Annotated in this window: 192 protein-coding genes, 5 tRNA genes, 1 other RNA gene and 2 pseudogenes (2 of these 200 cut by a window edge); 100 read left to right on the top strand and 100 right to left on the bottom strand. The window is 42.3% G+C overall.

What is annotated here, in order from left to right; genetic code table 11:
* Positions 1-5,001 carry the 3' portion of an SdrD B-like domain-containing protein gene (locus TPSD3_RS17260; RefSeq protein ID WP_140048531.1) on the top strand. The gene continues 8,337 nt to the left of window position 1, outside the view, so only the last 5,001 of its 13,338 coding nucleotides appear in the window; the start codon falls outside the window, past its left edge; it ends in the stop codon at positions 4,999-5,001.
* A 20-nt stretch (positions 5,002-5,021) separates the two neighbouring features.
* Here the strand turns inward: TPSD3_RS17260 and TPSD3_RS09825 are convergent, their stop codons facing one another.
* Positions 5,022-5,891: an ATP-binding protein gene (locus TPSD3_RS09825; RefSeq protein ID WP_086488349.1), complete on the bottom strand. Its 870-nt coding sequence runs from the start codon at positions 5,889-5,891 to the stop codon at positions 5,022-5,024.
* Between the two features lie 531 nt (positions 5,892-6,422).
* Between TPSD3_RS09825 and TPSD3_RS09820 the strand changes: the two genes are divergently transcribed.
* The 4 genes from TPSD3_RS09820 (at position 6,423) to TPSD3_RS09805 (ending at position 10,454) form a co-directional block, all read left to right on the top strand.
* Positions 6,423-7,079 (top strand): lysophospholipid acyltransferase family protein, encoded by a 657-nt coding sequence (locus TPSD3_RS09820; protein WP_176329819.1) that lies wholly within the window; start codon positions 6,423-6,425, stop codon positions 7,077-7,079.
* A 25-nt stretch (positions 7,080-7,104) separates the two neighbouring features.
* A complete protein-coding gene (locus tag TPSD3_RS09815; protein WP_217884418.1) occupies positions 7,105-8,925 on the top strand; it encodes a Na/Pi cotransporter family protein in 1,821 nt (606 codons plus the stop codon).
* A 10-nt stretch (positions 8,926-8,935) separates the two neighbouring features.
* On the top strand, positions 8,936-9,208 hold the full coding sequence (locus TPSD3_RS09810) for a hypothetical protein (RefSeq protein WP_086488347.1): 273 nt from the start codon (positions 8,936-8,938) through the stop codon (positions 9,206-9,208).
* Between the two features lie 64 nt (positions 9,209-9,272).
* Complete coding sequence (locus TPSD3_RS09805; protein WP_086488346.1) at positions 9,273-10,454, top strand: 3-phosphoglycerate dehydrogenase family protein; 1,182 nt, start codon at positions 9,273-9,275, stop codon at positions 10,452-10,454.
* Between the two features lie 99 nt (positions 10,455-10,553).
* Here TPSD3_RS09805 and dapA read toward each other — a convergent pair whose 3' ends face one another.
* The 5 genes from dapA to hslV form a co-directional block, all read right to left on the bottom strand.
* On the bottom strand, positions 10,554-11,435 hold the full coding sequence (dapA, locus tag TPSD3_RS09800; RefSeq protein WP_086488345.1) for a 4-hydroxy-tetrahydrodipicolinate synthase: 882 nt from the start codon (positions 11,433-11,435) through the stop codon (positions 10,554-10,556).
* 100 nt (positions 11,436-11,535) lie between these two features.
* On the bottom strand, positions 11,536-13,449 hold the full coding sequence (gene htpG / locus TPSD3_RS09795) for a molecular chaperone HtpG (RefSeq protein ID WP_086488344.1): 1,914 nt from the start codon (positions 13,447-13,449) through the stop codon (positions 11,536-11,538).
* A 104-nt stretch (positions 13,450-13,553) separates the two neighbouring features.
* Positions 13,554-15,242: an ABC1 kinase family protein gene (locus TPSD3_RS09790; RefSeq protein ID WP_217884417.1), complete on the bottom strand. Its 1,689-nt coding sequence runs from the start codon at positions 15,240-15,242 to the stop codon at positions 13,554-13,556.
* 43 nt (positions 15,243-15,285) lie between these two features.
* Positions 15,286-16,620: an ATP-dependent protease ATPase subunit HslU gene (gene hslU, locus TPSD3_RS09785; protein ID WP_086488343.1), complete on the bottom strand. Its 1,335-nt coding sequence runs from the start codon at positions 16,618-16,620 to the stop codon at positions 15,286-15,288.
* Between the two features lie 14 nt (positions 16,621-16,634).
* Positions 16,635-17,183 carry an ATP-dependent protease subunit HslV gene (gene hslV / locus TPSD3_RS09780; RefSeq protein WP_086488342.1) on the bottom strand — a complete coding sequence of 183 codons (549 nt, stop codon included), beginning with the start codon at positions 17,181-17,183 and terminating at the stop codon, positions 16,635-16,637.
* Positions 17,184-17,536: 353 nt separating this feature from the next.
* Between hslV and TPSD3_RS09775 the strand changes: the two genes are divergently transcribed.
* The 21 genes from TPSD3_RS09775 (at position 17,537) to TPSD3_RS09680 (ending at position 41,681) form a co-directional block, all read left to right on the top strand.
* Complete coding sequence (locus tag TPSD3_RS09775; RefSeq protein ID WP_086488341.1) at positions 17,537-19,687, top strand: tetratricopeptide repeat protein; 2,151 nt, start codon at positions 17,537-17,539, stop codon at positions 19,685-19,687.
* 42 nt (positions 19,688-19,729) lie between these two features.
* Positions 19,730-21,469 (top strand): GspE/PulE family protein, encoded by a 1,740-nt coding sequence (locus TPSD3_RS09770; protein ID WP_245391557.1) that lies wholly within the window; start codon positions 19,730-19,732, stop codon positions 21,467-21,469.
* A 34-nt stretch (positions 21,470-21,503) separates the two neighbouring features.
* Positions 21,504-22,721: a type II secretion system F family protein gene (locus TPSD3_RS09765; RefSeq protein WP_086488450.1), complete on the top strand. Its 1,218-nt coding sequence runs from the start codon at positions 21,504-21,506 to the stop codon at positions 22,719-22,721.
* 1 nt (position 22,722) lies between these two features.
* Entirely contained in the window at positions 22,723-24,267 is a 1,545-nt protein-coding gene (locus TPSD3_RS09760; protein ID WP_086488340.1) for a hypothetical protein, read from the top strand.
* 5 nt (positions 24,268-24,272) lie between these two features.
* Entirely contained in the window at positions 24,273-24,998 is a 726-nt protein-coding gene (locus TPSD3_RS09755) for a hypothetical protein (protein ID WP_086488339.1), read from the top strand.
* Positions 24,999-25,454 carry a hypothetical protein gene (locus TPSD3_RS09750; protein ID WP_086488338.1) on the top strand — a complete coding sequence of 152 codons (456 nt, stop codon included), beginning with the start codon at positions 24,999-25,001 and terminating at the stop codon, positions 25,452-25,454.
* Positions 25,454-27,073, top strand: a complete 1,620-nt coding sequence (locus tag TPSD3_RS09745) for a hypothetical protein (RefSeq protein ID WP_086488337.1) — start codon at positions 25,454-25,456, stop codon at positions 27,071-27,073. The genes TPSD3_RS09750 and TPSD3_RS09745 overlap by 1 nt, the downstream gene beginning before the upstream one ends.
* On the top strand, positions 27,061-27,933 hold the full coding sequence (locus TPSD3_RS09740) for a hypothetical protein (protein WP_086488336.1): 873 nt from the start codon (positions 27,061-27,063) through the stop codon (positions 27,931-27,933). The genes TPSD3_RS09745 and TPSD3_RS09740 overlap by 13 nt, the downstream gene beginning before the upstream one ends.
* 19 nt (positions 27,934-27,952) lie before the next feature.
* The gene (locus TPSD3_RS09735; RefSeq protein WP_086488335.1) at positions 27,953-28,792 is read left to right on the top strand and encodes a type II secretion system protein; all 840 of its coding nucleotides are present in this window, start codon (positions 27,953-27,955) and stop codon (positions 28,790-28,792) included.
* 8 nt (positions 28,793-28,800) lie between these two features.
* Positions 28,801-29,967 carry a glycosyltransferase gene (locus tag TPSD3_RS09730; protein WP_086488334.1) on the top strand — a complete coding sequence of 389 codons (1,167 nt, stop codon included), beginning with the start codon at positions 28,801-28,803 and terminating at the stop codon, positions 29,965-29,967.
* 354 nt (positions 29,968-30,321) lie between these two features.
* Positions 30,322-31,458, top strand: coding sequence for a porin (locus tag TPSD3_RS09725; protein ID WP_086488333.1), 1,137 nt, complete (start codon positions 30,322-30,324; stop codon positions 31,456-31,458).
* A 485-nt stretch (positions 31,459-31,943) separates the two neighbouring features.
* Complete coding sequence (locus TPSD3_RS09720) at positions 31,944-32,819, top strand: glycosyltransferase family 2 protein (RefSeq protein WP_245391556.1); 876 nt, start codon at positions 31,944-31,946, stop codon at positions 32,817-32,819.
* 244 nt (positions 32,820-33,063) lie between these two features.
* Positions 33,064-33,558 (top strand): TOL_0243 family YfiR-like periplasmic protein, encoded by a 495-nt coding sequence (locus TPSD3_RS09715; RefSeq protein WP_176329818.1) that lies wholly within the window; start codon positions 33,064-33,066, stop codon positions 33,556-33,558.
* A 45-nt stretch (positions 33,559-33,603) separates the two neighbouring features.
* Positions 33,604-34,530: a bifunctional riboflavin kinase/FAD synthetase gene (gene ribF, locus TPSD3_RS09710; protein WP_086488331.1), complete on the top strand. Its 927-nt coding sequence runs from the start codon at positions 33,604-33,606 to the stop codon at positions 34,528-34,530.
* A 143-nt stretch (positions 34,531-34,673) separates the two neighbouring features.
* On the top strand, positions 34,674-36,086 hold the full coding sequence (locus tag TPSD3_RS09705) for a dynamin family protein (RefSeq protein ID WP_086488330.1): 1,413 nt from the start codon (positions 34,674-34,676) through the stop codon (positions 36,084-36,086).
* 111 nt (positions 36,087-36,197) lie between these two features.
* Positions 36,198-37,316 carry a DUF2333 family protein gene (locus TPSD3_RS09700; protein WP_245391555.1) on the top strand — a complete coding sequence of 373 codons (1,119 nt, stop codon included), beginning with the start codon at positions 36,198-36,200 and terminating at the stop codon, positions 37,314-37,316.
* A gap of 84 nt (positions 37,317-37,400) precedes the next feature.
* On the top strand, positions 37,401-37,574 hold the full coding sequence (locus tag TPSD3_RS17530; protein WP_176329817.1) for a hypothetical protein: 174 nt from the start codon (positions 37,401-37,403) through the stop codon (positions 37,572-37,574).
* A gap of 262 nt (positions 37,575-37,836) precedes the next feature.
* Positions 37,837-38,280 (top strand): response regulator, encoded by a 444-nt coding sequence (locus TPSD3_RS09695; protein WP_425353089.1) that lies wholly within the window; start codon positions 37,837-37,839, stop codon positions 38,278-38,280.
* Between the two features lie 220 nt (positions 38,281-38,500).
* Positions 38,501-38,863, top strand: a complete 363-nt coding sequence (locus tag TPSD3_RS09690) for a response regulator (protein WP_086488329.1) — start codon at positions 38,501-38,503, stop codon at positions 38,861-38,863.
* 51 nt (positions 38,864-38,914) lie between these two features.
* The gene (locus TPSD3_RS09685; RefSeq protein ID WP_086488328.1) at positions 38,915-39,463 is read left to right on the top strand and encodes a chemotaxis protein CheW; all 549 of its coding nucleotides are present in this window, start codon (positions 38,915-38,917) and stop codon (positions 39,461-39,463) included.
* 130 nt (positions 39,464-39,593) lie between these two features.
* Positions 39,594-41,681, top strand: coding sequence for a methyl-accepting chemotaxis protein (locus tag TPSD3_RS09680; RefSeq protein ID WP_086488327.1), 2,088 nt, complete (start codon positions 39,594-39,596; stop codon positions 41,679-41,681).
* A gap of 173 nt (positions 41,682-41,854) precedes the next feature.
* On the opposite strand, the gene guaB is transcribed toward TPSD3_RS09680, so the two are convergent.
* The 4 genes from guaB to TPSD3_RS09660 form a co-directional block, all read right to left on the bottom strand.
* Positions 41,855-43,321, bottom strand: coding sequence for an IMP dehydrogenase (gene guaB / locus TPSD3_RS09675; RefSeq protein ID WP_086488326.1), 1,467 nt, complete (start codon positions 43,319-43,321; stop codon positions 41,855-41,857).
* A gap of 580 nt (positions 43,322-43,901) precedes the next feature.
* Complete coding sequence (locus tag TPSD3_RS09670; RefSeq protein WP_086488325.1) at positions 43,902-45,902, bottom strand: choice-of-anchor I family protein; 2,001 nt, start codon at positions 45,900-45,902, stop codon at positions 43,902-43,904.
* 329 nt (positions 45,903-46,231) lie between these two features.
* Positions 46,232-47,530, bottom strand: coding sequence for an FCSD flavin-binding domain-containing protein (locus tag TPSD3_RS09665; protein WP_086488324.1), 1,299 nt, complete (start codon positions 47,528-47,530; stop codon positions 46,232-46,234).
* 21 nt (positions 47,531-47,551) lie between these two features.
* The gene (locus TPSD3_RS09660; protein ID WP_217884416.1) at positions 47,552-48,163 is read right to left on the bottom strand and encodes a c-type cytochrome; all 612 of its coding nucleotides are present in this window, start codon (positions 48,161-48,163) and stop codon (positions 47,552-47,554) included.
* Positions 48,164-48,192: 29 nt separating this feature from the next.
* Between TPSD3_RS09660 and TPSD3_RS09655 the strand changes: the two genes are divergently transcribed.
* The 9 genes from TPSD3_RS09655 (at position 48,193) to TPSD3_RS09610 (ending at position 57,564) form a co-directional block, all read left to right on the top strand.
* The gene (locus TPSD3_RS09655; RefSeq protein WP_086488323.1) at positions 48,193-48,426 is read left to right on the top strand and encodes a hypothetical protein; all 234 of its coding nucleotides are present in this window, start codon (positions 48,193-48,195) and stop codon (positions 48,424-48,426) included.
* A gap of 14 nt (positions 48,427-48,440) precedes the next feature.
* Positions 48,441-49,388, top strand: a complete 948-nt coding sequence (gene cmr1, locus TPSD3_RS09650; protein ID WP_086488322.1) for a type III-B CRISPR module RAMP protein Cmr1 — start codon at positions 48,441-48,443, stop codon at positions 49,386-49,388.
* A 9-nt stretch (positions 49,389-49,397) separates the two neighbouring features.
* Complete coding sequence (gene cas10 / locus TPSD3_RS09645; protein ID WP_086488321.1) at positions 49,398-51,254, top strand: type III-B CRISPR-associated protein Cas10/Cmr2; 1,857 nt, start codon at positions 49,398-49,400, stop codon at positions 51,252-51,254.
* Entirely contained in the window at positions 51,238-52,287 is a 1,050-nt protein-coding gene (locus tag TPSD3_RS09640; protein WP_086488320.1) for a type III-B CRISPR module-associated Cmr3 family protein, read from the top strand. Before cas10 ends, TPSD3_RS09640 begins: the two co-directional genes overlap by 17 nt.
* On the top strand, positions 52,284-53,525 hold the full coding sequence (locus TPSD3_RS09635; RefSeq protein WP_086488319.1) for a hypothetical protein: 1,242 nt from the start codon (positions 52,284-52,286) through the stop codon (positions 53,523-53,525). Before TPSD3_RS09640 ends, TPSD3_RS09635 begins: the two co-directional genes overlap by 4 nt.
* Before the next feature lie 9 nt (positions 53,526-53,534).
* The gene (cmr4, locus tag TPSD3_RS09630) at positions 53,535-54,578 is read left to right on the top strand and encodes a type III-B CRISPR module RAMP protein Cmr4 (RefSeq protein ID WP_086488318.1); all 1,044 of its coding nucleotides are present in this window, start codon (positions 53,535-53,537) and stop codon (positions 54,576-54,578) included.
* On the top strand, positions 54,575-54,991 hold the full coding sequence (gene cmr5, locus TPSD3_RS09625) for a type III-B CRISPR module-associated protein Cmr5 (protein ID WP_086488317.1): 417 nt from the start codon (positions 54,575-54,577) through the stop codon (positions 54,989-54,991). The genes cmr4 and cmr5 overlap by 4 nt, the downstream gene beginning before the upstream one ends.
* Positions 54,992-54,996: 5 nt before the next feature.
* Positions 54,997-55,920 (top strand): type III-B CRISPR module RAMP protein Cmr6, encoded by a 924-nt coding sequence (gene cmr6, locus TPSD3_RS09620; protein WP_086488316.1) that lies wholly within the window; start codon positions 54,997-54,999, stop codon positions 55,918-55,920.
* Between the two features lie 462 nt (positions 55,921-56,382).
* Positions 56,383-57,564 carry a TM1812 family CRISPR-associated protein gene (locus tag TPSD3_RS09610; RefSeq protein ID WP_086488314.1) on the top strand — a complete coding sequence of 394 codons (1,182 nt, stop codon included), beginning with the start codon at positions 56,383-56,385 and terminating at the stop codon, positions 57,562-57,564.
* A 274-nt stretch (positions 57,565-57,838) separates the two neighbouring features.
* Here TPSD3_RS09610 and TPSD3_RS09605 read toward each other — a convergent pair whose 3' ends face one another.
* From TPSD3_RS09605 to TPSD3_RS09550, 12 genes are all read right to left on the bottom strand, one after another.
* Entirely contained in the window at positions 57,839-58,489 is a 651-nt protein-coding gene (locus tag TPSD3_RS09605) for a LutC/YkgG family protein (RefSeq protein ID WP_086488313.1), read from the bottom strand.
* On the bottom strand, positions 58,482-59,918 hold the full coding sequence (locus TPSD3_RS09600) for a LutB/LldF family L-lactate oxidation iron-sulfur protein (protein ID WP_086488312.1): 1,437 nt from the start codon (positions 59,916-59,918) through the stop codon (positions 58,482-58,484). The genes TPSD3_RS09605 and TPSD3_RS09600 overlap by 8 nt, the downstream gene beginning before the upstream one ends.
* Positions 59,915-61,645, bottom strand: coding sequence for a DNA polymerase III subunit gamma/tau (gene dnaX / locus TPSD3_RS09595; RefSeq protein WP_086488311.1), 1,731 nt, complete (start codon positions 61,643-61,645; stop codon positions 59,915-59,917). Before dnaX ends, TPSD3_RS09600 begins: the two co-directional genes overlap by 4 nt.
* A gap of 57 nt (positions 61,646-61,702) precedes the next feature.
* Positions 61,703-61,799, bottom strand: an RNA gene (gene ffs, locus TPSD3_RS09590) — signal recognition particle sRNA small type.
* 19 nt (positions 61,800-61,818) lie between these two features.
* Positions 61,819-61,909: transfer RNA gene (locus tag TPSD3_RS09585), tRNA-Ser, on the bottom strand.
* A gap of 201 nt (positions 61,910-62,110) precedes the next feature.
* Positions 62,111-63,961 carry an RNA polymerase sigma factor RpoD gene (gene rpoD / locus TPSD3_RS09580; protein ID WP_086488445.1) on the bottom strand — a complete coding sequence of 617 codons (1,851 nt, stop codon included), beginning with the start codon at positions 63,959-63,961 and terminating at the stop codon, positions 62,111-62,113.
* 247 nt (positions 63,962-64,208) lie between these two features.
* Entirely contained in the window at positions 64,209-65,330 is a 1,122-nt protein-coding gene (locus tag TPSD3_RS09575) for a DUF3696 domain-containing protein (RefSeq protein WP_217884415.1), read from the bottom strand.
* Positions 65,327-67,159 (bottom strand): DNA primase, encoded by a 1,833-nt coding sequence (gene dnaG, locus TPSD3_RS09570; protein ID WP_176329816.1) that lies wholly within the window; start codon positions 67,157-67,159, stop codon positions 65,327-65,329. The genes TPSD3_RS09575 and dnaG overlap by 4 nt, the downstream gene beginning before the upstream one ends.
* Positions 67,160-67,177: 18 nt before the next feature.
* A complete protein-coding gene (locus TPSD3_RS09565; protein ID WP_086488309.1) occupies positions 67,178-67,630 on the bottom strand; it encodes a GatB/YqeY domain-containing protein in 453 nt (150 codons plus the stop codon).
* A gap of 81 nt (positions 67,631-67,711) precedes the next feature.
* Entirely contained in the window at positions 67,712-67,927 is a 216-nt protein-coding gene (gene rpsU / locus TPSD3_RS09560; RefSeq protein WP_086488308.1) for a 30S ribosomal protein S21, read from the bottom strand.
* 454 nt (positions 67,928-68,381) lie between these two features.
* A complete protein-coding gene (locus TPSD3_RS09555; RefSeq protein ID WP_245391554.1) occupies positions 68,382-69,377 on the bottom strand; it encodes a glycosyltransferase family 4 protein in 996 nt (331 codons plus the stop codon).
* Between the two features lie 7 nt (positions 69,378-69,384).
* Positions 69,385-70,203 (bottom strand): UDP-2,3-diacylglucosamine diphosphatase, encoded by an 819-nt coding sequence (locus TPSD3_RS09550; protein WP_086488306.1) that lies wholly within the window; start codon positions 70,201-70,203, stop codon positions 69,385-69,387.
* Positions 70,204-70,527: 324 nt separating this feature from the next.
* Here TPSD3_RS09550 and TPSD3_RS09545 point away from each other — a divergent pair, with 324 nt between their 5' ends.
* The 14 genes from TPSD3_RS09545 (at position 70,528) to TPSD3_RS09480 (ending at position 81,878) form a co-directional block, all read left to right on the top strand.
* Positions 70,528-71,379: a LabA-like NYN domain-containing protein gene (locus TPSD3_RS09545; RefSeq protein ID WP_086488305.1), complete on the top strand. Its 852-nt coding sequence runs from the start codon at positions 70,528-70,530 to the stop codon at positions 71,377-71,379.
* A gap of 12 nt (positions 71,380-71,391) precedes the next feature.
* Entirely contained in the window at positions 71,392-72,354 is a 963-nt protein-coding gene (locus tag TPSD3_RS09540; protein WP_140048528.1) for a type IV pilus biogenesis protein PilM, read from the top strand.
* Positions 72,355-72,369: 15 nt separating this feature from the next.
* Positions 72,370-73,008: a type II secretion system minor pseudopilin GspJ gene (gene gspJ / locus TPSD3_RS09535; protein WP_245391572.1), complete on the top strand. Its 639-nt coding sequence runs from the start codon at positions 72,370-72,372 to the stop codon at positions 73,006-73,008.
* A 7-nt stretch (positions 73,009-73,015) separates the two neighbouring features.
* Entirely contained in the window at positions 73,016-73,576 is a 561-nt protein-coding gene (gene ampD, locus TPSD3_RS09530) for a 1,6-anhydro-N-acetylmuramyl-L-alanine amidase AmpD (RefSeq protein WP_086488302.1), read from the top strand.
* 222 nt (positions 73,577-73,798) lie between these two features.
* A complete protein-coding gene (locus tag TPSD3_RS09525) occupies positions 73,799-74,413 on the top strand; it encodes a hypothetical protein (RefSeq protein ID WP_086488301.1) in 615 nt (204 codons plus the stop codon).
* An 86-nt stretch (positions 74,414-74,499) separates the two neighbouring features.
* The gene (locus TPSD3_RS09520; RefSeq protein ID WP_086488300.1) at positions 74,500-74,691 is read left to right on the top strand and encodes a DUF1737 domain-containing protein; all 192 of its coding nucleotides are present in this window, start codon (positions 74,500-74,502) and stop codon (positions 74,689-74,691) included.
* 56 nt (positions 74,692-74,747) lie between these two features.
* Positions 74,748-75,293 (top strand): hypothetical protein, encoded by a 546-nt coding sequence (locus TPSD3_RS09515; protein ID WP_086488299.1) that lies wholly within the window; start codon positions 74,748-74,750, stop codon positions 75,291-75,293.
* Entirely contained in the window at positions 75,283-76,038 is a 756-nt protein-coding gene (locus TPSD3_RS09510; protein WP_086488298.1) for a hypothetical protein, read from the top strand. The genes TPSD3_RS09515 and TPSD3_RS09510 overlap by 11 nt, the downstream gene beginning before the upstream one ends.
* A gap of 129 nt (positions 76,039-76,167) precedes the next feature.
* A complete protein-coding gene (gene pdxA / locus TPSD3_RS09505) occupies positions 76,168-77,244 on the top strand; it encodes a 4-hydroxythreonine-4-phosphate dehydrogenase PdxA (protein WP_342587072.1) in 1,077 nt (358 codons plus the stop codon).
* Complete coding sequence (locus TPSD3_RS09500; RefSeq protein WP_086488296.1) at positions 77,225-77,782, top strand: FlgO family outer membrane protein; 558 nt, start codon at positions 77,225-77,227, stop codon at positions 77,780-77,782. Before pdxA ends, TPSD3_RS09500 begins: the two co-directional genes overlap by 20 nt.
* A gap of 185 nt (positions 77,783-77,967) precedes the next feature.
* Entirely contained in the window at positions 77,968-78,858 is an 891-nt protein-coding gene (gene galU, locus TPSD3_RS09495) for a UTP--glucose-1-phosphate uridylyltransferase GalU (protein WP_086488295.1), read from the top strand.
* Between the two features lie 47 nt (positions 78,859-78,905).
* Complete coding sequence (locus TPSD3_RS09490; protein WP_086488294.1) at positions 78,906-80,183, top strand: O-acetylhomoserine aminocarboxypropyltransferase/cysteine synthase family protein; 1,278 nt, start codon at positions 78,906-78,908, stop codon at positions 80,181-80,183.
* Positions 80,184-80,189: 6 nt separating this feature from the next.
* The gene (locus TPSD3_RS09485) at positions 80,190-80,966 is read left to right on the top strand and encodes an MOSC domain-containing protein (RefSeq protein ID WP_086488293.1); all 777 of its coding nucleotides are present in this window, start codon (positions 80,190-80,192) and stop codon (positions 80,964-80,966) included.
* A gap of 18 nt (positions 80,967-80,984) precedes the next feature.
* Positions 80,985-81,878: a phosphoribosylaminoimidazolesuccinocarboxamide synthase gene (locus TPSD3_RS09480; protein WP_086488292.1), complete on the top strand. Its 894-nt coding sequence runs from the start codon at positions 80,985-80,987 to the stop codon at positions 81,876-81,878.
* Positions 81,879-82,070: 192 nt separating this feature from the next.
* Here TPSD3_RS09480 and TPSD3_RS09475 read toward each other — a convergent pair whose 3' ends face one another.
* Positions 82,071-84,215 carry a TonB-dependent receptor plug domain-containing protein gene (locus tag TPSD3_RS09475; RefSeq protein ID WP_086488291.1) on the bottom strand — a complete coding sequence of 715 codons (2,145 nt, stop codon included), beginning with the start codon at positions 84,213-84,215 and terminating at the stop codon, positions 82,071-82,073.
* Between the two features lie 11 nt (positions 84,216-84,226).
* Positions 84,227-84,757: a TOL_0243 family YfiR-like periplasmic protein gene (locus TPSD3_RS09470; RefSeq protein WP_086488290.1), complete on the bottom strand. Its 531-nt coding sequence runs from the start codon at positions 84,755-84,757 to the stop codon at positions 84,227-84,229.
* 440 nt (positions 84,758-85,197) lie between these two features.
* On the opposite strand from TPSD3_RS09470, the gene TPSD3_RS09465 reads away from it, so the two are divergent.
* Positions 85,198-86,229, top strand: a complete 1,032-nt coding sequence (locus TPSD3_RS09465; protein WP_086487161.1) for an IS630 family transposase — start codon at positions 85,198-85,200, stop codon at positions 86,227-86,229.
* 281 nt (positions 86,230-86,510) lie between these two features.
* On the opposite strand, the gene TPSD3_RS09460 is transcribed toward TPSD3_RS09465, so the two are convergent.
* The 5 genes from TPSD3_RS09460 to TPSD3_RS09440 form a co-directional block, all read right to left on the bottom strand.
* A complete protein-coding gene (locus tag TPSD3_RS09460; protein ID WP_086488289.1) occupies positions 86,511-87,335 on the bottom strand; it encodes a hypothetical protein in 825 nt (274 codons plus the stop codon).
* Positions 87,336-87,458: 123 nt separating this feature from the next.
* The gene (locus tag TPSD3_RS09455) at positions 87,459-87,908 is read right to left on the bottom strand and encodes a DUF4394 domain-containing protein (RefSeq protein ID WP_086488288.1); all 450 of its coding nucleotides are present in this window, start codon (positions 87,906-87,908) and stop codon (positions 87,459-87,461) included.
* Between the two features lie 267 nt (positions 87,909-88,175).
* Complete coding sequence (gene guaA / locus TPSD3_RS09450; RefSeq protein WP_086488287.1) at positions 88,176-89,756, bottom strand: glutamine-hydrolyzing GMP synthase; 1,581 nt, start codon at positions 89,754-89,756, stop codon at positions 88,176-88,178.
* Positions 89,757-89,805: 49 nt separating this feature from the next.
* Positions 89,806-90,480 (bottom strand): hypothetical protein, encoded by a 675-nt coding sequence (locus TPSD3_RS09445; RefSeq protein ID WP_086488286.1) that lies wholly within the window; start codon positions 90,478-90,480, stop codon positions 89,806-89,808.
* Between the two features lie 36 nt (positions 90,481-90,516).
* Positions 90,517-91,266, bottom strand: coding sequence for a HesA/MoeB/ThiF family protein (locus tag TPSD3_RS09440; RefSeq protein ID WP_086488285.1), 750 nt, complete (start codon positions 91,264-91,266; stop codon positions 90,517-90,519).
* A gap of 186 nt (positions 91,267-91,452) precedes the next feature.
* Here TPSD3_RS09440 and TPSD3_RS09435 point away from each other — a divergent pair, with 186 nt between their 5' ends.
* Together TPSD3_RS09435 and glgC are read left to right on the top strand one after the other, a co-directional pair.
* On the top strand, positions 91,453-92,223 hold the full coding sequence (locus TPSD3_RS09435; protein ID WP_086488284.1) for a hypothetical protein: 771 nt from the start codon (positions 91,453-91,455) through the stop codon (positions 92,221-92,223).
* 198 nt (positions 92,224-92,421) lie between these two features.
* A complete protein-coding gene (gene glgC / locus TPSD3_RS09430; RefSeq protein WP_086488283.1) occupies positions 92,422-93,720 on the top strand; it encodes a glucose-1-phosphate adenylyltransferase in 1,299 nt (432 codons plus the stop codon).
* 75 nt (positions 93,721-93,795) lie between these two features.
* Here the strand turns inward: glgC and rpmG are convergent, their stop codons facing one another.
* The 19 genes and pseudogenes from rpmG to TPSD3_RS09340 form a co-directional block, all read right to left on the bottom strand.
* The gene (gene rpmG / locus TPSD3_RS09425) at positions 93,796-93,951 is read right to left on the bottom strand and encodes a 50S ribosomal protein L33 (RefSeq protein WP_086488282.1); all 156 of its coding nucleotides are present in this window, start codon (positions 93,949-93,951) and stop codon (positions 93,796-93,798) included.
* A 34-nt stretch (positions 93,952-93,985) separates the two neighbouring features.
* Complete coding sequence (gene rpmB, locus TPSD3_RS09420) at positions 93,986-94,222, bottom strand: 50S ribosomal protein L28 (RefSeq protein ID WP_086488281.1); 237 nt, start codon at positions 94,220-94,222, stop codon at positions 93,986-93,988.
* Positions 94,223-94,353: 131 nt separating this feature from the next.
* Positions 94,354-94,430 (bottom strand) — tRNA-Asp (locus TPSD3_RS09415).
* A gap of 16 nt (positions 94,431-94,446) precedes the next feature.
* Positions 94,447-94,522 (bottom strand) — tRNA-Val (locus TPSD3_RS09410).
* 89 nt (positions 94,523-94,611) lie between these two features.
* Positions 94,612-94,887, bottom strand: a pseudogene (locus TPSD3_RS09405) (HU family DNA-binding protein); the annotation flags it as partial.
* A gap of 239 nt (positions 94,888-95,126) precedes the next feature.
* Positions 95,127-97,568 carry an endopeptidase La gene (gene lon, locus TPSD3_RS09400; RefSeq protein WP_086488279.1) on the bottom strand — a complete coding sequence of 814 codons (2,442 nt, stop codon included), beginning with the start codon at positions 97,566-97,568 and terminating at the stop codon, positions 95,127-95,129.
* 13 nt (positions 97,569-97,581) lie between these two features.
* Positions 97,582-97,860, bottom strand: coding sequence for a hypothetical protein (locus TPSD3_RS17525; RefSeq protein WP_176329814.1), 279 nt, complete (start codon positions 97,858-97,860; stop codon positions 97,582-97,584).
* A gap of 99 nt (positions 97,861-97,959) precedes the next feature.
* The gene (gene clpX, locus TPSD3_RS09395; RefSeq protein WP_086488278.1) at positions 97,960-99,216 is read right to left on the bottom strand and encodes an ATP-dependent Clp protease ATP-binding subunit ClpX; all 1,257 of its coding nucleotides are present in this window, start codon (positions 99,214-99,216) and stop codon (positions 97,960-97,962) included.
* A 67-nt stretch (positions 99,217-99,283) separates the two neighbouring features.
* Positions 99,284-99,955, bottom strand: a complete 672-nt coding sequence (gene clpP, locus TPSD3_RS09390) for an ATP-dependent Clp endopeptidase proteolytic subunit ClpP (RefSeq protein WP_086488277.1) — start codon at positions 99,953-99,955, stop codon at positions 99,284-99,286.
* 135 nt (positions 99,956-100,090) lie between these two features.
* A complete protein-coding gene (gene tig / locus TPSD3_RS09385) occupies positions 100,091-101,455 on the bottom strand; it encodes a trigger factor (RefSeq protein WP_086488276.1) in 1,365 nt (454 codons plus the stop codon).
* Between the two features lie 80 nt (positions 101,456-101,535).
* Positions 101,536-101,620: transfer RNA gene (locus TPSD3_RS09380), tRNA-Leu, on the bottom strand.
* 96 nt (positions 101,621-101,716) lie between these two features.
* A tRNA-Lys gene (locus TPSD3_RS09375) sits at positions 101,717-101,792 on the bottom strand.
* 106 nt (positions 101,793-101,898) lie between these two features.
* A complete protein-coding gene (locus TPSD3_RS09370; protein ID WP_086488275.1) occupies positions 101,899-102,153 on the bottom strand; it encodes a YfhL family 4Fe-4S dicluster ferredoxin in 255 nt (84 codons plus the stop codon).
* Positions 102,154-102,275: 122 nt separating this feature from the next.
* Positions 102,276-102,791, bottom strand: coding sequence for a disulfide bond formation protein B (locus TPSD3_RS09365; protein WP_245391553.1), 516 nt, complete (start codon positions 102,789-102,791; stop codon positions 102,276-102,278).
* 197 nt (positions 102,792-102,988) lie between these two features.
* Complete coding sequence (locus tag TPSD3_RS09360) at positions 102,989-104,284, bottom strand: adenylosuccinate synthase (RefSeq protein ID WP_086488274.1); 1,296 nt, start codon at positions 104,282-104,284, stop codon at positions 102,989-102,991.
* A 105-nt stretch (positions 104,285-104,389) separates the two neighbouring features.
* Positions 104,390-104,866: a hydrogenase maturation protease gene (locus TPSD3_RS09355; protein ID WP_086488273.1), complete on the bottom strand. Its 477-nt coding sequence runs from the start codon at positions 104,864-104,866 to the stop codon at positions 104,390-104,392.
* Between the two features lie 11 nt (positions 104,867-104,877).
* Entirely contained in the window at positions 104,878-106,434 is a 1,557-nt protein-coding gene (locus TPSD3_RS09350) for a methyltransferase regulatory domain-containing protein (RefSeq protein ID WP_086488272.1), read from the bottom strand.
* A gap of 106 nt (positions 106,435-106,540) precedes the next feature.
* The gene (locus TPSD3_RS09345; protein ID WP_086488271.1) at positions 106,541-106,783 is read right to left on the bottom strand and encodes a hypothetical protein; all 243 of its coding nucleotides are present in this window, start codon (positions 106,781-106,783) and stop codon (positions 106,541-106,543) included.
* On the bottom strand, positions 106,780-107,088 hold the full coding sequence (locus TPSD3_RS09340; RefSeq protein WP_086488270.1) for a nitrogen fixation protein NifZ: 309 nt from the start codon (positions 107,086-107,088) through the stop codon (positions 106,780-106,782). Before TPSD3_RS09340 ends, TPSD3_RS09345 begins: the two co-directional genes overlap by 4 nt.
* A gap of 232 nt (positions 107,089-107,320) precedes the next feature.
* On the opposite strand from TPSD3_RS09340, the gene TPSD3_RS09335 reads away from it, so the two are divergent.
* The 3 genes from TPSD3_RS09335 (at position 107,321) to nifS (ending at position 109,831) form a co-directional block, all read left to right on the top strand.
* Entirely contained in the window at positions 107,321-107,647 is a 327-nt protein-coding gene (locus tag TPSD3_RS09335) for a HesB/IscA family protein (RefSeq protein ID WP_086488269.1), read from the top strand.
* 66 nt (positions 107,648-107,713) lie between these two features.
* Positions 107,714-108,616, top strand: coding sequence for a Fe-S cluster assembly protein NifU (nifU, locus tag TPSD3_RS09330; protein WP_086488268.1), 903 nt, complete (start codon positions 107,714-107,716; stop codon positions 108,614-108,616).
* Positions 108,617-108,619: 3 nt separating this feature from the next.
* The gene (nifS, locus tag TPSD3_RS09325) at positions 108,620-109,831 is read left to right on the top strand and encodes a cysteine desulfurase NifS (protein ID WP_086488267.1); all 1,212 of its coding nucleotides are present in this window, start codon (positions 108,620-108,622) and stop codon (positions 109,829-109,831) included.
* 264 nt (positions 109,832-110,095) lie between these two features.
* On the opposite strand, the gene TPSD3_RS09320 is transcribed toward nifS, so the two are convergent.
* From TPSD3_RS09320 to TPSD3_RS09305, 4 genes are all read right to left on the bottom strand, one after another.
* A complete protein-coding gene (locus tag TPSD3_RS09320) occupies positions 110,096-110,683 on the bottom strand; it encodes an Lcl C-terminal domain-containing protein (RefSeq protein WP_176329813.1) in 588 nt (195 codons plus the stop codon).
* A gap of 332 nt (positions 110,684-111,015) precedes the next feature.
* Positions 111,016-111,405: a HepT-like ribonuclease domain-containing protein gene (locus tag TPSD3_RS09315; protein ID WP_086488265.1), complete on the bottom strand. Its 390-nt coding sequence runs from the start codon at positions 111,403-111,405 to the stop codon at positions 111,016-111,018.
* Complete coding sequence (locus TPSD3_RS09310) at positions 111,398-111,688, bottom strand: nucleotidyltransferase family protein (RefSeq protein WP_217884414.1); 291 nt, start codon at positions 111,686-111,688, stop codon at positions 111,398-111,400. The genes TPSD3_RS09315 and TPSD3_RS09310 overlap by 8 nt, the downstream gene beginning before the upstream one ends.
* A 290-nt stretch (positions 111,689-111,978) precedes the next feature.
* Positions 111,979-113,403: a caspase family protein gene (locus tag TPSD3_RS09305; RefSeq protein WP_176329812.1), complete on the bottom strand. Its 1,425-nt coding sequence runs from the start codon at positions 113,401-113,403 to the stop codon at positions 111,979-111,981.
* Positions 113,404-113,534: 131 nt separating this feature from the next.
* Here TPSD3_RS09305 and TPSD3_RS09300 point away from each other — a divergent pair, with 131 nt between their 5' ends.
* Both TPSD3_RS09300 and TPSD3_RS09295 read left to right on the top strand, forming a co-directional pair.
* Positions 113,535-114,563 carry a DUF4384 domain-containing protein gene (locus TPSD3_RS09300; RefSeq protein WP_176329811.1) on the top strand — a complete coding sequence of 343 codons (1,029 nt, stop codon included), beginning with the start codon at positions 113,535-113,537 and terminating at the stop codon, positions 114,561-114,563.
* Between the two features lie 147 nt (positions 114,564-114,710).
* On the top strand, positions 114,711-115,271 hold the full coding sequence (locus TPSD3_RS09295) for an OmpA family protein (protein ID WP_176329810.1): 561 nt from the start codon (positions 114,711-114,713) through the stop codon (positions 115,269-115,271).
* A 20-nt stretch (positions 115,272-115,291) separates the two neighbouring features.
* Here TPSD3_RS09295 and TPSD3_RS09290 read toward each other — a convergent pair whose 3' ends face one another.
* The 4 genes from TPSD3_RS09290 to TPSD3_RS09275 form a co-directional block, all read right to left on the bottom strand.
* Positions 115,292-115,693: a transposase family protein gene (locus TPSD3_RS09290; RefSeq protein WP_176329809.1), complete on the bottom strand. Its 402-nt coding sequence runs from the start codon at positions 115,691-115,693 to the stop codon at positions 115,292-115,294.
* 8 nt (positions 115,694-115,701) lie between these two features.
* Positions 115,702-116,193 (bottom strand): hypothetical protein, encoded by a 492-nt coding sequence (locus TPSD3_RS09285; protein ID WP_086488259.1) that lies wholly within the window; start codon positions 116,191-116,193, stop codon positions 115,702-115,704.
* Positions 116,194-116,375: 182 nt separating this feature from the next.
* On the bottom strand, positions 116,376-122,993 hold the full coding sequence (locus tag TPSD3_RS09280; RefSeq protein WP_176329808.1) for a Calx-beta domain-containing protein: 6,618 nt from the start codon (positions 122,991-122,993) through the stop codon (positions 116,376-116,378).
* A gap of 175 nt (positions 122,994-123,168) precedes the next feature.
* Positions 123,169-124,137 carry a complex I NDUFA9 subunit family protein gene (locus TPSD3_RS09275; protein ID WP_176329807.1) on the bottom strand — a complete coding sequence of 323 codons (969 nt, stop codon included), beginning with the start codon at positions 124,135-124,137 and terminating at the stop codon, positions 123,169-123,171.
* A 354-nt stretch (positions 124,138-124,491) separates the two neighbouring features.
* Here TPSD3_RS09275 and TPSD3_RS09270 point away from each other — a divergent pair, with 354 nt between their 5' ends.
* From TPSD3_RS09270 to pgeF, 9 genes are all read left to right on the top strand, one after another.
* On the top strand, positions 124,492-127,824 hold the full coding sequence (locus TPSD3_RS09270; protein WP_086488256.1) for a chemotaxis protein CheB: 3,333 nt from the start codon (positions 124,492-124,494) through the stop codon (positions 127,822-127,824).
* A gap of 43 nt (positions 127,825-127,867) precedes the next feature.
* Positions 127,868-130,210, top strand: a complete 2,343-nt coding sequence (locus TPSD3_RS09265; RefSeq protein ID WP_086488255.1) for a response regulator — start codon at positions 127,868-127,870, stop codon at positions 130,208-130,210.
* A gap of 27 nt (positions 130,211-130,237) precedes the next feature.
* Entirely contained in the window at positions 130,238-130,579 is a 342-nt protein-coding gene (locus TPSD3_RS09260) for a stage II sporulation protein M (protein WP_086488254.1), read from the top strand.
* Between the two features lie 104 nt (positions 130,580-130,683).
* Complete coding sequence (locus TPSD3_RS09255) at positions 130,684-131,409, top strand: stage II sporulation protein M (RefSeq protein ID WP_086488253.1); 726 nt, start codon at positions 130,684-130,686, stop codon at positions 131,407-131,409.
* Positions 131,399-132,865 (top strand): DUF4129 domain-containing protein, encoded by a 1,467-nt coding sequence (locus TPSD3_RS09250; RefSeq protein WP_086488252.1) that lies wholly within the window; start codon positions 131,399-131,401, stop codon positions 132,863-132,865. The genes TPSD3_RS09255 and TPSD3_RS09250 overlap by 11 nt, the downstream gene beginning before the upstream one ends.
* Before the next feature lie 32 nt (positions 132,866-132,897).
* Positions 132,898-134,196 (top strand): sensor histidine kinase, encoded by a 1,299-nt coding sequence (locus TPSD3_RS09245; RefSeq protein WP_140048525.1) that lies wholly within the window; start codon positions 132,898-132,900, stop codon positions 134,194-134,196.
* A gap of 7 nt (positions 134,197-134,203) precedes the next feature.
* The gene (locus TPSD3_RS09240) at positions 134,204-134,950 is read left to right on the top strand and encodes a LytR/AlgR family response regulator transcription factor (RefSeq protein ID WP_086488250.1); all 747 of its coding nucleotides are present in this window, start codon (positions 134,204-134,206) and stop codon (positions 134,948-134,950) included.
* A 73-nt stretch (positions 134,951-135,023) separates the two neighbouring features.
* Positions 135,024-136,130 carry a hypothetical protein gene (locus TPSD3_RS09235; RefSeq protein WP_086488249.1) on the top strand — a complete coding sequence of 369 codons (1,107 nt, stop codon included), beginning with the start codon at positions 135,024-135,026 and terminating at the stop codon, positions 136,128-136,130.
* A 37-nt stretch (positions 136,131-136,167) separates the two neighbouring features.
* On the top strand, positions 136,168-136,896 hold the full coding sequence (gene pgeF, locus TPSD3_RS09230) for a peptidoglycan editing factor PgeF (protein ID WP_086488248.1): 729 nt from the start codon (positions 136,168-136,170) through the stop codon (positions 136,894-136,896).
* A gap of 21 nt (positions 136,897-136,917) precedes the next feature.
* Here pgeF and TPSD3_RS09225 read toward each other — a convergent pair whose 3' ends face one another.
* The 3 genes from TPSD3_RS09225 to glmM are packed head-to-tail and all read right to left on the bottom strand — an operon-like array spanning position 136,918 to position 141,422.
* Positions 136,918-139,092 carry a response regulator gene (locus TPSD3_RS09225; RefSeq protein WP_086488247.1) on the bottom strand — a complete coding sequence of 725 codons (2,175 nt, stop codon included), beginning with the start codon at positions 139,090-139,092 and terminating at the stop codon, positions 136,918-136,920.
* A gap of 36 nt (positions 139,093-139,128) precedes the next feature.
* A complete protein-coding gene (locus tag TPSD3_RS09220; RefSeq protein ID WP_086488246.1) occupies positions 139,129-140,037 on the bottom strand; it encodes a TIR domain-containing protein in 909 nt (302 codons plus the stop codon).
* A 23-nt stretch (positions 140,038-140,060) separates the two neighbouring features.
* The gene (glmM, locus tag TPSD3_RS09215) at positions 140,061-141,422 is read right to left on the bottom strand and encodes a phosphoglucosamine mutase (RefSeq protein WP_086488245.1); all 1,362 of its coding nucleotides are present in this window, start codon (positions 141,420-141,422) and stop codon (positions 140,061-140,063) included.
* 153 nt (positions 141,423-141,575) lie between these two features.
* Between glmM and TPSD3_RS09210 the strand changes: the two genes are divergently transcribed.
* Both TPSD3_RS09210 and TPSD3_RS09205 read left to right on the top strand, forming a co-directional pair.
* On the top strand, positions 141,576-142,616 hold the full coding sequence (locus TPSD3_RS09210) for a DUF2157 domain-containing protein (protein ID WP_086488244.1): 1,041 nt from the start codon (positions 141,576-141,578) through the stop codon (positions 142,614-142,616).
* A 33-nt stretch (positions 142,617-142,649) separates the two neighbouring features.
* Positions 142,650-143,867, top strand: coding sequence for a protoporphyrinogen/coproporphyrinogen oxidase (locus tag TPSD3_RS09205; RefSeq protein WP_086488243.1), 1,218 nt, complete (start codon positions 142,650-142,652; stop codon positions 143,865-143,867).
* A gap of 32 nt (positions 143,868-143,899) precedes the next feature.
* On the opposite strand, the gene TPSD3_RS17950 is transcribed toward TPSD3_RS09205, so the two are convergent.
* From TPSD3_RS17950 to TPSD3_RS09180, 5 genes are all read right to left on the bottom strand, one after another.
* On the bottom strand, positions 143,900-145,897 hold the full coding sequence (locus TPSD3_RS17950) for an ATP-binding protein (protein ID WP_245391552.1): 1,998 nt from the start codon (positions 145,895-145,897) through the stop codon (positions 143,900-143,902).
* A gap of 273 nt (positions 145,898-146,170) precedes the next feature.
* A complete protein-coding gene (gene znuB / locus TPSD3_RS09195; RefSeq protein ID WP_086488242.1) occupies positions 146,171-146,959 on the bottom strand; it encodes a zinc ABC transporter permease subunit ZnuB in 789 nt (262 codons plus the stop codon).
* Positions 146,959-147,726 carry a zinc ABC transporter ATP-binding protein ZnuC gene (gene znuC / locus TPSD3_RS09190; protein ID WP_086488241.1) on the bottom strand — a complete coding sequence of 256 codons (768 nt, stop codon included), beginning with the start codon at positions 147,724-147,726 and terminating at the stop codon, positions 146,959-146,961. Before znuC ends, znuB begins: the two co-directional genes overlap by 1 nt.
* Positions 147,707-148,246 carry a transcriptional repressor gene (locus TPSD3_RS09185; protein ID WP_217884413.1) on the bottom strand — a complete coding sequence of 180 codons (540 nt, stop codon included), beginning with the start codon at positions 148,244-148,246 and terminating at the stop codon, positions 147,707-147,709. The genes znuC and TPSD3_RS09185 overlap by 20 nt, the downstream gene beginning before the upstream one ends.
* Entirely contained in the window at positions 148,246-149,199 is a 954-nt protein-coding gene (locus TPSD3_RS09180) for a zinc ABC transporter substrate-binding protein (RefSeq protein WP_086488240.1), read from the bottom strand. The genes TPSD3_RS09185 and TPSD3_RS09180 overlap by 1 nt, the downstream gene beginning before the upstream one ends.
* A gap of 155 nt (positions 149,200-149,354) precedes the next feature.
* On the opposite strand from TPSD3_RS09180, the gene TPSD3_RS09175 reads away from it, so the two are divergent.
* Both TPSD3_RS09175 and TPSD3_RS09170 read left to right on the top strand, forming a co-directional pair.
* On the top strand, positions 149,355-151,700 hold the full coding sequence (locus tag TPSD3_RS09175) for an immunoglobulin domain-containing protein (RefSeq protein ID WP_086488239.1): 2,346 nt from the start codon (positions 149,355-149,357) through the stop codon (positions 151,698-151,700).
* A gap of 384 nt (positions 151,701-152,084) precedes the next feature.
* Positions 152,085-152,585 (top strand): DUF3306 domain-containing protein, encoded by a 501-nt coding sequence (locus tag TPSD3_RS09170; RefSeq protein WP_086488238.1) that lies wholly within the window; start codon positions 152,085-152,087, stop codon positions 152,583-152,585.
* A gap of 145 nt (positions 152,586-152,730) precedes the next feature.
* On the opposite strand, the gene TPSD3_RS09165 is transcribed toward TPSD3_RS09170, so the two are convergent.
* From TPSD3_RS09165 to TPSD3_RS09155, 3 genes are all read right to left on the bottom strand, one after another.
* Entirely contained in the window at positions 152,731-154,233 is a 1,503-nt protein-coding gene (locus TPSD3_RS09165; protein ID WP_086488237.1) for an Lcl domain-containing protein, read from the bottom strand.
* Positions 154,234-154,312: 79 nt separating this feature from the next.
* Positions 154,313-154,735 (bottom strand): hypothetical protein, encoded by a 423-nt coding sequence (locus tag TPSD3_RS09160; protein WP_140048524.1) that lies wholly within the window; start codon positions 154,733-154,735, stop codon positions 154,313-154,315.
* Between the two features lie 303 nt (positions 154,736-155,038).
* A complete protein-coding gene (locus TPSD3_RS09155) occupies positions 155,039-155,506 on the bottom strand; it encodes a c-type cytochrome (RefSeq protein ID WP_086488235.1) in 468 nt (155 codons plus the stop codon).
* A gap of 144 nt (positions 155,507-155,650) precedes the next feature.
* On the opposite strand from TPSD3_RS09155, the gene bufB reads away from it, so the two are divergent.
* The 5 genes from bufB (at position 155,651) to trmB (ending at position 160,772) form a co-directional block, all read left to right on the top strand.
* Positions 155,651-156,490 (top strand): MNIO family bufferin maturase, encoded by an 840-nt coding sequence (gene bufB / locus TPSD3_RS09150; protein ID WP_086488234.1) that lies wholly within the window; start codon positions 155,651-155,653, stop codon positions 156,488-156,490.
* The gene (locus TPSD3_RS09145; protein ID WP_176329806.1) at positions 156,474-157,259 is read left to right on the top strand and encodes an HvfC/BufC N-terminal domain-containing protein; all 786 of its coding nucleotides are present in this window, start codon (positions 156,474-156,476) and stop codon (positions 157,257-157,259) included. The genes bufB and TPSD3_RS09145 overlap by 17 nt, the downstream gene beginning before the upstream one ends.
* 21 nt (positions 157,260-157,280) lie before the next feature.
* Positions 157,281-157,880: a ribosome modulation factor gene (locus TPSD3_RS09140; RefSeq protein ID WP_086488232.1), complete on the top strand. Its 600-nt coding sequence runs from the start codon at positions 157,281-157,283 to the stop codon at positions 157,878-157,880.
* A gap of 65 nt (positions 157,881-157,945) precedes the next feature.
* Positions 157,946-160,039, top strand: a complete 2,094-nt coding sequence (gene glgX, locus TPSD3_RS09135; RefSeq protein WP_086488231.1) for a glycogen debranching protein GlgX — start codon at positions 157,946-157,948, stop codon at positions 160,037-160,039.
* Positions 160,040-160,070: 31 nt separating this feature from the next.
* On the top strand, positions 160,071-160,772 hold the full coding sequence (gene trmB, locus TPSD3_RS09130; RefSeq protein WP_086488230.1) for a tRNA (guanosine(46)-N7)-methyltransferase TrmB: 702 nt from the start codon (positions 160,071-160,073) through the stop codon (positions 160,770-160,772).
* Positions 160,773-160,870: 98 nt separating this feature from the next.
* On the opposite strand, the gene TPSD3_RS09125 is transcribed toward trmB, so the two are convergent.
* From TPSD3_RS09125 to TPSD3_RS09105, 5 genes are all read right to left on the bottom strand, one after another.
* On the bottom strand, positions 160,871-164,254 hold the full coding sequence (locus tag TPSD3_RS09125) for an efflux RND transporter permease subunit (RefSeq protein WP_086488229.1): 3,384 nt from the start codon (positions 164,252-164,254) through the stop codon (positions 160,871-160,873).
* On the bottom strand, positions 164,244-165,329 hold the full coding sequence (locus TPSD3_RS09120) for an efflux RND transporter periplasmic adaptor subunit (protein ID WP_086488228.1): 1,086 nt from the start codon (positions 165,327-165,329) through the stop codon (positions 164,244-164,246). Before TPSD3_RS09120 ends, TPSD3_RS09125 begins: the two co-directional genes overlap by 11 nt.
* A gap of 375 nt (positions 165,330-165,704) precedes the next feature.
* On the bottom strand, positions 165,705-166,115 hold the full coding sequence (locus TPSD3_RS09115; protein ID WP_086486739.1) for a transposase family protein: 411 nt from the start codon (positions 166,113-166,115) through the stop codon (positions 165,705-165,707).
* Positions 166,116-166,117: 2 nt separating this feature from the next.
* Positions 166,118-166,609, bottom strand: coding sequence for a hypothetical protein (locus TPSD3_RS09110; RefSeq protein ID WP_086486740.1), 492 nt, complete (start codon positions 166,607-166,609; stop codon positions 166,118-166,120).
* 141 nt (positions 166,610-166,750) lie between these two features.
* Positions 166,751-167,782: an IS630 family transposase gene (locus TPSD3_RS09105; protein ID WP_086486667.1), complete on the bottom strand. Its 1,032-nt coding sequence runs from the start codon at positions 167,780-167,782 to the stop codon at positions 166,751-166,753.
* Positions 167,783-167,942: 160 nt separating this feature from the next.
* Here TPSD3_RS09105 and TPSD3_RS09100 point away from each other — a divergent pair, with 160 nt between their 5' ends.
* The gene (locus TPSD3_RS09100; protein WP_217884412.1) at positions 167,943-168,248 is read left to right on the top strand and encodes a hypothetical protein; all 306 of its coding nucleotides are present in this window, start codon (positions 167,943-167,945) and stop codon (positions 168,246-168,248) included.
* A 25-nt stretch (positions 168,249-168,273) separates the two neighbouring features.
* On the opposite strand, the gene TPSD3_RS09095 is transcribed toward TPSD3_RS09100, so the two are convergent.
* The 9 genes from TPSD3_RS09095 to nifB form a co-directional block, all read right to left on the bottom strand.
* Positions 168,274-168,885, bottom strand: a complete 612-nt coding sequence (locus tag TPSD3_RS09095) for a nitrogen fixation protein NifQ (RefSeq protein WP_217884411.1) — start codon at positions 168,883-168,885, stop codon at positions 168,274-168,276.
* Positions 168,886-168,966: 81 nt separating this feature from the next.
* Entirely contained in the window at positions 168,967-169,314 is a 348-nt protein-coding gene (locus TPSD3_RS09090) for a 2Fe-2S iron-sulfur cluster-binding protein (RefSeq protein WP_086488227.1), read from the bottom strand.
* 33 nt (positions 169,315-169,347) lie between these two features.
* Positions 169,348-169,635, bottom strand: coding sequence for a 2Fe-2S iron-sulfur cluster-binding protein (locus tag TPSD3_RS09085; RefSeq protein WP_086488226.1), 288 nt, complete (start codon positions 169,633-169,635; stop codon positions 169,348-169,350).
* 172 nt (positions 169,636-169,807) lie between these two features.
* Complete coding sequence (locus TPSD3_RS09080; protein WP_086488225.1) at positions 169,808-170,089, bottom strand: 2Fe-2S iron-sulfur cluster-binding protein; 282 nt, start codon at positions 170,087-170,089, stop codon at positions 169,808-169,810.
* 30 nt (positions 170,090-170,119) lie between these two features.
* Positions 170,120-171,397 (bottom strand): FprA family A-type flavoprotein, encoded by a 1,278-nt coding sequence (locus tag TPSD3_RS09075; RefSeq protein WP_086488224.1) that lies wholly within the window; start codon positions 171,395-171,397, stop codon positions 170,120-170,122.
* Complete coding sequence (locus tag TPSD3_RS09070) at positions 171,394-171,825, bottom strand: ArsC/Spx/MgsR family protein (RefSeq protein WP_086488223.1); 432 nt, start codon at positions 171,823-171,825, stop codon at positions 171,394-171,396. Before TPSD3_RS09070 ends, TPSD3_RS09075 begins: the two co-directional genes overlap by 4 nt.
* 1 nt (position 171,826) lies before the next feature.
* On the bottom strand, positions 171,827-172,105 hold the full coding sequence (locus TPSD3_RS09065; RefSeq protein ID WP_086488222.1) for a 4Fe-4S dicluster domain-containing protein: 279 nt from the start codon (positions 172,103-172,105) through the stop codon (positions 171,827-171,829).
* A gap of 27 nt (positions 172,106-172,132) precedes the next feature.
* On the bottom strand, positions 172,133-172,675 hold the full coding sequence (locus TPSD3_RS09060; RefSeq protein ID WP_176329805.1) for a NifB/NifX family molybdenum-iron cluster-binding protein: 543 nt from the start codon (positions 172,673-172,675) through the stop codon (positions 172,133-172,135).
* A gap of 82 nt (positions 172,676-172,757) precedes the next feature.
* On the bottom strand, positions 172,758-174,275 hold the full coding sequence (nifB, locus tag TPSD3_RS09055) for a nitrogenase cofactor biosynthesis protein NifB (protein WP_217884410.1): 1,518 nt from the start codon (positions 174,273-174,275) through the stop codon (positions 172,758-172,760).
* Between the two features lie 347 nt (positions 174,276-174,622).
* Between nifB and TPSD3_RS09050 the strand changes: the two genes are divergently transcribed.
* Positions 174,623-175,852, top strand: coding sequence for a BtaA family protein (locus TPSD3_RS09050; protein WP_086488219.1), 1,230 nt, complete (start codon positions 174,623-174,625; stop codon positions 175,850-175,852).
* Positions 175,853-175,886: 34 nt separating this feature from the next.
* Positions 175,887-176,534, top strand: coding sequence for a class I SAM-dependent methyltransferase (locus tag TPSD3_RS09045; RefSeq protein WP_086488218.1), 648 nt, complete (start codon positions 175,887-175,889; stop codon positions 176,532-176,534).
* Positions 176,535-176,566: 32 nt separating this feature from the next.
* Here the strand turns inward: TPSD3_RS09045 and TPSD3_RS09040 are convergent, their stop codons facing one another.
* The gene (locus TPSD3_RS09040) at positions 176,567-176,854 is read right to left on the bottom strand and encodes a hypothetical protein (RefSeq protein WP_086488217.1); all 288 of its coding nucleotides are present in this window, start codon (positions 176,852-176,854) and stop codon (positions 176,567-176,569) included.
* 125 nt (positions 176,855-176,979) lie between these two features.
* Complete coding sequence (locus TPSD3_RS09035) at positions 176,980-177,615, bottom strand: FecR family protein (protein ID WP_086488216.1); 636 nt, start codon at positions 177,613-177,615, stop codon at positions 176,980-176,982.
* 31 nt (positions 177,616-177,646) lie between these two features.
* On the opposite strand from TPSD3_RS09035, the gene lgt reads away from it, so the two are divergent.
* A complete protein-coding gene (gene lgt, locus TPSD3_RS09030) occupies positions 177,647-178,441 on the top strand; it encodes a prolipoprotein diacylglyceryl transferase (protein WP_086488215.1) in 795 nt (264 codons plus the stop codon).
* A 112-nt stretch (positions 178,442-178,553) separates the two neighbouring features.
* Positions 178,554-179,615, top strand: a complete 1,062-nt coding sequence (locus tag TPSD3_RS09025) for a hypothetical protein (protein WP_086488214.1) — start codon at positions 178,554-178,556, stop codon at positions 179,613-179,615.
* Between the two features lie 612 nt (positions 179,616-180,227).
* Here TPSD3_RS09025 and murD read toward each other — a convergent pair.
* The 4 genes from murD to TPSD3_RS09010 form a co-directional block, all read right to left on the bottom strand.
* Positions 180,228-181,613, bottom strand: a complete 1,386-nt coding sequence (gene murD / locus TPSD3_RS09020; protein ID WP_086488213.1) for a UDP-N-acetylmuramoyl-L-alanine--D-glutamate ligase — start codon at positions 181,611-181,613, stop codon at positions 180,228-180,230.
* Between the two features lie 77 nt (positions 181,614-181,690).
* On the bottom strand, positions 181,691-181,864 hold the full coding sequence (locus TPSD3_RS17520) for a hypothetical protein (protein ID WP_176329804.1): 174 nt from the start codon (positions 181,862-181,864) through the stop codon (positions 181,691-181,693).
* 120 nt (positions 181,865-181,984) lie between these two features.
* The gene (locus TPSD3_RS09015; RefSeq protein WP_086488212.1) at positions 181,985-182,578 is read right to left on the bottom strand and encodes a phosphoheptose isomerase; all 594 of its coding nucleotides are present in this window, start codon (positions 182,576-182,578) and stop codon (positions 181,985-181,987) included.
* The gene (locus TPSD3_RS09010) at positions 182,578-185,589 is read right to left on the bottom strand and encodes a DUF349 domain-containing protein (RefSeq protein ID WP_086488211.1); all 3,012 of its coding nucleotides are present in this window, start codon (positions 185,587-185,589) and stop codon (positions 182,578-182,580) included. Before TPSD3_RS09010 ends, TPSD3_RS09015 begins: the two co-directional genes overlap by 1 nt.
* 360 nt (positions 185,590-185,949) lie before the next feature.
* Here TPSD3_RS09010 and gshB point away from each other — a divergent pair, with 360 nt between their 5' ends.
* Positions 185,950-186,900, top strand: a complete 951-nt coding sequence (gshB, locus tag TPSD3_RS09005; protein WP_086488210.1) for a glutathione synthase — start codon at positions 185,950-185,952, stop codon at positions 186,898-186,900.
* 75 nt (positions 186,901-186,975) lie between these two features.
* On the opposite strand, the gene TPSD3_RS09000 is transcribed toward gshB, so the two are convergent.
* A complete protein-coding gene (locus TPSD3_RS09000) occupies positions 186,976-187,830 on the bottom strand; it encodes a symmetrical bis(5'-nucleosyl)-tetraphosphatase (RefSeq protein ID WP_086488438.1) in 855 nt (284 codons plus the stop codon).
* A gap of 417 nt (positions 187,831-188,247) precedes the next feature.
* Between TPSD3_RS09000 and TPSD3_RS08995 the strand changes: the two genes are divergently transcribed.
* From TPSD3_RS08995 to TPSD3_RS08985, 3 genes are read left to right on the top strand one after another with little or no spacing between them, the layout of a single operon-like run.
* Entirely contained in the window at positions 188,248-188,826 is a 579-nt protein-coding gene (locus tag TPSD3_RS08995) for a type IV toxin-antitoxin system AbiEi family antitoxin domain-containing protein (RefSeq protein WP_217884409.1), read from the top strand.
* Entirely contained in the window at positions 188,823-189,692 is an 870-nt protein-coding gene (locus TPSD3_RS08990; protein ID WP_086488209.1) for a nucleotidyl transferase AbiEii/AbiGii toxin family protein, read from the top strand. Before TPSD3_RS08995 ends, TPSD3_RS08990 begins: the two co-directional genes overlap by 4 nt.
* Positions 189,693-189,737: 45 nt before the next feature.
* Positions 189,738-191,054, top strand: coding sequence for a type ISP restriction/modification enzyme (locus tag TPSD3_RS08985; protein WP_086488208.1), 1,317 nt, complete (start codon positions 189,738-189,740; stop codon positions 191,052-191,054).
* Between the two features lie 103 nt (positions 191,055-191,157).
* On the opposite strand, the gene TPSD3_RS08980 is transcribed toward TPSD3_RS08985, so the two are convergent.
* A complete protein-coding gene (locus TPSD3_RS08980) occupies positions 191,158-191,949 on the bottom strand; it encodes a GNAT family N-acetyltransferase (protein ID WP_086488207.1) in 792 nt (263 codons plus the stop codon).
* 526 nt (positions 191,950-192,475) lie between these two features.
* Here TPSD3_RS08980 and TPSD3_RS08975 point away from each other — a divergent pair.
* Positions 192,476-192,874 carry a hypothetical protein gene (locus TPSD3_RS08975; protein ID WP_086488206.1) on the top strand — a complete coding sequence of 133 codons (399 nt, stop codon included), beginning with the start codon at positions 192,476-192,478 and terminating at the stop codon, positions 192,872-192,874.
* 161 nt (positions 192,875-193,035) lie between these two features.
* On the opposite strand, the gene TPSD3_RS08970 is transcribed toward TPSD3_RS08975, so the two are convergent.
* Together TPSD3_RS08970 and TPSD3_RS08965 are read right to left on the bottom strand one after the other, a co-directional pair.
* Entirely contained in the window at positions 193,036-195,660 is a 2,625-nt protein-coding gene (locus TPSD3_RS08970) for a S8 family serine peptidase (RefSeq protein WP_176329803.1), read from the bottom strand.
* An 11-nt stretch (positions 195,661-195,671) separates the two neighbouring features.
* Positions 195,672-196,460 carry a hypothetical protein gene (locus tag TPSD3_RS08965; RefSeq protein WP_086488204.1) on the bottom strand — a complete coding sequence of 263 codons (789 nt, stop codon included), beginning with the start codon at positions 196,458-196,460 and terminating at the stop codon, positions 195,672-195,674.
* 435 nt (positions 196,461-196,895) lie between these two features.
* Between TPSD3_RS08965 and TPSD3_RS08960 the strand changes: the two genes are divergently transcribed.
* The gene (locus TPSD3_RS08960) at positions 196,896-197,087 is read left to right on the top strand and encodes a hypothetical protein (protein ID WP_086488203.1); all 192 of its coding nucleotides are present in this window, start codon (positions 196,896-196,898) and stop codon (positions 197,085-197,087) included.
* A gap of 68 nt (positions 197,088-197,155) precedes the next feature.
* Here TPSD3_RS08960 and TPSD3_RS08955 read toward each other — a convergent pair whose 3' ends face one another.
* Entirely contained in the window at positions 197,156-198,154 is a 999-nt protein-coding gene (locus tag TPSD3_RS08955; protein ID WP_086488202.1) for a DUF2279 domain-containing protein, read from the bottom strand.
* A gap of 35 nt (positions 198,155-198,189) precedes the next feature.
* On the bottom strand, positions 198,190-199,752 hold the full coding sequence (gene purH / locus TPSD3_RS08950) for a bifunctional phosphoribosylaminoimidazolecarboxamide formyltransferase/IMP cyclohydrolase (protein ID WP_086488201.1): 1,563 nt from the start codon (positions 199,750-199,752) through the stop codon (positions 198,190-198,192).
* A 392-nt stretch (positions 199,753-200,144) separates the two neighbouring features.
* Here purH and cysQ point away from each other — a divergent pair, with 392 nt between their 5' ends.
* Complete coding sequence (gene cysQ / locus TPSD3_RS08945; RefSeq protein WP_086488200.1) at positions 200,145-201,035, top strand: 3'(2'),5'-bisphosphate nucleotidase CysQ; 891 nt, start codon at positions 200,145-200,147, stop codon at positions 201,033-201,035.
* Positions 201,036-201,183: 148 nt separating this feature from the next.
* Here the strand turns inward: cysQ and radC are convergent, their stop codons facing one another.
* Positions 201,184-201,867, bottom strand: coding sequence for a RadC family protein (radC, locus tag TPSD3_RS08940; protein WP_086488199.1), 684 nt, complete (start codon positions 201,865-201,867; stop codon positions 201,184-201,186).
* A 38-nt stretch (positions 201,868-201,905) separates the two neighbouring features.
* Between radC and TPSD3_RS08935 the strand changes: the two genes are divergently transcribed.
* Together TPSD3_RS08935 and TPSD3_RS08925 are read left to right on the top strand one after the other, a co-directional pair.
* Entirely contained in the window at positions 201,906-202,952 is a 1,047-nt protein-coding gene (locus TPSD3_RS08935) for a CobW family GTP-binding protein (RefSeq protein WP_086488198.1), read from the top strand.
* A 596-nt stretch (positions 202,953-203,548) separates the two neighbouring features.
* Positions 203,549-204,757 carry an ISNCY family transposase gene (locus TPSD3_RS08925; RefSeq protein ID WP_217884406.1) on the top strand — a complete coding sequence of 403 codons (1,209 nt, stop codon included), beginning with the start codon at positions 203,549-203,551 and terminating at the stop codon, positions 204,755-204,757.
* Positions 204,758-204,772: 15 nt separating this feature from the next.
* On the opposite strand, the gene TPSD3_RS08920 is transcribed toward TPSD3_RS08925, so the two are convergent.
* The 3 genes from TPSD3_RS08920 to TPSD3_RS08910 are packed head-to-tail and all read right to left on the bottom strand — an operon-like array spanning position 204,773 to position 210,247.
* Positions 204,773-205,528: an Lcl C-terminal domain-containing protein gene (locus TPSD3_RS08920; RefSeq protein ID WP_217884408.1), complete on the bottom strand. Its 756-nt coding sequence runs from the start codon at positions 205,526-205,528 to the stop codon at positions 204,773-204,775.
* Positions 205,529-205,558: 30 nt separating this feature from the next.
* Positions 205,559-207,247: a cation:proton antiporter domain-containing protein gene (locus TPSD3_RS08915; RefSeq protein WP_086488195.1), complete on the bottom strand. Its 1,689-nt coding sequence runs from the start codon at positions 207,245-207,247 to the stop codon at positions 205,559-205,561.
* Entirely contained in the window at positions 207,248-210,247 is a 3,000-nt protein-coding gene (locus TPSD3_RS08910) for an ATP-binding protein (protein ID WP_086488194.1), read from the bottom strand.
* Between the two features lie 93 nt (positions 210,248-210,340).
* Between TPSD3_RS08910 and TPSD3_RS08905 the strand changes: the two genes are divergently transcribed.
* From TPSD3_RS08905 to dksA, 10 genes and pseudogenes are all read left to right on the top strand, one after another.
* Positions 210,341-211,075: an HNH endonuclease family protein gene (locus TPSD3_RS08905; RefSeq protein WP_086488193.1), complete on the top strand. Its 735-nt coding sequence runs from the start codon at positions 210,341-210,343 to the stop codon at positions 211,073-211,075.
* Between the two features lie 435 nt (positions 211,076-211,510).
* Positions 211,511-213,502, top strand: a complete 1,992-nt coding sequence (gene tkt, locus TPSD3_RS08900; RefSeq protein ID WP_086488192.1) for a transketolase — start codon at positions 211,511-211,513, stop codon at positions 213,500-213,502.
* 127 nt (positions 213,503-213,629) lie between these two features.
* Positions 213,630-214,640, top strand: coding sequence for a type I glyceraldehyde-3-phosphate dehydrogenase (gene gap / locus TPSD3_RS08895; protein ID WP_086488191.1), 1,011 nt, complete (start codon positions 213,630-213,632; stop codon positions 214,638-214,640).
* 72 nt (positions 214,641-214,712) lie between these two features.
* Positions 214,713-215,897 carry a phosphoglycerate kinase gene (locus TPSD3_RS08890; protein ID WP_086488190.1) on the top strand — a complete coding sequence of 395 codons (1,185 nt, stop codon included), beginning with the start codon at positions 214,713-214,715 and terminating at the stop codon, positions 215,895-215,897.
* A 150-nt stretch (positions 215,898-216,047) separates the two neighbouring features.
* The gene (gene pyk, locus TPSD3_RS08885; RefSeq protein ID WP_086488189.1) at positions 216,048-217,496 is read left to right on the top strand and encodes a pyruvate kinase; all 1,449 of its coding nucleotides are present in this window, start codon (positions 216,048-216,050) and stop codon (positions 217,494-217,496) included.
* 150 nt (positions 217,497-217,646) lie between these two features.
* Positions 217,647-218,708, top strand: a complete 1,062-nt coding sequence (gene fba, locus TPSD3_RS08880; protein ID WP_086488188.1) for a class II fructose-bisphosphate aldolase — start codon at positions 217,647-217,649, stop codon at positions 218,706-218,708.
* A 101-nt stretch (positions 218,709-218,809) separates the two neighbouring features.
* Positions 218,810-221,539 carry a tetratricopeptide repeat protein gene (locus tag TPSD3_RS08875; protein ID WP_086488187.1) on the top strand — a complete coding sequence of 910 codons (2,730 nt, stop codon included), beginning with the start codon at positions 218,810-218,812 and terminating at the stop codon, positions 221,537-221,539.
* Positions 221,536-222,312 (top strand): HNH endonuclease family protein, encoded by a 777-nt coding sequence (locus TPSD3_RS08870; protein ID WP_086488186.1) that lies wholly within the window; start codon positions 221,536-221,538, stop codon positions 222,310-222,312. Before TPSD3_RS08875 ends, TPSD3_RS08870 begins: the two co-directional genes overlap by 4 nt.
* A gap of 34 nt (positions 222,313-222,346) precedes the next feature.
* Positions 222,347-222,481: pseudogene (locus TPSD3_RS18135) on the top strand (fructose-1,6-bisphosphate aldolase); the annotation flags it as partial.
* Positions 222,482-222,670: 189 nt separating this feature from the next.
* Positions 222,671-223,093 (top strand): RNA polymerase-binding protein DksA, encoded by a 423-nt coding sequence (gene dksA / locus TPSD3_RS08865; protein WP_086488185.1) that lies wholly within the window; start codon positions 222,671-222,673, stop codon positions 223,091-223,093.
* 117 nt (positions 223,094-223,210) lie between these two features.
* On the opposite strand, the gene dnaK is transcribed toward dksA, so the two are convergent.
* The 3 genes from dnaK to TPSD3_RS08850 form a co-directional block, all read right to left on the bottom strand.
* Positions 223,211-225,142, bottom strand: a complete 1,932-nt coding sequence (gene dnaK / locus TPSD3_RS08860; RefSeq protein WP_086488184.1) for a molecular chaperone DnaK — start codon at positions 225,140-225,142, stop codon at positions 223,211-223,213.
* A gap of 252 nt (positions 225,143-225,394) precedes the next feature.
* Positions 225,395-226,090 (bottom strand): nucleotide exchange factor GrpE, encoded by a 696-nt coding sequence (grpE, locus tag TPSD3_RS08855; protein ID WP_086488183.1) that lies wholly within the window; start codon positions 226,088-226,090, stop codon positions 225,395-225,397.
* Positions 226,091-226,287: 197 nt separating this feature from the next.
* Entirely contained in the window at positions 226,288-227,838 is a 1,551-nt protein-coding gene (locus tag TPSD3_RS08850; protein ID WP_086488182.1) for an FIST N-terminal domain-containing protein, read from the bottom strand.
* A 494-nt stretch (positions 227,839-228,332) separates the two neighbouring features.
* Here TPSD3_RS08850 and TPSD3_RS08845 point away from each other — a divergent pair, with 494 nt between their 5' ends.
* Positions 228,333-230,686, top strand: the 5' portion of a protein-coding gene (locus TPSD3_RS08845) for a carboxypeptidase regulatory-like domain-containing protein (protein WP_086488181.1). 2,821 nt of this gene lie beyond the right edge of the window; 2,354 of the gene's 5,175 nt are visible here — the first part of the coding sequence; its start codon is at positions 228,333-228,335; its stop codon lies beyond the right edge, outside the window.

Below are 230,686 nucleotides of genomic sequence, written 5' to 3'. Positions count from 1 at the left end.
GATCAAGATGGCCAAGTTGACGGCACTGAGCCGCGTTTATCGAGTATCACAGTACAATTGCTCTCTGCTGGCCCGGATGGGATTTTCGGCACGCCCGACGATGCCGTTATCGCCACGCAAACCACAGACAACAATGGTCAATATCGTTTTAATAATTTGCCTGATGGTCAATATCGTGTACTGGTCAATCCACCCGCTGGCACGACCACAACAACACCGGCCGCTTATCAAACAGTCACTTTAAACGAAACCCAACGCCGTATTGATCATTTAGATTTTGGTTTTGTGGGAACAGGACGCTTAGGCGATCAACTCTGGCACGATCTGGATAAAGACACCATTCACGACACCAACAACGAACCCGGTCTGCCGGGAGTCACCGTACAAGCCGTGTGGCATGGCGCGGATGGTATCGCAGGCACGGCCGACGATCTCACTTTAACCACCTTAACCGACCCACAAGGCCATTACCAATTCACCCAATTGCCCGCAGGCACGTTTACCGTGACCGCCGTCAATCCTGGCCCCGGTTTAACCCCAATTCAAGGCATTGACAGCATTGGCCGCGGTTCTGCTGTGGTCACTTTAACCAGTGGACAAACGCGCCAAGATGTTGATTTTGGTTATCAAGGCGAAATGGTCAAAGGCAGTATTGGTGATACCGTATGGCAAGATCGAGACGGAGACGGTCAAATTGATTCCGGTGAAGCGGGCTATGCGAATTTAACGGTGACTTTAACGGGGGCGGGGCCAGATGGCGTTTTCGGTACGCCAGACGATGTCATTTTAACCACCGCCACAGACAATCAAGGTCGTTATTTATTCAGCGATCTCGATTCCGATCAATACCGCGTACACGTTGCCACGCCAGACGGTGCGGTATCCACCACGCCATCCGCTTACGATACGTTGCGTTTAGAACCCGGTGAAAATCGTTTAGATGTCGATTTTGGCTTCCGTCCGTTGGGCAGTGTGGGAGATCGGGTGTGGTTTGATGTGGACGGAGATGGCCAAATTGATCCGAATGAACCGCCTTATGTGGGTATCACCGTCACTTTAACCACTGCGGGGCCGGATGGCCTTTTGGGTACGCCAGACGATGTGATTCTAAGCACGGTGACGGATGAACAAGGGCGTTATCGTTTCGACGATTTGCCACCGGGCGACTATATCGCCACCGTTTACGCGCCATCGGGAACAAGTACCACAACGCCTACGGCTTATGAACGATTTACTTTAGATTTGGGCGAACATAAAAATGATGTCAATTTTGGTTTCAGAGGCACAGCGAGCCTAGGCGATACCGTGTGGCAAGACACGGATGGCGATGGTCAAGTTGACGCTAACGAAGTGGGTTATGATAACTTAACCGTGACATTAACGGGTGTGGGCTTAGATGGCATTTTCGGCACGGCCGACGATATTATTTTAAGCACAAACACAGATGAATCAGGGCGTTATCGTTTTGAGCATTTACCCGCAGGCGATTATCGTGTCACCGTTCCCACGCCCGACGGCACCAGTAGCACTACGCCTACCGCTTATCAACCCGTGACATTAACTCGTGGTGAGCAGCGAGATGATATTGACTTTGGTTTCCGTCCTGCATCGGGCAGTATTGGCGATCAAGTCTGGTTTGATGTAGACGGAGATGGCCAATTCGATACCAATGAAGCCCCGTATGCAGGTCTAACCGTCACCCTAACCGACGCAGGCGCAGACGGTATTTTCGGCACGCCTGACGATGTTGTTTTAACCACAACTACTGACGAATCAGGCCGTTATCGCTTCGATAATTTACCCGCAGGCTTGTATCAAGTTAATATCACCGCGCCCGATGGCACAGTCACAACCACACCAAACGCCTATCAACCTATTAATTTAGCTTCTGGCCAACAAATCGATACCGTCGATTTTGGTTTTAAAGGCACAGCCTCATTTGGCGATTTTATTTGGTTAGACGAAAATGGCGACGGCATTCAAGATGCCAACGAAAGCGGTTTAGCGGGCGTTGTAGTCCAAGCGCGTTGGTTTGGTGCGGATGGGATTGAAGGCACGGATGACGATGTGATTTTCACCGCGATAACTGATGAATCAGGACGTTATCGTTTTGAGAATTTGCCCAGCGGCGATTACAACGTCACCATCACCCCTCCCAATGGCACAACGCCGACTGTCGGCCGTGACTCTATTGGCGCAGGTCAAGCCCAATTCCGTTTAGAACCCAATCAACACCGTGATGATATTGATTTCGGTGTGACTCGTGCGGGCAGTATTGGCGATCAAGTCTGGCATGATACTGATGGGGACGGCCAATTTGATGCGGGCGAATCCGTTTATTCTGGTTTAACCGTCACTTTAACAGGTGCAGGCAAAGACGGCATTTTCGGCACGCCTGACGATATTATCTTAACCACAACTACTGACGAATCAGGCCGTTATCGCTTCGATAATTTACCCGCAGGAAATTATCAAATTAATGTCACCGCCCCCGATGGCACAGTCACAACCACAGCAAACGCCTACCAACCTATTAACTTGGCTTCAGGTCAACAAATCGATACCGTCGATTTTGGCTTTAAAGGTACGGCCTCATTTGGTGATTTTATTTGGTTAGACGAAAATGGCGACGGCATTCAAGATGCGAACGAAAGCGGTTTAGCGGGTGTCACCGTACAAGCGCGTTGGTTTGGTGCGGACGGGATTGAAGGCACGGATGACGATGTGATTTTCACCACAATCACGGATGAATCAGGGCGTTATCGTTTTGAGAATTTGCCGAGTGGGGATTATAACGTCACCATCACCCCTCCCAATGGCACAACGCCCACAATCGGCCGTGACTCTATTGGCGCGGGTCAAGCCCAATTCCGTTTAGAACCCAATCAACACCGTGATGATATTGATTTTGGTGTGACTCGTGCGGGCAGTATTGGTGATCAAGTGTGGCACGATACTGATGGGGATGGCCAATTTGATGCGGGTGAATCCGTTTATTCTGACTTAACCGTCACTTTAACAGGTGCAGGGTTAGATGGCATTTTCGGCACGCCTGATGATGTGATTCTTACCACAACTACAGACGAATCAGGCCGTTATCGCTTCGATAATTTACCCGCAGGCTTGTATCAAATTAATGTCACCGCACCCGATGGCACAGTGACAACCACACCAAACGCCTACCAACCCATTAATTTAGCTTCAGGCCAACAAATTGACACGGTCGATTTTGGTTTTAAAGGCACGGCCTCATTTGGTGATTTTATTTGGTTAGACGAAAACGGCGATGGCATTCAAGATGCAAATGAAAGCGGTTTAGCGGGTGTCACCGTACAAGCACGCTGGTTTGGCGCGGACGGGATTGAAGGCACGGATGACGATGTGATTTTCACCACGACAACCGATGAATCAGGGCGTTATCGTTTTGAGAATTTGCCCAGTGGGGATTATCACGTGACCGTAATTACATCACTGGATCAGTATAAACCCACTTCAGGGCCACAAACTGCCGGCCAAGGCAGTGCCAAAATCACCCTGAAGGAAGGCGATAGCCGAGACGATATTGATTTTGGCTATCAACCCACGCCGAAAGATGAGGAAGAAAAACCCAATATTCCCGATCCAAATGATCCAAATGCACCGGGAAATCCAAGTGTGCCGGAAACGCCGGACGTACCGGGTACACCGGGAACTCCAAGTGTGCCGGGAACACCTAATGTACCGGGTACACCGGGAAATCCGAGTGTGCCGGGAACACCGGGTGTACCGGGAACGCCCGGCGTACCGGGTACACCGGGAACTCCAAGTGTGCCGGGAACGCCCGGCGTACCGGGTACACCGGGAACTCCTGATGTGCCGGGAACGCCTAATGTACCGGGAACACCGGGTGTACCGGGTACACCGGGAACACCTGATGTGCCGGGAACACCGGGCGTACCGGGTACACCGGAAACACCACCAGAACAACCGCCGCGCTTGATTCTTACTAAGAGCAATGATCAATCTTACGTTTTGGGTGGACAAACAGTTGAATACACAATTACTGTCACTAACGTCACGGATGAAAATATCCAATCGATACAATTACACGATTATTTACCCGAAAACAGCACTTTTATCAGTGCCAGCGACGTGGGTTGGGTGATTGCAGATGGAGTTCTGGCTTACCCTGAATTTGATTTAGTCGCGGGCGAAAGTCGAGTGTTTACGGTATCTTTACTCGCGCCATTGCGTAGTGATACAGATGTGTTTACCAATAAAGTGACTGTAACAGAACCTCCAAACGGTTTAATTCCGCCCGGTGGACAAATTCCACCCGGCGGCTTAATTCCGCCCGATGGGCAAATTCCACCCGGCGGCTTAATTCCGCCCGGTGGCTTAATCCCACCGGACGGACAAATTCCACCCGGTGGCTTGATCCCACCCGGCGGCTTGACTCCGCCCACCACGACGACGACAACCACCGAAGATCGGGACACTTTTGTTTCTTATCACTACAACGTCTTCTACAAACCGACAGAAAAATGGGGAATGCCGTGGCCGGATAAACGCTTTAGCTTGCCACCGTTGCCGATTGCACCGATTTACAGCGGTTCAGTTGCGTCTGGTACGACATTAAAAATCATTCTGTTTGACGAAGAAGGCAACGAATTGGGAACACAAACTGTCATGGCTGATGTGGGTGGCAACTGGTTGGCTTCGTTTGCGGGCGTGATTTTAAGTGATACGCCGCACAGCATGGAGATACAAGAACAGTTCTCTTTGTATAATAACACGCAAATGAGTGTATTTGATGTGCGGACTTATTTCGCGCCCGTCGTGACACCGCAACTGTTTTTTAGCCAACCGTCTAGCGTTTACACGGTACTCAATTACGCGCCTTATCAAGTGCTAAATGCGTTGCATTATGCCTATAGCAATCCATTTGCATTAAAATGGAATGATATGGATGCCTATCAATTCTTTGCTTCTTCGAGTACCACAACGCAACATACTTTCTAATTTATAGCCTAAAGAAAATCTCAAGATCGGGCATGTTGTCCAGCCCAATCTTGAGCGAATTGCCACGCGGATCGACCACTACGCGATCCGCGTAATAACGCCCATTGCAATGCCGCTAAACGCATTTCTTCTTCATCATAAGCTGGCACATTTAAATAAGCCAACCAAATTCGCACAATGGCCAAATATTCATCTTGATGAAATGGATAAAAAGAAAGCCACAAACCAAAGCGTTCTGACAACGATATTTTTTCTTCTACCGCATCGCTGTGATGAATTTCTCCGGCCACCAAACGGCTATCTAAATTTTCCACTTTATATTCAGGTAAAAGATGCCGTCGATTCGACGTGGCATAAATTAAAACATTCTCAGGTGGCGCATCAATAGAACCATCTAAAATGCTTTTTAATGCCTTATAACTGGCATCGTCTTGTTCAAAAGAAAGATCATCACAAAAAATAATAAAACGCTGTGGCAAAATATATAAAGATTCCACAATTTCGGGCAAATCCATTAAATGCTGCTTATCCACCTCAATTAAACGCAAACCTTCTTTTGCATATTGATTTAATAAGGCTTTAATTAGGGAAGATTTGCCGGTGCCTCTTGCGCCCCAAAGTAGCACATGATTGGCGGGTTTACGCTGTAAAAACTGTAGCGTGTTTCGTTCTACGCTGTGTTTTTGCGCATCAATTCCGTGTAGATCGCTTAAACGAATGGTATGCGGATGATGCACGGGGCGAAATTGACCGTGTTGTGCGCTGTGCTTCTGCCAACGACAGGCCATTACAGTATTCCAATCAGGCAATAACCGAGTCGGCGGCATTAACGGTTCAAGACGAGACAGCAATTGTTCAGCCCGTTCTAACAAATGTTGTAATTCTTTCATAACAAGCCCATTATTTCAGAAAAAAATAGTCAATACTGTAACAAAAGCGTTAATTCCAATTGAACAAAAAACAATCTGGTTTTCATGCCCACTTGCAACCTATTGGCTAAAGGTTGTTGTCACAAAGCCATCAATGGTACAATCTGTTGAATTAAGGAACAGCGCAATCAATTAACAAAGAGAGAATAGCAGAAAATGCAAGATTATCACAGGCACAATATGACGAAATGAAGTGGCTTATAAAACCCTTATCTTTTCTCAATCGGAATGTAAAGAATTAACAAAATTCATCAATCGCTTCGTTTTGTTCTATTGACTTTTCTATTGCTAAAATAATTCAGTCATTTAATATGAATCCTAATAAAGGCATACATCATGGACTCTTCTCTGTCACAAGAAATACAAAACTATCCCGTGCGCTCTTCTAAATTTCGTCTATTGGGGCGCGTTGTACTATTTGCGATGTGGAGCATGAGCGCAGTTACGCTACATTTAATAATACGATGGCTATATCCTCACAAAAAATTGTATATGCCAATGTTATGGCATCGGGGGTGTTGTTGGATTTTTGGTTTGACGATTCACACGGAAGGTATCGTTCATGCGCAAACGCCGATTTTATTTGTTAGCAATCACGTGTCGTATCTCGATATTATCATTTTGGGGGGAATTCTACCGGGGTCATTTATTTCTAAGGACGACGTGGCGGCGTGGCCGTTGTTTGGGGCTTTGGCGAGGTTGCAAGATACTTTGTTTATTGAACGACAACGCCATCAAGTGTGTGATCAATTGGATCAAATGCAAGCCCGTTTAGCGGCGGGAGATAATTTGATTTTGTTCCCTGAAGGCACAAGTTCTGAGGGTACGGAAGTGTTACCGTTTAAATCGGCTTTGTTTAAATCCGTAGAACGTGGCAGCCCTATTTCCGTTTGGATTCAGCCTGTTAGTATCACTTATCAAAAATACGCAGGACAACCCATGTCCCCAGAAGCGCGTAATGGTTACGCATGGTATGCGGATATGCCTGCTGTGTCGCACATGATACACATGGCGGGTTTAAAACAAGCCTCCATTTGTGTGACATTGCACCCGGCGGTGCGTGGAGAAGATTTTGTCAATCGCAAAACGTTAGCCCTTCATTGTCAAACTGCGGTCGCCCAAGCCGTGAAAGAAAATTTACCCAAATGAGTCTATCGCCATGATAAAAAAAATAATGTTGGCTGTCATTTTTTTATTATTAAGTTATGGTTTATGGCAAAGTGCCAATTTTAAAGAAATTGCGGCAGGTGTGGCTATTTTTCTTTTTGGAATGTTATTATTAGAACAGGGATTTAAAAATTTTACTGGAGGCATATTAGAACGCATTTTAAGCTATTCTACCAATCGCTTATGGAAGAGTTTATTATTTGGTATTGTTAGCACGACTTTAATGCAATCGAGTTCATTGGTTTCTATTTTAACCATTTCGTTTCTCAGTGCGGGATTATTACAATTAGTACAAGGTATTGGCATTATTTTTGGGGCGAATTTAGGCACCACCACGGGCGCATGGTTAGTTGCGGGATTAGGGTTAAAAGTGGACATTGCGGCTTATGCCATGCCGATGTTAATTTTCGGGGTGATTTTATCTTTGCAAAAGGCAAAAACGGCAAAAGGATTGGGGACAATTTTAACAGGATTAGGCTTTTTATTTCTCGGCATTGCTTATATGAAAGAAGGCTTTGAGGCTTTTCGCACCACCTTAGATTTAAGCCAATATGCAATGGGAGGTTGGCGAGGATTATTGGCTTTTACGGGTATTGGAATTGTGGCGACCATTATTATGCAATCGAGCCATGCCAGTTTAATTTTAACCATCACCGCATTAGCCGCCGGACAAATCACTTATGAAAATGCGTTAGCACTGGCTATTGGTGCCAATATTGGCACAACCATTACTGCGGTGTTAGGCGCAATGGGCGCAAACCAAGCAGGACGACAATTGGCAGGTGCGCATTTAATCTTTAATAGCGTCACGGGCATTATTGCTATTTTATTTATTGAACAATTTGGACAATGGGTAAATTATTTCAGTGATCAACTTAATATTGCACCTGATAATTATACTTTAAAATTGGCTGTTTTCCACACGCTGTTTAATTTAACGGGAGTCATTTTAATGCTACCCTTAATTAGCGTGTTGGTTAAGTTTTTAAATTGGCTAATTCCAGAAAGAACTAACCAAGTGGCACGCGCCAAATATTTACATCAAGCCACTGAAGATTATCCTGCAACTGCATTAGAAGCCATTTATAAAGAAACCCACCATTTATTTCATAATGCTTTTGAAATTATTGCGCACGGTTTAAATTTACATCGTACTGTCATTTTATCGAATTATAATTTAAAACAGTGGGTCAATGAAAACACGGAAAAAATTGAAATTGACGTGGATCAACGTTACGAAGAGCGCGTTAAAGAAATTTACAGTGAGATTATCGAATTTTCGGCTAAAGTGGAAAAACACATGGAGTTAAGTCAGCTAAAACGTTTAGCGGATTTACGGGCAGCCAATCGAGATATTGTAGAAGCGATTAAGGACATTGAGCAACTGCAAGAAAATATGGCATTTTACATTAATAACCATAATGCAATTATTCGTCAAGAATATAATCGATTGCGTTATTTAGTGGGCGAAATTTTACGCGCCGTTTATGCCATTGAAGGTTTTGAGAAAACAAAGCCTGATTATGAAGAAAAACTCAGCGAAGCCTTATTGTCTTTGGATCATTTTCGTATTGAAATGGAAAAGAACGATATTTTTAATAACGGTCAATTGGATCACTTTATTCGTCATCGCCAAATCAGCAGCCGTATGGCAACATCACTTATGAACGACAGCGCGTATGCTTATAACATTGCGCATAAGCTCATTCGTATGGCAAAAATACTTTATGCGCATCAAGGCACGCCCGCGGTGATGGTGAGCAATGAAATGTCCTTAGACGATCAGGAAATTAAACGCTGGGTATCGCAAAATTCTGTTTCCAAATAGGATTACTTTTATGTCACTCTTCGATAAACTGGACAAACTGCTGAAAAACGTGCAAAAATTCAGCAGCAGCGAGTATCAAGAACAACGGCAACACGCACAATCCATGTGTGATGCTTTAAAGAAAATGAAGAAATTAGAAAGGCGATTAAAAGCCGAATTAGAAGATGAATCCGATCCAGAACAAAAAGCGCAATTGCAACAGAAATTAGAATTAACTCATTTGCAGCGTAAAAAGGGAATGGAGATTTTAAAAGAAGTTCATCGCAAAATGAAAGAATCTTGATAAGATGCGATAACAATAGCACGTTTAATTTTTTCTTTATCACCACCAACCATCAAGCGATATTATGTATAAAATTTTAACTTTAAATAACATTGCCGTTGCGGGATTAGCACGTTTTCCACGTGAATCTTACGAAGTCGCTTCAGAAATGCAACATCCCGATGCGGTTTTAGTGCGCTCTTTCGACATGCACCGCTGGGACTGCCCCGATACGGTAAAAGCCATCGGGCGTGCGGGCGCAGGAGTCAATAATATTCCCGTCGCCAGCTTTACTCAACGCGGAATTCCCGTTTTTAATACCCCCGGTGCCAACGCCAATGCGGTTAAAGAATTGGTATTGAGCGGCTTATTTATTGCCGCAAGAAACTTGTTAAGTGCAGCCGCTTTTACTCAGCAATTAACAGGCACGGATCAGCATATTAATGAACAAGTCGAGCAGTTAAAAAAACAATTTGTTGGTTTTGAATTGGCGGGGCGTACTTTAGGGGTTATTGGTTTAGGTGCGATTGGGGTTAAAGTGGCGAATGCGGCTGAGGCGTTGGGCATGAATGTGATCGGTTATGATCCGCACATTACCGTGTCTAATGCGTGGAAATTGTCGGCGAATGTGAAGAATGTCAGCAGTGTAGAAGAAGTGTTACGTAAATCTGAATTTGTCAGTTTACATGTGCCACTGGTTGACGGCACGCGCCAATTACTCAATGCCGACCGTTTAGAACACGCGAAAACGGGATTGGTCTTATTAAATTTTTCTCGACAAGCCATTGTGGATGAAACCGCCGTATGTGCGGCTTTAAATAAAGGCAAATTAAGCCATTACATTTGCGATTTTCCCAGCAATCAATTACAACAACAAAAGGGGGTTATTACCTTTCCCCATTTAGGCGCGTCCACTCGTGAAGCGGAAGAAAATTGTGCGGTAATGGTTGCGGATCAGATTCGTCAATTTTTAGAACAAGGATTAATTTCTTATTCGGTTAATTTTCCTGATATGGATATGCCGATTAATGAAAGTTGTGCCTGTCGTTTATTCGTTGCCAATGCCAATGTGCCACACATGATCGAACGCATTTCTAGCACGGTCGCTAGAGATAATGTGAATATTGTCGATATGTTAAATCGCTCGCGGGGCGATGTGGCCTGCACTTTATTAGATTTGGCCACGCCATTGAGTGAGGCTACTTTAGCGGTGTTAAAAAATACTGAGGGCGTATTGTCAGCGCGGGTTTTAACGCCGAATTATTAAGATGATTAAGGCTTTTTTTATTGTCTGAATCAGAATTTATTACTTTTTATTTAAATCGGCTGATTCAGACAAATTTCAACATAGATGAAGTGAAATGTCTTAAATCACTTTGGCTTGTTTCATGGCTTCGCGTAATGGTGCATGAAATTCTGCACTAAATGGTGTTAAAGGCAAACGAATTGCGGTTTGAATTAAACCCATTTCTGCTAAAGCCCATTTAACAGGAATTGGATTGGGTTCTAAAAATAATTGGCGATGCAATCCCATTAATTCTTGATTAATTGTTTCCGCTTCCGTAAATGCGCCGTTCAATCCCAACGTACACATTTGTTGCATGGCTTTTGGTGCTACATTTGCGGTGACAGAGATCGCGCCGTGTCCGCCCGCACGAAGTAGATTTAATGTGGTCGCGTCGTCGCCACTTAGTACACAAAATGACGCATCGGCCAAGGCCGTCACGGCAGCGATACGCTCTGGATCGCCCACCGCTTCTTTAATTCCCACAATATTATCAATGGGTTTCAAGCGCGCCGCAGTGCTGGGCTGCAAATCACACCCCGTGCGTCCCGGTACGTTGTAGAGCAATTGGGGAATATCCACTGTTTCTGCGATTTTGCGATAGTGGCGATATAAACCTTCTTGTGTCGGCTTATTATAATACGGCGTAACCAGTAAACAGGCATCCGCGCCAGCGCGTTGGGCGCACTGGGTAAGTTGTATTGCTTCTGTGGTCGAATTTGCGCCCGTACCCGCAATTACTGGAATACGTTTATTGACTCGTTCCACCACCCAACGAATCAGTTGACAATGTTCATCTACATCTAAAGTCGCGGATTCTCCCGTTGTTCCTGCCACCACAATGCCATGTGTGCCATTGTCCAAATGAAAATCGATTAAATGATGTAATGCGGCAACGTCAATGGATTGGGTGTCATCGTCACACATCGGAGTCACTAACGCGACAATACTGCCTCGAAACATAATATGTCTAGCCTCTATACCTGTGAAAAATCCTGAAAACAGAATTATTTGTCTGAATCAGAATTTTTATCAATCCTGAATTCAGACAAAAATATGCCCACTAATTAACTTGCGTTAATGTCGCCGATAACATCGAATTAAGACGATTGACAAAACCAGCGGGATCATCCAATGCCGCACCTTCGCTTAATAAAGCCTGATCAAATAAAATAAACGCCCAATCTTTTAATCGCTCGCCATTCTGCTCTTCTTTGAGCGAGCTAATAATGGGATGATGAGGGTTGACTTCTAAAATCGGCTTGCTGCCGCCTACGCTTTGTCCAGCCGCTTTTAATAAGCGTTCTAAACTCGAATCCATTCCATATTCATCCGCCACCAAACACGCGGGAGAATTCGTTAAACGATAGGTTAAACGAACCTCCTTAACTTTATCGCCCAATACCTCTTTTAATCGCTCGACAAAAGGCTTCAATTCGGTGCTGGCTTTCTCGACTTCTTGCTTCTCTTCTTCGGTCTCCATTTCGCCCAAATCTAACTCGCCTTTCGTCACCGATTGCAGTGGTTTCCCTTCAAATTCATGAAGGTGTGTCACCAACCATTCATCAATCTGATCAGACAACAATAACACTTCAATTCCCTTTTTACGGAAAATCTCCAAATGTGGGCTACTTTTCGCCGCAGTAAAACTTTCTGCGGTGATGTAATAAATCTTATTTTGCCCTTCCTTCATTCTGGAGACATAATCTTCAAAAGAAATAGACGGCTTAGGATTATCATCCAATGTGGTAGAGAAACGCAATAACTTAGCAATGCGGTCACGATTCGCGTGATCATCCACCACGCCTTCTTTCAACACTTTGCCGAATTCTTGCCAGAATGTTTCATATTTCTCTGGCTCATTTTTAACCATCAATTCTAATGCGCTCAATACTTTTTTCACCGTGCCAGCGCGAATGGTATCAATTTGCTTATTGTGCTGGAGAATTTCACGCGAAACATTTAACGGCAAATCGCTGCTGTCAATAATGCCGCGCACAAAACGCAAATAAGGCGGCATTAACTTCTCATTATCGTCCATAATAAAAATGCGACGCACGTACAATTTAACTCCGCGGCGATTCGTGCGATCCCATAAGTCAAAAGGCGCACGTTTAGGAATAAACAATAACACCGTATATTCCTGCGTGCCTTCGACTTTATTATGAATGCAGCTTAATGGTGCTTCAAAATCATGCGCCACATGCTTATAAAATTCATTATATTGCTCTTCGGTAATGTCCGATTTATTGCGCACCCATAATGCAGTGGCACTGTTAATCACTTCTTGCTCAATGAGTTTCTCTTGCGTTTCCTCATTGGTGGTGACTTTTGGCATGACAATGGGCAGCGTAATGTGATCGGAATATTTCTTAATCACACTGCGCAAACGATAGTCTTGTAAAAACTCATCTTCTTCAGCGCGTAAATGCAGAGTAATTTCCGTGCCACGTTGCGGTAAGGTGATGTTTTCAATCGTATATTCACCATCTCCCACCGACTCCCAACACACCCCATTGTCCGCACCTAAACCCGCACGACGAGTGCGCAACGTCACTTTATCCGCGACAATAAAAGTGGAATAAAAACCCACACCAAATTGCCCAATTAACAGGTTATCTTTTGCCGAATCTCCTGTTAAAGATTTTAAGAATTGTTGCGTTCCCGATTTGGCAATGGTGCCGATATGTTCAATCACTTCTTCGCGTGACATGCCTACGCCATTATCACGCACCGTAATGGTACGGGCATCAGGATTGGTTTCAATCCAAATTTTCAACTCCGCATCGCCTTCATAAAGCGCATCATTAGACAACGCTTCAAAGCGCAATTTCTCCGCCGCATCAGAAGCATTAGAAATTAACTCGCGTAAAAAAATCTCTTTATTACTGTAAAGCGAGTGAATCATTAAATTTAAAATTTGTTTCACTTCGGTTTGAAAACCACGAGTTTCTTTATGCGCATCTACCACAGTCATTGGGTTAATCTCCATATTAAATATTAAGGTTTAAGATAAATAAAAATAACATTTTACAGCACACCGCTATATAAGGTTAATGTGCATGATTTCAAGCATTTTTTTTAATCGCGCCGTCCTTGCCCGCGCCAAATAGAAATAAATACCCAAATTCCCCCCAACATTGCCCCCAAACTTAACCATTCAAATAACGGAATGCCAAATAAACTGGTGGAATTATCCGAAGCCACCACCACCGAAGTTCCAATAATAAAAGCCGCCGTCACAAAACTCATGGACAAACGACTGGCCGCCCGATCTAAACGATTACTAAATTCATTTAATTCAATAATAGAAATGCGATGCTGTAAAGAACCCGTGCGCAATAATTTAATAAAACGCCGTAAATCGCGCGGCAATTCTAATAATAAGCTAGAACTTTCTTGCAAAGCCCGTTGCGTTCGTTTTAACACCGCTTGGGGAGAATAACGTTTTAAAAATAATTGTCTAAGAATGACTCGCGCTTCTTCTACTAAATTAAATTCAGGGTCTAATTGTCGTCCTAATGATTCTAAAGTAATAAAAACTTTAACCATCATGGCTAAATCAGCAGGCAGGCTTAAATGATTGCGACGCAATAGCGCAATTAAATCGCCTAACACCAATGACATTTTTAATTGTTTCAATGGTACATTATGGTATTTATCTAAAAATATTTCTAAATCAATGGCTAAACTGTCTTCGTCAACATCCTCATTAGGTGACCAATCTAATAAAATATCAATAATCGTTTCAATTTGCCGTTCAGTTAATCCCCATAATAAATCAATCAATTGATTGCGGCGACGCAAAGACACTTGCCCCACCATTCCCCAATCAATAAAAGCAATGCGATGATCACTTAAATAAAATAAATTGCCGGGGTGTAAATCCGCATGAAAAAAACCATCCCGAATCACCATATTAAACAAGGCTGCGGCCCCTTGCTGGGCAATTTTTCGTCGATCTAATCCCGATGCCTCTAATAATGCCCAATTACGCCCAGGAATGCCCACAATATATTCCTGCACATTTACCCGCTCACTTGTCCATTGCCAATAAACGCGAGGAATCACAATGGCTGGATCATTCGCCAAATTTATTGCCGCTCGTTCAGCATTACGGCATTCTGTCATTAAATCCAATTCACGTTGCAACGAATGCGCAAATTGCTCAATAATTTCTTTTAAACGATAAACCCGTAAATTAGGCAAACGGGTTTCAATTAAATCCGCAAATTGCAATAACAAACGCAAATCCGCTTCCATTATCGGCTGAATGCCCGGCCGCCGAATCTTGACAATAACCCATTGTCCATTTTGCAAACGCGCTCGATAAACCTGCGCAATGGAAGCAGAACCAATAGGCATAATTTCAAATTCAGAAAAAACCGCCTCTAATGGCTGACCTAAATCCATTTCTAATTGCGGCTTTAATTGCTCAAAAGGCAACGGAGGAACATGGTGTTGCAGTTTTTCAAATTCCGCAATCCACGCAGGGCTAAACAAATCGACGCGAGTCGCCATAATCTGCCCTAACTTGATAAAACTGGGGCCGAGCTGTTCTAAGGCTTCTCGCACGCGCTGGGGCGGTTGCAGCCCCAGAAATTCATTAGACGGCTGCCAATCCAGCACCCGCCCCGCCCGTCGCAATATCGCCCCCAATTCAAGGCGACGCACCACATCACCAAATCCATAGCGAATGAATACGGAAGCGATGTCATAAAGTCGCCCTAAATCCCGCGTCGCTTTCCACGTTTCCCAAACCATTGCCATGATGATTAGATGCAAAATAAAGTGATCATTAGAGAAATCATCATTATAAAATATATTGGCTTAAATCTTCATTATTCACCAATGCACTTAAATATTTATCCACATAAGCCGCATCAATCGATACATTCACCCCTTCCATATCGGGCGCATCAAAAGATAAGGTTTCTAATAAACATTCCATTACCGTATGCAAACGACGTGCGCCAATATTTTCCGTGCGCTCATTGACCTGCCACGCCATTTCTGCTAAACGACGAATGCCATCTGGCATAAATTCAATATGCAATCCCTCTGTTTTTAACAACGCCATATACTGCTCTGTTAAAGACGCACTGGGTTCTGTTAAAATGCGGACAAAATCATTCACATCTAATGCGTTTAATTCCACACGAATAGGCAAACGACCTTGCAATTCTGGAATTAAATCCGAAGGTTTAGATAAATGAAACGCACCCGATGCAATAAATAAAATATGATCAGTGCGAATCATGCCATATTTAGTGCTAACCGTGCAGCCTTCCACTAAAGGCAATAAATCACGTTGCACGCCTTCTCTTGACACATCAGGGCCACTGGTTTCTCCCCGTTTAGTGACCTTGTCAATTTCATCTAAAAACACAATTCCATGCTGCTCAACCCGCTCTACCGCTTGCATTTTTAGCTCATCTTCATTAATAAAACGTGCGGCTTCTTCTTCTTTCAATAAACGCATCGCTTCTTTAATTTTTAACTTACGCGAGCGGGTGCGGCCACCCGCGAGATTTTGAAACATACTTTGCAATTGGCTGGTCATTTCTTCCATGCCCGGTGGAGCCATAATTTCCACGCCCATTCGCGGTTCTGTGACTTCAATTTCAATCTCACGATCATCTAATTGTTTCTCGCGCAACATTTTGCGAAACTTTTGCCGTGTGCGATTATTATCCTCAGTCCGATCTTCATCCGAAGATCGCCCCATTCGCGCAGGCGGCAATAACGCATCTAAAATGCGTTCTTCAGCCGCATCTAAGGCTTTATTTTCTACCCGCTGCATCGCCTCTTCACGCAGCATTTTAATCGCCACATCAATTAAATCACGAATAATCGATTCTACATCTCGCCCCACATAACCCACTTCAGTAAATTTAGTGGCTTCCACTTTAATAAAAGGCGCATTCGCTAATTTAGCCAAACGTCGTGCAATTTCAGTTTTTCCCACGCCCGTGGGGCCAATCATAAGGATATTTTTTGGCGTTACTTCCTGACGCAATTCGCTATCTAATTGCATTCGTCTCCAGCGGTTTCTTAACGCAATGGCAACGGCTCTTTTTGCTGCATTTTGCCCAATAATAAACTTATCCAATTCACGAACAATTTGTCTAGGAGTCATTTCACTCATAATAATCGCCTTAATTATTCCGTAATGGCAGACAGCCGTTCAAGCGTTAATTGATGGTTAGTATAAATGCAAATATCAGCCGCAATATGCAGCGATTTTTCCACAATTTCAGCCGCGGTTAATTCCGTATGTTCTAACAAGGCGCGTGCGGCGGCTTGTGCGAAGGGCGCGCCCGAACCAATGGCCATCAAATTGTCTTGTGGTTCAACCACATCGCCATTGCCAGATAACATCAGCGTCGTGGTTTTATCCGCCACCAACAGCAAAGCCTCCAAACGTCGTAACATGCGGTCAGTACGCCAATCTTTGGCTAATTCTACGGCAGCACGCGTCAGATGCCCTTGATGTTTCTCCAATTTGCCTTCAAAGCGTTCAAACAGGGTGAAGGCATCGGCGGTGCCGCCTGCAAAGCCTGCGATCACTTGGCCGTGATATAAGCGTCTGACTTTACGGGCATTATTTTTCATGACCGTGTTGCCCAAAGTCACTTGGCCATCGCCACCAATGACCACTTCGTGGGCGCGGCGTACCGCGATGACTGTAGTGCCTCGAAATTGTTCCACTTTAACCCTCTGTTTTTATTGATAAAATCGCGTCTTTATTTCCAAATAACACCAAAATGGCAGGAAAATTGCGCAATGTGTTGAAATCGTTGGCGTGAATTTCTGCTATTTCACGCAAAATTAGCCACACTATGTATAGTCATTGATGTCATTTTAAAAGTGCAACATTGACAAATTAAAATCCCCTGCAACCTTTACAGGCTCTACAAAATAATAGGAAAACAGGTTTAAACAAGGCTATAATGCTCAATTGCAATTAAACAAGCACATTGTTGAAAAATGAGTTAAAAAAACTTATTATCTTAGTTTAAAATTGCTTGTTTATCCTTAACAAAGAGATCAGGAAATTAAAAATGAGCCTATTAATGGATGCTTTAAACAAAGCAGAAAAAACCAAACAGCGCGATATGCAAGCTATTGCTGAATCTATTTCAGAAACTGAATTGCCTGAAACCGAAGCCATAAAAGCGATTTCTATTCGAGAGAAAAATGAGTTTTTTTCTAAAAAATATGTTGATTTACTAAAAGAATCACGTCAACGCACAGAAATTCCAGAAGATGATAATGCGGCTGATGCGCCTGTTGTATTAGAATCTAAATCAGAATCAGAAAATGATATTGAAACGGCGTTTTCTGAACTAGATTTAGACGCGACATTAGATGAAGAAATAACTTTATCTTTAGACGCAGAGGAAAGTACAGATATTAACACATCAGAATTAGATTGGTCAATTGCTTTAGCTCATGCAGAAGAAAATGAAGATATTAATGAGAATAACAGCGCACTTACTCCCAAAAAAGAAGAAGAGGTAGAGCTTGATTGGTCAACAGTTTCTATCGAGATTCCGCAAGAAATTCCTAATTCCTTATCCGAATCTGCAACCGTTGCATCCCCAATAACCTTAGCAAAAGAGACCCACAACAGAAAACCAGAAGAATTTACTGCTCCAAATGATTCAGCAAATATCAAAGAAACCCAAGCCGCTAATTTTTCCATTGTGTCGGGAGAAACTTTGGTTATTACCGAAGATGCGCCCAATTTAGATTGGGGAGAAACTTTTGTCCCCTTAAAAGATGACAAACCTGTCATCAATTCTCCTATTATTATCGCAGAAAAGCAAGCTCCAATAGAACTTGATTTCGGTAATTTATTCAGTGAAAAAGAGCTTACACCAAATAAAAATAAATCAGAAAATTCTGAAGATCAATTACAATGGGATGAAGCCTTATTACCGTTTATTAATAACACATCTATTACCGATTCTTTTAAAACAAAAGAACAGCCACCTGCTCAAAAAATTCCTGCTCATTTTCATAAAAACAGTGATGCCAAGATTCGTTGGACTCCTATTTATCGTCTAATTGGTTTGGCAATGTTGACGGCTATGGGCATGGCGGTTTTCTTTTATGTCGTCAATGAAAATGATGTAAAATTACGCGAATCAGGGCTTTTAAAAACGACTCCCCCATTAAGCCAAATCCAGCCATTTGTTGCGCCAGAAGTTACGCCGACGGAAAATATAGTTTTAACGCCTTCTGTCCAAGAGCAAGCGTCACCGAAATCGCCTGAGCCTACAGTGGTTAAAGCAGAGCAACCACCTGAAAAAAAAGAAAATTTACCTAAAACACCTGCGGTGGCAAGCGTGCCTGAATCTGCGGTAGCAAAAAATAATCCCGCTCCGCTTTCTGTATCACAGAACTCAGCTTCCCCTGCGACGGTAAAAAATGCGCCTGAAAAATTGGCCGCGACCCCGACGACTTCCCGCAAAACCGATTCCAAACCTTCAACCCCCATAACCCCACCGCCCAGAGAATTATTAAGCGATAAAAAAAACGCACCATTACCCCCCATACAGCGTAATTTAAATGCAGAGAAAGCCGCAGCATTAACGGACACATTAAATGCCGCTTATCGGGCTTTTCAAGCCAATCAATTGGCACAAGCAGAAAGCTATTATCAAGCCGTATTAAATCATGATAAAAAAAATAAAGATGCTTTATTAGGATTAGCGGCGATTGCGATGCAGAAAGGTCAAACCGTTCAAGCACAATATTATTATCAAACAGTACTGTCCCATTACCCCCAAGATCGCACGGCACGCTTGGCGTTATTAGGGCAAATGCAAAGCGGAGAAACCCATCACAATGAGCGCGAATTAAAAGCTTTATTAAACGATGATAAAATGGACAAAGGCCATATTTATTTCTCATTGGGTGCATTATATGCGAGAGAAAACCGTTGGTCAGCCGCGCAACAATCTTTTTTTGAAGCATGGCGACATCAAAAGCAAGCCCATTACGCTTATAATCTCGCCATTAGTTTAGAACATTTAAATCAAGCGGCTACTGCGGTAATTTATTATCAACAGGCTTTGGCTTTATACGATAAAAATGCCCAGCAAGCCCGTTTTTTTAATCCTGATATTGTGCAGCAACGAATAAAAACTTTATCGGGAACGGTGAGAACGCAAGATCAAGCTTTTCATTCACTGATATTAGAATAAATCAGGTCATATCAATCGTCAACATTCGGAGTCACTTAGATTGTGGTCATCAGTCAACAAGTCATGGAACAAATGAATCATTCTATAGAAAAACCCAACCGACGTATTGGTGAAATGCTGGTTAAACAAGGCATTATCAGCCAAGATCAGTTGCGTATTGCATTAACTGAGCAAAAGAAAAATCAAGGACAATTAGGACGAATTTTAGTCGATTTAGGTTTTGTTTCTGAAGCTATTATGCGAGACTTATTAAGTCAATCTTTAGGACAAAATAGTGTTGATATTTCTAAATTAGTGGTGGATCATGAAGCCTTGCGTTTAGTGCCAAAAAATTTGGCACGACGGCATAATATGCTTCCTGTAAGTTTTTCTCCAGAAACAAAAACATTAACCGTTGCAATGGCTGATATTTTTAACGTATTAGCTATTGATCAATTAGTGGCTTCATTAGGCGGAACATTTATTGTTGAACCTGTTCTTGCCAGTGAAACAGAAATTATTGGCGCAATTGATCATGTTTATGGTTATGATTTATCGTTAGATGGAATTTTGCATGAAATTGAAACAGGCGAAGTTGATTATCAAAGTTTTTCGGCTAATCGGGATGAATATAGCCATCCATTAGTGCGTTTAGTGGATGCGTTATTATCGGATGCCGTTAAGCGGAGTGCATCGGATATTCATTTTGAACCTGAAAAGGGTTTTTTAAGAATTCGTTATCGTATTGATGGCGTGCTGCAACAAATTCGCAGTTTGCATAAAAATTATTGGTCTGCGATTGCGGTGCGTTTAAAAGTGATTTCAGGGATGAATATCGCAGAAACTCGAATTCCACAAGATGGCCGCATTTCTCTGACATTATGCGGAAGATTAATTGATTTTCGGGTCTCTTCTCAGCCCACCGTGCATGGTGAAAATATTGTGTTGCGGATATTAGATCGGCAAAAAGGCATTGTGCGTTTAGAAGAATTGGGATTATTAGAAGATAATTTATACACTTTACAATTAATGATTGCGCGTCCTGAAGGAATTATTTTAATTACAGGGCCAACAGGCAGTGGAAAAACCACGACTTTATATTCAATTTTAAACCATTTAAATCAAGAATCGGTCAACATTATGACCTTAGAAGACCCTGTGGAATATGTTTTAGGTCAAGTGCGGCAAAGTGCGGTTAATGAAGCGGTTAAATTAGATTTTTCTAATGGCATTCGCTCCATGATGCGCCAAGACCCTGATATTATTTTGGTGGGGGAAATTCGGGATGAAGATACGGCTGAAATGGCCTTTAGAGCGGCAATGACGGGGCATCAAGTTTATTCCACTTTGCATACTAATTCTGCGATTGGTGCTATTCCGCGTTTATTAGATATTGGCATTCAACCTGATTTAATGGCTGAGAATATTATTGGCATTATTGGACAGCGTTTAGTGCGTAAATTATGCCCTTATTGTAAAGAGTCTTATCAACCCACTGATATGCACCGTCGTTTATTAAATTTACCCGCAAATAAAAATGTCACTTTATACCGTGCCAAAGGTTGTGAAAAGTGTAATGAGCGCGGTTATCAAGGGCGAATGGCATTGATGGAAATTTTGCGCGTAGATGACGCATTGCAAGATTTAATTTCACATCGTGCCACGACTTATGATTTAAAGCAACACGCGGCTAAAACAGGTTTTCAAACTTTAGCGCAAGAGGGAATTCGCCGCATTTTAGAAGGATTAACCAGCGTAGAGGAAGTGTCAAGAGTGGTGGATATGACTCGTAATGTTCAATGATTTATTTTTTTTAATAAGGGAGTTATTGTGCGCCATGAGTCAACATTTTTATTATAAAGCCGTAGATGCCCATGGGCGAACGATTCAAGGGCATATTGATGCCAATAATGAAAACGATCTGCACTCTCGTTTAGATCGCATGGGATTGGATTTAATTTATTTTGAGGCTAAAAATAAACATCACCGTAAAAAAGGCCGCGTGACGCGCTTAGAATTAATTAGTTTTTGTTTTCACATGGAGCAATTAACGCGCTCTGGTGTGCCGTTAATTTCTGGCTTAATGGACTTACGCGATAGTTTGCCACAATCGGTATTTAGAGATGTCATTGCGAATTTAATTGAGAGCATAGAAGGCGGTGAACAATTATCCGAAGCCATGCAGCATTTTCCCGATATTTTCGATCAGGTTTTTGTCAGTTTAATTAACGCAGGCGAAGCCAGTGGACAATTAAGCAAAGTATTTAATCATTTAACCACTTCTTTAAAGTGGGAAGATGAGATGGCGGCACGAACTCGAAAAATGTTAATGTACCCTAGTTTTGTGGCTGCTGTGGTCATTGCTACGCTTTTTTTTCTCATGATTTATTTAGTGCCACAATTAATTGCTTTTATTAAAAATGTAGGTGGAGAATTACCGCTACATACTAAAATTTTATTACATATTTCTGATGCGTTTGTGGGTTATTGGTATTTAATTATTGGCATTCCAGTTATTTTAGTATTTACTTTAATTACTTTGATTAAGGTAAATCCACAAGTTGCTTTTACTGCTGATCGTCTTAAATTAAGACTATGGATTATTGGGCCTATTCTTGAAAAGATTATTTTAGCGCGGTTTTCTAATTTTTTTGCATTGCTTTATAGTTCTGGAATTACCGTCTTAGAAAGTTTAGCCATTTGTAAAAGTTTAATGGGGAATCGTTTATTAGCAGAGGCGTTGCAACAAGTGCATGATTCTATTGCGGATGGCGTGGGAATTAGTGAGAGTTTTGAACGAGTTAAATTATTTCCGCCGCTGGTTCTTCGCATGGTGCGCGTGGGAGAAAGTACGGGACAATTGGATATTTCTTTGCTGAATGTTAGCTATTTTTATGAACGTGAGGCAAAGGAATCTATTGAGAGAATGCAGACCTTAATTGAACCCAGTTTAACCGTCATTATGGGGGGAATGTTAATGTGGGTGATGCTGTCAGTATTAGGGCCGATTTACGATAAAATTAGTCAAATTGCAGGGCCAGGCATGGGAATTTAGCATGAAACGATTTTTATATTTAAATGATGCCACTTTAACCATTTATCATGCCGATCAAAAAGAGTTAAAAGAGTTATATTGTTTAAACGCCAATGATGATACTGACTTAGCCATTTTTAAAGATTATTTACTGTCTGATTTAAAAAATGCTTTGTTCATTCTGATTGATTCTGCTTTAGAAGAATATCAACAGGTTTCTTTACCCCATGTTTTTGGTAAAGAACGGCAGTCTTCAATTAATATTCGTTTAAAACGCTTATTTGAACAAAACGCTTATACTTATACCGTGTTGCAAGGGCGAGAAACGCAAGGGCGAGGTGATGATCGATTTTTATTTTTAGCGATTAATAATGTTGAAGAATTATTGCAACCTTGGTTAAAAATTATTGAATTGACTCAAATTCCTTTACAAGCGATTTATTCTTTACCTTTATTAAGTCAACGCTTATTAAATTTTTTGCCCGCAGCAAATCATACTTTATTGGTTTCTCAAATGCCAATCACTGCATCTAATAATAGTGGTGGTGTGCGTCAGAGTTTTTTTGTTAATAACCAATTACAATTTAGTCGTTTAACGCCATTAAATACGATAGAACCACATAAATATGCGGATAGTTTATTAACGCAGATCACTAGAACGGAGCGTTATTTATCTTCAACTCGTAACTTACCCAGCAATGAGCATTTAAATGTTCTGATATTAAATCATTTGCCTTATTTTGATTATTTGTCTGATGCTTTGAAAAATGAGACGATAGAAAATATTAATATTGAATTAATAGAAAGTAGTGAATTTTCTCACTATTTTGGTTTAAATTTTTCAAATCCGCCTGTTTATTTGCATCATTTAATGATACATCTGTTAGCTAAATCTACGCCTAAAAATCATTATGCGCGAGGGACGGATTTAAAATATTATCGTTATCAGCAAATCAGTAAGGCGATTTATTTGGGTAGCTTTGCATTGTTATTTTTTGCAATTATTGACACAGGATTAATTGTACAAAAAACTTCTTTATTAACTCAAGAAATAGATTTAACACATCGCAAAATTAGTGGTCTTAAAAGCGAAATTGCTAAAGTGGACGAGGCGATTTCTCAACTAGACCCTATTGAGCTTTTTTCTATTAAACCAACATTAACCATTGGTAAACCCTTAATGCAGCAGCGACAATGGCCAAATCAAGCATTGCGTCGTGTGAGTCATGTATTTAATGAACCTATTTATCAGGAATTTATTTTAAAACAGATTAATTGGCAAATTGTTTCTGAGCAAGAAAAAAGTGTTTTTGAGGCTGAAATAGATAATGAAAAAAAACTCTCTCATACTCTATTTAAACTTCAATTAATAGGTCAAGTTTATTTGACTTTTGAGAATTATTTAGACGTGTTGCGTAAATTTAATGCTTTACAAGAAGCATTAAAGAAAAAAGAAATTGGTTATTGGCAATTGCAGGTATTAGAACAGCCCTCACGACAAAATATTGGAGAGCTTTCTAGTTTTAATTTAGAAATTTTAATCGACTATCCATCAGATGTAAAATAATAATTATGGCCACTTCTAAAAATGCCTCAAAAAATGTCACAGTTGATTCTGAATGGCTTGCCACACCCACGCTTTGGGTGATTTTCCGTCAACCATTGCAATGGCTATTGTTATTGGCTAGCCTTTCAATGCTGAGTTTAGGGGGGAGTTTTTCTTATTTTTTGGTGAAAGAAAAACAGAAAATTGCTTCTGATTTGGAGTTTTCAACTTTAGAGAAAAAACATTTTGATTTACAAGAAATGCGGGATTTAGTGGACAATCAAGAAGATAAATTATTTTTTCACCTTAAAGAAATGGGTTTTTATCAATTTCAAGCAAAAGATTTGGGTATGGCTGCATGGCGAATTGTCATGGAAGAACCCTTGCTGAATTTACAAAATCAAATTAATCTTTGGGTAAAACCACGTGAAAAAGGAATTCCACAATTTAATTTTACTTACGGTCAACCTGAATTAAAATCACAAACGGCTATTAAAGTTAATGATCGCGATTATCAATTGGTGGTGTATCAATCTAAATTAACTTTGCAGGCTTATTTGATGCACGAAGGTTATGTATTAGACCTGTTGCAACATATTAAAAATATACCATTAATTGGTTTATTGTTGTTACAACAATGTCAATTAAATCGCTTGCAAGAAAAAATTGATCCAGAAAAAGTAAATATGCCAAATTTACAACTCAATTGTAATTTTGAATGGACTATTGCTAGAACTGAGGCGATGTCTTAAATGTGTCGGGTTATTTTTTATTATTTAGCGGCTTATTTATTATTACAGCCAGCGTTTTTATTGGCACAAGTAAAAGAGAATAATGAACCATTATTGCGCTTATTTACCACGCCACAACAGCGACAACAAATTGAAAGAAATTTATATGCTCCGCCGCCGCCTCCACCTCCGCCCGTAGAAGAAGAATCGGTTGAATTGGAACCAGAAATTATTCCACTTCCTGATATTCATTATCAAGGTATTGTGTTGCGTTCTGCTTATGTGCCGCTATTGTTGGTGAATAATATGTTGATTGAAAAAAATTATTATGGCGAAGGTTTCACCATTTACGCTGAACGCTTAAAAGAATATGCTGTTCCTGTTTTTATTGATGGATTTGAAGAAGAATTATTATTAAATCCTGGTCAACATTTAATGGCTACAGAAACGGGTGAAATTGTTTTGGAAAATTATTAATGAAATTATATCGAAAACAAACAGGATTGGCTTTAATTATAATTCTTACACTGGCATTAGTTGGTGGGTTATCTTGGCTATTATTAAATCTTAATAAAAGACAATATCAAACCAGTCAACACATGCAAACTGCAATCGCATTGGCAGAGGCAAAAGAAGCTTTATTAGGTTATGCGGCAAGTTATGATCGACAATTTAATAGCGATGGTATTTTATCGGGTTATTATGGCTTTTTGCCTTGTCCTGATTACAATACAGGCGCAATCTTAGAGGGAGAGCAAGATGGCAATTGTGGGGGGACGGAACGCAATAAAGTAGGACGTTTACCGTGGCGCACTTTAGGGATTACACCCTTGCGTGACGGGGCGGGGGAGTGTTTGTGGTACGCTGTTTCGGGAAATTATAAGGTTTCTCCACGTGCTGATCTGTTGAATTGGGACAGTGCGGGGCGTTTTGTATTTCAAATAGGTGACGATTTGGGTGGTACAAGTCACGTAGTAGGGACGCTGGTCACTACAAGTCCCCCGTTTGATCCCCAACGCCCTATTGCGGCGATTATTGCGCCGGGCAAACGTTTATCTGGGCAGGATAGAAAACCACCCAGTGATCCCGATAAAACTAAGATTTGTGGCGGAAATTATACAACGAGTCATTATCTTGAATTGGAAAATAATATAATTGGTGAAAAAACTTTTACTTATGGAAGTTTAGATATAGATAAAAATGCTGTTGAAAATATCATTAATTCCCAGCCTTATAATTCAGTGATTAATGACAGCATTATTTACATTACTCAAGAAGAATTATGGGAGGCAATCAGTCGTCGTCAAGATTTTGTTCAGCAATTGCAATGTTTGACTCAAGTCGTGGGGCATTGTGTAGCGAATTATGGGAGAAATTATCAGCGATTGCCTTGGCCAGCTTCTGTGAATGTAACAGATTATCGTTTGGATGAAAAATATGAAGATAATAGTGGTTTAACTTCATTGGGACGGTTACCGAATTTATTAGAAAAAAGTAAGCAAGATTTGGCTCCGCTTTCTATTACTCAAGACGCTTTATTGCTAAAAAAAATTACGCCACCATTACCTGATAAACCTTATTATTATTTTTCTTGTGATTTATCTCAATTAGGCAGTAATTTATCCCAATGCCCTAATGATAATATTATCAAAAATAGCGAGTTAATAAAATGCGACGGCACTAATAAAGATGATTGCTTATTAAATAAAAATAAATCTATCGAAATCATCGCTCGTTTATGGCAAAATTGGAAAGATCATTTATTCTACCAAGTTTCTGCACCTTATCAAATTAATAATGCAATCACTCCCGCTTTAACCATGCCCATTTGCAATAGCAATTGTTTAACCGTTAATGGATTAGAATATGCCGCGGTTATTTTATTTGCAGGAAAGCGCGAACCACAGCAATTACGGTTGGATTATCCCGATAAAACCACTAAGGAACAATTGACTTATTACTTAGATGCAGCAAATGCAGACACTGACTCCAGCTTTATCCATAAAATAACCAATCGAGAACTTACAGATGATTTTGCCATTTGTATTGGTGGCACAAATTTAGAAAAAGAGCAGGTTATTCCATGTCCAGAATAAATTTTTCTTTAGGTTTTACCTTATTAGAAATGGCTATTTTATTATTGGTCATTGGGTTGATATTATCTGGTTTATTACCGACTTTATCTGTTGTGGTTGAGAATAGAAAACGCGCCCAAGCAATGTCTGAATTAAAAGAAATTCGAGAAGCATTATTGGGTTTTGCGGTGATTCATAAACGTTTGCCTTGTCCTGCCGTGAGTCTTTCTGCGGGGAGAGAATTGCCTAATCCACCCAGTGATGCGGATTGCAATCGTCCTATCGGTTTTTTACCCGCTTCTACATTAGGCTTAATTAATGTGGATACTCCTGTTGGAAATATCATAAATTTCTGGGATGCGCCTAATCGTTTTTCTCCACAAGCATTAATGTTAGACCCCTGGGGACAACCTTATTTATATGGCATTTATCAAAATGATCCCGCTTGTGATCGTTTAACAAAACCCAATGCTTTAACCATTAATCAACCTATTTTTTCAGGAAATAATTGTCAAGTTTTAAAAACAAAAACAAGTTGTGAGCATCCAGGATTAAAAATTTTTGATTGTACCACCTGCGATAATAATCCCGCTAATTTGCTATTAAATGAACAGTTTCTTTTAACAAAAGAAGCTGTCGCGGTTGTTTTTTCTCAAGGGAAATTTACAGTAGATACCCAAACCAGAATAAATTACCCTTTAGAATGGGTTAATTTAAGTCGAGAAATCACTGAAGAATTTCCTGATTTACCGCTTTGTCGAGAGCGTGATGTTTTTATCACTGGCACTTATAACCATGTGGATTCTAAATATCGATTTGATGATTTAATGGTATGGATTTCTCCAACCGTTTTATATCATCGCATATCGAATGGTTTTTAATTAAATAGGAGTAAAAAAAATGAAACAACAAATAGGTTTTACTCTAGTTGAATTGGCAATGGTGATATTAATTATTGGATTATTAACAGGTGCTTTATTGATGCCATTGGCTGCGCAACGCGAAGCGAGTCAACGCCAACAAGTACAAACAGAATTAAAACAAATTCGTGAGGCTTTATTGGGCTATTATTTAATTAACGGCCATTTTCCTTGCCCAGCCAGTTTGAGCAGCGGAGGTAATGAACATTCGCGGGGTGCAAATAGCCATATTTGTCGAATGCCACACGAAACAACACCGACTTCACATGGTTTTGTACCTCATGCTGCTTTGGGTTTAATGGCTAATTCAGATTCTGGATTGATGGAGGATGTTTGGGGTAATCCTTATCGTTATAGTGTGTCTAATCGCGGCGATACCAGTTGTCTATGTGACACTTGGATTTACACGAGTCCTTTTGCTTTTGCAACATTGCGTCAAGCCATGATTGAAAAAAAATCTGACTGCCCTACTTTTAATGTAACTCTTTGTTCCACTAAAAATTTATCTGATTTCATGCCTAATTTGCAAATTTGCGACGCGCAAAACAATTGTTCAGCCACCGCTGCTACGGTCGTCATTTTCTCACTAGGAAAAAATTGGATACAAACTCCCACAACAGGATCATTTGAGGCTGTAAATTATGGCGTTCATTCTGCCATATCCGGATCAAAATATTATCTTAAAGCCAATACGGATACTCGTTTTTATATGGGGGCTGATGTCAGTACTTTTGATGATTTAGTTCAATGGATTTCACCACAAATATTATTCAGTTATTTGGCAAAAAATAATCAGTTTTATTTTATCAACAATAAATAACCATTAAAATGGCAAAAATTTTACATATAGGAAAATATTATCCTCCATTTGCGGGAGGAATAGAGCATTTTTTAGCCGATTTATTACCGTTGCAACAAAAAAATCATACCGTTATGGCCTTAGTGCATGATCATCATGCGAATCTATCCCGTTTTTTTACCTCGGTGGCGATGGATAAAAATTATCCTGCGATTTTTCGTTGTCCCAGTTATGGGCGTTTGTTATATGCACCAATTAGCCCTCAATTTCCGTTTTGGTGGCGTAAAATTATACAAGATTTTCAACCTGATTTATTGCATTTACATTTACCCAATACTTCTGCTTTTTGGGGATTATTTTTCCCCACCATTCGACAAATTCCAACAGTGATTCATTGGCATTCTGATGTCACATCGGTGCATGATGATCGTTTAATGTTGGCTTATCGCTTATATCGTCCGTTTGAACAGGCTTTATTAAAACAAGCAAAAGCCATTATTGCCACTTCAACTCCTTATTTACAAAGCAGTTTGGCTTTAAAACAGTGGCAAGATAAAACACAGGTCATTCCACTGGGCATTGCCTTAGATCGTTTACCTAAACCCACAAATCATATTTTACAATGGGCGACATCTAACTGGGATAATCATTATCCGTTTCGTTTATTGACGGTAGGAAGATTAAGTTATTACAAAGGGCATGACGTTTTAATTCGAGCTTTAGCCGAAATTCCCCAAGCCCAATTAAATATTGTCGGCGAAGGAGAACAACGACAAACTTTAACTGATCTCATTCAGCATTTAAATTTGCAAAATAGAGTAAAATTATTAGGATTTATTGACGAGCAACAATTAGCGGGATTATTTAGCACTTGTGACGTATTTTGTTTGCCGTCTTTAGAAAGAACGGAAGCCTTTGGCATGGTTTTGTTGGAAGCCATGCGTTATCAATGTGCAATTGTGGCCAGCGCAATTCCAGGAGCGGGCGTGAATTGGATTATTGACCATCCACATACTGGCTTATTAGTGCCGCCCAATGATGTGGTGGCTTTGGTTCAACAGTTGCGCATGTTGTGGCACAATCCCAACCAAAAGCGATCTCTAGCCCTACACGCACAGCAGCGATTTGCACAACATCTCACGATAGAAGCTGTTGCCCTGGCGATTGATCGTCTCTATGCGCGTGTTTTATCGTAATTTTTAGTTGACTTCACACGAATGCGGTTGTACTTTGCCACAGTGAGTGGAGGTGTGGTAAAAAAGTTGTTGTTTTTATGTCACAGTTGATAAAAAGTCCACATCAATTTTCCCCAATGCGGTGAATATCATCTATAATGGTTTGGGTCTGATTGGTAAGTTGTGCGGTGAGTCTCTTTGACCGTTGCAGAAATACAACAAGGGCGATGGGTCACAAATTGGTCACAAAGCTGTTGTAAAGTGTATCTTTAAAGCGACAATTGTTGTATTGTTTGCGACAGCACGTGAGTGCTTCGTTTTTTAACTGATTTAATCTGTTTTGAAATTAACCCTGAATATTTTGCGAGGAAAATTATGTTTCATAGAAAAGCTCTGACAATCGCTTGTGCCTCTGTATTGGTGGCGGTTTCCCCTTGGGCGGCGGCAGATGTGACATTAAAAGGTCATGTCAACCGTGCGATCATGTATGCCGATGATGGCGTAGACAGCGAAACTTTCTTTGTTGACAACGACAATTCTTCTACCCGTATTATTATTGATGCGCGTCATCCCTTAAACGACGATGTCACCGTCGGCGCGCAATTCGAGGTTGAACAACAATCTCAAGCCAGTAATGAAGTATCAATGGGTACTTATCCCAATCACAATGCTTTTAGAGAACGTAAATTAGAAACTTACTTTATGAGTAAGAAAATGGGGACATTGTGGTTAGGTCAAGGGGACACCGCCTCTAAAGCCACCTCAGAAGTGGATTTATCAGGGACTGCGGTGGCTTCTTACGCTGACACAAGCGGCACTGGTGGCGCGTTACATTGGCGTGCGGCAGATGGCAGCAAGTTGGGTGATAAGTTTACTATCGGTAGTGTTACAACCTATTTTGACGGTTTAGGACGTAATGACCGTGTCCGTTATGACACACCTAAATTAGCAGGTTTCATGTTATCGGCTTCAGCAGTGACTGCGGAACAGTATGACGTGGCATTGCGTTATGACAATGACTTTGGTTTCATGAAGTTAGCAGGCGCGGTAGCGTATGCAGATTTTGCTGACGCGCCACCCAGTAAGTTGCCAGGTGCCGAAAGTCAATTTAACGGCTCAATTTCTGCGTTGTTTGATTTTGGTTTGAACCTGACATTGAGTGCTGGCACAACCGATTTCAAAAAGTTGAGCGACTTAACCGATACGTTGAAAGACACGTTAGAAGACGACAGAGAGCGTGATGAGCCAGTGAATTACTGGGGTAAATTAGGCTATCAATTCAGTGCGTTGCCATTGGGTAAAACAGCGGTATCTGTTGAATACGGTGAAACTTTAGATTTAGCCGCACAAGGCGATACTTACAAAACCTATGGTGCGTCATTGGTACAAAATATTGATGCAGCCAGCACGGAATTATTCCTGCACTATCAAGGTTTTGAGTTAGATCGTGACAACGGCGTAAACCCCGAAGACATTTTCATTGTCATGGGCGGCGCACGAGTTAAATTCTAATTTATCCGCTATCGCCTGACACAAATGCGTTTGTCATTGATTTAACATGGGTTTGTCATCAACCTGAAAATAAACAATGGCACACTGCACGGCGTATATGATGTGTAGCATGTAGTATTTTAGGGCGTTGTCCAAGCACGAGAGTGTCTCCAAAACTCCAAAACTGTGTAGCGGACACGCCCATTTTTTTACCTGTCATTTTGTTGTAAAACTTTTATATCCACGTTTCTCATCTTTGAGAGTCGTTCTTTCGTCAAAACCGATCCCGTTGGGCGCGTTTTCTGACATAATATCCCTATCTTATACCGTAAATTCGCGTGGTTGCTGCATCGTAATGCCGTTGGATAAATGGGATTTGGTGTTGCTTTGCATGTGATAATGCTATGATCATCAGCGAAGCGTGGAATAGCGACGTTTACAGATGTGTTGCTATGCTTGATCTCAATGATTCCAAGATTCCAATTTTTTGTGTGGCGAACACCTAAATGATGACCCCAATAACCCATACGTTAAGTATTATTTTACCCTGTTTAAACGAAGCGGAAAGTTTAAAAATCCTCTTGCCTGCTTTGCGGCATCATCAGCCTGAAGCAGAAATTATTGTGGTTGATGATGGTTCTTCGGATGATTCGGTGGCAGTGGCGCACGCCGCACAAGTGACGGTGATTCGACATGCCTACCGCATGGGCAACGGAGCGGCAATCAAAACCGGTGCCAGAGCCGCAACAGGCGACATTTTGGTGTTTATGGACGCTGACGGCCAGCATCAACCCCAAGATGTGGCGCGTTTACTGGCTCTGCTAATGGACAGCGGGCATGATATGGTGGTTGGCGCACGAGATCGGGCTTCTCAAGCCAGTTTAGGACGTTCTCTGGCCAATGGTTTTTATAACCGTTTAGCCAGTTCGATGGTTGGACACTCCATTGCAGATTTAACCTCAGGTTTTCGCGCCGTGAAAGCCCAACGGTTTAGAGAATTTATGAGTTTATTGCCCAATAGTTTTTCTTATCCTACTACAATCACGATGGCTTTTTTTCGTGCGGGTTATTCTGTGGCTTATGTGGAGATTAAAGCCCCCAAACGAATCGGTAAAAGTCACATTAATCCATTGAAAGATGGGATACGTTTTTTGATTATTATTTTTAAAATTGGCACGCTATATTCACCGCTTAAAATTTTTGGCCCATTGAGTTTAAGTTTTTTTATTCTTGGTTTATCTTACTACGGTTATACCTTCAGTACGGACGGGCGTTTTACTAATATGGGTGCATTATTGTTTATCACGGCTATTTTAATATTCCTGATTGGTTTAGTATCCGAACAAATTACTCAACTTTTATATAAAAAAGATGAAAAGTAGGGAAAAACCTTAAAATCGTCTAAAATTCACTTTAATACTGAATTAAAATCATGGCGATGTTTCGTAGTGATATGAAATATCACATCGCATTACCAAGAATCAATTAACCTGAGTTTGCCACGTGCCACTTTTTAATTCCATGCTGAGTCAACTAAGACGTTTTATTTCATACCGCCATACAATATGGCGACTTTCCCCAGCCACAACGAGGCTGTGTTATTTTTTTACTTTGTTGGTGGGGGGGTTGCATTCAGGTTCTGCGCTGGCGAATACCAGTGTGGCGGATGAATATCAAGTTAAAGCCGTTTTTTTATATAACTTTGCTAACTTTGTGAAATGGCCAGAAAAGGCCTTTTCTGATGATGATTCTTTTTACATTTGTGTTTATGGTAAAGACCCTTTTAAGAAAAACTTAGACATCGCCGTACAAGGTGAAAAAGTACAAGGACGACATATTTTAATTAAACGTTCTAACCTATTGGCTGAGTTACTAAATTGTCAGGTTTTATTTGTCAGTGACTCCGAAGCCAGTGATTTAAAAAATATTCTAAAAGACATTGGTAACCGGCCAATTTTAACGGTGAGTGATATTGTCGATTTTGCTCAAGCGGGCGGTATCATTGAATTTTATTTGCAAAGTAGTAATGTGCGATTAATGGTCAATTTAGCGGCGGCACGCCAAGTGGATTTGGTGATCAGTGCCAATTTATTGCGCGTTTCAAAAATTGTAAAAGAATAAGCAACAAATTATCACCTATAAAAATAACATGATTAACATCGGTTTATGGAATTTATTCGTCATTTAAGTCAATTACGTCCACGACATCGCGGCTGTGTCGCCACTATTGGCAATTTTGATGGAGTACATCGTGGCCACCAAATGCTATTACAACGCTTGCTGCAACATGCCACAGCATTGCATTTGCCCACCACCGTCATGATTTTTGAACCACAACCCACCGAATTTTTTATGCCTGAATACGCTCCCGCTCGTTTGACCCGTTTGCGGGAAAAACTGATGACTTTACGGTTATACGGAGTGGATCGGGTACTTTGTATGCGGTTTGATCCGCAGTTTGCCCAATGTGCGGCGGATGATTTTATTCGACACCTCTTGATTGATGGATTACAAGTTCGTCATGTGGTGATTGGGGATGATTTTCACTTTGGGCGCGGACGCGAAGGGACGGTGTCTACTTTGGCACGCGCCGGCGAACGTCACGGTTTTACGGTGGAGTCTTATCCTGCCTTTTTGCTCAATGGTGAACGGGTCAGCAGCACTCGTATTCGACAAGCCTTAGCGCAAGGCGATATGCAACTGGCATATGAATTACTGGGGCGGCCTTATACGGTATGTGGTCGGGTGGGTTACGGTCAGCAGCGCGGGCGTACCATTGGTTTTCCTACAGCGAATATTGCCTTGCATCGTTTAAAATCACCCATTTCAGGCGTTTTTGCGGTGTATCTTCATGGGTTGCATGATTGTCCTTTGCCGGGCATTGCCAACCTTGGGATGCGTCCAACGGTGGGCGGAAAATATCATTTATTAGAAGTACATCTATTTGATATTAATGAAATGTTTTATGGCCAATATGTAGAAATTGAATTTGTAAAAAAAATACGCGATGAACAACGTTTTGAATCATTTTCTGCCCTAAAAATTCAAATTGAACAAGATGTTATTCAAGCAAAACAAGCGTTACTGTCTTAAACAAGCCTGCCCTACTTTACTGCGCTTGTGACTGCGCTTTGGGATAACCATAATGGACAAATAAACGCAACTCCAGTTTTCTGGTATCCCTGTAAAAAGTCGATTTTTTACCCCAATCGTGACATCAAACGAGGAACACGCCTATGTCAGAACATATACAAATTACTACCCATTTGGAAAATTTGCAGCATCACTTAAAAAATGAAATCGATGTATTGCAAGATGTGGTTGAATCTTTTCGAGAATTGGACGAAGTGGCTTACAATCTCGGCCTGATTGGTGAAGAGGAATCTTATGCCACTCGTGTCTCTTGGTGGCCGATGGTGTCGGTGTTGGGAACGTACTCTTCTGGTAAGTCCACGTTTATCAACGGTTTTTTGGGACAAAAATTACAACGCACCGGCACGCAAGCTGTTGATGATAAATTTACCGTGATTTGTTTGGGTGGCAATGATCAAGGAATGTCCACTTTACCCGGTACGGCTTTGGATGCGGATCCACGGTTTCCGTTTTATCAAATCAGTCAAGGGATTAGAGAATTGGTAAGCAGCAGCGGCCACCGCGTTGATTCTTACTTGCAAGTGAAAACCTGCGCCAGTGAAAAGTTAAAAGGGCGAATTATTATTGATTCCCCCGGCTTTGATGCTGACAGTCAACGGACTTCTACTCTGCGCATTACTAAACATATTATTGATTTATCTGATTTGGTGTTGGTTTTCTTTGATGCGCGTCATCCTGAACCCGGTGCCATGCGAGATACGTTGGAACATTTGGTGGCTGAGACTATTGATCGCCCCGATGCCAATAAGTTCTTGTTTATCCTCAATCAAATTGATGTGACTGCCCGTGAAGATAATTTAGAAGAAGTGGTCGCTGCGTGGCAACGCTCCCTCGCCCAAGCCGGATTGACTGCCGGACGTTTTTATCGTATCTACGATCCCACCATTGCCATGCCCATTAATGACCCCGTCGTTAAACAACGTTACGAAACGAAACTGGCTGAAGATTTAAAAGAAATCCACACCCGCATTGATCAAGTGAAAAATGAACGCGCTTATCGCATTGTTAGTGTGTTAGAACAAATTAGCCGTGATATTGAAGATCGTTTAGTGCCTCAATTAAGCGATTGGTTGGCGCGTTGGAAATCGCGGGTATTTTGGGGTAATTTGAGTTTATTTATTCTGGTGGCGGTGTTGTTGGGGGTTGCTTACGGGGTTACTACGCCCGATCTTTCTCCCTTGATGAACATGGCACCGTTAGAGTGGGGCATTGCCACTGGGGTGTTGATTGTGGTGCTGTGGTGGCTACACACAAAGGTGACTCAAGCCGCTACCCGTCACACCATCGCTCAAATCGGAATGCAGGTCATGGATGATCGCACCCGCGAAAGTTTGCAACGGGCATTTAAGAAGAATGCCAGCGCGTTTAAATTTTCCAATACGCCTTCTGGTTGGGGTGGATACGCTCGCCGTCGCCTCGCCAACGTCCGGGCAAAATGTAACGAATATGTCAAACGATTGAATGATCGCTTCACCAATCCTTCCGGTGCCAATTAAGAAAATTCCTATCGTCAGCCATCATGGCGTGGTTTCCTCAGGGCAATGCCACGCCATTTTTCGGAAATTTCAGGATTGAGTCCAATCAGCCGCTTATTCAGGAGAGTTTTCATGAGCGACCCATCTACCCATTCTAACCGTGAAGATTCAAATCCAGAAATGAATCCAATCACCCCAGACACAAACCCTGCTGTTGCAAGTCAATCGACTCGTTCGGGTTGGCTTCGCTGGTTTTCTTTGAGACAACAGGGATTATTGCGTTTTGCGATGGTGGTTGTGGGCATTATTGTGGTTTTCTTGTTTTTATTGAGCCTTTACTGGGGCATGGAACCTGATTTATTTGACGTACAAGCCGCCGCAGAAGAACGTGCCAAAGCCCGTAATGAAACACTTGTGGTGGGCTATATTACAACAAATACGTTGATTCAAATCAGCAATACCTTGTTAAATAAACCCGGCGGCTATTTAAGTAATGATAAAATGCCACCGGGTATTTTTATGGACAATATTCCAAACTGGGAATTTGGTGTTTTACGACAAGTGCGTGATTTCACAAAGGTGCTGCGCAACGACATCAGCCGCTCGCAAACCTTAGGCGACGAAAGTAAAGACCTAGCCAACGCCGAACCCCGTTTTAACGTGGACAATATGGCGTGGATGTTTCCCGCCGCTGAGAGTGAGTATGCGCAAGGGATTGCTGGCGTAGAAGCCTATCTCAATATGCTGGCTGATCCCAGTCGCCAAGATGCCCAATTTTTCTCTCGTGCAGACAATTTAACCGATTGGTTGAGAACGGTATCACGTCGTTTAGGCGATTTATCCCAACGACTCAGTGCCAGTGTGGGACAAGCTCGGTTAAATATTGATTTAGCCGGTGATCCCGATGCTCGTCGCGCCACCGGACAAGAAGCCGTCGATCACACCAAAACCCCTTGGCTAGAAATTGATGATGTTTTTTACGAAACTCGCGGCACCACGTGGGCGTTATTGCATTTGTTACACGCCATTGACATTGATTTCAAAGAAGTGTTAGAAAAGAAAAACGCCAGAGTCAGTCTACAACAAATCATTCGTGAACTAGAATCCACCCAACGTACCGTGTGGAGTCCGATGATTTTAAATGGTTCTGATTTTGGTTTTTTTGCCAATCATTCTTTGGTGATGGCGGGTTATATTTCCCGTGCCAATGCGGGAATTATTGAACTGCGAGAATTATTACAACGCGGTTAATCCCTGTCCAACGTGCCAAACCCCAGAACGCCCAAACGAACCCAATGGCTTTGGCACGTGACTGAAAACGGGAAAAATTACTTTATGCCACTTGCATTTCCTTGCTTAAAGCTAGAAAATACTTTAACAATACGATTGAATTCACTGTTAAATCGCGTATCATTAGGGCATCAGCGGCGGGTCACTGGCATTTCGCACCACCTAGTGGGTATAACACAATGCGAGCCATTCCCCCTCACCGCATTGCATTCGCCTTGAAAAAGGCACGTTTTTAGGATAAACGGCTCACGTCCACGCAATTGGGTCTTTTCAATTGCCCGCTAAACGCTTAAACTGGGCGCGCCCTAAGTAAACCATAAAGTGACAAGGCTTCATTCATGAGCTGACTCCTGAAAAGCCGAATTTCTTTTGTACAACTGAACAACATCATGTTTCATTGTGTGTTGTTGCGGGACTCACCGCGCCCCACACAAAGAAATAATTCGTAAAACACAGCTTCCCCGCAAGGAAGCCTATACCGTTGACGCATCGCAAGAGTGTGTCTGAATGGGCAGGCAAAACAGTGAGCGCAGAAACCAGTTTTGAAGGCATCAAAGTCGTTGTGATTGACGACAGCAAAACCATCCGTCGAACCGCTGAAACCCTTTTGAAAAAAGCGGGCTGCGAGGTCATTACCGCCACCGACGGCTTTGAGTCGTTGTCAAAAGTCATGGAGCATCAACCCAACATCATTTTTGTTGACATCATGATGCCTCGCCTCGACGGCTACCAAACATGTGCTTTGATCAAGAATAATCAAGCTTTTAAAAAGACCCCCATCGTCATGTTATCGAGTAAAGATGGGCTTTTTGAACGCGCCCGTAGCCGCATTGTCGGCGCGGAGCATTACATGACAAAGCCCTTTACCCGTGAAGAACTTCTCAGTACGATTAAAACCTATGTCGTTGATGTCAAAGCAGGGTAATCGGTGCATTCACTCGGCGATAGTCAACACGAGGCAGATGCGATGACATTGCCTTTTCTCGTTAAGCTGACATCGCCGTTTGTCCAGTTGCTTAACGACACGAACAACCGTAATATCGCAGGTGCGCGTTTCCATTCGGCACGCGCTTGGGTAGATACAGCCGACCCACTTGGTCGTCGTTATCTGATGTTTCTCACTTTCGCTAGAAAAAAGTATCGGTATGGCGCACATATTAATCGTTGATGATTCACCCACAGATGCCTACCTCGTCAAAAATATTCTGGAGAGTCAAGGCTACCAGACTTCCGAGGCCACCAATGGCGAAGAAGGCATACAAAAGGCTAAGGAAATCAAGCCTAACTTGATTATTATGGATGTCGTCATGCCCGGCCTGAATGGTTTCCAAGCCACCCGTAAAATCACGAAAGGCGAAGATACCAAAAATATACCGGTGGTCATTGTTTCGTCCAAAAATATGGAAAGTGACCGTGCATGGGGGTTGATGCAGGGAGCGAAAGAATTCTTGGTTAAGCCCGTCAAACAAGATGAATTGTTAGCCGCTGTGAAAAAACTCATTGGCTAATCCAATGTTCCCTGACATCGCATCCACTTCGTTCTGGAGAGTTTTCTAAAGATGGCCAACACCTTAGCGCAACCACCGTTTCAGTGGTTACAAGAGTTGGAGCGTCGCGCTCGACAAAAAGCGCGAGGTTTGCCGCGGCAGGAAAAAATCCAACAGATTTGGCGCGGCATTGCCTTTCGGGTAGGCACAGTGACTTTAGTATCTGGATTAACTGAAATTCGTGAGGTCATGCCCGTCCCCACCGTGATGGCGCGGGTGCCGGGGGCAAAATCTTGGGTACGGGGTTTAGCCAATGTTCACGGGCAGTTACTGCCGATTATTGACTTACAAGCCTGTTTGGAAAGTCACGTGACCATTTTAGAAAGTCCTACACGAGTATTAGTGATTAATCACGCCGGGATCAACGCGGGATTATTGGTGGATGAAGTGATAGGAATCAAACATTTTCCCGAACAACACCGTGATTCCGAAGCGATCTGTCAAGACATCTGGTTGGCCCCTTATGCGCGTGGTGTGTTTCATTATGAAGATCACACGTGGGTTGTGTTTGATTTGCACCGTTTGGCCGAAAGCGATGCCTTTTTAAAAGCAGCCCAATAAGTACATCGCGTTTTATGATTTGAAATTGAGATTTGAGATGAACTCAACGCGATTTTTATCATCACATTCATTACGTTATGGAATTGCTCTCATCATGTTTTCTTTATTCAGCGGAGGATAACATCTAGCCATGAAATTACCGTTAAAAACTCTAGGTTCTACAAATACGTGGCTATTTGCCTTTATTGGTGTTCTCTTACTGTCATTTGTGCTGATGATCGCCACCTTTACGCTGGTTGCCATTAACAAGGAATATGATGAAGAATACCTGCGCTACGTGACCCAATTACGTTTGCTGTCGCAACAGTTTAACCAACACGCCTCAGCAGCAGCGCGTGGGGATGCGGTTGCCTTCAAGGAAATCGCCACTAAAACACAAGAATACCAAGGTATTTTAGAAAAAGTGACTTCAGGCAATCCAGCAACAAAGATGCCAGGAACTCCTGAAGAAGCCAGTTTGGCGTTATCGGCCTTGACCGATCATTGGCAAACCGCCAACACCAGTATTAATCAATTGCTGGCCACGCAGGAAGATGTAACCCGTCTGTATTTGCAATTGGAAGAGTTAATTCAATTGACCGCGCCTATGGTCACTAAAACTGAATCCGTACTGCAAATTATGATTGCTGGCGGAGCGACTCCCATGCAGATGTACCTGATGACTCGTCAACTGATGTTGCTGGAGCGAATTTCTAATAGTATTCGAGTTTCGTTCCGCGGCGACGCAGAGGCTTTGGATGCAGAGCGACAACTGGGTGATGACATCAGCGAATTTAGCGACACTTTGGCTTCATTACTGGATGGTGGACAATTAGTGACTCCTGTCACCCATCCGGCAGCACAACAGGCCATTCAAGAATTAGCCAGTTTGTTTGATGAGCGTATTTCTCGTGCAGACGATTTTCTGGATAAATCTGAGCAGTTATTCCAAGCCAAAGACGCATCGCAGGCCATTAACGATGTGACACCAGAGTTATTAAACAGCATTGAGAATTTACAAAACACTTACATTCGCATTGCCAATTCTCGTTTTGTTTCACCATTCTTAGGCAATGTCTTAGCGGTGGTGGTGTTGGTGCTGTTAGTATTGCTGGGTTATTTGATTATTCGCATCAATCAGGCACGCGCCGCAGAAACCCGCGAACGTTTGGAAGAAAGCCAACGCACCAATCAACGCAATCAAGAAGCCATTTTGCGTTTACTCAGTGAAATTGCCGATTTAGCCGATGGTGATTTAACGGTGACAGCGACGGTGACAGAAGACTTTACGGGGGCGATTGCTGACGCGATCAATTACGCGATTGAAGCCTTGCGAGAATTGGTCATCAGTATTAACAAAACCGCGTTCCAAGTCACCAGTGCCGCACAAAGTACGCGCCAAGTGGCCGCACAATTGACGCACGCCAGCGAACGTCAAGCCCAACAAATCGCTAAAGCCGGTCAAGCCATTATTGGCATGGCCAACTCGGTGAAAAAAGTGTCGGCTAACGCGATTGAATCGGCCGATGTGGCGAAAAAGTCGGTGGAAATTGCCAGCAAAGGGGCAAAAGCCGTACAAGATACCATCGCCGGTATGGATAACATTCGTGAGCAGATTCAAGAAACCTCAAAACGGATTAAACGCTTAGGCGAAAGCTCGCAAGAGATTGGTGAAATCGTTGGCTTAATTGATGACATCGCCGATCAAACCAACATTCTGGCCTTAAACGCAGCCATTCAAGCGGCAATGGCAGGCGAAGCCGGACGTGGCTTTGCGGTGGTGGCTGATGAAGTACAACGTTTAGCCGAACGTTCAGGCAACGCCACCAAACAGATCGACGCGCTGGTTAAAACCATTCAAAGCGACACCAATGAAGCGGTTAGTTCTATGGAACAAAGTACCGCGGGTGTGGTCGCGGGAGCGAAAATTGCGGAGCGTGCGGGTGAATCGTTGACGGAAATTGAAAAAGTTTCCGTCCAATTAGCAGGACAAATTGAAAATATTTCTCAAACGTCACGCACGCAAGCGGCAGTGGCTTCTAACATTTCAGGTACGATGACCATTATTCAGGAAATCACCACCCAAACGTCGAACGGCACCAACGAAACGGCAGCCGCGATTGAACGTTTAGCCGAGTTAGCCAATGAGTTGAAGAAATCAGTGGCTGGCTTCAAATTGCCTGACGATGTTCAACAGGCCATTATGGAAATGGGCGATTCGCTGGCTGGACGCAAGTAAAGGCAAGTAGACTGGTTATTTTTTCGGAAAAAATACCCGCGGGACTTTAAACGTTCAGCGGGTATTTTTATGGTGCAGAAAAACAAATGATCTGAATCTGAAAACGCACAAAAAACCAGTTCCCCCCATCAAAAAATGGAAGGAACTCGGCAAAACCACATCCAGCAAATCATTTAAGAATCAACGCGATAATTCGGAGCTTCTTTGGTGATGGTGACATCGTGTACATGGCTCTCACGCATCCCGGCTAAAGTTACTTTGACGAATTGAGGACGAGTACGCATCTCTTCTAAATTATGACAACCTGTATAACCCATACTGGAGCGCAAGCCCCCCAATAACTGATGAATTACACCTAACATGCTACCTTTATACGGAACACGCCCTTCAATCCCCTCAGGCACCAGTTTATCCACATCAGAACTTTCTTGAAAATAACGATCTTTAGAACCATGTGCTTGCGACATTGCCGCAATTGACCCCATCCCACGATAACTTTTGTAAGATCGCCCTTGATATAACTCAACCTCACCCGGTGCCTCTTCCGTCCCTGCTAATAATCCGCCGATCATCACCGAATGCGCGCCCGTTGCAATCGCCTTAGCAATGTCACCAGAATAACGAATGCCCCCATCCGCAATAATGGGTATATCCTTGTTTTTTAAGGCCTGCACCACGTTATCAATCGCCGTAATTTGGGGAACACCCACCCCCGCCACAATTCGAGTGGTACAGATTGAACCAGGGCCAATCCCCACTTTCACCCCATCCGCCCCCGCTTCAGCCAATGCCAATGCCGCTTCACCTGTCGCAATATTACCGCCGATCAACTGCACTTCAGGATAATGTTGTTTAATCCAACGAATTTGATCCAAAACGCCTTGTGAATGCCCATGGGCAGTATCGACAATAATCACATCCACCCCCGCTTCGACCAAAGCCGCAACGCGGGCATGACTTTCTTCGCCCGTTCCCACCGCCGCGCCGACACGCAAACGCTCTTGAGAATCCTTACAGGCATAGGGTTTTTCAGTGGCTTTTTGAATGTCTTTTACCGTGACCAATCCGCGCAATTCAAATTTATCATTGACCACTAAAATTTTCTCAATACGGTGTTGATGCAACAAGGCTTGTACTTCTTCACGTGACGCACCTTCTTGTACCGTAACGAGGCGATTTTTCGGGGTCATGATGCGCGATACGGGATTGTCATAACCCATTTCAAATCGTAAATCCCGACTGGTGACAATCCCCACCAATAAGCCATTGTCCACCACAGGAACACCTGAAATATTCTGCGCACGGGTCAAAGCCAACACTTCTCGAATGCTGGTATCTGGAGGGACAGTAATCGGATCGCTAATCACGCCACTTTCAAATTTTTTCACCAAACGCACTTGGCGGGCTTGTTCTTCGATGGTGAGATTTTTATGAATAATACCAATTCCACCTTCTTGAGCCAGCGTAATCGCTAAACGTGCCTCAGTCACCGTATCCATTGCCGCAGAAACAATGGGAATATTAAGTTTAATCTCCCGCGTCAAGGCGGTGCCGAGGTTCACTTGTTTAGGCAAAATAGTAGAATGCGCCGGCAAAAGTAGGACATCATCAAAAGTAAGTGCTTCTTGAGCAATTCGCATGTTAAATTCCTGAAGTTCGGTTACGAAAAATAACCTTACATTATCGCTTTTTTCAAAGAAGGGTCAAAGAAAAATGGAGGGCATAGAAAAAAAATCAATGATTTCAGTGGTATTTCTTTTTTGTTTGAATCGGAATTTACAGGATGATCTGCAAAAAAGAAAAATTAAACAGTTGTATTTAGAAAACGAGCCGCTACAATAACGTATAATAATACTCCCCACGCTTCTTTCTTAATGCAGAACAGCGCACCAATAAATAAATTCCTAATTCAGCACAAAAAAATGATTCAATCCTGAAAAACATCTTCTGGTGTTTTCGCATCCAATATATTCAAAGCCCATTGTTCCCATTGAGCATATTAACTACCTCCTCATTGCTTAGTTTACGAAAGCAATTTAATAGGAAAACCCAGTAATTTTAATAAAGCTTTGCCACTTAACTGCATTAATTGCAAAAAAGTTTTATTCGTGCCGCGTAAGGTTTTTTTAGAGCTGAATATTGATAAATTTTTAATCTTTAATTTCATGCTGAATTAGAATTTATGATAGTAAATTCCTATTCAGCACAAAAAAAATTAATTTAGTCGTTGAGATTCAATTGAAAAACGGATGTCGTACCGCTGACTTCGTTGCCCACGATTAAAAGCGGCTTACCGTTGGGCGAGGCCTCAGCCGAAACAAACGCCAGTCCTTCCGGACCAAGATCGCCAACTTGAGCCAGTACGGTAGCCGGGTCTTCAGTCACCCACTCTTCGCGCAAGTTCAAATAATCCACGCGAAATGGGGCTGTTGGATTCGTAATATCATACACCAATACGCCGCCCATCCGTTCAAGACCGATAAAAGCAAATGTTTTATTGCCGACGCTGCCAAGTGTCATGCCTTCGGGTTCTGGCCCTTTGTCGTCACTGCGGTTGTCGAAACTGCTGCCATCTGTGTGGCTTGAATTGAAATAAGTTTTACAGGGAATATTGCGATCAACACCTGCCATACACGCATCGCTGGCAATAAAATGCTCAATTTCAGCACCAGAATCCCAAACTAAGCGACCATTTTCATCCCAAATCGCAAATGAACGACCCCCAAAAGCGTAAAGATTATCATACATCAAACGATCACCCGCGGCATCCTCTACCCCGTCGGCATTAAACAAAACAGGATTGCCATGAGCATCTTGCCGATAACCCATTGTCCAGGTGATTTTTAACCGTCCTAGATTTTCATCCGCACGACAAGCACCGGGATCACCGGGTAATGCACCGCAATACTGAAATACTGTTGGATTAAGCAACGCACCCGCCGCCAATTCCCGCAACTGCGGCGGCAGATCGTCGCCTTTACGGCGGTCGAATCCATCCTTATGCACCAGATGTTTAACGCGCCATTCTTCGACAAAGCCCTTGCTGGCATCGCCTGCCCAATACGCCTCATTGTCCTCGCCCCAAGCGCGGGCATCGCCTTCATTAGCCGTGACTAAATAGGTTTTTCCGCCTACGGCATAAGCAGACATCGCATCGGGCATGTACATGCCTTTCAAACCCGGCCAAGTACGAATATCAATACCCATGAGATCAGGCTTGCCGTCTCCATCTGACGCATCAATTTCATTGCCCGCTTTGCCATGATCTTTATAACCCAAAGGCAAAATGTCTGTAACCATCGCCGAAGCAATGTCAATTTTTGCTAACGCATTATTTTCTTGTAGTGTCGCCCAAGCCGTTTTACTATCGGCAGAGACTGTAATGTATTCTGGTTCAAGGTCTTTGGCTGCATTTGCACGTGTCCCAAAAATACGAACACCTCTGGCACGCAACACAAATTCCTGTCCATTGAACGACGAAAAATCAGCCATTTTAACCGTGGGATTGGCGATGTCGCTCACATCAATGATACCAATTGAGCCTTCTGGATCAATTTGGTAGTCATCACTGGGTTCGCCTTCATTGGCAACTAACACCTGTTTGCCGTCCGGCGTAAAAATCAGCATGTCCGGCAATGCACCCACTTCAACATGACTCAAAAGAGACAAATCACTGGCTTGGTAAAACGCAACACGGCCAGGGTTGGTTTTAGGATTGGCTTCGATGGCAATGGCAACAATCCCCCCTTGAACCGCAACACTGTTGACTTTCGATTCGGCCAGCAGTTCAGTTGAACTCAATTCACCTATCTTGACAGGCGTACTCGGATCAGATAAATCAAGTACATCCACTTTACCATCTGCGGCATTGACTATGAATACACGTTTGGACACTGCGTCAAATGCTGGAATTTCGGCTGCACTTTTGCCAAAAATACCACTGTGATAAACGCCAACTTTTTGTAATTGTAGGCTATCCGTGTTTAAGCCGTATTTATTTAGCACCCATAAAAACTGTCCATCCGGTGCCGTACCATAAAACGAAAAATCCGCCCACGCCCGCATGAGACCACCCTCTGGCGGAGTGTAACGAAAAGATGGAATTGAAATATCTAAGTTTTCTCCCAGAATCGGTGTAGGGCAGGCACCGTCTGCGTGGCTGTTTGTCGTTCCGATAAGAAAACCAATAATAACTCCGATGAGTTTTCGCTTCATTTTCATCAATTTACCCCACTTGTTTGGCTGAGTTAATCGCCCGTATTGGCTTGGGCAAGTAAAAGGGGTCGATTATTCCAAGTTTTGATGTCAATTGTATGAAAGTTTTTGTTTTTCTAAGCTGGCGAAATGAGGCGGTTAAGATCAGAATTTATGCGTTGACCACTTGAATGTGAAGACTATTATTGGGCTGATACGGTTTTGAGAAAAACTGCAAATTGCAATAAGCAGCGAGCATGGATTGTGATTTATGGACAGAGGGGTATGAGTTTGGCGGGGCGGAACGACGGCATTTTGCCATCGTTCCTTTTTGCGTAGATTTTTAGTAAAAACGATTAGCTGAACATATCTACAGTAATGTTCTTAAACCAACTGTGCGCATACAGAACTTCACGACGCAAATGGTCGGCTGAAGCATCAGATGGAGTCACCCCACCCGCGCCTTCCACAGAAGCCAATGCGCCTTCTTTGTATTTGAAAATGGCCGCAACAGAAATACCATAATCTTCTCCGACAATGCTATAACAGGTATTGACGTAAGAAGGTTCAATCATTTCCTTGCCTTGCAACGAAGTCACAATAGCCGCCACACACACTTTGGCTTGCGAATTGGCAGAATAAGCGGATTTGGGCATTTCAGTAATCGCTGCATCACCAATCACATAAACATCTTTGTGCAGCGTCGATTCAAACGTGCGTTTGTCCACAGGACACCAGCCCGTCGCATCGGTCAAACCGCTGTCAATGGCGATTTTCCCTGCTTTTTGCGGTGGAATAACATTGATAACATCCGCAGTGTGTTTGTCTTCCAAATCGCCTGCGTAAACAGACATGTCGCTGGCATCAACTCGCACCACTTTACCTTGTTCTGCGGCGGGCAGCCATTGGATCAGACTCTTGTCTGTGCCGTAGCCGTACAGTTTAGTCCAGCCTTGAATGAATAAACCTTGTTTGGGAAAACTGTCTTTTGCGTCGAGTAACAAGACTTTTGATTTAGGTTTATGTTTTTTCAGATAATGGGCGATTTGACTTACTCGTTCGTAGGGTCCGGGTGGGCAGCGGTAAGGATTGGGAGGAGAAGTCACAATAACCACGCCACCATCTTTCATGGCTTCCAATTGGCCGCGTAATAGGGTGGTTTGTGCGCCTGCTTTCCACGCATGGGGTATTTTTTCAGCCACTTCCTTGCTGTAACCTTCGATGCCTTCGTAAACTAAACTAATGCCCGGCGATACCACTAAGCGGTCATATTTTAGTGTTTTGCCACCAGATGTGGTGACGGTTTTTGCGGTGGGATCGATGGCGGTGGCTTCTTCGGTGACGATTTCTACGCCTTGTTTGGCCAGCGCATCGTAGCCGAATTTGAGGCTGTCAATGGTGCGATCTCCGCCAAGCACTTCGTTGCTCATAAAGCAAGTGTAGTAATCGGCATTTTTCTCCACCAAGGTCACTTGGATGCTGGGATCGGCTTTGCGCAGGTATTTGGCAACGATAGTTCCCCCTGCGCCGCCGCCGATGATGACCACGTGTCCACCTTTGCTGTCAGCATGGCTCAGATAGGGCATTCCTACGGCACTCACCGCGGCTAAACCCGCACTCGCTTTTAAAAATTGTCGGCGATTTAACGTTGACATTCACTGTTCTCCTGTGCGTGTTTAGGGTTTTTTGGTTTGACTGGCGTAGAAATGAGCCAATTGTTCTAAGCTGGCTTCGCCGCCTTTTTTCATGACTGCTTTCATGGCATCGGCCATTTTCTTGGGCATTTCGCGTTCTTTTTTGCTGAAATCGCTCAAGCTGGCTTCCAAGTAGGGCAACCATTGACCCGCTAAAATACTTGAACCGTCCTCATCGGTAAAACCGTTGTCGGCATGGCAATTTTCACAATGTTGTTTGTGCAATTTTGCGCCGGCTTTGGCTTTTTTACTGTCTGTTTCTTGGGGAAAACGCACGAATTCTTGTTTTGCAAAATAAGCGGCCATGACTTCAAAATCGGCTTCGCTGTAACCTTTAGCGATGCGATTCATGATGGTTTCTTTACGCTCATCACTTTTGTAAGTGGTCATGGCATTCATGAAAGTATCGTGAGACATGCCCGCAATACTGGGAATGGCGGGGCCATGGCTAGAACCACTAGGACCGTGGCAGGCAACACAGGTGTTGACCAGCATTCCTGTGGCTAAATCGGGAGCTTCGGCTGAAGCAGCAGTATGTAAACCCATGCTTAACAGCATGAACAGCGAGGCTGATAGTGTGTTACGTTTGATCATACACACGTGACTCCTTTGGTGAAAAAGCGATGACTGACTTCGAGTTTAGGGTGTCGATTCTGCGTCGAGATGCGTTGGGGACGCAAAACCACGCCAGTTGTGTTGAAAAGCGACTCATTGAAAAGCGTGCGTCCAGTGGAGTGCAATTTCAAGTACAAGTGCTAGATTCGTCAGGGGGCATCGTCAAAAGATTTCTGGATGCCCGAAAAATGATAGCGAGTTTCACAGAAAAAAGCGATGGCGTTTGTGATATTTTGTACTAATGAGTAGATAAATTTTGTGGTTAATACAGGTTTGTTTCACGCTTCAAATTATAGAGAGAGTTGAGTTTAAATGTAAAACAATAACCCCTTTGTTTATGGCGGGTGCAGATGGCAAAACCGCAGAGTTACGCCCACCGAGCATTAAGGGAGTGCTGCGTTTTTGGTGGAGAGCGATTCATGGGAATTTATCACCTGATAAGTTGAAAGAAACGGAAAAACAAATTTTTGGAGGCGTGGGAGAAAATAATAACTCCTTACAGAGTCGTTTTTTTGTTCGTGTTGAGGAAGAGAAAAATGGAATCAAAATACTACCTAAAGAGCTGGTTCCACATAAATCGTTCACTACAGAATCAATAGAAGGAACTTTTACAGTCAAATTTTGTTTAAAACCCCACTCTCCAGAATGTATAACAATTAATGAGATAAGGTCTTTGTTTATTGTCAGTGCATTATTGGGTGGATTTGGAAAACGTAGCCGACGAGGCATGGGTAGTATTGCGATTGAAGAGATAGATGGGTCTGAGTTTGTTATTGCTGATTTGACAGAAGAGTTACTTAAACATCTTAATGTTCTTAATCCTAAGCAATTTAAACAAGCAGATCAAAAACAGCGTTCTCAAAATAGTTTTATTATTTCTACGTTTCAAAAATCACCACATTCTTACCCTTGTATCACTAAAATTGAGATAGGAAAGCCAACAGAAGACAACTTGCCGAAAAAGATTTCTAATGCAAGTCATTCTGTAAATAAAAATCATGCTGGTGGTTATCACATTGAGATGGGTGGAATTAATAATCCTCCAGCTAATATCAATCGATTTGCTTCACCGATTTATGCTTCCGTTGTGGCTGATAAATCTGGAAAACGTCCTATTATCACCACACTCAACAATACGCTGCTGATTAATAAAAAGCCAAATCCCGATATTCCAAAGGAATTCAAGGATGAGGTCTTTAAATAAGGACTCCAAATGAAATATCTTTTTCTTTTTACCCATAGTCCAGTTCAAAGTTTTATTGCGCAGGCTCGCAAAACACATGATTTGTGGGCAGGAAGCCGTATTTTATCCGAACTAACCAAAACGGCAGGAAAGTTTTTTGAGAAAAAAGGCGCAAAAATCATTTATCCTTATGATTTAGAAAGTAAATCTTTATCTAATCGAGTATTAGGTGAAATTGAAATTACGGCTGAATCTGAATTGTTAAAACAAATCGGTGAGGAAGCCGAGCAAGCCGTGCGCGAGTGTTTTCGGAAAATTGCTGATGACGCATTTAACAAAGCGTGTGGTAAAAGATTTCCCAAGCCTGCGGGATTTGATGAACAAATTGAGCAACATTTGGATATACGCTGGTTATTTTATCCGATTGAAGAGAATTATGTACAGGCTTATCAAAATCTATCTGAATTGGCGGCTGCTATGAAAAACAGCCGCGATTTTGCTCAATTCGGAAAAGGACAAGGAGAGCAAGGGCGCAACTGTAGCTTAGATGGTTCTCGTAATGCCTTGTTTTATCGTCCTCATACAAGTGGTAAACGATTGGCCTATTTACCCAAACAAGCTGTTGAACTGTCACCAAAATATGAGGATATTCCGTTTAAGTTTCTTAAACCCGGCGAAGCCCTAAGTGCAATCAGTTTAAGCAAACGCTACTATCGCCACATCGATTCATTTCCACGTACTTCTGCTGTTGCTTTAATGGATTATTTTGAAAAAATTAAAGGCAATGATTTGCGCAATCTTTTCTCAAAAGATGAATTTGATGAAGAGCTTTATTTTGAAGAAAATCTAACGCCTAAATATTTTCAACAAGAAGGATTAGAGCTTCATTTGTTGGATAAAGTTAAATCTATTATTGACAAATTACCCAAACCAACTACCCGTTATTATGCTCTGTTGGCATTTGATGGAGACAATATGGGGAAATGGTTAAGCGGGGAATTTTTGGAATTGAAAAATGAAAGTGAGTTACATTCATTTCATCAAAAATTCTCTGAAAAATTAGCAGATTTTGCTAAATACGCATCAGATTATTTAGAACCGCCACGCGGTCAATCGGTCTATGCAGGTGGTGATGACTTTTTAGGATTTATTAATTTAACTTCTTTATTCTCAGTGTTAGAGCAATTACGCAGTAAGTTTGAAGAATTGGTGAATGTCGAGTTAGAGAAACAGTTTAAATTGAAATATAAGATGACTTTTTCTGCGGGAGTTGTTGTTTCTCACTATCGAACTCCCTTACACATCGTATTGCAACAGGTGCGATGTGCTGAAAAAGATGCAAAAAAAAGCATTCGTCCAGATGATAAAGCAGCCTCAACCGTCGATTCGACGAAAAATTCGGGCAAAAGTAATCAAGTAATCGATAAAGATGCTTTAACCATCAATTTGATGAAGCGTTCAGGCGAAAGTAATCAAGCGATTTTACCTTGGTATCATGGGGATGTGTTTGTACCAAATGAGTTAAAAAAAGTTATTGATGGATTATCGAATGGCTTTTCTGATACTTTTGCACGCCGATTAGCGGCTGAATTTCAAAATCCGTCTAAACAAACGCATCAAGGTATGTTTCTAAGTGAATTGCACCGTTTAATAATTCGTGCTGCGCCAGAGGGATTGGGAAGAGAAAAAACACAGTGTGAAATTAAACAACTATATGACACCTTAAAATTTCTTTTAGAAGCAGAAAAAATTTTATGGGGACAATCATCAGAGAAAATTAACCATGATGTCCTTAATAATTTTATTGAAACTTTAAAAGTAGCGATGTTTTTACAACGCCATATTAAGTCTTCTGTCGAGGAAATATCTAATGCTGATTCAAATTGAAGCCTTTGATCCCTTATTTTTTCGAGATGGCAAACCCTTTTCCGCGGGTGGGGATATATGGGCAGATGGGGCGGGATTGCCGATGCCTAGCGTGATTTATGGAGCGTTGCGAGCGACTTATGCGGTTCATCATGCCATTCCGCCTGAACAAATTGAAGAAAAAACTAAGAATTTTCGCATTACTGATTTATATTATTCGGTCAGAGGACATCGCTATTTGCTGCCTGCTCCGCTGGATTTGGCGGTGGAAGAAAAACCTGAAAAAACCTACCACGGCTATTATTACTATCGTCGCCCTATTTCTTCTAAAATTATTACTAATTTTGGTTTTTCAGAGGTGATTATGCCTGAAAAACAAAGTCTAAAAGAATCACTGGGATTTCTGATACAAGAGACCAGTTTTAGAAATTATTTACAGGGTAAGAAAAAAAACATATATTTAAAGAAAATAAAGGAATATTTGCATGAAGAACCCAAAATCGGCATCGTTTATAATATGGCTACTCACAGCGTAGAGGAAGGGTTTTTATATCGAGTTGGTACACAACGTTTTGAGATTAAATTGTCTGTTGAAATTGAAGGATTGAATGATTTCCCAAAAAAAGGGTTAATGAAATTAGGCGGGGAAGGAAAAGCAGCCCGTTTTGATTCGATTTCTAATTTTGGTTCTAAAATCATTCCAAAAGAACATTCTTTAAAGAAAGGAAGTGTTTTTAAACTTTACTTAGCATCGCCTGCTATTTTTCATCAAGGGGCTTATCCAGATTTAGAACGATTTGGTTTTTCTTGTAAATTAATTACCGCTGCAATTCCTAAACCTGTGGCTATAGGCGGTTTTGATATTCAGAAAAATAGACCAAAACCGACTTATCAAGTTGTTCCTGCTGGAGCTGTCTATTATTACCGTAATGATAATGACGACCCCAAATTAATTATTGAAAAATTACATCAAAAAATGATTTCTGATGTATATTCAGAGCAAGGTTTTGGATTATCTTTTATTGCTAATTTACCACTGGAGTCTAAAAAATGAAAACATTAATCACAACTGTAGGAACATCCTTATTCACTAACTATATGAAACCCGAAATAAAAGGCGAAATTAGAAGTGACTATGAATCTATTGATTCTCAGTTCGATAGCATTTCTAATGCCAGTGCAAGCAAGTATGATTATTACAATGGGAAAGTAAACCATATCAGGGAATATATAAAAAGTCTTTGGTTTAAACGGAATGGAGAACCGAATGTTGCTGCCTCAGCGGAGATTAAGAGTATTTTGAAGATTGGGGAAGAGTTGGGAGATATTCGTGTACATTTGCTGGCTACTGATAGTGTCTCTTCTGTTATTGCCGCGGAATTAATTAAGGAATGGTTTGAGGCATATCATTCCAATATTGAAGTTGAGTTTAATAAAAAATTGGATACCATTAATGAGTTAAATGTACAGAGTAAGATGGTATTTGAAAGTAAAGGATTGATTAATCTTGTTGAGCGTTATTACTGCATTATTGACTCTTCTTATAAAGATTATTGCGCCCTGAATATTACAGGTGGATATAAAGCCCTAATTCCATTTTTGTCGATGTTTGCTCAACTTAATCGAATTCCAATTTTTTACTTATTTGAAGACACTGATGATGTTATTAAAATTCCTCAAGCTCCAATTAATTTAGATTGGATTTTTATTGGCAACAACAGTTCTATTTTCAATATATTGAATGAAACAGTATTGGTAAGCCATTCTGTTTCATGGGAAAGCTACAAAAAAGAAAAGCAAATTCCATCAGAGTTTGATTTTTATTATCTCGAAGAAGCCGACAATGAAAACCGCATATTTTCTCTCAATGCAATGGGGCGAGTGGTTTGGCGTGAATATGACAATAGCTTTTTAGTCAAAGTACCTTATGACTTTAAATTTTTTAAAGACCAGCCATCGAACCAAGATAAAGTCAGAGAAGCTATCCGAGTATTGAAATCAAAACTGGGTAATTTATCTCAGGATTTTAATACTTTTGTAGATGAAAACATAAAGCATTGCAAGATTGGTGACAGTACATGGGTGTGTAAAGATTCTAATCTTCGTATTCGATTGCAGTACAAATATGAGCAGGAGAGTCAACAACTAACTGTTTACAATTATTACTTTATTGATTCTGAAGTTGCAGATAAGAGTTATAGTACTCGGATTGAAAATGAATTTAATAATAAGCTAAAAAACGCTCCTTTAACCATCCTTGCATTGCAAAAACCACTTAGAAACAATCAGTAGGACATTTTTATGTACCAACACGCCGATCCACTTTACTTAATTTGTGAAACTCCGCTTCATGCAGGAAGTGGAGACGATTTAGGAATCGTTGATTTACCCATTCAACGCGAACGCCATACGAACTACCCCAAAGTTGAAAGTGCCAGCATTAAGGGTAGTTTACGAACTGCTTTTGAACGCAAAGCTGAAGATGATACAAATGAATTGATAAAAATTCATGCTGCTTTTGGTTACGACGAAATGGGCGTGTCGGAGAAAGTAACCAAGGCATTTGAATACACAGAAAATGCCCAAGAACAACCAGACAATACCAAAAACAAAGTTATTTTGCAGCGAGAAACGCAATTTGCAGGTTGTTTAGGGTTTACGGATGCGCGTTTATTGTTTTTTCCCGTCAAATCGATGCGTGGAGTTTTTGCTTGGGTAACCTGTCAACAGGTTATTAACCGCTATTATCGAGACCGTGGCATGGCTGAGACTTTCCCTGCTGTCGAAAAAGGAAAAGTAGGCATCACCAAAAACTCGGCATTGACCATTAGCAACGACAAAATTGTTCTTGAAGAATATACTTTTGTCGGTGATAAGAATAACCCAAGCACTGACAAGCTCGCCGATGAATTTGCGGATATTCTCTTTGCAAAAGGCAGCTACCATCACGAGAAATTTAAAACAAGTCTGGTTGTTTTGCCAGATGATGCTTTCAAAGATTTTGTCACACTTTCTACTGAAGTCATTACCCGCATTAAAATTGACAACGAAACAGGAACGGTTAGACAAGGTGCATTATTCACAGAAGAGTTTCTTCCAACAGAAAGCATTTTATACACTTTGGTGCTGACAGGGCCTTTGTTTATGAAGGAAGCGTTGTTGAAGAAAAACAGCCCTTTCTTTAAAGACTTTCTCAATGAAGAAAATAAACCAGATGCAGGAGAAACAAGAAATATTTTTAAAAACTTCATTGATAAAAGCCAGATATTTCAATTAGGTGGCAATGCCAGCTTAGGAAAAGGCATTGTCAGAACCGTATTTAAGCCAGAGGAAGTATCAGAATGACCCAAACTTTAGATCAACAACGGGCAAAATTTGCTTACGATGCAGTATGCAAGGTTAAACCTGAATCTTGGGCGGGAAAATACAAGAGCTACGCTAAAAAAGTGCCTATGCTGATAAAGACCAACGGGCTAGGAGCAACGCTGGCTTTCATGAAGGGCAAGAAAAAGGGAGAGGAGGCTTATCGACATTTGCTAGAAACAACAGAGGGTTGGTTAAAGGGTGCAGAACACACCAAAGAGTTTTTTAATGAACCGAAAAAGGGTCATGGCAATCAGAAAAGTCAGGATTTAATTGAAAAAATAGTTGATCTTGATTCAGATGACTATCGCTATGTTACTCTTGAAGTCATGGCTTTCTACGGTTGGTTAAAGCGTTTTGTGGAAGCTGAAATTGATAAAGAAGGAGATGATTAATAATCATGGCTAGGAACAATCGAATTGAACCGTCATATTTCTTGCCAAAAGATACGCAAGAATTAATGGACGGTAAAGCAGCAGACAATTATGCCCTTTTTTTACAACGCCAAGCCACTCAGATTGCAGAAAAAGGTAAAGAAAAGTTTAAATTTTTCTATGGTGGTTTACTGGAAAAAAAATTTAAATTTCCTAAAGATCATTCTAATTTACTAAACGAACTGCAAAAACGCCAAAATAATCACCTAGAACTATTATGTAGTAAAAGTCGTGTCATGGCGTTTAAACCAGATTGGCGTGTTGTGGTGGGATTGGGTGGAGAATCTGTATATGAAACTTCAATCACACTTCATCATGTTTATGGTATTCCTTATATTCCTGCCAGCGCAATCAAAGGGATAACTCGCATGTGTTGGATTCGAGAATGTTGGGGATATAATGATAAAGCAGAGGAAGATGCTTTATGCAATCCGTTATTCCGTAAAGTATTTGGTGGCTCTCGTGTAGAAAAAGAAATTGGAAAAGTTATATTTTTTGACGCATTTCCTCTGGAATTAAAAGAAAGCAGCATTCAAGTTGATGTGATGAATCCCCATTACCCTGATTATTACACTGGAAAAACGGAATGGCCAACAGACACACAAAATCCAACCCCAATTTATTTTCTCACCGTTGCTGATACTTCTTTTCGTTTTGCACTGGGTTGCTCAGAACATGTAGAAAATGCGGAAGATTTGCTAAAAAAAACCTCCTGCTATTTAAAAAAGGCTTTGACTGAATTTGGTATTGGCGCAAAAACGGCTGTTGGATATGGGCGATTTGAGGAAGACGAAAGCCGGAGAAAAGAACAGCAACAAATTGAGGAAGAAAAAGAGAAAAAACGCCAACAAGCCGAAGCCGCCACCAAAAGAGAAGCTGAACTGAGCTAATTATCTCCTTTAAGACGGGAAATAGAAGAGGTTATTGATGCAAGCAAAGCGAAAAAGGAGTCTGGTGAAGATTATTTGATTGTCCTAAAAAAATTGGAGGAGGGACATTGGCCAGATAAGTCACAACAAAGAGAAGTTGCCAAACATGTGGAATCGTTGATGCGGGGTAATAAAGCTTGGAGAGAAGAAAGTGCCAAGAAAAAGAAGGAGAAAGATGAGCCTTATCAACGTACTCTCCGCGTCAAAAAATTTCTTGGTGAGGGGGAGTAATTTACTACACATTTTCCTCGTTCCCACATGGCGAGGCTGTAAAAGAACTGCCAAAAATACCCTTTTTTTCGCTCGTAAGTTATTGATTTTACATTGTCGAAAGTTCTAAAAATGGAGTTCTTTTACAGCCTCTCGGCATGTGGGAACGAGGAAACGAGATAAAATTAAGTAAAATTTTTATCGGAGAATAATATGCGCTTAATTAGTTTTCTTGGAACAGGGAAATATGAGGAAACCTCATATACGTTAAATGGACAGAATTGTAAAACAAAATATGTGGCTGCTGCATTGATGCAATTGCTTAAAGCAGATGAATTGACTGTTCTGGCGACTAAGGAAGCTCGAACCACACATGAAGCATCTTTACAACAGGAATTATCACGACTCGGACTGGTTAAAGCCGAAATTAAAGATATTCCCTCTGGCAGCAATGAACAAGAACTTTGGCAACAATTTGAAGTCATCCGAGAAGCCACTATCGAAAAAAGCCCTAAATCCATCACTTTTGATATTACGCTTGGTTTTCGCGCTCCACCCTTTTTCGCTGCTGCAATTATCAATTATCTGCGTAACACTCAGACAGAAATGCCAGAAATGCATGTGGTTTATGGAGAATTCCGAAAAGACGAGACAAACTCACCAATTTGGGATTTAAGTGCTTTTATTTCTTTGTTGGATTGGTCGAGTGCCTTGCAAAATTTCTTAAAAACAGGTCATGGCGGTCGTTTGGCTGATTTGGTAAAACAAGAAAATGCACTGCTTCAAAAGCATCCATCCGGTGGCCGTCGGCCGACTAGATTAAGTGCTTTGGTAAGTACGTTAAAGGAATTTTCAGAAAACATTGCGACAGTACGCTGCTCCAAAATCATTACAGGAGATGAAAGAAGCGAAGGCTCTGCACGGAAAGTATTGAAGAAAATTGAAGAAAGTCGAGACGAGGTAAAGGAATATTTCAAACCCCTTGCTCCTATTTTAGACTCCCTTTCTGAACGATTAAAAGACCTTCCCTCAGATTCCCTGTTTGGCCAAGCGGGTCATGACGCAATGAGCGCATTGGCAAAACTTTATTTAGATTATGAGCGTTATCCTGAAGCGGCCATTGTTGTAAGGGAAGGTTGGATTTCTCTTTATGACGCAAATGTTCATCTGTCTGATGACCAAAGACTTGCCCAAGATAAACGAACAAATACAGAAAAGTGTTGGCGTGATCAAGAAGGAGTAGGAGCAAAAAAAGGAACGGGGGCAGATACGTTGTCAAACGTCCGTAACGACATTGAACACGGTGGGTTCAATGAACAACCCAAGCCTGCCAAAACGCTAATTGAGGAGATAAAGAAATGTGCGAACGTGTTTGACAACAAGAAACTGGGGTAATGCGTAACTAAGCAACTCCCACCATCACTATTTTCGGCATTGTTTCTACTGTCCTCATTTAGGAATTTGGAAAATTAAACCAAAGCCAATCCACCAAACACCCTTGTGGAATCAGGGCGGCAAAAATTTGGAATGGGCTATGTTTCCTACGGCTTGGACGAACTAGAACACCTTCCTAGGAGGAGAGATTAGGGGCGGTAGAAGAATGAAAATTCTGAACGTTTTTAATAGTTGAATATTTTTATCTTTCTTGTTTTGGACAAAAGACCACATCTCATCTCTGCTGTACAAGAATCACCACAAATTGCCGTGGCCCGTGCGCGCCCAATTGAATCGTTTGCTCAATATCTGCGGTGCGCGATGGGCCAGTGATGACATTAACGGTACGCGGTGGATTGGTGTATTCTTTACGTAACTTTTGCCATGCTTCTTCCATGTAACAAACCATATCTGATTCATAAAGTATCACACAATGCACATCAGGCAAAAAATTAAGCGGTGTCGGCGCGTCCGCACTCGACAACATCACCACGCTGCCTGTTTCTGCAATCCCTGTGAAAGCCAAAGTGACGCTGACTACATCGCTGTCCTGCGCATTGCGAATACATACATCCCATTCCTCTGACCACGCCAATTTACCCAAACGCGCATCAATGACCGCCGCTAATGGATAATTTTGCGCCAATAACCATGTTTTTAATGCGTCTGTGATTTGATTTTCATGATTGACTTCGATAATGATGCCTGAAACTTTCTCTAATTGTTGTTTAAATTGGCTTAATTTATCGCGGTTTATTGTGGGCTGTAATGAAACGGGAGGAAATTGCAATTTCAGCACTAATTCATCTCGAATAGTGGACGTTAATGAATCCCGTCCTAATGATTGACGAAGTCGAGAAAAAATTGCGGCGCGGGCATTAGTCATGATTTGCTTTATCCTGTTGTTTTTGCTGCCACTGTTTAAAAAACGTATCGCCTTGGGGAGCGGGAAAATCACGATATTTTGTCCACGCGCTGGCCAGCGGCAAATGGCGAAAACTGCCCCGCCCCCGTCCCAAACGATGCAACAGCCCAATTCCCACGCCACTCGCCCAGCGATACCAGCGCGGATGCTGCACAAACCACCGCCACACCGCCAATCCCCAACGCGTGCTGCGCGAGGTCAGGGATTGAGCAAATTGCGCGGTGCGATGGTGGCGTAAAAGCTGGCTTAAAGGAATACGCATCGGGCATACCGTCTCACAACGCCCATTCATCGTACAAGCTTGTGGCAAATCTCCCGCTTTCTTTAAGCCGATCATTAAGGGAGTCAATACCGATCCCATTGGCCCCGGATAAACCCAACCATAAGCATGTCCCCCAATTGCGCCATAAACAGGACAATGATTCATACAAGCCCCACAACGAATGCAACGCAGCATCTCTTTAAATTCATTACCCAGCATCGTAGAGCGTCCATTGTCTAATAAAACAACATGGAATTGTTCCGCGCCTGAACATTCAGAATCGGCTTTAATGCCTGTGCTTAATGTGGTGTAAGTGGTGATATGTTGTCCTGTGGCACTGCGGGCTAATAAACGCATTAATAACGACGCATCATTTAAGGTCGGCACCACCTTTTCTATACTGGAAATCACAATGTGAACTTTTGGCAAACATTGGGTTAAATCGCCATTGCCTTCATTGGTGACAATAATCGTTGATCCCGTTTCGGCAATTAAGAAATTTGCACCCGTAATTCCTACATCAGCTTTTAAATAATGTTGTCTTAATACTTGCCGTGCTTGATTCACCAAATCTGCAATTTCTATAGCAGGCTCATTAAAGCCTTCTTTTTGATGGTGTTGATAAAATAATTCAGAAATTTGCTCACGGGTTTTATGCACCGCAGGCGCAATAATATGACTGGGGGGTTCTTTAGCCAATTGAATAATATATTCCCCTAAATCTGTTTCAATCACCTGCATTCCTGCATTTTCTAAGGCTTGATTTAAACTGATTTCTTCACCAATCATCGATTTTCCTTTGGTGATAAAATGTGCATTGACTTGCTGACATAAACGCACAATAATATCGCAGGCTTGATCGGCATTCTCCGCCCAATGCACGTGGCCACCGCGTGCTTGCACTTTTTCTTCAAATTGTTCTAAATAAAAATCTAAATGCGCTAAGGTATGTTCTTTTAAGGCTTTTGCTTGATCGCGTAAGGTGTCGAATTCGGGAAGTTGCGATAAGGCCAATAATCGCTTATCAATAAAGCCGCCTTTAGCTTTGGACAAAGCGCGTTGCAATTCTACATTTTTTAATGCGGCATTGGCTTGGGGTTTAAAATGTTGGGATTGGATAGAAGTCATGAATTTTCCCCATTTTTATTGGCTTGAATTCGCATAATTTTTGCGCCAAAACGTTGTTGTAACGATTGCACAAAAGGATCACTTTGAATTTGCACTTTTAATTGTTGTTCATATTCGTTTTGTTCACGGTGCTGCAATTCGGCTACTGTCACCGTGTTTAATTGTTGCGTGATATGAATTTCGATATGGTAGGGTTGGCCACAATAATTTAAAATTATCTTTTCTAATTCAGACACACGACCACCTACACCTAACATCTCTGAATCTTTGGCTAATTGTAAATGTAAAGTATGCCCTGAAACTTGAGTTAATGCACAATTTAAAGCCAATTGTCGCACTGCGCCACCCAGTGGTAATTGTTTCACTAAATGAAGCCAATCTTCTGGATTATTGAGTGTTAAAACCTGATTTTTTGCAGGACTATGGGCGGGAGTATTGTTGGGCGTATTGGTGGGAGTAATGGGCGCGGGAGAAACAGGGGAAGAAACAGGTGGCGTTTTAACAATTGTTTTTTTTTCAGGCACAGCCGCAGCCGTAGGCGGCACATGAGTCACCGTCGTGGCCGCGACGGGACGCGGCGCATCAGCCATGGTTCGGCTGGGCGTGGGTTTTGCGGTCTCTGGCGCGCTAAATGCCGCATTCACGGGGCGAAATGCCAACATACGCAATAGCAACATTTCAAATCCACCCCGCTGCTCTGGCGCGTAAGGCAAATCACGCCGACCCGTTAAGCCAATTTGATAAAATAACTGCACATCTTCGGGAGAAATTTGCTGCGCTAATTCGGCAATCATTTGTTCTTCGGGTAATTCGCTATTCAGCGAATCGGGTAAAACTTGGGCTAACGCTATTTTTTGTAAAATACTTAATAAATCGGCTAATACTTGATTAAAATCAGGATTACTTTCCGCTAATTGTTTCACGTTATTCAACAAGGCTACGGCATCATTGGCCATTAATGATCGCAGTAAATGATAGACCACGCCTTGTTCTAATGTCCCCAACATGGCACTGACATCAGCAACCGTTAATTGTCCTGCGCCATAAGCAATCGCTTGATCCAGCAAACTCAAGGCATCGCGCATACTGCCATCGGCAGCGCGGGCTAAAAAATGCAATGAAGCAGGTTCAAATGCAATTTGTTCTGTTTCAAGAATGTGGCTTAAATGAGAATGAATTAATTCTAAAGGCAGTCGTTTTAAATTAAATTGCAAACAACGCGATAAAACGGTAGGTAATAATTTTTGTGGATCAGTAGTGGCTAATAAAAATTTAATATGCGGCGGCGGTTCTTCTAATGTTTTTAATAACGCATTAAAACTCTGCCGCGTCAACATGTGGACTTCGTCGATTAAATAGACTTTATAACGGCCGCGAGTGGGTGCGTATTGTACATTGTCGAGTAATTCGCGGGTGTCATCTACGCCCGTGCGCGATGCGGCATCGACTTCGATCAAATCGACAAAACGGCCGCCATCGATTTCCGTACAAGTACGACAATGGCCGCAAGGGTGATCGCTGACTCCGTGGGTTTCGCAATTGAGGGATTTGGCAAAAATGCGGGCGATGGTGGTTTTTCCCACGCCGCGCGTGCCTGTAAACAAGTAGGCATGATGTAAGCGGTCTGTTGAGAGGGCGTTCATGAGGGCGCGTAAAACATGTGTTTGTCCGACCATTTCGGCAAACGTGCGCGGTCGCCATTTTCGTGCTAAGACCTGATAAGCCATGCGAATGATTTGGGTGCTAATAGAAGAAAGGGCGAAATAACAAAGAGGGAGGGCGGCATCAGCCAGCTACACCCCGGCACACGTATCCGTTGCTGCCGCTGCTTCCTTCCGGACCTGACGGGGTTCACAACATCACATTGCGGGGGAACCGACCTAGCCACCATAACAGATTGTGGCGGAGAGAGAGGGATTCGAACCCTCGGTACAGTTTTGCCGTACACACACTTTCCAGGCGTGCTCCTTCGACCGCTCGGACACCTCTCCGTCTGATTTTTAGCTGTGTAAACTGCCTTGTCAGCTAAACGGGCATTATAGCAAGAGAATTAAGCCCTTGTCTAGGGGAAAATTTTATTTTTCCGTCATGCCACTTTACCGCATCCCATGCAACAATTTGAATACAGAATAAAAGAACCCACAGCCGCGTCATTTAAGACTAAAAATACGCGGCTGTTGGGGTTGTTTGTCTTAGTCTAAGAAACTGCGCAAAGACTCAGATCGACTGGGATGACGCAGTTTACGTAAGGCTTTGGCTTCGATTTGGCGAATGCGCTCACGAGTGACATCGAATTGTTTACCGACTTCTTCCAAGGTGTGATCGGTACTCATGTCAATCCCAAAACGCATACGTAACACTTTTGCTTCTCGTGGCGTTAAGCTGTGCAGCATTTCCTGTGTTGCACGGCGTAGTCCTTCAAAAGTCGCAGAATCCACCGGCGCAGGCAAGCTATTGTCTTCAATAAAATCGCCTAAATGAGTGTCTTCGTCATCGCCGATAGGTGTTTCCATAGAAATGGGTTCTTTGGCGATTTTCAACACCTTACGCACTTTATCTTCCGGCATATCCATGCGTTCGGCCAATTCTTCGGGGGTGGCTTCGCGCCCTTTTTCTTGCAAAATTTGACGGGAAACGCGATTGAGTTTGTTAATGGTCTCGATCATGTGAACGGGAATACGAATGGTACGCGCTTGATCGGCGATAGAGCGCGTAATCGCTTGACGAATCCACCACGTGGCGTAAGTCGAAAATTTGTAACCGCGACGGTATTCAAATTTATCCACCGCTTTCATTAAGCCAATATTGCCTTCTTGAATTAAATCTAAGAATTGCAATCCGCGATTGGTGTACTTTTTCGCAATTGAAATGACTAAGCGCAAATTGGCTTCGATCATTTCTTTTTTCGCCCGCCGTGCTTTGGCTTCACCAATAGAAACCAAGCGATAAATTTCCTTGATTTCGTCCAAACTTAAACAACACACGCTTTCTAATGCAATCAATTTTTCTTGCGCCCGCTTTAACTCATGTTGATGGGGACGCAATTTAGCGGCGTGGCTCTTGTTGCCTTTAAGCAATTGCTCTACCCAATTGGGATTGGTTTCGTTATTTCTAAAGGCAGACAAAAAGGTTTTATTATCCATTTTGGCTTTACCGACACAAATTTGTCGAATAAAGTTTTCTTGCTCACGAATTAAATTAAACGTGTCGCGCAATTTCACCGTCAATTCTTCTACCACACGCGGCGCAATGCGGAATTGTAAGAAACAATCCGCTAATTCTTTACGCACCAAGGCGTAGGCTTCAGAATGAATGCCGCTTTTTTGGCGAGACGCTAACAATTGATGATAAATATGGCGCAGATGATTAAAACGGGCTTCCGTTTCTTCGGTGTCTAACGCGCAATCTTCCATTAACGCGGGATGATCCACATCATCATCGTCTAATTCTTCGGCTGCGACCACTTCATCTAAAGCCGAATCCGCTGTGTCATCTTCGTTGTGGGCTAATTCTGCTTCTAATTCGCCATTCGCACTGTCATTAAAGCCCATTAAAATATCGGATAATTTAACTTCTTCCGTTTTTACTGTGTCATATTTGCGCAGCAATTCTTCGACAATATCAGGATATTGTGCCAGCGCAGATAAGGCTTGACTCATGCCTTCTTCAATGCGTTTAGCGATTTTAATTTCGCCTTCGCGGGTTAATAAATCCACCGTTCCCATTTCGCGCATATACATGCGCACGGGGTCGGTGGTGCGGCCAAATTCGCTGTCCACATTGGCTAAAGCGGCGGCGGCTTCTTCGGCGGCATCCTCGTCAGGTGCGACGGGATCGGACATCAATAAATTGTCTATATCAGGGACATCTTCGTGTACCATGATGCCCATGTTGTTGATCATGTCGATAATACTGTCGATTTGTTCGGGATCGACGATGTCATCGGGCAAGTGATCGTTCACCTCATGATAGGTCAAGTAGCCTTGCTCTTTGCCTTTGGCAATCAATAACTTGAGTTGTGACTTTTGCTCTTCGGGGTTCATCATCATGGAAATAATCCACCTATCGTTGAAGTATGTAACGAAAAACCTGAGGGTCAATCTTGACCAAATTTGTTGCAAAGCAACAAATTAAGGCACTTTTTCCTTATTTTTAAGCGGAATAAAGTGCAGTGCAACATTTTTAGGGCGCATGACCGCGAGCTAACGCGATAAGCCCAGTTCGCACCATGAGGTGCGGCATTGGCGCAGGATAAAGCGCGATGGATAAAATTGTAAAAAAAGAATTCATTTACGCATCAAATAGAACACCAAAATCACTGTCCATTTGATCAAAAAAACCTTGTGGCCAAATTTCTACCCCTCCATTTTTTTGGATAGGAATTTTCACCACACTTTGGTTGTAACCTTCTCGAAAATAAAGAATACTTAATTGTTTTGTGGTTAATCTTTTTTCTAATACCGCAATGCGCAATCCATTTAAAATATGATCGCTGTGCGATTCTATAAAAATTTGCACGCCTGTTTTAGCGACTTCGGTCAAAAATTTAACCAATTCTGATTGTGCTTTAGGGTGTAAATGGATTTCTGGATTTTCAATAATTAAAATATCTCCTTTCTCCGCAATTAACCCCGTCACAATAAGCGGTAAAATACTGCTATACGCAAATCCGACATTGTGTGGTCTGGTGTTGCCTAAAGAAAGGGTTAAAATATTGGATTTAGAGCGCGGTAAATCGAGTTTTATGGGGCTTAAAATTCGGCTTAACCACTCTTGTGTTTGCACCAATAAAGTATCGCTATTTTCTCCCAAACACAGGAATTTTTTTACTTTTTTTTCGCGTAATTTATCTAAAATATTAACCGTTAATTCTCCCTTCATCCCCACATGAGGAAAATCACCGAGCATTTGTTTTTTATAAAATTCTTGAGGGCCAATTCTATCAGCGGAAATAAAATGAATTCGGGCAAATAATAAAAAATCAAGTGATTCTAAATTGTCATTGGGATAAGAAATTTTTAGACACAAATCATCGCTGTCATCTTTTTTTAAAGTGAAAACTCTTGAAATATCCATGTCATCATTGCGACTGTAAAATTCAAACACAATGGGCAATTCAGCCGAATTATGATGATTTCTGACATCGTCAAAACTGCCTAATTTAATATATTTACCGTTTAAAATTAATCGTTTTTTATCCACATAGCCCAATGATTGGTGCATCATGAGTAAAGATTGTAATAATGTGGATTTGCCGCTGCCGTTAAAGCCTGCAAATAAATTAAATTGCGCTAAGGGAAATGAAATTTCCTCTTTAAAACATTTAAAATTTTTTAATGTAATGCTGGTGATCATTGCCGTATTTTTCTTAATGTGCTGAATCGGTGAAGCGATGATAAAAAAATCGCTCAAGGCTTAATCCCATGAGACACCCGCGATAATAAGGGAGCTAATTCAAAAAATTCTTGTTTCTCACTGGGAGTTAGCGCGGCAAGGCGACTTTTTGCCAGTAATAATTCATAACGATATTGATAATATTGTTGTTTAATTTGAGTTAAAATACCATCAAATTCCGCTTCAATATTGACAATGGGTTGTTGTAATAAATTTTCTTGTAACGCATATTCACTGATCAGCGGTTCATACGGCGTACCGCGCCAATATTCGCATAATAACCCTAAGTGCATATCGGGTTGACGGTTTAATAATTCAATTAATAGCATTAAAAATTCCGCATCTCCATCTTTATCAATTAATACGGAAACTTGACTGTAAATGTCTTCTGCTCGCTGCGCTAATGCAGGGGTGTGTAATAGCAGTTGAATGGCCATTTGAATGGGTGTACGATTAACGCGGCCTAAATGTATTATATTGCGCGTGCTAATTTTCTCTCTTTTTTCTCTGCCTTTTTCTCTCACAGCAACTGGATCAGATGGAGAATGTTTAGGCTGGGCATCCTGTATAAGTGTAGTTAATTTTTTAAAATCTACCTGTGTTAATTCATTTAATCGCTGCACCAATAAAGTTTGATAAGCCCCTTCGGGTAACTTGGCTAATAACGGCTTGGCCACTTCCACCAAACGCGCCCGACCTTCTAATTGTGCAATATCGATTCGTTTTAACAGGTGATCGAATAAAAAATGAGATAAGGGTTTGGCTTGTTGTAAATAATTTTGAAATGCCACCGTTCCCACACGGCGAATAAGGCTATCAGGATCATCCCCTTGCGGCAAAAAGGCAAAGCGCACATCTCGTTTACCATTCATTAACGACAAACACGTTTCCAAAGCGCGCCAAGCCGCTTTATAACCCGCGTCATCGCCGTCAAAACAGAAAATAACCTGATCCACTTGGCGGAAAATAATGCGTAAATGCGTCTCAGAAGTCGCCGTTCCCAAGGTCGCAATGGCGTGTGGCACGTCGAATTGCGCCAAGGCGATCACGTCTAAATAACCTTCCACAATAATCAAACGTTCCAGCGGACGCTGTTGCCGTGCTTGATACCAACCGTACAGGGCATCACTTTTATGAAAGACAGCCGTTTCTGGAGAATTGAGATATTTGGGTTTGCTGTCGTCTAACACGCGCCCACCAAACGCAATCACACGCCCCCGTTGATCCAGAATGGGAAAGATAACCCGATTGCGAAAACGGTCATAACGCCGTCCCTGTTCCGTTTCCACCAATAAACCCGCTTGTAATAACGCAGTTTCTTGTGTCGCAAAGGTTTTCAACACCCCATCCCACGCATCAGGCGCAAAACCCACTAAAAACTTTTGGGCAGTCTGTTGATCAATGCCGCGCTGCTCTAAATAACGACGCGCCGCAGCCGCCGCAGGAGTGGTTAATTGATGGGCGTAATAATCGGCAACATGTTGTAATAATTGATAAATCGCGAGATGGCGATCCGTGCGGGCGGCGGGAGATTCGGTTTTTTGCCCATCTTCTTCATACACCACATTCATTCCAAGCTGCCCGGCCAACTCATGGATCGCTTCCACAAAATCCACGTGTTGATATTCCATGATAAAACTCAACACGTTACCGCTGGCACCGCAACCAAAACAGTGATAAAACTGTTTTTCTGCGTTGACACTAAATGAAGGCGTTTTTTCTTGGTGAAAGGGGCAGCACGCGACAAAATGACGGCCTGCTTTGCGCAAGGGGAGAGAATGGCTGATCACTTCAACAATGTCAGCCCGCGCAATCAGGTCGTCAATACACTCACGAGCAATACGCACAATAGGAGCGTACTCGAATTAAGCGGACAAACGTTTTTTAATATCGCTGCTCAAGGCACGCATATCGGCACGGCCTTGAACCAAAGGCTTGAGATGTGCCATGACTTTGCCTAAGTCAGATGGACTGCTGGCTGCGGTTTCCGCTAGGGCAGTGTCGATGAGGGCGTTTAATTCGGCTTCGCTGAGGGGCTGTGGCAGGTAATTTTGCAGCACGTCCAACTCAAAAGATTCTTGTGCCACCAAGTCATCTCGTCCGGCAGCTTGATAGTGGCCGATAGAATCGCGGCGTTGCTTGACCATTTTATCAAGTATTTCAATGAGTTGAATGTCATTGACTTCAATGCGTTCATCTACTTCGCGTTGTTTGATTGCCGAAGAAATCAAGCGCAATGTGCCTAATAAGGCTTTATCTTTACTGCGCATGGCGGTTTTAATATCATCTTGAATACGTTGCTTGAGGGAACCCGACATGATTGATCTCGCTGGTAAATCGGAACAAGGGCTGAAAACGTGATGTTGACTCGGACGGCGCGAGGCTGCGATAAAATACAATTAGTAAGGGCGTTCGCAGCGCAGGGTTTCACGCGACAATTTTTTCATGTGACGTTTTACAGCGGCGGCGGCTTTGCGTTTGCGCACGGAGGTGGGTTTCTCGTAGAATTCACGGCGATGGACTTCAGCTAAAATCCCGGCTTTCTCACAAGCCCGTTTAAAGCGACGGATGGCAACTTCAAACGGTTCATTTTCTTTAACGCGAATGTTAGGCATTGAACACTAAACTCCTTTTATTTGATAAATGGGAAAAGTTTACCTTGTCTAAGTGACTGTAAACGATGTCATCTTAAACGGTCAAGTATAGTCAATAATAGGGGAGTGTGTAAAGGGGGGAGGTGTTTTACTTTTACAACTTCTTGTCAATTTCTGTCTGTTGTCGCTTATGCGAGCTACGGGCTTAGTTTTTGAGCTTGCCGTATTGCTTGAGAGCCTATACCAAAACTAACTTATTGATTATAAAGTTTTAGGTTTTTGGGTCTGGTTTGTGTTCTTTTATAAGTGATTGATTTTTGAGTAGAGCAAAAATATTTTTAAGGAAAGTTAAAATATGGCTAAAAAATAGGAAAGCTAAAGTTTTCATAAAAATATTCTGAAATCTTTAGCTATAAATAGAGTTCTTGTATAGGCTCTAATAGTGAATATTTTTGTTTAACAACTTATCACAGTTTTACACATGTGCGGGTGGAGCAAGTCGTTGTTCTGTAGAATGTGGCGTAACAATTTGTAAATTATCGAGAAATTGTTGCGTGCAGGCTTGCCATGAATAGCGCAACGCATGAGCGCGACATTGGGCGCGGTCACGGGTTAAGGCAATACGCACTGCTTCTTCTAAATTTTCGTGTAAACATCCCACAGTGCTGTGTTCACCGATCACATCTAAAGGCCCTGGGACAGGATAAGCCGCCACGGGTGTGCCGCAGGCGAGAGCCTCTAACATCACCAAACCAAAAGTATCCGTGCGACTGGGGAAAACAAACACATCAGCCGCCGCATAGTAACGCGCTAATTCTTCTCCTTTTTTCAAACCCACAAAATGCACCGCAGGATATTTTTGACGCAAAGCCGGCAATTGAGGCCCATCACCGACAACGACTTTACTGCCGGGTAATTCTGCATTTAAAAAGGCTTCGATATTTTTCTCCACCGCCACTCGCCCGACATACATGGCAAGCGGACGCGGGAGATGTTCTAAAAAAGCCTCTTTGCGAGGTCGGAATAAAGATACATCGACTCCGCGTGACCAAATGCTTAATGATTCAAAGCCTTGCGCGCTTAATTCTTGATACATGCTGGGCGTTGTCACCATAATTTTGGCAGAATAACGGTGAAAACGTCGCAATACGCTATACGTCCACGTCAACGGCACACGAAAACGCGCATAAACATATTCAGGAAAACGGGTATGAAAAGAAGTGGTAAATGCCTTATGATGACGAATACAATGCCAGCGTGCCAACCAACCCAATGGCCCTTCCGTGGCAATGTGAATGCTGTCTGGTGCAAATTCTTCGATTAAACGCCCTACTCGCTTAAACCCATTGACGGTTAAACGAATTTCTGGATAAGTAGGACATGGTACAGTGGTAAATTGTTCGGGGTTAATGACCTGAACTTCATGCCCTAAATGTTGCAGTAATTGACAGGTGGTGGATAGTGTTCGCACGACACCGTTAATCTGTGGCAACCAAGCGTCCGACACGATCAGAATTTTCATCTAATGAATTCTCGAGTTGAAAATAATGTTGCTTATCCGTCCAATGAACAATAAAAAATCGCCCATCCCAATCTTCAATTAATGCAGTACAACTCTCTACCCAATCGCCATCGTTGCAATATAAAATATCGTCTAATTGTCGAATTTCAGCCTTGTGAATATGCCCACAAATCACGCCATCAAATCCCCGACGACGCGCTTCATTCGCTAAAGTTTGCTCAAAATCGCTAATAAAATTAACGGCATTTTTTACTTTATGTTTTAAATAAGCCGATAACGACCAATAAGAATAACCTAATTTGCGCCGTATCCAATTATAAATATGATTGACTTGTAACATTCTTTCATACGCCCAATCTCCCAAAATCGCCAACCATTTTGCATATTGCATCACGCCATCAAATTGATCCCCGTGAATAATTAAAAAACGACGATTATCTGCGGTAATATGAATGGCTTCATCTAAAACGGTAATACCGCCAAACTGCATATCAATATAATCACGTAAAATTTCGTCATGATTACCAGGGACATAAATCACTTCAGTGCCTTTACGGGCTTTGCGCAAAATTTTCTGTACAATGTCATTATGAGATTGCGGCCAATACCACGATTTGCGCAATCGCCAGCCATCGACAATATCACCCACCAGATAAAGATAAGCCGATTCATGCGTGCGCAAAAAATCAAGCAGAAAGTCAGCTTTACAGCCACGTGTGCCTAAGTGAATATCAGACAACCAAATCGCACGATAATGTTTGATAGGGGGAGTCACTCGCCTGTCCTCAAATGTCTTTCGGAATGTGGACTGGTATCTTGACACGGTGAGATTGCAACGCCATGACGTTTACAAGACAGCCTGATGAAAGTTATGTTGTCTCCAGTTTTGTGTGGTCAAAATCAGGATAGGTTTTTGTTTTTATCGGGTCTTTTTAAACGTTAAAAGCGTTAAAAATAGCATTGATTTATAATGCAAAGTTACTTAGAATCGCTTAGGCAAAATAAATAGATTGCCAATTTGGTGGGTTTGCACTAATGGCACAATGCCTAGGCAAATCAAAATGCTTTAATAACAGTGACAGTGAAAATTTAATTTTTTATGGAAGGAAATAAAATATTTGAACGTTCTCACACAAAATTAGGTGTCTATGTGGACGTGGCTAATGTGAATCGTAACGGCGGTTATGGGATGCAATATGATATTTTACGAGAATTTGCCTGCCGCGACGGTGCGGAGCCGATTCGTCTCAATGCTTACGTCAGTTTTGACGTGGAGCGGGCGCGTGATGATTTGGCCTATCGTAAGGGGATTAATGGTTATTTTTCAGTGTTGCGTGAATATGGCTTTAAAGTCATTCAAAAAAACGTCAAATGGTACGAAGACGAAAAAGGCACACGCTACGGTAAAGCCAACGCCGATTTAGACATGGCCGTTGATGCCTTATTGCAATCGCAAAATTTAGATCGGGTCATTATGATTACAGGCGATGGGGATTTTGTGCAGGTGGTTCGCGCATTACAAAATAATGGGTGTCGGGTAGAAGTGGTGGCTTTTGAAAATATTTCTTCTGAATTGAAACGTGAAGCGGACATGTTTATTTCTGGCTACCTGATCCCCAACTTGTTACCAGTAAAAAAGAACGTGGATAATAATTTGATTTGGGGAGAATTGGGATCGGTGGTGCGGGGTTACTGCTCGCATTATTACGAAGATCGCGGCTTTGGTTTTATGCGTTATATGGAGCGCATTGCACCGGGCTTATGGATTACCGATTCGCGCAATGATGATTCTCCTTATAATTCGGCGTTTTTTCACAGTTCTAATTTACCCGAAGAAGTCAACAGCAACCATTTACCCAACCGCGACCTGATTTTTGAATTTCGGCTAGAAGAATCGAAAAGCAATAATAAAGACCCTGTTGCCACCAATATTCGCTTAGTCGGGTCGTAGCGAACTGCGTCGATGTCTATTTCATATCATGGATTCCAACTGACTCAAGGGCAGTTGCATGTGAGTATTGGTATTTCTCCTTCGCACGTTTGCTTGGCAAGTTTGTGGCGAGAAGCCAATAAAATCACCGTAACTGCTTTAGACAAAGTAACGTATCAGCCGCCACAGTTAACGAATGTACTGCATGAATTGGCCGCACGGTGGGGATTTTGTACCCATCCGCCGTGCGTGTTGGTGATGCCGACATCAACGTATCAACTGGTGCGTGTGGAAGTTCCCCGCGATTTAAATACCGCGGGCATTTCTGATTTGGTCACCGAACAATTACAAGCCAAATTAACTTTTGATTTATCGCGTGTTATTTTTGATTTTTTTGAACCTCCTGATTATTTAAATCCAGATTATTCGCGTTGGATTTATGTGGTGGTGACGGAAAAAGCATTAATTCAGAATTATACTCGTCCTATTGTTGCCGCGGGTTTTAATTTACAAGCGGTCGATATTCCTGAAATGGCTTTGCGTAATTTATTGGCGTTATCTCCAATTTATTCAGAAAATCAAGGGATATTATGGTTAGATGACTATCGCAGTATTTTAATTCTGACGCATAAACAAATGATTTGTTCTATCGAATTTATCGCGTTAGGACGGCAGCATTTATTGCAAAATATGCCAGAGCAAATTCCTACGTTAATCTCCACGTTAGAACAATCGATATATCAATATATGCAGCATTTTAATTTGCCGCGTATTAGCCAATTAATGATTGCGCCTGTTGTCGATGATTTGCCGACATTGCCACATTGTTTAAGTCAAGCCTTGCATATTCCCTCACAACCTTTAGTATTAAATCAATGGGTGCGAACCGAAAATTTATCTTTTCCATTAACATCAGCCGATTATTTTTTGGTATTGGGGGCGGCATTGCGGGAAGAAGATGATGCAATGGATTGTGCATGTGAAGAGGAGGCATAAGGCATTATTTTGCGTGTGGAAAAGGGTTTTACTTTATTAGAATTGCTGATTGCATTAAGTATTTTTGCATTAATTGCGGTCATGGCTTATGGCGGTTTGGGGACGGTATTGGAATTAAGCGCGCACACCCAAGAACAAGCCCAATATTGGAAAAAAATACAATTCACTTTGGCGCGATTGCAACAAGATGTGGAGTATTTCACACCGCGTTCCATTCGTAATCCTTATGGTGATGTAGAACCTGCCTTGTCGGCTCAAGGTGATAGCGTGGTATGGACACGGGACGGTTGGTTAAATCCTTTGCAACAAACCCGCAGTGCGTTGCAGCGCGTGCGCTATCGTTATGAAAACGGCGGGTTGTGGCGCGATCAGTGGGTGGTGTTGGATCAGGCGCAGGACAGTCAGCCGTATTCGATTTTAATGCTGGATAATGTAGAGCAGATTAAATGGCAATTTTTAGATCAGGATCACGTGTGGCATGACGTGTGGCCGCCCACCGCGCCATCATGGCGAGAAAATAGTAGTCATCTTGACAATGAAACAGAAAATAAAACGGTGATTTCTTCTCCTTATTTACGGGCTATTGCGGTCACTTTGACATTGCCTCGTTTTGGTGAATTAACGCGGTTAATGGCGGTGGTTGCTGGTGAGTAATGATACGATGATACTTGCATTAGATCAGGAAAAAGCATGGTTGTGTCATGTGCGGCATTGTCCCTCGCCGCATTGGGATGAGCGACCGCTGGGGGTGACTCCCAATTTAATCGTGATTCATGGGATTAGTTTGCCACCGCGTGAATTTGGGGGGAATTATATTGATAAGCTTTTTCAAGGGCATTTAAATCCAAATGAACACCCTTATTTTGCGGGCATTGTGCATCTTAGGGTATCGGCACATGTTTTAATTAATCGTAGGGGAGAAATAACGCAATATGTTTCTTTTCTAAAAAGGGCTTGGCACGCGGGACAATCTTGTTTTGAAGGACGGGAGCAATGTAATGATTTTTCGATTGGGATTGAATTAGAAGGCTGTGATGATTTGGCTTATACTTCCGCGCAATATTCTCAATTAATTCCCTTAATTCGTTTATTACAACAGCATTGGCCAGAGATTACTCCAGATCGCATTGTCGGCCATTATCATATTGCGCCCGGACGGAAAACAGATCCCGGTGAGGCATTTGATTGGGTTCGGGTTTTTCAGGGGATTTCTAAAATATGAACATTTCCACAAAGGAATTAAACTATATTCAGCCACTAAAATCGTACAATTTTAGTAGCTGAATATTTTTTTAACTACTTATGATTTATAAAGCCTTTATTTGTCAGAATCAGAATTGATAAAATTGACTCTTGTGAGTCGTTTATTTTCAGCATATTTTTATTCTTTAATTCTGTAAATTCTGATTCAGACAAAAAATAACTTTCAAGGAGATTATTCAAAATGACAGATGACGAATTAAAAGCCTTAGTTGCCAGCCTTGCTGTTGCACAGAAAGAACTGAGTGAGCGAATGCGACAAACTGACGAGCAAATGCGACAAACTGACGAGCAAATGCGAAAAACCGACGAGCAGATGCTAAAGACTGATGAGCAGATGCGAAAAACCGACGAAAAACTGGAGCGGATCGGCATTCATTTGGGCAATGTGACGCAAAATCAGGGAGATATTGCGGAAGAATTCTTCTACAATAGTTTGGTAAAAGAAACGCGCTTGGGTGATCTCTATTTTGATGATATTACCAGAAATATGCGCAAACACCGTAGCAATATACAAGAAGAATATGATTTATTACTGACGAATGGCGATGCGATTGCGGTGGTTGAGGTTAAATATAAAGCCCATCTTAATGATTTGGATAAATTGGAAAGAAAAGCCAAGAATTTTAAATTATTATTTCCCATTTACCAACAACATAAACTATACGCAGGTTTGGCGAGTTTTCATATTAATGAAGAGCTAAAAAGAATAGCCTTAGAACGCGGCTATTTCTTATTACAACGCTGTGGCGATTTAGTACATACGGAATGTAATTTTTCTCAATTGAAAGTGCTTTGATTTTTTGTCTGAAGTAGTCACGACGCGCTGCGTCATGAATCAACACGATTTTACTTTTTTAATCAACCCCACCCGGAGTGAAAACCATGGCTGAAAAAAAGAAACTGTATGTTATTGTTTCCTCAACCGATACCGCTTATTTAGAACAAATGGTGAATGATCGAATTAAGGAAGGTTATATTCCACATGGTAATTTGGTAGTGACACAAGAGGAAGGCGTGAGCGGAATCACTTACTTTCAACCGATGATTTTAAAGAAACCAAGTCCGGCCGGTTAATGGATTTTGTTTGAATTCGGCAAAGCCTCATGCTCACCCCATAAGGGAAAACTCGTATGAATTCGCGCAGTACAGCAACGTCTCTGTTTCGCCGTTATCACCCCAAAATTAATCCACATCAACCGCATTCGACAAAAAAACCACCGCCGTCCGAACAATACGACCAACAAACTTTAGAACCCAGCGATTTAGCGCAACAAGAATGGCAAGCATTAGGCTTGCCGCTGCCTGATTTAGCTGTGATTCGGGCTTATCGTTTGGAGCGAATTCGGCAACAATTACGGCGTATGGATTACGCGGGAATTGTGTTGTTTGATCCGATTAATATTCGTTACGCGACGGATACCGCGAATATGCAAGTCTGGTGTTTACATAATGCCGTGCGTTATTGCTTTATTCCGACGGAAGGGCCAGTAGTATTATTCGAGTTTTACCACTGCGATCACATCAGTCATCATCTTGATTTAATTGATGAAATTCGACCTCCATTTTTGCTCAATCTACCCGTATTGGTTCAATTTTTACTGATATTGGCTGTGATCGCCACTGTGATTTTGCCAAACGCCCAATTATCGGCTTGGTTATCGTGCCATGTCGCCTAAAAAAGTAGAAGAATGGCTTCACATCCAAAAACAAGCGGGTGCGCAGGTGATTATCAATGGTGCGGATCAATTTTTAGGGCGCATTGTGCAGAAAGGCGGCCGAGAAGATATTCTTGAGATCATGTGCATTGTTAGAGAACAGGGAATGCCGATTTTATGGCCAAATGGTTTAGAATTGAAAAAAACCACCTTGGGACGCGGTATCAATCGTAAATCAGGCTTGGATTTTACGCCCGATGAAGAATTGATTCAGGCCTTGTGGGGTTGGGATGGAAAAGTGGGCTGTTACATGGCTTATATCCCAGCCGAACGCCCAGTCTTCGGACAAGAAAATTATGCCAAATTACTCCCGTGGCAAGAACATTGTGAGATTATTAAGGCGATTGTGCGGACAAATGTGCCTTATATTCGTTATGGAGTCATCATTGGTTTTGCTGATGACAATGATGAAACCCTTTGCCGTCTTGAAGAGGCTATTTGGGGATTGTACGAAGAATTAATGCAGATTAATCCGTCATTGGGTTTTCAAGTTGCGCCTTTCTGCCTCTCGCCGATTCCCAGCACCGAACAAGCTGAAACCTTGCGTGAGTCTGGATTGATACGCATTGATGATCCGAACATTCTTGGCGGTATCTGGACACCCGGCGTAGATACGCACCATTTAAGCTACGGAGAAATTGCCGATTGGCAGCAACGCTTGACCCACATTGGGCGCAGTCGTTATATGACGGATGGGAGAAAGTAGTAGAGCGTATAATGCCTAAAGTTTTTATTTATCAGAATCAGAATTTACAAAATTTTAGAATTTTCCGAATTAAAGAATAAAAATCTACCAAAAACAAACGACTTGCAAAAATCAATTTTGAAAATTCTTGTGTCTGTAAATTCTGATTCTGACAACCTACTGGATGAACACGATAAAATGACTCCCGCAACACTTCCAACAATTGCTATTACTTTAGGTGAACCCGCTGGTATTGGGGTGGATATTGTGCTGATGTTGGCACGGGAAAATTTTCCCTTGCGATTGGTCGTTATTGGCAGCATTGATTTATTGCGACAACGGGCAACATTATTAGGAATAAAAGTAGAATTAATCGCGGTTACTTTACAAGATATTATTCCTCCCCATTGTCCAAATCAATTATTTGTTATTAATATTCCCTTGAATGCAGAAGTGACACCGGGCGTGTTAAATCCAGCCAATGCCGAATATGTCTTAAATACCTTGCGGGCTGCTGCCATAGTGGCTGTACACGGTTTATTTGATGCGATTGTCACCGCGCCTGTGCATAAGGGCATTATTAATGCGGCAGGCGTGTCGTTTAGCGGCCACACCGAATTTTTCGCCGCATTAACCAACACGCCGCAAGTGGTCATGATGTTGGCAACGGGCAAGCTATCCGTGGCTTTGGTGACGACGCATGTCCCCCTGGCACAGGTGTCCGCGCTTATCACGCCTGCGCGTTTGGAATCGGTCATTCGCGTGTTATATACGGATTTACAAAGAAAATTTGCCCTAAATGCTCCCCGCATTTTGGTTTGTGGTTTAAATCCCCACGCGGGCGAAAATGGACATTTAGGACGTGAAGAAATGGAAGTGATTATTCCTGTCTTGGAAAAATGTCGCGCTGAGGGTATGGTTTTAATTGGCCCTGTTGCTGCCGATACGGCATTTACCGACGCGAGTTTGACGGGAATTGATGCGGTATTGGCTATGTATCATGATCAGGGTTTGATTCCGTTGAAACAACGCGGCTTCGGAGAAGCGGTGAATATTACATTAGGTTTACCGATCATTCGGACATCGGTTGATCACGGGACGGCCTTAGAATTGGCAGGCACGGGACAAGCCAAACCTAATAGTTTACGCGCCGCTTTACACAGTGCCGCCACCATGGTGTTGCGACAACAACAAAAGGAAACCCGTCATGCGATGGATACCATGTAGTTTATTATGCAGCGGCTTATTGAGCTTAACGGCTTGTAGCGTTCCTGTGGCTTACCAACCTTGTGCGTTTCGGGTGCAATCGGGAGAATGTTTTTCTCAAAAACCGCCTGCTGATGCCGATTTAATGTTAAGCAGTCAACAAGCGATTCATTTATTACTCGCCAATGCTCAAGAATCGCTGGTGAATAAAAGAATTTGGGTGGGCGCATTAAGCGATATTAATCACTTGCATAGAAATGGCACATTAGGGCGTTTATTAGGCGAACAACTAGGTGCGGCTTTAGTGCAACGCGGGCATTTAGTGATGGATGGTCGAAAAATTTTTATGGACACCGAAGGCCATTGGCGACAAGCGGACAGTTGGCGGGGGGTAGCGCGTTCGGGGGATGCGTTGCTGATGGGAACATACGCGCTGGGTGCGGATCGGGTTTACATTACGCTTAACGTATTGAGTGTAGACCGCGCCCATTTGGTGTCCTCTTACGCTTACAGTTTACCTTTGGGCAATAATTTATTGGCGTTATTGGAGAAGAAATAATAGCGCATGAATTCGCAGCCTCAATTCCCAACTATAGCGGCCGCGAAAAACTTGACCATTGCTTGTATGTTCGCTCTTTTCGTTCTTATTCGCTCTTTCCTGCGCAGTCACCTCATGGTGTTCATCTCACTTTCGCGTTATGATCCCACTACTTTCCACTTTCCACTTTTGAGTTTCCAACCATCATGGATAAAATCATAAAACCCGTGCGTAAAGCCGTTTTTCCCGTTGCAGGTTTAGGCACTCGCTTTTTACCCGCCACCAAAGCCAGCCCTAAAGAAATGTTGCCTATTGTGGATAAACCCTTGATTCAATACGCTGCTGAAGAAGCCGTTGCCGCGGGCATTGAACAATTGATTTTTGTCACCAGCAGCGGTAAACGCACCATTGCCGATCATTTCGACCGCAATCAAGAATTGGAAAATGAATTAGAACAACGCGGAAAATATGATCTTCTGGCGATGGCGCGTCATATTGTTCCTGAGGGCGTGAGTTGTATTTATGTGCGACAACCGCAGGCTTTGGGTTTAGGACACGCGGTATTGTGTGCGCGGCCGGTGGTCGGTGATGAACCGTTTGCGGTGATTCTTGCGGATGATTTAATTGACGGGCATGAAGTGCCGTCGTTAGTGCAAATGGTAAATATTTTTGAAAAACAACAGTGTAGCGTCTTAGCCGTCGAACAAGTTCCCCAAGAAGAAACGTATAAATACGGTATTGTCGCTTCTCATCCGCTCTACGAAGGGGTGACCAGAGTCACGGATATTGTTGAAAAACCCTCACCCGATAAAGCACCTTCACGACTTGCTGTTGTGGGACGTTATTTATTAACGCCGAGAATTTTCGATTTTCTAGAGAAAACCAAACGCGGCGCAGGCGGCGAAATCCAATTGACGGATGCCATTGCGGGTTTATTGTCAGAAGAACAAGTGTTGACTTACCAATTTAAAGGCACACGTTACGATTGTGGCAGTAAATTGGGCTACCTCATGGCCAATATTGACTATGCCTTAAAACATCCCAATTTACGCGAAGATTTCCGTTTGCATTTATTGGAAATTACCAAACACTTATAATCATTTTCTGTTAAAAAAAACGCCACACACCCAACGGAGCTGCATTGATGAAGCTAGAAACCCTTGCTGTACACGGTGGTTATTCGCCCGATCCCACCACCAAAGCCGTCGCCGTTCCCATTTACCAAACCACCTCTTATGCGTTTGACGATACGCAACATGGCGCGGATTTATTCGATCTCAAAGTCGCAGGAAATATTTACACGCGGATCATGAATCCCACCACCGATGTGTTAGAAAAACGTGTCGCGGCTTTGGAAGGTGGCGTTGCGGGATTAGCGGTGTCGTCGGGAATGACCGCGATCACTTATGCCATTATGACGCTGGCTGAAGCGGGCGATAACATTGTCACGTCGAGTACGTTATATGGTGGAACGTATAACTTATTCGCCCATACTTTTCCCCAATACGGGATCAATGTTCGTTTTGCGGATTATCGTCAGCCTGATGCGTTTGCGCGTTTGATCGATGAAAAAACCAAGGCGATTTTTTGCGAATCCATTGGCAATCCCTTGGCGAATGTGGTGGATATTGGCGCATTGGCTGAATTGGCACATCGGCATGGAATTCCGTTAATCGTTGATAATACTGTGCCGACTCCGTATTTATGTCGTCCATTTGAACACGGTGCGGATATTGTTGTTCACGCGCTGACCAAATACATGGGTGGACATGGCACAAGTATTGGCGGGGCTATTGTCGATTCTGGCCGTTTTCCTTGGGCAGAACACGCGGCGCGTTTTAAACGGTTAGTACAACCTGATGTCTCTTATCACGGCGTGTCTTATACGGAAACTTTTGGCGCAGCGGCATTTATTGCGCGGGCGCGGGTTGTGCCGTTGCGTAATATGGGTGGGGCGATTTCGCCGTTTAATGCGTTTTTGCTGTTACAAGGCATTGAGACCTTACCGGTGCGCATGGATCGCTTGTGTGACAATGCTCAAGCCGTCGCCGAGTATTTACAACAACATCCCCAAGTCAGTTGGGTACAATATGCGGGTTTGGCTGGACATCCTGATCGCCATTTGGTGGATAAGTATATGAATGGTAAGGCTTCGAGTATTCTCAGTTTTGGCATTCGCGGCGGACGAGAAGCAGGCGCGAAATTTATCGACGCGCTACAATTAATCACTCGTTTAGTCAATATTGGGGATGCCAAGTCACTCGCCTGCCATCCCGCGACTACGACACATCGTCAATTGTCTCCCGAAGAGTTGGCTTCAGCGGGTGTATCGGAAGATATGGTGCGTTTATCCATTGGTTTGGAACATGTGGATGATGTGATCGCGGATATTGAACAGGCATTAGCAGCCGCAAAAGGGTAAGCAAAAATGGCAACCGTCACACAATTATACCGTTATCCCATCAAAGGATTAAGTGCCGAAGCATTACAACAAGTGTTTCTCCGCGCCCATCAGACCATTCCCTTAGATCGACAATTTGCGTTGGCGCATGAAACGACTTTATTCGATCCCAGTGAACCGCGTCATTTGCCGAAAACTGATTTTTTAATGTTGATGAAAAATGAAAAATTAGCGGCTTTACGCACGGAATATGATGATGGCACGGGAATTTTGAGCATTTACGCCTATGATAATCAAGGGGATGAACGGGTATTGTGTGCGGCTTCGTTGTACGATGCGGCGGGCGTGGCGCGGATTGAGTCGTTTTTTACCGATTATTTAGCGGGAGAGGTGCGCGGACGGGTAAAATTGGTGCGGGCAGAGGGGCATAGTTTTTCTGATGTGGCGGCGCGGGTGTTGTCGTGTATTAATCTGGCAACGGTGCAAGCAGTAGAAGAAGCGATAAAAATGCCCATTGACCCCTTACGTTTTCGTGGCAATGTGCATTTAAACGATTTGAACGCATGGGAAGAATTATCATGGCCGACAGGTCAATTAATTCGTATGGGAACGGCCACAGGGCGCGTGTTAAAACCCATTCCCCGCTGTGCGGCGACCAATGTGAATCCATTAACCGCAAAACGAGATTTGAAAATTCCCCAAACCTTATTGGCGCATTGGGGACATGTGAATTTGGGCGTTTATGTGGAAGTAATCGCCGATGGTGAGTTGGCGGTGGGCGATGCGTTTCTCACGCCATTTTAAGCAAACAGAGCAATGATAATGACCAAAATAGTCTATGAAACTCAAATAGAAACTTTACCGTTATTGCATCGCGGTAAGGTGCGGGATATTTATCAAGTGGATGATGCGCATCTTTTAATTGTGGCCACGGATCGTTTATCGGCATTTGATGTGGTGTTACCTACGCCGATTCCAGAAAAGGGCATTTTATTAACGCAAGTGTCTAATTTTTGGTTTTCTTTAATGTCAGATATTATTCCCAATCATTTGACTGATTATCCTTTAGAAAAAGCCATTCCTAATGCTGATTTACGGGCTACATTACAAGATCGCAGTGTGATTGTAAAGCGGTTAAAAGCCTTACCCATTGAGGCCATTGTGCGGGGTTATTTAGCGGGATCGGGTTGGAAAGATTATCAACAGACGGGTGCAGTTTGTGGTGTGGCGTTGCCTGATGGTTTAACGCAAGCCACTCGTTTGCCGCATCCCATTTATACGCCTTCGAGTAAGGCCGCGGTGGGAACGCATGATGAAAATATCGATTTTGCCCACACAGTGGAATTGGTTGGGGAGTCTTTAGCTGCGCAAATTAAACAAACCAGTTTAGCAATTTATCAACGCGCCCAAGCGTATGCTTCTACTCGCGGCATTATTATTGCGGATACTAAATTTGAATTCGGTGTTGATGAATCGGGACAATTATTTTTAATGGATGAATTATTAACGCCAGATTCTTCTCGTTTTTGGCCGGTAGAATCTTATGCCGAAGGGATCAGTCCACCCAGTTTTGATAAGCAATTTGTGCGGGATTATTTAGAAACTTTAGATTGGGATAAAAAAGCCCCAGGGCCAATTTTACCGCCTGATGTTTTAGAAAAAACTGCGGCTAAATACCGCGAAGCGCAAGTGCGTTTGTGTCAAAGTTGGTATTAATTGATAAGTTGTTTTTTCTGTCACAATCAGAATTTTCAGAATGAAAGAATTAATAAAATTGATTCGTTCCAATTCTGAAAATTCTAAAAATTTTGATGCAGACAAAATAAGGGCTTTATGAATTCTATCTTTAATTAAGATATTTATCTCGTTCTCACATGCTGAGGCTGTGAAAGAACCTCAGTTGTCTGTTTAGAATCTATAGCGAATTTCCGTAAACCACTCCCGCCCAGCTTTGGGATAATCGCCGATTAAGCGCGGATCGCCGGGTTCGCGGCGGTCTTCGTCGAGTAAATTGCGCACGCCGACGGCGATATTCCAAGGGGTTTTATGCGCGGTGTCTTTGTAACGCAGCGTCACGTCAAGTTCCACATAATCGGCTAAAGGCTCGCGTAAATCGTCGGCGAGACGCGCACGGTCTGCCACCCAATTCAGCCGCGTGTCGAGAAACCAGCTATGTCCCAACAGCCAATCGTGGCGCAAATACGCTTGGTAATGCGGATAATCGCCCGCTTCCATGCCGTTGCCGTCTTCGACTTTGGCGTAGGCGAAATTCGCTAACAGGCTGGATTTGTTATTGATTTTCCAACGGCTTTCGAGTTCAACACCTTGTCCTTTGAGTGTGCCGATGTTGTCGTAGGTGTAAATCGCGCCGCTGGTCGCGCCTGCCGAGGTGAGTAAACGCCGTTGAATTTTGTCGCTGATTTCGTAGTTAAACAGATTCAGCGTTAGGTTCAGGTTATCGCTGGCGCGGTAATCCAAACCCAATTCCCAGGTGGTATTGGTTTCTGCTTTTAAGTCAGAATTGCCGACTACAGCGAGGTTGCGCGGGATGTACATTTCCGCAAAAGACGGGGCGCGAAACGCCGTGCCGTACAACAACTTAGCCGCAAGGCGCGGGTTAATTTGCCACACCAGCGCAGCGCGGGGGTTGGTCGTGCTGTCGAAATCCGAATACCAGTCATGACGCAACCCCAGCGTCAGTTCCCAATTGGGCGCGAATGCCCAAGTATCTTGCGCGAACAGGTAGCGATTTTCGCGGATATTTTCAGGAATCAGCACCCGTCCCAAAGTTTCGGCATTCACCATGACTGGCACTTGCCGATTGGCTAAAAACGACCAGGGGACATCATGCAAATCCGCATACAAGTACCCTGCGCCGAAGCGCACCGTGTGGCGACTAAAACCACGATACGCCGCGCTCAAATCCAAGCGGGTTTGGCGTTGATGATAACCACTATTGTTGGGCGCACCGTAGGGCAGCAGCTCGCCGCCGCGAATCGCGCCGGGGCGGGCGCTGTGTTGGTTAAACCAATCATCTGCGATGTCGCGGTAACTCAGTTGCGCACTGGTTTCCCAGTGTGTGCCGAGTTGTGGATTATGGTACAAAAGACTGGCTTGTAGCTGGTCAATTTCTTGATATTCTTCAGGATTTATTACCAACACCGTGCCTAAACCAGCACCCGCATCACGCCGACGTAACCAGTGAACATCCATGCGCCAGTGACCTTTGACGGCGTTGGCATGAAGATTCAATTGTTGCTGTTGCAAATACGTCCGTCCTGGTGCTTCGCTGACCTGTGTGCCGGTGGCTTTGTCCAGCAAAGATTGCGCGTCTTGATGCACGGTTTCTTGATGCCCGTCGGTGTCCAGATAATCCAGACTCAGTGCCAAATCAAAGCCATTGACCTTGCCGCCGTACAATAACCAAGGGTTGTAAGTCGCATGACTGCCCATACGCAAGCCCGCTTCTGTACCCGGCATATCTGCTGCGGTTTTGGTGAGAATATTGATCACCCCTGACACCGCGTCCGCGCCGTACAGTGCCGAGCCGGGACCGCGAATGATTTCAATGCGTTGAATCATCTGCACCGGCGGCGGAGACCAACCCCCACGCCCGCCATCGGTCAGGCTTTTAACTGGAATGCCATTGACCATCATCAAGACTTCGTAATTACTGGCAGAATGCACCCCACGCACGTCGTACAGCGGCGCAAATCCTATTTCCGACAAACTGATGTGCATTCCCGGCACAGCTTCAAGGATTTCATCCAAACTGCGTGCGCCCATCGCCTCAATATCTTGCGCGGTAATCAGCGTGGTAGAAGCAGGCGCGGTGGCGGTGCTTTGCTCAAAACCAGAGGCGACGGTGACGCTTTGTTGCTTGACCAAGCCATCAAATACGTCGAACACATCGTCTAATTTAATTTCCATTTCCTGCAAATCTTCCAACGAAAGCCCGCGCAACACTTCTAAACGGGCTTTTTCGGCATCAGTCAAGGCATAAGCGGTGTTAGATAGCAGGGTAACAAGCGCAAAAATACTTATTTTTTTCATGGTGTTATCCCTTATTTGCCATTGACGATGTGTGCAACCCGCATCAAATTTGCGCCGGGTTTGAGACCTGCATCGGTAAATGCCTCTGGGTCAAGCATTAGGCGAATTTTGTTATCGCGTGGGAAAAACTGCACCATGCCGCCTCGCACGACAAAATTGTCTATATCGCTGACGGTCAATACCGGCTTATACTTCAATTCGGCAAAAATCGCCTGCAAGCGCGAATTTTCCGATGCGCTGATAAACACCGAATGACATGCTGCCACTTCGCCGACCGCCGCCACCCGGCGCACCGTGACTGGATGTTCGCCGACTTTCTGCCCGACAGTAATCACATCCAAGCGTTCGCCGAAAGGGTCAGCACCCAACACGCAAATGTCAAACGCACGGTTTTCTCCGGTGAAATGATGCGCTGGCCAGGTGATAAAAGAACTGAGATTGAACAAAAACGCGGCTTTTATTTCGTATTCTTTGGCGGCATCCAGTGCCAGTGCAGGGACACTCAAAGCCAATGCGAATATGGCGAGCAATTGTTTTAACATACTCAAGTTTCCTCACTGAAAAAACATGTTACTTGTTTGCGCGGACAAAGCAGAAGTTGAGAGTCCATACTGAAATTAACTCATTGATTATAATGTGTTAAATTTGTGAGGCTGGTTTGTGTTTTGTTTTAACGGTCAATGCGCCCGCCATAGCATTTCCATTCATTAGAGCCTATTACTGCCAGTTTTACGTTTAACAGTTTACCCTTCTATAATTTCCAAGCAATGACAAGATCACCAGTGGATTAGGAGTCAGTCATTCAATCATTCATAAAATTTTTGTCACAATCAGAATGTTCAGAATGAAAGAATTAATGAAATTGATTCGTTCCAATTCTGAAAATTCTAAAAATTTTGATGCAGACAAAATAAAGGCTTTATGAATTCTATACCAATTTTTTCAGAGTCGTATAATAATACTTTTCAAATAGGAGAGAATAATGAACAAAAGATATGAAGATTTAGAAGAGTTAATGTCAACAGGTGAGGCGAGAGAAGTGAAGCGAGCGATGGCAGTAAGAATGTCTTTGCTTGGTTTTGTGCGTGCGGAAGCGGCTTTAGCGTATTGTGTCAGTGTGCAATTTGTGGATAAATGGAAAGCCATTTATTTAGCGTCAGGGGTTGAAGGATTAAAGTTAGCGTATAAAGGCTCACCAGGGTATTTAAAGCCGCGTGAACGAGAAGATGTGATTAATTGGATACAAGAAAAGAAGACAATAACAATAGAGGAACTAAAGAGATACTTAAAAGAGGAGTATGATGTTTTCTATTCTTCAAATACTTCTTATACTAAATTATTAGAAGAAGCGAATTTAAGTTATAAGAAGACACACAAAGAGAATTCGGCAAAAGATGAGGTAAAAGTAGAAGCTAAAAAAAAAGAGATTAAGGATTTAATAGATAAGGAGCGTGAACAGATAGAAAGTGGAGAGGTAATGTACTGGATGCAAGACGAAAGCCATCAGTTGTGGGGAGATATTTGTGGTTATGTTTGGTCGAAAAAAGGAGAAAGAACGTCAATAAAGATGAGTAATTATCGCACTTCTCAAACGTGGTATGGAGCGGTGAATATTTATACGGGAGAATTTATTTTAGATAGGGCAAAGAAAGCTGATACAAAATATACGATAGACTTTATTAACTGGCTCATTTACAGATATAAAGAAGCCCGTCATGTGATTATTTGGGATGGTGCAAGTTATCATCGTTCTGAAGGTTTAAGAACTTATTTAGAGAAATTAAATGGGGGACTTCCAGAATCAGAATGGAAAGTTCGTTTATTAAGATTTGCGCCCAATGCCCCAGAGCAAAATCCAGTCGAGGATATTTGGCTTCAAGGTAAGAATTGGGTCAGAAAGAATTTTCATCGTCTATCAAGCTTTAAAGAAGTCACTAGTATGTTTGAGACCTTTTTGTCAGGTAAAGTGTTTAAGTTTAATAAAATTAAACAGTATCTTATACCTAATATCTAGCTAGATATTAGAACTTAATTTGTTTTTATATCTCACATAATTTTGGTATATCTTTAATTAAGATATTTATCTCGTTCTCACATGCTGAGGCTGTAAAAGAACCTCATTTTTCAGTATTCTATATTGAAAATCAATAAGTTACAAACGAAAAAATGGTGTTTTTAGGAGTTCTTTTACAAGCGCGACATGTGGGGAACGAGATAAACCTACGCTGGTGCAAGGGAACAAAAAACGGCGCAGACCTTCATCCGCGCCGTTTTGGATTTTTAAGCAAAGTTTACTTATTGACCAAAACCCACTACATCAAATTGAATAGTGGGTATGACTGAAGTCAACACCAAATCTACCCAATAGGTTTGATCACCAATTTGCAAACAATTAATCCGCAGATGATTCAATGCAGGTGCAGCAGGGTCTGGAAACACCGCACATTGTCCTGTTGGTATCAAATCGGGTGGATTGGGTGGCAGCAAAGTAGTCGGGTCTACTTCAAAGCGCAACGACGGATCAACAGCAATCAAATTCATCCCCACCTGATACACAGCTCCCACCTGCACACACGGCAAAAACAACTGCGGTGCTGGCGGCGTTGCAAACAGATTAAAGGTTGCGCATTGTGAGACGTTGATAACAGGCTGGTATGTATCGAAATCAAAACCACCTTGTCCGACATCATCTATAGATACATAACTGGTAGTTCCTGTTATGAGGTCAACTGTGTATAACCGCCATGAGGATTCTCCATCTTTTTGACCATAGAAATAGGCTTTATGGTTATCAGAGTCTACAGAAAACCCGGCACCCTGCATAACCCAATCAATATCAATTGTTGCTAGGCTGGAGGTTATTCCTGTGCTAGGGTCTATTGAAATTATTTCCTCTGTTCCAGAAACAGGTTCTCCATGCCAACGATAACCGATAAGTTTGTCAGGCTGATATGTATCGAAATCAAAACCACCTTGTCCGACATCATCTATAGATACATAACTGGTAGTTCCTGTTATGAGGTCAACTGTGTATAACCGCCATGAGGATTCTCCATCTTTTTGACCATAGAAATAGGCTTTATGGTTATCAGAGTCTACAGAAAACCCGGCACCCTGCATAACCCAATCAATATCAATTGTTGCTAGGCTGGAGGTTATTCCTGTGCTAGGGTCTATTGAAATTATTTCCTCTGTCCCTGAAACAGGTTCTCCATGCCAACGATAACCGATAAGTTTGTCAGGCTAATATGTATCGAAATCAAAACCACCTTGTCCGACATCATCTATAGATACATAACTGGTAGTTCCTGTTATGAGGTCAACTGTGTATAACCGCCATGAGAGTTCTCCATCTTTTTGACCATAAAAATAGGCCTTATGATTATCAGAGTCTACAGAAAACCCGGCACCCTGCATAACCCAATTAATATCAATTGTTGCTAGACTGGAGGTTATTCCTGTGTTAGGGTCTATCAGCATTATTTCCTCTGTCCCTGAAACAGGCTGCCAACGATAGCCGATAAGACTATCAGCATTAACTGGGGTTAGAATACATATAATGAGTAGTGTTATAAAATTTAGTTTTACATATAGCGCGGCATGTCTTTCTTGTGCGACATATAACGCTTGCACAATGAAAGACACGAGACGTGAGACCTGCTCGCGTCGGTGAACAATGAATACTTTAAACATTAAGGTTCTCTTTAAAAGAAAGTATAGGAAATCCAACCATCTACACAGAAGTATAGCCCCCGTCTGAGTGGGTAGTCAAGGCTCGATCTAAGCCGCTCTTGACCGGAATCGGTAGTGGGGATGTGCCGAAGGCGGTTTCCCTCGTTCCCACATGCCCAGCCTGTAAAAGAACTTCCAAAAACACCATTTTTTCGTTCGTAAGTTATTGATTTTTCCTTGTCGAATACTGAAAAAATGAGGTTCTTTTACAAGTTCAGACCCACAACCCTATTCCCATTCAATTGTCGCAGGGGGTTTACTAGAAATATCGTAGCCAACTCTGGAAATGCCGTTGACTTCGTTAATAATGCGATTTGATACCCGCTCTAATAATTCATAAGGCAAATGCGCCCAGCGTGCCGTCATAAAATCAATCGTTTCCACTGCACGCAAAGCCACCACGTAATCGTATCGCCGTGCATCGCCCATCACGCCCACCGAACGCACCGGTAAAAATACTGCAAAGGCTTGACTGACCTTAGAATACCAACCCGATTGATGCAATTCTTCAATAAAAATCGCATCCGCACGGCGCAAAATATCCGCATATTCTTCCCGCACTTCGCCCAAAATCCGCACGCCCAACCCCGGCCCCGGAAAAGGATGACGAAATACCATTTCAGCCGGCAAACCTAAGGTTAAACCCAATTGACGCACTTCATCTTTAAATAATTCGCGTAATGGCTCAATTAATTTCAACTGCATTCGCTCTGGCAATCCACCGACATTATGGTGCGATTTAATCACATGCGCTTTACCCGATTTCGCGCCTGCCGATTCAATCACATCAGGGTAAATTGTCCCTTGGGCTAACCATTGAATTGCGTTTAATTGACGCGCTTGTTCTTCAAAAATATCGATAAATAAACGCCCAATAATTTTGCGTTTTTCTTCAGGATCAGCCACGCCCGCTAATGCAGAAAGAAAACGCGCTTGTGCATCCACTTTAATCACGCGCACGCCTAAATGTTGCGCAAAAGTCGCCATGACTTGATCGGCTTCATTTAAACGCAATAAACCATTATCGACAAAAATGCAGGTTAATTGCTCACCAATCGCACGGTGTAATAACGCCGCAACCACTGAAGAATCAACACCGCCCGATAAAGCCAATAACACCGCTTCTTTGCCCACTAATTGCCGAATCTGAATCAGGCTATCTTCAATAATATTATTCGCATTCCATAAGGCTTCACATTGACAAATGTCTAAAACAAAACGTTGTAAAATTGCTTTACCTTGTAAAGTATGCGTCACTTCGGGATGAAATTGTACCCCGTAAAACTGGCGCGTTTCATCCGCCATCGCCGCAATAGGCGCGTTATCTGAAGAAGCAATGCAGATAAAATTGGGCGGTAATTGTTCCACTCTATCCCCATGACTCATCCACACTTCTAATAAGCCATGTCCTTGTTCATTTGTACTGTCTTGAATATCGCGCAATAACGCCGAATGGCCTCGCGCCCGAATTTGCGCATAACCGAATTCCCGCAGGGAAGAACCACTGACTTGACCACCTAATTGAGCAGCCATCGTTTGCATTCCATAACAAATACCCAACACAGGAATAGATAATTGAAAAACAATCTCTGGCGCATGATAGCCGACGGTGTGATCATTCACGGATTCAGGACTGCCTGATAAAATAATTCCTTTCGGATTAAAGGCTTGAATGGCATCGCTAGACATATCATAACTGTGAATTTCACAATACACGCCAATTTCTCGCACCCGCCGCGCAATCAATTGGGTGTATTGAGAACCGAAATCAAGAATTAAAATACGATGTTGGTGAATATTATTAGACATGAAATTTTCTCAAAATAACAAGATAAAACAACCGATTTGCCACTGCTCATTAATCAATCGCAATTAATTTTTTCTCAGAGGCTTTTAACACATAATCTAAATAATCTAAACGCCTTAATGACAGATCAATTTTTTCCTTTAATCCCGTACTGTCATCGTCGATAATTTTCAACAAATCTTCATAGAAAAATACCGTAAAACTATCGATATAATGCAGCGATTGATTGCGGTCGAGAATCAAATTATCTACGCCATATAAATCAATCACGCGCCCTTCTTCTTCATACCACCGATAAGCGACTTGAATAAAATGGCGTAATTGAATTTGCGCCCGCTCCAAACGACGAAATAAAGGGATCACTTCGGCTTCATTACCGGGATTAGCCACGTTAAACCATGGTTTATACGTCATCGCCATGACCAAAACATTCGGTTGGCCATTAACTTCCGTGGCCACAAAAAGCGCATCGGGAATAATATCACCTAAATATCTTTTTAGACGGTCATAATCTCGTTTTAAACTTTTAATTTCCATAAAATCACAAGGGCTGTGATGGCATTTGATCACAAAATCTAAATATTGCGTCCCTTGTTCGGTGATTAAGGTGCGAATACACTGCCACACATGGCAATGCGTGCCTTTGGTGGAAATCAGCGTGGCGGGAATCATCGGCGTATTTAAACAGCCAATTTGTTCTGAGATTCTATCAATTTCTTTACTCATCAGCGTATCATGAGGCAATTGGTTATTTTAAAAAAATTAGGGTAAATGGCCGCAAACGGGACAAGTGGGATTTTTTTGCAATTTCACCTCGCACCACTCCATTTGTAAAGCATCTAACAAGTGCAAGCGTCCTAATGACACTTGACCAATACCCATTATCCATTTCATGGCTTCTATGGCTTGCAAACTGCCAATAATCCCCACAATCGGAGCCAATACACCACTTTGGGTACACGTCTCTTGAATCATATCATCACGCGGATATAAACAGCGATAACAAGGCGTTCCCAGTGTTGCGGGGTGAAAAACGGATAATTGTCCTTCCATCCGAATCGCCGCCGCATAAATCAACGGCTTAGAAAAATCCACACACAATTTATTGATCGCCAAACGGGTGGTTAAATTATCTGTACAATCAATGACCACCGTCGCTGCTTGAACGGCGGGAGACAGCGAATGGGCATCAAAGGGAGTCGTGATGGTTTCAATTTGCACGTCGGGATTTAACGCCCGCAAACGCACCGCCGCCGAATCCACCTTATACTGTTCCAATTGGCTGCTGTCGTGAATCACCTGTCGCTGTAAATTGGACAGATCGACGCGATCAAAATCGCACAATATCAACCGTCCCACGCCCGCTGCTGCCAGATACATTGCCACCGGCGATCCCAAGCCACCTAAACCAATAATTAACGCCGTGGCCTGCAACAGCGATTCTTGTCCGCGAATATCCACTTGCGGCAACATAATTTGCCGACTGTAACGCAATAATTGTTCATCATTCATCAGTTCAAACCTACGCATTAGGTAAACAGAAACATCCGCATATCTGCTATAGTAAAGCAATCGCACCCGACATTATACTGTCAAGCATCACCTTTACACTAAGGGCGGAGTCACAAGAGGGGAATGTTAAAATGGACGTATTTTTTAATACGTCGTGGCTTATTTTATTTTTTATCGAGTTAAAACGTGAACCAGTTACCCTTAAAACCTTATTTTTCAATGATATTTACTCGTTCTGCGTGGCCGTTTTGGGTCATTGCCGTGTTGTTATTTTTGCTGTGGCGAAGTGAGTCACCTCCTGCGCCCTCCACAGTGCAACATCTGCCCGCGCCAAACGTACCGCGAGCGGTGGCGGGAGAATATCATGCGCAACCTTCAGCACCTCAAACTTCCCCTTATCGGCCGCAAAGTGCGCCCATGTGGCAAGATCGGCATGATGTCTCGCGTTACCGTCACGATCAACCTCCGCCCAGCACAATATGGAATTCCTCTGGAGTTCCTGCCCCTGAAGGCCCACGTTACCGTCCTTTAGCTCCAACGAACACAGAATTAGAGCCGTACCACACTCAACCAGTTCCCGGTATGCCTTATTATCCAGAGCGAGAATTTTCCTCTGCCCATGAGAATTGGCCAAGTAAGCCCTACATGGCACAAGCGGGTTCATCGTATCATCCACCGTTGCGCGAATCGGTGGATCATTTTGCGGCTGTTCCGCCGGTGTATGGCTATCGTCCGCCGGCAGAACCGGGGGGGGAAATGGAGTCTACGCCGTCATGGTCTCCGGGGTTTCGTTTATCGTCGCCTGCGGTGGGGGCGATGCCGGAGCCACGCCATCCTTACGCGCCGACTCCCGTGTGGCAAGCGCAGCCTTCTGGCAGTTACTACCGCTCCGAAGAGAATCGCCCACAGCAACCGCCACCCACATGGCAATCAGATTCGCCCATGGCGTTGCCTTAGCATTGGCGTGTCGAAAAACCGAATGATCAGACATGATCACATCGGTTTGTTTGGTGTTGTATTGGGTTCAATCCAAAACAAACACCCTGTTCATCAAAAGTTATCCCTGTTGAGTGATGGGTTTATCGCCCTGCCCTTGCAGTGATTTCTTCCAATAAAAAAGTGATTTAAAACCACAAAATAACCTCAGGAGGCATCATGAATGTAGAACAACAAAATAACGCCCGTTTTATCAGTCGCTTAACGCGCCATACTTTAGTATTGGTTTTGGCGGGGGGACGCGGTTCGCGTTTAAAACAATTAACGGATTGGCGGGCTAAACCGGCCGTGCCGTTTGGGGGAAAATTTCGCATTATTGATTTTCCGTTGTCCAATTGCATTAATTCGGGGATTCGTCGCGTGGCGGTTTTAACGCAATATAAAGCCCATTCGTTAATTCGTCACATCCAAAAAGGTTGGGGATTTTTGCGAGGTGAGTTTGGTGAATTTGTCGAGTTATTACCGGCACAACAACGTTTAGAGGATTCATGGTATTTAGGCACGGCCGATGCGGTGTATCAGAACTTAGACATTATTCGCAGCCATAAGCCCGAATATGTGTTAATTCTCGCGGGCGATCACATTTACAAAATGGATTATGGCCCCATGTTGGCGTGGCATTTAGAACACAAAGCGGATTTAACGGTGGCGTGCTTAGAAGTGCCGTTGGGTGAAGCCAGCAGTTTTGGAGTCATGGGAACGGATGATCAACAGCGAATCGTCGAATTCGTGGAAAAACCCGCCGATCCGCGTCCAATACCGGGACGCAGTGATGTGGCGTTGGCTTCGATGGGGGTTTATATTTTTAACACCAAGTTTTTATACGAACAATTGATTTTAGATGCCAAAGAATCTGGCTCTAGCCGTGATTTTGGTAAGGACTTGATTCCACGTTTGATTCATACGCATCGTGTGTATGCCTACCCGTTTCGTGATGTGCAGAACAATAAGCAAGCCTATTGGCGCGATGTGGGAACAGTGGATTCATTTTGGAAAGCCAATATGGAATTGGTTGATGTGACTCCTCCCTTAGATTTGTATGATGAAAAATGGCCGATTTGGACGTATCAAGAACAATTGCCACCGGCTAAATTTGTGTTTAACGACGAAGGACGGCGCGGCATGGCCGTGGATTCGATGGTGTCGGGTGGGTGTATTATTTCAGGGGCGCAAGTGAATCATTCGCTGCTGTTTTCCAAAGTCAGCGTTAATTCTTATTCCGTCCTCAATGACAGCGTGGTGTTGCCGAATGTGAAAATTGGCCGACATTGTCGCATTCGTAATGCGGTGATTGATAAGGGCTGCGAAATCCCACCGCATACCGTGATTGGAGAAAATGCCGAAGCTGACCGGGCGCGGTTTCATGTCACGGATACGGGGATTGTTTTAGTGACTCCGGAAATGTTAGGGCAGAATTTGCATCAATCGCCGGACATTTCTGAATTGCCTGAAAATTAATTGTTCTACCAATAAAAAATCGCTTGAAGCCTAAGTTTCAAGCGATTTTTTTAACGCGGGCATGGGAGAGGAAACCTATTTGATTTTGGCTTCTTTGTACTCTACATGTTTACGTACCACCGGATCGTACTTTTTAAACGACAATTTATCGGGAGTCGTTTTTTTGTTCTTTGTGGTGGTGTAAAAGTGGCCGGTGCCTGCACTGGAAACCAGTTTGATTTTATCGCGCATTGTCGCTACTCCTAACAGTTATTTTGGCCAAAATTTAGTATTTAATTCCGTTTTGGCGCAATTCGGCTAATACCGTTTCAATGCCTTTTTTATCAATCGTGCGTAAACCGTGGTTGCTCACGCGCAGTTTGATCCAACGGTTTTCGCTGGCTAACCAGAAACGATGAACGTGTAAATTAGGCAAAAAACGGCGTTTGGTCTTATTGTTCGCGTGGGACACGTTGTGACCTGACATTGGCCCTTTGCCAGTGACTTGGCATACTCTGGACATGAGGTTGTTCCTTATCAGCAAGTTGGACATCAAGCCCGCCTTTTATCCGATTTTTTCTTTTGAGACAAAGAAAAGAAAAAAATGCAGGCGAAAAAAAAGCGCACTCTTTTCTGATGCGCTTCGAGAGAGAGTGGCGGAGCGGACGGGGCTCGAACCCGCGACCCCCGGCGTGACAGGCCGGTATTCTAACCATCTGAACTACCGCTCCAAAACCGTTATAAAACTGGTGGGTGTTGAGGGACTTGAACCCCCGACATTCGCCTTGTAAGGGCGACGCTCTACCAACTGAGCTAAACACCCGCTTGTTTCGTGTCTCGATTTGAAGTTTGAAATTATACAGAGGCTTTTTTAATTTTGCAAGCCTCTGAGACACTTTTTTTGCAAAATTTTTAATTTACCACTTCTTTCAAAACTTTACCCGGTTTGAACACGGGTACTTTTGCCGCTTTGATGTCGATGGGATCGCCGGTGCGTGGATTGCGACCGGTGCGGGCTGGGCGTTCCCGTACTGTAAAAGTTCCAAAACCAATCAGTGTGACGCTGTCCCCTTTAGCCAGCGCGTCTCGAATCGAATCAATCACCGCTTCTACCGCATTCCCCGCTTGCGCTTTAGAGATGTTGGCGGCCTCAGCAACCGCTTCAATAATTTCTGATTTATTCATTTTTCCCCCGTTTAACGTGGTGTTGGATGGGTAAAATACAAAAAAGCAATGGGTTCATACCGACTCACTGTCTCTGGTTGATCGGGCGCAATCAAGCACAAGCAATGCCATCTCAACAAAATACACGGACTCAAATGGACTCAATCAGCGTTTGTTTAGATGGTTTGCACTGATTCCGCGCCTTCCTAGATGTCAGAGGAAATCAGAGACAGTGTATCAACTCGATTTGCATTGTAGCATGTTTAGTGGGTTTGCACGCTGGCATTCTGAGTTGAATCGCCACTGGGCAAGCCTTCTGGTTCTGTCACCGTGCTGCCATCTGCGGTGGGTAAGGGCGTTGGCATTTGCTGTAAGGCCAAGGCCAATACTTCTTCAATCCACTTGACGGGACGAATATCAAGATTTTTCTTAATATTTTCAGGAATTTCTTGTAAATCGCGCTTGTTTTCGTCGGGAATCAGCACCGTCCGAATGCCACCGCGTAAAGCCGCTAACAATTTTTCCTTTAAACCACCGATAGGCAGCACTTCGCCGCGTAAAGTGATTTCTCCCGTCATCGCCACGCTGGCGCGCACCGGCACGCTGGTCAGTACCGACACCAACGCCGTACACATACTGACCCCCGCACTGGGGCCATCTTTTGGCGTTGCACCTTCGGGGACGTGAATGTGCAGATCGTATTTTTGGTAAAAGTCGTTTTCAATGCCCAAGGCTTTGGCGCGATTGCGCACGACACTCATGGCGGCTTGAATCGACTCTTGCATGACATCGCCCAGTTGTCCCGTGTAAGATAATTTGCCTTTACCGGGCATGACCGCCGCTTCGATGGTCAATAAATCCCCACCCACTTCTGTCCATGCCAATCCGGTGACTTGTCCGACACGGTCTTGTTCTTCGGCGCGACCGTAGCGGAAGCGTTTTACACCGAGATATTTTTCAATATTGCGCGAACTCACAGACACTTTGCGCACATCGGTTTTTAACAGGATTTCTTTAACCACTTTACGGCAAATTTTAGCAATTTCACGCTCTAAATTACGCACGCCCGCTTCACGAGTATAAAAACGGATAATATCACGGATTGCCGTTTCAGCAATGCTAATTTCCGTGGCTTTAAGTCCGTTGTTTTTAATTTGCTTTGGCACGAGGTAGTGCATGGCAATATTAATTTTCTCATCTTCGGTATAACCCGACAGACGAATGACTTCCATCCGATCCAATAACGGCGCGGGAATATTTAAAGTATTCGCCGTGGCCACAAACATCACTTCTGACAAATCATAATCCACTTCTAAATAGTGATCGTTAAACGTATGATTTTGTTCAGGGTCTAACACTTCTAACAGCGCAGAAGACGGATCGCCACGGAAATCCATCGCCATTTTATCCACTTCGTCTAACAGAAAAAGCGGGTTACGTGTTCCCACTTTGCTGAGATTTTGGACAATTTTACCGGGCATAGACCCAATGTAAGTCCGACGATGGCCGCGAATCTCCGCTTCATCGCGCACGCCACCTAATGACATCCGCACAAATTTACGATTGGTAGCGCGAGCAATCGATTGTCCCAATGAGGTTTTACCCACGCCCGGCGGGCCAACCAAGCATAACACGGGGCCTTTGAGTTTTTTCACGCGCTGTTGTACTGCAAGGTATTCTAAAATACGTTCTTTGACCTTTTCTAAACCGTAGTGATCCGTTTCCAGTACACTTTCGGCTTTGCTCATGTCACGGCTGACTTTGGTGCGGCGTTTCCACGGCACAGCTAAAATCACATCAATGTAATTGCGTACCACAGTGGCTTCTGCGGACATGGGCGACATCATTTTGAGTTTATTCAACTCGGCAATGGCTTTGGCTTTGGCCTCTTTAGGCATTCCGGCCTCTTCAATGCGTTTGCTCAGTTCTTCGATCTCATTGGGGGCATCTTCCAATTCTCCCAATTCTTTCTGGATCGCTTTCATCTGTTCGTTAAGATAATACTCGCGTTGGCTTTTTTCCATTTGCCCTTTTACGCGCTTACGAATGCGTTTTTCGATTTGTAACAAATCAATCTCCGATTCCATCAGCGCAATCAAATGTTCCAAGCGTTCGCGTACATCCACGATCTCTAGGATTTTCTGCTTTTCTTCCAGTTTAATCGCCATGTGTGCGGCAATGGTGTCAGCAAGGCGACTGGATTCGTCAATATTGGCCAGAGAACTTAAAATTTCTGGTGGCACTTTCTTATTGAGTTTGATGTATTGATCAAAATGTGTGGTGATCGAACGCGACAACACTTCGACTTCGCGTTCATCGGGGATCACCTCGGCCAATGGGGTAATTTGCGCGGTAAATAAATCGTCCATGGACAGAAAACTGAGAATTTTCGCCCGTTGTCCGCCTTCGACCAAGACTTTAATGGTGCCGTCGGGCAGTTTCAGCAATTGCAGAATACTAGACACCGTTCCCACACGGTGTAAATCGTCAACTTCGGGTTCATCTTCGGCGGCATTGCGTTGGGCGATTAAGAGAATTTGTTTATCTTCGGTCATGGCCTTTTCTAAGGCGCGGATCGATTTTTCTCGTCCCACAAACAGGGGGATTACCATGTGGGGATAAACCACTACGTCACGCAGTGGCAGCACCGGCAAAACCATTCGCGGCGCATCAATCACGTCAGAGGTTTTGTCATCGTAGGGCATAGGGGTATCCTCGTTAAAGGTCAGAGACCATGCGGCGAGCAAACCTGATGGCAATAAAAAGGGCAGATCGGGTCATCTCATGAATCATGGCCAAGGGATCAAGCTGCAAAGTGCCAAAAGTGAGTGCGTGAGCGCGTTGTGGTTCGGGGTTATGTCGATGCCACTGGACTTGTGCGCAGGGACAGATAATAGGAATACAGTAAGGCATGTTAGCCCGCGCTTCAAGAATAATGGGCAAATGTAAACGCGGTTGGTTTAGGGACTTGTGTATTATTTCAGTGTAACAAGACATTGATGATGGATTGTAAACAGATTTCGTCTCCCCCAGTCTGTCTGGGTCAGAAAGAAAAGGGGAGTAGAGAAAAATCAATGATTCTGAATTCTCTATCAATTACGCCGCATTTTGGTACAGCACTAAGGGTTTAGATTTGCCCTCGATCACCGCTTCATCCACAATAATCTTAGCCACGTTTTCCATACAGGGCAGCTCATACATGGTGTCTAATAATACCGTTTCCATGATGGAACGCAAGCCGCGTGCGCCAGTATTTCTTTCAATGGCTTTACGCGCAATGGCACGCAAGGCTTCTTCCCGAAATTCTAACTCGACATTTTCCATTTCAAACAAGCGCATATATTGCTTGGTTAGCGCATTACGCGGCTCGGTGAGAATCTGTACCAATTGGGCTTCGTCCAGTTCGGTCAAGGTCGCCGCAATCGGTAAACGTCCGACAAACTCAGGAATCAGACCGTATTTGATCAAATCTTCGGGTTCAACGGCACGCAGTAATTCTGAAATGTTCCGTTTATCATTACTGCCGCGCACTTCGGCCGAAAAACCGATCCCACTTTTTTCGGAACGCGCCCGCACCACTTTTTCTAAACCAGAAAACGCCCCCCCACAAATAAATAACATTTGTGAAGTGTCCACTTGTAAAAATTCTTGTTGGGGATGTTTACGCCCACCTTGGGGAGGGACAGAAGCCACTGTGCCTTCGATCAATTTCAGCAAGGCTTGTTGCACCCCTTCACCAGAAACATCGCGGGTAATCGATGGATTATCAGATTTGCGAGAGATTTTATCGATCTCATCAATGTAAACAATGCCTGTTTGGGCTTTTTCTACGTCGTAATCGCATTTTTGCAGGAGTTTTTGAATGATGTTTTCCACATCTTCTCCCACATAACCCGCTTCCGTCAAGGTCGTGGCATCGGCCATGGTAAACGGTACATTGAGAAACCGCGCCAATGTTTCAGCCAATAAAGTCTTACCGCTCCCCGTAGGGCCGATCAGTAAAACGTTACTTTTGGCAATTTCCACATCGTTGCGTTTATGCTTACTTTCCAGCCGTTTGTAGTGATTATATACGGCGACAGAGAGGATTTTTTTCGCTAACTCTTGACCGATCACATACTCGTTGAGATGTTGGTGAATCTCATGGGGCGTGGGCAGATTTCGATGATGGTGGTGTGCTTGTTCTTGAATTTCTTCTCGAATAATATCGTTGCACAACTCCACACATTCATCACAGATGAATACGGATGGACCAGCAATGAGTTTACGCACTTCATGCTGGCTCTTACCGCAAAAAGAACAGTAAAGCAATCGATCATCACTGCCCGATTTGCCTTTTCGTTCGTCAGGCATCGCAAGCCTCCTCGTTTAACAGACGGGTACAATAAGCATCGCTATCGATAAATATCGCCATAAGGGGTTATTTATCGGTTTTTTCGAGTTTGTCCGTTTTTTCGGCCTTGTCCAAAATGGCTTGGCGACTGGTCAACACGGCATCCACTAAGCCATATTTTACCGCTTCTTCAGCCGTCATAAAATTATCGCGTTCGGTATCGCGCTGAATGGCCTCTAAATTTTGTCCGGTGTGTTTGGCCAAAATGCCACTTAAACGTTCGCGGATGCGCAAAATTTCACGGGCATGAATTTCAATATCGGTCGCTTGTCCTTGAAAACCACCCAAAGGCTGGTGGATCATCATACGCGAATGGGGCAAACAGTAGCGTTTACCGGGATGTCCGCCAGACAGCAACAAAGCCCCCATGCTGGCCGCTTGACCAATGCACAAGGTGCTGACGTTAGGCTTGATAAATTGCATGGTGTCGTAAATGGCCAAACCGGCCGTGACGACTCCGCCGGGCGAATTGATATAAAAATGAATGTCTTTGTCTGGATTTTCAGACTCTAAAAACAGCAATTGCGCAATAATCAAATTCGCACTGTAATCTTCAACCTGTCCAACCAAGAATACGACGCGATCTTTAAGCAAGCGCGAATAAATATCATAAGCGCGCTCACCACGAGATGACTGCTCAACCACCATGGGAACTAGCCCGCCCGCAGCACGAATGGGGTCTGGAATGGGGTTATTCATTATGTTTTATCCTGTAGCAACTAGAGGTGATTCATAACAAGTTTTTTGTCTGAACCAAAGTCACTGATTAAAAATGCACTGTTGATTCAGACCATACAGACAAAGCGGTTATTTTTCTCGCTTCACGTCATGTTGCTAAACGGTTTCCATTATTTTGGGATTGGCTAATTCCATAAACTGGGTGAATGACATGGATTCATCAGTCACTTGCATTTGTTCTAAGAGCCAATCAATGGCTTGTTCTTCCAACACGGAACTTTCCACTTGTCTCAACACGTCACGTTCACCATAAATGTAGCGCACAATAGACGCAGGGTCTTCGTAAGTGGAAGCGATTTCTGTAATGTGTTCTTTCAAGCGTTCAGCCGACAGTTCAAGACGATGCACACGAATCAACTCAGATAACAGCAATCCCGCGTGGACGTTTTGCATGGGTTCATCTTCTCTGACCATATTTTCTTTAATCGTGTTGACGATTCTAAGATAGTCGCTGCTGCCGGGTGCGGCACCCAGCCCCCCTAATTTCTGAAGTACCACTCTGGCGAGTCGATCTCTTTCCTGTTCAACTAAGACTTTGGGAAGGTCAATTGGGTTGAGTTCGCGCAATTGTTTTAGCACGGAAGTCCGTAAATATTTCCGCAAGGCTTGTTTTTGCTCGCGCTGCATATTTTGGGTCACTTCGGTGCGCAATTCGGTCACATCACCACTTTCAACCCCCAAAGAGACCGCAAATTCTGCATTCATTTCTGGCAGAACGGCTTCTTTGACAGCGTGAAGGGTGACTTCAAGCGTTAGAATTTTACCTGCGAGGTCTGGATTATCATATTCTAATGGCGCGGGGAGATGTAAAGTCCGCGTTTCGCCGGGCATAAAGCCCCGCAACGCTTCGGAAAATCCTACCGCCAATCCCTCTGAGTAAGGCAATAGCATCTCTTCTTCTTTAACGACATTGTCTTCAAAAGGTGAGCCGTCTAACGTCGCCACGACAGAAACAACGACTTTGTCTTGTTCGGCGGGAGAACGAGCCACTTCTTGCCATTTTGCGGCTTGCTGACGTAATTTAGCGATGACTTGATCCACATCAGCGTCATCGATCTGCACCACAGGACGAGTCACTTGTGCTTCACGATATGCGATCTCTCCCAATTCGGGATAGACTTCAAATACGGCTGTGTAAGATAAATCCTCACCTCTTTTCAGTGCGGGAAGTTCGCTATTCAATTCAATCTCAGGTTTGGAGACAGGATTGAGCGATTGTTCTTTTAAGGCTTCGCCCAAGCTGTTGGGAATCATGGATTCCAGAACATCAATATAAATCTGTTCCCCATATTTTTGTTCTACCAAACGCATGGGGACTTTACCGGGACGAAATCCGTTTATTTTTGCGGTGCGTGCAACGGATTGCAAACGGCTTTGTACGGCTTTTTTAATATGCTCATTGGCAATCCCTACCGTTACGCGTCGCGTTAGGGCGTTGACCTGTTCGATGGACACTTGCATGTCTTGACCTCGTTAATTGAAAGTGTCTTCACGCATTGCCGTCCGGTGCAGAGTTTGGAATGTTAAAGGGTGACATGGGGTGGTGCGAAAGGAGAGACTCGAACTCTCACAGGTTGCCCTACTGGTACCTAAAACCAGCGCGTCTACCAATTTCGCCACTTTCGCATCCGAGAGAAGTCAACTGACAGGAACTAAAAGCACATACATGAACAGACTATAGTGACTCAGTGGATGAAACTGAGTTTATTTTTAAGAAAACAGTGGTGGGCCGTGTAGGTCTCGAACCTACGACCCGCTGATTAAGAGTCAGCTGCTCTACCAACTGAGCTAACGGCCCGCAAAGCGCAGTATTATAATCAATTTTTTTGCCTAACAGCAAGCATTTTTGCAGCATTTACCCCACAAACGAGAAAATAACCGCGATTTTCTGCTTTAAAATGCCATTAAGCGGATTGTTTCACCAAATGTTGGTATTTTAACATCAATTGATCTTGGGTTTCCGCATAATTGGGATCCAGCAAGATACAATCAACCGGACAAACATCAACACATTGTGAGGTTTCATAATGCCCGACACATTCTGTACACAATAGCGGATCAATCACATAAATCTCTTCGCCTTGGCTGATTGCGCCATTGGGACATTCTGGTTCACACACGTCACAGTTGATACACTCATCAGTAATATATAAGGCCATAACAACTTCCGATAAAAATAAATACCACAGAAAAATAGTTCTATGGTCTTTTGCCGACTTCACATCATTGCTTCGTGAGAAATGTAGCAGAGTTCACGACCAGTGTCGATTTTTTTTTCAAGTTACTGGGCTGGAAAACGCCGAATCAGCAAATACAAGGCAATGACCGTAAAAAATACAAACCAGACCAAACTCCAGCCCGCAATCGATAAGCCTAAAAATTGCCATTGTACCTCTGCACAATCGCCAGAACCTTGCCATAAGGTTTCAATGGCTTTGAGCAGTGGAAAATGACTGACAATAAAGTCAAAATCCGCGCCACAAGACGGCACTTGATCCGCAGGCAAATGCTGCAACCACACTTGTCGTCCCGCAATCGTTGCGCCGCCCACAGCAAATAATAACGCAAAAAACGCATTGATTCGGTTCAATATTCCCCGCGATCCGTGCAGCACGCCCAACAAAGCCACCACGCCCAAACCCATGTAAAATAATCGTTGCGCCATACACAAAGGACAAGGAATCAAACCCTTGGCATATTCCATGTAGTAGCCCATGCCTAACAAGGCAACACAACTGAGAAAAATAACCCCGTAAATCGCACGTGGAGAATGGGTCATTCGCAGAAAAAAATCCATTTTTCTCTCCTAAGTAGAAATGCAAATATTCCAGATTATTTTCGTTTAGGTACTTAAAGAATAAAAAATCTGCTGAAAATAAACCACTGGCAAGAATCAATTTTGCAAATTCTTGTGTCTGTAAATTCTGATTCTGACAAAATAACGATTCTCAGGTGTTCCTACCCTAGCGAGGAACACCTTAACATCAGATGAAATCAACAACAAAACGGATCCGTTTTAATAATCGTCTCATCACGTTCCGCACCCGTAGAAATCATCGCAATAGGAACGCCAACCAAAGACTCTAATTTTTCCAAATAAGCCCGTGCCGCAGCGGGTAAATCCGCGTAATGACGCACGCCTAATGTAGAACACTGCCAACCGGGCATTTCTAAATAAATGGGTTGACAGGCCGCTAAACCTTCAGCACCGGGCGGAGGAACTTCAACCACTTTTCCATTGTATTTATATCCTGTGCAGATTTGCAAGCTGGGTAATTCATCTAAAACATCTAATTTAGTGATGCAAAGTCCAGTTAAACTATTGATTGCTTTAGCCCGTCGCAAGGCCACCGCATCAAACCAACCACAACGACGCGCTCGCCCAGTCGTCGCACCAAACTCATTACCTCGTTTCGACAAATGCGCGCCAACATCTTCCATTAATTCAGTCGGAAATGGCCCCGAACCCACACGAGTGGTATAAGCCTTAGTGATACCTAAAACGTAATCAATATCACAAGGGCCAATGCCACTTCCTGTTGCTGCACCACCCGCTGTAGTATTAGACGAGGTGACAAAAGGATACGTACCTTGATCAATGTCTAACATTGTGCCTTGCGCGCCTTCAAACAATACAGATTGACCGGCAGCGCGTAATTCAGATAACTCATGGGGAACATCTGTGACTAATGGCGCGAGTTGTTCAGCCATCGCCAAAGTTTCATCTAAAACTTTCGCATAATCAACTGGTTCAACTTTATAATAATGCTGTAAAGCAAAATTATGATAATCCAACACCGTGCGTAATTTTTCCGCAAACTGTTCTGGATGCTGCCAATCGTGTACACGCAAGCTACGCCGTGCCACTTTATCCTCATAAGCAGGACCAATACCGCGTCCTGTTGTGCCTATTTTATCCTGTCCACGTGCCTGCTCGCGGGCTTGATCCAAAGCCACATGATACGGTAACAATAGCGTACACGCATTACTAATGCGTAAACGCTCGGCGACTTCAATGCCCCGTTGGGTCAACTTCTTGATTTCGTCCAACAAAGCCGATGGTGACAACACCACCCCATGCCCAATAAAACAACGCACCCCTTCCCGCAAAATCCCCGAAGGAATCAAATGTAAAACAGTTTTTTCATCTTTAATTACTAACGTATGACCCGCGTTATGTCCGCCTTGGAAACGAGTCACGGCAGCGACACGATCAGTGAGTAAATCAACGATTTTGCCTTTGCCCTCGTCGCCCCACTGCGTGCCAATAATGACCACATTTTTACCCATAAGTTGTCAGGTTCTCCGATTTTTTAAATTGTAGATTAAGTCTATATTCACCCAAAAATGCGAGAATTGTCCGGGTAAATCAACCCAGCGTCAAGCAAAAAACACTCACTTTAACCACTCATCTTGTTTTAATAAGGTTAAAGTCGTGTTTATAGCCGCTTCAATATCTGGAGTTAATGGCAAATAAGGAAGTGTTGCTAAATGTTCGGGATTGATCACAATACCGTATAATTTTAATAAACGCGGTAATTGTCCCAAACTATCCGCTAATGCCAAAACATTCGCTAAAGAAAAACCATGACTAGAATAAACCGAATTCACTTGTCTAATGGCCGTCCCTGACCAACACTGTACCGTACCGACAGGCAGATTTTCTGCGGCCACCGCATCAACCAGAATCACCGCATCATAACGCGCCAACAGTGGCAATAAATCCACCATCGGCACAAGACAACACACCGCCGCTGTCACAGACAACTGCTGTGCTTGTGCCGCTTCTACCACGCGCCAACCCACCTGATCATCCCCATAAGGCGAACCAATGCCAATTAATGCAATTGTTGCAGAAGATTCCAGTGACATAAACAGTTTAATTATTCGATTAATAACGCTGCTTTAGCAATCAAATATAAGGCTTCATCGAGAATGGTTTTTAAAATATCTCGTTGCTGCTGTACATTCAGTTGAATTTGCGCCTGAGTGCCATCGGGAGATTGGAAATTCAGTTGAATTTCCCCTTGTTGTAACCACTCATGCACCAAATCTAATAATTGCGCTCTGGTTCTTTCACCCGTTAAATGAGGCAATAATTTATGAGCAATCACATTTTCTATGTTCACCAATTCACAGCGTAAATTCGTGACTTGACGCGCTATTTTGGCTTCTTCGCGTGCTAAAGGCAGAACTTTCGGCGCATCGCTGACTGTCACCACAAAACCAGAAGCCAACACATTCGCTTCAATTAAGCCGGCGGTATAAGCGCGTAATAAAGTCGAAGCCAAATGTTCTATATCGTCAGCATTAGACTCTGGATAGGCTTGGCGTGTTAATTCTACCACTTGATTAAAAGGAATAGCTTTTGGCCAATTTTGTTGCAATAAAGTTAAAGCCGTTTGAATAAAACCATGACGAGTGTCTATCGTACCTTGCGCGTTGCTAAATTGCGTGGGATTATCGGTTTTAGCGGAGAGAGAAGAGGCAATGGCTAAACCTTTTATTTGTTCTGGTGTTAAGGTACGATTTAACTTTACCGTTTGCCGACATAATAACGTGTGGCGAAAACGACGATTACGTAATATATCTAATTGCTGTTCTTGATATAAAATATCTCGGCTTAATTGCTGTACCGCTTGCACGGCCGCTTCAGGCAATTGATTGGGCAGCATACTGTGCAAATAAATATCGCCCACGTAATTTAAACCATATCGCTGCACCGTTTCCACGAATTCATGGAAATAAAACGCATGATTATCCAATTCTAAAAATTCGTGAAATAAATAAGAATCAGACAATTGACTGAACAATTGCAATTCGCTGGCTAATAATTGGCTGTGGGCATCTTGACTGGCTGAACTGGCTTGTAATAGCAAATGCAGGGTTTGGCGTAAAATAGCGATTTGTTGCGTGGTATCGTTGACGGGGCGTGTGTAGAATTGAATTAAATCGCGTATCGTGTGGCGTAAATGCGAACCGGGTAAAGTATTATAGCTGATGTAAGCCATACCGTGTTCTGATAGCGCGTGTTGACAAATGGTTAAAACTCGGGCGCGCACCTCCGCCGCCACCCAAGAATATAAACCGTGAACAATAATATAATCAAAAGACCCTGCTTCAACTTGAAAATCTTTTATATCTTGCTGTATTAAACGAATATTATTTAAACCGAATTGTTGTAAACGCTGTTGTCCTATTTCAATATGTTTATTAGACAAATCAATGCCAACACATTGCGCATTGGGCAAACTGCTGGCAATCGCGGTTAAATTGCGTCCATCTCCACACGCTAATTCAAGAATACGCGCTGTGCGCACATCCGGCGGATTCACCCCAAACAGCGTGCCAATTGTAGCAATACGACTGGGGTGGGTATAAGCCAACGGATCAGAATGGTAGGGCAAAGTATCGTAATGTTGCATTACAGAATGAGTCATGACAATTCCTAAGCAATTGAACAAAAATAAACTAAACACTATAGCAAAGTTGTTTTGTTTGTAAAAATTATTTTGCTGAATTGCCGGATTAGCGTGGCTTACTTTTTTATCGCTTTTCTTCAAGCTGCTGTAAAATATAATCCACCAAATCGTTAAAACTCTCTACATTGACCCATCCTCGCGGACGAATGCCGTAATAAGTTAATACTTGTCCCACGAAATCATCCGCTTCATCATGTTCATCAAATAATAAACCTAAAATCGGTTGCTTAAATTCCGTTTCTGTGAGGTGCGCCCCTTGATAGGATAAATAATGGTTAATTAATGCCATCACTTCTTCACGATTCATGGCGTTTCTCCCGCTGAATGAGATGTGACATTTAAGGCGGCTAATTCATCTTCACTGGCCAATTCTTCTGGCCAACAGCCCGTCGGCGGTCCCAATAAATTATCCTGATCTTTCTGCTCAAAACGCACTAAATACAGCGTTAAAGACGGTTGTTGTTCCAAATGACCCACATTGACCACGACCCCACGTGTCCCCACAGTGGCAATCATTGCCCCTTCAGGTAATTCAGGAATACTCCCTTCATCATTATACAAATCCACTCGCGCATACACCACATCACCCGGTTGCAATTGTTGGACTGACATTGTCTTACTCCTTACGATAAGATAAAAAATTTGTTGCCTTTGCGACAAAATACCCATTAAGTCTGCTTTGCGACAAGCGAATAAAAGGATTATTGTGTTATTTTAACCTTGAAAATCAGTCAATTAATTCAAATGATTTGACTGGCATATCCCTTGCTAAAATCGATTCTAATTTCTATCGAATGCAAGCCATTTGCCATTATGCCTAACCCTTCAGCGAGGAGAACCCGATATGTTGACCTTAACCGATAACGCCATTAAAGCCGTTGACCGTTTTATCCGTGGATCAGACAGCCAAGTGGCTGGATTACGCATCATGATCACCGGCGGCGGTTGCTCTGGTTTTCAATATGGATTACGTTTAGAAGAAGACGCAGGCGATGACGATACAGTGATCGATTGTGGCCAATTCAAAATCTTAGTTGATCCCATGAGCGCGCCCTTGTTAAGCGGCGTAACGGTTGATTTTATTGATAGCATTGATGGTTCAGGATTCAAATTTGAAAATCCCAACGCCACCTCTAGCTGTGCTTGTGGTAGCTCTTTTAACGCGGGTTAAAAGAAAAAGCGATTTTGCAGCGCGTTTTTATTCTCGTCATCATCTAGTTTTGGGAGGCAGAGCCTTATGTGGGATTACTCGGATACCGTTAAAGAACATTTTTTTAACCCAAGAAATGCCGGTGCCATCAACGATGCCAATGCCATTGGTGATGTCGGATCGATTTCGTGCGGAGATGCTCTGCGACTCACGCTAAAAGTTGATCCCAATACCGATGTTATCTTAGAAGCAGGCTTTCAAACGTTTGGTTGTGGTTCTGCCATTGCGTCTTCTTCGGCCTTGACTGAAATGATTAAGGGTAAAACCGTTGATGAGGCCTTAAAAATCACCAATCAAGACATTGCCGACTTTTTAGGTGGATTACCTCCCGAAAAAATGCACTGTTCCGTGATGGGACGCGAAGCCTTACAAGCCGCTATCGCCCATTATCGCGGTGAAGAATGGTCAGACGATCATGAAGAAGGCGCGTTGGTGTGTAAATGTTTTGCGATAGATGCCGTGATGATTGAGAATACAGTGCGCGACAATCAACTGACTACGATTCAAGATGTCATCAATTACACCAAAGCCGGCGGCGGTTGTTCTTCTTGTCACGAAGCGATTGAAGAAATTTTAACCAAAGTTCTCGCCGAACAAGGACAAAAACCCGATTTTTCCCAACCCACCGAACAAGTCGTTCCTAAGAAACCCTACGCCATGACCAACTTACAACGTATTCGCCGCATTGAAATGATCATCGAATCCATCCGTCCCCAATTACAACGGGATCGCGGTGATGTGGAATTGGTCGATGTGGAAGGCAACACGGTTTATGTGAATATGACCGGGGCTTGTGCGGGTTGTCAGTTGGAAATGCAGACTTTAGGCGGGATTCAACAGCGTTTAATGGAAGATTTAGGCGAAGTTATCCGTGTGATTCCAGCCAAAATGCGCGAACAGCAGCAATTGGCGCAAATTCAAGGGGTGTAAAGCATGACTGATGCGATTTACTTGGACAATAACGCCACCACAATGGTCGATCCCAGCATTGTAGAGACCATGCTGCCTTTTTTCACGGAACAATTCGGCAATCCCTCTTCCATGCACAGTTTTGGTAATAAAGTGGGTTTTGCGGTAAAAAAAGCCCGCCAACAAGTGCAAAGTCTTTTGGGGGCGGAGTTTGATTCGGAAATTGTGTTTACTTCTTGTGGTACAGAATCGGACTCAACGGCGATTTTATCGGCTCTGAAAGCCTATCCTGAGCGTAAAGAAATCATCACCACTGTTGTAGAACATCCTGCCGTTTTAACCTTATGCGATCAGTTGAGCAAAGAAGGTTACAAAGTTCACAAGTTAAGCGTCGATGATAAAGGGCGTTTAGATTTAGATGAATACAAAGAATTGTTAGACAATAAAGTGGCGATTGTTTCGGTCATGTGGGCGAATAATGAGACAGGGACATTGTTTCCTGTAGAACAAATGGCTGAAATGGCACACGCGCATGGGGTATTATTCCACACCGATGCGGTGCAAGCGGTGGGGAAAATTCCTGTTAATTTACAACAGACTAAAATTGACATGTTGTCATTATCGGGTCATAAGTTGCATGCGCCCAAGGGTGTTGGTGTCTTATATTTGCGGCGTGGCGTGCGTTTTCGTCCTTTGTTACGTGGTGGGCATCAAGAGCGCGGTCGTCGTGCAGGCACAGAAAATACGGCCTCCATTGTCGCCCTCGGACACGCTTCAGACATGGCCGCCGCACATTTAACCACGGAAAATACTACCGTAAAAGCAATGCGAGACCGTTTGGAAGCAGGAATTTTGGCCGCAGTGCCACATTGTTTTGTCACGGGAGATGTGGACAATCGTTTGCCTAATACAGCCAATATTGCGTTTGAATACATCGAAGGCGAAGCCATTTTAATGTTATTAAACAAAGCGGGCATTGCGGCATCCAGCGGTTCTGCATGTACTTCAGGCTCATTAGAACCGTCGCACGTCATGCGGGCAATGGGTATTCCCTACACCGCAGCGCATGGTACGGTACGTTTTTCTTTTTCTCGTTACAATACCATGGCACAAGTGGAACGGGTTATTGAAGTTGTTCCCCCGATTATTGCGCAATTACGTAAATTATCACCTTATTGGGGCGAAAATGGCCCCTTATTAGAACCCGATAAGGCTTTTTTACCCGTCTATGCGTGATGGAAAAAGCCATGTCGATAGAAAAAAGCAGCGTATCGAGAGATAGGCTGCTTTTTTTGTTTGAATTAGAATTTTTGGAATTGATGCTTGCAAGTTGTTTATTTTCAATCGGTTTTTTATTCTTTAATTCTGAAAATCCTAAAATTCTGTCAATTCTGATTCAGTAAGTCGTTTGATGAGAATTTGGCTTGCAAGAAGTAATAATATCAAAGCCTTGCGCGATGGCTTTCTCAAAAAAAGGCTGATGCGCAAACAAATCATCCCCTAATAAAGTGGCTTGCCATGAACTGTAATATTTACCTCAGTTGGACCAACGCGCACCAACCGAACGTGACCGTTGTTGACGCGGCCGTAGTAGTTGCCACCACCACCATTGAAATTCACGCTCCACGCGTAGTCTGGGTAGCCCGCAACAGGGGAACTAGACCAAACGAACGATCTAGATGCGTCAGGAAACGCTTCTCGCACCAAGGTTGGACTCTGATACCCACCCTCACACATTCCGCCATTATTCGGAAAATAAGCAGGCTTTCCGCTGCTACAGTAAACCAAACCACGTAGTTCCTCAATGGTTGGGAATCGCCAGTTACTATGTCCTGCAAAATCAATCTTTAGTTTCTGTGCATCATCCCAAGCCCATTCCTGTGATCTTCCCTGACAGCGTCCATTGTGCCATTCCTGTCCAATTAGGCAGCGCATCCACTGGAGATTGGTTTGAATATCGGTGACGGTGCCGTCGCCGTGGTCTCGATAGCGGTCTTTGATTAAGCTTTCTACCTCAGCAACCTGTGATTGCGCCCAGAGACCATGACTGACCATCAATAAAGACAAGAAAATTATAAACATACGCATTGTAACCATCTCCTGATTAAAGTTATTACACAGTCATCTCCAATAATGCTCAACAAAAACAATTTAAATGGATGATGTGATAACAATAATATCCTTAACGCGACAAACAGCCAAGTGAATTTTTTAGAAGCGCGAGTTAATCTACTGGAAAACGATATTACGGGCGTTCACCAATTCATCAAACAACGCCAAAACATCGTTAAAAAAAATAACCTGACCGATTTTAATTTCTGTCAGGTTAATATACCAAAATGATGTGATTCATAATCAGCATTGTCAGATTAATTCTGAAAATCCTTTAATTCTGAAAATTCTGATTCAGACAAAAATTTTTATGAATCACTTAATTTTGTTATATCTATAATCATTTGTTGAACAGTCTGAATCAATATGGGAATATCATCACGGCAAAGATTAAATAACTGTTCGCTATCCACATCAAAATAACCGTGTGCAATAACATCTCTAACCCCTTTTACCCCTTTCCAATCAACTTGCGGGTAATGTATTAAAAGCTGTCCTTCTGTTTTTTGATCAAGCCGCTTAAACGCTTCTCCCGCTGCAATCAATATCATACAAATTGCATCAAGCTTATCTATTCCTTCTTCAGATTGCGAAAAATCGGTGGCGGTTTTGATACCAGCAAAACGCCTTGGAATTCTTCTGAGAGCATTCAAAATTGTTTCTAATTGCTCAATTATATTTTCATTTTTCTTAAACATAAATGGCTTCACTAATAATGTGTGCTTTGAGCTTGGGATTCATTGAAGGGCGAAGTCTAATTAAATCAACTCGACAGTGTAAAAGCTCAGTTAATTCTTGTTGTAATCTTGCGGTGGTTAATAAATTAGGGGTATCCGTTTCAAAAAAAATATCAATATCGCTGCTTGAAGTCGCTTGATGGCGCGCATGAGAACCAAAGATGCCCAATGATTTTAGGTGGTATTGCTGGGCGTATTGTTGTTTAAATTGTTTTAATTGAGTAAGAATGGTTTCTGTATTCATGATGTTTAAATGGGATTTATAAACGGTTTAAATCAGATTTTCGCTCGTAACTTATTGATTCTTCGTTATCAAATACTGAAAAAATGAGGTTCTTTTACAGCCTCGCCATGTGGAAATGCCGTCATATTTTTTTGTCTGAATCAGAATTTACAAAATTTCAGAATTTCCAGAATTGAAGAAAAATTTATCTCCTGAACGGGTTAATTCTGAAAATCCTCTAATTCTGAAAATTCTGATTCAGACAAAACCCAAATTCAACCAAAAAGCGAGCCTCAAAGAAAAAATGCAAATCACTGTCCGCCGCGCACCAGCCGCACATGACGGTTGCCGTTGCGGTAGTAGTTGTCGCCAAAGCCATCAAAGAAGTACACGTTCCACGCATAGTCAGAACCGCCAGAAACGGGCGAACCAGACCAAACGAACCATTCAGGCGCATCAGGAAACGCCTCCTGTATCAAGGTTGGACGTTGGTAGTCACCCTCACACACTTTGCCATTATTCGGAAAATAAGCAGGCTTCCCGCTGCTACAGTAAACCAAACCGCGTAGTTCCTTAATGGTCGGGAGTCGCCAGTTGCGATGTCCTGCAAAGTTAATCTTCAGTTCCTGCGCCTTATCCGAATTCATTTTCTGCGGCTCTCCCTGACAGCGTCCATTTTGCCATTCCTGCCCAATTAGGCAGCGCATCCACTGGAGATTGGTTTCAATGTCGGTGACGGTGCCGTCGCCGTGGTCTCGATAGCGGTCTTTGATTAGGTTTTCTGTGGGTATTAATGCTTCTACGGGTGGAGGCGGCTGAGGAATAACCGCTTGTTGTGTACTTTTTAAAATCTGCTGTTCTAACGCCTGCAAACGTCGCAAGACTTCCTCATTATTTTGTTGTCCTCCGCCCATCTGCGTCTGTAAATTCTGGAGTTGCTGCATTAATTCTTGCTGACTCGGCAAACACTGCCCAAAACAAAAATCGCCTGTATAAGACATGCCAATCCAAGGTTCTTGCTTATGATCAATCTGTTCAGCGGCTATCCGCACTTTTTGTGCGGTTTGTTTAAAAATCTGCTCAATTGTCAAACCACCCTGCTGCATTGCCGCCAACAACTCTCCTGTGTACAGTCCATTACGCCCGCCATTTCCATCCGCTGCCAAACCGCCCGCCTGTGTTGCATACGTAATAATCGTCCCCGATGGCGTACCCATCTCTGCCAAACCTGTTTTGGCACTGCGGAAAAAACTCCGAAATGGATTATTACGACAGGCATCTAACACCACAATATTTAAATGGGTTTGCTTTGATGCCATCACATCCAATACCCATTGTGCATTAATGGCGCGGTGCTTAATCAATGTGGAATCAGGAATATCCGTTTTAACAGGAATCAAATAATTTTGCTGTTCTGCGTCCTGCATGGCATGACCCGCATAAAAAAACAAGCCCACACTCCCTTTAGTCAGGGCTTCTTTAAAATCCAATACCGCTTTTTCCATTTCTTGGTGATTCAAATTCAAAGTACGCAACCGCTTGCGTCGGTCATCATAACCAATCACCTGAAATCCATAAGCCGACAACATCGCCGCCATATCCAAAGCATCATTGACAGGATTACGCAAAGGGTCATGCGTATAATCTGCATTACCAATCACCAACGCAACCCGTGATTGCGCCCAAAGTGAAGCACTAGCCATCAATAAACACAAGAAAATCATAAAAATACGCATCGTAACTGTCTCCTGATTGAAGTGATTATGCATCCATCCCATTTCCAATAAAACAATTCAAACCGACAATATGATTATATTCAAACTTAATATATAATCTAATGTACTCATTTATACAACGGAGGTCAATCATGATAAATCGTTCATCTTGCTTAGGGCTAATGATGTTCCTATGGTTTCATTCTGCTACCACATTCGCCATTGTACCTGCAATTGCCTTAAAAGCACTGGAGACCCTTGCAATTAGTGCAGCAAGCGACGCAGTTGTCAGCTATTTTTCGCCTGATAAAACTCCAGAAGAACTCAACAAAGTACGGCAACAACTAGAGCAAGTTAAACAGCAATTAGCCGCGAGTAAACAGGCAAGTGAATATCCCTCGACAAAAGAATTTGCGCAGATTGAACAATTGATTACTCAAAGCGATAATATTCTTAACGCGATAAACAGCCAAATGAATTCCTTAGAAGCGCGAGTTAAATTGTTAGAAAATGACATTACGGGCGTTCACCAATTCATCCAACAACGCCAAAGCACAGACCCCACCCCAAGCGTAAAACAAGCGGCTCAAGCCGTAGAGCAAGCGGTGCAACAAGCCAGTTTACAATTTGACATCAGCTACGGCTATCGTCCTAAGCATCAAGGTGATATACGCCCACTCACCAATAACGCCATTTTAAGCAGTGGAGACAGCTACAAAATCACATTTACCCCAAAACAAGACAGTTACGTGTATATTTTCCAAATTGATGGCGGCGACAACGTCACTCGTTTATTTCCAATGGAAAAAATGGGCGATGTCGTGGTCAACAATTTCAACCCTGTCAAAGCCAACCAAACCTATCACATTCCCAGTCCAAACCAATCTTTTAAGCTGGATAACGTGACAGGAACAGAAAAAATCTACTTTATCGCCAGCCAACAGCAAGATATACAGTTAGAACAATGGAATAAACAACAACCCGTTGTACTCGCCATGCGTAATTTACAACAAGCCATCATGACTCGTGGCCCTGCGGGAATCGTCGATGATCCCAAACAAAGCGGCTACCACACCATGACCACTGAAGAAGACAATCAATTCAAAATTGACCGTAAACATTTAATGGGTCTCTGCCAAAAAAATGGCTGTGTGAATGTACTAAGTTTTGAACATCGTTAAAAAAATAACCTGACCGATGTTAATTTCTGTCAGGTTATATACCAAAATTAAGAATTAAAGAATTTGCAAGAATCAATTTTGAAAATTCTTTAATTCTGAAAATTCTGATTCAGACAAAAGATGTTTTATCAAAAAAAGGAAACTATTGTGAAAACTATCCGTCCCTTTTTTATTTTAACTTTATTTTTTCCTTTGGGCAGTTATGCCGAAACGCCCGCCTTAAATTTTCCCAGCAATGCTATCGACATTGAACAAGCCTTACAAGCTCCGCCAAAATCAATTATTTTTCGTGGTTTTAATCCCAATCCTACAATGCGTGGGGTAGAAGAAATCGTCAATGACCCGCCTAAAGTGGGCGCAAAAATCCTATTTGATTACGATTCCGCGACCATCAAACCTGATTCTTACCCCTTACTAAAAGAATACGCAACAGCCTTACAAAATGGGCTTGCGGATGCCATTATCACCATTGCAGGTCATGCCGACAGCGACGGCGAAGCGGATTACAATCTTGACTTATCGCGCCGTCGTGCTGAGTCGGTAAAAACCTTTTTAATCAACAATCACAGTCTACCCAACCAAGCTCCCCAACGCCTCCGCGTCGAAGCCCACGGCGAACAACAACCCATAGACACCAATGAAACTGAAGAAGGAAAAGCCCGCAATCGTCGAGTAGAATTTATAAGAATAGGGACTTGGAATAAATAGAGTTGTGGTCTCAATTAAAATCAAGTAGTTGTGTTTAATCGGAAGTTATGTAGTCCTGCACAGCAGGACAAAATTTTATCATAAAAATCAAGGCAGTGGATTCTCAATCGGTCTGATAAAATTCTAAATACCTTTACTCCGCAAATTGCATTTTCCACAACAATACGCTTTGAAGATAGAATTCTATTCTCCTCTTTTTGTTCTCGAGTAAGCGGCTTATTTTTGGATTTCTTGTGAGGAAAACACACCGATTTACAATCATATTGTTTATCCATACCTAAAAAACCTAAATCAACTAAATTAGACTCAATAAAATATTTTTTATCTGGAGAAAGCATTTTCTTTAACACGTTAAAATCATGGCATTTACCATTTACAGGATGGCTTATATACAAAATTTCTTTAAGTTCATTAACAATCATTAACATCTTTACTGTGTGAGTTTTTTTTTACCCGAATAAAATTCCTTTTGGATTTCTTTATCCGATGGACGTTGTATATCTTGCTCTGTCACATCAATAATCAACTCCTCTATATCGGAAAAATAAGCTTTAAAATCATCGATATTGTCTATGTCTCTGGCAGGCATATGCTTTAAAACACACAAGGCATGAGTTAAAATACGCAAGCCTAATCTCTGCGTTTTCTTGGCGTGAGAACCATCCATACCTGCCATCACACCTAAAGCATCATAAGTTAAACTTTGCTTTAAACGGGTTAGTGTAAATAACAATAATTCTCTCTCGTTATTAATGCAGTAAGTGGCTTTATCATTCATCAATCTTGATTTGAGTGTTGAACCTTGTAAAGTGAGATAAGATTGTTTAAAAACTTCCAGCAGTATATCAAACTGCTTTGCATCCAGAGCGATTAAGGCTCTCCATTGTCTGGTTGTGTTTTTATTTGTCAGATTGAAATTCATTTTGATACTCCTTTTTGGAATCGGTTGATACTGGGTTTTTTTGATACCACAAGTCTATTGATGAACTCTTTTTACTTAATTCTATTTAATCTTTTTATAGTGCGGATGCTATAGTTTGCATTTGAAATAAAACAGGGATAGACCGCACCGATCTACCCCTGTTTTTTTTACGCGCCTAATTTCTACGGCAATCTAAACAACCATTGACGGCTGTCATTGGGGTAAATGATTTCGTAATCACCAAAACCATCGCCATTTTGATCGGCGATTGGGCGTATTGTTAAACGTCCCGTATTCAATCCCGCTTGCCCCGCCAATACCACGTAATCAAATACGCCGCGATAAGTCACCACACCTTGTTCTGTCCACAACGGAATCACGGCTGAACCGTCATTGTGTAAAACAGCTTGTTGTTGGTAAGAATAGAGCCGTATCGCGTCGGGATAAGCGGCCGCAGGGTATAATATTTGGCGGTGATACACGTCATCATTCGCGGCTTTGCTGATAAAAAACACTTCGGGCGTGGTGTAATTTAACACGGCAGCAGCTTGACTGCTTCCGTATTCGGAATCACTGGGATAAGGCAATTCGGCAGTTTTTGCCGCTTGCGTGGCGAAAAAATCCACCTGCTCAGGAATGGGAACGTAAAACACACCATCTCCCCACATCACTTGGGTCAAGTCATACTCGGCCAATATTCGCCGCATACTGCGCAAGGCACGCATAACGGGTTTAGCCGTGACTTCGCGGTGGGTTTGGGTGACAAAGACTAAACTGCCATCGGATTGTTCACGGAAACCCAGCGGCGTTTCCCGCACACATTGCGCGGTTTGTGCGGGATTTGCGGCTTGACACCATTCGATATTGTATTGCGTCACGCTTACTGGTAACAAGGTACGCACCTGGCCGTCAGGATCAGTTAAAGTCAATAATCCCGTGTCAGGGTCTTGCGTGAGGGTCGGCCATACCGTTAAACCTTGTGATAAGGCTTTCTGCATTAAATTGTCTTGAATCACGCCCACAATGCCATTGGCTGTATTGTATTCTAACACATCAGTCATGAGATTTAAGGCGCGCATTCCGTCGATGCTCTCACTGCCTAAAACGCCTAAAATCCCTGATAAATCAATGCGAGGCGGAATCAGGCCATTGGCTTTAAAACGCACTCCCGCGCCTAATTTCACCGCGCTGCTCAACACCGTTCCCGCGCCAATGTCGAGATGAGCGAGATAACTGCCCGTTTCTATCGTGACTTCTTGTAATAAGGGCGGGCGATTCGTAGCGGTCAAGGCGTGTGGATTGCCGCTGAATGTACCCCGTAGGCGGCCATCTTCTTTGATGATCGTATTGGGTTCAAATGTGACTCCAAAAGCACTGCCGTCGATTAAGCCAAAGTTTTCTATCGTGCCACCCATCGTACCACCGATAACAACCCCATTGGGCATGACTCGCGCATCGCGTAATATTTTGCCCACGTTGCGATAACGACAGTCAATCACAGGCGGTTCACAAGGTGGCTGTTCATCGTCAATAATGTGAATGGTCGCCACATGTGGCACGCCGACAGCCGCACCATTTAAGCCCGTTAAACGCACTGAAAAACGACGTTGTCCATCGTAAATACTGTTGTCGAGTATGGGAATGGTAATTGTACGACTCACTTCGTCAGCCATCCATGACAATTCGCCTTGGGTGTTTTCGTAGTCGCGGCCGGCGGTGGCCGTGTCGTTGACAGTTTCATAACGAATTTTTGGCGTGGTTAAGGGACTGCCTACGCGGATCAGGTTTAAGGTGATCGCGCTTGCATTTTCATCACTACTGTATTCGCTTGCGTCGAATTGCACCACGCTTTGGTCGTAAATTTCCACCCGCGCCACAGGAATCGCACCAAGTAAGCTATTAGGTAATTCAGGTTGTCCCAAACGCACCAGAAAACTTTCTTTTCCTTCAGCAAATTTGTCTTGTGAAATGCCGATGGTGAGCGTTTTCGCCCCCATTTCGCCATCCGCCCAAATTAATTCTGTGCTGGTATTTACAAAGTCGTTGTAATTCGCTGTTTCCAATTCAATCGTTATCGGCACGCGCAACACGCCGCGATCACTTTGCAAACGCAACACGCGCAAAGTCACATTGCCTTGTTCTTCGGAGACGCGATAAGTGTCTGCTTCAAATTGGACACGGCTGGGCATTTCCGTTGTGGGAGGCGTGACGGGATTTGTTCCTGCAATCAAGGTGATATTGGCAACAAAAGGCGTAGCCAGACGAGTGTCATCATTCGGTTCGCTCAGGCGTAAACTAAAATGTTGCCGTTGCGTGGTGGTGTTGGGGATAAGGGGAATGAGTACGGTACGTTCTCCCACATCGTTTTCTGACCACGTCACGACGGTATCCGTGGCAGTGTAGTCTTTACCCGCAATCGCGGTGCCGTTTTGCGTCTGCACGCGCACGCTGACAGGACGCGCCGCGTTGCCTTCTCGTTTTAACACCACGGCCGCTTGAGCTTGCAGCCGATCTGCATTGTAGTTTGTTTCGGTAAAACGAACCACGGCATAATCGGCATTGGTGGCAGGATTGCTGTATTCATCTAAAATACGCAAGCTGATCTCGCGTTGACTGCCCAATAATGCGCCATTTGTGGGATTTTGTAAGGTAAATACGGCCGTTTCTACGCCTTCTTCTTGGTCATCGGTGAAAAGGGCAACGGGTAAATGTCGCACACTTGTGTCGTTGGCCGGCCAGTTTAAGGTGTCGAGTTGTGGCGTGTAGTCTTGGTATAAGGTGGCTGTGCCGCTTGTGACGGCAATTTGTACACTTACCGCTTCCGTTGCCCCGCCTAAACGCGCCACTTCAAGATGCGCCATGCCTTGCCCTTCGTAGGCTTCGACCACGGGCGCAGTAAATTGCAGCAAGCCCGCGCCTGAAACGGGTGTGTTAATCAGCTCAATTTGGGCTTCGACGATGTCGCCGAGTTGCAATTTATCGTTGTTAGGTTGTGGATTTTGCAGGAAAAAGAAGAAATCTTCTAAGGGTTCTTCTTCTAAATCCATGTGAATGGGTACGGTGACAACGCGGTGTGTGCTGTCGCCGTCTGCCCAGTGGAGTGTGCCGGTGATGGCTGTGTAATCTGTGCCTGCAGTGGCCGTGCCATCACGGGTTTGGTAGTCCACACTGACCGCGCCCCGACTGCTGGCCGCACGCGTGATAATCATATCCAGTTGGCCATCTAATTCGTTGGCAGTATAACGTGCCGTGGCAATTTGTAAGCTGCTGAAGGGCGCAAGATCGAAAATTTTGATTTCGATACTTTGATTTTGTCCAAAAGTCGCGCCGCCTTGTAGGTCTGTTAATTCAAGGCGTACCGTTTCGATGGCTTCGGCTTCGTTGTCTTCGTTGAGTAAGAAGGTGAAAGTTTTGGGTTGATCGTCGCCATTCGCCCACGTCAGACGTTGCGTGGTGAGTTGGTAGTCGCTGGCTTGGGTGGTGAGGTCTTGGATATTAAGTCCTACACTGATTTCGCCCGCGCTGCCATTTTCTCGTAAAACAGTAATCGTTAAGCGGTCGCCTTCCGTGCCTGCATCGTGCGTGAGGGCAAATTGGAGTTGTCCTACTGCGGCAAAGTGGGCGCGACAGTTGACGGCTTGCGTCACGGTCAATGTGCCATCGTCACAATCGGCATCGCCGCTAAAATGGGTGTGTATCCAGCCTGTTGATGCGGTGGCGCGGAGTTGTACGGTGTTGTTTTGACCAAATTCGTGCGTGCAAGTGTCCGTACAAGCGTTGATACCGCTGGGCGTGCTGTCAATTTGTCCCGTGTTGCTTGGGTCAATGGTGACGGTGACAGGGTATTTAGGTAGATCGATAAAATGCGCTGTACAAGTTTGGTTGGTTTTTAAAGTGAGTTTAAATGGGTTTTGTGTTCCCGTGCAGCCGCCGCTCCAGTGGCTAAAACGGGAGTCGCTGTCGGCGGTGGCTTGTAAGCTGACGGCGGTATTTTGTGAATAGCTGACGCAATCAATGCCACATGTGCCTTTACCCGTGGCGGGGTCGAGTTGTACGCGCCCTTTGCCGATGATTTTAGTGGTGAGGTCGGCGGTGGGTTCGGGTTTGAACAATGCCGTACAGCTACGATCCGAGTGCATGATAAAGCTGGTGATCAAATTGGTGCTGGTGCTGCATTCTTGCCAGCGGTCGAAAACGTAGCCTTTATTGGGGACTGCGGTGACTTCGACAGCGGTATATTCGGTATAAGTGGCACTGCATTGGCTGCCACAGTTAATATTCGTCCCCGTGACACGGCCACCCGCACTGGGAGTCACGGTGACTTTTAGGGTGTATTCGGCGGGGGGTGGGGGTGGTGGCGGAGGGGGTGGCTCAACACATGCGGCCGCGGTTACATTAACTTCATTACTGGAAGTTGACCCCCCTGCATTAATGGCAGTAACCCGATAGGTGTATGTATTATTACACGCCATTGTGTTTGTAGTACTTAATACATTTGCAGCAAGGGTAGCAATTGTACTATAACTGCCGCTTGTTTTTCGCTCTACAGTATAACTGGTTTCTGTGTCACTGTCTGTCCAAGTCAAGTTTGCAGTTGTCGTTCCTGCGCCTGTGACTGCCAATGATGGTGCAGAAGGTGGGGTTGGACAAGCTAATGTGGTCACTTCATGTTCATTTGTATAAGCAGCAGAAGAACCCTGATTATTGACGGCTTTTATTTTGTAAGTATATGTGGTTGCACAGGAAAGTGTACTGTCTGTGTAAGTTACTGTGGCAGTGGCATTTGCATTTGTTGTTGTCAATTCGCTGTAACTGCCCGCCCCAATTTTTCGCTCAATAACAAATCCTGTTTCATCGCTGCTGTTGTCCTTCCACGTGAGCTTAACGCTGTTAGCGGTGATGTCACTGGATGTTAAGTCTGTGGGATTGGCAGGGACAGTGGTTGGACAAGTGGATGTTGTGCCTGTCACCACATCGCTGTAATCTGAACTAACCGCACCTCTTACCGCTTTAACGCGATATTTGTAAGGGGTGTTGCAAGTTAATCCTGTGTCTGTTGCGGTAACTACACCTGTACTAACCGTGGTAACTTCGGAAAAAACACCCGCTGTACTGGTTTCTCGCTCAATAACAAATCCTGTTTCATCACTGCTGTTGTCTGTCCAGCTTAATGTGAGGCTGTTGACGGTTTGTGCTGTGACGGTTAAGTCAGATGGGGCAGTTGGTGGAGGGCAGGCTTGTGTTGTCGCACTTGCCGTTACCGAAGAAGAGCTGCCCGCAGCATTTCGTGCCAGAAGAGTAAATGTATATGAAGTATTGCAAGTCAAGCCCGTAATGCTGTCTGATTCTGTATTTGCAGCTAAGGAACGCTCTGTTGTTCCATCAGGACTCCACGTCAAAATAAAGTTGGCTTCATTATCACTGTCATCTTGCCAAGTTAAACCAATTGCTGTGGGTGAAGTGGCTGTTGCAGTAAAAGTAGAAGGTGCAACAGGTGGAGACAAACTGGCAACCACATTTCCCGTTAGGGGAAAACTAAAACTGGATTTGTTGTTGTCATTGGTGTTGAAAGAAAAAGAACCGCCCGTGTATGAAGTGGCGGTAGATGTATTTAGAGAAATGGTATAACTTAATGTTCCGTTAGGCGCGACAGTGGTGAGATTATCTGTTGATGTAAAACCTGTTGGTAATCCACTGATAGTATTAAATGTTAAATCCGCAGCCCCCGTATTTTCTACCATCAAAGTCACGCTAGAACTGCCGCCAATAGCAACTGTTTCTAACTCAAGCGTTGTTCCTGTATTAATTTCATTCCCATCTTTTTTCACAACAATTGTCGGCAGCGGCAATTCATGCGCGCCAATATCGCACTTTCCACCTTGTGGGCGTGAGATATTTAAATAATCTTTATCAAATGGAGAAGTGCCACAACCATTTGTTCCTGAATCTATTGCATTTAAAGCAGGATTGGGGGGCGTTGTAGGGGTGCTTGTTAGGGTTGGGGCTGTGGAGAAAACATTTGCAGCAAGGTTTGCCGCGGTGATGGTTTGGTCGCCTGTGCCAGTGCTGGGGCAGCCCGTGCCGTTTCCAACAAGATTGTAGCCTTGGGAGGTAAAAGTAGCTCCACTAAAAACCTCACAATCCATTTTAGCCGCAGTCGTCCCACCACTATTCCCAGCAACTATTGTATTTTTGATACTGAAACCTAATCCTGTATGGGAAAATAACCCGCCGCCATAATAGGTAGTTCCACTTGCTGAATTTCCTGTTATAGTGCTTCCAACCACATTAACAGTCGGTTTTGGTGTTCCGCCACCATATCGATAGATACCTCCGCCACTTCCAGCACTATTCTCCATGAAGACAGAATTGTTAATATTCAGTGTACCATTATCAATATAAATCCCCCCTCCCCGATTTGCTGTATTGTTTCTTATCATTGACCGATTAATGATCAAAGTCCCTGTTCCAGTTTTACAGATCGCGCCACCGTTAGGATTTATAGGAGAGCTAGAGCAACCATGACTTGCAGTTCCACTTATGCTTCCCCCCTCCAAAGTCACATCACTAAAAGTCACATTTCCCGAAGTAATTCTAAATAATCGAAAAGTATTATTTCCAGAAATAATCTTATTATTCCCATTAATCGTTGTGTCTCCACTGATAGTTATTGTTCCCGTCAAATTCACAGTTGTACACGTCGCATCAGCCAATTTTTCCTCAAGCGTCGTCAAATCACCCGCATCACACGCCGCCCTCGCTGCGCCACTCCACCCCAGCAGCCAAACCAACACACTCATAAAAAAAATCTTATTTAAAAACAATGCCGTTTTCATGATATTCACTCTTAACAGAAAAATTAAATTATTCTCAATATTGAATCAGTTATAGCATAAGTCCATCAATAATCAACTATTTCTTATTTATTCCCCATTCCAAAAAAAATCCCCAGTCCCTGCGAACTGGGAAAAATCATTAACTGGCGCGATCTTCTCGACGAGCAGTATGACGGAATTTCTGATAAGCCGCACGCGGAGAAACACCACTGAAATAACGCGGCATTATCGCTTCAATACTATGCGGTTCAATGCCTAAACGCATCAAATCATTATCTGTACACACACTGTCCGTTTGCAACGATAAATAATTATCCGTAGAGAAAGGTTTAGAAGGCACTCTCTCAAAAACTTTCGCCTGTAATTGCGCCAAAGAATCGCTTAATGCAATCACCTTACGTTTCACGCCCAATAACTGCGCCGTATAAGTCACCAATTCCCCCAAAGAATAAACTTTAGGGCCACATAAACCATAACTTTGTCCATAATGGGCAGGCTGACACAAGGTTTTGCACATCGCCGTCACCACATCATCTACCCACACAGGCGCAAATTTCGCCTGCGCACACGCCAGCGGGAAAAAATAAGGCGTAAATAACAATAACGACGCAAAACGATTAAAAAATGAATCATCTCCACCAAAAATAACCGACGGACGAAAACTGGTCACATTCAAGCCTGAATCATGCACCAATTGCTGCGCTTCACCCTTCGTTTTTAAATAAAAACTGCGGCCATTTATTGCATCTGCATTTAACGCGCTCATGTGCAGCAAATGCGTCACTTTATTTTCCTGACAAGCCGTAATAACTTTCTGCGTCAATTCCACATGCGCACGACGAAAACCTTGCCCATCAAATCCCGATTCATTTAAAATCCCCACCAAATTCACCACCGCATCACAGCCCGCCAACGCTGCATTTAACGCCGCCTGATCGTACACATTAGCCGTCACCACCTCCGCTTCGGGTAGCACTAATAATTCACGATGATCTTCCCGTCGCCGCGTCAACACCCGCACCTGCCAACCTTGTTTCACCAAGCGACTGGCCAAATGCTGACCCACAAAACCCGTACCACCTAAAATTGCAATAGTGTGCATCATCATTATTCCTTAAAAAAATGAAAAAATAACGTCTAAATTATCGCCTAAATATTCAGCTCAATTGACTTGAAAATAACAGCAAAAGATAACAACTTATATAACGTAGATAAAAAAGCGTTATCTACCAAACCTACTCCATAATCGCCCCATTAGTCGCTCATATTGCCTCATTTTTACAACAAACCGCAATAAAATACAATCTGATTCACCGAAAAAAGCAGCCGTGTCAAAAAAACCTTGTTAAAATAATCGCGCAAAACCAATCTAACATAAACACACGACAACAAAATACATTATTCTAAATCCTAACCCGTTGTCCCCACTTGCTAACGTCGCTACAAATAGAGTACAACTCGAATGGTCACGCCAATCATTTCTCCTGATTCAAACTCCCCCCAAACCACGCCATCGCCCTTCTACATCGTTGGAATTGGCGCGTCTGCGGGCGGTTTAGAAGCCTTAGAACGCTTTTTTGACAACATGCCCGCCAACAACGGCATGGCTTTTGTTGTTGTACAGCACTTGTCGCCCGACTACCGCAGCATGATGGTAGAAATTCTCTCCAAACGCACCCCCATGAAAGTCATTGAAGCGACCGAAGGAATCGAAGTAAAACCCAATCAAATTTACTTAATTCCACGCAATAAAAACATGACGATTTACCACCGTAATTTATATTTATCAGACAAAGATCAAACACGGGGATTAAACTTACCGATAGACATTTTTTTTCACTCATTAGCCCAAGATTTAGGCCCTTATGCGGTGGGAATTGTCCTGTCAGGCACAGGCAGCGATGGCACGCGAGGCATTCGCGCCATTAAAGAATTAGAAGGCATGGTCATGGTGCAAGAAAATAGCAGCGCAAAATTCGACGGAATGCCCAACAGTGCCATTGCCACAGGATTAGCCGATTATATTTTACCCCCCGACAAAATGCCAACCGAATTATGTAAATTTATTCAACACCCTTATGTCGCCTTAAAATCAGAAGTTGATAAATTTACTGATGACGATACTTTAGGCAAAATCATGGCTATTTTGCGCACTGAAACAGGTGTGGATTTCAGCGGCTATAAAATCAATAGCGTACAACGTCGAATTCAACGCCGAATGAGCATTAATCAATTAGAACAAGCAAAAGATTATGTCCGCTTTTTACAACGTTCACAACAAGAAGTGCAATTATTATATAAAGAATTATTAATCGGTGTCACTAAATTTTTCCGCGATCCAGAAGCATTTGAAAGTTTAAAACGCATTGTATTACCGCGTATTATTCAAGAAAAAAGTCCTTATGATTCAATACGGATATGGGTGCCTGCTTGTTCAACGGGCGAAGAAGCTTATTCAATTGCCATGATGTTTGCCGAATATTTAGAAGCCCAAGATCAATTATTAAACGTCAAAATTTTTGCCACCGATATTGATAAAAACGCCATTAGCTATGCCAGCAGTGGACTTTATCCTGAGAGCATTGTGGCTGATGTCTCTATGGAGCGATTGCAACACTTTTTTATCAAGAAAGAAAACAAGTATCAAGTCAATACCCGATTGCGCCAAATGGTGATTTTTGCGCGGCATAATTTACTTACCGATCCACCATTTGCCAAAATGGATTTAGTCTCTTGTCGCAATCTGTTAATTTATATTAAGCCCGAAGTGCAAGAAAGACTATTAACATTTTTCCATTTTTCTTTAAAACATCAAGGCTTTTTATTCTTAGGCAACAGCGAATCGATAGGCGAAAATACTTACTTATTTTCCTCGCTCGACAACCACCATCGCATTTACCAATACAAAGCAGGTTATAAATTACCGTTACCGTCAACCACGCGTGATCATCCTTCGCAATCTATCCCTAGAGAGCGGCGTAATGATTTATTAATGCTGCACGAAAATAAACCGTCCTATCCTAGCTATCCAAACTCCCAAGTGTTATCGCAAAAACGCTTGGCAGAAATGATATTAACGTCCTTATCTGAACGCTATATTCCCACTTGCATTATTGTTAATGAAGAAAATGAAGTGGTGCATACGCTCGGCCCTGTAGAAGAATTTTTGCGCGTTCCTCGCGGTGAAATGAATTTCAACTTGTCCCGCATGTTACAAGTAGAATACGCCAGCGTGTTAAGAACCGCCATTCACAACGTTTTGCAGCATAAAAAAGAACTGATTTATGATTTTTCCTCTCTCGACATTAGAGAAAATAAAAGCAAAATCATTAAATCTCACGTTTTCCCTTTATTCCCAGAAACCATAGAGCCGCAATTAATTGCGATCACTTTTGAATCGCAAGAAAACTTTAACATCGAAGCCTATAAAAAAGTCGATGTCAATGCCGATTTCACGCAACACGTGAATGATTTAGAAAAAGAACTGCAATATACCAGAGAAAACCTGCAAGCCGCTATTGAGGAATTAGAAACTTCTAACGAAGAATTGCAAGCCACGAATGAAGAATTATTAGCGGCTAATGAAGAATTGCAAAGCACCAATGAAGAATTGCAATCTGTGAATGAAGAATTAGTCACCGTCAATTCCGAATATCAATATAAAATTGAGGAATTAGTCGATGTCAATAATGACATTAATAATTTACTCAGTGGTTCTCACGTGGGGATTTTATTTTTAGATGCTGATTTGCGCATTAAACGCTTTACGCCCAACATTACCAACGAATTATATTTAATGGAATTCGACATTGGGCGACCAATACAACATATTTCTCACAATCTCAAATATGATAATTTTATCAGCGAGATTAAAATGGTGATTCGCAAACAAGAGAAATATGAGCGAGAAATTGAAAGCAAAAGCAATCGCTGGTACACCGTGCGTTTAATGCCTTATTTAACCACGGAAAACCAAGTACAAGGCGTAATGATCACTTTATCGGACATTACCGAACAGCGTAAAGAACGTCAGTCGCAATTATTTTTAGCAGCCATTGCCGCGGCATTAGACGATGCCATTATTGGACAGAATTTAGATGGTTTAATTATCAGTTGGAATCAAGCGGCCAGTAAAATTTTTGGTTACGCGCCTGATGATGTGTTAAATCAACCGATTGATATTTTAGTGCCACACGAATTGCGTAAAGAAAATGACGCGCTCTCTAAAAAAGCCTTTTCAGGTGAAATCACCAAGCAATTTAATACCGTGCGTTTAGGGCGTAATGGTCACTTAGTTTCGGTTAAAATTGACATTTTACCGATTGCAGATGAAAATAAAATTTATATTGGTTGCTCATGGATTATTCGCGCCCCGCAAACGCAATTATTAACGACTCAAAAGAACAATAGCGAAGCAGACCATCAATTAGCCTATCAATTGTTAGAAAATTCAGTGGCGGCAGTATTGGTGGTGAGTCCAGAAGGCGTAATTTCTTTCGTGAATCAACAGGCTGAAGAAATATTTGAAAAGCCTAAAGAAGCCTTAATTGACAGCCATTATGAACAATTGCCATGGGTTGTTTCCGAAGGCACAGACGATTCGTTAGAAAAATCGGCTGATGTTTCGGAATTATTAAACGATCCACAGCCGTTTTATAATCAACACCGTTTACTGTTATGTCAGAATAAAAAAATTCTGCATTTAAGAGTAAATGGTGCGCCCTTATTAGACAAAAATGGAAAAATTTATAGCATTATTTTTTCACTCGTGGAATGTGCTGAGAAAAAACCTTAATTATCCCCACATTTCTTAAAAAATACCCCATGGAGAGTATGGATTGCAAGCCGCTGCTGAATATTCATTGATGCTTATGCGTTTATTGCGCTCATTTTGGTACAGTGTGCGCGGGCGTTTAATGCTTTATTTTTTTACTTTATCACTGGTTTTAATTGCCGTGATGACCGTGATTTTATTAAATCAAGGCAACTTGATTTTAAATAAAAGTACCTATAATCAATTACAGCATTTAGCTGAATTGCATTCTATTTATTTTGAAAACTTATTACGACAACAGCAACAACAATTGCAATGGGCTGCTGAAACAACGGCATTAAAACAAGCAATTAGCACTGAAGAATGGGAAGAAATGCAACAGATTCTAAACCATTCAAGCCAAAACTTTACCTCTGCCAGCGCACAGTTACAATTAATCTTAAAAAAATATCCTGAAACTCCCGTCAGTGCCAATCACATAATGGCTTTTCTTCTCCCAACCGATTCTATTTTTACCCACTCACAATTCATTGTACAATTGCCTTATTTATATCAAACCATGCCCGTTTATCAAGAACAAGAAATAGTGGCTGTGTTAGCTGTTCGGATTAATGGGGAATTATTAGCGCGGAATCTATCACTTTCTTTCCCTAAAACGCATTTTCATTTACAGCAAAATTTACCAGAATCCGTCAATTTTATTAACGAAAAAATTTATCGCACAAAAGATGCTAAGAAAGGCGAATTATTAAGTAGTTGGCATCCATTTATGCAGAACCGCTTATTATTGTCCGTCTCTATTCCTGTGGAAGCAATTCCTTATCTGTCACTTAATATTATTATTATCGGGATTGCTATTACATTAGTTATCTTAATTTTAATTATGCTGTTTTCTTACCGCTTAATAGAGAGATTAATTAGTCCTTTATCTGATCTCATGAATGTCGCTCGCCACATCGGTAACGGTCAATTTTCGCAACACTTTCAACACAGCCAATTGAAAGAATTTGATCAATTAGGTGTGGTACTTAATCAAATGTCTAATCGTTTGCAACAAATGGTTCATGATTTAGAACAACAAGTGCAAGAACGCACGATTTTAAGTCAGGCTTATGAGCGTTTTGTGCCGCGACAATTTTTAAAATTATTGGATAAAAATAGCATTACTGAAGTAAAATTAGGCGATCAAATTGAAAAAGAAATGACTATTTTATTTTCTGATATTCGTGATTTTACTCAACTGTCAGAAATGCTCACGCCACAAGATAATTTTGATTTTATTAACAGTTATTTAAGCGCAATGGAACCCGTGATTTATCAACATTCGGGCGTGATTGATAAATATATTGGTGATGCGATTATGGCTTTATTTCCCGGTAGCGCAGATGATGCCGTTCAAGCCGCGATTGATATGATTAAATGTTTGCAGAAATTCAACGCGCAATTAATCCAACAAGATAAACCTGCTATTAAAATTGGTATTGGTTTAAATACGGGGGAATTAATGCTGGGTATTGTCGGGGGAGAAAATCGTATGGATGGAACAGTGATTGCGGATGTGGTGAACTTGGCTTCCAGAGTGGAAGATTTAACTAAAATTTACGGTTCTTCTTTGCTTATTACCACAGAAACTTATTTAAAATTAGCCGCTCCACAGCATTATCACATTCGCCTTATTGATGCGGTGCAAGTGAAAGGAAAATCGCAAACGGTGACGGTTTATGAAGTTTATGATGCGGATGCGCCTGATGTCGTGGCATTAAAAGACGAAACGCGAGAAGATTTTGAAGTGGCGATTATGATTTATGAGAATGATGATTTTGAAGAAGCGCGAGTTTTATTTCACGATGTTTTAACCCGCAATCCTGCGGATCAAGTGGCTAAAATTTATTTAGATCGTTGTAATGAATCATTAAGTGCTTTAATGCCTGCCATGCCAACAGTATTAATTGTTGATGATACACCATTTGCATTAACCACATTATCCGAGTTATTAAGCAATAACGGTTATCAAGTATTAACTGCGGATAATGGTTTAGATGCGCTTCAATTAATTGAAAGCCATCGCCCGCATTTGATTCTATTGGATGTGATGATGCCAGAAGTGGATGGTTTTGAGGTGTGTCGGCGATTGCAATTGCAGGCGCATACCCGACAAATTCCCATTATTTTTATCACGGCATTGTCAGAAACAGGCAGTAAAGTCAAAGGCTTCCAAGTAGGTGGCGTTGATTACATCACAAAACCTTTTGAAGTAGAAGAAGTTTTAGCGCGGATTAAAACCCATGTTTCGATTCGGCATTTATGCCAGCAATTAGAACAGAAAAACCGTACTTTAGAACTCGATAGAAAAGAATTATTAGAGCGATTACGGCTATATAAAACGGAGCGTAAAATTTCTTTTTAGTTCTTTTTTTAAAGGTAAAGTAAAAATATGAAACAACGTACTTTTGAGCAAAAATATCAAGCCGATTGGCAACAATTAGAGCATTGGCTCACTGCACTTTCTCATAAAAAAAAGCAAAAAATAACTCAACAAGAATTAGAGCAATTTGCTTATTTATACCGCCAAGTGTGTCAACATTTGGCTTTGGCACAATCTCGACATTACAGTTCTTATTTAATTGATCGGCTTAATCATTTAGTCTTAGCAGGACATCAATTATTATATACGCGTCGCTCTCGTTTTTTCTATACCAAAATTAAGTCATTCATAAAATTTTTCTGTCAGAATCAGAATTTACAGAATTTTAGGATTTTCAGAATTAAAGAATAAAAAATCTGTTTAAAATAAATGACTTGCAAGAATAAATTTTGAAAATTATTTAATTCTGTAAATTCTGATTCTGACAAAATAAAGGTTTTATAAATCACATCATCTTGCTATATCAAGCGGGACATTTTTTAATAGAAACATTCCCGCAATCTATACGTGAACATTGGCGATTAATCGCTTTATCAGCTTGCTTATTTTTTGGCAGTTTTTTCATTATGTTTGTGAGCGTTAAATTAAATCCTGCATTAATTTATAGCTTAATGGATTATGAACAAGTGGCTGAATTTGAAATGATGTATCATCCTACTAATGAACGGATTGGAGAAAAACGGGATGCAGACAGTAATTTTATGATGTTTGGCTATTATATTTATAATAATATTAGTATTGGTTTTCGTACTTATTCATCAGGTTTATTATTTGGTTTGGGGACATTATTTTTTATTCTTTTTAATGGGATTTTTATTGGCACAGTAGCGGGTTATTTAAGCCAATTAGGTTATGGCACGATCTTTTTTTCTTTTGTTTCTGGGCATAGTGGCCCTGAATTAATTGCCATTGTGATTGCGGGGGCGGCAGGTTTAAAATTAGGGCAATCATTAATTGCTCCCAAACGTTATTCTCGCCTACAGGCTTTACAGCAAGCTGCTCGTGATAGTTTACCCCTAGTTTATGGCGTAATAGTCTTGTTATTAGTGGCTGCATTTATTGAGGCATTTTGGTCTTCTATGATGAATATTGCACCTATTATTAAATATATAGTTGGCTTATCATTATGGTTATTATTACTGCTTTATTTTATTTTAGGTGGGCGACATCGTGGAGCTTGATCGCATCAGTTTGACAATACGTCCGCGAGGGCATTGGGAAGCTATCGATTTGGGCTTAACGTTGCTGCAAACTTATGCCCGTTCTTTTTTTCCCATTTGGTTTGCGGTGGTTTTACCTATTATTGTTGTTATTTATTTTGTTTTTTTAGAATTTTCTCCTCCGTGGTTGGCTGCATCTTTTATTTGGTGGTTAAAACCATTTTATGATCTGGTTTGTTTGCATTTCTTTAGTCGCGCTGTCTTTAATGAACTGCCTACTATTCGCCAAACTTGGGCGGCATTACCTTCGTTAATTTTCAGTAGAAATGCTTTAGCTATGCTGACATTTAGACGTTTTGATTTGGCACGTTCTTTTAATTTGCCCATTGCTCAATTAGAGGGTTTAACGGGAACAGCACGGCGAAAACGGGTTAATTTATTACAAAAACAAACCCGTAGTTATGCGGTTTATTTGACGGTTATTTATTTGCATTTTGAATGGTTAGTTTACTGTTCTTTAATTCTTTTATTTCTGCTTTTTGTGCCTGATATTTATGTGGACAGTATTTGGGAACAGTTAATGGAAAGCGAAACAGACACGGCATTTACATTATTAATTATGCTGTTTAGTCTTATTGCTTTGACGATTATTGAGCCGCTTTATGTGGCAAGTGGTTTTGTGCTATATTTAAATCGTCGCACTCATTTAGAAGGTTGGGATATTGAGCTGTTATTTCGTCAAATTGCGAAAAGAATGTATTCGCCTTTAATGGTTTTCGGGGCTGCGATTATGGTGTCTGCGCTTATTTTTCCTCATTCTCCTGCATTCGCTTTGGAACAAGAGCAGGCAAAAATTAATATTCAGCAAGTTTTAGCTGATCCTGATTTTTCCACCACTGAAACTCGTTATCGTTGGGTTTATGTGGGAGAAGTAAAATCGTTAGAAACACCTATTTCAGATGGAGTAGATTTTTCTTTTTTAGCATGGTTATTTAAAACCTTTGTGGTTTTAATGGAATATTTAATTTGGTTGGTATTTTTTCTGTTAATTATTGGATTATTATTTTATTATCGACGTTATTTATTAATGCTGCTTCATATTTCAGTAAAACCGCCATTGGTGGTCGAAGAAAATGCGGCAGTCACTTTAGTGCAGCACGGGCATCACCACGCCCATTTGCCGCTCGATCCCGCGCACACGGCATGGCAATGGTGGCAACGAGGAGACACGCATGCCGCATTAAGCCTGCTCTATCGCGCCGCGTTGCAGCAAACGCAACGGCGTTATTCGTTGTTGATTGAGGACGGTCGCACTGAGGATGAATGTGTGCGTTTGGTCAAGCAAGCCGCACCCGTAGAAACAGGAAATTATTTTGCGCAATTAACGCGCTTTTGGCAGCAATTGGCTTATGCCCAGCGCGTTCCTAATGACAGCGTTATTAAACAATTGTGTGAAGATTGGAAATTGCATTTTTAAAGGATTTATTTTTATGTATTTGGTCGCTTAATATGATTAAAAAAACAATCAGTCATCAAAGCAATGATCGATTATTTTTACCTAATTTTTGTAATGTGCGCACGGTGTTTGTCACTGTGATTTTTGTGCAGTTATTGGCCTTTATTTTAGTTCTGTCTTTACTGGGTCGTCCTCATTATGGATTTAATTACCTGCAATATCGTTTTTTCGGTGATTTGGCTTTAACCTCTTTATTTATGCACTGGGTGGCTTTATTAAGTCTTGGTTTATTGTGTTTATTGCGGCGTTGGTTAATTTTATTAGACAGTAATTTATTGGCAGCTTTGTTTAGTTATGCTTTAATTTTGACAGTGACTGCGGTGGCCAGTGAATTGGCTTGGATTTTGCGGGAATATATTGTTGATCAAGTGAACTTTTCTCTTTTTCCTTTATATCAATTATTATTTAGAAATGTTTTATTGGTTGGATTGGTGTTGGTGGCTATTTTTATTCCTTTGGCTTATTTTAAATGGGTACGCTTTCATTTGCTGTTAATGATATTTTTTGTTTCTCTTATTGCCACTGCTTTATTTACGGAATTATTGCATTTATTTTCTGTGAGAAACAACGAATTTTGGCCTTATGTGTTGCAACATCAACTGTTTTTATTGCGCAATTTAGCCATTAGTGCCATTGTGAGTGCGATTGCTTTGCGTTATTTTTATATGCGTAATGAGTGGAAATTAAAAACCGTCGCTCATGCCACGTCGCGTTTACAGGCATTACAGGCGCGTATTCGACCTCATTTTCTCTTTAACAGCATGAATACCATCGCCAGCCTGATTCGTTGCGACCCTGAACGCGCTGAACAAGCGGTGGAGGATTTGTCAGATTTGTTTCGTGCCAGTTTGTCGCATGGTGGGCATTATGTTGATTTGGCAACGGAAATAAATTGGTGTCAGCAGTATTTGCGGGTGGAAGCCCTGCGTTTGGAAGATCGCTTGCGAGTCGATTGGCAAATTGATAATGTACCCAAAGACGCGCTGATTCCTCCCTTATGTTTACAACCACTGTTGGAAAATGCGGTTTATTATGGTATCCAGCCTGCCACCGAAGGCGGAATCATTCATGTTACGGGATTATTTGATGGACGTGATATAAAATTAGAAGTGGAAAATTCTTTACCCGAACAATTTAATCTTGATCATAAAGGCAATCGAATTGCGCAAGATAATATTCATCAAAGATTACAGGCTTGTTTTGGATATTCTGCGGGATTAAATATCACGATTGAACCCGATAATTATCGCGTTAGTCTTCGTTTTCCTTATCACACTGAGTTGCCCTCGTGAAAATTTTATGAAAATTGTTATTGTTGATGATGAACGTTTAGCTCGTGATCGGTTACGCGCCTTAGTCCATGAGATTGGTTTGGGTGAGGTGGTCGGTGAAGCCGCGAATGGGCGCGAAGCTTTGAGTGTTATTCATGCTTTGCATCCCGATGTGGTGCTGTTAGACATCCGAATGCCGGGAATGGACGGCATGAGAGTGGCTGAGGAGTTGGAACAACTTGCGCTTGCCCCCATGGTGATTTTTACGACGGCTTATGGCGATCATGCTTTGGAAGCCTTTGATAAACAAGCGATTGATTATTTATTAAAACCGATTCGTAAAGATCGTTTAGAAAAAGCCTTAGCCCGCGCCCACACCTTATTACAACCGCAAGCGACAGATGAAGAAGGCGAGAAACGTCCAACCGCTCGCAGTCATATTAGTGTCACGATTCGTGGTGAATTGCGTTTAATTCCTGTGAATCAAATTTATTATTTTATGGCCGATGAGAAATATGTCATTTTGTATTGGGCGCAAGGTGAGGTATTGATTGGTGAAACATTAAAGGATTTGGAGCGAGAATTTTCAGGGCAGTTTTTACGAATTCATCGCAGTAATTTAGTGTCAATGGTGCATATTACTAGCTTGGTTAAAGACAGTGAAGGACGCAGTTATCTTCGTCTTAAAGGTCGCACGGAATTGTTAGAAATTAGCCGACGACATTTACCCGAAGTGCGCAAAATTCTTAAAGACATGCGCGTTTCTGGGGCATAATAATGATAAAATAACAATTAAAATGGATTAATTTTTTTTGATTTTGCTTTTTTAATGGCATGAGGACCTGTGAGTGAAAACAACAGCAATACGTTTGGTGATAATGGTGGCGGGTGTGGCACTGCCGTCGTGGGTTTATGCCGATAACCCGTTGGCAATCCAAGATTTTCAAACGGCTTTGGCCGCGTGTGAACGGGGTATTCAAATGGAAATGCCACGCAGTCGGGGTTCTTTACGCATTATGCAGTCGTTATCAAAACGTTATCAACGCAATATGCAAAATGCCTTAGCAAGAATGCCAGCCTTGAAAGATTCAAACCGCTTATATAGCGGTGATTATTTTGTTGAAACCAGCTTTAGTCAAGCCTATCAATCGTGTGAAACAAATTTTGTTTCGCGGGTTAAAGAAGCAGAATTGGCAACTGAGAAAATGCTGGCTCAACGACAAGAAAAACAGCAAGAAAATCAAGCCCTGCTAGATCAATTGCAGCAAAAACAAGCGATGATTACGCCTCATATTGAAGTGGCTATAAAAAATCATTGTATCCCCATTATTAATCAAGCGGATTTGATTCCACCTGAAGCGAAAAATAATTATTTTCAGGCCAAGCAAAAGATTTTAGAGTTAGACCCTGAAGCGGTTAAACAATTTTATACTTTTGCGATTAAAGACAGCATTACTCAAGAATTGATTGATGAGAGTAAGCCTTTGGGTGTTTGGTTTGAAACCTGCGAGGCCGCTTTTATTGCTCAAGAAAACCAGTCTGCTCAAACGGTTAGCGGAGAGATGATGGACGATGAGGAAGGCCCCATGCTGCCTCCCAGTTTGCGCACGCCCGCTTTACCTGCTGATCCCGCGACGACTGCTGCTCCTGTTGTGCCTGCCGTTCCCGTCACTGTGCCGCTGGAAGATGAGCCAGAAGACATGGCGGTGGATGAGGAGGGCGGGGATGAAGAAGAATATCAAGCCGCTTTGACCACCGTAACTGGTGATAAAAAAACGGTATTGACGCAAATGAAACGAATGCCTGATTACGTTAATAATGATGATTATGATCTGGCTAAAGCCAGTTTGTGGCAATTTGAAAGTCCTGACGCGGATCGTTGTGAAGTGTATCAATTTCAAGGCGACACGCAAGTGAAGAAACAGGATATTAATAGTGAATGTCCGCCGTTTTAATGTGCTTTAATGCAGATTAAAGAAAGGGATGTGAAAAATGTTAAATGGAATTCGCCCTGATTGGTCTGCACCGGCTCATGTTCATGCGTTAGTGACAACCCGTCACGGCGGGGTAAGTACACCGCCTTATGCCACATTAAATTTGGCGCATCATGTCGGTGATGATCCCGCGAATGTGGCGAGAAATCGGCAGTTATTGCGCCAATTATTACCTGCCGATCCCTTTTGGTTAAATCAAGTACATGGCACGCAGGTGACGGCTGTGGATTATGCACGACAAACGCCCACCGCGGATGCCAGTTATACGCGAGCCGCCAAGCACGTCTGTGCCATATTAACCGCCGATTGTTTACCTGTTTTTTTCTGCACACCAGACGGGGATCAAGTGGCTTTGGCGCATGCAGGGTGGCGTGGTTTGGCTGCGGGCGTATTGGAAGCCACGCTTAACTGCTTGACTGTCAAAGCAAAAGCAGTAAAAGTTTGGTTAGGAGCGGGCATTGGTGCGCAAGCATTTGAAGTGGGAGACGAAGTGAAAGCAGCATTTGTGACACAATCTAAGGTGTATGCAGCCGCGTTTCGTCCCGCTGATCGACCACACCATTGGTATGCGGATTTAGCCGAATTGGCACGTTTACGCTTACAAATGTGTGGCGTTTCTGAGATCAGCGGCGGAAATTTCTGTACTTATTCCGAATCTGACCGCTTTTATTCTTATCGTCGAGACGCAAAAACAGGACGAATGGCCAGTTTAATTTGGTTTGAATAAGCGTTCATATTAAACAAATAATTAAACCAAACTTTTTCTACAATAATAATCTAATTTTTTACCTAAAAAATGATGGTGAATTTGTAAATATTCATTACGCGCTAATAAGCGTTGTTGTAACTGATATAACGTTAAATGGGTCTTTACTCGTGCCACCACTTCCTCCATTTGAAATGGCTTAGTGATATAATCCACGGCACCAATTTGGAAAGCCTCAATTTTATTTTCTACCTCCGTTAAAGCCGTGGTAAAAATCACAGGAATGTTAGCCGTTTCTGGATCATTTTTTAATCGCCGACACACTTCAAAACCATCCATATAAGGCATCATAATATCTAATAAAATAAGGTGTGGTTTTGCCGTTTTTACTAATTCTAAAGCGGCTTCTCCGCTGCTTGCCATTAACATATCAAAACCATGACGGCTTAATATTTCATTCATAATTAATAAATTTAACTGCACATCATCTACAGTTAAAATAATAGGCGTTTTTCTTTCTGTCAACGCTAAAATCTTTTTCGTTTCATGCACGTAAATAGCCGCTACCGTATCATCAGGATTTTCCGTTAACACTTGCTCAAAATGCAATAAAGCTTGGGCAAATTCTTCAGCCTGAAAATGCTGCATGGCTTGAGAAAAAATAGCTTGAGTTTGGCGTTTTAATGTTTTTAATGCGTCAGAATCCGCATCATAAACTTCATACACGGTCACTTCAGAAGATTTCCCTTTCACCATAACACGCCCCACTAAACGAATATGATAATGTTCAGGGCGTTTTAAACGGCAATAAGTATGCTCAGTAATTAATAAAGGTACGCCGTAAATTTTCGTTAAACTTTCCACCCGTGCCGACAAATTAACCGTGTCTCCAATCACCGTCGTATCCATGCGACTTTGCCCGCCAATAATGCCTAACATTAATTGTCCACTATTCAAACCAATTCCAATATGCACTAAAGGATAATCAATAGAAGCCAATAAATCATTATAACGTCTTAATTGAATCAACATTTTAATCGCACAAGAAACCGCATCATCAGGATCATTAGGAAAGATCACCATAATGGCATCGCCAATATATTTATCAATTAAACCATGATGTTCAATAATAATTGGCTCCATTTGTCCCAAGTAATGATTCACATAATCAAAATTTTCTCGTGTCGATAATTTTTCAGAAATGCTGGTGAAATCTCGAATATCAGAAAATAACACGGTCATTTCGCCTTCGGTTTGATCGCCCAGCGTGGTGTTAAGCACGGTATCGGTATGGAGTAATTTTAAAAAACCATTCGGCACAAAACGCTCATAGGCTTGATTTAATTTAACAATTTGTGCTGTGGCTTGTTCAATCGCCAAGCGTAATTCCCGCGGTGCATTAAACAGCGTAAACACCAAAAATCCACCAAAAAACGCCAGCGTAAACCCCGCAACCCACAACCAAAATGAAATAGGCGCAAATACCGGCCAACCGTGTAAGGGAACGCCCGCCAATCGCCAATCCCCATTGGGCAACTTCACTTCCAATACCACAGGTTGCTGGGCAAAAATCGTACTTTTTCCCCAGAAAATTCCCCCCGCTGGCCCCTGCGCATTTTTCCCAATTAAGGCGTAAATAAAATGCGGATGTGACTGTGCTAATCCTGTTTGTTCTAAAATAAATTGCCGCGAAATAAATACCGCTAATAAACTATTTTCTCCATCAGGATAAAATAAAATAAAACGACTGTTTTCACTGTCAACAATAGGCCCTGCCATCCAAATTTGCTTTAATTGTAACGCCTGATCAATTAATAACTGTTCATCTGTACTAATCAATAATTGGTCTTTAGGATAAGCGAAAATTTGCTGTTGTTTTTGGTAAAATAAAATCTGAGCAATAGCAGTATCATTATTAAGAATACTACGGGTAAATAGCGTTAAATCTTCTTGAGAAAAATGACCTTGTTGCGCATTTAAATAACCACTAATCGCACGCGCAACCAACAATTTTTGCTGCACCGCTTGCTCTAAACGCAAACGAACGCCTTGCAAATGTTCTGTCACAAAGGCACGCACTTGCTGCTGGTGGCGATCACGCTCCATGTAATCAAAGCCCCAAGTGATTAAAAAAACCGAAATCACCGTAATAACACCCATTATCGCGGGCATTGATAACAAAGGACGCAACTTGTGATAAGAGCGAATGAGTTTCAAGAGACCAACCTATTGTAAAGTTGAAACGTAAAAGTATTAGGCAGCATTATCTTGCTCTATTTTTTCTTGCAATGCCCTATAAAGAGACTCAAAATGGCTATTTTGGTGCATTTCTGGCGTTAAAGTATTCATATTGGCAATAATGCTGATTAAATTGGCAATGGCAGCGCGAATAGCGGTGTAATTATCTATAGATTCTCGAATGCCTTGCAAATTAGCCGCGCTCACTTTTTTCATGGCTTGTTCTAAGCGCGTAATTTCCTGTTCCCAATGCACAATATAATCAATCAAAATCACAGGATCATAAATATTGGCACTGGATAACACAATAGGAAAAATTCTATCAACAAAATCGCCGTGTTTAGCAATTTCTACTAATTCAAACATACAGTTTTTAGATTTGAGATATTTATCACTCAATATCACAATCACATAATGTCCGCGCCCAATTTGCTGCATAAATTGCTTAATATCACCTTTATAACCCAGATGCTGTTTATCTCGAATTATCTCGATATTGCGCTGTGATAAATCGGCTTGCAATTGATTCACTAAACGCTCATTCTCCTCGCTGTCTTTTTCATTCCACGCATAAGAAATAAATACTTGTGCTTTATCCGATAAAATAGATGAATGAGGGAGTGTATTGGAAACCGTATTGGACACAGGGGGCGCAAGCAATTCAGTGGGAGATTGTAAAGCCTCAAGCGTGGAAAATGACACATTCGGTCTTAGTGCTTTGGCATGGGCTAATAATTCATCTAAACGCCCCTGTTTATCACAAAAATGAATTAAATCAAAAAGTAATTTGTCACGTTCGGCAATTTCTAAATTATCCACCTCCAACCCTAAAGCATAAAAGAAAGATTTGATTTCTGTTTTATCAAATTCTCTTTTGAATTGAACGCGCAAATCATTTTGTTCTTTTAGTGATAAATGGGGCATGATATTCTCCAAAATTAAAAGCGTTAATCAGCGGCGGTTTCTTCATCCACTGCATTTTTTACCGTATCGGCTAATTGTCGTGCTAATGTTTCTACTTGTTGGGCATTATCGCCTTCGACCATCACGCGAATCAGCGGCTCTGTGCCAGAAGTACGTAATAACACGCGACCATGTTGGGCTAATTCTGTTTCTGCTTGTTCCACAGCCGCTTGTACTTTCGGCAAATTTTGTACTGCCATTCGGCGGGAAATAGGCACGTTAATTAAACGCTGTGGATATTTTTTCATTCCACTTTTTAATTCGTGTAAAGTTTTGGCTTGAGAAACGGCAATGGCTAAAATTTGCAACGCAGTGACAATGCCATCGCCTGTTGTGGTGCGGTCTAGGCAAATAATATGCCCAGAAGATTCGCCACCCAATAAGCCATCAATTTGCATTAATCGCTCTAACACATAACGATCACCCACAGGCGTTCTTTCAAATGCAATCCCTTGACGTTTTAAAGCATGTTCTAAGCCCAAATTACTCATCACCGTCCCCACAACTGCACCGCGTAATTGTCCCGCTTGATAACGTGCTGAAGCAATGATAAATAATAATTCATCACCGTCCACAATTTCGCCTTGATTATCCACCATAATTAAGCGGTCGCCATCGCCATCTAAAGCAATACCCATATCCGCTTGATGATGCAATACCGCTTCGCGCAAAGCCGCAGGCTGGGTTGCGCCCACGCCATCGTTAATATTTAAGCCATTGGGTTGCGTGCCTAATGTCGTGACATCCGCGCCTAATTCTTGAAAAACATTCGGCGCAATATGGTAAGTGGCACCATGCGCACAATCAACCACTAATTTTAATCCTTTTAAATTAATAGAAAAAGGGATGGTACTTTTACAAAATTCAATATAACGCCCCGGTGCATCAGCAATGCGTTCTGCTTTGCCTAATTGTTCTGGCTCTACGGTGGTTAATGTTTTCTCTAATTCTGCTTCAATAGCCAGCTCAATGTCATCGGCTAATTTAGTGCCTTGATGTGAGAAAAATTTAATGCCATTATCAGCAAATGGATTGTGAGAAGCACTCACCACAATGCCCGCTCGCGCGTGAAATGTGCGGGTTAAATAGGCAATTGCCGGCGTGGGCATCGGTCCCAATAGAGCGACATTCATGCCCGCTGCGGACAAGCCCGCTTCTAATGCCGATTCCAGTAGATAACCTGAAATGCGAGTATCTTTTCCAATCAATATCTTACTGCGTTTACCATTCGCCAACACACGCCCCGCTGCCCAACCCAATTTTAAGACAAACTCTGGCGTAATCGGCGCAATACCTACCTGTCCACGAATCCCATCTGTACCAAAATATTTACGTTGTTGTTGCATATTAAATGACCCAAAAAAACAAAACTGCCTTAAAAATGGCATTAAACCGTGAAATTGATTGACGTACTTGTGTCCATCGCGTTATTTTACACTGAATTTGATCACTTGTTGGGTCATGAAGATTGTCATTCTCCATAAAAAAAGGTTTTTACCATGCGCATTCGTTTATCACGTCAGGATTTTGATTGGGCGGTTCAACAGGGTTTAATTCAAGCCGAACAAGCTAAGTTATTATGGGAAGCATTTCAAACTCGTCAACCTGAACGTTCTCGTTTTGATTTTGTCAATTTAGCTTATTACAGTGGTGCGTTATTAATCATTGTGGCGATGGCGTGGTTAATGACAGAAACATGGACTTCATTAGGCAGTACAGGGCTTTTGGGAGTGGCTCTTATTTATGCGTTTATTTTTGCCAGTTTGGGTTATTATTTTTGGTTTAGTCAGCAGTTAAAAGTGGCAGGTGGATTATTATTTACTTTAATGGTAATTATGACTCCATTAGTGCTTTATGCGTTATTTCTAATTTATTATCCTGAATTGCAAGATGCTCATTTTTATCGCGCCATGAGAGAAAATTCGCTCGATCTTTGGATGACTTTAGGCACAATTGCTGTGGCTACGGTCACATTATTATTTGTGCGTTTTCCATTTTTAGTGGCACCGATTGCATTTTGTCTGTGGTATATTATGATTCAAATTATCCCTGATTTTTTGGGAAAAGTAGAATTTTCTTGGGGAGAAACACAGAGCATTAGTTTATTTTTTGGATTATTAATGATTTTAGTGGCTTATTTAATCGATCAGCGGACTAAAGAAGATTTTGCATTTTGGTTATATTTATTTGGTACTTTAGGTTTTTGGGTGAGTTTGACCTTAATGAGTTCGGACAGTGAATTAGAATATTTTGCTTATTTTATGTTGAATGTAATTTTAGTGATTATCTCGGTGTTATTACAGCGGAGAATTTTTATTATTTTTGGTGCGATTGGTATTTTTATTTACTTAGGACATTTGGCGTATGATTTATTTGAAGATTTATTATTTTTCCCCATTACGTTAAGTGCGATTGGTTTATTGATCATTATTATGGGCGTGCAATATCAACGGTATCGACAACATATTGAACAGCTTATTTTAGCCTCTGTGCCTCAATCATTGCGCCCCTTATTGCCCAGTGAACGCAAAGAGAATTAAAACACGATTATTTTTCTTAATCAGGATATTATTATGCACGTGGATATGTTAATTATTGGTGGTGGAATCAGCGGCTTAGGCATGGCGTGGCATTGTCAAAAAGCGGGTTTAAGCACTCGCGTGTTAGAGCAGCACGCCCAAGTCGGTGGCTTAATCGCTTCGCGCCAACAGCCTGAACAGACAGGGGATTTTTGGCTAGAATTGGGAGCGCATTCGGCGTTTAATTCTTATCAAGAATTATTAGCCATCGTTGCCGATTGTCAATTGCAATCACTGATAACGCCTAAAAAATCACCGCCTTTTAAATTTTTTAAAGCAGGCAAATTACAAAGTTTATTAAAGCAGATTTATTGGTTTTCTCTCTTGCGGGCTTTACCGCGCCTTTTTTCTTTATCAAAAGAAAACTTGAGCGTGCAAGATTATTATACGCAAATTATGGGAGAAAAAACTTATGACGCGCTGATGCAACATGCTTTTAATGCGGTATTGTGTCAAGATGCCCGCCATTTTCCTGCTGATTTATTATTTCGCAAACGGGCGCGGGCGCGAGATACGGCAAAAAAATTCACGTTCGCCGCGGGAATGCAACATATTGCGCGGGCATTAGCAGAAACATTAGAAAAACGCGGGGTATTATTTCATGTAGAAACGCCTGTGATTCGCTTAGAATATCGGGATCATCAATTTGAAATCACAACCGCAGATCAACGCACTTTCTCAAGCCGTTTTCTTACGCTGGCTACGCCTGTAGAAACCGCTGCGCAATTATTATCATTTTCTTTTCCTAGTTTAGCCACATTATTAAGTCAAATTAAAATGGCCACCGTGCATAGTGTTGGCGTGGCAGTGAGAAAAGAAGAGGTGCGTTTGCCCATTGTTGGGGGAATTATTGGTGCGGATTCGCCTTTTTATTCGGTGGTTTCGCGGGATTATTTATGGGATGCACGTTATCGGGGTTTAACGTTTCATTTTAAAGCTGATTTTAACGATCCTTTAGCTCAAGAACAATTGATTGCGGATTTATTGGGTATAAAGCCATCACAATTTTTATGGCGGGATCGGAAAATAAATCAATTGCCCGCATTAACGGTTGATAATCTCTTTGATTTAGCCCAAATTACGGCACAATTACAGCATTTACCTTTGGCCTTAATTGGGAATTATTTTAATGGCGTATCGATTGAAGATTGTTTAGTGCGCACACGCGGAGAATTTCAACGATTGCAAGCGCAAATGGGAACTTTGAATTAAGCCCCATTTAAACGCCTAAATGGTTCTTTTATTCAAGGAGAATCTGGACGAAAACGAATGGGTAAGCGCAATTGGAACACCGACCCCTCGCCGTGTTGGCTTTCTACGGTAATTTTTCCGCCCATCATGATGGCAAAATGCTGACTGATCGCCAATCCTAAGCCCGTGCCACCGTATTTGCGCGTGGTTGACGGGTCGGCTTGAGAAAAGGCTTGGAATAAGCGCGCCATTTGCGTACCTGTCATGCCAATTCCCGTGTCTTTAACTTGGAATTCGATCCACGCTTCCTCCGAAGAAACAACAATTCGCCGCACGCTTAATATCACTTCGCCGCGCTCGGTGAATTTGGCAGCATTACTGAGAATATTTAATAAAATTTGCTGCAATTTAGACGCATCTGCATACATATCACCTAAAGGTTGATGATAATTTAATTCTAATTGATTTTCTCGTTTATCCATTAATGGTTGCACGGTATTAACGACTTGCATTAATAATGTTTCTATAGAGAAATTCTCAGGGAAAATTTCCATTTTTCCTGCTTCGATTTTAGAAATATCCAATACATCATTAATTAATCCCAATAAATGCCGTCCTGCACTGTGAATTTTATCTAAATCAATCACAGTGGCTTCATCGCCTGATTCGGCCGCATCTTCGCGTAAAATTTCACTATAACCAATAATTGCATTGAGCGGCGTGCGCAATTCATGGCTCATATTGGCAATAAATTGACTTTTCACTAAATTCGCTTCTTCGGCTGCTTCTTTAGCGCGAGATAATTCGTCAGCCCGTTCTTCTAATTGTTTAAACAACACGCGACTTTCTTCAAAAGCCAAAGCAATGCTAAAAAAACAAGGCCGCCATGATTGCGGTAAATCGGGGGGTAATGTGAGGCCATGTCCCATGTTTTGCTGTTCAATAAAATCAACCAATAATTCTACAGGTTTAAAAATTTCACGATGCAATAACCGATTGGTTAATAATAACATGAATAATAAAGTCGGTAATAATAATAAAAATCCCCAACTGGCACGAGTTAAAGCAGTAAGAATAATAGAATAACGCGGCAACCAAAAAATAAAATACCAATCATTATCCATGATTGCATAAATAATTAATGCGTCTTGTTGATAAAATAATTGTTTTTGTGCTTGTTCTAATATATCGGATAAACGCAACGCATCAGGTAAAAAAGCAGCAGATTCTGGCCATGGATTGCTTCTGTTTTCTCCCGTGATTAATACTTCACTTTTTTTATTAAGAATCATCACATGTCGAAACTGAGAACTAAACCAGTAATTTTCATATAATGATTCTTTTAAAAAAGGCAAAAGCAATTCTAAAGAAAAATCTACCGCAATAATCCCCCGAAATTGATGATTATCATAAATGGGAATGCTGGCGTTAATGAGCCAACGTTTTAAAGTATCTTCAAAATAAGGCGCAGTCCAAGATAAAGTACGAGTTGGATTTATCACAGGTAATGCGGCTTGATAATGGGCTTGTTTTAATAAATCAGGATGATAATGAAATTGGCTAGAAGCCAACCAAGGATAATGATTAACAAATTGTTGCGCCGATAGGTAATAAATCCGCTCCAAAGCGGGTAAACGCTTTTCAATGCCTGAAAATAACGCATTGAGTTGCAAAGCCACTTCTATATCGCGGTAAAATTCACGAGAACGATATTTAATATCTCCAATTCCCGTTAAATTACCAATATTGCTTTTATGAAAAGGAGAAGAAGGATGGTCTAAATGAAACAAATGACGATCCGCTTGATATTGCAATTGTCTTTGTAAAGAAGAAGGATAAAGTGGATCAGGTAACGTCTGAAAAAAATGCGTGGTAGTGCTTTGTAAATGTTCTAATTGTTGTGCAATCGATTGTAAAAAAGTATTGAGATAATTAAAACGTTCCGTAAAGCGCGTTTGCAATAAATGCTGTTCCGCATAATAAAGTGTTTTATATTGAATATAAAACAGCCCTGCGGACACTAATGTAACCACAATAACTGAGGCTAACATAATGTATTTGTAGCGAGTTAAAAAATTCATAATGACACAAAGGACTCAGCACACAATCCATAAGATAATGTAAATCATCTCTGGCGTTAGGGTGAGTGACGTTTATTTGGTGGTATTATTTTTTGCAAGGTTGAGTGTGCAAAGGTGAATATTATTGTTGTATCACTTTATATTGTAGCAAGAATTGACGCAAACGGCAGTATTTTCTATGAGATTGGGATAAAAAAACAGCCGTTGCCGATTAGAGGTGAGCAATGGGTAGAGAAAATAAGTCTATTCTCGAATCAAAGAAACAGAGAAACTCAAAATAAACAAAATCGTCGCCATCACCACAATAGAAGGCCCCGCAGGCGTATCGACAAAGTAAGAAAGACTTAATCCACCCAACACCGCAATACTGCCTAAAAAAGCCGCTAAAAAAGTCATCCATTCGGGCGTTTTAACCCAATAACGGGCAGCCGCCGCAGGAATAATCAGCATAGAAGTAATCAGTAAAATACCCACAATTTTCATCGCCACCGCAATCACTAAAGCCAGCATTAACATCAGTAATAAACGCATTTGATGAACCGCAATGCCTTCGACCTGGGCTAATTCTTCATGAATGGTAATGGACAATAATGCCGACCAACTGCGCCACAATAAAATTAACACCACCATTCCGCCGCCATATATCCAGTATAAATCAATATGATTAACTGCTAATAAGTCGCCAAATAAATAGCCATGTAAATCTAAACGAAATCCTTCTAAAAAAGATAAAGTCACTAAGCCTAATGCCAAAGTGCTATGGGCTAAAATACCCAGTAAAGTATCCGATGCTAATTTTTTTTGATTTTTTAATAATCCTAATAATAAAGCCAGCATGAAACAAACTAAAACAATGCTGATAATTGGAGTTATTTCTAATAAAATGCCCAATGCTAAACCCAATAAGGTAGAATGCGCTAAGGTATCGCCAAAATAAGCCATTCGTTGCCACACCACAAAACAACCTAATGGCCCCGCAATCAATGCTACCCCCAAACCGCCTAATACGGCTCTTATCATAAAATCATCCATTATTTTGCAGTGTCCGTAGGTAAAGAGAGAGAATGTTCAGCACAATGATGATGGTGTTGATAAACTGCTAAATCACGAGCCGCCCGACTGTCAAATAAATTTTGATAAGCAGGGTGTTGGCTGATGGTATCTGGAGAGCCTTCGCAACAAATATGTTGATTTAAACAAATCACATGATCCGTCGCTGCCATGACTAAATGTAAATCGTGAGAAACCATTAATACGCCACAATGTCGTTGTTCAGCAAGGCGATTAATGAGTTCATATAATTCATATTGTCCCACGACATCGACACCTTGAATTGGTTCATCTAAAACCAGTAAATCTGGTCGCCGAATTAACGCCCGCGCCAACAATACCCGCTGCATTTCTCCACCCGATAAAGTGCTTAATAAAGCCTGCTGTTTATCCACTACGCCCACTTCGGCTAATATTTTGCTTATATCTGCTTTATATTTTTCATTATTTAGCGTTAAAAAACGCATCACGGTTAAGGGTAAAATTGGATCCAGTGTCAAACGTTGCGGCATATAACCAATGCAAATCGGATGATGCCAATCAATTTCGCCTGATTTTGGTTTAATTAAACCTAAAATGACGCGCACTAAAGTGGTTTTTCCCGCGCCATTAGGGCCAATTAACGTCACAATTTGTCCACGTTGAACCGACAGCGAAATATTTTGTAAAATAAATCGCTGTTGTAATTGAACAGTAATATTTTTAACTTGCACTAAATAAGAAGATAATTTAGACGTTAATTGAATCATGTTTTATTTCTGTTTTAACTTGGCAATTTGGACAATAGCCAAATAATTCCACGGTAGATTCTGTTAAATTAAATTGGGCTTGGGCAGTGACTTCTTGTAATTCTTTCGCAAAAGAATCGCTGGCAAATTCCACCGCATTGCCACAAGCCCGACAAATGAGAAAATAAGCATAATGAGACTGTTCTGCATGAAAACAGGCAATAAAAGCATTTAACGAAGAAATCCTGTGAATAAATCCTTGTTCTAACAGAAATTCTAAAGCCCGATAAATGGTCGGCGGGGCAACTCTATGTCCTTCTAATTGTTGCAATTGTTCCAGTAAATCATAAGCTCCTAATGGCTTATGACTCTGGCAAATTAAACGCAACACCTGTTCACGTAAGGGCGTTAAACGCGATTGCCGTTGCTGGCATAAACGCGCCGCGGTGTCTAAAACATGTTGCTGACAATCATCATGATTATGCGGAAATAGTCCCGTGTGAAGCGAAAAAGAAGTCAACATAAATTTGCCTTTATTCATTACTCCAAGCAAGCCAATAATTGACTCGCCACATTTTGTAATAGCGACGAATAAGCCACTATGCCCGCTTGCGTCAAATCGATAGACAAGGGGTCTAATATGCCCGCTTTGGCCGTTGTTCCCTCAATGATCGTGGTGACTAAACTGGATTTAAATTGCGGCTCGCTAAAAACACATTGCACGTGCAATTGCTTAATTTTTTGCCGTAAACTTTGCAAGCGTTTGGCACTGGGGCGATTTTCTGGAGAAATTGTGATTGATCCCACCGCATTTAATTGATAGTGGTTTTCAAAATAAAAATAAGCATCATGAAAAACAATATAAGGTTTCTCACGAATCACTTGTAATTGTTGTCGTAATGTGTCGTCTAATGAAACCAAATGCAGCACGGCTTGTTCTGCGCGATGGTGATAATCCGCTGCCCGCATTGGATCAAGCATTGCCAATTCCTGTGCCACTCGTCGCACAATCCGCTTGGCATTTTCTGGAGACAGCCAAATATGCGGATCAAGCGTGTTTTCTTCCGCCACATCTTCTCTTTTATCGTGTCCATGATCAGCATGATGATGGTCGTGATCATTGTGTTTTTCCCACGCCCCACCTGCTCTGGCCGATAAACGCAGTAAATCGGGATCATTTAATAAAGCAACTGTTTTAATATCCGTCGGTAAATTGGCTAATGGTTTGGCTAAAAAACCTTCTAAAGATTCCCCTACCCAAATGATTAAATTTGCTTGTTGCAATTCACGCATTTGCGAGGGTTTTAAATGATAAGTATGCGGCGATTGATTGCTTTCTACCAATAAAATAGGCGGATTTTCTTCAGGTAAAACACTGCTTACCAAAGCCTGTAATGGCGCAATACTCACCACCACTTTGGGAACGGGCGTTTTATCCGCAAAAACAAACGTCGGCAGCAAGCCAAACAACGCAGTAATAATAAAATATTTCACAACATGTACTCCATACGTTAAAAAATAGGTTATAACATAATGGATAAAATCCGTTTACACAAGAGACGGCAAACACAGCCACTCACTATGGGTAAACTGCTATACTGTTGATTTTGCTTTGCTCGCATTTTCTTTAATTTTTTTAGGTTTTGACCATGATAAACAACGTATTGACTCGATGGACAACTTTTGTAGTCGGTTGTATTGTCGGGATTTTGGCTTACAGTAACGCTGTGGCCGCACCCAGTCATGACAATCTCGATCGCGCTACTTTAATCAATAACTTACCTTTTAGTGAACGTATTAATGTCGCCGCGGCCACCCTTGAGACCGGTGAATTAAAACCTTCTTGCTCTGGGGATCGCGTGGGGGGAAGTGTATGGTATCGTTATGTGACGTTTGAAGAGCGCGAAGTCACTTTAGACACAATTGATTCAGATTACGACACCATTTTATCGGTATGGCAAGGAAATACACACCCTTTGTCTGAGGTGGCGTGTAACGATGACAGTGCAGGTTCACCCCAAGCACAATTGAGCTTTACCGCTAAACCTAATACGGTTTATTTTTTTAATATCAGCAGCTTGCCACAAGATGCGGGTAGAAATTTGGTATTAAACGTGGCTCAAGCCCAACAGTTGACCAATGATAATTTTTTCTCTGCGGTGGTGATTCCTGCCAGTTCTAGCATTAGTTATCAACGCCAACAAATTGTCACAGCAGCCACATTAAGCCCAGATGAACCTCGTCCCAGTTGCGATCCAGACATTGAAAGCAGTGTATGGTATCGCTACACCCCAAACCAAACACAAAGTTTAGCCATTGACACCGCTGGCTCTAACCACGACACCAGTTTAACGATATGGAGTGGACAAAGTTCCCCAACACGAGAAATTGCTTGTAGTCGCACTAACGGTCTTGTTTCCCAAGCGGCGTTGCGGGCTGAATTAGAAGGCGGAGTCACTTACTGGTTACAAGTGGGTGGCCGCTATTTACCCGAAACGGGAAGCGGTGCTATTTTACAATTAAGTCTTAGAATTCCTGTTTCCAATACCAATGTGGATACGGCGCGTAGTGTCACAGAACCTTTGCCTTATCAAGTGCAATTAAGCAGTGTAGGGACAGATTTTAGTGGTATCTCTCCGCGTTGTGCGTTGGATGAGTTGGGGCATGATGTTTGGTTTGAATACACGCCAACGGTCGATCAGCGTAATATACGTATCAATACGGTAGGCTCTCGTTATGACACCTTGCTGGCCGTGTGGACGATGCAAGACGGAAAATTGACCCAATTGGCTTGTAATGACAATTATGTCACGGACAGCTTCAGTCAAGTGACCTCACAAGTCACCATGAGTCTCACGGCGAAAACCCGCTATTATTTGCAAGTGGCTGGAGTCATGGGTGCATCGGGAGACTTGGTATTGACGGTGGGAGAGCCGGGACGGCGCGATTTTGTTATCACTCGTTCGCCGGTCAATCAAACCATTCAATATCAAGAAACAGCGACTTTATCGGTGCGTATTGGCCCGATGGCGGGGATTAGTTACGTTTCTGAACCGTTGGTTTACCGTTGGTATCAAGGTAAACGCGGCAACACCACCCGTCCTGTGGGCGAAAATTCTCCCCGCTTCACAACCCCCGCTTTGGAAAAAACCACTCAATATTGGGTGCAAGTGAGCAATACAACTGGTGTACAAAGCAGTGAACAAGTGACCATTACTGTTGAAGGGGGTCCCGTTCAGCGTGATTTCCTGATCACGCGCCAACCCGCAAATCAAACCATTCAAGTCAATGAAACGGCTACCTTATCGGTGCGCGTGGGGCCTGCCACTGCGCAAACTCAAATGTCAGAACCATTAAGTTACCGTTGGTATCAGGGCGCAAGAGGTGATACATCAACTCCTGTTGGGGAAGACAGCAATAATTTTGTCACACCTGCTTTAACCCGCACCACAACCTATTGGGTACAAGTGAGCAATGAAACCGGCAGCCAAAACAGCAGTACCGCGCTGGTCACGGTCGAAGGCGAACTTCCTCCGCCACCAAGTAATGGCACGGGCGTGAATACATCCTTGGACATTTTGGAAACGACTGCAAATTTCACAGGCTTTTTTATCAAAGCCGCCGATCAGCAAACCGCACGCGAAGTATCTCAAAATGAAACCGTAGAAATATCCTTTATGATCAACACGGATACGCGCCATGTGGGCGAATTGGCCGACGTGATTTTAGTGGGCATTTACCGCACCCAAGAAGGGGAAGGCATTTACGTTTTTGATGCGAAAAATGGCACATGGCCGATTTGGGACATTACCTTAGAAGGGTTAAAACCCATGCAAGCCGATGTGACTTTAGGTGCTAATTTAGCGATTCCTTTATTTAAAGGGGAATTGCAAGGATTGGTGGGTGATTTTACTTTCTTTATTGGTTATGTTCTCAAGAGTGATGGTTCATTATTCTTTGGTACAGAGCCATTAACTTTTACCGTTACGCCTTAATTTTTTCTAAGGCTTAATTTTAACAGGGGATAAGGTCATTTTATAAAGATGATTTTATCCCTATTTTTAGTGATTTTATTTTAGAATTTAAGTAGTTAAATAAAAATATTCAGCTATTAAAAGTGTTCATAGTTTCTGCATTTCTACCGCCCCCCAGCCCCCTCCTGCTAGGAGGGGGAGAAAGAGGTTATTTTTATGGTTAAAATTTAACAAGATAACCTCATCTCTTTCCCCCTCCTAGCAGGAGGGGGGTAGGGGGGCGGTAGAAATGTGAAAATTCTGAACGCTTTTAATACCTTAATATTTTTATTTAACTACGCCCTGAGGCGATTTGGTAATGAATACCAGATTACTTTTGTTTAACTACTTGAGGAGAAATAGATTATGACTTCAGATTCTTTTTTACAACGCTGGTCAAAGCGCAAACGCGCCGCGCAACAACTCCCTACGGATTCTTCTGAAACGCCGCCGATTATTGCGGATACGACGAAATCCCCAGCGCAAGTGACGACGACAGCAGACACGCAGGAAAAACCGCTCACAGACGCGGATATGCCGTCCCTAGACAGTTTAACGCCGCAAACCGATATGCAACCGTTTTTTTCGCAGGGAGTCAGTGAGGAATTGCGCCGCGAGGCATTTCGGGCGTTATTTAAACAAGCGCAGTTTAATCAGTGTGATGGAATGGATATTTATGCGAGAAATTATAACGATTTCAAACCATTAGGCGATATTATTCCACACGATATGCAACGATTTTTTGCCCGCGAAGCCCAAGCCACAGCCGAAGCAGAGTCAGCTATTCCTGCGCCTTTGCCTTCTGAAACCACTACGGACACCTCAACTCAGCCCACAATTGCTCCCGATGAAAAAAGTATGAAATGATTCATCTTTATTGTGTCTGAATCAGAATTTCCAGAATTTTAAAATTTCCAGAATTGAAGAAAAACTATTTTAAGAACGGATTAATTCTGAAAATCCTTGTGTCTGTAAATTCTGATTCTGACAAAATAATAAGAAAAAATGCAAATCACTGTCCGCCGCGCACCAACCGAACGTGACCATAGCCGTTGCGATAGTTGCTGCTGCCATGACCATGCTTGAAACCCACGTACCACGCGTAGCCTTCGTTGCCCGCAACAGGGGAACTAGACCAAACAAAGTGGTGTTCAGCAAGCGCATCAGGAAATGCTTCTTTGACTAAGGTTGGACGCTGATACTCACTCTCACACTTTTTGCCGTTATTTGGAAAATAAGCAGGCTTTCCGCTGCTACAGTAAACCAAGCTGCGCAGTTCCTCAATCGTCGGGAGTCGCCAACCACTATGTCCCGCAAAGCTAATCTTTAGTTTCTGTGCTTCATCCCAATCCATTTTCTGTGCTTCTCCCTGACAGCGTCCATTTTGCCATTCTTGTCCAATGAGGCAGCGCATCCACTGGAGATTGGTTTTGGTGTCGGTTTTGGTGTCGGTTACAGTGCCGTCGCCGTTGTCGCGGTAGCGGTCTTTGATTAAAGATGTTTTAGATTCAGCCTTTACCAATTTTTCTTCCATTACCTTTAATTCTGTCTGCAAACTTCGCAACTTATTTTGGCAAGCAGACAAATCCGCTTTTGAAGTATTTAACGCAGTTTCTTGCTGTTTAAAGCGAGATTGCAAGCCATTATAATTATTTTTATAGCTTGTTAAATCCGATTGGCATAATGACAATGATTTTTCAGCCTTATCAAGTTGATTTTTAGCTTGAGATAAAATGGATGATGGTTCTGGATTATTGACAACAATTATGGGCTGCTTAGTTTCCCAATAAGCCACATTTAAAATCAACACAGATAATAATCCAAAACCCAGCCAAAATCCCCAGCGAGAAGGTTTAATCACCGTTTTAATGACCACTGAATTATCAGACAAACCCAGTCGATTATTCCAATGTTGAATAGTTTTTGCGTTTAAATCACGTAATTGTGGCCAATGTCTAAACAATTCATCAAAACGCCCCACATAACCACTATTTAACAAATAATCCTCTTCACAAACCCGCAAAGCTAAACCCACAACCCGTTGACTTTCATGATGATAAACCAATCCACCACTTTGTCCGCGCCCTTTTAAACAATCCGAAATAAACATATTTGGATGCTTTTCTGGAAAACTTAATAGCTTCCCTTCAGTAATCATAAAATTATCTTGCGGATAACCCAAAGCAACAACCGATTGGGAAAGATTTAAAATATTCACCAAACCCAATGGCACATAATCAGAACTGGGTTTTTCATTCCACAATTTTAAAACCGCAATATCAATTTCTTCATTTCTAAAACATTTATCCTCTTCTAATCTGACACGTTTTTTACCATAAATACTATTGCTAATATAAAGCTCATTTCTGTCTGCATATTCCCCAATACAATGATAGGCAGTTAATAAATAATCAGGGGTAATAAAAAAAGCCGTCCCGACACTTTCTTTTCCTACCCAAAATCTAACCGTGGCGCGCTCTAAAAGACGTGTTAATTCCCCTTCTGCAATCGGCATGATTTACCTCTCAAATTGATACCAGATAATTCAGGATAGCACCTTATTAACAAGTGCTATCCCAATTTTCAAAACTCCCTTAATCCCCACAATCCTGACACAGAAAATCTAAAGTGTGCATCAGCACTAAAGCTGAAACCACCACAGTGGTATGAGTGGGATGAAGCACTGGCACAACAAATATATCGGCAAAAATCGCAATGGCCAATTCTTGTTGTGCGTGGGGAACGCCGCGTGTTTTTTTCCAATACGAACACGCCGTTTCACCGCCTTTTAAACGGCTTAACTTAACCTTACAGAAAAAATCGCGCACCTCATCTTGCTTACGCAAATTTTTCAGCCACTGCGTTGCCATCGCCTTCATTTCTTCAAGAGACGGCAATTTACCAATTGGCCGAGCCTCATCCCATTCTTCTTTTAACACCACTTTACGATAAAAATCTTGATACAACTTCGATTCATCCGCAAAATACGCTGCAATTAATTGCTCATCAGTCATCATTTCACTCCTTTATTACCACTCACAAAATCGCGTCAATATAACTGTATTTTTTATCAAATTCAACCACACCATAGACTCTGATGGCTTTACCTCACTCATAAGAAGTATCACCACAGAATCAATAGTGCCGAATTATAAAGGGAATAATAAAGAGAAAAGAAGGGGAGAAAAGAATTATTTTTACTCTTAAAAAAGAGTCAAATAAAAGACATGAACAACTTAATATTGAAAGTCAGCAGCAGAATCATTAAGATGGGAGATAGGGGATAATTTTTATTTAACCCAATACCTCCCATTTTGCGTTTATTTCTCGCGGAATTTATCGTGACAAGATTTGCAAGTTTTGCCTGTTTCAGCAAACTGTGCTTTGATCTTGTCTAAATCGCCTGTTTTAGCGACTTCTAATAATTTTTCGCTTTCAGTGGCTAAAGCCGCATTTTTGGCTTTGAAATCGTCCCATTCTTCCCAAATATTGGGTTTTGCGCCCGTTTTAACGTCCATACTGAGCATGTCGGTTTCTGGAATAAAGCCTTCTAAAGCCATCTTGCTCAATGCGGCTACGCGCTCGGCACGTAGTGTAAAGCTGTCCGCGTCATAACTGGCTTCGCCTTTAACCACTTGTGCCATCGGGGCAAAATTCCCTTTGATGACTTGGTAAACACTTTGGCGGTATTCGACAGCATCTTTTTTGGCATCATCTGCCCATGCGGTGCCACTCAGCGCAGTTGTTAATAATAGCCCAGAAATCAATGTGTTAGCCACTCGATTCATTAGAAAAATACTCCTTACTCAGTGTTAAGATTAGCGTCTGCCATTTCTCAAGGGCAATTGCCCAGTGTTAATATGGGGATGATAAACTGAATTTCAAAGGGAAATTGTACAACATTATTATCGCCAAAACAGAGCAAAAACAAAGTGAATTCAATTTTTTTTCCATTAAAAGCAGGGATTGGTTTGCGTTCGGTGCATTATCAGGCATTATTAGAAACGCGGCCAGCGGTGGGTTGGTTGGAAGCCCACAGTGAAAATTATTTCAGTGCGGGAGGGGCGACGCTGCGCTGGTTGACGCGACTACGTGAATTGTATCCTTTGAGTCTGCATGGGGTGGGTTTATCGTTGGGTTCAACGGATCAATTCGCCGTTTCTCATTTGGAAAAATTAAAACAATTAATCGCTCGTTTTGAGCCTGTATTGGTGTCAGAGCATTTGTCATGGTCATCTGTAAATCAGCGATTTTTTAACGAATTATTACCGCTACCTTATAATGAAAGCACATTAGCTTATTTAAGTCAGCGTATTGATCAAGTGCAGCATTATTTAGGGCGACAACTATTAATTGAAAATGTCTCCAGTTATATTCAATTTAAGGCTTCTACGATGCCTGAATGGGTTTTTATTCGGGAATTGGTGCAACGAACAGGTTGTGGTGTTTTATTAGATATTAATAACGTCTATGTCAATGCGTTTAATCATGGATTTAATCCAGAAACTTATTTAGCGGCAATACCTAGTGATGCGGTCAAAGAATTTCATTTGGTGGGATTTGAGAATCATCATGAATCATTACTGATTGATACCCATAGCCGAACCGTAGCTGATGGCGTTTGGGAATGGTATCAAAAGGCTTTAACTTATTTCGGTGATATACCAACTATTATCGAATGGGATAATGATATTCCTGAATTAAAACAATTAGTTAATGAAGCTGAAAAAGCAGATAATTATCGGAAAATTTATCATGAACGCACCCAGTGAATTAAAACAATTACAAGAAAATTTTGCCGATTTGATCTGGAATTTTTCAGTCGAAAAAGCCGATGATTTTTCTGACTCTGCCTTAACCGCAGAAAGTGCAAATGGATTAATGATTTATCGCAATAGTATTTTTGGTCTATTAAGCGATGCGTTAAGCCGCATTTATCCTGTGGTGCAACGATTGGTGGGCGAGCGTTTTTTTTACGTGATGGCTAAACACTATGTGCAGCATTATCCGTCTTATTCTGGCGATTTACACGAATATGGTGCGTTTTTTAACACATTTATTACCCATTATTCTCCTGCACAATCACTGATTTATTTACCTGATGTGGCGCGTTTAGAATGGGCGTGGCATTGTGCTTTTCATGCGGCGGATTCTGATGCTCTTCAAATAGAAGCATTGGCACAAATTCCTGTTGACCAATCGGCATCATTACGCTTTCATTTACATCCATCGGCGCATTTATTGGCTTCTGATTATCCCATTCAACGTATTTGGCAAGTGAATCAAGACCATTATCAAGGCGATAAACACGTTGATTTGGCGCAAGGGGGGGATTTATTATTAATTTTGAGACGAAATTTTTTAATCGAATTGCATCGATTATCTCCAGCAGAATTTACCTTACTTTCTGCATTGCAAAATGGAAAAACTTTTGAACAAACCTGTGAACAAACATTAGCCGTCAATAAGCATTTTCATTTAAGCCATTATTTATACTATTTTATACAAAATAATACCATCACTGCTTTTTCCCACGATTAACCTGCCATAAGGAATAATAAAATGTCAAAAGATTCAATAGACACTCGCCTGCAATTAGACACACCAGAGCGTATTGATTTTGCTAATCATGTTTTGCGAGTTTTGCGTTATGTCATTGCCACCATTCAATTGGAAAAACGCAAACAATGGAGCAGCCAAGATTTAATTGATTTATTAGACAAAATGATGCTAGAAATTGCACAAGGCATTACCGAAGAAGATAAAATTCGAGAACATCGCTTGCGCATGGGGTTGCACGCATTTAAGCAGGGCATGAGTCGAGATAAAAACCCTTATCCCACTGATTCTCAAGAACATTCATGGTGGGATACGGGATGGCGTGATGGTGAGCGCGCCGCTAAAAAAGCCCAGTTAAAACCCGTCCCCGAAATCGCCGCAGAACATCGACAAAAACCGCGCTGTTATTACCGTGTTCAGCTTCAAGATCAATCAGGTACAGTCGAATGGAGTGCCGCATTACACATGTATGTGGCGGCGGGCGGCGGCACACTTTACGATGATTACGACGAAGCCGAAAGTTTAACTCGTCATCTGCAACAAATGGCTAAAACAGGTGTGGTTTCTCTACTGGTTGTAGAAGCCAATACTGAGAAAAATTAACGCCATTCATTGGCTTGATCGTGGCGTTTATTTTAATTTATTATTAGGCAATTTTTTAATAAAAAATGAATACTATTTATAACTTAGAAATTCAGCGGGGTTATCCCTTACCTTTAGGCGCAACGTTATTGCCAAATGGGGTTAATTTTGCTGTTTTTTCTAGTTCGGCCAGCAGTGTTTCATTAGTGTTGTTTGCCCCTAGAGAATATCGTTCTGAATTTCGTCGTGAAATTCGCTTGCGTTCTCGCATTCATCGCACAGGTCACATTTGGCATGTTTTTGTAGCAGGCATTGGTATTGATTGGGAATATGCTTATCACGTGGCTTATGACCCGAATCATGCGCCTTCATTTTTGCATTTGGAACGGGAACAATTACTGCTCGATCCTTATGCCAAATTAATTCAAGGTCGCCCAGAATGGTCTGTACCTCAACAAGCCTCGCGTCGCCGCATTTTTGCCAGCGGCGTGCGGCGTGGCGTGGTCGTCGCCGACCATTATGCGTGGGAAGCTGATCGTCCGCTTCATCGCCCTTATGCCGAAACCGTTATTTATGAATTACATGTGCGCGGCTTCACCCGACACCCCAGCGCGCAGGTTAATGCAAAAGCAGGCACTTTTGCCGCTTTAACCGAAAAAATCCCCTATTTACAACAATTAGGCGTGACCGCGGTTGAATTATTACCCATTCACGAATTTGACGAAGCTGAAAATCCACGCCGCAATCCGCAGAATGGCGCATTTTTAGCGAATTATTGGGGATATAGTTCTATTAATTGGTTTGCACCTAAATTGAGTTATGCCGACAATCCACAACAGGTATTAAACGAACTTAAAAGTATGGTTAAAGCCTTTCATTGTGCGGGCATTGAAGTTTTTTTAGATGTGGTTTTTAACCATACGGCTGAAGGAGATCAACACGGTGTCACGTTTTCTTTAAAAGGATTTGATAACGAAGTTTATTATTTACTGACTAAAGACAAAACGGCTTATTTAAATTATTCAGGTTGTGGCAATACTATTAATGCCAATCATCCTGTCGTGAGCGATTTAATTATTGATTGTTTGCGTTATTGGGTATTGGAAATGCACATTGATGGTTTTCGCTTTGATTTAGCCTCTATTCTTTGTCGCGGTCAGCAGGGAGAAGTGTTGCCTTTACCGCCTTTAATTCAGCGTATTGCACAAGACCCTATTTTGGCACAAACTAAGTTAATTGCTGAAGCGTGGGATGCGGCAGGATTATATCAAGTGGGACAATTTCCTTGCCCACAACGTTGGGCAGAATGGAATGGTCGCTTTAGAGATGACATTAGACGTTTTCTTAAAGGCGATGGGGGGCAGATTATGGGTTTAAAAAATCGCCTGATGGGCAGTCCTGACTTATATCATGCGCCATGGCGCAGTATTAATTTTATTACTTCTCACGATGGTTTTACTCTTCATGATTTGGTCAGTTATAATCAAAAATATAACGAAGCTAATGGTGAAAATAATCAAGATGGCGATTCGCACAATAACAGTTGGAATTGCGGCCAAGAAGGAGAAACAATTAATACTCGCATTATACAATTACGGCAGCGACAAATGAAGAATTTTTTAGCCCTGTTATTTCTTTCGCAAGGCACGCCCATGTTAGTGGCCGGAGATGAATGCGGGCGCACGCAATTAGGCAATAATAATGCGTATTGTCAAGACAATGAAATCAGTTGGTTTCATTGGCAATTGGTCGAAAAAAATGCCGATTTATGGCGTTTTTGTCAACAATTAATTCTCTTACGCCGTCATGAAACATTATTTCAACAGAATCAATTTTTATCTGAACATCATCGCCATGTTCCTCATGTGCAGTGGCATGGGGTTAAATTATCTTGTCCTGATTGGTCTTGGGAGTCGCGTTCTTTAGCGTTACAATTGCGTTCTGATGAAGGTTATTATGCGGCACATTATTACTTAATTATTAATGCGTTTTGGGATAATTTAACTTTTGAATTGCCGCCTTTACCTTCTCGACAATCGTGGTATCGTTTTATTGATACTTATTTAAGTGCGCCAGAAGATATTGCGGCTTCTTTACAAGAAACGGTTCGTTTAACGCAACAAGATCATTATGCGGTATCTGGCCGTTCGGTGGTGTTGTTGGTGGCGCGGACGGAGTAATTTTTTAATTTTACCTTGTTTTTGATTACTTATGGAAAATATCCGTGAAATTCGCAGTTTTGTGCGTCGCAATAGCAGAACCACCGATGCCCAACGACGTGCTTTACAACATTTTTGGTCGCAATATGGCATTGATTATCAAGAACAAATTCTTGATCTCAATGCCGAATTTCAACGCACCGCGCCTAAACATATAGAAATCGGTTTCGGACGCGGTGATGCGTTACATTATTTTGCTTGTCATTATCCTGAATGTGATTTTTTGGGGATTGATATTCATTTGCCCGGTGCAGGGCGTTTGTTGCAGCAATTAAGTGATGATGCTTTGTCGAATGTGCGTGTAATGACCGAAGATGCCGTGAAAATATTAACCCATTGCATTGCACCTAATAGTATTGAACGATTTTATGTGTTATTTCCCGATCCATGGCCGAAAAAAAGACATCTTAAACGGCGTTTAATTCAAGCTGATTTTGTTGCCTTAATTGCCAGTCGTTTAAAAGTGAATGGTGAGTTTTATTTGGCGACGGATTGGGAAGATTATGCGTATCAAATGCTGAATGTTTTAGAAGCGAATGCGTGTTTTCAAAATAAACTGGCACCGCGTTGTTTTTTGCCGCGTTGGCGGGTGGATCGTCCTTTGACCAAATTTGAACAACGAGGACAACGTTTGGGACATGGCGTGTGGGATTTGTGTTATGTCAAGCGTGAGAAAAATTGGGTAGAAAAGTAAAAATTCTGAATGTTTTTATTTAACGACTTATTCCAAAAACCAACCCCCCAACGCAACGCATTGGGAGGCGGGCAATTTCTAAATCAAATGGACAAAACTCACGAAGCCGAAGCAGGCGGATGTGAGGGTTGGAATTCCTGTTGAATCACCGGATCATCTTCAACGATCACCTCGGGAGATTTTGGCGCAGAAGCTGGCGGTTCTGTGGGAGTGGCGGGGGATTTTTTCATGAACCGTTTGCGCGTAAACGCATAGTACATGACAGGAATCACGATTAATGTTAATAAAGTCGAAACAAAAATTCCGAAAATTAACGCCACCGCTAATCCACTAAAAATCGGATCGTCCAGAATAAAAAATGCCCCTAACATTGCCGCTAATCCCGTTAAAACAATCGGTTTTGCCCGCACTGCGCTGGCATTCACCACCGCATCGGCAAAATCCATTCCTTCATCGACTTGTTGGTTAATAAAATCAACCAATAAAATGGAATTGCGCACAATAATTCCCGCTAATGCAATCATCCCAATCATCGATGTCGCCGTAAATTGCGCTCCCAATAACGCATGACCCGGCATCACGCCAATAATCGTTAAAGGAATCGGTGCCATAATAATTAATGGCACCAGATAAGAACGGAATTGCGCCACCACTAATAAGTAAATTAAAATCATCCCAATCGCATACGCAATGCCCATATCCCGGAACGTTTCAAATGTCACCTGCCATTCTCCATCCCATTTAATGCTATAACGGTAAGGATTTTCAGGTTGTTGAAACAAGTATTGTTGCAAATCATAGCCCTCAATAGGACTGTCTTTTAAGACGGCAAAAATATCAAACATACCGTACAAAGGACTGTCTAATTTACCCGCCATATCTCCCGTGACAAAAGCAATGGGCAATAAATCTTTATGATAAATCGCATTTTCCCGTTGACTTAAACGCACTTGAGCAAATTCAGATAAGGCAATTAAATGGCCGCTTTGACTGCGCACGCGCAAATTTTGCAATTGATCCACTTCAGCCTTTTCACCGGGTGCGAACGTTAAACGAATGGGAATGGGATATTTCACATTATTTTCATAAAGAAAAGTCACATCTTCACCCCGCAATACCGTATTAATCGCAGTCACCGCGGTTTGTTGTGACACACCCAAACGCGCCGCTTTGGCCTGATCAATCTCGATAATTAATTTAGGCGCAGGCGATTCCACACTGTCATCCACATCAACAATATCTTTTGTATTTTCAAATACTTGCCGCACTGCTTTCGCCATGCGCAATTGTCCTTCATAATCCAAACCATACACCTCCGCCACCAACGGAGCTTGTACGGGAGGCCCCGGCGGCACTTCAACAATTTTCACATTCGCCCCCAATTCGCGCCCAATCGCCTGCAATGGCTCGCGTACACTAAAGGCGATTTCATGACTTTTACGGCTGCGATGATGCGCATCCACCAAATTCACTTGAATATCCCCAACAATCGCCCCTTTCCGCAAATAATATTGCCGCACTAAGCCATTAAAATTAATCGGTGCCGCCATACCAGCATAAATCTGATAATCGCTCACTTCAGGGATTGTTTTTAAATGTTCTCCCAACGCATTTAATACCCGCGCCGTATGTTCCACACTGGTGCCTTCGGGCATATCAACCACAATTTGGAATTCCGATTTATTGTCAAAAGGCAACATTTTTAAGACCACATGTTGCGTCACAGCCAATAACATGGAACCCACAATTAAAGCCAAAACCCCAAATAGCATAAGCCAACGCAAAGACATATATTTTAAAAAAGGTCTAATAATCGCATTAAAAAAACGATAACCCAGACCTTGTTTCATATCGATGTGATCACCGTGACCGTGTGCGGCATGTTCGGCGGCTATTTTCTTAAAAAACTTATAACTTAACCACGGCGTAAAAATAAAAGCCACCGCTAAAGAAATCAACATACCAAAACTGGCATTGATCGGAATTGGACTCATATAAGGCCCCATTAATCCCGTCACAAATGCCATCGGTAATAATGCCGCAATTACGGTAAATGTCGCCAAAATGGTAGGGCCGCCGACTTCATCCACGGCTAAGGGAATGGCTTCTAATAAATTCTTTTTCCCCATTTGCATGTGACGATGAATGTTTTCCACCACCACAATCGCATCATCCACCAAAATGCCAATACTAAAAATCAATGCAAATAAAGACACCCGATTTAAAGTAAAACCCCACGCCCACGACGCAAATAAAGTGATTAATAAAGTAATCACTACCGCCGCCCCCACAATAATCGCCTCGCGCCAACCTAACGCCAATAAAACCAGTAACACCACAGAAAGCGTGGCAAAGATTAATTTACTGATTAATTTTTGCGCTTTACTGTTTGCGGTTTCACCATAATCTCGTGTGACAGTGACTTGTACATTATCGGGGATAAATGTGCCGCGCAATTGTTCAAAACGTTCTGTCACTTGGCGCGAAATTTCTACCGCATTGGTACCGGGTTGCTTACCAATCGCCACGGTCACCGCAGGAAAATCTCCTGCGACTTCAATGCCTTTGCTGTCCAAGGCGGGGCCTGTGTGAAAAGACACATAACGCTCAACCTGATCCGTGCCTTTTTCCACCGTCGCCACATCGGATAAATACACAGGATGTCCATTGTGCATCCCTACGACTAAATTGGCCACTTCTTCAACTTGGGTGAGAAAAGTACCGGCTTGCACCAAAATTTCCCGATCATCCCGCACGATTGATCCCGCGTCTTTAATGGCATTGCTGATGCTCAGGGCATAACGTAAGTCATCAATTGTTAATCCGTAGCCTGTTAAGCGCACCGGGTCTAACAATACGCGGACAATCGCATCAGAACCACCAATGGTATAAATATCCCGTGTGCCTTTGACCCGTTTTAATTCAGCTTCAATGGTATGGGCGATTTTTTGCAAATTACACGCGCCACATTTGGGATCATCCGTCCACAACGTTAAAGTGACAATCGGCACATCATCAATGCCTTTCGGTTTTACTAAGGGCTGTCCCACACCTAAATGCGCCGGCAACCAATCTTGGTTTGAATACACTGCGTTATATAAACGCACCAGAGCTGACGTGCGATCTTCGCCCACTTTAAATTGAATCGTGAGAATCGATAAGCCCGGATAAGACACTGAATACACATGTTCTAAGCCTTCAATTTCAGAAAATTTCTGCTCGGCGGGTGTACTCACCACTTGTTCAACTTCTCGCGCCGATGCACCGGGATAAGGAATAAATACATTGGCAAAAGTGACATTAATTTGTGGTTCTTCTTCTCTGGGCGTAACCAATACCGCAAAAATTCCCAGTAATAAACCCACTAAGGCTAATAATGGCGTAATTTCTGTGGTTAAAAATTGTTTGGCCGTACTTCCCGCAATTCCCAAACGAGAATGATCAGGCGTATCAATGGATTCTGTGTGATGTTCATTGAGCATGGGTAGAAACCTTTTGTCCAGCGCGTTGTTCTTTCAACAAAATAGCCGCGTTCAAGGGGTCTAACGCCACCCGCTCTCCTTCGGATAAACCCGATAAAATCTCAATCTGATCACCAATAATTTTCCCCAAACGCACCTGACGCATGGTTAATTTACCTTGTTCATCAATGGGATAAACCGCTCTGACTTCGCCCCGATAAGCCACAGCCTGATGTGGCAACATCAAACGCGCTTGTTGTCCCAAAATAAACTCCGCTTTAACAAACATTCCGGGTTTTAAATCAGGAATATTTTTAGGTAATTCCAAACGCACCCGAAAATTATGTGACTGGGTATCCGCTTGGGGCAATACGGTAATTTTCTCTACTTTATAACGGGTTGGCGTGTCAGGCAGATTAACGATAATACTGGCTTGATCCTGTTGACGCACAGCCGCCGCTCGACTTTGAGGAATACTGGTCACAGCCCGTAATTGATCAAACGAATACCCTGACATGATTAAACGTCCGGGGGCTGCGCTTTCTCCCAATTCAATATGCCGCTCTAAAACAATTCCGCTATACGGAGCTTTTAATACAGTGTATTGCAATTGTTCTTCAGCGCGTTTAATGGCGGCTTCTACAGAACCGACACGGGCTTGTGCCACGCGAAGTTCGGCATTCACGCGATCCATTTCAACCGCGGCGATGGCTTTGCGGTCGTAACTGGCTTTGACTCGGTTATATTCGCTTTGTACGCCATTTAAGTGAGCGCGGGCTTCTCGCAATTCTGCATTGGCTTGTGCCAACGCGCTGCGATGTTCGGCATCGTTTAAGCGGACTAATACTGCGCCTTTTTTCACTGTGTCATTGACATCAAAATTGACTTCAGTGACTTGTCCGCTGGTTTGTGCGGTTAAAGTGGCGCGATGAACGGGTTCAATCAGTGCATCGACGGTCAATGTGTCGGGTAAAGACTGCCGTTCAGCCACTGCCGTATCCAAAGCCCACACCAACAAGGGCATCGCCCACAATCCCCCTCCCCACAGCATCAAGCGCAAATAGCGGTTTAAAATTCGCAGATAGCGGATAAACATGTCACAACTCCTAAGTTTTTAAAAAATTTAATAATCATGTAAAAAAATTCATGCTTCGCAAGGTAAACAAGAGCAGTTAAGATCATCCAGAATATGGAAATATTAGTGAATTCTAATCTATTTGCAAGCGAAAATTTTGCATTGCAGAACTGGAGGGGAATGACTTGAAGAATCTATACTGTATTATAGAATATAAAATTTTACGTTTACGACTTGTTTTAAAAGTAAGCAATAAAATCACTTGCCAAATAAAGCAAAAATCGTTTAGAGTTTGCCTTGTTTTCAAAACAGCATTAGTAATACTATTATTCATTGCTGTTTTAAGCAGTAAATAAAAATTTAGCACATTTATTAGAGTTGTGGTCTCAATTAAAATCAAGTAGTTGTGTTTAAGCGGAAGTTATGTAGTCCTGCACAGCAGGACAAAATTTTATCATAAAAATCAAGGTAGTGGATTCTCAATCGGTCTGATAAAATTCTAAATACCTTTACTCCGCAAATTGCATTTTCCACAACAATACGCTTTGAAGGTAGAATCCTATTCTCCTCTTTTTGTTCTCGAGTAAGCGGCTTATTTTTGGATTTCTTGTGAGGAAAACACACCGATTTACAATCATATTGTTTATCCATACCTAAAAAACCTAAATCAACTAAAATATTAGACTCAATAAAATATTTTTTATCTGGAGAAAGCATTTTCTTTAACACGTTAAAATCATGGCATTTACCATTTACAGGATGGCTTATATACAAAATTTCTTTAAGTTTATTAACAATCACTAACATCTTTACTGTGTGAGTTTTTTTTTACCCGAATAAAATTCCTTTTGGATTTCTTTATCCGATGGACGTTGTATATCTTGCTCTGTCACATCAATAATCAACTCCTCTATATCGGAAAAATAAGCTTTAAAATCATCGATATTGTCTATGTCTCTGGCAGGCATATGCTTTAAAACACACAAGGCATGAGTTAAAATACGCAAGCCTAATCTCTGCGTTTTCTTGGCGTGAGAACCATCCATACCTGCCATCACACCTAAAGCATCATCAGTTAAACTTTGCTTTAAACGGGTTAGTGTAAATAACAATAATTCTCTCTCGTTATTAATGCAGTAAGTGGCTTTATCATTCATCAATCTTGATTTGAGTGTTGAACCTTGTAAAGTGAGATAAGATTGTTTAAAAACTTCCAGCAACATATCAAACTGCTTTGCATCCAGAGCGATTAAGGCTCTCCATTGTCTGGTTGTGTTTTTATTTGTCAGATTGAAATTCATTTTGATACTCCTTTTTGGAATCGGTTAATACCAGGTTTTTTTGATACCACAAGTCTAATGATATTTCTAAAGATTTTTTTGCCTGCTCAAATATACCAAAATTATGTGAGATATAAAAACAAATTAAGTTTTAATATCTACCTAGATATTAGGTATAAGATACTGTTTAATTTTATTAAACTTAAACACTTTACCTGACAAAAAGGTCTCAAACATACTAGTGACTTCTTTAAAGCTTGATAGGCGATGAAAATTCTTTCTGACCCAATTCTTACCTTGAAGCCAAATATCCTCGACTGGATTTTGCTCTGGGGCATTAGGTGCAAATCTTAATAAACGAACTTTCCATTCTGATTCTGGAAGTCCCCCATTTAATTTCTCTAAATAAGTTCTTAAACCTTCAGAACGATGATAACTTGCACCATCCCAAATAATCACATGACGGGCTTCTTTATATCTGTAAATGAGCCAGTTAATAAAGTCTATCGTATATTTTGTATCAGCTTTCTTTGCCCTATCTAAAATAAATTCTCCCGTATAAATATTCACCGCTCCATACCACGTTTGAGAAGTGCGATAATTACTCATCTTTATTGACGTTCTTTCTCCTTTTTTCGACCAAACATAACCACAAATATCTCCCCACAACTGATGGCTTTCGTCTTGCATCCAGTACATTACCTCTCCACTTTCTATCTGTTCACGCTCCTTATCTATTAAATCCTTAATCTCTTTTTTTTTAGCTTCCACTTTTACCTCATCTTTTGCCGAATTCTCTTTGTGTGTCTTCTTATAACTTAAATTCGCTTCTTCTAATAATTTAGTATAAGAAGTATTTGAAGAATAGAAAACATCATACTCCTCTTTTAAGTATCTCTTTAGTTCCTCTATTGTTATTGTCTTCTTTTCTTGTATCCAATTAATCACATCTTCTCGTTCACGCGGCTTTAAATACCCTGGTGAGCCTTTATACGCTAACTTTAATCCTTCAACCCCTGACGCTAAATAAATGGCTTTCCATTTATCCACAAATTGCACACTGACACAACACGCTAAAGCCGCTTCCGCACGCACAAAACCAAGCAAAGACATTCTTACTGCCATCGCTCGCTTCACTTCTCTCGCTTCACCTGTTGACATTAACTTTTCCAAATCTTCATATCTTTTGTTCATTATTCTCTCCTATTTGAAAAGTATTATCATACGACTCTGAAAAAATTGGTATATAATGCTTCTTTAAAAGAAGGGAGTGAATATTCTTTTGAGTAAGCATATTGTGTTGTATATATTCTAATTCTAACATCAGTGCCTTTTAACAATGATTCTTAACACCATGAAAACAGCAAAATTTTTAGCCGTAATTATTTTAAGTATTTTTATTTTGGGTTGTGGAAATAGCGACCCAGGTCCCCTTGCAGGAACTTGGCAAATGTCAGGCTTAATGCCAATGACCGTCCAATTTCGGAAAGGAGAAACGGAGACAATGGGTATAATTGAAAAAGTTTCTTACAAAATCAGCGGTAATGACGTTTTAGTCACTTACGAAGATGGGATAATGAAAGGGACAACAATGCGTTACACTATCGCCGATAAGGACACGGTAAAAACAGAACTAGGCCTTTTACAGCGCGTAAAATAATCAACCAAACCGCTTTTTTTGCCGCTCACTCCTTCCCAAAACAATGCGAATAATCTGCACACACTTCACACGACGGCGCACGGCACACATAAATCCCTTCTTGTTCGCATAATTGTTTATATAAAAACTTTTTCCATTTCATATCCCGATTATTTTTTGCGGCTAATTCGGGAAAATAAGTGGTGAATAATGCGCTTAAATCGCGTCTTGACCACAACCCCAAATCCTGCCACAAATGATCTTGTCCTAAACAACCGTAGATCACTATTGTCGTCAACCAATCACTTTGTTTATCATTACCGCGACGATGTTGCTGTAATAAAATACGCAAATCTTCCATTTCGGGCATTCGCGTCAAATCCCATACGGGATCGGGCGTGGTTTTTTGCGGGAGAGATAAGGTGGGAAAATGTGTTTTTAACAATAGCGTCCACTCTTCGTCACACAATCCCAACTGTTTAGGTAAACAACTGCGCTGACAATACCCACTGGCAATCAACATCGCAAACAACGAATCCTCTGACAAACCCGCACTGTGGATCATTAATTCCGCATACATTGACTCAGGTATTGTATTTTTAATCTCACTGAGATGAGTTGAATTGGGGAAATAATCGGGACGAATTGACGCATTCATTATCACATACTCCACAAGGCATAAGGGACAACGCCACTGAGCTAATACAGCGACGTTATCCCCAGATTAGACGATAATCGCTTAATATTCCACAAGAATATCTTGATCGCGCACAATCATCTGACACGCTAAACGCCAAGGCGGCGCAATATCACCGACTTCTGCGTTTTCAATATCTTGTGCGGTTAATTTACCGTTTTCTTTCAACACGGTTTTTTCTTTCTCAGTCAAATGAGAACCCATAATTCCCTTGTCATCCAATGGCGACACTTTAATAACACAAGTGCCACATTCGCCATCGGCACAATTAAAATCGATGGGAATTTTATGCGCCCGTGCGATGGATAAAATGGTTTCTGTATGACTGCCTGCAACGGCATACACGGTTTTGTCACGGTAATTTGGATTACTGAATGTAATATTTGGCATAATAAAAACCTCTGCACATTGAAATGATCAGAATTAAGCGGGCTTAACGGTGACTGAACCACCTAAAATCTGGGCTTGACACGCCAAACGGCAGTGACGACCCACGTTATTATCCCGTAACACCTTCTCTTCCAACACAGAGGGCTGTGATAAATTCTCCCAACCATCAAGCACTTGCATAATGCAAGTCCCGCAGTCGCCTTCCCGACAACCATAAACTAAACCCGCATTGACTTTCTCAGACACTTCAATAATACGAGTGCCGGCTGACACCGTAACGGTTTCACCGATGTCTGCAAATGTGACTTGTGCTTTTGCCATAAGTGATCTCACTTAAATTTGAGGAGGGTAAGAATTCCGTCAACTTAATTTGCTAACATTAAAGAAAAGTGACGGTTTTTATTTTTGGGGAAAATAACGTTGGAATAATTCCCGCATTATCTCCCAATGATAAATCCAAATTGGCCGTTTTTTTAAACGTGATTTTAAAACTTTATGCCGGGCCAACAGTGACATTACCCAAAATTTGGGCTTGACAGGCTAAACGAAATTGTTTGCCTGCCATATTTTCTTTTAAAACTTTATCTTCTAAAACAGAAGGTTGTGATAAATTCTCACCGCCTTTAATCACGTGCATTAAGCAAGTGCCACAATCACCCTCGCGGCAGCCATACACAATCGTTGATCCCACTTTTTCTGAGACATCAATCACTCGCGTTCCCGCTGGCACGCGCACCGTAATGCCAATATCTGCAAAGGTTAATTCTGCTTTCATTTCTCACTTCCTCTATAACTTAATACATCTTTATAAATCTTCAAAATCGATAACTTTAGGCTTTTGTTTATCGGTCATAATTTCAGCCAATTGCCGACCAAATTGGCGACATGCTTCTAATTCTTCTTCTGTAGGAATTAATTTAACCCGAATGCCCGGCACCGGCACCCGCACTTTTAAACCGCGTAAACGATCTTCCAACATGCCCACCGCTTCGCCCGACCAGCCGTAAGAACCGAAAACCGCGCCCACTTTGCCTTGTAAATTGATCACCACCAGCGAGGACAATAAATCCCACATCGCTTTGGTGGCATCGCCGTTGATCGTCGGCGTGCCTAAGGCAATGCCTTCTGCATCTTCGATTAAATCCACAAAGGGTTCGACCGCGCCGCCTTCTAAATCGTATAAGGACACGCGCACGCCTTCGATTTCGCTGGCACCTGCGTAAACCGCTTCAGCCATTTTTGCTGTGTTACCATAAGAGCTGAGATAAAAAACCAGTAACGTCTTGTCTGTACTCTCTTTTTTTAAACGGGGTTCGGTCAACTCTCGAAAACGCGCCACATAACGCGCCGGTTGATCGCGTAAAATCGGCCCATGTGTGGGCGCAATGATTTTTAAATGTAAAGGTTCAATTAATTCTAATGCGGCTAAAACATGTTCTCTAAAGGGGCGCATAATATGCGCGTAATAATATTCAAAAGAAAAACGAAAATCACCGACTAAATCATTAAATAATCGCGGGTCACAAAAATGACAACCAAAAGCATCGCCTGAAAATAAAATGGCTTCTTCTTCTAAATAAGTACATTGGGTATCTGGCCAATGTAAATAAGGCGTATTGAGAAAACGTAATGTACAATCGCCTAAACTCACCGTGTCATTGGTCGTGACTGGGGTAAAATCAAAAGATTCTTGTTTTAATAAACCTTTTAACATCCGTTGGGCTTTATGGGAAATATACAGGCGGGCATGGGGCGCACGACGCATTAATTCGGGTAATGCGCCAGTGTGATCGGGTTCTAAATGATTTAACACAATCACACGAATGTCATCGTAATTGGCCACGCTTTCTAAGCGTTGAAAAAATTCATCAGAAAACTTTTCTTTTACCGTATCAATCACGGCCACACCGTCTTGACCGCGCACTAAATAAGCGTTGTAAGTGGTGCCATTGGCGGTTTTTAAAATAATATCAAATGTGCGTAAAGTGGGGTCTAAAGCCCCGATCCAATGCACCCGCGAAGAAATCGGCACGGCATCACGAGTCTGTGCGACATTTATTGGACGTTGGGCTTGCGCAGTCATAAGGGTTTCGTCTCCGCACAAGGAACGGTTTTATGACAAGTTTGTATATCAGTATTTCCCTCATCTTCCGATGGCACGCTTAAACCTATCCAAGTCTTCACTTCTTCTGGATCAAAGCCCTGTCGATACTCATTGTCCACCTGCAACAACGGACGACGAATCAATAACGGTTGTAAAATCAACAATATCAAGGCTTCTTGCGCGCTCAACTGTGTGGGATTAACTTCTCCCGATTTGATCGCAGGCGCGGCCGGATTAAACCATTCGGACACGGGACGCGCTGCCAAAAAGGGCAGTAAACGCTCGGCTGTCCACGCTTCTGTCAAGAGATTACGCGCAATCACCTCATGACCAGAATCCGTAAGCCATTGTTTTTGAAGGGTGTTATTATGGCAGCCCGGCTTTTCGTAAAACACCACGCGAGCCATATTAATGTGCCTGCAATTCGGCCATGGCCGCTTGCATTCTTTCGGGCGGAATGCCCGTTAGCGATCCCGGTGGATTTAACGCCTGTCCCCATTGATCGACAATTGCGCCTTCAATGGGACAAATGCTGGCACATTGCGGATCGGTATAATCGCCGTCACATTCGCTGCATTTTTTTGCGTCGATGAGAAAATGGGGTTTTGCTTCATAAATGGCTTGGCTAGGACACAAAGGTTCACACGCCCAGCAGTTTACACAAGAGGCAATAATCGTTAAGGCCATGACAACTTTCTTCCTCTATCATTCAAGTTAAAACGCATAAATCGGTTGAGGCACAGAGGCCGCCGGACGGATGTGCATTTGTTCCGTGGTCAGATCGCCACTGGCTAACATGCGTTGATAAATTTGATAAATCGCATCTTCGATGCCGATCAAGGGATATTCTGTATTAACCATAATATCCGCTTGTTCCAAAGCGCATCGCGTCACATTATCCACATAAGCACAAAGTAACACATCACAACCTTGTAAAGCCGCAATTGTTTTACGCAAAGCCGTTTGCGCATCCGCCGCAGATCGCGCCGCTTCGCAACGTCCGATCAAACGAATTTCGTGACAGGTGGCCTCGTAAATGAGAAATTCACTGGCCTCTTCAAAATCATATCGAATACGTTGCGTTACACACTGCTCAGAACGATGTGCGACAGCCATTAATACAGTGCGATAAGGCTGTTGATAGCGTAAGCAATACGTTGGTACGGATTGCGGATAATCCCCTGATGAATCTGTTAGACAAGATGAACAAGGGTTTTTGGCACGAGAAACAAGCGCGGATGACAACCAATTCATCATGAGATCACCTAAAAAATCTGAAGTTCGACGGTGCGAAGAGTAAAACAATTTAATGTCCACTCCTCGCATACGGATGACAAAATTAAGCCCGTGCTTGGCGCATGTTGTCGGTTTGGGTAGCGAGTTTACCCGCGGCCAACATGTCTTCATACACGGCCATTAAGGCATCTTCAATGGGTTCCATGGGATGTTCGCCATTGGGTTGGATGCCTGCGGCTTCCAATTGTCCCCATGGTTCGTAACCAATTTTAGAACACAATACCACTTCGCAGCCTTCCAAAGAACGGATAATTTTCTGTAGCGTGGTTTCCGCATCGCCACAAGTGTCGCCGCCCGTGCAGTATAAATCAGTCTTACGATGTCCCGTCATTTTGATGCCGTCTCTGGAGACTTCATAGACTAAAAACTCTTTGGCATGACCAAAATGCTGATTAATAATGCCACCGCCTTGCGTCGCAACGGCCATTAATACCGGGCGATATTGTTTGCGCGATAAGGTGGCTTTTACTGCGTCTAATTGGATTAATTGCGGTTTATTTTTCTCGGCTTTTTTCGCGGCTAAATCGGCTTCAATTTGAGCATGAATTTCAGCGCGTTGTTTCATGGCTGAGGCGTAATCAATTTCCATCGCTTCAATTTTATCTAATGTAAATTCTGAGCCGCGATCTTCGCCCAATAAACCCACCGCATCCGCACGACATTGACGACAATGGCGCATCATATTCATGTCGCCTTCACAAGAATCTTGTAAGGCCTTGAGTTCTGAGGCCGTTGGGCCACGTTGTCCCATAATTCCGTAGAAAGTGCCGTGTTCTGCTTCAGCGATCAAAGGCATGACATTATGTAAAAATGCGCCTTTCGCTTTGACCACTTTACTGACTTCGGCTAAATGCACGTCATTAATGCCCGGAATCATCACTGAATTAACCTTAACTAAAATGCCGCGCGCCGTGAGCATTTCTAAGCCTTTTTGTTGCTGTTCGATTAAAATTTCAGCGGCTTTAATGCCTCGAATTCGGCGATTTTTCCAAAAAATCCACGGGTAAATTTGTGCGCCAATTTCTGGATCAATACAATTAATGGTAATAGTGACATGATCAATATTATGTTTTGCCAATTCATCGACGCATTCAGGCAAAGCCAGACCATTGGTTGAGACACACAATTTAATGTCTGGGGCTTGTTCTGACAAAGCGCGGAAAGTGGCAAAAGTGCGTTCAGGGTTGGCGAGTGGATCGCCGGGGCCTGCGATGCCCAGCACGGTCATTTGTGGAATGGTCGCAGCAACGGCTAGGGTTTTCTTAATCGCTTGCGCGGGCGTAAGCAGTTCAGACACCACTCCGGGACGCGATTCATTGGCACAGTCATATTTACGATTACAATAATGACATTGAATATTACACGCAGGCGCAACGGCAACGTGCATACGCGCATAATAGTGATGTGCTTCTTCTGAATAACAGGGGTGGTTATGGACTTTCGCCCGGATATGTTCGGGCAGATGATTCAATTGATCATCCGTACTGCCGCATGAACTGGCCGAACAACCGCCGGTTTTGGCTGTGGGCGGTGTTTGCCCTAGTAGTGGTAATTCCATCATCACACAATCCTCGTGACAAAAATGGCATTGCAGGGTTTTGCAATAAACCATTCAGCAAGGTTTATTCCACCTTTATAATGGATTGTTTTTAAATGATTTTTTTATAAAAAACCGTCAATTTGTAGCAAATACAACAGAGATTTGTGGTGGCATTGTGTCCAACGTTACAGCTTGGGGAGGGGGATTTAGAGACGCTAAATTAGCGTATTCTTCATTTTTCAATCCACACCAACAAAGATTTAACGGTTAAGTCACAAATCCTTGCTATGCTGAATCCCCTGTTGACGTAAAAAATAACTATAGTCAAATCACGGGCTATTTTTTCTTATTATTCAAGGATATGGGTTATGAATGCCGTTTCATCAAGCGAACTGTTGAAGAATGCAGTCCATCAAGATGCCCTGATGAGTCGTCAAGGCTTGCTGCAAAGAATGTTTAGTTTTTGGTTTAATGGTTTTGTGTACAACCAAATTTGGGAAGACCCCAAAGTAGATTTAGAAGCCCTTGCATTAACACCAGAAAGTCGAGTTTTAACTATCGCTTCTGGAGGATGCAATATTTTAAACTATCTCAAAGTACAGCCCGCACAAATTATTGCTGTTGATTTAAATCAATATCACATGTACTTAACCCGTTTGAAATTAGCAGCATTGACACATCTACCTGATCATGCAGCTTTTTTTGACTTTTTTGCGCATGCGGATAAAGCCCATAATATTGAAAATTACGACCGTTATATTAAGCCACATTTAGATGAAAATACTCGTCATTTTTGGGAAAGTGGCGCATGGATTGGCCAGCGGCGTATTGGTTATTTTGGTAAAAATCTTTATCGTTATGCGCGTTTTGGTTATTTCGTGCGTTTTTTGCATTTTATTGCGCGTCTGGCCAAATCCGATACGAAAAAATTACTGCAAGCGAAAACCTTAGCCGAACAAGAAGCGATTTTTCAACAAGAAATCGCGCCTTTTTTTGAACATTGGTTTGTCAAAATGGTGGGGAATCTTTCTTTCTCGGTATTTAGCTTGGGCATTCCGCCGCAACAATACCGTTATATGAAAGAAGAATCAGGTGGCAATTTAATCCATTTATATCGTCAGCGGGCGAAACGTTTATTTTGTCAATTTCCCATTCAAAATAATTATTTTGCATGGCAAGCATTAAGCCTACATTACGACACAGAAAATGGTCAGGCTTTACCCGATTATTTGAAAGCAGAACATTACGATGTGTTAAAAGCCAACGTAAACCGAGTGGATACTCACATCACCTCGCTGATCGATTTTCTACGTAACCAGCCCAGTCACAGCTTAGATCGCTTTGTTTTGCTGGATTCACAAGATTGGATGCCGCCAGCCGTGATCACCGCGTTGTGGCAAGAGATCGCTCGCGTGGGTAAACCCGGTACGCGGATTATTTTCCGCACCGCGTCACCCGAATCGCCCATTGAAACGGCATTACCGCCCGCATTGCGCGAAAAATTTGTTTATGAACAAGCAAATTCAGCGCGTTTATTTGAACAAGATCGCTCGGCGATTTATGGTGGTTTTCACGTTTATCATAAAGCCAATCATTAAAAAGTGGTTTTCACGTGCAGAGAGATGATGAATAATGAATCAAACCGATGTCATGGATCGCATGTATCGTTATCAACGTTACATTTATGATGCCACGCGCAAATACTATTTATTTGGTCGAGATACCTTGATCAATACCATGACCATTACACCGGGACAACACGTGTTAGAAATGGGATGTGGCACGGCACGCAATTTGATCAAATTAGCCCAACGTTATCCGCAAACGGCTTGGTATGGCATTGATGCGTCGCACGAAATGTTGCGCACCGCACAGTTGAAGGTCGAAAAAGGCGGCTATCAATCCCGTATTCGGTTAAAACAGGGATTGGCAGAACAATTTGATTATCAAAAAGATTTTGGTTTAAATCAAGGTTTTGATCGCGTCTTTTTTTCTTATACCTTATCCATGATTCCCTGTTGGCAAGCGGCGTTGGAAGCTGGATTGGCGAATACTAAACCCGGTGGAGAGTTGTATATTGTCGATTTTTCTGATCAACGCGATTTACCGCGTTGGTTTCGGCATTTGTTGGTGTGGTGGTTAGATTTATTTGGCGTGCATCATCAGCCTGAATTATTGCCTTATTTAGAAAAAAGAGCGCGAGAAGGTGCCGGTCAATTACACGTCACCAGTTTGGGTGGACATTACGCTTTTATTGCGCGTTTTCGCAAAACGATATAATAGGGAAAAATAGCTTCATCGCTATGAATTCTTTACGGTAAATCTAAATAGAGAAGCACAGGTTTTTCTTGCTCTACCCGACATAAAGCCACTTGCAAACATTGTTCATCTATTTTTGTGGAGAGGGGTGTCTTTGTTTGGGTAGGAAATAACACCGATTCCTGACGTAAGGTAGGGGTCGGTGTGTTTGTTTTGATAAAAGACACCGGCGGCGTGGCAATGGTTGCAGGAATTAAAATTAAAGTGAATAATCCTAAACTCATTAAGATAAAACTCACTTCGATGATATTCGTGCCTAAATACGGTTTACAGGGTCTCATTGCAGTTAATTTTCCATTTTTGCAACACTTAATTTAGAAAAAATAACTTTATTTTTCAATTAGTTGTTGTTGAATTTTAGTGTAAATTATATGCAATGAGATATAGGCAAACTTTATACCAAATCTTACTTTGACGATGCGGTAAATTCTGTATCAGTCAACCATTTATAAAAATCCATTTCGTTTAAAATAGAAATGGCTTCAGGTTGTGTTTTATCGTGTTGAAAAACGAAAAATTCACGCGGACGATTCAAAGTGGCACTCACTCCTTCTGCTTGTACTTGAACCTGCCCTTCCACCAAACACACCCAATCTTTATCTTCAGCCACTTTAACAAAAACATCTGTGCCGCGAATGCCTGCGCTAATTCTTCCCGCTTTTAAATTGACTTCACGCCCTTCAATGTGGGTACTTTCACTGGAATAACGAAAAATACCTTTTAACACTTCAAATCCCGCCATTAAGGTGTTATTTTCCTGCGGAGATTTGACCTGCAAATAATCAATTTTAACTCGCGCATTAGGGCCAATTCTGGCCGTGCCGCCATCTGAAAAACGCAGCAAAATCCGTCCATCAGGACTGCTTGTGATATAATCACCTGTGAGCAATTCGTGTCCAAGCATCAAAGGGCGTTGTACATCATTGCGCTCATAGGCGGCGCGTCCTTGAATGGCTTCGACGTGTGCCAAGGGCGTATTGGCACTGACGGCATTAAAAAAAACTAAAAATAACAAAATTAATCCATAATGTATTGTATCCACTCTTTTTTCTCCGTTAAATGAACAAAAAATTATGTTGACTTATCCATCCATCGATCCCGTTGCATTTTCCATTGGCCCGTTAGCGGTTCATTGGTATGGTTTAATGTATCTGTTTGGTTTTACATTGGCGTGGTGGCTGGGTTTACGCCGTATACGTGCGCCCTATTCTCCCTTGAATAACACCGAACAATTGAGTGATTTATTGTTCTATTGTGCGATGGGGGTGATTTTGGGGGGACGTTTGGGTTATGTGTTATTTTACGACTTAGCCAGCTATATCGCGCATCCACTCAATATTTTACAAGTTTGGCGCGGTGGAATGTCGTTTCATGGGGGATTAATTGGTGTTTTATTGGCCGTTTGGCTTTATTCGCGGCGCATACAATGCCACTTTTTTGCCATCACTGATTTTATTGCCCCGCTTATCCCCATCGCTTTAGGTTTGGGGCGAATCGGTAATTTTATCAACGGCGAATTGTGGGGTCGGCCAACTGATTTACCGTGGGGAATGATTTTTCCCGATCCAGCCGCAGGTTATATTGCACGCCATCCTTCTCAATTATATCAAGCCCTTGCAGAAGGTATTGTGTTGTTTCTGCTGTTGTGGCTTTATTCGAGAAAACCACGCCCAATGATGGCGGTTTCAGGTTTATTTTTAATGGGTTATGGTGTATTGCGATTATTTACCGAATTTTTCCGCACGCCTGATGCCCATTTGGGATTTATCGCTTTTGACTGGCTGACGATGGGGCAAGTGCTGAGTATTCCCATGATTGGTGCGGGAGTGATTTTAATGGTTTTGGCCTACCGTCGAGCGGCTAAATGATCGCTGTGATCTCTCCTTCGCAATTGACAGTGGCAAAAATAACCCCATATCGGGTGCAATCGTTTTGTTCCATTAAAGATTAACGTAAAAATACAACAGGAGAAGCACAACAATGATCATTCGTAATCGCTTGGCTTATGTGGTCATGGGAATGGGTTTATTCGCGGCCACAGCCCCCTTAGTCGCCGATGATGCCCCTTTGCGCGTGCGCGCTGGCGACGAAATTCAGCTACAAAAAACCAGCCCCACCGTGAAAAGTTTCACGATTAAGCTTGAAGGCAGTGAGCGGGAAAGAGAGGTGTTATTCAGCATTGAACGCATGGTGCGGGATTTATTCGCTCGTTCGCGTATTGGCACGCGTGCGGTGCATGTGAGCAGTGGCACACCCGTGATGCCGGGGGAAAAAATTTATGAGAATTTGGAAATTGTGATCAACGCTCGTATTGCTGATCAACCGAATGATCCTTATGCGATTAATATTACTTTGCGCGAATTTGGGCAAGCAGAAGGCGAACCCCAGCGTTTTTCTTATTTGCCTGAACAGGCGGTGGCTTTTGAGCAGTTGTTAAGCGACTATTTGTCTAAGGAATTGAATTTGTTACCCCGTTCCGCGCCAATGATTGCACCGACAACCCCCGCACCGACTATTACGCCAGAAACAGTCGCGCCTGCTACACCGCGCACAACGGACAGCACAATGGTTATCCCGCCGCCCCCACCGCCAACGCCCTCATGGGTTAATCCTGCCCATTTGGAAGCTCCAGAGCGGGTTAATCCTGCGCATGAAGTCCAATTGCAGAAAACCTCGCCTACAGTAAAACGTTTTTCGATTAAATTAGTCGGTTCTGAGCGGGAAAATACGGCGTTGGTGGAAATTGAGCAGATGATTCGTCGTATTTTTAACGAATCTCGCATTGGCACAGTCGCCGTCGCCGTGACCGGAGAACCCATCGCACAACAAAGTAAAGTCTATGAAAATCTGGAAATTACGGTAAACGCCCGCATTGCTGATGTGGCTGACGAGCCTTATCGGGTCAATATTACTTTAAATGAAGCGGGCAATTCCAGTGGTGCGCCACAGCCTTTTAGCTACGCGCAGGCGTTCCCCAATGTGTTTTATGATGAATTGAAGGCGTATTTGTCAAAAGAATTGAATTTGTATCCTAGACGTTAAACGTTAGACGTTTTTTTGCTTTTTGACGGAAAATAAAAAACCGATTCGTGAGGATCGGTTTTTTTGTTTTTATGGAGAAGAGAAAACAAAATCCATCAGACTCAGAAAAAGTCTCACCTTCGATTCCGAAACTTTCCAATAGGCACAATCGCAAAGGTGGTTTAGACTTTACTCCAGTGAAGGTTGATTTCTGAAAAGTTCACGGTAGAAACGACCCTAAGCACAGAAAGACTGCCTTAGCCCGACAGTCTTTGAACCTGTAAGAAGAAAGGCTTTTTTAAGACATAAAAGCCCTCAAAATGATAAAAAATGAAGTAATCGCAGTTCCCCATCGCGCCTGCCCGAACGCCATGGGGAGTTTTCTGGATACACAACTCTGCCCTTTTTTCATATTTCGCTTTTTAATATGATTAAATCAAATAAGTAGCGAAAATTATACAAAAGAATTTTTATCACATGCCCCGTGCATGTTTCCGCCGCGATGCTTGACAAAAAAGATCGGCGAGAATCGAACGCTAGAGCGATGTGGGCGGCAAGGATGCCGCAATGCTGAAGATACCGACTTCACAGGATAAGAGGCTCGGTTTCTTCTTTTTTTTGTGTAGAATAAAACTAATCCGCTAAACTCAACACCAATTGCGTAAATACATCACCGCGATGTGTGTAGTCATTAAACATGTCTAAACTAGAACACGCTGGCGATAACAAAACCGCATCTCCCGCTTGAGCAAGACGATACGCTTGTAAAACGGCTTCTGCCATCGTATTAACGGCAACAACAGGCATAGTCTCACGTAATAAATTCCCAATGTGATCCCCGTCGCGTCCTAATGTCACACAGGCGCGTAAATGTGTCGCAGCCACCTCGGCAAAAGGCTTAAAATCCGCCCCTTTGCCATCTCCCCCCGCAATCAAAACAATTTGCCCCGGACGCGCCAAAGTTTGCATGGCCGCAATACTCGCTCCCACATTTGTTCCCTTAGAATCATTATAAAAATCAATATGTTGATAACGTCTCACAAAACGGCAACGATGTGGTAGCCCCTGAAATTGCCGCAACGCCGTCAACATCGCTTCCAACGGAATTCCCACCGCTTCGCCCAAAGCCAACGCCGCTAACGCATTGGCTTGCATGATACTGCCCGACACAAGTAATTCGTCAGCAGACAATAAGTAAGTCAAAGTCTCATCACAATGACGAATTAACCACACCTTATCCTGATGATGACAGACACTAAATGTCGCACGATTACAGTGTAAACTAAAACCAGAATGCTGATGTTGAGGGTCTAACAAAGCCACCACTTGCGGATCATCCGCATTAATGACGTTAATACGGCTGTGTTGATAAATTCTGGCTTTGGCTTGTGCGTAAGCGTGCAAACTGTCATAACGATCCATGTGATCTTCTGAAATATTTAACACGACGGAAGCCGCTGTTTTTAAAGAATAAGTCGTTTCCAACTGAAAACTCGACAATTCCAACACGTATAAATCAGGCGCGGGATGAGTCAACAATTCCAAGGCAGGCGTACCTAAATTCCCCCCCACCCGCACGTGCCAACCCGCTTGAGCTGCCATTTCTCCCACCAACGTCGTGACCGTACTTTTACCATTCGATCCTGTAATCGCCACAACAGGCGCATTGGCATGGCGCGCAAATAATTCAATTTCACTGATAAATGGAATACCTAATTGCTGCGCGGCAGCAAACTCAGCGCGCGTCAAAGATAAACCCGGACTGATAACGACTTGTTCGGCGCGACAAAGTATTTCGCTATCAAAACTCCCTGTTTTATAAAACAATTGTTGTGGAAAAACCGTCTGCAAAGCCTGACATTGCGCCAAATAAGGCGGTTGTTCTCGATTATCCATGACATAAACCCGTTGCCCGTGCTGGGCTAAAAAGCGCGCACTCGCCAATCCCGTTATTCCCATCCCTAACACAACGGTAAAAGCAGAAAAAAAATCAACAGGTAACGCAGTATGATGACTCATGAAAATAAAGCCTAAAAAAATAAGTATAAATAAGAATCAAAAGTTGAGAAAAAAGACTGAGAAAAGCAGAGAAAATATTAAAACAACGCTGATCGCAATCCATAAATTGCTAAGGCTAATAATCCGCCCCCCATCAATAAAACAAATAAAAAACTCTCCCACGCTTTCACCACATTCGCACTGTTAAGATGCGGGCTTGTTGGGGGAGTATGGGAATTGGTGGGAGTGATTTCTTGAGTTTCTGTGGTCATGATGGACTCCTCTTTAGGTGGTTTCTCTCGTTTCTAAGTGCCATCGGGGAGAGAAAACAAGAGAAAATGGCATTTTTTGCGCGTTTTTTGAGAATAAGACCCCGTGGCGATATTATTGCGTCAGTTTCCGCTGTGTTGAACGGACTCATCCAACAGACTGCACAGACAGTGAATTAAAAGAATATGCACTTCTTGTATTCTTGCTGTCCGCATCGAAGGCACGCGCAATTCGCAGTCCGTTTCCTGCAATACATTTGCGATGATACCGCCATTTTTTCCTGTTAGCGCAATGACTGATATACCGAGTGTATGCGCACTTTGGATTGCTTGCACTACATTTGGTGAATCGCCGCTGGTGGAAATCGCCAGTAATATATCACCTGCGCGTCCTAATGCTTCCACTTGTCGTGCAAAAATTCGCGTGTAAGCGTCGTCGTTGGCAATGGAGGTGAGTGTAGAACTGTCCGTTGTCAGCGCAATAGCCGCCAATCCGCGTCGATTGACTTCAAAACGATTGAGCAATTCTGAGCTAAAATGCTGCGCATCCGCCGCCGATCCCCCATTGCCACACGCCAAAATTTTACCACCCGCTTGCAAACAAGCGTGTAATTGCTGACTCGCCCGCACAATAGGCGCGGCCAACACCGGCAACGCCTCCGTTTTTACTGCAATACTTTCTACAAAAAGAGCCTTGACATGATCAAGCGTATTCATTACTTCATGTCACCTTGTGAAGTCGCATTGCCAGATGTTTTTGCGTCTTTGGCATTTTCCTCTTTTTTAGAGGACGACGGCGGATTTAAAATCAAATGAATTAATGCCGCTTTAGCGTGAGAAAAGCGATTTTCTAAGCCTTCCGCATCATCTCCTCCGCAAGCAGGCGTTAAATACCATTCTTGCTCTAATGATTGAAGTTCAGAGACTTTATCTTTTGCGGAAGTTGCCCCAGACAAGGCATCGGACAATTGCGCCACTTTTAAAGACAAACGCAATTGAGATTGCTCTGGGGGCGATTCTATATTTGCCAAAATCTCTAAGCGCAAACATAATAATTCTCTGGCTTTTTTCGCCTCTGGCGAAATAGGAATAATACCCGATAGGGCTTGTTCAAAACGCTGTTGCATTAACGCCTGATGTGACATGTTTTCTAAAACAGGACTTTGCGACCAACGAGACTGGATCATTTCCATTGGTTCTGGGGTCAGCATTCCCTTGTGCGTTGCCATTTCTAATTCATGACATAAGGCGGCTTTTTCGGCTAATAATTTTAATTGCATTTGATCTTCAGTGAGTAATTGCAATTGGGCTTTTAATTTCACCTGATGACACGCCGCATAAAACCGTTTATCTAAAGCCTTTGCTTCGGACGCGTACAGGTTGCTGATGTCGCGCCATTTGGCTTGAAATTCCTTTAAACGCATCAAGGCATCCGCCAAATCACTGCCGTTGAGACCCAGCAATTGCTCAACCTCCTCGCACAACGCGGCGCACTGTTGCAATTTCTGAGTGCGGGCATTTTTCTCTTGTTCTTCTGCGATTTTGCGGGCTTCTTTTTCATGTTTCGACCGATCAAAAACCACATCACAAGTTTTACGAAACCGCTCCCACAATTGATGTTCCATTTTACGCTGACCGGGAACAGTGACTTTCCAGCGATTTTGAATGGCTTTGGTTAATTCAATTGCTGCCGCGGTATCTTCCATTTTTTGTGCAGCTTCAGCTTCTTGAATTAAGCGTTCACGTAGGGCTTTATTTGCGGCATATTCCGCATTTAATTTACGTTCTAATTGCCCCGCTAATTTATCGTAACATTCTTTTAACGGTTTGCGATCTTTACGATCTGTTGCGCCAATATTGTGCCACTCTTTCTTAAAAGCATGTAAATATTGGTTCATTTCCCGCCAATTCGGTTTATCCCAATTAATTTGTGCCATGAAATCTTCTAAAGATTGACACAATTGTCTCTTGGCTTGCAAATTGGCTTGGCGTTGTTGGGCTTGCTGATCAAAGTAAACCTGACAGCTATCATAGGCTTTATTACAGGCTTCGTTAAAACGCTTCCATAATCCCTGAGAATTGCTGATACTGCCCAATTTTTTCCATTCTTCTTGCATTTTACGAATGGAATGTGCAGTTTTTTCTGGATCATCTGCGCCCTGTGCTAACAACTGTTCTGCTTGTTCACACAATAACTTACGTTCATTGAGTACACCCCAATTTTCCCAACTGCGCCATTCTCGAATTTTGGTCACCGACTCGTGTAAACGAGCCTCTAAGGTTTTGTACTGCGCAGTGGGTAATCCTGTAATCTTACTGAGCAAATCAATACTGTTTTTTTCCAGATCAATGGCCGTGTGCAATTCGCCTTTTTCTAAGGCGTTTTCCAAATTTTGCAATTCAGCGGTTAATTGCTGCACCCATTGATCGCGCTGAGTGGCTTGTTGTGCCACATGCTGTTCTAATTGCTGTAACGCATTTTGAAAACGAATGGCATTTTCTTGAAGTAATCCCGCCTCAGTTGTAGGAATAGCCAGCGATTGCCAAGCGTCTTTTAACTCTTTGATTTTAGAAGATTTAACAGGACGAGTCAGGGCATTTTCTGCTTTTTCGCAGAGTTTACGCAAAGCATAATTCAGTTGTTCAGCTTTTTCCCGCTGCCCAAGCAGACGACGAATTGCCGTCAACGTTTGTTCAAAACGCTGTTGCCACTGTTTTTCCTCTTTGCTGTCAGACAACGCAGGTAATTCATGCCAACGTGCTTGCCATGTGTCCAATCGCGCAAAATAATCTGCAATGTCACACGGAAGTGCAGTATCGCGTAGTTTGGTCAATTCTTCTAGTGTTGCCGTCGCATATTGACACAGATCATGCTTACCTGCGCGTTGTGAATCAAGGGCTTGTAATTGTTCTTGTTGTTGTCGTTGTGCGATTTCGTGATCGTGCCAAGCGGATAAAAAGGCGGATTCAGCCTGTTGATAACGGTCAATTAACGGTTTTTGTGCTTCATTTGCAATCGCTTGCCAACGCTGTTGTAATTGGGAAAATTCTAATTGTTCTTGCGACCAAGCGGCTTTCCCGCGTCCTAATACTTCTAAACGTTTACAAATCGCCTCTCCTTCGGATTGGATTTTGAGCGGGCGTTGTTCTTGTTCAATCAGACGATCTAACTTTTCTTTAGCGATGCGACTTACTTGTTTATCGCTGCTGCGGGTTGCTTTGTAAACTCGCTCAAGTGTAGATTTTTGTTGAATTTTCTCAACCGCAGCCAAGCGCAACGCCGGCACAGCATCTTGACTCGCCACATCACCCAATAAGGCTTCTCGTTCAATTTTCTCAATGGCGGCTAAACGTAATTCTGAGGCTTGTGCCTTGAGTGCCAACTGTTCTAACAGCTTGGTATTATCCGTTTGTTTGACCCACGCCAGCCGTTCAGCCAGCGACGTGGATTCTTTCGTTGCGGACAATAATTGTACGGCACGACGTAGCGCACATTCCCGAATCTCTGCATCGTTGTCTTGTTGATGTAGGTTGTGTAAAACATCAAGATCGCTGAGTTTTTGTATCGCGGCGCGTCGCACAAGTGAATCACTATCGGTAGTGATTATTTGTTTTAAAATATTTTCATCTGTAATGCTGTCTACCGCGGCACGACGAACATCGGCATCGGGGTGTTGCCAATTGGCTGTTTTTGGCTCTTTAAAGCCTTTTAACTTGGAAAAAATCATGATTTAGGCCATCCGTTCAACTGAATTACCAGAAGGGTTACACCCGTTGGAAAGTGATTTGGCGCGCAACCTAAGGAGTCCCAACAGTCACCGAAACCATCAGCGCATTCGCGCAGTTTCGACTAGCCCGATGGGCAGGTATTATGGGGATATAATAAAAACGCAGTGCATCGGCATAGGATACAGGATATTGCAAGGGGATTAAAGAGGTTGTCGCATGGTTAATTAACAATTGTTTCGCCATTAAGTCACATGCTACATTTTTCTCATGATAAAATCACAGCGACTCATGTGGAATTTTTCCCTACCACTCACTTGTGACTTTAACTTGCAACCTTTTATAAAAGGAATTTAATACCAATGAACTTAACACTTGGCATGATCATGGATGATATTGCGCACATTAAAGTTTATAAAGACAGCAGTTTTGCCATGTTATTAGCCGCACAATCCCGCGGTTGGACATTGTGGTATTTAACAGTTTCCGATTTATTTTTACAAGAGACACAAGTATGGGGAAAAATGCGCCCTATTACGGTATATGATCAGGTTGATCATTGGTTTGAATTAGGCGAAAGTATTTGTCAACCATTAAGTGCGTTACATTGCGTATTAATGCGCAAAGACCCACCTTTTAATATGGAATATATTATTGCCACTTATTTATTAGAACAAGCGGAAAAAGCAGGCGTTTTTGTGGTGAATAAGCCGCAAAGTTTACGCGATGCCAATGAAAAGTTATATACCACTTGGTTTCCTCAGTGTTGTCCGCCGACATTAGTCACTCGTCAAGCCAGCCAATTACAGCAATTTTTACAAACCCATCAACAAATCGTGCTTAAACCTTTGGATGCCATGGGAGGCAGTTCTGTTTTTCGCTTGCAATTAGGTGATTTAAATACCCGTGTGATTATTGAAACCATTACCCAACAAGAACAACGTTTTGTTATGGCACAGCGTTATATTCCTGATATTTTAGAATATGGAGATAAACGCATTTTGTTAATTAATGGTAAGCCGATTCCTTACGCTTTGGCACGAATTCCCGCACAAGGAGAATTTCGTGGCAATTTAGCCGTAGGCGCGCGCGGAGAAGGCGTGGCTTTAACCGAACGAGATTATTGGATTTGTGAGCAAGTTGCACCTGAATTGCAGCGACGGGGTTTATTTTTTGTGGGTTTGGATGTGATTGGGGATTATTTAACAGAAATTAATGTCACCAGTCCCACAGGAATTCGAGAATTAGAACGAATTTATCAGTTAGATATTGCGGGAGAATTGATTGATTTTTTAGCAAAAAATTGTCATTAATGGTTTTGTCTGAATCAGAATTTTAATGGGGTACTTATCTTCTTTAAAAAATTCTGATTCAGACACAAGGCATCATTACGAATGCTTGTGGGGCGCACGTTTGCGCTGACATTTTACTTGAAAAACTTGTTTATCTTCCAAACGCATCGCCGTCAATTCTCCGCCCCATAAACAGCCACTGTCCATGCCATAAATTCCATTTTTCGCATCGGCATAAAAACCCAATGTTGACCAGTGTCCAAAAATAATTTGTAATTTTTGACTGGCACGCTGCGGTAACATAAACCACGGCCGCTCCTCATTCGCCGCATAAATATGGTCTAAACGAGGTTTTCCTTTGTTTTTCATGGATAATTCCCCGTTTGGGGTGCAATAGCGAATTCGAGTAAAACAATTACTGATAAAACGCAAACGATCCCAACCCGTTAAATCTTCTCGCCATTCTCGCGGACTGTCACCGTAAATATGCCGCAGTAAGAGCGGATAATCTTGCCCCCGCAATTCGTCTTCCAGCTCCGAAGCACAACGACAAGCTTGTAATAAATCCCATTGCGGCGGAAATCCCGCATGAACCAATGTAAACCCTAAATAATGGTCATGGTGTAAAAACGGACAGTGACGCAACCAAGTTAATAATTCTTCTCTATCAGGCGCGTTTAAAATAGGAGTCAACGTATCTCCCGGACGCATTCGCTCAGGAAACGCATAAGCCACTGTTAATAAATGCAATTCGTGATTTCCCAATACCACTACGGCTTGATGTTTCAAGTCATAAAAAAATCGCAATACTTCCAGAGACTGCTGCCCACGGTTCACAATATCGCCCGCTGACCATAAAATATCTGTGGACGGATCGTAGCGAATGGCATCAAGTAAGCGTCTCAGGTCGTCGTAACAACCTTGTACATCACCAATAGCGTAAGTGGGCATAAACATTAACTCATTTTGTTTGACGGACGGAATGATAAATAGGCTCAACGTCGGTTTTTGGTTGGGGTGATTCTTTAAAAATAGCACAAAAGCACTGGGTTTGGCTGTTGTTTTGGGAAGGATACGCGAGCTTGCATGAAATAGAATTTTATTTTTAGAGAATTTAACCGTAAATTTGCATTTATTCCCTGTTTTCATAAAAAATCTGCTACAAACCTTGTGGGATGTATCAGGCTATTCAAAAATATAAACGTTACAATAACGGATTTTATAGACTTGTTAAATAGTTGATTCTATAATTTTTTTTTATAGTAGGCTAAATGTGGCAAAAAAGAGGAACGCATAGAGTAATATTGTATTAATTGTGGGATAATAAGCAATTAAACAAATTTAAACCATAAAATTTTGGGAATAGCCATGACTGAACTGATTGATTTCATCAAACAACAAGGCATATTTCGCCGTAAAAGCATTAAAAAAAATCAACATTCTCAATTGCGTAAACTTTATGAAACGGGTCAAGTTATGCGATTGAGCAAGGGCTTGTATGCTTCAACTGAATTTACAATAGATGAACATTTTAGTTTAATTCAAACGGTTAAAGCGGTGCCAAAAGGCACAATATGCTTGCTATCCGCTTTACATTTTCATCATTTAACCACTCAATTGCCATTTAAAGTTTGGTTAGCCGTTCCGCCTAATACATCAATTCCAAAAGATATACCTATACATTATGTACAATTTTCTGGTCAGGCTTTAGAAACAGGCCGCGAGTTTCATATTCTAAATGGTGTGCCAGTGCCAATTTATAACCCTGCTAAAACAGTGGCTGATTGTTTTAAACACCGTAATAAAATCGGGTTAGATATTGCTTTAGAAGCCTTAAAAAATTGTTGGTCTGAACGCCGTTGCACGATGCAAGAACTGTATGAATATGCAGAAATTTGTAAGGTAAAAACAGTGATGCAGCCTTATTTGGAGTTTCTCGCTATATGACAAAAAAACAGATTAAAAATATAGCTGTATCAGTAAGGCAAAAATTACTTAATTTGTCGCGTGAAAAAAAAGAAGATTTTAATTTTATTTTACAGCGTTATGCGTTTGAGCGATTTCTTTACCGTTTGGGAATTTCTCCTTACCGTGAACAGTTTTTACTCAAAGGTGGAATGCTTTTAATTTTGTGGACAGGCGCATCTCATCGAGCAACCCGTGATATTGATTTATTGGGATTTGGCAATGCTGACATTGTTCACTTAGAAAACGTATTTAAAGAAATTTGTGATCAAGCAGTTAATGATGATGGTATTGTGTTTTTATCTGACATGATAAAAGGGGAAGCTATTCGAGCTGAGAAAGCCTATACAGGGGTAAGAATCACATTTCAAGCGCGTATTGAACAAGCAAAATGTAGCCTTCAAATAGATATTGGTTTTGGCGATATTGTTACACCTAAAGCAGAAGAGGTAGAGTATCCTTGTTTACTGCATTTTCCCGCACCTAAATTAAAAGCCTATCCCATTTATAGCGTTATTGCAGAAAAATTTGAAGCCATAATTAAGCTAGATTTTAGCAACTCTCGCATGAAAGATTTTTATGATATTTGGTTTTTGCTTAAACACAATGCGCTTGACAAAACCGTTTTATGGCAAGCCATTAAGGCAACTTTTCAACAACGCGGCACAAAGTTTCCTAAAAGTGAAATAGCCATTTTTACACCAGCGTTCATTCATCAAAAAGAAGAGGATTGGGCAGCGTTCCTAAAAAGAATTAATGCTGATTATGTTGAATTTGAGCAGGTTATTTTTGATCTAAAAGATTTTTTTGAACAAGTACTTATTTTAGATGACTCATGTTTAAAATAACGGGCTTATTTCTACTTTTCACCAACTTAATGCGCTCTTAAAATCATGGCCAAAATCTATTACGCAAGAGTGGACGAATTCTGGACACGGGTTGATAAGCTAAAATTTTTAGCTGAAAAAGAAAGTTATAAAAATGTTGAGTGGCAGGAAATTACGCCCGACAGCAAACATAATTGGCTCACTGAAGGCTTACACGATAGTTTTGACAATTTTTTGCCTATGGGAACGAAGGCAGGAAAAGCGAATAAATCGGATGCGGAAGGGATTATTTTTCAGGTTTATAGTCGTGGTGCAGAAACAACAAGAGATGCTTGGGCTTATCATTTTAATGAAAGTAAATTAGCAGAAAACATGCAAATCAGCATAGAATTTTATAATGATCAAGTTTTAAAATTATCAAGACAACTCAAAGAAATAAGAATAGATGATTTTGCTAATTATGATGATAAAAAAATTAGCTGGAGTAGTAGCCTGAAAAAACATCTTGAGAATTTAATTTTTGCTGAGTTTAATCAAGAAAATATAAGATTTTCTCTTTATCGTCCATTTTCTAAACAATATCTTTATTTTGACAAAATATTTACCCATAGACGTGGACAATTTCCCTCAATTTTCCCAACGCCAGAAACTGAAAAAGAAAATAAAGTGATTTGTTGTAGTGCTGTTGGAAACAATAAACCTTTTCATAATTTAATGACAAATGTAATTCCTGATTTGCATTTCACAGGGGATTCACAATGCTTCCCCTTCTACACCTACACCGAAGACGGCAGCCACCGCCAAGAAAACATCACGAATTGGGCATTAAACGCCTACCAAACCCACTACAAAGACAACACCATCAGCAAATGGGACATTTTTTATTACATCTATGGATTTTTGCACCACCAAGGCTACCGCGATAAATACCAAGCCAACTTAAAACGCGAACTGCCACGTATTCCTTACGTGCCCGATTTCTGGGCAATCAGCCAAGCAGGGCAGCAACTCGCCGAACTACATTTAAACTACGAACAACAAGAACCCTACGAATTAGACGACGAAATTAAAGGCAAACTGGAGTGGCGCGTTGAAAAAATGCGCCTAAACAAAGACAAAACCGCCCTCATTTACAACGACACATTAACGTTAAAAGGCATTCCGCCCCAAGTTTTCGATTACAAACTAGGCAACCGTTCTGCCTTACAATGGGTTATCGACCAATACCAAGTTAAAACCGACGAGCGCAGCGGTATCACTAATGACCCGAATCGTTTTGACGAGCCGCGTTATATTTTTGAACTCATTGGCAAAGTCATTACAGTCAGCTTAAAAACAGTGGAAATTGTGAAAGGAATTAATCGGGGGAATTTTGAGGAATGAATTTTACAAAAAACTTAAATCCCCAAACAAAAACAACCCATTATTCCCCCTCCTAACAGGCGTGAAAATTCTGAATGGTTTGCACAAAAATCCCAAAAAAAACTCAAGCAAAAACCATGTGTTGAGCGGGTTTAGGCTGTACTCGTTCCACAAAATGACGCGCATAACGTCGTTGTAAATTAGCCATATCAAGGAGAATAAACAAATCCGCCACCTTAAAATCCGCATCCCAACACGGTGCGCCACAAATCTGCGCGCCTAAACGTAAATAGGCTTTTAATAAAGCAGGAATCACCACATCTTCCTCATTCACCGACACCGACTCAGGACGCGCTTGCAAAGGATAACGCGGCTGCACCTGCAAATGTGTCGCTACGGCATAACGAGACTGCAACCGATCCAAACTGCTGTGTTCATATCCCGCACTCATTGGAATACTTGCACAACCCATCAAATAATTAAAATTCCCCATCACCATAAATTGCGCCAATCCCGACCATAACAAACCCAACACATGACTATTACGATAATCAGGATGAATACAAGTACGGCCAATTTCCATAAAACGCCCCGGCAACGTGAAAATAGGCGTTAAATCAAATTCAGATTCCGAATAAAATCCGCCTGCTTGTCCCACTTGATCACTGGTTAAAATGCGCGTACAGCCGATAATTTGCTGTGTTTCTCTGTCTTTCACCAGCAAGTGATGACAAAATTGGTCATAATGATCCACATCATAGCCTTCCTCACCATGCAATACCGCCCCCATTTCTTCGGCAAAAACTTGATAGCGTAAGGCTTGTGCTTGACGTATTTCTTGTGGAGAAGTAGCCAGATGAACCGTCTCATTGTGAGCGGTTTTAACAGGAGATAGAAGAGTAGCATCTGCGTCCATAAGGGTGAATTCCTGTGCGTTTTCGTGATAACGGACAAGCATAATCAGGTCAAATTGCGCATAGATGACTGCTCAATGAAGTTTCAATGACAAGCAAATGACATCACGATGACGTGATCTTTACTTTTTTTGAACGGAATTTGCAGGGATAAGTATCTAAACGAAAATAATACGGACTATCCACATTTCTACCCTAAATTCTGTACATTCTGATTCTGACAGAAAAATTTTATAAATGGCTTAATTTTGGTATAAGTAGTTAAATAAAAATATTAAGGTATTAAAAACGTTCAGAATTTTCACATTTCTACCGCCCCCCTACCCCCTCCTGCTAGGAGGGGGAAAGAAGAGATGAGGTTATCTTGTTAAATTTTAACCATAAAAATAACCTCTTTCTCCCCCTCCTAGCAGGAGGGGGCTGGGGGGCGGTAGAAATATTGATATACCAGATTATTTTCCGTTAGGTACTTATAGCTGAATATTTTTATTTAACGACTTATCATTTCTTTATTTTCTAAAATAAATCATGGCAATTATTGACGACATCACTTTTTCGCTCATCAAAACATCTCCGTTTGACATATACGCGGTACAATTACGCTATAAAATGAGTTTTTCCAAATGTGAAGCCTTGTCCCAATTTGTTTACTTAGAACAAGCCATGCTATGCCGAATGGCTGCCACCGAAAACCAAGTGTTAGGCACGTTACATAAAACCTGTGTGCGGGCGCAACACGATCCCATTGTGCGCGAATTAGAATTATCTCCACCGCTACTTGCCCATTGGCTGCATTGTATTGACCCTGACTCACTGAATCCCACCCAGATAGAAGACAAAAAAGCCTTTTATGTGCGCGTTGATTTAGTGCCTTATTTACCGCAAGAGTCTCAAAATACCTCAAATTTAGTCTATTTGAGTACCTAAACAAAAATAATACCCTCCCCTATCCCAGAAAAGTGAAAATTATGAACAATTTTAATGGGTTAAATATCTTTGCTTAACTATTTATAGCCAAACAACCTATTTTCCTCGTCTCAATGCCTAAGTGAAAGATCGAGACATTGAAACGAGGTGAGCGTAACCCGTTAAGGCTGCACTCGCTTGCCTTCCGTCATCAAGCGTGAATAACCTCGAAAACCAGACTCACTGGATTCATCTGCACTTCGTCCCGTTAAAAAGTTGACATTAAACGTCGTAGCAAAATCAGCCAACGTCATATCACGTCCCACATCAATCGTTGACGGCTGATCCAAACTCAAATAAGAGCCACAGGCTTCTCCCGAATCACAAATATATCCATCATTATTTGCATCCGTACCCGCAATCATCTGATAAGTTCCTACTGGCACATTGGTAAAGCGGAAAGAATACGCGCCATTTCTCACACTGGCTTGAATTTCCTTCACCGTTTCCAACGTATCGGGTTGCACCAACAGAATATAATGATAACCTGCGTCACCGGTGGTACTTTGATTTTGTGCGGCCACTTGTAAGATTAAAGGCACGCGCACCGTATTAACCGTAGAACGAAACACAATAGTTGCCGAATAAGTCCCAGGGGCTAAATTGCCGCGGTTCAAACTGACCTGATAGCTTCCCAAGCCATTACCATCCACAGACAACGGCCGCACACTGATCACATTTCCCCCATCGGCTGTAATTTCCGTCACACTTAACAGTCCACCGCCGCCGTTGCTGACCGTCAACGTACTGGTTTGGGTGGAAACGCCAAAATTAAGCGAATTAGGATTAACCACCAAAGAGGGCGATAACTCCACTCGCGGCGGGCCACTTAATAATTCTGAAGCGGCCGCCACCGCTTTGCGCGCATTGATTAAACCATAACCAAATTGATCATCGCGTCCTGTGCGGCCGATGTCATCTGTGATTTGGCCGCTGCGCAGTAAACTGTCAACATCACCGGGGGTTAAATCAGGATTAACCGCTTTCATCAACGCAATCACACCCGACACATGCGGCGCGGCCATCGATGTACCTTGTTGATAATAATAAGTATACTGAGTTGGCACACTGGAATCATCGCCAAAAGTGCTGGCAATTTGATCTGGGCGACCATCCCCGTCTAAATCAGGCGTACTCTTATCACCACCGGGCGCAGCCACATCAATAGTGCTGCCATAATTCGAGTAATAAGCCAATTCCTTACTAAGCGATACGGCACTGACCGAAATCACCCCATCTAAGGCTGCGGGATAAGTGGGCGCGTTAGAACCATCGTTACCCGAAGCGGCCACCACAATTACACCATTGGCGCGGGCTTGGTTAATTGCCTCAGTAAAACCAGAGGAAATACGAGAACCACCTAAACTTAAATTAATAATATCAGCGCGTTGCGTGGGAACGGTTCTGGAATCATTGGGCAAACCTGCGGCAAAACGAATGGCTTGTTCCGTATCATATTCTCGCCCAGACCCCCCACGTCCCAACACCCGCAAAGGCATCACCCGTGTCAACCAACCCGCTCCAGCCACACCGACTCCATTATTCGTAGCGGCGGCGATAGTGCCGGCCACGTGTGTGCCATGAAAATTACTACTGGCTTCGCGGCCTTCTTTACCGCCGGGATCATCGGGGTTGCTATCAATGCCGTTGCCATCTTTAGCAATCGCGGGATCGGAAATAAAATCATAACCCGCCGCCAATTTTCCGCGTAAATCCGGATGACTTAATAACACTCCCGTATCCACCACGGCCACAATCACCTCCGAACTGCCCAATGTCATATCCCATGCTTGTGGCAGATTCATCATTTTGTAATGCCATTGATATTCAAAAAACGGATCATTAGGAATACGATGAGCGTGTAATAAATGATTCGGACTGGCATCTAATACGGCAGGATGTTGCCGCACTTGTTTCAATTGCATCAAGGTCTTGTACTTATCACACAAGGCCTCACTGGCAAAATCCGCACATACTGAAGAAGTTGATAAGGTTTGTAACGTATTATTATCAAGCGTGAATAACATCCGTCGGCTGCGATCAAAATGCTGTGTTTGTAAACCAAGCGCAGACAACACATCAGCTTGCACGGTCAAATCCGCTTCATCAGACTCAGCCAACTGCACAATTAACTCCCCCACCGCAAAATCATCGCTTAAACGACTGCCACGGTCGTCTATATCACTGCTAGTTCCCACATTTTGACTGAGCGTAAGCACATAATTACTGGCCCCCGCTTCCGCACGTACTTCGATAACATGCGCGCCACTTTGACGCGAAAATAGCGATTCATTCATGCCTTCATTAATTGACGCATCAATAATTTTTCCTTGATTATCATAAAGATATAAATCCAAATCAATACCTTGTCGAGAACCATCCGCAATAAACAACATGGCCAATTGTCCACGTTGTAAATTAACCGCATAAAAATCGCTGACATCCCCAGCATTACGACTACGGCCGCTATTGCCAGACCCCGACACATTGACATAACCCCCCACCATGACCGGATTAGGAATCACTTGGGCGGTGGCAAATTGGTTATTACTGACTGTTGCGGGCGCGTTTAAATCATTCGTATCCACGTCTGCGGCCACGTTACTGGCCACAATTAAGCGGCCACCAACGGAAAACCCTGAAACCGAACCACCTGTGCCACTGCCAGTGCTGCTGTTATCGCTGCTGTTGCATCCTGCGATTAACACTAAAAATACAATAGAAATTAACCATTTAAGAAATATCATATTTAATTCCATTAAGCCAAGAAATAATGTTGCCCTTCATCATCATGAGAAGATAAAAGAGAACTACGGCCAGTACGGCGCAATTTCAAATCATGAAATAACACCACCATGATCGAAACCATAAAAGGCGTTAAAAAACTAGAGATCACATTATAAATAATTTGTGCCATTTGCAAGGCGAATTCAGGAGAAGCATTCAACGAATAAGCCAGCGATTCTCCCATACCCGCCAGCGATAATCCTCCCACAAACATCGCCAACATCGGCACAAACAACACACCCGCACTGTGCCACCAATAGCCCCATACCAATTGATGACTGTGCCATAATGAATTAAAAATGCGCGCATTTTCAAACAAAACAAAAGGCATAAAAAACACCATCGACACCATCAATAAAACGCCCAAAATAATCACCATCAAACCCAAAGCCACCCCTATCGCATAAATCCAACACGCCAAATACAACACCAATAATTTAGGCATCACATAAGACAAGGCTTCCCGTGTAGCCAAATGATGTCCGCGGATAAAAGCCACAATCTGCACAAACAAAGCCGCGTACAACCACAACAGCAAAGCCAATTGTAAAGGAAACATCGACATTAAACTGGCAATCGCCTCAGCTTGTAATTGTTGATCTGAACTAAATAAATTCTCGATAAATAAACTCGGTAAAATAGACAATAAAGCAACCATTAAAATCGTAGGTAAAACAACTTTAAAACTCGCTTGAAATAAACGAATGCCCAAGCCGAATAAAACCAGCATATTCTGCGGTGTTTTTGGTAATTCAAACATACGGTAAAGAAATCCTTTATGTTTTATTTTACTTTACATTCAAAAAGTTAAATTTAATGTTAGACATAAACTCAAAATAATCGAACGCTGTCTATTTACGCAGTGCAGCATACTGTATAAATACAACGATTAATGCGACTATTTTCAGGTGCATTATAGGGGCAAAGAAAGTACGCTGCACGATTATCGTGCATCAAGCCCCGTTTAAGCGATAAATCGTGCAATAAAAAATGAAAAGGTGTTATGATAAGATCATTCAAATCACTGTTGAGCAAGCGAGGAAATGCCGTTTGCCACGGAGGCGCAGTGATGTTGACTCAGTGACTTGCATTTATCCCTAATTAGGTATGTTTATTGCTGACTTTTCCTCAGATTCAAGTGAAGCGTGGCTGACACGTTTGACCCACCCGATGAAAGTCACTAAGGAGTTGAGTTATGAAAAAGCAACATCGCCAAATCGTACCCGCAGACCCTGAGTCGGCCTACGAGTTGATGTTAAGATTACAACCCGTTACCCCCGAGGTCTCCAACGTAAAACAACCCAAGTGGCAGCCGAGTTTCTATAGTGCTTCTACGGAAGGGGATGATTTACCTGATTCTATCGCCACAAAACGTATTATTCATTAAGGACAAAAAAGGGGAAACGTCGTATTTTTCGTACTTTTCCCCTTTCCCATCGCTCTGTTTTCCCCACCTTACAAATGATATTCGTACAACAATGCAGTACCGGGCATTTGTAAATATTCCAAAGTCGTTTCTAACACCTTTTTAGTGGTGCTGGGTTGGGTTTGGTGACGAAATAGCGTGTCATTCAACACCTGATTCAAATTCAACGATAAGCCCACGTAAATATTTCTTTCTTTAGGGAATTGTTCGGCGAACTGGCCGGGGTTTGGCTGATACCCCCGCGAGCCGTAACCTAAAGCCAATTCTAAATAACGCAAAATCGGTTTATCCCGTAGCGCATTAAATCCCGCGGCTTTGGTGATAAATAAATACGTTTGTCCCGAATAATCCGAGATCGGATCGCCATCGCCCAATAACTTTGCATCATCGGATCGCCAGTAATGAAAACGCACATCAAATTTTTCGTCTAAATCAGGACGCAATTCAAACCACGCGCCCAAAGCGACTCCGCCCAAATTCATCACCAAATCTTCTTTAGAAAAGCCATATTCCAAGCTAAATCCATCCATAATTTCCACCCCCAACATCACACTGCCTGCCGTCCAACCCGCGATTTTGGCAGCGGTTTGGGCATCGTGTCCTGCCCATTGGAAAGTTTGCGCCATTAAACGAGTGCCTAAATAACTGGAATAAAAATGGCCTAATTTATCCGCGCCGCCGTTGGGACTGTCCTCACCAAACCAACCTTCATTGTTGACCCGAAAAGAACTGCGATTAGAGAACGTTTCTGTTGTCACCGTGCCATCTGGTTGTAAAACATGTCGTTCAACGTCCTTATTCCACCACGATAAAAAACCATAAGTCGCAATCACCCCCGCATAGCCCCCAATTAACCAGCGAGTCCGCGAATCGCGTTTAGCCACATCTGGCAATTGCGGATCAGACGTTAAATCCCCACGGGTCAACGCTGGAGTCATCGACGTAGATTGTGTGGACAAAGATAAATCCGCATGAAGCGGAGCAGATAAACCAAACAAAAACAGCGGTAAAACAAATTGTAAGCGCATATTAAGCAGTTCTCTATGAAAAAAACGAATTATTTTTAGTGTCTAAAATGCCGCATTCCCGTAAACACCATTGTCATACCATGTTCATTAGCGGCGGCGATCACTTCACTGTCTCGCACAGAGCCACCGGGCTGAATCACAGCGGTAATTCCTGACGCGGCCGCAGAATCGATTCCGTCCCGAAAGGGAAAAAACGCATCCGAAGCCATCACAGACCCCGCCACAGTCAATTGCTCATCAGCAGCCTTGATGCCAGCGATTTTCGCGCTGTAAACTCGGCTCATTTGTCCTGCGCCGATGCCAATCGTCATGCCTTTTTGGCAGTAAACAATGGCATTGGATTTGACGAATTTAACCACTTTCCACGCAAATAACAAATCTGACCATTCCGCATCACTGGGTTGACGATGGCTAACGACTTGTAATTGCTCACGAATTCGTTCGCCTAAATCTCGCTCTTGTACCAATAAACCGCCAACGACGCGCTTAAAGTCATAGGATGCCACCGGACGCGCCCACTCCCCACACGCCAATACCCGCACATTATTTTTACTGGCCAACACTTGACGCGCCGCCGTATCCACCGAAGGCGCAATAATCACTTCTACAAATTGCCGATCAATAATTGTTTTGGCGGTTTGCGCGTCTAAAGGGCGATTAAACGCGATAATTCCACCAAAAGCCGACGTGGGATCGGTACGATAAGCGCGTTCATAAGCCGCTAAAATCGTCTCTGCGACTGCGACTCCGCAGGGATTAGCGTGTTTTACAATCACACAAGCGGGCGCGTCAAACGATTTCACACATTCCAACGCCGCATCCGTGTCCGCGACGTTGTTATATGACAATTCTTTGCCTTGTAACTGTTGCGCGGTGGCCACACTGGCTTCAGCGGGCTGGTGTTCTGCATAAAATGCCGCTTTTTGATGCGGATTCTCCCCATAACGCATATCTTGCACTTTTCGATATTGCAAAGACAATTCGGGTGGAAACGTATGAATTTCCCCATTTTCAGGCAAACTGCCCAAATAATTGGCAATGGCACCGTCATAACGCGCAGTATGAGCGAATACTTTACGCGCTAAATAAAAGCGTGTGTTATCAGAAACTTCCCCATCTAAACTGGATAATTCCGCCATCACCCTACCGTAATCACTGGCATCGACGACCACCGTCACCGCGTGATGATTCTTGGCCGCAGAACGCAACATCGCAGGGCCACCAATATCAATATTCTCAATCGCCGTGGCTAAATCACAATCAGGATTCGCAATGGTTTGTTCAAAAGGATACAAATTAACCACAACTAAATCAATGGCTTGAATGTCATGCGCCTGCATCACGGCATCATCTACCCCGCGCCGCCCCAATAAACCACCGTGAATCTTTGGATGTAAAGTTTTGACCCGTCCATCCATCATTTCAGGAAAACCCGTGTAATCAGCCACTTCTAGCACAGAAATCCCATTGTCAAGCAATAACTTAGCCGTGCCACCTGTGGATAAAATCTCAACATTCCATTCCCGCAACGCACGCGCAAATGCGATAATTCCTGTTTTATCCGAAACGCTAATTAAAGCCCGTTTAATTTTTGCCATTATAATTAATTTCCTTAATGTGCTATTAATGTAATATAAAATCATTTTGATATGGCACAGCAATCGCATATATTGCTTAGTTTTTATTTCACCTGCAAAAAATAACCGCGATAATTCACCGTGTTATCACAACCGATTGTCGGAAAGTTCGGACAAATACAACAAATTTACTCGACAAATTGTCTGTCTTTTATCACGCTTAAAGTAGGTTTTACCATAAGCACAAAAATCATCTGTGATTAAAGTTGTTTTTTTCTAAAGAGTGTGGTATATCTACCATTAAATGTCGTATTAATGCTACACATCGAGGTGAGCGCAGTTGAATACCAACACGACAGCAATGAATACATGTCACCCAATGGTGCAACGCCGATTTTTTAGGAGTTTTTATCATGTTATGCCAAATCAGCGAGTCCGATCCCGACCCGACAGAGTACGAAAGTCAAGACACTGGACTCAGTGAACTCGCTCAGTTGACCGAAGCCAGCAGCGATATTGCACGCCAAGCGGGCGAGCGCATTCTTCAGTTATACAATACCCCGTTTGACATTTGGCACAAGCCCGATGGCTCGCCGGTGACTTCGGCTGATATTGCCGCACATCGTATTATTGTCGAAGCCCTTAGCGCATTGACTCCAGAACTGCCCATTTTATCAGAAGAATCCGCTCACGTTTCATATCTTGAGCGCGAACAATGGAGCCGTTATTGGTTGGTCGATCCCTTAGATGGCACGTTAGAATTTGTCCATCGCCGCGATCATTTTACGGTCAATATTGCCCTTATCGTAGATCAAAAACCCGTTTTAGGGGTGATTTACGCGCCTGTCAGCGGTGTTTTATACTACGCTTACAATCAAGGCGGCAGTTACAAACAGCTACCGGGGCATTTACCTCACGTCATTCAAACCCGCGCCATGCCAGAAAATCGGATTGTCGTCGCGGGCAGTTATTCGCGCTACAGTCCTAAAGTGCAATCTTTGGTGTCTTCTTTGGGCGAACAAACGCAATTGTTAAGCGTGGGCAGTTCGTTAAAATCGTGTTTAGTGGCTGAAGGGGCTGCGGATATTTATCCGTGTTTCGGTTTGACTTCGGAATGGGATACGGCAGCAGCACAATGTATTCTTGAGGAGGCAGGCGGACATTTAACCGATATGTCACTTAATCCCTTGCGTTATAATACCAAACGCTCATTATTAAATCCCAATTTCTTGGCTTTTGCCGATAATGATCATCCGTGGCAACGTCATTTATTAAAGACCGCATTAGCCGAAGCACAGCAATAATTATTGACTGGAATGCAAAATGAATTTTACAATAATTTGTTTTTCATTCCAATTTGTCGTTTTACTAATAAGGAATAACCCATAACAATAGGTGTTATTCCTTATTTTTATTTGCGCCATTTCAGTATTTAATAAGACAATAATAACTTTATTTTGGTACTAATAATTGACGCTCTGCCAATGAAATCGCATAACCATCGCCAATGATCAAGTGATCCAGCACGCGAATATTGAGCAATTGTAAGGCTTTTTGTAAAGTATGCGTCATGGCAATATCGGCACGACTCGGCTCTGCTACGCCAGAGGGATGATTGTGGGTGAGAATAATGGCAGCAGCATTTAATTCTAAAGCGCGTCGCGCCACCACCCGCGGATAAACATTGGCACTGTCTAGTGTCCCTTGAAATAATTCTTCAAAGCGAATCACTCGATTTTTATTATCTAAAAATAAGCAGCCAAATACTTCATCTAAACGGCCACCTAATTCGCTAATTAAATAGTTCTGAACATCTTGAGAATGTTCAATCACAGTACCACGCTGCATACAATGTTTTAAATATCGCCGACTTAATTCTAAACAGGCTTGTAATTGTACAAATTTTGCGGGGCCTAATCCTTTGGCTTCACAAAAACGAGTTTGTGAGGCACTTAATAAACTGCGTAAATCGCCAAATTCGTTTAATAAATCAGTGGCTAAATCTAATGCGCTTTTGCCTTTTGTTCCCGTGCGCAAAAAGATGGCCAATAATTCGGCATCGGTGAGTGCATTTGCTCCGCGAGTGAGTAACTTTTCTCTGGGTCGGTCATCTTCTGGCCAATCAGCAATGCTCATTATCTTTATCCTAACAATAAAATGCGGTTTTACGACTCATGATAGCACATATTCCTACAACATTAATTAGCGGTTTTTTAGGGGTTGGCAAAACCACGGCCATTACCCATTTATTAAATGAAGCCAGCCGTCGCAAAGAACGCTGGGCAGTGGTCGTCAATGAATTTGGCCGCGTCGGCATTGACGGGGCTGCGCTGCAAAATGGTGATGAAGGCGCATTGGTGCAGGAAATCCCTGGTGGCTGCTTGTGTTGTGCGGTGGGGATGCACTTTCAAACGGTGTTGCCGCGCTTTATTCGCCAAGCACGTCCTGATCGATTGTTAATTGAACCCACAGGCATTGGCCATTTAAAAGGTTTAGTCAAAACATTAAGCAATACTTGGTTAAGTCAAGCCCTCGATTTAAATGCTTCTATTACGCTGGTTGATCCGCGTCAATTTAGTTTAGAATTAGTGCATAAATCGCCTGTTTATTATGATCAGTTATTATCAGCAGATGTGATTGTGATTAATAAATGCGATGTGGCGGATCGGGCGCACATTAAACAGTTGCGTGATTTTTTAGAGACTTTACCCGAAAAACAGGCGATTATTGAAACCGAATATGGCCGCTTTCCATTAGATTATTTAGATTTGTCATTAAAAGCAGGTCGATTATCCCCTTCTGTTGTTCCGACGTTAAAACAAAACGGCTCGAATTCAAGCACAAAAACTGATACTTTATTAGGACATATTTCTTTTAGACCTGTTCCCGCGCCTTGTCCACAACGTTATGAAAGTCAAGGCGAAGGTCGATTTGCCTGTGGTTGGATTTTTCCTAAAGGCACGCGTTTTTCTAAGGCAGCATTAATGGCTTTATTTGATGCTTTAAATGCACGCGATATTGAAATTGAACGCGCCAAAGGCATTTTTCAATTAAATAATGATGAATGGCAATTGTTTAATTGTGTCGGGCAGGATGTGGAAATAAAAACGCTTAATGACAGTGAAAATAGCCGTATTGAATTTATTAGCAAAATCGGCCGACAACCCGATTGGTTGGCTTTAGAAATGGCTTTATTGGCCAGTCAATTGACTGCGGCTTGAGGGGATTGTCTGAATCAGAATTTACAGAATTTCAAAATTTCCAGAATTGAAGAAAAATTATTTTAAGAACGGATTAATTCTGAAAATCCTTGTGTCTGAAAATTCTGATTCAGACAAAATAATAAGAAAAAATGCAAATCACTGTCCGCCGCGCACTAAGCGAACGTGACGGCTAAAGGAGCGGAAGATTCTACATTCATGACCATCACCGAAGTCTATGTTCCACGCATTACGAGAATCGTCAGAAACGGGCGAACCAGACCAAACAACCGATGCAGGTGAGTCAGGAAACACTTCTTGCACCAAGGTCGGACGCTGATAGCTACCCTTACACCCTTCGCCATTATTTGGAAAATAAGCAGGTTTCCCGCTGCTACAGTAAATCAAGCTGAGCAGCAGCAATTCTCAATTTAAACCCTTACAACCAACAATGTTTTTATAACTGATTGAAAGTAAAGATGATGAACAAACTCGAAGCATTTTTCCAAAAAAATCAGCACTATTTTTTTGACTACCTGATTGGTCGAATAATAGAAATGTCTGAAAATTTGTCTGATAGTCGTAAGACTAAAACAGCGAACAACCTTAAATATAGCATGAGTGATGCTTTTTTGAGTGCTTTTTCTGTTTTTTTCACACAAAGCTCTTCTTTTCTCGATTATCAAACTCGAATGGAAAAAGCACACGGGAAAAATAACGCCCAAAGTATTTTTGGCATACATAAAATCCCCAGTATGAATCAAATTCGTAATTTACTGGATACTGTTCCTGAAACCGAAATTTATCCACTATTTTTTGAGCTTAATCAATTTCTCTATGATAATGGTTTTTTACAAAACTTCATGAGTAAAAACAATGGATTATTTATTGCTTTGGATGGCACTGATTTTTTCAGTTCTCAAAAGATTTCTTGTCCATGTTGTTTAAAAAAAGATTTGGTTAACGGTAAAGTTTTATATCGACATAGTGCATTAACTCCCGTTATCGTTGCACATGGACAGTCCCGCGTGATACCGCTGCCGCCTGAATTTATTCAGGCACAAGATGGCGCAGAAAAACAAGATTGCGAAATTAATGCGGCAAAACGTTGGTTGGACAACTGGGGTAAATATTACAGCTTGTGGCAAGCCACTTTGTTAGGGGATGATTTGTTTGCGCATCAGCCTTTTTTTGAAAAAGCCATTGCGCAAGGCTTTGATATTATTACTTCTTGCAAGCCAAACTCTCATCAAACAACTCATGAGTGGCTGTCTGAATTTGAGCAAATGAACAAAATACAGTCGCTACAAACCCATCATAAACACGGAAAACAACGAACAACCCGACATTATCGTTACATGAATCAAGTTCCTTTGCGTGATGGTAACGATGCGTTAATGGTTAATTGGTTCGAGTTGGTAGAAATTGATGGACAAGGGAAGCAAAAATACAAAAATAGCTGGATAACCACCCATAAAATAACAGAAAAAAACCTTGCAGAACTGACAGATGCAGCGAGAGCGCGTTGGAAAATAGAAAATGAAAACAACAATATTCTAAAGAATAACGGCTATCATTTTGAGCATAACTTTGGTCATGGTAAGCAACACTTATCTAACTTACTGGCTACGTTGATTTTATTGGCTTATTTAACGCATACGATGCTAGAATACTTGGATGAGACCTATGAAAAAGTACGTCTTTTGTGTCCATCAAGACGCACATTTTTTGAGCAGTTACGCACCCTGATGCAATATTTAGTATTCGATAGTTGGCAGCATTTGACCGATTTTATGCTTGAAGCCCTCTCTAGGCGTAATTCTTGAGTTGCTTGGTAGGGTTTAAATTGAGAATTGCTGGCTGAGCAGTTCCTCAATTGTCGCCACTCGCCAGTCGTTATATCCTGCAAAGTTGATCTTCAGTTTCTGCGCGTTATGCCAATTCATTTCCTGTGCTTCTCCCTGACAGCGTCCATCCTGCCATTCTTGTCCAATTAGGCAGCGCATCCACTGAAGATTGGTTTTGATGTCGGTTATAGTGCCGTCGCCGTTATCGCGATAGCGGTCTTTAATTAGGGTTGAGGATACCGCTTTATTATCCGCTTTGCTTTCTGGCGGCTTTATATTGGGTAATTCTAAAGCGGGTGCTGGTTTATTTTCTTGAACTGGCTTGGCGAGGTTTTCTTCTTTTTTAACCCCTTGAACAAATAACCAATCATTTCGTTGTAATTTCTTCTTAACATACCAATTCATTAACACATCAACTGCACTTAAAGCAGGTTGAATATAACCCAGTGTAATTGGCTCTTCCTCATGCTGATCATGACCTGCGTAATTACCCAAATTTTGGATAGTTTCTATTTGGGGATAAATATAAGCCAATGGCAATTGTTTATTCCTAAAAAAATCTAAGTAGCTCTTTAAAGTCATGAGCTTATCAGGCTGTTTACGCATTTCCTGCACATATAAACGCCGACAAATTGCCTCAGCGAATTTACGACAATCCATTGAACGATGCTCAGGTCTGGCATTATTATCAAAAACAGCTTGATAGCTTTTTTCCAAACGAGCGAAATCTTGAATTTGATCTTCAGTCATAATGAAAACACTCAACAAGGCAAATAAAACCTAACCAAATCGCTGTTGCAAATACTCAAAATCATGTTCAGCTTCGGCTTTTAATAAGCGTAAATGGGCTTCAATTTGTGCCTCACTGACATTAAAATGTTTTAATACCGCGCTGCATAACGCATAACCTGAAGTATCCACATCAATAACAATCTTCGCATTAATGCGTTTTAAATTTTCTAAATCTTCGGGATTGCACGTGTGAATAAAAATAGGAATATGTTCCTGCTTTTGTTTTAACCAATCGACAATACTTTTAGTACAAGACATACTATCAATCGCAATAACAATGGCTGAGGCTTTTTCAGCACCCGCAGAGGTTAAAATTTTTGGCTGTATTGGATCACCAAACGCCACATTAAAACCTTCGCTTAATCCCTTAGCAATGCGCTCCCGATCTCGATCTAATGCCGTATAAGCAATATTTTCTGTTTCTAACACCCGCGCCAAGATTTGTCCCACTCTACCAAATCCCGCAATAAAAACCCGTCCCCGACACACATTATCCTTTATAATGTTGCATTCTGTTTGCGCTAAACGACAAGATAAGCGGTGGCTGAACTGCACCAAAAATGGCGTTAAAATAAAACTAATGCCAATCGTTGCCATTAATAATTGTGCGGTTAAATTATCCAATAAACGATCTTGTACCGCGACTCCAAATAAAACTAAAGCAAATTCCCCCCCTTGCCCTAATAATATTGCCAAGCGCATAGAAAAACTAGGACTGCCACCGCTTAAACGAGCGACTAACCATAATGTACTGATTTTAAAGATAAATAACACCAAAACCATTGCCGCTATAGTAAACGCATATTCAGTAATAACGCTTAAATCAAGGGCTAATCCCACCGTAATAAAAAATAAGCCTAATAATAAATTACGGAACGGTTGAATTTCCGCTTGCACTTGATAACGAAATTCGGTTTCTGAAATCATTAAACCCGCTAAAAATGCCCCTAAAGGTAAAGAAAGCCCTGCAAATCCCGTTGCCGCTGCTGTACCTAAAACAATTAATAAAATAGCAGTGGTAAATAATTCCATACTGTTAAAATGATTAATCCAACTTAATACAGGTTTTAACAAATATTGCCCCACTAAGAAAACAATCACTAAAACGGCAATCGCTTTGATTAATGCTAAACCTAAAGAATGAATTAATGACACCGTGCTGTCACTTAAAACCATCACCAGAATTAATAAGAAAACAACCGCAATATCTTGAAAGATTAAAATATGCGTGGCTGAACGACCCACAGGGCTGGTGGTTTCTTCTTGTTCACTCAATAATTGCAACACAATGGCAGTAGAAGATAAAGCCAATCCACCCGCAATAATGAAAGAGGCTTCTAAAGATTGTCCCAAAGCCAAAGCCACAGCAAAAAACAATAAACCCGCACTGAGCATCTGCCCCAAACCATAGCCTAAAAATTGCCGTCGCCCTTCCCATAAACGCTCTAAGGACAAATGCAGCCCAATATCGAACATGAGAAACACCACGCCCAATTCCGCTAAGAAAATAATCAACTCCGATTCGTCCACAATTCCCAAAATATGCGGACCAATTAAAATACCCGCTAAAAAATAACCCAAAATCGAAGTCATTTTAAATAATTGCATCAGCAAAACCCCCAATAAACCTGCCGATAACAACACAATAACGGGGATCAATTCATGTGCAGCATCCATTTATTTTTCTTCCTGTTGCGCATCTAAATAAGATTTTAATAACGTCATGATTTTATCATCTTCAAATTGTTGTGCATAACGACAAATACGCTGCATCAATAAAGTTGCTTTCGGAGATTCAGCAATAATCGATTCCGCTTTATCAATAATGCCTGCAATATCTCCCATTAAAATTAATTGATGCAACATCGTCGCTTGTTGTGGCGTTAATAATTCTTTACTTTCTTCGCTATCCAATTCGCTCATGGCTACCGTTTCATCCAGCAAAGGAAGATGAATTAAATCATCTCGATGATCATAAATCCATTGCAAATTTAAATGCTTTTCTAAAGCATTCAGCAATATATCAAAACGCACAGGTTTAGCAATAAATTCATTACAACCCGCGGCAAAACTTTCTTGCTGATGATAATCAAATACACTGGCTGATGCGGCGATAATTGGGATATGTTTTAACGCGGGATGTTGACGCGCCCGCCGCGCCACTTCAAAGCCGTCTAAAACAGGCATCACTAAATCCGTGATAATTAAATCAGGCGTTTTCTCAATGGCTTTACGCAGCCCTTCCTCTCCATTTTCTGCTTCGTCTAAACTAAAACCGAGCGGAATTAATAAATTGTGCATGACGGAACGATTTTCCCAACGATCATCAATCATTAAAATATGTCGCCGCGTCCCTTCATAACCCGTAATAACAGGAATTTGGGTCATTTTACTAGGAATTAATTCTGACACTTCGGGAAGTTCTAAACAAAACCAAAATGTCGTGCCTTGATGCAAATGGCTTTCTACCTTTAATTCACCACCCATCATTTCCACCAAACGCTTGGTAATGGCTAAACCTAAACCCGTCCCTTGTGCGCGATAATTTTGATCACCCGCTTGCTCAAAAGCCTGAAATATCTTTTCTAAATCTTCATCAGCAATGCCAATGCCTGTATCTTCGATTTGAAAACGCAATTTTTTCTCAAAATAACCCACTTTAAAAGTAATGCCACCTTGTTCTGTAAATTTAACCGCATTACCCAATAGATTAATTAAAATCTGCCGTAATCGCTTTTCATCTCCGCGAATGCCTTGCGGTAATTGTGACAATTGCTCATAAATAAAAGCAATGCCTTTTTGTTCAGCACGAATTTTAAATAGCTCAACAATATCGTTTAAAAAATCACTAAAAATAATATCAGTCACGTATAATTCAATACGATTGGCTTCGATACGAGATAAATCTAAAATATCGTTAATCAAAGTCAATAAATAATCCCCGCTACGACGAATAATTTCCACGCCTTCTAATTGCTTTTTCGTCAATTGGGGATCGCGTAACAAAATTTGGGCATAGCCTAAAATTCCATTTAATGGCGTTCTTAATTCATGGCTCATATTGGCTAAGAAAACACTTTTAGCTTGATTGGCCACTTCGGCTTCGGCACGGGCTTGTTCGGCGCGGTTTTTCTCTTCGGCTAATTCATATTCAACTTGTTTTTGTGCCGTAATGTCGCGCACTAAAACCACTAAACCACTATATTCTTCTGCAATTTCTGGAATGGGTGTATTGAGTTCAATGGCTTGGAAAATAGGCGCGGCCACTGCATTGCCAATGCGCATATTAGACAAAGGAATAATTTCTACGGTGGTCACAATTTGCTCATTTTGTGCTTGTCGAATTAATTGTTGCAATTCAGGACTGCACACTTCAGAACAATGACCACCTAATACGGGCGGATAATTAGGAAAAAGTTTTTCAAATGCAGAGTTATAAAGCACAATATGATTATCAGTATCTGTCACCAATAATCCATCAGTCATAGTGTCCATAATAGAACGTTGATGAACTAGGGTATGATGCAATTTTTCTGTGGCGTTTTGAATGCGCTGTTCTAATAAATTAAACGACTCGCTTAAACGATTCGCCATATCATTAAATGCTTTACCTAATAAACCCAATTCATCATGCGCAGAAACCACAATGCGATGTTGCAATTCTCCCGCATGAATGCGATTAACACCTTCTAATAATTGTCGAGCAGGATGTAAAATGCTACGCAAAATCACAAAAGACAATAATAATGTTCCTATTAAACACAATAACGTCATCCACAATAAATCTTGAATCACTTTATGCGCGGTATCCACGTATTGATCCGCTTGCAAATGAATACCTAATGCAGCAATGGGTTCTCCCGATACATCTTTTAACGGGAAAAAACGACTGAGTAATTGTCCCTTTTCAAAATAGCCTGTTTGTTCTAATTGTCCTTGTAAAATTTGCGCGTAACGCTGCTCATTCAGTGGCGATAAAGAATGTGAACTAGAAATAGGACGGGCATCTTGATAAATCGCGCTGCTTACGCCTAATAATTCACTAATTTGTTGGGTTAATTCGACATTATTTTGCAACACGCTGCGCAATAATACCAAACCAATTAAACTGGTTTTTTCATTAAAGGCATCAATTTGTTCTTTTTTCACTATGGGCATTACTGCCGATAAACTCACAATAGGGCTGCCTGCAATCAGTTCTGGAAAAATTAATAATTTTCTCTCCAATAACGCACGTTGTAATAACGGATTATTCACATCCAAATTCGATAAATGGTAACTGAATAGCGGATAATTTTCTAAGCCAATTTGCGCCACAATATGACCTTCTATATCAAGAATCGTCACATGTTGCTCATCGAGTTGCAATAACGTCGCATGATAAATATGCTTATCTTTTAAAAGCCGCTCTAATAATTGTTCAATACCGAAAAAGTTTTTTTCGGCCAATGATTTTTGCAAGCTGGTATCATAAGCAATATGTTTGGCGTTATTACCAATGTGTTCTAATTGTTTTTGATAAATCAGCCAAGCCACATCCGCTTTCTCATCTAATATTTGGTAGGCTTGTTGTTCTAAAGTTTTATTAAAATAGTGAATGGCAAATCCACTGGTTAATAATACTGATAACAATACGATCAGATTAAACGATAAAGGCAGTTTATATTGTAGTTTCATAAATAATCCGTATGTGTCCTGCGGGATAATGCTTGGATTCTAACAGCCAATGAATTTGACGGCAAACTATAAATCAAAAGATAAATATAACAAATTTATGTCGGAGATAGAAAACGTCGCCCGCGATTGCTTTTAAATAGCCTTGAATCCGCTTTTAAACATCAAGAACCCGTCGATTTTGATAACTTGTCAATTGAACATATTTTGCCACAACACATTGAAAATCAAACTTGGTGGCAAACCCATTTAGGCGGAGAATGGGAAACGATTCACGAATTGTACAAGCATACGCTCGGTAATTTAACTTTAACAGGTTACAATTCACAATTGTCTAATCTCCCCTTTCCTGATAAAAAAGAAAAATTGCAAGAAAGCCATTTGGAGCTAAATAAATATTTTAAAAATATTTCTGTTTGGAATGCGGAAGAAATAGAAAAACGTGCAGAATATTTGGCAGAATTGGCTTTAAAAGTTTGGCCTTATTTTGGTGATCGTGATTCTTCTCATCAGAATGCCAATAATGTGACCGGTAAAAGTCCCCTTTCCATAAGCCTATCGGGCGATACCTTGTCTGTAAAAACGTGGGCAGAAGTGTTGGTATTTACTTTAAATAAAATCGCAGAATTAGAACCTGAACAATTTGTTCAATTGGCTGAAAATTATCCCCATTTCTTAGGAAAAGATTCGTCTCGTTTTAGAAGACCTGTTTTACTTAATAATGGCTATTATGCAGAAAAAAATATGCCGGGAAAAAGAATTTATACTTTCTGTATTCAAGCGGTTAAACAAGTCGGGCTTTCCTCAGAAGAATGGACGCTGACTTTCTAAAAATCCTCTTCACCTCAATAACTTCTACGTTGATTGTCTTTCAACAAAGACAAACTTATCCTTTCCATAACTAAAATTTATTTGTTAAAACAAGCACTAACATAAAATTTCGTGGCATTTTGATAAGGATATGGCATAATAATGCTATACTGCCACGAAGTTGTTTTGTCCCCAAACACAAGTGCAATCATCACAGCGGACGTGGTGTTGACAATATTAGATTATTCTTATTTACTGATGAATAGCGCGCTTCAAACAGAATGGGTCATGTTTCGCTCTCATGGCTAACACTCTGTTTTAAAATAATTAAACCTAACTCAACCATCAAAGCACAATCAACCCCGAAAAAAAGTTGCAAATCGGCTATTGATTGCCTACAGTGCCAGCCTTTTTCCCTTGTTGTTTTTGCTTCAATACCAACCGAGGAGAATTTTTATGCCATCGCGTAGAGAACTCGCTAACGCCATTCGCGCCCTCAGCATGGATGCCGTACAAAAAGCCAACTCCGGCCACCCCGGTGCCCCTATGGGTATGGCGGATATTGCTGAAGTGCTGTGGAACGATTTTTTACGGCATAATCCCAATGACCCCAAATGGGCAGATCGAGACCGTTTTGTGCTGTCTAATGGTCACGGCTCTATGTTAGTGTATTCATTACTACATTTAAGCGGTTACGACCTGAGCATTGATGATTTAAAACAATTTCGCCAACTCCATTCCAAAACTCCCGGCCATCCAGAATACGGTTACACTCCCGGTGTCGAAACCACCACCGGCCCCTTAGGACAAGGTATCACAAATGCGGTCGGCTTTGCCATTGCAGAAAAAACCTTAGCCGCACAATTTAATCGTCCCAATTATGAGATTGTGAATCATCACACTTATGTTTTTTTAGGTGATGGTTGCATGATGGAAGGAATTTCTCATGAAGCCTGCTCATTGGCTGGCACGTTAAAATTGGGTAAATTAATTGCGTTTTATGACGATAATGGCATCTCTATTGACGGAGAAGTTCACGATTGGTTTACCGATGATACGCCTAAGCGATTTGAAGCCTATGGTTGGCATGTGATTCCGAAAATTGACGGCCATGATCCCCAAGCGATTAAAGCCGCCATTGAAGCTGCTCAAGCCGTAACCGATAAACCCAGTTTATTGTGTTGTCAAACCATTATCGGTTGGGGATCGCCCAATAAACAAGGTAAAGAAGAATGCCACGGCGCACCTTTGGGCAATGATGAAATCGCTTTAACCCGTCAAGCCATCGGCTGGCCACACGAACCTTTTGTGATTCCTGAAGAGATTTATGCGCATTGGCGTGCTAATGATAAAGGCAAACAAGCCCAAGAAAGTTGGGAAGAAAAATTTGCCCAATATGCCAAAGCCCATCCCGAATTAGCCACTGAATTTACCCGTCGAATGCAAGGCGAATTGCCCGCAAATTGGGCGCAAGAATCGGCCGCATTTGTGGAAAAAGTCAACGCACAAGCCGCCACCATCGCCAGCCGTAAAGCCTCACAAAATGCCATTACCGGATTTGCACCCTTATTGCCCGAATTAATGGGCGGTTCTGCCGATTTGGCCGGGTCTAATTTAACCTTATGGCCGGGCGCAAAAGGTATTCAACGCGAAGCCAGTGGCAATTATATTCATTACGGTGTGCGCGAATTCGGTATGTCAGCCATTGCCAACGGAATCAGTTTACACGGTGGATTTATTCCTTATGTGGCGACTTTCCTCATGTTTTCCGAATATGCGCGTAATGCGTTAAGAATGGCCGCTTTGATGAAAGCGCGTAATATTTTCGTATTCACGCATGATTCTATTGGCTTGGGCGAAGACGGCCCCACACATCAACCTGTGGAACAAGTGGCCACTTTGCGTATGATTCCTCGTATGGCAGTATGGCGGCCGTGTGACGCGGTAGAATCGGCGATTTCATGGAAATGCGCCATTGAACGTCAAACTGCACCCAGTTGCTTGATTTTTTCACGGCAAAATCTGCCCCACCAAACCCGCAGCGCACAACAAATCGCTGACATTGAACGTGGCGGCTACATTTTGTTAGAACCCGAAAAAACCCCCGAAGCCATCATTATTGCGACGGGATCAGAAGTCGGTTTAGCCATGACCGCGGCACAGCAATTAAATGCGGCTGGGCGTGCGGTGCGCGTGGTTTCCATGCCTTGTGCGGAGATTTTTGACGCACAAGAAGCCAGCTATCGAGAAGCCGTGTTGCCCCCCTCCGTGCAAGCCCGCGTCGCTGTAGAAGCCGGTGTGACGGATTATTGGTTAAAATATGTGGGATTCAATGGTAAAGTGATCGGAGTCAACACGTTTGGCGAATCCGCGCCCGGCGGAGAGTTGATGAAATACTTTGGACTCACCTCTGAAGCCGTTGTCACCGCGGTACAATCTTTGCTCTAAAAACACTTTTTTGTTATTTTGAGAAAAGCGAATAGGATAAGTTTTTTACTCATTGAGAAAAAACAGTGTTTTTTTCAGCATTTCCCTGATTTCATAACCCGATAAGAACAGATAGGAGAATAACCCAATGGCAATTAAAGTTGCAATTAATGGATATGGACGCATCGGCCGTAATGTCATGCGTGCGCTGTATGAATCTAACCGTACGGATCAAATTCAAATCGTCGCGGTCAATGATTTAGGCGATGCCAAAACCAATGCGCATTTAACCCAATATGACACTGCACACGGTCGTTTTAATGGTTCTGTGTCTGTGGATGGGGATTCAATGGTGGTGAATGGCGACCGTGTTCGCGTTCTTTCTGAGCGCAATCCTGCCAATTTACCTTGGGGCGAAATGGGCGTGGATGTGGTTTATGAATGCACGGGCTTATTTACCAGTAAAGAAAAAGCCAGCGCACATTTAAAAGGCGGCGCAAAGAAAGTGATTATTTCCGCGCCCGGCGGTGCCGATGTGGACGCGACAATTGTTTACGGTGTAAATCACAATACGTTAAAACCCGAACACACGGTGATTTCTAACGCTTCTTGTACGACCAACTGTTTAGCCCCCTTGGTGCAGCCTTTACACCAAAAAATTGGCGTGGTGAGCGGTTTAATGACCACGATTCATGCGTATACCAACGATCAAGTGTTGACTGACGTGTATCACTCTGACTTACGTCGTGCGCGTTCTGCAACGCAATCCATGATCCCCACGAAAACGGGCGCGGCTGCGGCTGTTGGTTTAGTTTTGCCTGAATTAAACGGCAAATTAGACGGTTTTGCGATGCGTGTACCGACGATTAACGTGTCTGTGGTGGATTTAACCTTTGTTGCGGCGCGTGCCACCTCTAAAGAAGAAATCGACCAAATTCTTAAAGAAGCCTCTGAAGGCGCATTAAAAGGCATTTTAGCGTTTAATACTGCGCCGTTGGTGTCGGTTGATTTCAATCACACTTCCGTCTCTTCCACTTACGACTCCACACAAACCCGTGTGATTGGTGGAACATTGGTGAAAGTGTTATCTTGGTACGATAATGAGTGGGGATTTTCTAACCGAATGTTAGACACCACGGTGGCATTAATGAGCGCGTAATAAAAGCCCATTAAAATCCCAAAATTAACCCATGCGCACCGCGTTAGCGGTGCAATGTTGATAGGAGCGATAATGCCAATTATTAAAATGACGGATTTAGATTTAAATGGGAAGCGGGTGTTAATTCGTGAAGATTTAAATGTTCCCGTGAAAAATGGCAAAGTGACCAGTGATGCGCGAATTCGTGCCTCGCTGCCGACTATTGAACACGCCTTAAAAGCGGGCGCAAAAGTCATGGTGATGTCGCATTTGGGTCGTCCTGAAGAAGGCGTTTATAGCGAAGAATCTTCATTAAAACCCGTCGCCGAGTATTTAAGTGATTTATTAAAACAGCCGGTGCGTTTAGCCAAAGATTGGTTAAATGGGGTTGAGATTAATGATGGCGAATTGGTCATTTGTGAAAATGTGCGTTTTGAAGTGGGCGAGACGAAGAACAATGACGCATTAGCCCAAAAAATGGCAGCCTTATGTGATATTTATGTGATGGATGCGTTCGGCACGGCACACCGCGCCCAAGCCTCCACGCATGGCGTGGCTAAATACGCGCCTGTTGCTTGTGCTGGCCCCTTATTGGTTGCAGAATTGGACGCATTAGGCCGTGCTTTGGCACAACCTGCGCGGCCATTGGTGGCGATTGTGGGCGGTTCTAAAGTATCCAGCAAATTAACCGTATTAGAGTCTTTATCTAAAGTTGTCGATCAATTGATCGTCGGCGGTGGCATTGCCAATACGTTTATTGCGGCTGCGGGTTATCCTATCGGTAAGTCTTTGTATGAAAAAGATTTAATTGAAGAGGCGAAAAAATTAGTGGCCGCTGCTCGCGCCAATGGCGGTGATATTCCTCTGCCTATTGATGTGGTGACAGGCAAGGCTTTTTCTGAATCTACTCCCGCAGAATGTAAGTTAATTCAAGATGTTGCCGATGATGATATGATTTTTGACATCGGGTCTAAAACGGCTGAAATGTTCCGCGAGATTTTACAAAAAGCAGGCACGATTGTGTGGAATGGCCCTGTTGGCGTATTCGAGTTTGAGCAGTTCAGCGCAGGCACTCGTGTATTAGCAGAAACCATTGCCGCCAGTCCCGCTTTTTCCATTGCGGGTGGTGGTGATACATTAGCGGCCATTGATAAATACGGCATTGAAAAACAAGTGTCGTATGTGTCTACCGGCGGCGGGGCTTTCTTAGAATTCTTAGAAGGCAAAACATTACCCGCAGTCGCTATTTTAGAAGAACGGGCAAATTATCAAGAGTAATTTTGTCCGAAAAAAAGGGATAATTGACTTTTAACCCTAATCATTATCCCTTTGCTTTTTATATTCTTAATTATCCCCAATAATAATAATGAATGTCGCCTAAAATTCGACTTTTCTATTTTACCCAAAGGAATCGAGGCTATTTCATCTATGCACCGTCGTACCAAAATCATCGCCACTTTAGGCCCTGCCACTGATAATCCCTTGATATTAGGGAAAATTATCGAAGCGGGTGTTAATTTAGTGCGCTTAAACTTTTCTCATGGCACTGCGGATACGCACCGCGAACGGGTTAAAGCCTTACGCGAATCGCCCGCTTTAGAATGGCGACACATCGGTATTATTGCTGATTTACAGGGGCCAAAAATTCGCATTGAGCGATTTGCACAAGACAAAATTTTGTTGCAAGAAGGTCAACCGTTTATTCTTGACGCGGCTTGTCCCAGTGATGCGGGAAATACAGAACGTGTCGGTTTGGCGTACAAACAATTGCCTTATGATGTGAAAAAAGGCGATATTTTGTTATTAGACGACGGGCGCATTGTGTTGCAAGTGAAACGAGTCGCCGGGGTAGAAATCCATTGTGAAACCTTCGTTGGCGGCGTGTTATCGAATAATAAAGGCATTAATCGCCAAGGCGGTGGCTTATCGGCCGAAGCCTTGACGCATAAAGATCGACAAGATTTGTTGGTTGCCGCAGAATTACAAGTTGATTACGTCGCTATTTCCTTTCCCCGCGATGCCAATGATATGCAGCAAGCGCGGCAATTGTTAGAAGCGACCGGCAGCCGTGCGGGTTTAATCGCTAAAATTGAGCGGGCTGAAGCTCTGAAAAACTACGAAGAAATTATTAAAGCCTCCGATGCCATCATGGTCGCCCGCGGAGATTTAGGCGTAGAAATCGGAGATGCTGCTTTACCTGCCGCGCAAAAGTTGTTGATCAGCAAAGCCCGCGACTGCAATAAAGCGGTGATTACGGCCACGCAAATGATGGAATCGATGATCGACAATCCCATTCCCACTCGCGCTGAAGTCTCTGATGTGGCGAATGCGGTGTTTGATGGCACGGATGCAGTCATGTTGTCGGCTGAAACCGCAGCCGGGCGTTATCCCGATAAAGCAGTCAAAGCGATGGATCGCGTCTGTCGAGAAGCGGAAAAACAACCTTTGGCGCGTAAATCCGATTATCGCGTGGATGCCACTTTCGGACGAGTCGATGAATCGATTGCGATGGCTTCGATGTATGTGGCTAATCACTTGAATATTCAAGCGATTGCGTCGTTGACGGAGTCGGGATCAACGGTGTTATGGATGTCGCGGATTAATTCCATGATTCCCATTTTCGCCTTTTCGCGCCATGCTGAAACCTGTCGCAAAGTGACTTTATATCGCGGTGTGCATCCTGTTTTATTTGATTTGAATTGTTTAGATACCATTGAATTAAATTGTCAAGTCACGGACAAATTAAAACAATTCGGTATTGTCAGCGATCATGATTTGGTTTTAATTACCAAAGGCGATTTAAAAGGCATTAGCGGCGGCACAAATGTGATGAAAATTATCGGCGTTGGACAACAACAATTGTTCCCTATTGCATGATGGTTTAATTTTTCTGAATCAGAATTGGTTTTTTCTAAAAATTCTGATTCAGATAAAATCGTTTTATGAATGACTGAATCACTTATAACAATAATATTCCGAGCCAAATACCACTTTTAATAAAGAACTTAATTTAAGGGAGTTGAACTTATGCTTATTTCTTTACGCCAGTTGTTAGACCATGCCGCCGAACACGGTTATGGAATGCCTGCGTTCAATGTGAATAATTTAGAGCAGATTCAAGCGATTATGCAAGCCGCGGTGGCGGTGGATAGTCCTGTGATTTTGCAGGCTTCTGCGGGCGCACGGTCTTACGCGGGCGAGCCATTTTTGCGGCATTTGGTGATTGCGGCTGCCGAAATGTATCCTGATATTCCAATTGTTTTACACCAAGATCACGGCGGTGAACCAGCGGTGTGTTTACGTTCGATTCAGAGCGGTTTTACTTCTGTGATGATGGACGGTTCTTTGATGGCCGATATGAAAACGCCAGCGACGTATGAGTATAACGTCAATGTCACTCGTCAAGTGGTGGATATGGCGCACTCAGGCGGGGTATCGGTGGAAGGTGAGTTGGGTTGTTTGGGATCGCTGGAAACAGGGACGGCGGGCGAAGAAGACGGCAGCGGTGCCGAAGGCCATTTGAGCCACGATCAGTTATTAACCGATCCTGAGGAAGCCGCTGATTTTGTGAAAAAAACAGGCGTTGATGCTTTAGCGATTGCCATTGGCACGAGTCATGGCGCGTATAAATTCACTCGTCCACCCACTGGCGATATTTTGGCCATCGGTCGTATTAAAGAGATTCACGCCCGCTTGCCTAACACGCATTTGGTCATGCACGGTTCTTCTTCTGTGCCACAAGATTGGTTGGAAATCATCAACAATTACGGCGGCGACATGGGACAAACTTACGGCGTGCCAGTGAATGAAATCGTCGAAGGCATTAAGCATGGCGTGCGTAAAGTGAATATTGACACGGATTTGCGTATGGCTTCAACGGGTGCGGTGCGTAAATTCTTACACGAGAATCGCAAAGAATTCGATCCACGTAAATTCTTAAAAGCCTCAACGAAGGCGATGAAAGAAATCTGTCAAGCGCGTTTTGAAGCCTTCGGCTGCGCAGGAATGGCAGGTAAAATCAAACCCTTATCATTAGATACCATGGCCACCCGCTATCAACGCGGAGAGTTAAACGCACAAGTGCGTTAATTCGTTTTTATTTTTAGGCTATACTATGGCAAAAACGCAGGTAATCGGTTTGGTTATTTGCGTTTTTGTCTTGTATTAAGTAAATTTTAGGGGGTTAAATCATGAATTTTAATAAACGCTTGAGAGTAGCAAAAGAAAAGTTTGAGGCGGGATTAACTGCGTTAAACTCTGCCCATTATCAAGAAGCGGTTGATTGTTTTTTAGAATCGGCAAAGCTATACAAAGGAATAAGAGAACAAAAACAAAATTATGCTGTGTCTTTAGTCAATGCAGCAAATGCTTATTATAGGCTGGGGAAATATGAAGAAGCAAAATTACGCTTAGATGCGGCTATTCCAATTCAAAAGAAAATACTTGGCGTAGATCATCCTGATTTGGCTGCAAGTTTTGATATTTTAGCCAGTGTTTATCAAGAACAAGATGACCATACTGCTAAAGCCGAAGTATTTTATAAAAAATCCTTAGCCATTCGGAAAAAACATTTTGGAGATCGACATCCTGATGTGGCTACAAGTCTTAATAGTTTAGCTAATGTTTATAAAGAACAAGACAATCATACTAAAGCCAAAGAGTTTTATGAAGAAGCTTTAGATATTCGGAAACAATGTCTCGGAGATCAACATCCTGATGTGGCTATAAGCCTTAATAATTTAGCCAATATTTATCAGGAACAGAATGATTATAGTAAAGCCATTCTTTTTTATAAAGAATCTTTGGCTATTTTTGAAAAAAACTTTGGCTCACAACATCCTAATGTGGCTGCAGTTCTTAATAATTTAGCTACTCTTTATGAAAAACAAGGTGACACCCCTGAAGCAAAAGAACTTCAAGCAAAAGCCCTAGCTATCCGTGAGGGAAAACTCGGAGTTTCCCATCGAGAGACCAAACAAAGTTTAAACAATCTTGCCAATATAATCATCCAAAATCCAAATACCGCAAAAGACATTACTGAAATAGCTGTTTTGCACAATGTTGTTTTGCAATTTTTCATGCAACAACTTGAAAAAACGCTTTTTTATTTCACCCTTCGCACTCCGCGTAATGATGAGCAAGGGCGATTGTCTAAAGGTTATTGGTTTTTAGGGGAAGAAGAATTTTTATATTTTTCTTTCTGGAAAGGCATTGATAGCACCAATCAAATGCCAACAATTGCTCTTGTTCTTAATATTGAACAACAATTAACCATTGTTTTTAATGGAGAAGATTCACCTGAAAAAGCTCAATTTTTGCAAGATTTAACCCAATTATTTGATGGTTTTATCCAAATTGATGGGGAAAAACGTTGGGAAAAAACTTATTCTCAACCTTGGGAGAATGCACTAGAGCATTTTTTAATTGAGAAAACACAAATTGATGACTATTTAACCCTTAAAGGCGGGAAAATTGAAGATTTTGGCTTTATTCCAGAAGCTGAATTTTTGCAATCTTTAAGATTTATTCGTTTACTGAGCGATAAACTAAAAAGTGGTGAAATAAAACAATTAACTGAAATTGGTAAACCTTTAAAACTGCATTCTTTGCAATTAGAAAATATTGGACGTTTTGAAAATCTCAATATTGATTTAAGCCGACAAATTACAATTTTAATTGGAGAAAATGGCAGCGGTAAATCCAGCATTTTAAAAGCCATTGCGCTGGCTTTATCTGGAAAAGCCAAAAATTTAGATGTTGAATTAATTCAACATTATTTACGTATTGAAGGAACAGACGAAGATGGAGTAAAAATTTTTTGTGAAAAAGGCTCTATTCGTTTAGACCTACAAATTAATGCCGCACAAAGTCAAATTATTGAACTTAACGATACAGAATTAAGTGGTGTCAAGATAAAAGTTTTTGTCGATAATGATGATGAATGGTTATTAGCCACTGATAATCGTTTTATTGATTTAGTGCTGGGTTTTCCACAAGGTAAAAAACGGGACTCAAAAGCCATTGGCAATATTGTTGAACCTAATTTAAATGATGTGCTTAATTTAATAGAAGATCGTGACATCAGCAAATGGAAAGCCGATTTAGTCGAATGGATAGTTGCACTTTATCGTGAACCTGATGCGGGAATTCGTGAGAAAAACTTGGTACAAATTCAGTGGGTATTTGATATTTTTTCAAAAATCATTTCTGACACCGAATCAAATGCGATTCGCTTAAAAACTGCTGTTCATGACCCCGCCACGGGTGAAAAAGACGTTATCATCTGCACGCCAGACATGCCCGAAGGTATTTCTTTAGATTTATTAAGTCAAGGCTATACCAACATTTTTATCTGGGTTGGTCGTCTCGTCATGCGCCTATATGCCGCTTTATCTGCCCATCAAACCGCGCAAAAAGCCGAAAAACACCCCTTTTTGCGTCACCCAAATGCACGCGGCAAACGCTATGAAGCAAATACTATTCAAGACTTACATGGAATTATATTGATTGATGAAATTGATACTTATTTGCACCCAATGCGACAACGAAGCATTTTACGGGTGCTGGTAGAAACATTCCCTTGTTTACAATTTATTGTCACTAGCCATTCTCCCATGGTTCTGGGTTATTTAAGACAATGGAAACAAACTTCTGTTTACAAGATTAAAGATAATGTGGCTATTCCTGTGAAACATTTTTATGGACGTAATGAAATTGATCTGTTTTTTGAGTTCTATGGCATAGAAGCACGCCCCCCAGAAATCCAAAGAAAAATTGATGATCTTTATGATTTTTTTGATCAAGAACAATTAGAACCCGCAAAAGAACTTCTAAATGAACTGCAAGAAATTTTAGGAGATGATGATCCTATTGTTAATGAGCTGAGTGCCTCTATCCATTTGATGGAGAAGATGAAATGATACGTGTTCGTAAAAAACCATGCCCTGCGTTGGAAAATTTTAAAGAACAAGAAAAGCAGCAAGGTATTAAACCTGTATATAAGAAGGGTTTAGCCCGTAAAGAAGAGTATAAAGAGCATTTTCGTAAAGTGCGTGAGCAACTTCTCGAAGAACAGGGTTATGTTTGCTGTTATTGTCAACAAAGAATCAGCCTTCCTAAAGATGAAAAAGGAAACTCTCTCCTGCCTGAAATGAGTGTAGAACATTTTAAGCCCAAATCGAAAGAGGAATATAAACATCTTCAATTAGATTATGATAATCTTTTTGCTGCTTGTGAGGGATACACCCATGGACAAAGTCATTGTAATAATCGCAAAGGTGGAGAGGAGCTAAAAGATATTCCTAATTTAGCGACTAAAAAATTTGACGGTTTTAGAATTCGTTATATTAACTATACAATTAGAAAAAGTGGAGACCGAAAAGAATCGGATCTTAAATGTATAAAAGTTGCTCGTTTACGGAAAGAAAATGAAGAAAATGACGATCCCCTGACAGGCAAAAAAGAAGGTTGTTTAAATCTTAATCATCAAACTTTAGCGAATCGCCGTTATGAAGCATGGATAAAAGCTACAAAGCTTTTTTATGAGGGATGTGGAGAAAATTGGCACACTGATAAAGGTAAGAAGTTAGCTCAAGAAATTATTGACGACTACAGTAAACCTAACGAAAAAGGGGAATTAAAAGAATTTTACCAAGTTATTATAGATTTGATTAAAAAAGAGTTTAAAATTTAATGCGGTGCGTAAATTCTTAAAAGCCTCAACGAAGGCGATGAAAGAAATCTGTCAAGCGCGTTTTGAAGCCTTCGGCTGCGCGGGAATGGCAGGTAAAATCAAACCCTTATCATTAGATACCATGGCCACCCGCTATCAACGCGGAGAGTTAAACGCACAAGTGCGTTAATTCGGTTTTATTTTTAGACTATGGCAAAAACGTGGGTAATCGATTGATTATTCGCGTTTTTGTTTTTTTCGCGCTTTCACGAGAACAGTTGAGGCGTGGTGAAGGTGTTGAATTAGGGTTTTAAAACAAAACGGTTTTCTTTATAATGCGCCACCGTTTTTACCTTTAACTTTAAAAAAGGGGGTTTTGATGTCAGAACCAATCACCTTGCCAGAGGGTTATCAACCCAGCGAAGAAGAAACTTACATGAATGACTACCAGTTGGAATTTTTCCGTCGTCGCTTGTTGGCATGGAAGAATGAATTACAACAAGAAGAAAATCATGCTTCGGAACTTCTTCAAGAAAACGATTGGCGACAAGCCGATGATGTGGATCGTGCCAGTTTGGAGTCCGACACCACCTTAGAACTTCGTACCACTGAGCGTTATCACAAATTGATTAAAAAAATCGATGAAGCCCTAGAGCGTATCCAAGATGGTTCTTTTGGCTACTGTGATGAAACAGGAGAAGAAATTGGTTTAAAACGCCTATTGGCGCGTCCAATTGCCACGTTATCGATTGAGGCAAAAGAGCGACAAGAACGTCTGGAAAAACAACATCGTAAATCGTAATCTATCGCCGTAGACGATGATTTTTTTAAGAGAAAACAAAACACACGACAAAGGACGCAATGTTAAAAATACATTGCGTCCTTTCATTTTAACGACTAACGACACAAAGAAAATGCGTTATTTTTTGTCGTCTTTGACTTCTTCAAATTCTGCATCAACGACATTTTCTTTTTTCGTTGAGGCTTTTTTCGCGGCATCGGTGAAGCCTGCGTCAGTGGGATTTTCTCCCGTTTGTTGGCTGTAGGCTTGTTGTGCCAATTTGCCAAATAATTCTTCTAAGGCTTTGGTGCGCGATTCGATCTCGTCTTTATCGTCACCTTTTAACACCGATTTCAAGCTATCAATAGCCGCTTCCACAGCCGTCCGATCATTGGTGCTGACTTTATCGCCCAATTCGCCCAGTGATTTAGTCGCAGCATGAATCAAATTATCGGCTTGATTGCGAGCAGCGGCTAAGGCTTGGAATTTCTTATCTTCTTCCGCGTGGGCTTCGGCATCGCGCACCATGCGTTCAATTTCCGCTTCACTTAAACCGCTAGACGCACGGATTTCAATCGATTGTTCTTTGCCAGTTGCCTTGTCTTTGGCGGACACGTGCAAAATACCATTAGCATCAATATCAAAAGTCACTTCGATTTGTGGAACGCCACGCGGTGCGGGAGGAATTCCTGCTAAATCAAAGCGTTCTAATGATTTATTCGCCGATGCCATTTCACGTTCACCTTGTAAAACATGAACTGTCACCGCGGTCTGTTGATCTTCGGCCGTAGAGAATACTTGAGAAGCGCGAGTGGGAATTGTTGTATTCTTTGGGATCAGTTTGGTCATGACTCCGCCCAAAGTTTCAATACCCAAAGACAGCGGCGTGACATCCAGCAATAATACATCTTTGACATCTCCCGCTAATACGCCCCCTTGAATCGCGGCACCAATCGCCACCGCTTCATCAGGATTCACATCTTTACGCGGTTCTTTGCCGAATAATTTTTTCACCGCGTCTTGCACCATAGGCATCCGCGTTTGTCCACCGACTAAAATCACTTCGTCAATTTCACTGGCCGACAAGCCTGCATCTTTCAATGCAGTGCGACAAGGGCCTAAGGTACGTTCCACTAAATCTTCTACCAAACCTTCTAATTTTGCCCGTGTCAATTTAATGTTCATGTGTTTTGCGCCGTTGGCATCGGCGGTAATGTAGGGCAAATTGATTTCGGTTTGAGTGCTAGAAGAAAGCTCAATTTTGGCTTTTTCTGCGGCTTCTTTTAAACGTTGTAAAGCCAGCGCATCTTGTTTTAAATCAATGCCTGAATCTTTCTTAAATTCAGCCACTAAAAAATCGATAATGCGCATGTCGAAATCTTCGCCACCTAAGAAGGTATCGCCATTGGTCGATAACACTTCAAATTGATGATCGCCTTCAACTTCAGCAATTTCGATAATAGAAATATCAAAAGTCCCGCCGCCTAAGTCGTAAACGGCAATTTTGGCATCACCGCGTTTTTTGTCCAGACCATAAGCCAATGCCGCCGCAGTGGGTTCGTTAATGATCCGTTTAACGTCCAATCCCGCAATACGTCCAGCATCTTTAGTGGCTTGACGTTGGGAGTCATTGAAGTACGCAGGAACGGTGATCACTGCTTCAGTGACTGGCTCGCCTAAGTAATCTTCGGCGGTTTTTTTCATTTTCATCAATACCCGCGCTGATACTTCGGGCGGTGCCATTTTTTTGCCTTTCACTTCAACCCACGCATCACCGTTGTCCGCGCCCACAATTTTGTATGGCACCATATTGATGTCACGTTGTACAACATCATCTTTGAATTTGCGTCCAATCAAACGTTTTACGGCAAATAGGGTATTGTGGGGATTCGTCACGGCTTGGCGTTTGGCTGATTGTCCGACCAAAACTTCGTCATCATTGGTAAAGGCGACCGTAGAAGGCGTGGTACGCGCCCCTTCGCTGTTTTCAATGACACGGCAATTCTTACCTTCCATAATGGCTACGCAAGAATTTGTCGTGCCTAAGTCGATACCTATAATTTTACCCATTTTAGTTTTCTCCTAAAAAATGATCAGTTTTCGTTTCAATTCGCTTTCTTGAAAATATTGGCTAAAGCAGATGATTAGTCATTCAATTTCAGGTTGCGCGTTGATATAAGGGCTTATGTGGTTATTTCAAGAAACCAAAATAAATTTCGTTCTTTACAAACAAAAGCAGTTTAAAGCTGATTAAATGAACGGTTTATCGTGAAGAGATTGGAGAGTGCAATGGGTTAAATTGCACTCGGTAATAATAGGGTTTTATTCTATTGCTTTAGCGACCACCACGCGAGCGGGACGAATTAAACGATCATTGAGTTGATAGCCTTTTTGATGCACGAAAACGATTGTCCCTGCTTCTACGTTGGGAATGGGCTGCATGGCCATGGCTTCGTGCCACTGGGGATCGAATTTTTGATCGTGTGGGTTAATCTCTTGCACGCCAAATTTTTCTAAAGTCGTATTTAACATTCGTAATGTCAGGGTTAAGCCTTCTTGTAAGGTGGTTAAATCGGCTTCGGGTTTGGTGGCGGCTTCCGCGCCCATTTCCATGCTGTCTTTCACCGCTAATAATTCGCTGACAAATTTTTCTAACGCGTATTTGCGGGCATTTTCGAGGTCTCGATTGACTCTTTTTTGCAGGTTTTCCATTTCTGCTTTTTGTCGCAGCAGGCTGTCCCAGTAGAGGTTCGCTTTTTCACTGACTTCGGCTAATTGCTGTTCTAATTGGGCAATATGTTGTTCGGGAAACGCGACGGAGTCGTTATCATTTTCCTCTTCTACTTCAGTGACTTGTACTGTATCTTCGGAGGAGTCCAGCACTTCAACCGTATCAGGATGGATGATTTTGACGGGAATATCGATGGCATCATCGGCTGGTTTTTTGGGGGATTCGTCAGGGGTTTCTGGATTGATTTTGTTATCTGGATTGACTTCAAAATCGGACGGATTGGGCATTGTGCAACTCCAAAAAAGGGATTTTACATAAAAGGTTCTTTTGACTTGGCGTGTATGTAAGGGCTGATGGGACAGAGTCAAGAGTGATTTTTTGTGATGAGATGTAAACAAAAAGGAGGGGCTGAAACAGAAACAACAAATGGTCTGAATCAGAATTTACAGAATTTGAGGAGTAAAAAATCTACGGAACAATCAGATTATAACAATGTGTTAGAAAAAGAGCTTTTTTGTTTTACTAAAATACCAAATTTGTACGACTGGTTTAATAAGACATCTTCTTCAGGTATCACACTTTCAACGTGCGGACAACTCTGTAACAGTTTTTCGCGCAAATGTCTGACGATCATGACTTTGGTCACTCTCTCTTTAAGAGAAAGCTCATTCAAAATCGCTTTATCTTGTAACAAGTCAAGAAGGACAGGCACAAGCATCATTGAAAATTCACTCATTTTTTCAGGAGACATGTATTTTGGAGTCACTTTAGGCTGAGTGACTGACTCTTCTTCGCCGATCAACAAACCCACCAAAACCATTCGATTTAAACTACTGCTTTTACTGTGGGCAAAAGGGTAGCCAATTTCCGCAAATCCATACACCATTAAGCTGGGAATTGGATAGTTGGTTAATGTCGATAATTGATTTTCTAATAAATCAAATTCGCTGCCGATTTCCCGATTCACATTTAAACAATTCGCTCTTTTCATGTCAGAAAATCCCAGAAAAAAACGCGGCTCAAATTTGAAATTATTTAAATCTTTTAAAGCAGTACGACTGCTTTCTAATATCTTGTAAGGGTTTGAATAACCGAGTTTTAAAGCGGCTTTATCTTCTTCATCTACTGCATTTAAAATATAATGATTTTCCCCTTGATGAAAAATAGGCTCATTTAAAGGTGTTTGCGATTTCTTCACGATTAAGGAGTAATGTTTATTATCCTTATGTAACGGCGTTTTATTCAAGTAATCCGAAGCGGCTAAATGCGCGATTCTTAGTAATTGATTGTCTCGAATTTCCACAGGCAACCACTTTTCACTCCCTTCTATCGGTTGTACGGGATTTGCGTAGGTACATTGAAAATGGAGTGATCCAGAAAATAATAAGTAGGGCATGGCTTCGGTAAAAATTTGGCCATTGAAAAATTGCAGACTGTGATACTGACTGGGTTGGGGTTCTTCAGAAGATGGATCATGTGCCGTAGCGATTGCGCCTAAAATTTTGCAGCGTTTGTATAAATTCGATGCGGCAATTCCTGCGAAAACGGCTTTCATGGGCGGAGCGGTATTGGCGGTGTCTGACAAATTGAGAAACAAAGCAGGAAACAGTAAGCATAATCGTGATTTTTTCTCTTGTTTTTCTTGGGTGATTTCAAAGGATTGTTTTACTGATTTTCTTACTTCTTCTCCATTGCCTTTAATGGAAGAAACAAGTCCTGCGGTAATGTTGATTTTATTATCGGTGAGAAATAAACACAGTGTAATCTGTTCATGAGAGAGGTAAGGATTGGTGCAATTGGCATCGGCCGCGACAGTGCAACCCACCAATTGCAATTCTGGAAACTCCGACAATAAATTATCCAAAAATACTTGATGCGCCGCTTGATCCAAAAGGTGGGATGAAAATAACAATCCAGTCATTTTTAATGGTTTTTTAGCGGAAACATTAAGCAATTCGCAACGGATTTTTTCTATAATTTCAAAAGCCGCTTCTTTAAGCGGCAATTGAGTGCTGGCGATGATGGTCTTTAACATGAGATTCAACTCCTCGTGTGGGATAGTGAGTTAAACCACGTTTTTTGTATTATTTTTCTGAGGTGGTTACGTTACAATAAAACATTGTCATATCAGCATAACAGCTAGAACTGAAAAAGCAAGTCCCTAGTTCACTATTATTTAAAATAATTTTTTCCAATAAAAACAAATTATTATAAAATAAACCTCCGTTTGTCAGAATTCCCCTACCGTTTACGTAAATATTTAAAAATATATGAATTCAATTTATGACGCGCAGATAATGCACAGGAAATGCACATGGGTTTTACACTTAACTAATTGTTTTACTTAAAAAATTTTTTATATTTTTTGCTGATTTTCCGCTCATTTCCTGCTCATTAAAAAATGAATTCATTTTTGGAGGCGATTTTACAAGATTAATTTTAAGTGCGATAGTTTGCCAAGCTGGCAAAAAAGTTATAACTGCCAGTTATATTCGCCTCATTGACTGAATCAACAATTAGGAAAAAGCAATGACTAGACAAATCACGCAGGCATGGCAGCGAATCGCAGCAACAATGTTGTTGCTCATGCTGTCTGTTTCTGCTTTGGCAAACTATGATGTCCACATTAAGTTTTTGGACATCTATAGTCAGCCCGTTTCTGGGTTGACTGTCACGGCTGGTGGCAAGACGGCTGTGTATAGTAATGGAGTTTACTCCATTAGTGGCTTGACCGAAGGCACTCACACGTTAAGTATGACTGGAGATGGTTACAAGGGGTTTACAGGGACGTTTGAAGTGGGTTCAAACAATCGCGTTAAGGACTTTGGCTCCACGTATGCCTTATTAAGTGAAAATGGTTACGAGTTTTTTGGGCGCGTTGTAGATGAAAATTCGCAAGGTTTAGCGGGCGTGACAGTGGCTGCCAACGGTAAAACAGGAACTTCTGATGCCAGCGGTAATTTCGTCTTAAAATTAGACAGCGCAGGATCGTATAACTTAACCTTCACCAAAGAAGGCTATTTCAGTGTGCCTTTGAATTATCCTGCACGGGCGGTATCTGATGCAACGCCACGCTTTGCTTTGGGAAATATTCAGGTTATTTCCGGTTATCGTGTTACTGGACAAGTCCGTAACATAGAAAACCGCGGAGTACAAAGCGCGACCGTCACCCTTGGCGATAAAAGCGTTCAAACGGATGGAAATGGCAATTTCCGTATTGATGGGATTAAAAATACAGGAACGTACACGGTTAAGGCAGTTAAAGACGGCCTTGAGACTGATGTGTCTCTAAATGTACATGGTTCACAAGCTGCGTATCCTACATCTCCACTGTATTTGGTCAATAGCTTTATCGTTATGGGCTATGTGCGCGATGTATTTGATAAAGCCATGCAAGGCATTACGGTTGAAGCGGCTGGCAGCACGGCGGTGACAGATGAACAGGGTGTTTATCGCCTTTATGTTAATACAGAAGGCTATCATGTAGTCACCGTTAAAACGGCGGGCTATAAAGAGGTAAAAGCAACGGCCAACTATGTTTCAAAAACCAGTGCCATCGCTTCTGTTCCAGTAGTTTTGTACGCTATTTCCTTGACGGAAGGCTATAATATTACAGGGAAAGTTACCGTTTCTGACGATCAGTTGAATTTACCTAACACAGTCAGTATTCGTGTGGATGGAGTTAATGGCGTATTTACACCTGATGAAAAAGGGGATTTTCGCATCCGTGGACTTTCTACAGAAGGCACATATAACTACACTATCTCGGTTTCTGAGCAAGGTTATTTGCCCATTACAGGGTCGTTTTCGGTAAATGATAGAAGACCGGGTTATGTTGTTCCGGTGTGTGGATTTTATCCTAACTTGCAAATTCAGATTAAATCCAGTCATGATCGATTTTATCAATCAGATTTGGGCGTAGTGACGTTTAATGTGTTAATTAAAAACATTGGGAATGCTCCCGCACATTACGTGGAAGGACGTTCTACGCCTGATAAAATGAGTCCCGGCTTTTTCTTGAAATCCGCGACTGTGGCGAAACCAGGACGCAATTACCCTGTGACAAATATTCCTGAAGTATTGGGTTTAGGTGCGCCAAATATTACTAATAACCAGTGCGCCTTTATTGATAATGATCGTGGGTATGCGAGTTGCCGCTTTCTCGGCACTATAGATGCGAGAAATGAAGCACAAGTGGACATAGAAGTGGGTTATGTACCTGGAATGTTCCCGGCCAGCTTGCAGTTTGGATTCGAGGCAACAGGTCTGGCGTGTCCCGGATACTGCACGGTTAAACAACCCATTTATGCTCCTCCGGGCAATTTAAACATGCCGTTTGTGCCTTATCTGTCACTGGATATGGTTCGTAATGCAAGTTCTGCCATGATTAACAGAACCATTACTCATACGTTTACCCTGAAAAACAGTGAGTTAGCACCTTTACCAGCAACGGGCGTGGTGTTAGACATTAAATTACCTGAGTTGACTACAGTTGAATCTGTCACTGTGGGAGAAGGACGGGGAAATTGTACACAAAATGGTGCTATATTACACTGCACTTTGGGAACGATGGCAAAAAATGATGCTATTCCTGTAACGCTTACGCTGAAAGGAGTACGGGTTGGTCAAGCGACAATTGAATACAGCTATCGCAGCGATCAACAGGAAACTTTGCAGACAGGAACAAGTGTATTCTCAATTATTCCAGAACCAGTAGCCTCCATTGTTGATTCCGGAAATGCTGACTTGATGCTGGTCGTTGATGATACGGGTTCTATGTCTGAAGAAATACAAGGAACAAGACAAGCTCTGAGTGCGTTTATCTCTCAAGGTCAAGCGGCGAATATCGGCTTATACACGTTTAAGGATAACGTAACCAATCG

Origin of the sequence: Thioflexithrix psekupsensis (assembly GCF_002149925.1) — a bacterium.
Lineage (GTDB): Bacteria > Pseudomonadota > Gammaproteobacteria > Beggiatoales > Beggiatoaceae > Thioflexithrix > Thioflexithrix psekupsensis.
The sequence above is the reverse complement of the archived record's forward strand: the minus strand, read 5'-3'. Positions and strand labels throughout refer to the sequence as shown.

Bases quoted from the DNA above. Each gene is read 5' to 3' on its own strand.
- TPSD3_RS09825 (WP_086488349.1), bottom strand. From the start codon at position 5,891: ATGAAAGAATTACAACATTTGTTAGAACGGGCTGAACAATTGCTGTCT.
- TPSD3_RS09820 (WP_176329819.1), top strand. From the start codon at position 6,423: ATGCCAATGTTATGGCATCGGGGGTGTTGTTGGATTTTTGGTTTGACG.
- TPSD3_RS09815 (WP_217884418.1), top strand. From the start codon at position 7,105: ATGTTGGCTGTCATTTTTTTATTATTAAGTTATGGTTTATGGCAAAGT.
- TPSD3_RS09810 (WP_086488347.1), top strand. From the start codon at position 8,936: ATGTCACTCTTCGATAAACTGGACAAACTGCTGAAAAACGTGCAAAAA.
- TPSD3_RS09805 (WP_086488346.1), top strand. From the start codon at position 9,273: ATGTATAAAATTTTAACTTTAAATAACATTGCCGTTGCGGGATTAGCA.
- dapA (WP_086488345.1), bottom strand. From the start codon at position 11,435: ATGTTTCGAGGCAGTATTGTCGCGTTAGTGACTCCGATGTGTGACGAT.
- htpG (WP_086488344.1), bottom strand. From the start codon at position 13,449: ATGACTGTGGTAGATGCGCATAAAGAAACTCGTGGTTTTCAAACCGAA.
- TPSD3_RS09790 (WP_217884417.1), bottom strand. From the start codon at position 15,242: ATGGCAATGGTTTGGGAAACGTGGAAAGCGACGCGGGATTTAGGGCGA.
- hslU (WP_086488343.1), bottom strand. From the start codon at position 16,620: ATGAGTGAAATGACTCCTAGACAAATTGTTCGTGAATTGGATAAGTTT.
- TPSD3_RS09775 (WP_086488341.1), top strand. From the start codon at position 17,537: ATGAGCCTATTAATGGATGCTTTAAACAAAGCAGAAAAAACCAAACAG.
- TPSD3_RS09765 (WP_086488450.1), top strand. From the start codon at position 21,504: ATGAGTCAACATTTTTATTATAAAGCCGTAGATGCCCATGGGCGAACG.
- TPSD3_RS09760 (WP_086488340.1), top strand. From the start codon at position 22,723: ATGAAACGATTTTTATATTTAAATGATGCCACTTTAACCATTTATCAT.
- TPSD3_RS09755 (WP_086488339.1), top strand. From the start codon at position 24,273: ATGGCCACTTCTAAAAATGCCTCAAAAAATGTCACAGTTGATTCTGAA.
- TPSD3_RS09750 (WP_086488338.1), top strand. From the start codon at position 24,999: ATGTGTCGGGTTATTTTTTATTATTTAGCGGCTTATTTATTATTACAG.
- TPSD3_RS09745 (WP_086488337.1), top strand. From the start codon at position 25,454: ATGAAATTATATCGAAAACAAACAGGATTGGCTTTAATTATAATTCTT.
- TPSD3_RS09740 (WP_086488336.1), top strand. From the start codon at position 27,061: ATGTCCAGAATAAATTTTTCTTTAGGTTTTACCTTATTAGAAATGGCT.
- TPSD3_RS09735 (WP_086488335.1), top strand. From the start codon at position 27,953: ATGAAACAACAAATAGGTTTTACTCTAGTTGAATTGGCAATGGTGATA.
- TPSD3_RS09730 (WP_086488334.1), top strand. From the start codon at position 28,801: ATGGCAAAAATTTTACATATAGGAAAATATTATCCTCCATTTGCGGGA.
- TPSD3_RS09725 (WP_086488333.1), top strand. From the start codon at position 30,322: ATGTTTCATAGAAAAGCTCTGACAATCGCTTGTGCCTCTGTATTGGTG.
- TPSD3_RS09720 (WP_245391556.1), top strand. From the start codon at position 31,944: ATGATGACCCCAATAACCCATACGTTAAGTATTATTTTACCCTGTTTA.
- ribF (WP_086488331.1), top strand. From the start codon at position 33,604: ATGGAATTTATTCGTCATTTAAGTCAATTACGTCCACGACATCGCGGC.
- TPSD3_RS09705 (WP_086488330.1), top strand. From the start codon at position 34,674: ATGTCAGAACATATACAAATTACTACCCATTTGGAAAATTTGCAGCAT.
- TPSD3_RS09700 (WP_245391555.1), top strand. From the start codon at position 36,198: ATGAGCGACCCATCTACCCATTCTAACCGTGAAGATTCAAATCCAGAA.
- TPSD3_RS17530 (WP_176329817.1), top strand. From the start codon at position 37,401: ATGCCACTTGCATTTCCTTGCTTAAAGCTAGAAAATACTTTAACAATA.
- TPSD3_RS09690 (WP_086488329.1), top strand. From the start codon at position 38,501: ATGGCGCACATATTAATCGTTGATGATTCACCCACAGATGCCTACCTC.
- TPSD3_RS09685 (WP_086488328.1), top strand. From the start codon at position 38,915: ATGGCCAACACCTTAGCGCAACCACCGTTTCAGTGGTTACAAGAGTTG.
- TPSD3_RS09680 (WP_086488327.1), top strand. From the start codon at position 39,594: ATGAAATTACCGTTAAAAACTCTAGGTTCTACAAATACGTGGCTATTT.
- guaB (WP_086488326.1), bottom strand. From the start codon at position 43,321: ATGCGAATTGCTCAAGAAGCACTTACTTTTGATGATGTCCTACTTTTG.
- TPSD3_RS09670 (WP_086488325.1), bottom strand. From the start codon at position 45,902: ATGAAAATGAAGCGAAAACTCATCGGAGTTATTATTGGTTTTCTTATC.
- TPSD3_RS09665 (WP_086488324.1), bottom strand. From the start codon at position 47,530: ATGTCAACGTTAAATCGCCGACAATTTTTAAAAGCGAGTGCGGGTTTA.
- TPSD3_RS09660 (WP_217884416.1), bottom strand. From the start codon at position 48,163: ATGATCAAACGTAACACACTATCAGCCTCGCTGTTCATGCTGTTAAGC.
- TPSD3_RS09655 (WP_086488323.1), top strand. From the start codon at position 48,193: ATGACTGACTTCGAGTTTAGGGTGTCGATTCTGCGTCGAGATGCGTTG.
- cas10 (WP_086488321.1), top strand. From the start codon at position 49,398: ATGAAATATCTTTTTCTTTTTACCCATAGTCCAGTTCAAAGTTTTATT.
- TPSD3_RS09640 (WP_086488320.1), top strand. From the start codon at position 51,238: ATGCTGATTCAAATTGAAGCCTTTGATCCCTTATTTTTTCGAGATGGC.
- TPSD3_RS09635 (WP_086488319.1), top strand. From the start codon at position 52,284: ATGAAAACATTAATCACAACTGTAGGAACATCCTTATTCACTAACTAT.
- cmr4 (WP_086488318.1), top strand. From the start codon at position 53,535: ATGTACCAACACGCCGATCCACTTTACTTAATTTGTGAAACTCCGCTT.
- cmr5 (WP_086488317.1), top strand. From the start codon at position 54,575: ATGACCCAAACTTTAGATCAACAACGGGCAAAATTTGCTTACGATGCA.
- cmr6 (WP_086488316.1), top strand. From the start codon at position 54,997: ATGGCTAGGAACAATCGAATTGAACCGTCATATTTCTTGCCAAAAGAT.
- TPSD3_RS09610 (WP_086488314.1), top strand. From the start codon at position 56,383: ATGCGCTTAATTAGTTTTCTTGGAACAGGGAAATATGAGGAAACCTCA.
- TPSD3_RS09605 (WP_086488313.1), bottom strand. From the start codon at position 58,489: ATGACTAATGCCCGCGCCGCAATTTTTTCTCGACTTCGTCAATCATTA.
- TPSD3_RS09600 (WP_086488312.1), bottom strand. From the start codon at position 59,918: ATGACTTCTATCCAATCCCAACATTTTAAACCCCAAGCCAATGCCGCA.
- dnaX (WP_086488311.1), bottom strand. From the start codon at position 61,645: ATGGCTTATCAGGTCTTAGCACGAAAATGGCGACCGCGCACGTTTGCC.
- rpoD (WP_086488445.1), bottom strand. From the start codon at position 63,961: ATGAACCCCGAAGAGCAAAAGTCACAACTCAAGTTATTGATTGCCAAA.
- TPSD3_RS09565 (WP_086488309.1), bottom strand. From the start codon at position 67,630: ATGTCGGGTTCCCTCAAGCAACGTATTCAAGATGATATTAAAACCGCC.
- rpsU (WP_086488308.1), bottom strand. From the start codon at position 67,927: ATGCCTAACATTCGCGTTAAAGAAAATGAACCGTTTGAAGTTGCCATC.
- TPSD3_RS09545 (WP_086488305.1), top strand. From the start codon at position 70,528: ATGGAAGGAAATAAAATATTTGAACGTTCTCACACAAAATTAGGTGTC.
- TPSD3_RS09540 (WP_140048528.1), top strand. From the start codon at position 71,392: ATGTCTATTTCATATCATGGATTCCAACTGACTCAAGGGCAGTTGCAT.
- ampD (WP_086488302.1), top strand. From the start codon at position 73,016: ATGATACTTGCATTAGATCAGGAAAAAGCATGGTTGTGTCATGTGCGG.
- TPSD3_RS09525 (WP_086488301.1), top strand. From the start codon at position 73,799: ATGACAGATGACGAATTAAAAGCCTTAGTTGCCAGCCTTGCTGTTGCA.
- TPSD3_RS09520 (WP_086488300.1), top strand. From the start codon at position 74,500: ATGGCTGAAAAAAAGAAACTGTATGTTATTGTTTCCTCAACCGATACC.
- TPSD3_RS09515 (WP_086488299.1), top strand. From the start codon at position 74,748: ATGAATTCGCGCAGTACAGCAACGTCTCTGTTTCGCCGTTATCACCCC.
- TPSD3_RS09510 (WP_086488298.1), top strand. From the start codon at position 75,283: ATGTCGCCTAAAAAAGTAGAAGAATGGCTTCACATCCAAAAACAAGCG.
- TPSD3_RS09500 (WP_086488296.1), top strand. From the start codon at position 77,225: ATGCGATGGATACCATGTAGTTTATTATGCAGCGGCTTATTGAGCTTA.
- galU (WP_086488295.1), top strand. From the start codon at position 77,968: ATGGATAAAATCATAAAACCCGTGCGTAAAGCCGTTTTTCCCGTTGCA.
- TPSD3_RS09490 (WP_086488294.1), top strand. From the start codon at position 78,906: ATGAAGCTAGAAACCCTTGCTGTACACGGTGGTTATTCGCCCGATCCC.
- TPSD3_RS09485 (WP_086488293.1), top strand. From the start codon at position 80,190: ATGGCAACCGTCACACAATTATACCGTTATCCCATCAAAGGATTAAGT.
- TPSD3_RS09480 (WP_086488292.1), top strand. From the start codon at position 80,985: ATGACCAAAATAGTCTATGAAACTCAAATAGAAACTTTACCGTTATTG.
- TPSD3_RS09475 (WP_086488291.1), bottom strand. From the start codon at position 84,215: ATGAAAAAAATAAGTATTTTTGCGCTTGTTACCCTGCTATCTAACACC.
- TPSD3_RS09470 (WP_086488290.1), bottom strand. From the start codon at position 84,757: ATGTTAAAACAATTGCTCGCCATATTCGCATTGGCTTTGAGTGTCCCT.
- TPSD3_RS09465 (WP_086487161.1), top strand. From the start codon at position 85,198: ATGAACAAAAGATATGAAGATTTAGAAGAGTTAATGTCAACAGGTGAG.
- TPSD3_RS09460 (WP_086488289.1), bottom strand. From the start codon at position 87,335: ATGCAGGGTGCCGGGTTTTCTGTAGACTCTGATAACCATAAAGCCTAT.
- TPSD3_RS09455 (WP_086488288.1), bottom strand. From the start codon at position 87,908: ATGTTTAAAGTATTCATTGTTCACCGACGCGAGCAGGTCTCACGTCTC.
- guaA (WP_086488287.1), bottom strand. From the start codon at position 89,756: ATGTCTAATAATATTCACCAACATCGTATTTTAATTCTTGATTTCGGT.
- TPSD3_RS09445 (WP_086488286.1), bottom strand. From the start codon at position 90,480: ATGAGTAAAGAAATTGATAGAATCTCAGAACAAATTGGCTGTTTAAAT.
- TPSD3_RS09440 (WP_086488285.1), bottom strand. From the start codon at position 91,266: ATGAATGATGAACAATTATTGCGTTACAGTCGGCAAATTATGTTGCCG.
- glgC (WP_086488283.1), top strand. From the start codon at position 92,422: ATGAATGTAGAACAACAAAATAACGCCCGTTTTATCAGTCGCTTAACG.
- rpmG (WP_086488282.1), bottom strand. From the start codon at position 93,951: ATGCGCGATAAAATCAAACTGGTTTCCAGTGCAGGCACCGGCCACTTT.
- rpmB (WP_086488281.1), bottom strand. From the start codon at position 94,222: ATGTCCAGAGTATGCCAAGTCACTGGCAAAGGGCCAATGTCAGGTCAC.
- lon (WP_086488279.1), bottom strand. From the start codon at position 97,568: ATGCCCTACGATGACAAAACCTCTGACGTGATTGATGCGCCGCGAATG.
- TPSD3_RS17525 (WP_176329814.1), bottom strand. From the start codon at position 97,860: ATGTCTTGTTACACTGAAATAATACACAAGTCCCTAAACCAACCGCGT.
- clpX (WP_086488278.1), bottom strand. From the start codon at position 99,216: ATGCCTGACGAACGAAAAGGCAAATCGGGCAGTGATGATCGATTGCTT.
- clpP (WP_086488277.1), bottom strand. From the start codon at position 99,955: ATGAATAACCCCATTCCAGACCCCATTCGTGCTGCGGGCGGGCTAGTT.
- tig (WP_086488276.1), bottom strand. From the start codon at position 101,455: ATGCAAGTGTCCATCGAACAGGTCAACGCCCTAACGCGACGCGTAACG.
- TPSD3_RS09370 (WP_086488275.1), bottom strand. From the start codon at position 102,153: ATGGCCTTATATATTACTGATGAGTGTATCAACTGTGACGTGTGTGAA.
- TPSD3_RS09365 (WP_245391553.1), bottom strand. From the start codon at position 102,791: ATGGATTTTTTTCTGCGAATGACCCATTCTCCACGTGCGATTTACGGG.
- TPSD3_RS09360 (WP_086488274.1), bottom strand. From the start codon at position 104,284: ATGGGTAAAAATGTGGTCATTATTGGCACGCAGTGGGGCGACGAGGGC.
- TPSD3_RS09355 (WP_086488273.1), bottom strand. From the start codon at position 104,866: ATGTCACTGGAATCTTCTGCAACAATTGCATTAATTGGCATTGGTTCG.
- TPSD3_RS09350 (WP_086488272.1), bottom strand. From the start codon at position 106,434: ATGACTCATTCTGTAATGCAACATTACGATACTTTGCCCTACCATTCT.
- TPSD3_RS09345 (WP_086488271.1), bottom strand. From the start codon at position 106,783: ATGAATCGTGAAGAAGTGATGGCATTAATTAACCATTATTTATCCTAT.
- TPSD3_RS09340 (WP_086488270.1), bottom strand. From the start codon at position 107,088: ATGTCAGTCCAACAATTGCAACCGGGTGATGTGGTGTATGCGCGAGTG.
- TPSD3_RS09335 (WP_086488269.1), top strand. From the start codon at position 107,321: ATGTTGACCTTAACCGATAACGCCATTAAAGCCGTTGACCGTTTTATC.
- nifU (WP_086488268.1), top strand. From the start codon at position 107,714: ATGTGGGATTACTCGGATACCGTTAAAGAACATTTTTTTAACCCAAGA.
- nifS (WP_086488267.1), top strand. From the start codon at position 108,620: ATGACTGATGCGATTTACTTGGACAATAACGCCACCACAATGGTCGAT.
- TPSD3_RS09320 (WP_176329813.1), bottom strand. From the start codon at position 110,683: ATGCGTATGTTTATAATTTTCTTGTCTTTATTGATGGTCAGTCATGGT.
- TPSD3_RS09315 (WP_086488265.1), bottom strand. From the start codon at position 111,405: ATGTTTAAGAAAAATGAAAATATAATTGAGCAATTAGAAACAATTTTG.
- TPSD3_RS09310 (WP_217884414.1), bottom strand. From the start codon at position 111,688: ATGAATACAGAAACCATTCTTACTCAATTAAAACAATTTAAACAACAA.
- TPSD3_RS09305 (WP_176329812.1), bottom strand. From the start codon at position 113,403: ATGCGTATTTTTATGATTTTCTTGTGTTTATTGATGGCTAGTGCTTCA.
- TPSD3_RS09300 (WP_176329811.1), top strand. From the start codon at position 113,535: ATGATAAATCGTTCATCTTGCTTAGGGCTAATGATGTTCCTATGGTTT.
- TPSD3_RS09290 (WP_176329809.1), bottom strand. From the start codon at position 115,693: ATGATTGTTAATGAACTTAAAGAAATTTTGTATATAAGCCATCCTGTA.
- TPSD3_RS09285 (WP_086488259.1), bottom strand. From the start codon at position 116,193: ATGAATTTCAATCTGACAAATAAAAACACAACCAGACAATGGAGAGCC.
- TPSD3_RS09280 (WP_176329808.1), bottom strand. From the start codon at position 122,993: ATGAGTGTGTTGGTTTGGCTGCTGGGGTGGAGTGGCGCAGCGAGGGCG.
- TPSD3_RS09275 (WP_176329807.1), bottom strand. From the start codon at position 124,137: ATGATGATGCACACTATTGCAATTTTAGGTGGTACGGGTTTTGTGGGT.
- TPSD3_RS09270 (WP_086488256.1), top strand. From the start codon at position 124,492: ATGGTCACGCCAATCATTTCTCCTGATTCAAACTCCCCCCAAACCACG.
- TPSD3_RS09260 (WP_086488254.1), top strand. From the start codon at position 130,238: ATGAAACAACGTACTTTTGAGCAAAAATATCAAGCCGATTGGCAACAA.
- TPSD3_RS09245 (WP_140048525.1), top strand. From the start codon at position 132,898: ATGATTAAAAAAACAATCAGTCATCAAAGCAATGATCGATTATTTTTA.
- TPSD3_RS09240 (WP_086488250.1), top strand. From the start codon at position 134,204: ATGAAAATTGTTATTGTTGATGATGAACGTTTAGCTCGTGATCGGTTA.
- pgeF (WP_086488248.1), top strand. From the start codon at position 136,168: ATGTTAAATGGAATTCGCCCTGATTGGTCTGCACCGGCTCATGTTCAT.
- TPSD3_RS09220 (WP_086488246.1), bottom strand. From the start codon at position 140,037: ATGCCCCATTTATCACTAAAAGAACAAAATGATTTGCGCGTTCAATTC.
- glmM (WP_086488245.1), bottom strand. From the start codon at position 141,422: ATGCAACAACAACGTAAATATTTTGGTACAGATGGGATTCGTGGACAG.
- TPSD3_RS09210 (WP_086488244.1), top strand. From the start codon at position 141,576: ATGCGCATTCGTTTATCACGTCAGGATTTTGATTGGGCGGTTCAACAG.
- TPSD3_RS09205 (WP_086488243.1), top strand. From the start codon at position 142,650: ATGCACGTGGATATGTTAATTATTGGTGGTGGAATCAGCGGCTTAGGC.
- TPSD3_RS17950 (WP_245391552.1), bottom strand. From the start codon at position 145,897: ATGTTAGCCTCAGTTATTGTGGTTACATTAGTGTCCGCAGGGCTGTTT.
- znuB (WP_086488242.1), bottom strand. From the start codon at position 146,959: ATGGATGATTTTATGATAAGAGCCGTATTAGGCGGTTTGGGGGTAGCA.
- znuC (WP_086488241.1), bottom strand. From the start codon at position 147,726: ATGATTCAATTAACGTCTAAATTATCTTCTTATTTAGTGCAAGTTAAA.
- TPSD3_RS09185 (WP_217884413.1), bottom strand. From the start codon at position 148,246: ATGAATAAAGGCAAATTTATGTTGACTTCTTTTTCGCTTCACACGGGA.
- TPSD3_RS09175 (WP_086488239.1), top strand. From the start codon at position 149,355: ATGATAAACAACGTATTGACTCGATGGACAACTTTTGTAGTCGGTTGT.
- TPSD3_RS09170 (WP_086488238.1), top strand. From the start codon at position 152,085: ATGACTTCAGATTCTTTTTTACAACGCTGGTCAAAGCGCAAACGCGCC.
- TPSD3_RS09165 (WP_086488237.1), bottom strand. From the start codon at position 154,233: ATGCCGATTGCAGAAGGGGAATTAACACGTCTTTTAGAGCGCGCCACG.
- TPSD3_RS09160 (WP_140048524.1), bottom strand. From the start codon at position 154,735: ATGATGACTGATGAGCAATTAATTGCAGCGTATTTTGCGGATGAATCG.
- TPSD3_RS09155 (WP_086488235.1), bottom strand. From the start codon at position 155,506: ATGAATCGAGTGGCTAACACATTGATTTCTGGGCTATTATTAACAACT.
- TPSD3_RS09145 (WP_176329806.1), top strand. From the start codon at position 156,474: ATGAACGCACCCAGTGAATTAAAACAATTACAAGAAAATTTTGCCGAT.
- TPSD3_RS09140 (WP_086488232.1), top strand. From the start codon at position 157,281: ATGTCAAAAGATTCAATAGACACTCGCCTGCAATTAGACACACCAGAG.
- glgX (WP_086488231.1), top strand. From the start codon at position 157,946: ATGAATACTATTTATAACTTAGAAATTCAGCGGGGTTATCCCTTACCT.
- trmB (WP_086488230.1), top strand. From the start codon at position 160,071: ATGGAAAATATCCGTGAAATTCGCAGTTTTGTGCGTCGCAATAGCAGA.
- TPSD3_RS09125 (WP_086488229.1), bottom strand. From the start codon at position 164,254: ATGCTCAATGAACATCACACAGAATCCATTGATACGCCTGATCATTCT.
- TPSD3_RS09120 (WP_086488228.1), bottom strand. From the start codon at position 165,329: ATGTTTATCCGCTATCTGCGAATTTTAAACCGCTATTTGCGCTTGATG.
- TPSD3_RS09115 (WP_086486739.1), bottom strand. From the start codon at position 166,115: ATGTTAGTGATTGTTAATAAACTTAAAGAAATTTTGTATATAAGCCAT.
- TPSD3_RS09110 (WP_086486740.1), bottom strand. From the start codon at position 166,609: ATGAATTTCAATCTGACAAATAAAAACACAACCAGACAATGGAGAGCC.
- TPSD3_RS09105 (WP_086486667.1), bottom strand. From the start codon at position 167,782: ATGAACAAAAGATATGAAGATTTGGAAAAGTTAATGTCAACAGGTGAA.
- TPSD3_RS09100 (WP_217884412.1), top strand. From the start codon at position 167,943: ATGAAAACAGCAAAATTTTTAGCCGTAATTATTTTAAGTATTTTTATT.
- TPSD3_RS09095 (WP_217884411.1), bottom strand. From the start codon at position 168,885: ATGAATGCGTCAATTCGTCCCGATTATTTCCCCAATTCAACTCATCTC.
- TPSD3_RS09090 (WP_086488227.1), bottom strand. From the start codon at position 169,314: ATGCCAAATATTACATTCAGTAATCCAAATTACCGTGACAAAACCGTG.
- TPSD3_RS09085 (WP_086488226.1), bottom strand. From the start codon at position 169,635: ATGGCAAAAGCACAAGTCACATTTGCAGACATCGGTGAAACCGTTACG.
- TPSD3_RS09080 (WP_086488225.1), bottom strand. From the start codon at position 170,089: ATGAAAGCAGAATTAACCTTTGCAGATATTGGCATTACGGTGCGCGTG.
- TPSD3_RS09075 (WP_086488224.1), bottom strand. From the start codon at position 171,397: ATGACTGCGCAAGCCCAACGTCCAATAAATGTCGCACAGACTCGTGAT.
- TPSD3_RS09070 (WP_086488223.1), bottom strand. From the start codon at position 171,825: ATGGCTCGCGTGGTGTTTTACGAAAAGCCGGGCTGCCATAATAACACC.
- TPSD3_RS09065 (WP_086488222.1), bottom strand. From the start codon at position 172,105: ATGGCCTTAACGATTATTGCCTCTTGTGTAAACTGCTGGGCGTGTGAA.
- TPSD3_RS09060 (WP_176329805.1), bottom strand. From the start codon at position 172,675: ATGATGAATTGGTTGTCATCCGCGCTTGTTTCTCGTGCCAAAAACCCT.
- nifB (WP_217884410.1), bottom strand. From the start codon at position 174,275: ATGATGGAATTACCACTACTAGGGCAAACACCGCCCACAGCCAAAACC.
- TPSD3_RS09050 (WP_086488219.1), top strand. From the start codon at position 174,623: ATGAATGCCGTTTCATCAAGCGAACTGTTGAAGAATGCAGTCCATCAA.
- TPSD3_RS09045 (WP_086488218.1), top strand. From the start codon at position 175,887: ATGAATCAAACCGATGTCATGGATCGCATGTATCGTTATCAACGTTAC.
- TPSD3_RS09040 (WP_086488217.1), bottom strand. From the start codon at position 176,854: ATGAGACCCTGTAAACCGTATTTAGGCACGAATATCATCGAAGTGAGT.
- lgt (WP_086488215.1), top strand. From the start codon at position 177,647: ATGTTGACTTATCCATCCATCGATCCCGTTGCATTTTCCATTGGCCCG.
- TPSD3_RS09025 (WP_086488214.1), top strand. From the start codon at position 178,554: ATGATCATTCGTAATCGCTTGGCTTATGTGGTCATGGGAATGGGTTTA.
- murD (WP_086488213.1), bottom strand. From the start codon at position 181,613: ATGAGTCATCATACTGCGTTACCTGTTGATTTTTTTTCTGCTTTTACC.
- TPSD3_RS17520 (WP_176329804.1), bottom strand. From the start codon at position 181,864: ATGACCACAGAAACTCAAGAAATCACTCCCACCAATTCCCATACTCCC.
- TPSD3_RS09015 (WP_086488212.1), bottom strand. From the start codon at position 182,578: ATGAATACGCTTGATCATGTCAAGGCTCTTTTTGTAGAAAGTATTGCA.
- TPSD3_RS09010 (WP_086488211.1), bottom strand. From the start codon at position 185,589: ATGATTTTTTCCAAGTTAAAAGGCTTTAAAGAGCCAAAAACAGCCAAT.
- gshB (WP_086488210.1), top strand. From the start codon at position 185,950: ATGAACTTAACACTTGGCATGATCATGGATGATATTGCGCACATTAAA.
- TPSD3_RS09000 (WP_086488438.1), bottom strand. From the start codon at position 187,830: ATGCCCACTTACGCTATTGGTGATGTACAAGGTTGTTACGACGACCTG.
- TPSD3_RS08995 (WP_217884409.1), top strand. From the start codon at position 188,248: ATGACTGAACTGATTGATTTCATCAAACAACAAGGCATATTTCGCCGT.
- TPSD3_RS08990 (WP_086488209.1), top strand. From the start codon at position 188,823: ATGACAAAAAAACAGATTAAAAATATAGCTGTATCAGTAAGGCAAAAA.
- TPSD3_RS08985 (WP_086488208.1), top strand. From the start codon at position 189,738: ATGGCCAAAATCTATTACGCAAGAGTGGACGAATTCTGGACACGGGTT.
- TPSD3_RS08980 (WP_086488207.1), bottom strand. From the start codon at position 191,949: ATGGACGCAGATGCTACTCTTCTATCTCCTGTTAAAACCGCTCACAAT.
- TPSD3_RS08975 (WP_086488206.1), top strand. From the start codon at position 192,476: ATGGCAATTATTGACGACATCACTTTTTCGCTCATCAAAACATCTCCG.
- TPSD3_RS08970 (WP_176329803.1), bottom strand. From the start codon at position 195,660: ATGATATTTCTTAAATGGTTAATTTCTATTGTATTTTTAGTGTTAATC.
- TPSD3_RS08965 (WP_086488204.1), bottom strand. From the start codon at position 196,460: ATGTTTGAATTACCAAAAACACCGCAGAATATGCTGGTTTTATTCGGC.
- TPSD3_RS08960 (WP_086488203.1), top strand. From the start codon at position 196,896: ATGAAAAAGCAACATCGCCAAATCGTACCCGCAGACCCTGAGTCGGCC.
- TPSD3_RS08955 (WP_086488202.1), bottom strand. From the start codon at position 198,154: ATGCGCTTACAATTTGTTTTACCGCTGTTTTTGTTTGGTTTATCTGCT.
- purH (WP_086488201.1), bottom strand. From the start codon at position 199,752: ATGGCAAAAATTAAACGGGCTTTAATTAGCGTTTCGGATAAAACAGGA.
- cysQ (WP_086488200.1), top strand. From the start codon at position 200,145: ATGTTATGCCAAATCAGCGAGTCCGATCCCGACCCGACAGAGTACGAA.
- radC (WP_086488199.1), bottom strand. From the start codon at position 201,867: ATGAGCATTGCTGATTGGCCAGAAGATGACCGACCCAGAGAAAAGTTA.
- TPSD3_RS08935 (WP_086488198.1), top strand. From the start codon at position 201,906: ATGATAGCACATATTCCTACAACATTAATTAGCGGTTTTTTAGGGGTT.
- TPSD3_RS08925 (WP_217884406.1), top strand. From the start codon at position 203,549: ATGAGTGATGCTTTTTTGAGTGCTTTTTCTGTTTTTTTCACACAAAGC.
- TPSD3_RS08920 (WP_217884408.1), bottom strand. From the start codon at position 205,528: ATGACTGAAGATCAAATTCAAGATTTCGCTCGTTTGGAAAAAAGCTAT.
- TPSD3_RS08915 (WP_086488195.1), bottom strand. From the start codon at position 207,247: ATGGATGCTGCACATGAATTGATCCCCGTTATTGTGTTGTTATCGGCA.
- TPSD3_RS08910 (WP_086488194.1), bottom strand. From the start codon at position 210,247: ATGAAACTACAATATAAACTGCCTTTATCGTTTAATCTGATCGTATTG.
- tkt (WP_086488192.1), top strand. From the start codon at position 211,511: ATGCCATCGCGTAGAGAACTCGCTAACGCCATTCGCGCCCTCAGCATG.
- gap (WP_086488191.1), top strand. From the start codon at position 213,630: ATGGCAATTAAAGTTGCAATTAATGGATATGGACGCATCGGCCGTAAT.
- TPSD3_RS08890 (WP_086488190.1), top strand. From the start codon at position 214,713: ATGCCAATTATTAAAATGACGGATTTAGATTTAAATGGGAAGCGGGTG.
- pyk (WP_086488189.1), top strand. From the start codon at position 216,048: ATGCACCGTCGTACCAAAATCATCGCCACTTTAGGCCCTGCCACTGAT.
- fba (WP_086488188.1), top strand. From the start codon at position 217,647: ATGCTTATTTCTTTACGCCAGTTGTTAGACCATGCCGCCGAACACGGT.
- TPSD3_RS08875 (WP_086488187.1), top strand. From the start codon at position 218,810: ATGAATTTTAATAAACGCTTGAGAGTAGCAAAAGAAAAGTTTGAGGCG.
- TPSD3_RS08870 (WP_086488186.1), top strand. From the start codon at position 221,536: ATGATACGTGTTCGTAAAAAACCATGCCCTGCGTTGGAAAATTTTAAA.
- dksA (WP_086488185.1), top strand. From the start codon at position 222,671: ATGTCAGAACCAATCACCTTGCCAGAGGGTTATCAACCCAGCGAAGAA.
- dnaK (WP_086488184.1), bottom strand. From the start codon at position 225,142: ATGGGTAAAATTATAGGTATCGACTTAGGCACGACAAATTCTTGCGTA.
- grpE (WP_086488183.1), bottom strand. From the start codon at position 226,090: ATGCCCAATCCGTCCGATTTTGAAGTCAATCCAGATAACAAAATCAAT.
- TPSD3_RS08850 (WP_086488182.1), bottom strand. From the start codon at position 227,838: ATGTTAAAGACCATCATCGCCAGCACTCAATTGCCGCTTAAAGAAGCG.